General features: G+C 63.4%; 220 protein-coding genes and 1 riboswitch (1 of these 221 running past the window's edge). Of the genes, 122 read left to right on the top strand and 98 right to left on the bottom strand.

Going from position 1 to position 227,618, the window contains the following annotated elements:
• Positions 1–105, bottom strand: partial view of a fumarylacetoacetate hydrolase family protein gene (locus tag HV753_RS24520; protein WP_175177181.1) — the 5' portion only. Its footprint begins 1,050 nt before the window's first position; only the first 105 of its 1,155 coding nucleotides appear in the window; its start codon is at positions 103–105; its stop codon lies beyond the left edge, outside the window.
• A gap of 115 nt (positions 106–220) precedes the next feature.
• Here HV753_RS24520 and HV753_RS24515 point away from each other — a divergent pair, with 115 nt between their 5' ends.
• From HV753_RS24515 to proB, 5 genes are all read left to right on the top strand, one after another.
• Positions 221–982: an IclR family transcriptional regulator gene (locus HV753_RS24515; RefSeq protein ID WP_175177180.1), complete on the top strand. Its 762-nt coding sequence runs from the start codon at positions 221–223 to the stop codon at positions 980–982.
• A 307-nt stretch (positions 983–1,289) separates the two neighbouring features.
• Positions 1,290–1,601, top strand: coding sequence for a 50S ribosomal protein L21 (gene rplU / locus HV753_RS24510; protein WP_006216228.1), 312 nt, complete (start codon positions 1,290–1,292; stop codon positions 1,599–1,601).
• 34 nt (positions 1,602–1,635) lie between these two features.
• The gene (gene rpmA, locus HV753_RS24505; protein ID WP_105558808.1) at positions 1,636–1,896 is read left to right on the top strand and encodes a 50S ribosomal protein L27; all 261 of its coding nucleotides are present in this window, start codon (positions 1,636–1,638) and stop codon (positions 1,894–1,896) included.
• A 190-nt stretch (positions 1,897–2,086) separates the two neighbouring features.
• On the top strand, positions 2,087–3,223 hold the full coding sequence (obgE, locus tag HV753_RS24500; protein ID WP_175177179.1) for a GTPase ObgE: 1,137 nt from the start codon (positions 2,087–2,089) through the stop codon (positions 3,221–3,223).
• Positions 3,224–3,280: 57 nt separating this feature from the next.
• Complete coding sequence (proB, locus tag HV753_RS24495; protein ID WP_175177178.1) at positions 3,281–4,417, top strand: glutamate 5-kinase; 1,137 nt, start codon at positions 3,281–3,283, stop codon at positions 4,415–4,417.
• On the opposite strand, the gene HV753_RS24490 is transcribed toward proB, so the two are convergent.
• A complete protein-coding gene (locus HV753_RS24490) occupies positions 4,414–5,055 on the bottom strand; it encodes a response regulator transcription factor (RefSeq protein WP_246288381.1) in 642 nt (213 codons plus the stop codon). The genes proB and HV753_RS24490 overlap by 4 nt on opposite strands.
• Before the next feature lie 142 nt (positions 5,056–5,197).
• Between HV753_RS24490 and HV753_RS24485 the strand changes: the two genes are divergently transcribed.
• The gene (locus tag HV753_RS24485) at positions 5,198–5,626 is read left to right on the top strand and encodes a transcriptional regulator (RefSeq protein ID WP_246288387.1); all 429 of its coding nucleotides are present in this window, start codon (positions 5,198–5,200) and stop codon (positions 5,624–5,626) included.
• 143 nt (positions 5,627–5,769) lie between these two features.
• On the opposite strand, the gene HV753_RS24480 is transcribed toward HV753_RS24485, so the two are convergent.
• On the bottom strand, positions 5,770–6,327 hold the full coding sequence (locus HV753_RS24480) for a SecDF P1 head subdomain-containing protein (protein ID WP_175177175.1): 558 nt from the start codon (positions 6,325–6,327) through the stop codon (positions 5,770–5,772).
• Positions 6,328–6,736: 409 nt separating this feature from the next.
• Here HV753_RS24480 and thiC point away from each other — a divergent pair, with 409 nt between their 5' ends.
• Complete coding sequence (gene thiC / locus HV753_RS24475; protein WP_175177174.1) at positions 6,737–8,650, top strand: phosphomethylpyrimidine synthase ThiC; 1,914 nt, start codon at positions 6,737–6,739, stop codon at positions 8,648–8,650.
• A 681-nt stretch (positions 8,651–9,331) separates the two neighbouring features.
• On the opposite strand, the gene HV753_RS24470 is transcribed toward thiC, so the two are convergent.
• The 7 genes from HV753_RS24470 to gpmA all read right to left on the bottom strand — a co-directional run bounded on the left by HV753_RS24470 (position 9,332) and on the right by gpmA (position 17,558).
• Positions 9,332–10,744 (bottom strand): FAD-binding oxidoreductase, encoded by a 1,413-nt coding sequence (locus HV753_RS24470; RefSeq protein WP_175177173.1) that lies wholly within the window; start codon positions 10,742–10,744, stop codon positions 9,332–9,334.
• Positions 10,741–11,460: a FadR/GntR family transcriptional regulator gene (locus tag HV753_RS24465; protein ID WP_175177172.1), complete on the bottom strand. Its 720-nt coding sequence runs from the start codon at positions 11,458–11,460 to the stop codon at positions 10,741–10,743. Before HV753_RS24465 ends, HV753_RS24470 begins: the two co-directional genes overlap by 4 nt.
• A 100-nt stretch (positions 11,461–11,560) precedes the next feature.
• Positions 11,561–12,769 carry a GGDEF domain-containing protein gene (locus HV753_RS24460; RefSeq protein WP_246288380.1) on the bottom strand — a complete coding sequence of 403 codons (1,209 nt, stop codon included), beginning with the start codon at positions 12,767–12,769 and terminating at the stop codon, positions 11,561–11,563.
• A 139-nt stretch (positions 12,770–12,908) separates the two neighbouring features.
• Complete coding sequence (locus tag HV753_RS24455; protein ID WP_175177171.1) at positions 12,909–13,664, bottom strand: HesA/MoeB/ThiF family protein; 756 nt, start codon at positions 13,662–13,664, stop codon at positions 12,909–12,911.
• On the bottom strand, positions 13,661–15,106 hold the full coding sequence (locus HV753_RS24450; RefSeq protein ID WP_175177170.1) for a S41 family peptidase: 1,446 nt from the start codon (positions 15,104–15,106) through the stop codon (positions 13,661–13,663). The genes HV753_RS24455 and HV753_RS24450 overlap by 4 nt, the downstream gene beginning before the upstream one ends.
• Positions 15,107–15,196: 90 nt before the next feature.
• Complete coding sequence (locus tag HV753_RS24445; RefSeq protein ID WP_175177169.1) at positions 15,197–16,798, bottom strand: murein hydrolase activator EnvC family protein; 1,602 nt, start codon at positions 16,796–16,798, stop codon at positions 15,197–15,199.
• A gap of 7 nt (positions 16,799–16,805) precedes the next feature.
• Positions 16,806–17,558, bottom strand: coding sequence for a 2,3-diphosphoglycerate-dependent phosphoglycerate mutase (gene gpmA / locus HV753_RS24440; RefSeq protein WP_054420613.1), 753 nt, complete (start codon positions 17,556–17,558; stop codon positions 16,806–16,808).
• 184 nt (positions 17,559–17,742) lie between these two features.
• Here gpmA and HV753_RS24435 point away from each other — a divergent pair, with 184 nt between their 5' ends.
• From HV753_RS24435 to HV753_RS24415, 5 genes are read left to right on the top strand one after another with little or no spacing between them, the layout of a single operon-like run.
• The gene (locus HV753_RS24435) at positions 17,743–18,165 is read left to right on the top strand and encodes a rhodanese-like domain-containing protein (RefSeq protein WP_175177168.1); all 423 of its coding nucleotides are present in this window, start codon (positions 17,743–17,745) and stop codon (positions 18,163–18,165) included.
• 48 nt (positions 18,166–18,213) lie between these two features.
• Positions 18,214–18,471, top strand: a complete 258-nt coding sequence (grxC, locus tag HV753_RS24430; protein ID WP_006224674.1) for a glutaredoxin 3 — start codon at positions 18,214–18,216, stop codon at positions 18,469–18,471.
• Between the two features lie 38 nt (positions 18,472–18,509).
• Positions 18,510–19,049 carry a protein-export chaperone SecB gene (secB, locus tag HV753_RS24425; RefSeq protein WP_175177167.1) on the top strand — a complete coding sequence of 180 codons (540 nt, stop codon included), beginning with the start codon at positions 18,510–18,512 and terminating at the stop codon, positions 19,047–19,049.
• Positions 19,050–19,064: 15 nt separating this feature from the next.
• Positions 19,065–20,147, top strand: coding sequence for an NAD(P)H-dependent glycerol-3-phosphate dehydrogenase (locus HV753_RS24420; protein ID WP_175177166.1), 1,083 nt, complete (start codon positions 19,065–19,067; stop codon positions 20,145–20,147).
• 50 nt (positions 20,148–20,197) lie between these two features.
• Positions 20,198–21,190, top strand: a complete 993-nt coding sequence (locus HV753_RS24415) for a Bug family tripartite tricarboxylate transporter substrate binding protein (RefSeq protein WP_175177165.1) — start codon at positions 20,198–20,200, stop codon at positions 21,188–21,190.
• Between the two features lie 367 nt (positions 21,191–21,557).
• On the opposite strand, the gene HV753_RS24410 is transcribed toward HV753_RS24415, so the two are convergent.
• Both HV753_RS24410 and HV753_RS24405 read right to left on the bottom strand, forming a co-directional pair.
• Positions 21,558–22,028 (bottom strand): tRNA (cytidine(34)-2'-O)-methyltransferase, encoded by a 471-nt coding sequence (locus tag HV753_RS24410; RefSeq protein ID WP_175177164.1) that lies wholly within the window; start codon positions 22,026–22,028, stop codon positions 21,558–21,560.
• A 300-nt stretch (positions 22,029–22,328) separates the two neighbouring features.
• Positions 22,329–22,925, bottom strand: a complete 597-nt coding sequence (locus HV753_RS24405; RefSeq protein WP_425485928.1) for a ComF family protein — start codon at positions 22,923–22,925, stop codon at positions 22,329–22,331.
• A gap of 204 nt (positions 22,926–23,129) precedes the next feature.
• Here HV753_RS24405 and HV753_RS24400 point away from each other — a divergent pair, with 204 nt between their 5' ends.
• The gene (locus HV753_RS24400) at positions 23,130–24,065 is read left to right on the top strand and encodes a methyltransferase domain-containing protein (RefSeq protein ID WP_175177259.1); all 936 of its coding nucleotides are present in this window, start codon (positions 23,130–23,132) and stop codon (positions 24,063–24,065) included.
• A gap of 24 nt (positions 24,066–24,089) precedes the next feature.
• On the opposite strand, the gene HV753_RS24395 is transcribed toward HV753_RS24400, so the two are convergent.
• From HV753_RS24395 to rsmB, 7 genes are all read right to left on the bottom strand, one after another.
• The gene (locus HV753_RS24395; RefSeq protein WP_175177163.1) at positions 24,090–25,331 is read right to left on the bottom strand and encodes a YbdK family carboxylate-amine ligase; all 1,242 of its coding nucleotides are present in this window, start codon (positions 25,329–25,331) and stop codon (positions 24,090–24,092) included.
• Between the two features lie 328 nt (positions 25,332–25,659).
• Positions 25,660–27,129, bottom strand: a complete 1,470-nt coding sequence (locus tag HV753_RS24390) for a TrkH family potassium uptake protein (RefSeq protein WP_175177162.1) — start codon at positions 27,127–27,129, stop codon at positions 25,660–25,662.
• Positions 27,130–27,182: 53 nt separating this feature from the next.
• Positions 27,183–28,562 carry a Trk system potassium transporter TrkA gene (gene trkA / locus HV753_RS24385; protein ID WP_175177161.1) on the bottom strand — a complete coding sequence of 460 codons (1,380 nt, stop codon included), beginning with the start codon at positions 28,560–28,562 and terminating at the stop codon, positions 27,183–27,185.
• The gene (locus HV753_RS24380; protein WP_175177160.1) at positions 28,559–29,251 is read right to left on the bottom strand and encodes a response regulator; all 693 of its coding nucleotides are present in this window, start codon (positions 29,249–29,251) and stop codon (positions 28,559–28,561) included. Before HV753_RS24380 ends, trkA begins: the two co-directional genes overlap by 4 nt.
• Before the next feature lie 11 nt (positions 29,252–29,262).
• A complete protein-coding gene (locus HV753_RS24375; protein ID WP_175177159.1) occupies positions 29,263–31,578 on the bottom strand; it encodes a sensor histidine kinase in 2,316 nt (771 codons plus the stop codon).
• Positions 31,575–32,165 carry a DUF4390 domain-containing protein gene (locus HV753_RS24370; RefSeq protein ID WP_425485927.1) on the bottom strand — a complete coding sequence of 197 codons (591 nt, stop codon included), beginning with the start codon at positions 32,163–32,165 and terminating at the stop codon, positions 31,575–31,577. Before HV753_RS24370 ends, HV753_RS24375 begins: the two co-directional genes overlap by 4 nt.
• 39 nt (positions 32,166–32,204) lie before the next feature.
• Positions 32,205–33,542 carry a 16S rRNA (cytosine(967)-C(5))-methyltransferase RsmB gene (gene rsmB / locus HV753_RS24365; protein ID WP_175177157.1) on the bottom strand — a complete coding sequence of 446 codons (1,338 nt, stop codon included), beginning with the start codon at positions 33,540–33,542 and terminating at the stop codon, positions 32,205–32,207.
• A 96-nt stretch (positions 33,543–33,638) separates the two neighbouring features.
• Here rsmB and HV753_RS24360 point away from each other — a divergent pair, with 96 nt between their 5' ends.
• Complete coding sequence (locus tag HV753_RS24360; protein WP_175177156.1) at positions 33,639–34,271, top strand: LysE family translocator; 633 nt, start codon at positions 33,639–33,641, stop codon at positions 34,269–34,271.
• 151 nt (positions 34,272–34,422) lie between these two features.
• Positions 34,423–35,739 (top strand): 30S ribosomal protein S12 methylthiotransferase RimO, encoded by a 1,317-nt coding sequence (rimO, locus tag HV753_RS24355; protein WP_175177155.1) that lies wholly within the window; start codon positions 34,423–34,425, stop codon positions 35,737–35,739.
• A 61-nt stretch (positions 35,740–35,800) separates the two neighbouring features.
• On the opposite strand, the gene HV753_RS24350 is transcribed toward rimO, so the two are convergent.
• A complete protein-coding gene (locus HV753_RS24350; RefSeq protein WP_175177154.1) occupies positions 35,801–36,361 on the bottom strand; it encodes a ferritin-like domain-containing protein in 561 nt (186 codons plus the stop codon).
• A 230-nt stretch (positions 36,362–36,591) separates the two neighbouring features.
• On the opposite strand from HV753_RS24350, the gene HV753_RS24345 reads away from it, so the two are divergent.
• Genes HV753_RS24345 through HV753_RS24325 form a run of 5 tightly spaced genes read left to right on the top strand, consistent with a single transcriptional unit; the run spans position 36,592 to position 39,630 of the window.
• Positions 36,592–37,179 carry an LOG family protein gene (locus tag HV753_RS24345; protein ID WP_175177153.1) on the top strand — a complete coding sequence of 196 codons (588 nt, stop codon included), beginning with the start codon at positions 36,592–36,594 and terminating at the stop codon, positions 37,177–37,179.
• A 36-nt stretch (positions 37,180–37,215) separates the two neighbouring features.
• Positions 37,216–37,779, top strand: a complete 564-nt coding sequence (locus tag HV753_RS24340; RefSeq protein ID WP_175177152.1) for a hypothetical protein — start codon at positions 37,216–37,218, stop codon at positions 37,777–37,779.
• A gap of 34 nt (positions 37,780–37,813) precedes the next feature.
• Positions 37,814–38,440 (top strand): HAD hydrolase-like protein, encoded by a 627-nt coding sequence (locus HV753_RS24335; RefSeq protein WP_175177151.1) that lies wholly within the window; start codon positions 37,814–37,816, stop codon positions 38,438–38,440.
• A 21-nt stretch (positions 38,441–38,461) separates the two neighbouring features.
• Positions 38,462–39,088, top strand: a complete 627-nt coding sequence (locus HV753_RS24330; protein ID WP_175177150.1) for a pyridoxamine 5'-phosphate oxidase family protein — start codon at positions 38,462–38,464, stop codon at positions 39,086–39,088.
• Positions 39,089–39,111: 23 nt separating this feature from the next.
• Positions 39,112–39,630, top strand: a complete 519-nt coding sequence (locus HV753_RS24325) for a class IV adenylate cyclase (RefSeq protein WP_175177149.1) — start codon at positions 39,112–39,114, stop codon at positions 39,628–39,630.
• Positions 39,631–39,634: 4 nt separating this feature from the next.
• On the opposite strand, the gene fmt is transcribed toward HV753_RS24325, so the two are convergent.
• Positions 39,635–40,576, bottom strand: coding sequence for a methionyl-tRNA formyltransferase (fmt, locus tag HV753_RS24320; RefSeq protein ID WP_175177148.1), 942 nt, complete (start codon positions 40,574–40,576; stop codon positions 39,635–39,637).
• 30 nt (positions 40,577–40,606) lie between these two features.
• Positions 40,607–41,119 carry a peptide deformylase gene (def, locus tag HV753_RS24315; RefSeq protein ID WP_175177147.1) on the bottom strand — a complete coding sequence of 171 codons (513 nt, stop codon included), beginning with the start codon at positions 41,117–41,119 and terminating at the stop codon, positions 40,607–40,609.
• Positions 41,120–41,345: 226 nt separating this feature from the next.
• Between def and dprA the strand changes: the two genes are divergently transcribed.
• The 3 genes from dprA to HV753_RS24300 all read left to right on the top strand — a co-directional run bounded on the left by dprA (position 41,346) and on the right by HV753_RS24300 (position 43,950).
• Complete coding sequence (gene dprA / locus HV753_RS24310; RefSeq protein ID WP_175177146.1) at positions 41,346–42,458, top strand: DNA-processing protein DprA; 1,113 nt, start codon at positions 41,346–41,348, stop codon at positions 42,456–42,458.
• A gap of 113 nt (positions 42,459–42,571) precedes the next feature.
• Positions 42,572–43,480: a hydroxymethylglutaryl-CoA lyase gene (locus tag HV753_RS24305; RefSeq protein ID WP_175177145.1), complete on the top strand. Its 909-nt coding sequence runs from the start codon at positions 42,572–42,574 to the stop codon at positions 43,478–43,480.
• Positions 43,477–43,950, top strand: coding sequence for a hypothetical protein (locus tag HV753_RS24300; RefSeq protein WP_175177144.1), 474 nt, complete (start codon positions 43,477–43,479; stop codon positions 43,948–43,950). The genes HV753_RS24305 and HV753_RS24300 overlap by 4 nt, the downstream gene beginning before the upstream one ends.
• A gap of 254 nt (positions 43,951–44,204) precedes the next feature.
• On the opposite strand, the gene HV753_RS24295 is transcribed toward HV753_RS24300, so the two are convergent.
• On the bottom strand, positions 44,205–45,221 hold the full coding sequence (locus tag HV753_RS24295) for an amino acid ABC transporter substrate-binding protein (RefSeq protein WP_175177143.1): 1,017 nt from the start codon (positions 45,219–45,221) through the stop codon (positions 44,205–44,207).
• 167 nt (positions 45,222–45,388) lie between these two features.
• Complete coding sequence (locus HV753_RS24290; protein ID WP_175177142.1) at positions 45,389–46,630, bottom strand: aminotransferase-like domain-containing protein; 1,242 nt, start codon at positions 46,628–46,630, stop codon at positions 45,389–45,391.
• Between the two features lie 199 nt (positions 46,631–46,829).
• Between HV753_RS24290 and HV753_RS24285 the strand changes: the two genes are divergently transcribed.
• Entirely contained in the window at positions 46,830–47,549 is a 720-nt protein-coding gene (locus HV753_RS24285; protein WP_175177141.1) for a YggS family pyridoxal phosphate-dependent enzyme, read from the top strand.
• A gap of 165 nt (positions 47,550–47,714) precedes the next feature.
• Positions 47,715–48,683: a Bug family tripartite tricarboxylate transporter substrate binding protein gene (locus tag HV753_RS24280; protein ID WP_175177140.1), complete on the top strand. Its 969-nt coding sequence runs from the start codon at positions 47,715–47,717 to the stop codon at positions 48,681–48,683.
• A gap of 100 nt (positions 48,684–48,783) precedes the next feature.
• On the opposite strand, the gene HV753_RS24275 is transcribed toward HV753_RS24280, so the two are convergent.
• From HV753_RS24275 to HV753_RS24260, 4 genes are all read right to left on the bottom strand, one after another.
• On the bottom strand, positions 48,784–49,179 hold the full coding sequence (locus tag HV753_RS24275) for an Hsp20/alpha crystallin family protein (RefSeq protein WP_175177139.1): 396 nt from the start codon (positions 49,177–49,179) through the stop codon (positions 48,784–48,786).
• Between the two features lie 34 nt (positions 49,180–49,213).
• Complete coding sequence (locus HV753_RS24270) at positions 49,214–49,657, bottom strand: Hsp20/alpha crystallin family protein (protein WP_175177138.1); 444 nt, start codon at positions 49,655–49,657, stop codon at positions 49,214–49,216.
• A 190-nt stretch (positions 49,658–49,847) separates the two neighbouring features.
• The gene (locus HV753_RS24265; protein WP_175177137.1) at positions 49,848–53,807 is read right to left on the bottom strand and encodes a DUF3683 domain-containing protein; all 3,960 of its coding nucleotides are present in this window, start codon (positions 53,805–53,807) and stop codon (positions 49,848–49,850) included.
• A gap of 131 nt (positions 53,808–53,938) precedes the next feature.
• Entirely contained in the window at positions 53,939–54,475 is a 537-nt protein-coding gene (locus tag HV753_RS24260; RefSeq protein ID WP_175177136.1) for a YqaA family protein, read from the bottom strand.
• A 159-nt stretch (positions 54,476–54,634) separates the two neighbouring features.
• On the opposite strand from HV753_RS24260, the gene ilvA reads away from it, so the two are divergent.
• Entirely contained in the window at positions 54,635–56,143 is a 1,509-nt protein-coding gene (ilvA, locus tag HV753_RS24255; RefSeq protein ID WP_175177135.1) for a threonine ammonia-lyase, biosynthetic, read from the top strand.
• 181 nt (positions 56,144–56,324) lie between these two features.
• Here the strand turns inward: ilvA and HV753_RS24250 are convergent, their stop codons facing one another.
• Positions 56,325–57,437: a porin gene (locus HV753_RS24250; protein WP_175177134.1), complete on the bottom strand. Its 1,113-nt coding sequence runs from the start codon at positions 57,435–57,437 to the stop codon at positions 56,325–56,327.
• Positions 57,438–57,896: 459 nt separating this feature from the next.
• A complete protein-coding gene (locus HV753_RS24245; RefSeq protein WP_175177133.1) occupies positions 57,897–58,280 on the bottom strand; it encodes a DUF4148 domain-containing protein in 384 nt (127 codons plus the stop codon).
• A gap of 383 nt (positions 58,281–58,663) precedes the next feature.
• Between HV753_RS24245 and HV753_RS24240 the strand changes: the two genes are divergently transcribed.
• Positions 58,664–59,554 carry a LysR family transcriptional regulator gene (locus HV753_RS24240; RefSeq protein ID WP_175177132.1) on the top strand — a complete coding sequence of 297 codons (891 nt, stop codon included), beginning with the start codon at positions 58,664–58,666 and terminating at the stop codon, positions 59,552–59,554.
• 409 nt (positions 59,555–59,963) lie between these two features.
• Here the strand turns inward: HV753_RS24240 and HV753_RS24235 are convergent, their stop codons facing one another.
• From HV753_RS24235 to purT, 8 genes are all read right to left on the bottom strand, one after another.
• Entirely contained in the window at positions 59,964–60,515 is a 552-nt protein-coding gene (locus tag HV753_RS24235; protein ID WP_175177131.1) for an adenine phosphoribosyltransferase, read from the bottom strand.
• Between the two features lie 54 nt (positions 60,516–60,569).
• Positions 60,570–62,264 carry a thiol reductant ABC exporter subunit CydC gene (gene cydC / locus HV753_RS24230; protein WP_175177130.1) on the bottom strand — a complete coding sequence of 565 codons (1,695 nt, stop codon included), beginning with the start codon at positions 62,262–62,264 and terminating at the stop codon, positions 60,570–60,572.
• On the bottom strand, positions 62,261–63,937 hold the full coding sequence (gene cydD, locus HV753_RS24225) for a thiol reductant ABC exporter subunit CydD (protein ID WP_246288379.1): 1,677 nt from the start codon (positions 63,935–63,937) through the stop codon (positions 62,261–62,263). Before cydD ends, cydC begins: the two co-directional genes overlap by 4 nt.
• A 77-nt stretch (positions 63,938–64,014) precedes the next feature.
• Positions 64,015–64,140 (bottom strand): cytochrome bd-I oxidase subunit CydX, encoded by a 126-nt coding sequence (gene cydX, locus HV753_RS24220; RefSeq protein WP_175177128.1) that lies wholly within the window; start codon positions 64,138–64,140, stop codon positions 64,015–64,017.
• Between the two features lie 14 nt (positions 64,141–64,154).
• Positions 64,155–65,309: a cytochrome d ubiquinol oxidase subunit II gene (cydB, locus tag HV753_RS24215; protein ID WP_175177127.1), complete on the bottom strand. Its 1,155-nt coding sequence runs from the start codon at positions 65,307–65,309 to the stop codon at positions 64,155–64,157.
• 13 nt (positions 65,310–65,322) lie between these two features.
• Positions 65,323–66,897 (bottom strand): cytochrome ubiquinol oxidase subunit I, encoded by a 1,575-nt coding sequence (locus tag HV753_RS24210; RefSeq protein ID WP_175177126.1) that lies wholly within the window; start codon positions 66,895–66,897, stop codon positions 65,323–65,325.
• Between the two features lie 127 nt (positions 66,898–67,024).
• A complete protein-coding gene (locus HV753_RS24205) occupies positions 67,025–67,570 on the bottom strand; it encodes a GbsR/MarR family transcriptional regulator (protein ID WP_175177125.1) in 546 nt (181 codons plus the stop codon).
• 312 nt (positions 67,571–67,882) lie between these two features.
• Entirely contained in the window at positions 67,883–69,100 is a 1,218-nt protein-coding gene (gene purT / locus HV753_RS24200) for a formate-dependent phosphoribosylglycinamide formyltransferase (RefSeq protein ID WP_175177124.1), read from the bottom strand.
• Between the two features lie 104 nt (positions 69,101–69,204).
• Here purT and HV753_RS24195 point away from each other — a divergent pair, with 104 nt between their 5' ends.
• The 9 genes from HV753_RS24195 to HV753_RS24155 all read left to right on the top strand — a co-directional run bounded on the left by HV753_RS24195 (position 69,205) and on the right by HV753_RS24155 (position 76,790).
• Positions 69,205–70,194, top strand: coding sequence for a KpsF/GutQ family sugar-phosphate isomerase (locus HV753_RS24195; RefSeq protein WP_175177123.1), 990 nt, complete (start codon positions 69,205–69,207; stop codon positions 70,192–70,194).
• Positions 70,191–70,799: a KdsC family phosphatase gene (locus tag HV753_RS24190; protein WP_175177122.1), complete on the top strand. Its 609-nt coding sequence runs from the start codon at positions 70,191–70,193 to the stop codon at positions 70,797–70,799. The genes HV753_RS24195 and HV753_RS24190 overlap by 4 nt, the downstream gene beginning before the upstream one ends.
• 37 nt (positions 70,800–70,836) lie before the next feature.
• Complete coding sequence (gene lptC / locus HV753_RS24185; RefSeq protein ID WP_175177121.1) at positions 70,837–71,469, top strand: LPS export ABC transporter periplasmic protein LptC; 633 nt, start codon at positions 70,837–70,839, stop codon at positions 71,467–71,469.
• The gene (lptA, locus tag HV753_RS24180) at positions 71,466–72,116 is read left to right on the top strand and encodes a lipopolysaccharide transport periplasmic protein LptA (protein WP_175177120.1); all 651 of its coding nucleotides are present in this window, start codon (positions 71,466–71,468) and stop codon (positions 72,114–72,116) included. Before lptC ends, lptA begins: the two co-directional genes overlap by 4 nt.
• 35 nt (positions 72,117–72,151) lie before the next feature.
• Positions 72,152–72,946, top strand: coding sequence for an LPS export ABC transporter ATP-binding protein (gene lptB / locus HV753_RS24175; protein WP_175177119.1), 795 nt, complete (start codon positions 72,152–72,154; stop codon positions 72,944–72,946).
• A gap of 224 nt (positions 72,947–73,170) precedes the next feature.
• The gene (gene hpf / locus HV753_RS24170; RefSeq protein WP_025141030.1) at positions 73,171–73,509 is read left to right on the top strand and encodes a ribosome hibernation-promoting factor, HPF/YfiA family; all 339 of its coding nucleotides are present in this window, start codon (positions 73,171–73,173) and stop codon (positions 73,507–73,509) included.
• A gap of 377 nt (positions 73,510–73,886) precedes the next feature.
• The gene (locus HV753_RS24165) at positions 73,887–74,342 is read left to right on the top strand and encodes a PTS sugar transporter subunit IIA (protein WP_006224727.1); all 456 of its coding nucleotides are present in this window, start codon (positions 73,887–73,889) and stop codon (positions 74,340–74,342) included.
• A gap of 23 nt (positions 74,343–74,365) precedes the next feature.
• The gene (gene hprK / locus HV753_RS24160) at positions 74,366–75,292 is read left to right on the top strand and encodes an HPr(Ser) kinase/phosphatase (protein WP_006216298.1); all 927 of its coding nucleotides are present in this window, start codon (positions 74,366–74,368) and stop codon (positions 75,290–75,292) included.
• Positions 75,293–75,314: 22 nt separating this feature from the next.
• Positions 75,315–76,790 carry an aminotransferase-like domain-containing protein gene (locus HV753_RS24155; protein ID WP_175177118.1) on the top strand — a complete coding sequence of 492 codons (1,476 nt, stop codon included), beginning with the start codon at positions 75,315–75,317 and terminating at the stop codon, positions 76,788–76,790.
• Here HV753_RS24155 and HV753_RS24150 read toward each other — a convergent pair.
• Positions 76,756–78,039: a cytochrome c gene (locus tag HV753_RS24150; protein ID WP_175177117.1), complete on the bottom strand. Its 1,284-nt coding sequence runs from the start codon at positions 78,037–78,039 to the stop codon at positions 76,756–76,758. The genes HV753_RS24155 and HV753_RS24150 overlap by 35 nt on opposite strands.
• 11 nt (positions 78,040–78,050) lie before the next feature.
• A complete protein-coding gene (locus tag HV753_RS24145; protein WP_175177116.1) occupies positions 78,051–78,809 on the bottom strand; it encodes a c-type cytochrome in 759 nt (252 codons plus the stop codon).
• A 183-nt stretch (positions 78,810–78,992) separates the two neighbouring features.
• On the opposite strand from HV753_RS24145, the gene rapZ reads away from it, so the two are divergent.
• The gene (rapZ, locus tag HV753_RS24140) at positions 78,993–79,865 is read left to right on the top strand and encodes an RNase adapter RapZ (RefSeq protein ID WP_175177258.1); all 873 of its coding nucleotides are present in this window, start codon (positions 78,993–78,995) and stop codon (positions 79,863–79,865) included.
• The gene (locus tag HV753_RS24135; RefSeq protein WP_175177115.1) at positions 79,862–80,824 is read left to right on the top strand and encodes a septal ring lytic transglycosylase RlpA family protein; all 963 of its coding nucleotides are present in this window, start codon (positions 79,862–79,864) and stop codon (positions 80,822–80,824) included. Before rapZ ends, HV753_RS24135 begins: the two co-directional genes overlap by 4 nt.
• Positions 80,825–80,843: 19 nt before the next feature.
• Here the strand turns inward: HV753_RS24135 and HV753_RS24130 are convergent, their stop codons facing one another.
• The gene (locus HV753_RS24130; protein WP_175177114.1) at positions 80,844–81,428 is read right to left on the bottom strand and encodes a methylated-DNA--[protein]-cysteine S-methyltransferase; all 585 of its coding nucleotides are present in this window, start codon (positions 81,426–81,428) and stop codon (positions 80,844–80,846) included.
• Between the two features lie 3 nt (positions 81,429–81,431).
• A complete protein-coding gene (rsmI, locus tag HV753_RS24125) occupies positions 81,432–82,367 on the bottom strand; it encodes a 16S rRNA (cytidine(1402)-2'-O)-methyltransferase (RefSeq protein ID WP_175177113.1) in 936 nt (311 codons plus the stop codon).
• 66 nt (positions 82,368–82,433) lie between these two features.
• Between rsmI and HV753_RS24120 the strand changes: the two genes are divergently transcribed.
• From HV753_RS24120 to HV753_RS24105, 4 genes are all read left to right on the top strand, one after another.
• Positions 82,434–82,916, top strand: a complete 483-nt coding sequence (locus HV753_RS24120; RefSeq protein WP_175177112.1) for a YraN family protein — start codon at positions 82,434–82,436, stop codon at positions 82,914–82,916.
• A 130-nt stretch (positions 82,917–83,046) separates the two neighbouring features.
• Positions 83,047–83,640: a phosphoheptose isomerase gene (locus HV753_RS24115; protein ID WP_175177111.1), complete on the top strand. Its 594-nt coding sequence runs from the start codon at positions 83,047–83,049 to the stop codon at positions 83,638–83,640.
• Complete coding sequence (locus HV753_RS24110) at positions 83,637–84,377, top strand: BON domain-containing protein (RefSeq protein WP_175177110.1); 741 nt, start codon at positions 83,637–83,639, stop codon at positions 84,375–84,377. Before HV753_RS24115 ends, HV753_RS24110 begins: the two co-directional genes overlap by 4 nt.
• A complete protein-coding gene (locus HV753_RS24105; RefSeq protein ID WP_175177109.1) occupies positions 84,374–84,868 on the top strand; it encodes a peroxiredoxin family protein in 495 nt (164 codons plus the stop codon). Before HV753_RS24110 ends, HV753_RS24105 begins: the two co-directional genes overlap by 4 nt.
• An 80-nt stretch (positions 84,869–84,948) precedes the next feature.
• On the opposite strand, the gene HV753_RS24100 is transcribed toward HV753_RS24105, so the two are convergent.
• A complete protein-coding gene (locus HV753_RS24100; RefSeq protein ID WP_175177108.1) occupies positions 84,949–85,737 on the bottom strand; it encodes a MetQ/NlpA family ABC transporter substrate-binding protein in 789 nt (262 codons plus the stop codon).
• 263 nt (positions 85,738–86,000) lie between these two features.
• On the opposite strand from HV753_RS24100, the gene argB reads away from it, so the two are divergent.
• The 5 genes from argB to HV753_RS24075 all read left to right on the top strand — a co-directional run bounded on the left by argB (position 86,001) and on the right by HV753_RS24075 (position 91,141).
• Positions 86,001–86,903, top strand: a complete 903-nt coding sequence (gene argB / locus HV753_RS24095; RefSeq protein WP_175177107.1) for an acetylglutamate kinase — start codon at positions 86,001–86,003, stop codon at positions 86,901–86,903.
• Positions 86,904–87,650, top strand: coding sequence for a pyrimidine 5'-nucleotidase (locus HV753_RS24090; RefSeq protein WP_175177106.1), 747 nt, complete (start codon positions 86,904–86,906; stop codon positions 87,648–87,650).
• Positions 87,651–87,706: 56 nt separating this feature from the next.
• The gene (gene slmA / locus HV753_RS24085; RefSeq protein ID WP_175177105.1) at positions 87,707–88,282 is read left to right on the top strand and encodes a nucleoid occlusion factor SlmA; all 576 of its coding nucleotides are present in this window, start codon (positions 87,707–87,709) and stop codon (positions 88,280–88,282) included.
• 300 nt (positions 88,283–88,582) lie between these two features.
• Complete coding sequence (locus HV753_RS24080; protein WP_175177104.1) at positions 88,583–90,076, top strand: DASS family sodium-coupled anion symporter; 1,494 nt, start codon at positions 88,583–88,585, stop codon at positions 90,074–90,076.
• 12 nt (positions 90,077–90,088) lie between these two features.
• A complete protein-coding gene (locus HV753_RS24075; RefSeq protein ID WP_175177103.1) occupies positions 90,089–91,141 on the top strand; it encodes an Ldh family oxidoreductase in 1,053 nt (350 codons plus the stop codon).
• Between the two features lie 883 nt (positions 91,142–92,024).
• Here the strand turns inward: HV753_RS24075 and rodA are convergent.
• From rodA to HV753_RS24050, 5 genes are all read right to left on the bottom strand, one after another.
• Positions 92,025–93,161, bottom strand: coding sequence for a rod shape-determining protein RodA (gene rodA, locus HV753_RS24070; RefSeq protein WP_175177102.1), 1,137 nt, complete (start codon positions 93,159–93,161; stop codon positions 92,025–92,027).
• Positions 93,161–95,086, bottom strand: coding sequence for a penicillin-binding protein 2 (gene mrdA / locus HV753_RS24065; RefSeq protein ID WP_175177101.1), 1,926 nt, complete (start codon positions 95,084–95,086; stop codon positions 93,161–93,163). The genes rodA and mrdA overlap by 1 nt, the downstream gene beginning before the upstream one ends.
• Before the next feature lie 15 nt (positions 95,087–95,101).
• Positions 95,102–95,662, bottom strand: a complete 561-nt coding sequence (mreD, locus tag HV753_RS24060) for a rod shape-determining protein MreD (protein WP_175177100.1) — start codon at positions 95,660–95,662, stop codon at positions 95,102–95,104.
• Positions 95,649–96,533 carry a rod shape-determining protein MreC gene (gene mreC / locus HV753_RS24055; protein WP_175177099.1) on the bottom strand — a complete coding sequence of 295 codons (885 nt, stop codon included), beginning with the start codon at positions 96,531–96,533 and terminating at the stop codon, positions 95,649–95,651. The genes mreD and mreC overlap by 14 nt, the downstream gene beginning before the upstream one ends.
• An 84-nt stretch (positions 96,534–96,617) precedes the next feature.
• The gene (locus tag HV753_RS24050; RefSeq protein ID WP_006391829.1) at positions 96,618–97,661 is read right to left on the bottom strand and encodes a rod shape-determining protein; all 1,044 of its coding nucleotides are present in this window, start codon (positions 97,659–97,661) and stop codon (positions 96,618–96,620) included.
• Positions 97,662–97,888: 227 nt separating this feature from the next.
• Between HV753_RS24050 and gatC the strand changes: the two genes are divergently transcribed.
• From gatC to HV753_RS24025, 5 genes are all read left to right on the top strand, one after another.
• Positions 97,889–98,197 (top strand): Asp-tRNA(Asn)/Glu-tRNA(Gln) amidotransferase subunit GatC, encoded by a 309-nt coding sequence (gene gatC, locus HV753_RS24045; RefSeq protein WP_175177098.1) that lies wholly within the window; start codon positions 97,889–97,891, stop codon positions 98,195–98,197.
• Positions 98,198–98,200: 3 nt separating this feature from the next.
• Positions 98,201–99,739 (top strand): Asp-tRNA(Asn)/Glu-tRNA(Gln) amidotransferase subunit GatA, encoded by a 1,539-nt coding sequence (gene gatA / locus HV753_RS24040; RefSeq protein ID WP_175177097.1) that lies wholly within the window; start codon positions 98,201–98,203, stop codon positions 99,737–99,739.
• Between the two features lie 4 nt (positions 99,740–99,743).
• Positions 99,744–101,201 carry an Asp-tRNA(Asn)/Glu-tRNA(Gln) amidotransferase subunit GatB gene (gatB, locus tag HV753_RS24035; RefSeq protein WP_175177096.1) on the top strand — a complete coding sequence of 486 codons (1,458 nt, stop codon included), beginning with the start codon at positions 99,744–99,746 and terminating at the stop codon, positions 101,199–101,201.
• 103 nt (positions 101,202–101,304) lie between these two features.
• Entirely contained in the window at positions 101,305–101,550 is a 246-nt protein-coding gene (locus HV753_RS24030; RefSeq protein WP_175177095.1) for a hypothetical protein, read from the top strand.
• Positions 101,547–102,014: a type II toxin-antitoxin system VapC family toxin gene (locus HV753_RS24025; protein ID WP_175177094.1), complete on the top strand. Its 468-nt coding sequence runs from the start codon at positions 101,547–101,549 to the stop codon at positions 102,012–102,014. The genes HV753_RS24030 and HV753_RS24025 overlap by 4 nt, the downstream gene beginning before the upstream one ends.
• Before the next feature lie 39 nt (positions 102,015–102,053).
• Here the strand turns inward: HV753_RS24025 and pyrE are convergent, their stop codons facing one another.
• Entirely contained in the window at positions 102,054–102,740 is a 687-nt protein-coding gene (gene pyrE, locus HV753_RS24020) for an orotate phosphoribosyltransferase (RefSeq protein ID WP_175177093.1), read from the bottom strand.
• A gap of 131 nt (positions 102,741–102,871) precedes the next feature.
• On the opposite strand from pyrE, the gene HV753_RS24015 reads away from it, so the two are divergent.
• Positions 102,872–103,660, top strand: a complete 789-nt coding sequence (locus tag HV753_RS24015) for an exodeoxyribonuclease III (RefSeq protein ID WP_175177092.1) — start codon at positions 102,872–102,874, stop codon at positions 103,658–103,660.
• A gap of 26 nt (positions 103,661–103,686) precedes the next feature.
• Here the strand turns inward: HV753_RS24015 and HV753_RS24010 are convergent, their stop codons facing one another.
• Positions 103,687–104,577 (bottom strand): LysR substrate-binding domain-containing protein, encoded by an 891-nt coding sequence (locus HV753_RS24010; RefSeq protein ID WP_175177091.1) that lies wholly within the window; start codon positions 104,575–104,577, stop codon positions 103,687–103,689.
• A gap of 105 nt (positions 104,578–104,682) precedes the next feature.
• On the opposite strand from HV753_RS24010, the gene HV753_RS24005 reads away from it, so the two are divergent.
• Together HV753_RS24005 and gdhA are read left to right on the top strand one after the other, a co-directional pair.
• Complete coding sequence (locus HV753_RS24005) at positions 104,683–105,294, top strand: LysE family translocator (protein ID WP_175177090.1); 612 nt, start codon at positions 104,683–104,685, stop codon at positions 105,292–105,294.
• 429 nt (positions 105,295–105,723) lie between these two features.
• Complete coding sequence (gdhA, locus tag HV753_RS24000) at positions 105,724–107,070, top strand: NADP-specific glutamate dehydrogenase (protein ID WP_175177089.1); 1,347 nt, start codon at positions 105,724–105,726, stop codon at positions 107,068–107,070.
• 105 nt (positions 107,071–107,175) lie between these two features.
• On the opposite strand, the gene HV753_RS23995 is transcribed toward gdhA, so the two are convergent.
• Together HV753_RS23995 and HV753_RS23990 are read right to left on the bottom strand one after the other, a co-directional pair.
• Complete coding sequence (locus HV753_RS23995) at positions 107,176–107,667, bottom strand: copper chaperone PCu(A)C (protein ID WP_175177088.1); 492 nt, start codon at positions 107,665–107,667, stop codon at positions 107,176–107,178.
• Between the two features lie 19 nt (positions 107,668–107,686).
• Complete coding sequence (locus tag HV753_RS23990) at positions 107,687–108,586, bottom strand: LysR family transcriptional regulator ArgP (protein ID WP_175177087.1); 900 nt, start codon at positions 108,584–108,586, stop codon at positions 107,687–107,689.
• 148 nt (positions 108,587–108,734) lie between these two features.
• Here HV753_RS23990 and HV753_RS23985 point away from each other — a divergent pair, with 148 nt between their 5' ends.
• The 7 genes from HV753_RS23985 (at position 108,735) to HV753_RS23955 (ending at position 115,889) form a co-directional block, all read left to right on the top strand.
• Complete coding sequence (locus tag HV753_RS23985; protein ID WP_175177086.1) at positions 108,735–109,367, top strand: LysE/ArgO family amino acid transporter; 633 nt, start codon at positions 108,735–108,737, stop codon at positions 109,365–109,367.
• A 35-nt stretch (positions 109,368–109,402) separates the two neighbouring features.
• The gene (locus HV753_RS23980; RefSeq protein ID WP_175177257.1) at positions 109,403–109,717 is read left to right on the top strand and encodes an antibiotic biosynthesis monooxygenase family protein; all 315 of its coding nucleotides are present in this window, start codon (positions 109,403–109,405) and stop codon (positions 109,715–109,717) included.
• Between the two features lie 52 nt (positions 109,718–109,769).
• A complete protein-coding gene (locus HV753_RS23975) occupies positions 109,770–110,711 on the top strand; it encodes a LysR substrate-binding domain-containing protein (protein ID WP_175177085.1) in 942 nt (313 codons plus the stop codon).
• A gap of 335 nt (positions 110,712–111,046) precedes the next feature.
• Positions 111,047–112,210 (top strand): ABC transporter substrate-binding protein, encoded by a 1,164-nt coding sequence (locus HV753_RS23970; RefSeq protein ID WP_175177084.1) that lies wholly within the window; start codon positions 111,047–111,049, stop codon positions 112,208–112,210.
• A 139-nt stretch (positions 112,211–112,349) separates the two neighbouring features.
• The gene (locus HV753_RS23965; RefSeq protein WP_175177083.1) at positions 112,350–113,222 is read left to right on the top strand and encodes a branched-chain amino acid ABC transporter permease; all 873 of its coding nucleotides are present in this window, start codon (positions 112,350–112,352) and stop codon (positions 113,220–113,222) included.
• A gap of 3 nt (positions 113,223–113,225) precedes the next feature.
• Positions 113,226–115,148 carry a branched-chain amino acid ABC transporter ATP-binding protein/permease gene (locus tag HV753_RS23960; RefSeq protein WP_175177082.1) on the top strand — a complete coding sequence of 641 codons (1,923 nt, stop codon included), beginning with the start codon at positions 113,226–113,228 and terminating at the stop codon, positions 115,146–115,148.
• Between the two features lie 18 nt (positions 115,149–115,166).
• Positions 115,167–115,889 (top strand): ABC transporter ATP-binding protein, encoded by a 723-nt coding sequence (locus tag HV753_RS23955; protein ID WP_175177081.1) that lies wholly within the window; start codon positions 115,167–115,169, stop codon positions 115,887–115,889.
• Between the two features lie 847 nt (positions 115,890–116,736).
• On the opposite strand, the gene HV753_RS23950 is transcribed toward HV753_RS23955, so the two are convergent.
• The 3 genes from HV753_RS23950 to HV753_RS23940 form a co-directional block, all read right to left on the bottom strand.
• Entirely contained in the window at positions 116,737–117,162 is a 426-nt protein-coding gene (locus HV753_RS23950) for an organic hydroperoxide resistance protein (RefSeq protein ID WP_175177080.1), read from the bottom strand.
• Positions 117,163–117,327: 165 nt separating this feature from the next.
• Entirely contained in the window at positions 117,328–117,789 is a 462-nt protein-coding gene (locus HV753_RS23945; protein WP_175177079.1) for a MarR family winged helix-turn-helix transcriptional regulator, read from the bottom strand.
• Between the two features lie 86 nt (positions 117,790–117,875).
• Positions 117,876–118,583 carry a Crp/Fnr family transcriptional regulator gene (locus HV753_RS23940; protein ID WP_175177078.1) on the bottom strand — a complete coding sequence of 236 codons (708 nt, stop codon included), beginning with the start codon at positions 118,581–118,583 and terminating at the stop codon, positions 117,876–117,878.
• A 169-nt stretch (positions 118,584–118,752) separates the two neighbouring features.
• Here HV753_RS23940 and HV753_RS23935 point away from each other — a divergent pair, with 169 nt between their 5' ends.
• The 7 genes from HV753_RS23935 (at position 118,753) to HV753_RS23905 (ending at position 127,450) form a co-directional block, all read left to right on the top strand.
• Positions 118,753–120,729 carry an AMP-dependent synthetase/ligase gene (locus tag HV753_RS23935; RefSeq protein ID WP_175177077.1) on the top strand — a complete coding sequence of 659 codons (1,977 nt, stop codon included), beginning with the start codon at positions 118,753–118,755 and terminating at the stop codon, positions 120,727–120,729.
• 5 nt (positions 120,730–120,734) lie between these two features.
• Positions 120,735–121,532, top strand: a complete 798-nt coding sequence (locus HV753_RS23930) for an ABC transporter ATP-binding protein (protein WP_175177076.1) — start codon at positions 120,735–120,737, stop codon at positions 121,530–121,532.
• An 11-nt stretch (positions 121,533–121,543) separates the two neighbouring features.
• Positions 121,544–122,473 carry a branched-chain amino acid ABC transporter permease gene (locus HV753_RS23925; RefSeq protein ID WP_175177075.1) on the top strand — a complete coding sequence of 310 codons (930 nt, stop codon included), beginning with the start codon at positions 121,544–121,546 and terminating at the stop codon, positions 122,471–122,473.
• Positions 122,474–122,499: 26 nt separating this feature from the next.
• Positions 122,500–123,564 (top strand): branched-chain amino acid ABC transporter permease, encoded by a 1,065-nt coding sequence (locus tag HV753_RS23920; RefSeq protein ID WP_175177074.1) that lies wholly within the window; start codon positions 122,500–122,502, stop codon positions 123,562–123,564.
• A 280-nt stretch (positions 123,565–123,844) separates the two neighbouring features.
• Complete coding sequence (locus tag HV753_RS23915) at positions 123,845–125,185, top strand: ABC transporter substrate-binding protein (protein WP_175177073.1); 1,341 nt, start codon at positions 123,845–123,847, stop codon at positions 125,183–125,185.
• 60 nt (positions 125,186–125,245) lie between these two features.
• Positions 125,246–126,100, top strand: coding sequence for an ABC transporter ATP-binding protein (locus HV753_RS23910; RefSeq protein WP_175177072.1), 855 nt, complete (start codon positions 125,246–125,248; stop codon positions 126,098–126,100).
• 81 nt (positions 126,101–126,181) lie between these two features.
• Positions 126,182–127,450, top strand: coding sequence for a phenylacetate--CoA ligase family protein (locus tag HV753_RS23905; RefSeq protein WP_175177071.1), 1,269 nt, complete (start codon positions 126,182–126,184; stop codon positions 127,448–127,450).
• A gap of 7 nt (positions 127,451–127,457) precedes the next feature.
• Here the strand turns inward: HV753_RS23905 and HV753_RS23900 are convergent, their stop codons facing one another.
• The 4 genes from HV753_RS23900 to HV753_RS23885 are packed head-to-tail and all read right to left on the bottom strand — an operon-like array spanning position 127,458 to position 129,905.
• Positions 127,458–128,705, bottom strand: coding sequence for an NAD(P)/FAD-dependent oxidoreductase (locus HV753_RS23900; RefSeq protein ID WP_175177070.1), 1,248 nt, complete (start codon positions 128,703–128,705; stop codon positions 127,458–127,460).
• Positions 128,706–128,723: 18 nt separating this feature from the next.
• Positions 128,724–129,140, bottom strand: coding sequence for a DUF6691 family protein (locus HV753_RS23895; RefSeq protein ID WP_175177069.1), 417 nt, complete (start codon positions 129,138–129,140; stop codon positions 128,724–128,726).
• Position 129,141: 1 nt separating this feature from the next.
• Positions 129,142–129,573 carry a YeeE/YedE family protein gene (locus HV753_RS23890; protein ID WP_175177068.1) on the bottom strand — a complete coding sequence of 144 codons (432 nt, stop codon included), beginning with the start codon at positions 129,571–129,573 and terminating at the stop codon, positions 129,142–129,144.
• Positions 129,570–129,905: an ArsR/SmtB family transcription factor gene (locus tag HV753_RS23885; RefSeq protein WP_175177067.1), complete on the bottom strand. Its 336-nt coding sequence runs from the start codon at positions 129,903–129,905 to the stop codon at positions 129,570–129,572. Before HV753_RS23885 ends, HV753_RS23890 begins: the two co-directional genes overlap by 4 nt.
• Positions 129,906–130,005: 100 nt before the next feature.
• Here HV753_RS23885 and HV753_RS23880 point away from each other — a divergent pair, with 100 nt between their 5' ends.
• The 4 genes from HV753_RS23880 (at position 130,006) to HV753_RS23865 (ending at position 133,357) form a co-directional block, all read left to right on the top strand.
• Complete coding sequence (locus HV753_RS23880; protein WP_175177066.1) at positions 130,006–130,860, top strand: MBL fold metallo-hydrolase; 855 nt, start codon at positions 130,006–130,008, stop codon at positions 130,858–130,860.
• Between the two features lie 87 nt (positions 130,861–130,947).
• Entirely contained in the window at positions 130,948–132,414 is a 1,467-nt protein-coding gene (gene pap / locus HV753_RS23875; protein ID WP_175177065.1) for a polyphosphate:AMP phosphotransferase, read from the top strand.
• Between the two features lie 23 nt (positions 132,415–132,437).
• Positions 132,438–132,896, top strand: a complete 459-nt coding sequence (locus HV753_RS23870) for a GNAT family N-acetyltransferase (protein WP_175177064.1) — start codon at positions 132,438–132,440, stop codon at positions 132,894–132,896.
• On the top strand, positions 132,893–133,357 hold the full coding sequence (locus HV753_RS23865) for an HIT family protein (protein WP_175177063.1): 465 nt from the start codon (positions 132,893–132,895) through the stop codon (positions 133,355–133,357). Before HV753_RS23870 ends, HV753_RS23865 begins: the two co-directional genes overlap by 4 nt.
• 42 nt (positions 133,358–133,399) lie before the next feature.
• Here the strand turns inward: HV753_RS23865 and HV753_RS23860 are convergent, their stop codons facing one another.
• Complete coding sequence (locus tag HV753_RS23860; RefSeq protein ID WP_175177062.1) at positions 133,400–134,554, bottom strand: glycosyltransferase; 1,155 nt, start codon at positions 134,552–134,554, stop codon at positions 133,400–133,402.
• Positions 134,551–134,928, bottom strand: coding sequence for a hydrogenase (locus HV753_RS23855; protein WP_175177061.1), 378 nt, complete (start codon positions 134,926–134,928; stop codon positions 134,551–134,553). The genes HV753_RS23860 and HV753_RS23855 overlap by 4 nt, the downstream gene beginning before the upstream one ends.
• 322 nt (positions 134,929–135,250) lie before the next feature.
• Here HV753_RS23855 and nhaA point away from each other — a divergent pair, with 322 nt between their 5' ends.
• Both nhaA and HV753_RS23845 read left to right on the top strand, forming a co-directional pair.
• Positions 135,251–136,471, top strand: coding sequence for a Na+/H+ antiporter NhaA (nhaA, locus tag HV753_RS23850; protein WP_175177060.1), 1,221 nt, complete (start codon positions 135,251–135,253; stop codon positions 136,469–136,471).
• 56 nt (positions 136,472–136,527) lie between these two features.
• Positions 136,528–136,917, top strand: coding sequence for a DUF488 domain-containing protein (locus HV753_RS23845; RefSeq protein WP_175177059.1), 390 nt, complete (start codon positions 136,528–136,530; stop codon positions 136,915–136,917).
• Positions 136,918–136,930: 13 nt separating this feature from the next.
• On the opposite strand, the gene HV753_RS23840 is transcribed toward HV753_RS23845, so the two are convergent.
• Positions 136,931–137,641 carry an N-acetylmuramoyl-L-alanine amidase family protein gene (locus HV753_RS23840; RefSeq protein WP_246288377.1) on the bottom strand — a complete coding sequence of 237 codons (711 nt, stop codon included), beginning with the start codon at positions 137,639–137,641 and terminating at the stop codon, positions 136,931–136,933.
• A gap of 382 nt (positions 137,642–138,023) precedes the next feature.
• On the opposite strand from HV753_RS23840, the gene HV753_RS23835 reads away from it, so the two are divergent.
• Both HV753_RS23835 and tenA read left to right on the top strand, forming a co-directional pair.
• Positions 138,024–138,809 carry a 3-hydroxybutyrate dehydrogenase gene (locus HV753_RS23835; protein ID WP_175177058.1) on the top strand — a complete coding sequence of 262 codons (786 nt, stop codon included), beginning with the start codon at positions 138,024–138,026 and terminating at the stop codon, positions 138,807–138,809.
• Positions 138,810–138,904: 95 nt separating this feature from the next.
• Positions 138,905–139,567: a thiaminase II gene (gene tenA / locus HV753_RS23830; protein ID WP_175177057.1), complete on the top strand. Its 663-nt coding sequence runs from the start codon at positions 138,905–138,907 to the stop codon at positions 139,565–139,567.
• A gap of 53 nt (positions 139,568–139,620) precedes the next feature.
• Here tenA and HV753_RS23825 read toward each other — a convergent pair whose 3' ends face one another.
• From HV753_RS23825 to HV753_RS23815, 3 genes are all read right to left on the bottom strand, one after another.
• Positions 139,621–142,014: a TonB-dependent siderophore receptor gene (locus HV753_RS23825; RefSeq protein WP_246288386.1), complete on the bottom strand. Its 2,394-nt coding sequence runs from the start codon at positions 142,012–142,014 to the stop codon at positions 139,621–139,623.
• Between the two features lie 297 nt (positions 142,015–142,311).
• Positions 142,312–143,307 carry a FecR family protein gene (locus HV753_RS23820; protein ID WP_175177056.1) on the bottom strand — a complete coding sequence of 332 codons (996 nt, stop codon included), beginning with the start codon at positions 143,305–143,307 and terminating at the stop codon, positions 142,312–142,314.
• An 11-nt stretch (positions 143,308–143,318) separates the two neighbouring features.
• Positions 143,319–143,825: an RNA polymerase sigma factor gene (locus HV753_RS23815; protein ID WP_175177055.1), complete on the bottom strand. Its 507-nt coding sequence runs from the start codon at positions 143,823–143,825 to the stop codon at positions 143,319–143,321.
• A 140-nt stretch (positions 143,826–143,965) separates the two neighbouring features.
• Here HV753_RS23815 and HV753_RS23810 point away from each other — a divergent pair, with 140 nt between their 5' ends.
• From HV753_RS23810 to HV753_RS23800, 3 genes are all read left to right on the top strand, one after another.
• Positions 143,966–144,727 (top strand): uracil-DNA glycosylase, encoded by a 762-nt coding sequence (locus HV753_RS23810; RefSeq protein WP_175177054.1) that lies wholly within the window; start codon positions 143,966–143,968, stop codon positions 144,725–144,727.
• A gap of 279 nt (positions 144,728–145,006) precedes the next feature.
• Positions 145,007–146,803: a DEAD/DEAH box helicase gene (locus HV753_RS23805; RefSeq protein ID WP_175177053.1), complete on the top strand. Its 1,797-nt coding sequence runs from the start codon at positions 145,007–145,009 to the stop codon at positions 146,801–146,803.
• A gap of 91 nt (positions 146,804–146,894) precedes the next feature.
• Positions 146,895–148,082 carry a class I SAM-dependent methyltransferase gene (locus HV753_RS23800; protein WP_175177254.1) on the top strand — a complete coding sequence of 396 codons (1,188 nt, stop codon included), beginning with the start codon at positions 146,895–146,897 and terminating at the stop codon, positions 148,080–148,082.
• A gap of 47 nt (positions 148,083–148,129) precedes the next feature.
• Here the strand turns inward: HV753_RS23800 and HV753_RS23795 are convergent, their stop codons facing one another.
• Both HV753_RS23795 and HV753_RS23790 read right to left on the bottom strand, forming a co-directional pair.
• A complete protein-coding gene (locus HV753_RS23795; RefSeq protein WP_175177052.1) occupies positions 148,130–149,236 on the bottom strand; it encodes a tRNA nucleotidyltransferase/poly(A) polymerase-related protein in 1,107 nt (368 codons plus the stop codon).
• A complete protein-coding gene (locus HV753_RS23790; RefSeq protein ID WP_175177051.1) occupies positions 149,233–151,362 on the bottom strand; it encodes a lytic transglycosylase domain-containing protein in 2,130 nt (709 codons plus the stop codon). Before HV753_RS23790 ends, HV753_RS23795 begins: the two co-directional genes overlap by 4 nt.
• A 188-nt stretch (positions 151,363–151,550) precedes the next feature.
• Between HV753_RS23790 and HV753_RS23785 the strand changes: the two genes are divergently transcribed.
• From HV753_RS23785 to HV753_RS23730, 12 genes are all read left to right on the top strand, one after another.
• Positions 151,551–152,225: a 5-formyltetrahydrofolate cyclo-ligase gene (locus HV753_RS23785; protein ID WP_175177050.1), complete on the top strand. Its 675-nt coding sequence runs from the start codon at positions 151,551–151,553 to the stop codon at positions 152,223–152,225.
• A 247-nt stretch (positions 152,226–152,472) separates the two neighbouring features.
• Complete coding sequence (locus HV753_RS23780; RefSeq protein WP_175177049.1) at positions 152,473–153,903, top strand: circularly permuted type 2 ATP-grasp protein; 1,431 nt, start codon at positions 152,473–152,475, stop codon at positions 153,901–153,903.
• A 2-nt stretch (positions 153,904–153,905) separates the two neighbouring features.
• Complete coding sequence (locus HV753_RS23775; protein ID WP_175177048.1) at positions 153,906–154,880, top strand: alpha-E domain-containing protein; 975 nt, start codon at positions 153,906–153,908, stop codon at positions 154,878–154,880.
• Between the two features lie 13 nt (positions 154,881–154,893).
• Positions 154,894–155,697: a transglutaminase family protein gene (locus tag HV753_RS23770; protein ID WP_175177047.1), complete on the top strand. Its 804-nt coding sequence runs from the start codon at positions 154,894–154,896 to the stop codon at positions 155,695–155,697.
• 54 nt (positions 155,698–155,751) lie between these two features.
• A complete protein-coding gene (locus tag HV753_RS23765; RefSeq protein ID WP_175177046.1) occupies positions 155,752–156,615 on the top strand; it encodes a proteasome-type protease in 864 nt (287 codons plus the stop codon).
• Positions 156,616–156,950: 335 nt separating this feature from the next.
• A complete protein-coding gene (locus tag HV753_RS23760; protein WP_175177045.1) occupies positions 156,951–157,745 on the top strand; it encodes a DUF3800 domain-containing protein in 795 nt (264 codons plus the stop codon).
• A gap of 126 nt (positions 157,746–157,871) precedes the next feature.
• Complete coding sequence (locus tag HV753_RS23755) at positions 157,872–158,870, top strand: tripartite tricarboxylate transporter substrate-binding protein (RefSeq protein ID WP_175177044.1); 999 nt, start codon at positions 157,872–157,874, stop codon at positions 158,868–158,870.
• 50 nt (positions 158,871–158,920) lie between these two features.
• Positions 158,921–159,679, top strand: a complete 759-nt coding sequence (locus HV753_RS23750; protein ID WP_175177043.1) for an IclR family transcriptional regulator — start codon at positions 158,921–158,923, stop codon at positions 159,677–159,679.
• 289 nt (positions 159,680–159,968) lie between these two features.
• Positions 159,969–160,421, top strand: a complete 453-nt coding sequence (locus tag HV753_RS23745; RefSeq protein ID WP_175177042.1) for a MaoC family dehydratase — start codon at positions 159,969–159,971, stop codon at positions 160,419–160,421.
• A gap of 10 nt (positions 160,422–160,431) precedes the next feature.
• Entirely contained in the window at positions 160,432–161,286 is an 855-nt protein-coding gene (locus HV753_RS23740; RefSeq protein WP_175177041.1) for an HpcH/HpaI aldolase/citrate lyase family protein, read from the top strand.
• Between the two features lie 2 nt (positions 161,287–161,288).
• A complete protein-coding gene (locus HV753_RS23735; protein WP_175177040.1) occupies positions 161,289–162,446 on the top strand; it encodes a CaiB/BaiF CoA transferase family protein in 1,158 nt (385 codons plus the stop codon).
• A 29-nt stretch (positions 162,447–162,475) separates the two neighbouring features.
• Positions 162,476–163,459: a Bug family tripartite tricarboxylate transporter substrate binding protein gene (locus HV753_RS23730; RefSeq protein WP_175177039.1), complete on the top strand. Its 984-nt coding sequence runs from the start codon at positions 162,476–162,478 to the stop codon at positions 163,457–163,459.
• A 72-nt stretch (positions 163,460–163,531) separates the two neighbouring features.
• Here HV753_RS23730 and metF read toward each other — a convergent pair whose 3' ends face one another.
• From metF to HV753_RS23685, 9 genes are all read right to left on the bottom strand, one after another.
• Positions 163,532–164,374: a methylenetetrahydrofolate reductase [NAD(P)H] gene (gene metF, locus HV753_RS23725; protein ID WP_175177038.1), complete on the bottom strand. Its 843-nt coding sequence runs from the start codon at positions 164,372–164,374 to the stop codon at positions 163,532–163,534.
• On the bottom strand, positions 164,374–164,709 hold the full coding sequence (locus tag HV753_RS23720) for a phage holin family protein (protein WP_006389784.1): 336 nt from the start codon (positions 164,707–164,709) through the stop codon (positions 164,374–164,376). Before HV753_RS23720 ends, metF begins: the two co-directional genes overlap by 1 nt.
• Positions 164,710–164,831: 122 nt before the next feature.
• Positions 164,832–166,250, bottom strand: a complete 1,419-nt coding sequence (gene ahcY, locus HV753_RS23715; RefSeq protein WP_175177037.1) for an adenosylhomocysteinase — start codon at positions 166,248–166,250, stop codon at positions 164,832–164,834.
• Between the two features lie 102 nt (positions 166,251–166,352).
• Positions 166,353–166,502, bottom strand: a riboswitch (S-adenosyl-L-homocysteine riboswitch).
• 64 nt (positions 166,503–166,566) lie between these two features.
• Complete coding sequence (locus tag HV753_RS23710) at positions 166,567–167,607, bottom strand: glycosyltransferase family 4 protein (RefSeq protein ID WP_175177036.1); 1,041 nt, start codon at positions 167,605–167,607, stop codon at positions 166,567–166,569.
• An 89-nt stretch (positions 167,608–167,696) separates the two neighbouring features.
• A complete protein-coding gene (locus HV753_RS23705) occupies positions 167,697–167,933 on the bottom strand; it encodes a DUF1289 domain-containing protein (protein ID WP_175177035.1) in 237 nt (78 codons plus the stop codon).
• A 79-nt stretch (positions 167,934–168,012) separates the two neighbouring features.
• Positions 168,013–168,900, bottom strand: a complete 888-nt coding sequence (locus HV753_RS23700; RefSeq protein ID WP_175177034.1) for an alpha/beta fold hydrolase — start codon at positions 168,898–168,900, stop codon at positions 168,013–168,015.
• 20 nt (positions 168,901–168,920) lie between these two features.
• Positions 168,921–169,577: a 3-isopropylmalate dehydratase small subunit gene (gene leuD / locus HV753_RS23695; protein WP_175177033.1), complete on the bottom strand. Its 657-nt coding sequence runs from the start codon at positions 169,575–169,577 to the stop codon at positions 168,921–168,923.
• Positions 169,574–170,995, bottom strand: a complete 1,422-nt coding sequence (gene leuC / locus HV753_RS23690; protein ID WP_175177032.1) for a 3-isopropylmalate dehydratase large subunit — start codon at positions 170,993–170,995, stop codon at positions 169,574–169,576. Before leuC ends, leuD begins: the two co-directional genes overlap by 4 nt.
• A 55-nt stretch (positions 170,996–171,050) precedes the next feature.
• Positions 171,051–172,034, bottom strand: coding sequence for a tripartite tricarboxylate transporter substrate binding protein (locus tag HV753_RS23685; protein ID WP_175177031.1), 984 nt, complete (start codon positions 172,032–172,034; stop codon positions 171,051–171,053).
• A 139-nt stretch (positions 172,035–172,173) separates the two neighbouring features.
• Between HV753_RS23685 and HV753_RS23680 the strand changes: the two genes are divergently transcribed.
• Positions 172,174–173,097, top strand: a complete 924-nt coding sequence (locus tag HV753_RS23680) for a LysR family transcriptional regulator (protein ID WP_175177030.1) — start codon at positions 172,174–172,176, stop codon at positions 173,095–173,097.
• A 16-nt stretch (positions 173,098–173,113) separates the two neighbouring features.
• Here the strand turns inward: HV753_RS23680 and HV753_RS23675 are convergent, their stop codons facing one another.
• Genes HV753_RS23675 through HV753_RS23665 form a run of 3 tightly spaced genes read right to left on the bottom strand, consistent with a single transcriptional unit; the run spans position 173,114 to position 175,540 of the window.
• Entirely contained in the window at positions 173,114–173,755 is a 642-nt protein-coding gene (locus tag HV753_RS23675; RefSeq protein WP_175177029.1) for a flavin reductase family protein, read from the bottom strand.
• Between the two features lies 1 nt (position 173,756).
• On the bottom strand, positions 173,757–174,530 hold the full coding sequence (locus HV753_RS23670; protein WP_175177028.1) for a GntR family transcriptional regulator: 774 nt from the start codon (positions 174,528–174,530) through the stop codon (positions 173,757–173,759).
• Between the two features lie 47 nt (positions 174,531–174,577).
• Entirely contained in the window at positions 174,578–175,540 is a 963-nt protein-coding gene (locus tag HV753_RS23665) for a polysaccharide deacetylase family protein (RefSeq protein WP_175177027.1), read from the bottom strand.
• 239 nt (positions 175,541–175,779) lie between these two features.
• On the opposite strand from HV753_RS23665, the gene HV753_RS23660 reads away from it, so the two are divergent.
• Genes HV753_RS23660 through HV753_RS23650 form a run of 3 tightly spaced genes read left to right on the top strand, consistent with a single transcriptional unit; the run spans position 175,780 to position 180,368 of the window.
• Positions 175,780–176,970 (top strand): ABC transporter substrate-binding protein, encoded by a 1,191-nt coding sequence (locus tag HV753_RS23660; protein ID WP_175177026.1) that lies wholly within the window; start codon positions 175,780–175,782, stop codon positions 176,968–176,970.
• A 27-nt stretch (positions 176,971–176,997) separates the two neighbouring features.
• Complete coding sequence (locus tag HV753_RS23655) at positions 176,998–177,876, top strand: branched-chain amino acid ABC transporter permease (RefSeq protein WP_175177025.1); 879 nt, start codon at positions 176,998–177,000, stop codon at positions 177,874–177,876.
• Entirely contained in the window at positions 177,876–180,368 is a 2,493-nt protein-coding gene (locus HV753_RS23650; RefSeq protein ID WP_175177024.1) for a branched-chain amino acid ABC transporter ATP-binding protein/permease, read from the top strand. Before HV753_RS23655 ends, HV753_RS23650 begins: the two co-directional genes overlap by 1 nt.
• Positions 180,369–180,425: 57 nt before the next feature.
• Here the strand turns inward: HV753_RS23650 and HV753_RS23645 are convergent, their stop codons facing one another.
• Complete coding sequence (locus HV753_RS23645; RefSeq protein WP_175177023.1) at positions 180,426–181,448, bottom strand: Lrp/AsnC family transcriptional regulator; 1,023 nt, start codon at positions 181,446–181,448, stop codon at positions 180,426–180,428.
• A gap of 82 nt (positions 181,449–181,530) precedes the next feature.
• Here HV753_RS23645 and HV753_RS23640 point away from each other — a divergent pair, with 82 nt between their 5' ends.
• Both HV753_RS23640 and HV753_RS23635 read left to right on the top strand, forming a co-directional pair.
• On the top strand, positions 181,531–182,850 hold the full coding sequence (locus HV753_RS23640; protein WP_175177022.1) for an MFS transporter: 1,320 nt from the start codon (positions 181,531–181,533) through the stop codon (positions 182,848–182,850).
• 73 nt (positions 182,851–182,923) lie between these two features.
• On the top strand, positions 182,924–184,354 hold the full coding sequence (locus HV753_RS23635) for an amidase (RefSeq protein ID WP_175177021.1): 1,431 nt from the start codon (positions 182,924–182,926) through the stop codon (positions 184,352–184,354).
• 78 nt (positions 184,355–184,432) lie between these two features.
• Here HV753_RS23635 and metK read toward each other — a convergent pair whose 3' ends face one another.
• Positions 184,433–185,596: a methionine adenosyltransferase gene (gene metK / locus HV753_RS23630; RefSeq protein ID WP_175177020.1), complete on the bottom strand. Its 1,164-nt coding sequence runs from the start codon at positions 185,594–185,596 to the stop codon at positions 184,433–184,435.
• A 278-nt stretch (positions 185,597–185,874) separates the two neighbouring features.
• Between metK and HV753_RS23625 the strand changes: the two genes are divergently transcribed.
• The 5 genes from HV753_RS23625 (at position 185,875) to xerC (ending at position 190,365) form a co-directional block, all read left to right on the top strand.
• Positions 185,875–186,744: a lysophospholipid acyltransferase family protein gene (locus HV753_RS23625; protein WP_175177019.1), complete on the top strand. Its 870-nt coding sequence runs from the start codon at positions 185,875–185,877 to the stop codon at positions 186,742–186,744.
• A gap of 42 nt (positions 186,745–186,786) precedes the next feature.
• On the top strand, positions 186,787–187,677 hold the full coding sequence (locus HV753_RS23620; protein ID WP_175177018.1) for a lysophospholipid acyltransferase family protein: 891 nt from the start codon (positions 186,787–186,789) through the stop codon (positions 187,675–187,677).
• A gap of 28 nt (positions 187,678–187,705) precedes the next feature.
• Positions 187,706–188,617, top strand: a complete 912-nt coding sequence (gene dapF / locus HV753_RS23615) for a diaminopimelate epimerase (protein ID WP_175177017.1) — start codon at positions 187,706–187,708, stop codon at positions 188,615–188,617.
• Positions 188,618–188,621: 4 nt separating this feature from the next.
• Positions 188,622–189,299, top strand: a complete 678-nt coding sequence (locus tag HV753_RS23610; protein ID WP_175177016.1) for a DUF484 family protein — start codon at positions 188,622–188,624, stop codon at positions 189,297–189,299.
• Positions 189,300–189,429: 130 nt separating this feature from the next.
• Positions 189,430–190,365, top strand: coding sequence for a tyrosine recombinase XerC (gene xerC / locus HV753_RS23605; RefSeq protein ID WP_175177253.1), 936 nt, complete (start codon positions 189,430–189,432; stop codon positions 190,363–190,365).
• Positions 190,366–190,369: 4 nt separating this feature from the next.
• Here xerC and HV753_RS23600 read toward each other — a convergent pair whose 3' ends face one another.
• Genes HV753_RS23600 through HV753_RS23575 form a run of 6 tightly spaced genes read right to left on the bottom strand, consistent with a single transcriptional unit; the run spans position 190,370 to position 194,832 of the window.
• A complete protein-coding gene (locus HV753_RS23600) occupies positions 190,370–191,452 on the bottom strand; it encodes a nickel/cobalt transporter (protein WP_425485926.1) in 1,083 nt (360 codons plus the stop codon).
• Positions 191,443–192,126: a DUF1007 family protein gene (locus tag HV753_RS23595; RefSeq protein WP_175177015.1), complete on the bottom strand. Its 684-nt coding sequence runs from the start codon at positions 192,124–192,126 to the stop codon at positions 191,443–191,445. Before HV753_RS23595 ends, HV753_RS23600 begins: the two co-directional genes overlap by 10 nt.
• Entirely contained in the window at positions 192,087–193,058 is a 972-nt protein-coding gene (locus HV753_RS23590) for a metal ABC transporter substrate-binding protein (protein ID WP_175177014.1), read from the bottom strand. The genes HV753_RS23595 and HV753_RS23590 overlap by 40 nt, the downstream gene beginning before the upstream one ends.
• Positions 193,059–193,079: 21 nt before the next feature.
• Positions 193,080–193,946 (bottom strand): metal ABC transporter permease, encoded by an 867-nt coding sequence (locus tag HV753_RS23585; protein WP_175177013.1) that lies wholly within the window; start codon positions 193,944–193,946, stop codon positions 193,080–193,082.
• The gene (locus tag HV753_RS23580) at positions 193,943–194,665 is read right to left on the bottom strand and encodes a metal ABC transporter ATP-binding protein (RefSeq protein WP_175177012.1); all 723 of its coding nucleotides are present in this window, start codon (positions 194,663–194,665) and stop codon (positions 193,943–193,945) included. The genes HV753_RS23585 and HV753_RS23580 overlap by 4 nt, the downstream gene beginning before the upstream one ends.
• Positions 194,662–194,832 (bottom strand): hypothetical protein, encoded by a 171-nt coding sequence (locus tag HV753_RS23575; protein WP_175177011.1) that lies wholly within the window; start codon positions 194,830–194,832, stop codon positions 194,662–194,664. The genes HV753_RS23580 and HV753_RS23575 overlap by 4 nt, the downstream gene beginning before the upstream one ends.
• A gap of 185 nt (positions 194,833–195,017) precedes the next feature.
• On the opposite strand from HV753_RS23575, the gene HV753_RS23570 reads away from it, so the two are divergent.
• The 5 genes from HV753_RS23570 (at position 195,018) to hslU (ending at position 199,719) form a co-directional block, all read left to right on the top strand.
• Entirely contained in the window at positions 195,018–195,521 is a 504-nt protein-coding gene (locus HV753_RS23570; RefSeq protein ID WP_006224833.1) for a Fur family transcriptional regulator, read from the top strand.
• A gap of 389 nt (positions 195,522–195,910) precedes the next feature.
• A complete protein-coding gene (locus tag HV753_RS23565; RefSeq protein WP_175177010.1) occupies positions 195,911–197,032 on the top strand; it encodes a CobW family GTP-binding protein in 1,122 nt (373 codons plus the stop codon).
• A gap of 126 nt (positions 197,033–197,158) precedes the next feature.
• Positions 197,159–197,623 (top strand): RNA polymerase-binding protein DksA, encoded by a 465-nt coding sequence (dksA, locus tag HV753_RS23560; protein WP_006216410.1) that lies wholly within the window; start codon positions 197,159–197,161, stop codon positions 197,621–197,623.
• Between the two features lie 140 nt (positions 197,624–197,763).
• Complete coding sequence (gene hslV, locus HV753_RS23555; protein ID WP_175177009.1) at positions 197,764–198,303, top strand: ATP-dependent protease subunit HslV; 540 nt, start codon at positions 197,764–197,766, stop codon at positions 198,301–198,303.
• Positions 198,304–198,384: 81 nt separating this feature from the next.
• On the top strand, positions 198,385–199,719 hold the full coding sequence (gene hslU / locus HV753_RS23550) for an ATP-dependent protease ATPase subunit HslU (RefSeq protein WP_175177008.1): 1,335 nt from the start codon (positions 198,385–198,387) through the stop codon (positions 199,717–199,719).
• A gap of 89 nt (positions 199,720–199,808) precedes the next feature.
• On the opposite strand, the gene HV753_RS23545 is transcribed toward hslU, so the two are convergent.
• Positions 199,809–200,117: a copper-binding protein gene (locus HV753_RS23545; protein ID WP_175177007.1), complete on the bottom strand. Its 309-nt coding sequence runs from the start codon at positions 200,115–200,117 to the stop codon at positions 199,809–199,811.
• Between the two features lie 199 nt (positions 200,118–200,316).
• Here HV753_RS23545 and HV753_RS23540 point away from each other — a divergent pair, with 199 nt between their 5' ends.
• The 13 genes from HV753_RS23540 (at position 200,317) to HV753_RS23480 (ending at position 214,562) form a co-directional block, all read left to right on the top strand.
• The gene (locus HV753_RS23540) at positions 200,317–200,877 is read left to right on the top strand and encodes a cob(I)yrinic acid a,c-diamide adenosyltransferase (protein WP_175177006.1); all 561 of its coding nucleotides are present in this window, start codon (positions 200,317–200,319) and stop codon (positions 200,875–200,877) included.
• Positions 200,878–201,054: 177 nt separating this feature from the next.
• Positions 201,055–202,116 (top strand): dTDP-glucose 4,6-dehydratase, encoded by a 1,062-nt coding sequence (rfbB, locus tag HV753_RS23535; RefSeq protein ID WP_175177005.1) that lies wholly within the window; start codon positions 201,055–201,057, stop codon positions 202,114–202,116.
• Positions 202,117–202,264: 148 nt separating this feature from the next.
• Entirely contained in the window at positions 202,265–203,188 is a 924-nt protein-coding gene (locus tag HV753_RS23530; RefSeq protein WP_175177004.1) for a glycosyltransferase family 2 protein, read from the top strand.
• 8 nt (positions 203,189–203,196) lie between these two features.
• The gene (gene rfbD, locus HV753_RS23525; RefSeq protein ID WP_175177003.1) at positions 203,197–204,093 is read left to right on the top strand and encodes a dTDP-4-dehydrorhamnose reductase; all 897 of its coding nucleotides are present in this window, start codon (positions 203,197–203,199) and stop codon (positions 204,091–204,093) included.
• A complete protein-coding gene (rfbA, locus tag HV753_RS23520; protein WP_175177002.1) occupies positions 204,090–204,971 on the top strand; it encodes a glucose-1-phosphate thymidylyltransferase RfbA in 882 nt (293 codons plus the stop codon). Before rfbD ends, rfbA begins: the two co-directional genes overlap by 4 nt.
• Positions 204,971–205,516: a dTDP-4-dehydrorhamnose 3,5-epimerase gene (gene rfbC / locus HV753_RS23515; protein ID WP_175177001.1), complete on the top strand. Its 546-nt coding sequence runs from the start codon at positions 204,971–204,973 to the stop codon at positions 205,514–205,516. Before rfbA ends, rfbC begins: the two co-directional genes overlap by 1 nt.
• 71 nt (positions 205,517–205,587) lie before the next feature.
• Positions 205,588–206,964: a glycosyltransferase WbsX family protein gene (locus tag HV753_RS23510; protein ID WP_217481494.1), complete on the top strand. Its 1,377-nt coding sequence runs from the start codon at positions 205,588–205,590 to the stop codon at positions 206,962–206,964.
• 1 nt (position 206,965) lies between these two features.
• Positions 206,966–208,687, top strand: coding sequence for a rhamnan synthesis F family protein (locus HV753_RS23505; RefSeq protein ID WP_175176999.1), 1,722 nt, complete (start codon positions 206,966–206,968; stop codon positions 208,685–208,687).
• Positions 208,688–208,783: 96 nt separating this feature from the next.
• Positions 208,784–209,584: an ABC transporter permease gene (locus HV753_RS23500; RefSeq protein ID WP_175176998.1), complete on the top strand. Its 801-nt coding sequence runs from the start codon at positions 208,784–208,786 to the stop codon at positions 209,582–209,584.
• A 30-nt stretch (positions 209,585–209,614) separates the two neighbouring features.
• Positions 209,615–210,358, top strand: coding sequence for an ABC transporter ATP-binding protein (locus HV753_RS23495; protein WP_175176997.1), 744 nt, complete (start codon positions 209,615–209,617; stop codon positions 210,356–210,358).
• Between the two features lie 127 nt (positions 210,359–210,485).
• Positions 210,486–211,550, top strand: coding sequence for a class I SAM-dependent methyltransferase (locus tag HV753_RS23490; protein WP_175176996.1), 1,065 nt, complete (start codon positions 210,486–210,488; stop codon positions 211,548–211,550).
• 86 nt (positions 211,551–211,636) lie between these two features.
• The gene (locus tag HV753_RS23485) at positions 211,637–213,394 is read left to right on the top strand and encodes a rhamnosyltransferase WsaF family glycosyltransferase (RefSeq protein ID WP_175176995.1); all 1,758 of its coding nucleotides are present in this window, start codon (positions 211,637–211,639) and stop codon (positions 213,392–213,394) included.
• Entirely contained in the window at positions 213,387–214,562 is a 1,176-nt protein-coding gene (locus HV753_RS23480; RefSeq protein ID WP_175176994.1) for a glycosyltransferase, read from the top strand. Before HV753_RS23485 ends, HV753_RS23480 begins: the two co-directional genes overlap by 8 nt.
• 15 nt (positions 214,563–214,577) lie before the next feature.
• Here the strand turns inward: HV753_RS23480 and HV753_RS23475 are convergent, their stop codons facing one another.
• From HV753_RS23475 to lipA, 10 genes are all read right to left on the bottom strand, one after another.
• Complete coding sequence (locus tag HV753_RS23475; protein WP_175176993.1) at positions 214,578–215,243, bottom strand: class I SAM-dependent methyltransferase; 666 nt, start codon at positions 215,241–215,243, stop codon at positions 214,578–214,580.
• Between the two features lie 131 nt (positions 215,244–215,374).
• Positions 215,375–217,003, bottom strand: coding sequence for a hypothetical protein (locus tag HV753_RS23470; protein WP_175176992.1), 1,629 nt, complete (start codon positions 217,001–217,003; stop codon positions 215,375–215,377).
• Positions 217,004–217,097: 94 nt separating this feature from the next.
• Complete coding sequence (locus HV753_RS23465) at positions 217,098–217,475, bottom strand: GtrA family protein (protein ID WP_175176991.1); 378 nt, start codon at positions 217,473–217,475, stop codon at positions 217,098–217,100.
• Between the two features lie 26 nt (positions 217,476–217,501).
• A complete protein-coding gene (locus HV753_RS23460; RefSeq protein ID WP_175176990.1) occupies positions 217,502–218,788 on the bottom strand; it encodes an NAD(P)/FAD-dependent oxidoreductase in 1,287 nt (428 codons plus the stop codon).
• A gap of 5 nt (positions 218,789–218,793) precedes the next feature.
• The gene (locus HV753_RS23455) at positions 218,794–219,735 is read right to left on the bottom strand and encodes an NAD-dependent epimerase/dehydratase family protein (protein WP_175176989.1); all 942 of its coding nucleotides are present in this window, start codon (positions 219,733–219,735) and stop codon (positions 218,794–218,796) included.
• 92 nt (positions 219,736–219,827) lie between these two features.
• Entirely contained in the window at positions 219,828–221,552 is a 1,725-nt protein-coding gene (locus HV753_RS23450; RefSeq protein WP_175176988.1) for a hypothetical protein, read from the bottom strand.
• On the bottom strand, positions 221,553–222,308 hold the full coding sequence (locus tag HV753_RS23445) for an SDR family NAD(P)-dependent oxidoreductase (protein ID WP_175176987.1): 756 nt from the start codon (positions 222,306–222,308) through the stop codon (positions 221,553–221,555).
• 2 nt (positions 222,309–222,310) lie between these two features.
• The gene (locus HV753_RS23440; protein WP_175176986.1) at positions 222,311–223,603 is read right to left on the bottom strand and encodes an FAD-binding oxidoreductase; all 1,293 of its coding nucleotides are present in this window, start codon (positions 223,601–223,603) and stop codon (positions 222,311–222,313) included.
• Positions 223,597–225,033, bottom strand: coding sequence for a UbiA family prenyltransferase (locus tag HV753_RS23435; protein ID WP_175176985.1), 1,437 nt, complete (start codon positions 225,031–225,033; stop codon positions 223,597–223,599). Before HV753_RS23435 ends, HV753_RS23440 begins: the two co-directional genes overlap by 7 nt.
• A 390-nt stretch (positions 225,034–225,423) precedes the next feature.
• Positions 225,424–226,428 (bottom strand): lipoyl synthase, encoded by a 1,005-nt coding sequence (lipA, locus tag HV753_RS23430; RefSeq protein ID WP_175176984.1) that lies wholly within the window; start codon positions 226,426–226,428, stop codon positions 225,424–225,426.
• A 157-nt stretch (positions 226,429–226,585) separates the two neighbouring features.
• Between lipA and HV753_RS23425 the strand changes: the two genes are divergently transcribed.
• A complete protein-coding gene (locus tag HV753_RS23425) occupies positions 226,586–227,398 on the top strand; it encodes a LacI family DNA-binding transcriptional regulator (RefSeq protein WP_175176983.1) in 813 nt (270 codons plus the stop codon).
• Positions 227,399–227,618: the final 220 nt, after the last annotated feature.

Below are 227,618 nucleotides of genomic sequence, written 5' to 3'. Positions count from 1 at the left end.
GCGCACCACCACCACGCTGGGACCGTCGACCGGCGCAGGCCGCCATACCCGGCCCACCAGCAGCGCCCGCGCCAAGTCGCTGGGCAGTATGTTCTTGTCGTTCATTGTTGTCTCCACGTTCTATGCCCGGCATTCCATCAGGAGCAACGAGTCTAGGAGACTTCATTTATCATGTCCAACATTATGAATTCGATTCCAACATGTTGGAAAATAGACGGCAATGGCCACCGAATACGACGTCCCCGCCATCCGGCGCACGCATGAAATCCTGCGGGTGCTCGCCAGCCGACGCACCCCCGTGAAGGCGGCAGAACTGGCGCAGGCCTGCAAGCTCGCCAAGAGCACGCTTTACCTGCTGCTGGACTGCCTGGAGCAACGCCGCTGGATCGAACGCAAGGATGGCGGCTACATCGTCGGCATCGAATTGATGGCATTGGGTTTCACCTACCTGCGCCACGATGGCCTACAGGCCGCCTTCCACGATGCCGCCAGCGACTTCGTCGCCCGCTGCAATGAAGTGGTGCAACTGGCGGTGCTGGACGGGTTCGACGTGGTCTATCTGGCCCGAGAAGACGCCCGCCGCCCGGTGCGGCTGGTATCGGACCTGGGCATGCGACTGCCCGCGCACGCCTGCGCCTTGGGCAAAGTGCTCCTGGCCAGCCTGGAACCCGACGCCCTGGCCGCCTGCATTCCCCCGGCGCTGCCGCGCGTCACCGACCGCACGCTGGCTACCCCCGAGGCACTTTTCCACGAACTGGCGCAAGTGCGCCAGACAGGGCTGGGCCAGGATCTGGAAGAAATGGCGACCGGTCTGGTCTGTTATGCGGCTTACGTTGGCGTGACGCCCTTGGGCAAGCGGGTGGCGGTCAGCACGTCGATCCCTACGGATCGGCTGGACGACGCGCATCGGCGCGACATCATGGCAAGCATCCGCCTGGTGGCCCAGACCATTGCCCGGCGCGTGGTGGCGCCGCCGGGCTGAAAGCGGGGGGCTGACTCCCCCATGACGCCCGGTTGAAGCCTGCGCGCCACACCTAAGCCCTTACTTTGCAAGCCCTTTTTGACTTTCCAAAAGTCCCGCGCTAATATCCCAGATTCGGTCAGCAATGCCCGAATTACGTCGGTTGTGTTTGCGTCAACCCTCTGAAGCCATCTGGGCAGCCCTTAGGGGTCGTTCATAGGGCAACAGGAAACCTTCCCTTCAGCCGGAAGCCTTTCCCAGAGCGGCAATCTCGCCCAGCAGGGCGGGCAGCGCAGACAAGCCCATTTACCTATTTAAGGAACACCCCATGTACGCGGTCGTAAAAACCGGTGGCAAGCAGTATCGCGTTGCCGCTGGCGAAAAACTCAAGATAGAACAGATACCGGCAGACATTGGGCAAGAAATCACCCTGGACCAAGTGCTGTCCGTGGGCGAAGGCGACCAACTGAAAGTTGGCACGCCCCTCGTCTCCGGCGCTGTGGTCAAGGCAACGGTTCTTGCGCAAGGCCGCCACGACAAGGTCAAGATCTTCAAGATGCGCCGTCGCAAGCACTATCAGAAGCGTCAGGGCCACCGTCAGAACTACACCGAAATCCGCATCGAAGCCATCACGGCTTAAGAAGCGACTCGGTACCACTTAGCAGGAGCTAAACATGGCACAGAAAAAGGGCGGCGGCTCTACGCGAAACGGACGCGACTCAGAATCAAAGCGTCTGGGCGTCAAGACTTTCGGCGGTGAATTGATTCCCGCTGGTTCGATCATCGTGCGTCAGCGCGGTACTCGCTTCCACGCTGGCGTGAACGTCGGCATGGGCAAGGACCACACCCTGTTCGCTCTGATCGACGGCAAGGTTCAATTCGGCTTCAAGGGCGCATTGAACAAGCAGACCGTTTCGATCATCGCTGCCGAGTAATCGGTTAGCGAGTCAACGGACTCGCTCGGTCAGTAACGCGGTTCGCCGCGTTCTCGAACGGCAAAAGCCCTGTCGCATGCGGCAGGGCTTTTTTGTTTTAAGGCAACAGGACGAGTAAGCTCGTCCTTGCCTCCTGGCGGCACCCGCCTGACGGGCTGCCGCCCTATTACCCACTACACGCGCAGACACCATGAAATTCGTAGACGAAGCCACCATTGAAGTAGTCGCCGGCAAAGGCGGCAATGGCGTGGCGAGCTTTCGCCGCGAAAAGTTCATCCCCAAAGGCGGCCCGGACGGCGGCGACGGCGGACGCGGCGGCACCATCTACGCGGTGGCCGATCGCAACATCAACACGCTGATCGACTTCCGCTACGCGCGCCTGCATCGCGCCAAGGGCGGCGAAAACGGCCGTGGCTCGGACCAGTACGGCGCTGCCGCACCGGACATCACCCTGCGCGTGCCCGTGGGCACGATCATCCATGACGCCGAAACCGGCGAAGTCCTGTTCGACCTGGACACGCACGAGCAGAAAGTCGTGCTGGCTGCGGGCGGCCAGGGCGGCATGGGCAACATCCACTTCAAATCCAGCCTGAACCGCGCGCCCCGCCAATGGACGCCCGGCAAGGAAGGCGAACATCGCTACCTGCGCATGGAATTGAAGGTGCTGGCGGACGTCGGCCTGCTGGGCCTGCCGAACGCCGGCAAGTCCACGCTGATCACCCGCATCTCGAATGCGAAGCCGAAGATCGCGGACTACCCGTTCACCACGCTGCACCCCAATCTGGGGGTCGTACGCACGTCACCGTCGCGCAGCTTTGTCGTGGCCGACATTCCCGGCCTGATCGAAGGCGCCTCCGAAGGCGCCGGCCTGGGTCACTTGTTCCTGCGCCATCTGGCACGCACCCGCGTGCTGCTGCACCTGGTCGATGTGTCCACGCCCGACCCCGAGGCCGATCCGGTTGAGCAAGCCGTCGTCAACGCACGCGCCATCGTCGAAGAACTGCGCCGCTACGACCCGGAACTGGCTGCCAAGCCGCGCTGGCTGATCCTGAACAAGCTGGACATGGTGCCCGACCCCGAGGACACCCAGCGCCGCTTCCTGGAACTCTACGACTGGAAGGGCCCCGTGTTCGCCATTTCCGGCCTGACGGGCGAAGGCACGCAAGACCTGCTCTACGCGCTGCAAGACTACCTGGACGCCGAGCGCGAAAAGGAATATCTGTCGCAAGACCAGGCCGACGGCACCTATGTGGCGCCGGACCCCCGCTTTGACGATACCCGTTCAGACGCCGACAAGCCGGCCGCGCCGCGCGGCGGTGATGAATAAGCCATAATCGCAGTCCTTACGATTACGCCTTTTTTCGCGCCGCAGCCGGCCTCCATCATGTCTGCTGAATCACCCGCCGTATCCGTCGTCACCCACGCCCAGCGTCTTGTCGCCAAAGTCGGCTCGTCGCTGGTCACCAACGAAGGCCGAGGCCTGGACCGCGCCGCGGTCGCGCACTGGGCCGCGCAGATCGCCGCCCTGCACAAGCAGGGCAAGCAGATCGTGCTGGTCTCCAGCGGCGCCATCGCTGAAGGCATGGCGCGGCTGGGCTGGCGCAAGCGCCCGTCCGTCATGCACGAATTGCAAGCCGCGGCGGCCGTGGGCCAGATGGGCCTGTGCCAGGCCTACGAAGCGGCGTTTGCCGAATACGGCTTGCGCACCGCGCAGATTCTGCTGACGCACGAAGACCTGGCCGACCGCCACCGCTACCTGAACGCGCGCAGCACGCTGTTCGCGCTGCTGCGCCTGGGCGTGGTGCCGATCGTGAACGAAAACGACACGGTCGTCACCGACGAAATCCGCCTGGGCGACAACGACACCCTGGGCGCGCTTGTCACCAATCTGATCGAAGCCGACACGCTGATCATCCTGACCGACCAGCGTGGCCTGTACGACTCCGATCCTCGCAAGAACCCCGAAGCCAAGTTCATGTCGCACGCACAAGCGGGCGACCCGGCACTGGAAGCCATGGCCGGCGGCGCGGGCAGCGGCATCGGCACGGGCGGCATGCTGACCAAGGTGTTGGCGGCCAAGCGCGCGGCGCACAGCGGCGCGCACACCGTCATTGCCTCGGGCCACGAACGCAATGTACTGACACGCCTGGCCCAGGGCGAGTGCATTGGCAGCGAATTGCGCGCCGTGCTGCCCGTATGGTCCGCCCGCAAGCAATGGCTGGCCGACCACCTGCGCCTGCGCGGGCGCGTCGTGCTGGATGACGGCGCCGTGCAGGCACTGCTGCGCGAAGGCAAAAGCTTGTTGCCCATTGGCGTGACGGAAGTGGAAGGTGAATTCGGCCGCGGCGACGTCGTGGCCTGCGTGGACAGCCAGGGACGCGAATGCGCCCGCGGCCTGATCAACTATTCGTCGGTGGACACGCGGCGCATCCTGCGCCAGCCGTCGTCCCAGATAGCCCGTATCCTGGGCAGCATGACCGAGCCCGAGCTGATGCATCGGGACAACCTGGTCGTGCTCTAGCTCTGCTCTGCCATGGCCGGGTGATGCTGCAAAAGTATGTAGCCCCACCCGCGCACGGCCAATATCGGCAGTTCAATATCAAAGCGGCGAGCCTTGCTGCGCAGCCGCGACACCAACACATCCACGCTACGCGCCCCCTCCTGCGGATTGCTCGGGAAGAAGCGTTCGCGCCGCAAGCATTGGCCGGGCGCATTGAGCAAGCGGATAAAAAAAGCACACTCGGTCACCGTCAGCGGTAGGTATTCCCCCGCGGGCCCCGACAGTACCCGCTGCTGCGCGAGCACCCGCCATGCTGGCCCGTCCGTTGCCGGGGGCAGCATCCGCCGGCGCACATTCCGCAGCAACGCATCCCATTCCAACGCCCCCATGCGCACGGCGCTATAGGCATCCACCCCGGCATCGAAGGCATCTGCCCGTTCGCGCGCCGTCGCCGCAGGCGCCTGCCATACCACCGCCGCATCCGGCGCGGCGCGACGCAGTGCCGCGATCAATTGCGGCACCTGGCGCCCCTTGCCCCGCAGCACCATTGCGTCGACATCCTGCGTCCGCAGGCGACCCAGGAGTTCGCCCGGCGACTCGCATTCGCTGACTTGCCATTGGAGTTCACGCAAGGCAGCGACAAAATTACTGTTCGTCATTTCATCAAGTTGCACGACGAACACAGTGCCCCGTTCCTGCATGCGATCGCACCTCCCGGACTATCACTCAAGTAATGCTTATAACCACCAAAGTAAATCATGAGCAAGCTTCAATCGACTCGTGAAGACATTTTCAGACCGATTGAAGCAAGCCCGTCTTCTGCGTGGCCACACGCAGAAGACGCTCGCGCGTCTGGCGCGAATATCGCAAAGTGCAATCGCCAGTTACGAAAGCGGGCTTCGCCACTCCAGCCGATCCGTACGCAAGTTGGCGCAGATTCTGAAAATCGAGCCCGAATGGCTCGAAACCGGCAAAGGCCCCATGGAATTGCCCATGGAAGGCTACGACTTGTCTGACACGATTCCGTCTTTGGGCGTTGCCGAAACGATGCCCCGCCTGGCCAAGCGCGCCCGTCCGCAAGCGCCTTGGCCCTACCCCAATATCGCGCCTTCGCAGTTCGACGGACTATCGGCCGAAGACCGCGCGATGCTTGAAGCCCTGACAAAGACCTTCATTGAAATGGCGCAAGCTCGCCGCACCGTGAAGCCGCGCGGCCGCAAGATCGGCTGATTCCAGCCGGGCCGTCCTGCCCTTTTCCTGATTCCTGATTCCTGATTCTTGATTCCCCGCGACAGGCGGGCAAAAAAATATCCGCATCGTTCGATGCGGATATTTGCGTACAGCTAGCGGCGGGCGATCTGCCCGCGCGTAAATCAGGGCTTGGGCGCGGGTGCGGCGCCGCCAGCAGCCGGGGCGGGTGCTGCATCGCCACGGATCTTGGCGGCGATTTCGGATGCGGCTTGAGCCGATGCCACACCAAAGGCCAGCACGCCACGATTCAGCGGTTCAGCGATGCTGGGGGCTGCGACCAGTTCATGGTCGATCACCAACGCCAGACGGCTGCCGATATTCTTGGTGCTCACTTCGGTCAACTTGCGCGCACCGGATTCCGAGAAGCGCAAACCCACGAAGTTCTGACCTTGACGATCCACCAACGCGGCGGCGTCGGTCAGGTCCGCGCGCGTCAGCACCGGCACTTCCTGCATGTAGAGCTTGCCGTCAGGCAAGGAGATTTCGCGCAGGCCCGGCGCCGCTTGCTGCTGCGCCAAGTAGAAGTCCACCGACGCGCCTGCGGTCGGCTGGGTTGTCTGTTGACCGGCGTCGGGCGTGGCCGCGGCACCAGACGGCTTCGTCGGGGCGGTCTTGCAACCTGCCAGCGCCAACGTCACAACAATCAAAGCGGGCGCCAATTTGCGTAGGGTCAGTTGCATGCTCGATTCCTTCTTAAGTGGACTGAGCCCGGCGACGCGATTGCCCGCCGGGCGTTTCATTGAAAAAGTGTACCGAACCTGAATGACACTGTCGCCGCAGACTGAATCCAAATGTAAAGCAGTAATACCAGCCCTTGTCAGATGTCACCTCTCAGGCCTTCCTGCCCGCCCGCCTATCAACAGGACGCGGTGCGGCACACATGGTGCACCTGGAACGCGCCGACTGGCTCTATACTTCGCTTTCGCGCAGGGGTACTCGTCCCGCCATTTCGGCCGGACGTGTTGAGAGAGTCCCTTCGTACCAGTACGGATAATGCCGATGCTGGGAGCCGTATTTCCGCCACGCGACTCTGCACGCCTGGCGGAAGTCCATTCCCGATCGGCTCCAACAACTCGCTTGGAGCTTTCAATGAACGCCAATCCCAAATTCCTGGCCGCTACCGCCGAAGTCGACGCGGCGGCCGTCGCACCGCTGCCCAAATCTCGCCGCGTGTATGAAACAGGGTCACGCCCTGACATCCGCGTCCCTTTCCGCGAGATCGAGCAAGACGACACGCCGACCATGTTCGGCGGGGAAAAGAACCCGCCACTGACCGTCTACGACTGTAGCGGCCCCTACACCGACCCTGACGCCAAGATCGACATCCGCCGCGGCCTGCCCGCGCTGCGCCGTGCCTGGATCGAAGAACGCGGCGACACGGAAGTGCTGTCGGGCCCAACCAGCGACTACGGTCGTGAACGCCTGACCGATCCCAAACTGACGGCCATGCGCTTCGACCTGCAACGCCCGCCGCGCCGCGCCAAGTCCGGTGCCAATGTGTCGCAGATGCACTATGCGCGCCGCGGCGTCATCACGCCCGAGATGGAATATGTGGCCATCCGCGAAAGCCTGCGCCGCGAACACTATCTGCAAACGCTGCGTGACAGCGGTCCCGACGGTGAAAAAATGGTCAAGCGCCTGCTTCGCCAGCATCCGGGCCAATCGTTCGGCGCATCCATCCCTGCCGCCATCACGCCGGAATTCGTGCGCGACGAAATCGCACGCGGCCGCGCCATCATCCCGGCCAACATCAACCACCCCGAAGTCGAGCCGATGGCCATCGGCCGCAACTTCCTGGTGAAGATCAACGCCAACATCGGCAACTCCGCGGTCAGCTCCGGCATCGGCGAGGAAGTTGAAAAGATGACCTGGGCGATCCGTTGGGGCGGCGATACCGTCATGGACTTGTCCACCGGCCGCCACATCCATGAAACGCGCGAGTGGATCATCCGCAATTCGCCCGTCCCGATCGGCACCGTGCCGATCTACCAGGCACTGGAAAAGGTCGACGGCAAAGCCGAGGACCTGACTTGGGAGATCTTCCGCGACACGCTGATCGAACAAGCCGAACAGGGCGTGGACTACTTCACGATCCACGCGGGCGTGCGCCTGCCCTTCATCCCGATGACGGCCGACCGCATGACCGGCATCGTCTCGCGCGGCGGCTCGATCATGGCCAAGTGGTGCCTGGCACACCACAAGGAGAGCTTCCTGTACGAGCGCTTTGAAGATATCTGCGACATCATGAAGGCCTATGACGTCAGCTTCTCGCTGGGCGACGGCCTGCGCCCGGGCTCGGGCTACGACGCCAACGATGAAGCGCAATTCGCCGAATTGAAGACCTTGGGCGAACTGACTCAGGTGGCCTGGAAGCACGACGTGCAAGTCATGATCGAAGGCCCCGGCCACGTGCCGATGCAGATGATCAAGGAAAACATGGAGCTACAGCTGGAACACTGCCACGAGGCGCCGTTCTACACGCTGGGCCCCCTGACCACCGACATCGCCCCCGGCTACGACCACATCACCTCCGGCATCGGCGCCGCGCTGATCGGCTGGTACGGCACCGCGATGCTCTGCTACGTGACCCCGAAAGAGCACTTGGGCCTGCCGAACAAGAAGGACGTGAAGGACGGCATCATCACGTACAAGATCGCCGCCCACGCCGCCGATTTGGCCAAGGGCCACCCGGGCGCGGCCATCCGTGACAACGCCTTGTCAAAAGCGCGCTTCGAGTTCCGCTGGGATGATCAGTTCAATCTGGGCCTGGACCCGGACACCGCGAAGGAATTCCACGACGAGACCTTGCCAAAGGACTCCATGAAAGTGGCACATTTCTGCTCGATGTGCGGCCCGCACTTTTGCAGCATGAAGATCACGCAAGACGTCCGCGATTACGCAGCCGCCCAAGGCGTGAGCGAGAAGGATGCGTTGCAGAAGGGGATGCAGGAAAAGTCGGTGGAGTTTGTCAAGAAGGGGGCTGAGGTTTATCACCGGCAGTAGATTGGGAGAGCAGGAGTGCTGCGGCGGGCAGGGTTCTTTAGACGCCCGTCGTACCCCAGACCCCCAACACACCGGACTCCGCTAGCCGCAATCTCACGGCGGCTGGGTCGGTCGGTGTGCTTAGGGTTCTTCTCCACAGCGGGGAATGGTGGAAGATCTTGCGGGGCCCGCTCCCGGCCGGCCGCGCGGGCGGCGTTCGGGAGCTTACGCATCGACTTGCGTTGTCTTGGACGTGGTTTGCACTGGCCCCGCAAGGATGCCGTTCGTCTTCCGTAGGATGGGTGGAGTGCGTTCCGCCAGCCCCAAGCACACGGACCTGTGCCGCACGCAACCCATCATCGTCGCAAGCCCCCACCGACACACAATGCGTATGCCGATTGCCGGCGCCCCGGCGCCGGCAATCAGCCGGCCCCGCAGCACCCCTCAGCAAACACAAGCCTAGCAGCACCCCGACCCAAGACTTCCGTAGCCCGTCGTCGCTGTCGGCGTGACGGCTCGCAACCTTGATGCGCCCGAGGGAATCCGAAGGGAGCCGAAGGCGGACGAGGATGACGACGGGGACGTCCGGAGCGAAGGCTCCGGACCGCAATCGTGGGCGCGCGCCGTCACGCCGACAGCGACGATGGGCGACCTACGAAGCCTCAACCGCCACGGCCCGCCCTGCATCCCCCAACATCCCTCTTACAGCAGCTTCCCCGGATTCATGATCCCCGCCGGATCCATCACCTTCTTGATCTCGCGCATCAACCTCAACTCCACGGCATCCTTGCTATGCAAGAAATGCTCCCGCTTCAACTGCCCAATCCCATGTTCCGCGGAAATACTTCCGCCGTAGCGATTCACTTCGTTCAGCACCGCATCCGTGATCGCCGCGCCATGCACTGACACCCAGTCGCGCGCCGCGCCTGCCGGGCGCGACAGGTTGTAGTGCAGGTTGCCGTCGCCAAAATGGCCGAAGATGAACGGGCGGATATCCGGGTAAAGCGCACGCACGCGCGCTTCCGCCGACACCATGAAATCCGGAATGCGCTCAATCGGCAGCGACACATCGTGCTTCAAGTGCGGGCCGTCCGCGCGTTGCGCCTCCGAGATTTCCTCGCGCAGCTTCCACAGCGTCTGCAACTGCGACAGCGACGCCGATACCGCCGCATCCAGGCACAGGCCGCGTTCCAACGCCGTCCCAATCACGTTCTCAAGCAACGTCGTCAGGCCCGCCTCGTCAGCGGTGTCCGCCAATTCCACCAGCACATACGCCGGATAGCGTTGATCGAACGGTTCCTGCACGCCTTCGGCATGCGTCAGCACCAAGTCCAGGCAGTCACCCGAAAAGTATTCAAACGCCTGCAAGCGCGCACCGCATTGCTCGAACAGGATCTCGAACAATTGCAACGCCTGCGCGGGCGATTCGACTGCGGTCAGCACCACCGAACGTACATCGGTACGCGGAAACAAACGCAGCGCCACCGCCGTGATCACGCCAAGCGTGCCTTCGGAACCGATCAACAACTGCTTCAGGTCGTAGCCCGTATTGTCCTTGCGCAGCGTGCGCAGGCCGTTGAAGATTTCGCCCGTGGGCAGCACCGCTTCCAGGCCCAACACGAGCTCGCGCGCCATGCCGTAGCGCACCACGTTCACGCCACCGGCGTTGGTGGCGACGTTGCCGCCGATCTGGCTGGAATCCTCCGCGGCCAGACTCAACGGCAGCAGTCGCCCGGCGTCCTGCGCGGCGCGGCGCAGGTTGCCCAGGATGGCGCCGGCTTCGGCCACCATCGTATTGGCCACGGTGTCGATGGCGCGCACGGCGTTCATGCGATCCAGGCTCAACACCACATTCTTCGCGCTGCCGTCCGGCGTGGCGCCACCGCACAGACCGGTATTACCGCCGCGCGGCACCACCGGCACGCCTTCTTTCTGGCACAGCGCCAGGCAGGCTGCCACATCGGCGGTCGTGCGCGGGCGCACCACCGCCTGGGCATGGCCGTTGTACAGGCCGCGCCAATCGGACAGCCAGGGCGCGATATCCGCGTCGGCGGTGTAGACGGTGTCGGGGCCCAGGGCCTGGGCCAGGCGTTGCGTGAAGTCGGATGCGCTCATGATGTCTGCGTTGCCGTGGGAAAGAAGGGATCGAGTTGCAGGCGGCGAGCCGCCTGCTGCAAATGGAAGACCGCCGCCTGGCGGGCTTGTTCGGGATTGCCGGCGCGGATGGCCTCAAACACGGCGACGTGTTCCTGGTGCACCGCCGCGGTCAGGCCATCTTGCAGGCGGCTATTGGTGCGCGCGGTGCTGACAGCCAGCCGCAGTTGCAGGTTCAGATACTGCAACAGGTCTTGATAGGTGCTGTTGTGGGTTGCCGCGGCAATGGCAACGTGGAAGGCAACGTCGTGATCCACCCCTTGTTCGGGATGCTCAAGATGGGCTTCCAGATCGGCCAGCGCGCGCGCCATGGCGGTCAGGTCGGAAGCATTGCGGCGCAACGCCGCCAGCGCGGCGGCCCCTCCCTCCAGTTCCATCCGCAATTCATAGACGTTGGCCAATTGCTGACGGTCCACGGCGATGCCGGTGGACACCTGGAAACCCTGCGTGCCGGTGCGCGACACCACGGTGCTGCCCGAACCCTGACGGCTTTGGATCAGACCCTGTGCGCGCAAGCGTTCGGTCGCTTCACGGATGACGGCTGCGCTGACGCCATATTGCTCGGCCAGGACACGGCCCGGCGGCAATTTGGCACCGATGGCATGCACACCATCGGCAATGTCCGTCGCGATCTGGCGGGCGACCTGTTCGGTCAGGGTAAGGGTCTTGGTCAGCATGACCCGATTATAGGCATAGTTCTCAGGTTATCTGATAACTATTGGCGAATGAGGGCAAAATCTGCCCACGAACTCACCACAACGTCGCCAGGATCCGTCCTCAGGCGGCGGCGGGTTCGCCGCTACCAGTGCCGTTGCTGTCCGACAGCGTGACGTCCTCGACCTCGCTGTTCCCCACGATCTCGCAGCAACGGCCGCCTCGCGCCTTGGCTCGATACAACGCCGCATCCGCCGAATCCAGCGCGGTTTGCGGGTTTCGGTTGGCGCCCGAAATAATCGAAATGCCGATCGACAGACCCACGCTCACGCGGGTGCCGTCCGCCAGCGAGATAGGCTGGGATGCGTCGCGCAACAAGTGTTCGCCCAACCGCAATGCGGCCACGGCGTCGATGCCCGTCACCAACACGATGAATTCATCGCCGCCAATCCGGGCGGCCACATCGTCCACCCGCAGCATGCCGCGCATGCGCTGAGCGACGGTGGTCAATACCTGGTCGCCGGCAGCATGGCCGTAGGTATCGTTGATCCGCTTGAAATCATCCATGTCCATGTACAGCAGCGCCGCCTGGCTATCGTGCCCGCGCGCGCTGGCGCAGACCCGCTCCAGCGCCACTTGCAGCCCCGTCCGATTGGCCAGTCCCGTCAGCGCGTCTTCACTGGCGCGGCGTTCGCTGTCGCGTTCGGCCAGCATGGTGGACACCAAAATGCGGTTCAACCGGTGCGAGGCGATGGTCATGCTGACCAGATAGAAGGGAATCTGGATGAAAACGATGGCCGTGACGTATTCGCCGGTGAACAAGGCACCCAGGCACATCGGCCCCAAGCTCAGGAAAATCATCGCGCCGACCAGCCTGGGTGCGCCGTAGTTGCGAAAGCAAATGCCCCCGGCCATCGCGCCGCAGGACACGCCCGCCAAGGTCGCGGCCAGCCAGTCTCCGTTGAGGAAGGTGACGAACACGCCGTAGCCCACACTGAATGCCCACATCAGGGCCAGCAGAATATAGATGTCGGTATGGGTGTTGCCGCCCTTGGACGCGGCGCGCAAGGCCGAGCGCAGGATCGTGACGCGGACGATGGCGAGCACCACCTCCAGCAGCAGCCACGAGATATACAGGGGCTCGGGGCGCCGCCAGGTGACCACGCCTGAAATCATCAACGTATTGATGACTCCTCCGGCAAAAATGGGGAGCGTGCCAAACAAGCTGGCGATCAGGCCCGCGCGGATATCCGCAGGCGTGTCTTGCCCCGAATGCGTCAACCATCGGGTCAGACGCCACTTGGGCAAACTGAACTTCAGTCCTGTATCCACACCGTCGCGTCCATCGCCATTACCTGAATTCTGTAGGCTGGCAGGCGTTATAGCAGGTATTTCAAGCCTTTAACATTGTCCCGATGGGCAATAAGGCCACCGCGTGAGACGTGTTTTCGGCTTGGACGCCCAGCGGGCCTCAGTGCCCGCGATGGCCGCAGACCGCACATTCGGGGTCGCGCTGGACGTTGACACTGCGCCATTGCATGGTGCGGACATCCAGCCACAGCAAGCGGCCGGACAGGCTTTCCCCCACGCCGGACAGCAGCTTCAGCGCTTCGGCCGCTTGCATGCTGCCGATGATGCCGACCACCGGGGCGAACACGCCCATGGTGGCGCAATTGGCTTCCTCAACGTCGTCCGCTTCCGGGAACAGGCAGTGGTAACAGGGCGCGTTGTCGTCGCGCAGGTCGTAGACGCTGACCTGGCCGTCGAAACGGATCGCGGCGCCGGATACCAGCGGCTTGCGATGCTGCACGCAAGCGCGGTTGATGGCGTGGCGCGTGGTGAAGTTGTCGGTACAGTCCAGCACCAGATCCGCGTTTGCCACCGCGTCGGACAATGCCTGATCCTTCAGGCGTTCGACGCGGGCATGGACCTGCGCTTGCGGATTGAACGCCGCCAGCATGTCGCGCCCGGATTCGGCCTTGGGGCGGCCGACGCTGGCGGTGGTGTGGAGGATCTGGCGTTGCAGATTGCTGAGTTCGACGATGTCGTCGTCAGCCAGGGTGATGTCGCCCACGCCGGCGGTGGCCAGGTAGAGCGCTGCGGGTGAACCCAGTCCACCCGCTCCCACGATGAGCACACGCGCCGCCAGCAGTTTTTCCTGCCCTTCTATTCCCAGCTCGTCGAGCAGGATGTGGCGGGCGTAGCGCAGCAGTTGCTCGTCGTTCATTTGTCCTTGCTGGGCTCGACTCCGGTCGGCGTGATCTTCATGCGCGTGGGCGTACCCCCGCCGGCCTTGGCGTCAGCCTTGGCCTGTGCACGAGCCGAACCCTTTTGCACCGGCTTGCCGGCCAGCACGTTCAGCGCCTGTTGCAGCTGGAAGTCGTCCTTGCCGCCGAACTCGAACACCTTGGTCGGAACGTCAACGTTGTCTTGGTCCGAATTGGACTTCACTTCGTTGGACGTGCCCGGGTTGGACAAGTGGCGTTGCAGGTCGGCTTCACGCGGCAGGCGGAACAAGTCGCCGTCAGCCGTATCGGCAACGACGTAGTCCGGTTCGATGCCGGTGGCCTGGATGGAACGGCCGCTGGGCGTGAAGTAGCGCGACGTGGTCAGCTTGACCGCGGTGCTTTCGGACAACGGCAGGATGACCTGCACCGAGCCCTTGCCGAAGGTGCGATTACCCAGGACTTTGGCACGCTTGTGATCCTGGAGCGCGCCGGCCACGATCTCGGAAGCCGAGGCCGAACCCACGTTCACCAGCACCACCATCGGCACCGTCTTGGTCCAGGCAGGCAAGCCTGCCAGGTAGTTGCTTTCACCGCGGGCGTATTCCGACGGCGTGGCCAGGTACTTGTGGCGGGCGTCGGGCGTGCGGCCGTCGGTGGACACCACCAGGGCGTCAGCCGGCAGGAACGCGCCAGACACGCCGATGGCGCTGGTCAGCAGGCCACCCGGGTCATTGCGCAAATCCAGCACCAGGCCCTTGAGCGGTTCTTTGGCGCCCAGGTCTTTCAGTTCCTTGGCGAGATCCGAGCCGGTCTTTTCCTGGAATTGAGCAACACGGATGTAGCCGACGCCGTTATCCAGCATCTTGCTGCGCACGCTGCGCACCTTGATGACGTCGCGGATGATCTTCAGCACGATGGGCTGGGGACGATCGGCGCGCATGATGGTCAGCGTGATCGGCGACTTGGGTGCGCCGCGCATGAGCTTGACGGCGTCGTTCAGGGTCATGCCCTTGGTGGGCGTGTCGTCGATCTTGATGATCAGATCGCCGGCCATGACGCCAGCGCGCGCGGCGGGCGTGCCTTCGATCGGCGAGATCACCTTCACGAAACCGTCTTCCGCGCCAACCTCGATGCCCAGGCCGCCGAACTCGCCTTGCGTCGCCGTCTGCATTTCACGGAATGCGTCGGCATCCAGGTAAGCGGAGTGCGGGTCCAGGTTGGAGACCATGCCTGAGATGGCATTGTCGATCAGTGTCTTGTCATCGACCGCTTCGACGTAGTTGCGCTTGATGGCGTCGAAGACGCTGCTCAGTTGCCTGAGCTCGTCCAGAGGCAGGGGACTGCCACGCTGGGCGACAGCTGTCACTCCAACGCTAAGCAATACGCCAGCCACCGCACCGATGGCAATCAGACCGAAACCGCGAAACTTACGAGTGCCCATGCACACTTCCCGAATATTGTTTTCGCCGATGGGTTTGGTAATTCACCAACGGTTATTTACCAACGACATGTGTTGACCAACGACATGAACCTACTGGGCCAGCCACTGGGCTGGATCCACAGGAGCGCCACGATGGCGAATTTCAAAGTATAGGCCGGATTCTACTTGGCCGCCGGTTGCCCCTACCGTAGCAATAGTATCGCCACCTGTCACCGAATCCCCCACTCGTTTGAGCAGACTTTGGTTGTAAGCATAGACCGTCAGGTACTGCTGGCCATGATCCACAATGATGAGGTTGCCAAAACCACGCAACCATTCCGCGTAAACCACGGTGCCGGGGGCCACGACTTTAACGGGGGTGCCTTCTGGCGCGCGCAACACCACGCCCCGCCAAACGCCGCCATCCGGGCGATCCACGCCGAAACGGCCCTGCACCTGCCCGCGCACCGGCATGGCCAGGCCATGCTTCAAACCGTTGCCGCCGCCCAACGGCACGGCACGGGAGGGTTGCTGGGCCGATGCACTGCGGGTTGGAGTGGTTTCGGTCTCGACTGGTTCCGCCTTTTTGGGGGGATCCGCGGGTTTTGCCGAAGCCGGCGGCTGCGTGCCGACAGGATCCGTCAACCGGGTGTGCCGCTGTTCAGCTGGACGTAATCCGGCGGCGTCCGGATCGGCCACGGCAACGGGGCCGCGATTCTGGCGCGACGCCGCCTCGACCTGTTCGCGGGCCTGCGCCGCCTCTTGGGCATCCCGGCTGTCCCGATCGCGCCGAGTGGCGGCATCCGCCGCCAACTTGCGCTGCTCTGCCTCGGCCTTCTTGCGGGCCTCGTCCGCGCGACGTTGCGCCTCGGCGCGCTTCTTGGCGTCCTCGGCGGCGCGGCGGGCTTCTTCCACGCGGCGAGCTTCCTCGGCTTTCTTGCGCGCCTCTTCGGCTTTGCGGGCCTCTTCGATCTGCTTGGCGATCGCGGAGTCCAGATCGGTGATCAAGCGGGACAGGCGCTGGTCATCGCGGCCCAGCTTATTGGCCTCGGCGCGCTGCGCGGCGATCTGTCCTTCCAACTGCGCCAACAACGTGGCGCGTTCTTTCTGCTGGCCGACCAGAGCGGTCTTCTGCTCGGACGTTTCGGCCACGACTTTTTCAATTTCGACGCGGCGCGCATCGGCCCGCGTCTGTAGGGCGGCCAGGCGTTCGATGTCGGCCCGCAATGCCTGCACGGCGTTGGCGCGGGCCTGCGACACGTAGTCCAGGTAGCCCAGGTTGCGGCCCAGCACTTGGGGATCGTCACCGGACAGCAGCGCCGTCCAGGGCGACAGGCCGCTGGTGTATTGGGTGCGCAACTGATCGGCCAATTCCACGCGGCGCTTGGCCATCACGGTCTCTTGCGCGCCGATCTGCTTTTCCAGGCCGGCCAGGTCAGTCTGCGCCTGCCGGTTGGCGTCGGCCAGTTCCCGCAGGCGCAGGTTGATCTTGGAAATGGACGACTCTGACTGCTTGAGCGCGTCGGCCGCTTCCTTGCGGGCGGCCTCGCGGCCGTCGATATCCTTTTGCAGGTTCTCGATGCGGTCCCGCAAGGCGGCCTGCTGGCGTTCGGCGTCGGACTGGCGTCCGGCAAGGTCGTCAGGTGCGGCACGCGCGGACAGCACCCCACCGGTCAACATGACCGCCAACAACACCCCTGCCGTGCGACGCATAGAAATATCAGTCCTTCTTAGCCTTGCCCTGGGCTGCGACGGCAGCCATGGCCGCCTCGATCTCGGCGGCATCGCCCAGATAATAGTGGCGGATGGGGCGCAGGTCATCATCCAATTCGTAGACCAGCGGCTGGCCGGTCGGAATATTCACATTGACGATGTCATCATCCGACACATTGTCCAGATGCTTGATCAGCGCACGCAGGCTGTTGCCGTGGGCGGCGACCAGCACCTTGCGGCCAGCGCGGATGGCCGGGGCAATGGATTCGTTCCAGAAAGGCAGCACGCGGGCCACGGTGTCCTTCAGGCACTCGGTGGCGGGCAGCTGGTCGGCCGGGATCTTGGCGTAGCGGCTGTCGAAACGCGGATGGCGTTCGTCGTCCAGCGCCAGCGGTTCCGGGGCGATGGCATACGCACGGCGCCAGATCAGGACCTGTTCGTCGCCGTACTTGGCGGCGGTTTCGGCCTTGTTCAAGCCTTGCAGCGCGCCGTAGTGGCGTTCGTTCAGGCGCCAGTTCACGCCCACCGGGGTGTACATGGCGTCCATGGCGTCCAGCGCGATCCACAGGGTGCGGATGGCGCGCTTGAGCAGCGACGAATAGGCCAGGTCGAAGGTGTAACCCTCTTTCTTCAGCAATTCTCCGGCCTTGCGGGCCTGTTCGCGGCCGGTTTCAGTCAGGTCGACGTCAGTCCAGCCAGTGAAGCGGTTTTCCAGATTCCACTGACTTTCGCCGTGGCGCATCAGAACAAGTTTATGCATGGTTTGGCACGCTTTCCGCGCGGGTTAAAGTTAAGGGATGGTTAAAGAATGCGCTCATTTTATAATTGAGTGATTTTGCCCTTGATTTTGCCCCGGCGCACCCGCCCATTTCCATGGCGCGGCACCGATGGGGACGCCAAGGGTTCGCCCCTACCTGGCTTGTCGCCGTACTTCAGGATGCCCCGTGGATCTTCTGCAATTCTTGCTCGATAAAAACAACGTCTTCATCGTCGCCGTCGCCGTCATCGCCGGCGTGATGCTGGCCATCCCCGCGATCCGCAAGGGTCGCAGCGGCTCGGCCGTCAGCACCGGCGAAGCCATCCAGATGGTCAACCAGCGCAATGCCGTCTGGATTGACGTGCGTCCCGCCGAACAGTTCCAGGCCGGCCACATCGCCCAAGCCCGCAACGTGCCGGCCGCCGACATCGAACAAAAGGCCGCGTCGCTGCCCAAGAACAAGCCGCTGATCGTGGTTTGCGACAATGGCCGTGATTCCGCCCGCGCCGCCGCCAAGCTGCGCGCGCAAGGCTTCGCCGACGTGGTGCCGCTGGACGGTGGCATGCGCGCCTGGTCGGCCGCCAGCCTGCCGGTCACCCAAAAGGGTTGAACCGGGGCTCGCGTCCCCTTTCCCCACCCCGAATTCGCAGGAGCGCCTATGAATAAAGTTGTCATGTACAGCAAGGATTATTGTCCTTATTGCGCCCGCGCCAAGGCTCTGCTTGAGCAACGTGGCGTGGCCGACCTGGAAATCATCCAGATCGACCGGGATCCGTCCCAGCGTGATGTCATGATCGAACGTACCGGTCGGCGCACCGTGCCGCAGATCTTTATCGGCGATACCCATGTCGGCGGTTGCGACGACTTGATGGCCCTGGACCGCTCGGGTGGCCTTGCCCCCTTGCTCAACGGCTAATCGCCCTCTTTTTGCCCCTCCCACCAACGGAAACACTCATGGCTGATCAAGACCAAAACACCCAGCAAGAAGGCGGCAACGACGCGCCCTCGTTCAATCTGCAGCGCGTCTACCTGAAAGACCTTTCGCTGGAAATGCCGAACGCGCCTCACGTCTTCCTGGAGCAAGAAGCGCCCCAGGTTGAAGTGAGCATCACCGTGGGCGGTCAACGCCTGGCGGAAACCGTGTTTGAAACCACGGTCACCGTCACGGTCACCACCCGCATCGGCGAAAAGGTCGTGTACCTGGTCGAAGGCACGCAAGCCGGCATCTTCGAAGCTGCCAACATTCCGGAAGAGCAGCTGGATCCGCTGCTGGGCATTGTTTGCCCGACGATGCTGTACCCGTACCTGCGCGCCAACATCGCCGATGCGATCACCCGCACCTCGATGCCGCCGTTGCACCTGACGGAAGTCAACTTCCAGGCCCTGTACGAACAGCGCCTGGCCGAACTGCAACAGCAGCAAGGCGCCACCAACGGCAACGGCGCTGGCAGCGACTCGGGCATCATCCTGCCCCCCAGCGCCACCCGCCAATAAGCAAGCCACGCCCCGATGAACCATCCCACTGAGCCGCGCTTGCGCGTTGCCGTCCTGGGTGCGGGAAGTTGGGGCACCGCGCTGGCGGCGGCCTCCAGCCGCCGCCACGCCACTCTACTTTGGGCGCGCGACGCCGCGCAGGCCGCCAGCATGGCCGCCACGCATGAGAACGCGCGCTACCTGCCGGGCATTTCCCTGCCCCAGGCCCTGAATTTCTCCTCCGATCTCGACGCCACGCTGCGCAGCCTGCAAGACGAGGGCGCCCGCCGCCTGATCGTGCTGGGCGTGCCCGTGGCCGGCCTGTCCGCCCTGTGCGGTGAACTGTCGCGCCGGCTACCCGCCTTGGGATTGCAGGACACCCCCATCGTCTGGACGTGCAAGGGCTTTGAAACCGACACGGCCAGGCTGCCTCACGAAATCGTGCGCCAAGCGATGCCTGGCGCGATCGGCGGCGCCTTGTCCGGCCCTTCTTTCGCGCGCGAGGTCGCGCAAGGATTGCCGGTGGCGTTGACCGTCGCCAGCACCAGCGCCACGTTGCGCGAGGCCACCACCATCGCCTTCCACGGCGCAGCGCTGCGCGTCTACGCCAGTGCAGACCTGGTGGGCGTTGAAGTGGGCGGCGCCTTGAAGAACGTCATCGCGGTCGCGTGCGGCATCGGCGACGGCCTGGCGCTGGGCACCAACGCCCGCGCCGCGTTGATCACGCGCGGCCTGGCCGAAATGACCCGCTTTGGCGTCGCGCTGGGCGCGCGTCCCGAAACCTTCGCCGGCTTGACCGGCCTGGGTGACCTGGTGCTGACCGCCACGGGCGATCTGTCGCGGAACCGCCGCGTAGGCATGGAGATCGGTGCCGGCCGCAAGCTGGCAGACATCCTGGCCAGCGGCATCACGGCTGAAGGCGTGCGCTGCGCGCGCGCAGCGCTGAACCGCGCCCGCGCCATCAACGTCGAATTGCCGATCACCGAAGCCGTCTGCGCCGTGTTGTTCGACGGCGTGGCGCCCATGACCGCGGTTTCCGCCTTGTTGGCGCGCGACGCACGCGATGAAAGCGCAGACACGGACAGCCCGCTGGACCCGTCGCTGGGCGGCCACCTTTGACCTCACCCTAGACAACAAAACACTCGCCCCATCCCGAGGAGACACCTTTCATGACGCAAACCCGCACGTTTCGGGTCGGCACGCTGCTGCGCGGCCTGTGCCTCAGCCTGGCGGCCGCGCTGCCCGCCGCCGCCCACGCCGATTGGCCGGATCACCCCATCCACATGGTCGTGCCCTTCCCGCCCGGATCGTCGCCCGACATCCTGGCGCGCACGATCTCGGAACCGTTGTCCCAGGCGCTGGGCCAGCCCATCGTCATCGACAACAAGCCGGGCGCGGGCGGCAACATCGGCACGCGCATCGTGTCGCAGGCCAAGCCCGACGGCTACACGCTGCTCTATACGATCAACGGGCCGCTGGTCACCGCGCCCACGCTGTACAAGAAGACCCTGGGCTACGACCCGCTCAACGATCTTGCCCCGGTCTCGTTGGTGGGCACCAGCCCGAACGTGCTGGTCGTGCCGGGTAGCCTGAACGTCGATAACGTCCAGGACTTCGTCAAACTGGTCAAAGGCCGGGGTAATTCGCTGAACTACGGTTCCGTGGGCCCGGGCAGCTCGGCCCACCTGGCGATGGAGATGTTCAAGGAAAGCGCGGGCGTGGACCTGGCGCACATCCCCTACTCCGGATTCCCGCAGGTAATCACCGCCATCATCGGCGGCGACGTGCAGGCAGGCTTCATGGTGCCGGCCATCGCCGTACCGCAGGCCCGCGACGGCAAGGTCAAGCTGCTGGCGGTGACCAGCCTGCAACCCAGCGAGGCCCTGCCGGGCATTCCGACGATGGCCTCACAGGGCTATCCCGACTTTGAAGCCATCTCGTGGAACGCCGTGCTGGCCCCGGCCGGCACGCCGACCCCCATCATTGAACGGCTGAACAGCGAACTGGCCCGCATCATCGACAGCGAGGCCGTGCGCAAACAATTGGCCTTGCAATACTTCACCCCCGCGGCGTCCACGCCCGAAGCCCTGACCGCCCGCATCAAAAGCGATAAGGCGCGTTGGGACCAGGTGATTGAAAAACTGAAGCTGTCGCTGGACTGATACGGCGGCGGTGAGGGAGTGGTTGTCGGGCTGGGCTGGGCTGGGCTGGGTCTTGCTGGGTCTTGCTAGGCCGTGCTGGACCGTGCTGAGCCTTGCTGGACCTTGCTGGACCTTGCTGGACCGTGCTGGGCCGTGCTGGGTCTTGCTGGGTCTTGCTGGGTCTTGCTGGGCCGCGCTGGGCTGGGATGCCGTAGGATGGGTGTAGCGCGCGAAACAGGGCACAAGAAAACGGCCAGGCAGCGCGCGCAACCCATCATGCCACCCATTCGTGCCATGGCCTGAACTGCCTGGAAATCACCGCTGCTTGATGGGTTGCGCGCGCTGTGAAGGCTCGTTTTTATGGGCAGCCTCTCGCGCTACACCCATCCTACGAGCCGCCCTCGAATCCTTGCTGGCGCCAGGCCTCGAACACGGTCACGGCGACCGCGTTGGACAGGTTCAGGCTGCGCTGGCCTGCGCGCATGGGCAGCCGCAAGCGCTGCTGCGGCGCGAACATGGCCTGATGCTCGGCCGATAGGCCGGCGGTTTCGCGGCCGAACACAAACACGTCGCCCGGCTTGAAGCCGATATCCGCCACGCTGCGCTGCGCCTGCGTGGTCAGCGCGTAGATGCTCGAAGCGTCGGCGCCGGTGTCGTCCAGGGCTTCTTGCAGCGTGTCGTGCACGCGCACGGGCTGCCACTCGTGATAGTCCAGGCCGGCGCGGCGCATGCGCGCGTCATCCAATTCAAAACCCAATGGGCGCACCAGATGCAATTGGGCGCCGGTATTGGCGCAAAGCCGGATGGCGTTGCCCGTATTGGGAGGAATCTCGGGGCAGACGAGGATGACGTGGAACATGACGGATAAGGAACCAAAACGGCTTGCGGCGCCAGATTGGCCGCACAAAGGGAATTGTCGCCGATTTGTCGCGGCGGTGCGCTGGCCCGCGCGTCGCGTGCCCTGCTGACCTGCACGTCGCGTGCCCTGCTGGCCTGCACGTCGCGTGCCCTGCTGGCCTGCGCGTCGTGTGCCCTGCTGGCCCGCGCGTCGTGTGCCCTGCTGGCCTGCACGTCGCGTGCCCTGCTGGCCTGCACGTCGTGTGCCCTGCTGGCGTCCGCGTCGTGTGCCCTGCTGGCGTGCCGGCAAGGACCTTGCCCCTCACGGCGTGCGCGCCACGACCAGCACGGTCACGCTGGACGCGCCTGCCGCCAGCAAGGCTTCGGCGGCCGCCTGGACGGTGCTGCCCGTGGTCATGACGTCGTCCACCACCGCCACATGGCGTCCGCGCACGGCGGACAAACCTTCAAACAGGCCGGCCGCGCCTTGTTGGCGGGCGCGACGGCTCAGCGACGTCTGCCGGGGCGTTTCGCGGCGTCGCCGCAATGCGTTGCGGACCAGCGGCAACGCCAGCTCGGCCGCCAGGCTGCGGGCGATTTCACCCGCCGGATTCATGCCGCGCTGACGCAGCGACGCGCGGCTGGCGGGTACCGGCACCAGCATGACCCCATCGGTTAACCCACCATCCCTCCGGATCGCGGCGGCCAGCAGGCGGGCCAGCACCGGCGCCATGCTCAGGCGCAGCCGGGTCTTGAGCAGCTGGATCAGGGCATCGGCGGGAGGCGCATAGTCAAAGGCGGCGATGGTGCGTATGTAAGCCCTGGGCCCGCGCAGGCAGGCGACGCAATGCGAGGCCGTGGCGGGCAGCCGCAGCGCGCAACGGGGGCAACGGGGCCGTCCACCCGATGGCGGGGCCACAATGTCGGCTGTACAGCCGTCACATAGCCGCGCGCCCGCCACCCGGGCGCCGCACAAAGGACAATCGCCGCCAATCCGGGACCACAGCCGCCGCCCCATGCCCCGTAGGGACAATCGGGCCCGATGGCCGGGATGCGCAATAATGGATGCCATCCCTAATGAAATCATGTTCCGCCCCGCTGCGAAGACGCGGGCGTGACCGAAATGTCCCTGCCAGAATCCGCACCGCTCCCCTCCCTTCCCCTCGTCAGCGCCGACGTGCCCCGGCAGTTCGCCCGCCGTGGCGACTTGTCCGACGCGCAGTTCCTCTATGGCGAAGTGGCCCGCCGCATGCTTGGCCGCTTGCAGTACATCCGCGTGCAGCCGCAGGCGATGCTGGACGCGGGCTGCGGCGCGGGCGACAACCTGCCGCTGCTGCGCGAGCGCTATCCGGACGCCGGCTATACGGGCCTGGACAACTGCGAGCCGCTGTTGGAACGGGCCAGGAAGCGTCATGCCCCGGCCGGCCTGGGCGCCTGGATTGGCAAGCTGGCCCGCCGTGGTCCGGCCGCGCCAGCCTTCGTCAACGCCGACCTGGCGGATACCGGCCTGCCCCCTGAATCACTGGAACTGGTGTGGTCCAACCTGGCCATGCACTGGCACCGCGCCCCGCATGCCGTGCTGGCCGAATGGCGGCGCATCCTGAAGGTGGGCGGACTGGCGATGTTCTCCTGTCTGGGGCCGGCCACCTTGCGCGAGTTGCGCCAGGCCCTGACCGACGCTGGCCTGCGCACCGCCACGCCATCCTTCGTGGACATGCATGACTTTGGCGATCTGCTGGTGGAAAACGGCTTTGCCGACCCCGTCATGGATCAGGAACTCCTGACCTTGACCTACCGCAGCCCCGAAAAACTGCTGGAAGACGTGCGTGCCCTGGGCGGCAACCCCGCTGAGGGCCGCCGGGGCGGCTTGGTCGGCCGCGACTGGCGCGACCGCCTGTGCGCCGCGCTGGAAGCGCAGCGCCGGCCCGATGGCCTGATCGCTCTGAGTATCGAAGTGGCTTACGGTCACGCCTGGCGCTCCGCCGCGCACCGCACGGTGGCCGGCGAGACCCGGTTGTCCGTTAGCGCGATCGGTGGCCGGCACCGCGGGAACCCCTGAACCAGGGGCTCGCCGCCGGGCCGGTCAGTGCAGGCGCTCCGGCAGGGGCACGCTGACCCCTGGCTCCGATGCCGACAAGGGCTGCATGGGCTCTGAATTGGCGCGAATGCGCCGTCGCAGCACCGCCGTGGGCTCAGCCGGGGCAGCCTCAGCCGCCTCGCCGCGCCAGGCGTGCGTCATGGCGTCCACCACCAGCGGCAGATCGCGCAGGCGATGGAACTGGCTGCGCAGCCAGCGTGCATCGTTGCCGCTGCGCATGGCCTCGTCGCGCAAGGCAGCGATCATGTCGCCCGTGCCCAGCTCTTCCGCCACCGGCATCAACCGCTGGAACAACGCCCGCAGATGATCCATCAGGCGCACGCGCTGGCCGTCCGGCGTCACGTAACTGCCTTGCAGCCCAAAGCGGCAAGCCTGGAAGTGATTGCTGCGATAGGACAGCCAAGCACTGTCGCTGGGTTCGTCCTCGCGCATCAGCAAGACGGCCAGCGCCTGCGCGAAGGCCGCAATCTGGCAAGCGCGCTCGACCGTCAACGGCGTATCGCAGACACGGATTTCCACCGTGCCGAACTCCGGCTTCGGGCGGATATCCCAGTACAGATCCTTGATGCTCTCGGCCAGGCCGAATGCGCGCAGTTGGGACAGATGGGCCTCGAACTGATACCAGTCCTTGACGTCGGGCGGCATGTGACCCGCCAGCGGGAAGCTATTCACCGCGTTCAAGCGCGAGCACGAGAACAGGGTATCCACGCCCTCGCAATATGGAGACGAGGCTGACAGCGCGATGAAGTGCGGGACGTACGGCGACAGGCGACGCAACAGTTTGATAGAGTCGTCACCACTTTTCACGCCCAAATGGATGTGCTGGCCGAACACCGTGAATTGACGCGCCAGGTAACCGTACATTTCGGCCAGATATTGGAAGCGCGGGGTATCCGAGATGGAGCGCTCCTGCCAGCGCATGAAGGGATGGGCGCCGCCGCCCGCGACCGACACGCCGACCGCATCGGCCGCTTCGACCAAGGCATCGCGCATCTCGCGCATTTCGGCCAGCAGGCCCATGGGGTGCTCGTGCACCGAGGAATTCAGTTCGATCATTGACCGCGTGATTTCCGGTTTAACGCGGTCGGCAATGGGATGGTTGGCCATTTGGGCCAGCAGCTCGTCAGAGGCTGCGGTCAGATCAAAACTACGGGGGTCGATCAGTTGCAGCTCGAGTTCGATGCCCAGGGTGTTGGGGGCCGACGAAATGAACGGGATCTGTTCCATCTCGGACTCCTTTGAATGTTTGATGAGGGGACGCGCCGTTCGACCTTGAAGCCCGGCAACTTCCCGGGGGGCACTAGACGGCGGCTTGTGAACGCATGATAGCCGCAGGTTTGTGGCAAAACGATTGAAAATCGTGACATTTATGTGCAACATCGCGAAGCATTCGGTTTTGCCCTCTGAAGAAAAGTGAGCAAGCGCTTACAACGTAGAAATGGCGCGGCCTAGCGGCCCATGGCGGCCGGAATGGCAGTCGGAATGCGGCTTTCGAGATGAGGCGGGATAACCCTTTATAGGGTTATCCCTTATGAATATAAGGGCCCGGTGGCCCTTATTTGCGCCAGAAAATGGGCGTGAACAGCACCAGGACGGTCAACAGCTCCAGTCGGCCGATCAGCATCGCGAAGGTGCACACCCAGATCTGGAAATCGGACAGCACCGCGAAATTGCCCATGGGGCCGACCGGGCCCAGACCCGGCCCGGTGTTGTTGATGCTGGCGAAAATGGCCGAGAAGGCCGTGATCGGGTCCAGCCCGGACAGCAGCAACAAGCTGGTGAACACCGCGATGGAAAGCCCGTAGAACAGCATGAACGCCAGCACCGACGACATGGTCCGGCCTTCCACCGCCCGGCCGTTGATCCGCACGGGGCTGACCGCGTGGGGGTGCAGCATCGTCACCAGTTCATTGCGGGCCTGCTTGACCAGCAGGATCGCCCGGATCATCTTGATCCCGCCCCCGGTTGATCCCGCCGACGTGGCAAAGCCCGACAGCAGCAGCATGGTCAGCGGCGCAAACAGGGGCCATTGCGCGAAGTCGGTATTGGCGTACCCCGTGGTGGTGGCCATGGAAATGGTGTTGAACATGCCATAGCGCAGCGCGTCCAGCGGAGAACCATAGACGCCCTTCACGTACAGGAAGACGGAAATGACCAGTCCCACCCCCAGCACGATGACCAGGTAGGGCACGGCTTCCGGGCAACGCCAGTAGGCGCGCGCGCTGCGCTGGCGGAAAGCGTTGAAATGGGTGGCGAAGTTGATGCCGGCGATCAGCATGAACACCATCGCCACCATTTCCACGGCCACCGAGTCGAAGTGGGCGAAACCGTCGTCCCAGGTCGAAAATCCGCCCAGCCCCATGGTGGTGGCCATGTGGCACCAGGCCTCAAACCAGGACAGCCCAACCGCGCGGTAGGCCAGGAAGCACAGGATCGAAAACACGAAATACACCGCGTACAGGGCCTTGGCCGTACTGGCGATGCGCGGCGTCAGGCGTTCGTCCTTCATGGGGCCCGGCGTTTCGGCCCGCACCACCTGATGGCCGCCGACCCCCAGCAGGGGCAAGATCGCCACGGCCAGCACCAGGATGCCCATGCCGCCAATCCAGACCAGCGTCGCGCGCCACAGGTTGATCGACGCGGGCAGCGCGTCCAGGTTGGTCAGCACCGTGGCGCCGGTGGTCGTCAGGCCGGACATGGCTTCAAAGTAGGCGCTGGTGAATGACAGCGGCAGCCCCGCCCGATGGAAATAGATCAGCAGCGGAATGGATGCCAGCAGCGGCAGGCCCGCCCACACCGCCGACACCAGTACGAAGCCGTCCCGCGCACGCAATTCGCAACGGCTGCGCCGGGTCAGGGCCGCCAACCCGCCCCCGATCCCCACGGAAATCAGGAATCCGTGCAGGAAGGCGCCACGCGCCGCATCGCCGCCCACATAAGCGACGATCAATGGGATCAGCATGGTGAGGGCGAACATCACCATGGTCAGACCCAGGATATAGAGAGTGCCCAGAACGCGCTTCATGGGAGCCTATCCGGCGGCGCGAGGCCCGCGGCGGGACATGGGGAAGGTGCGCATCAGAAGAATGACGCCGAGACTTGGAACAGCTTTTCCACGCGCGGCATTTGCCGGCGCGAGGGCACGAAGACAATGACGTGGTCGTCCGTTTCAATCACGGTATCGGCGTCCGGCAGGATGATTTCGTCGCCCCGGACCAGCGCGCCGATGCTGGCTCCCTTGGGCAAGCTGATCTGCCCCACCGGCCGGCCCACCACCTTGGAGGTTGAGCGGTCACCGTGGGCGATGGCTTCCAGCGCCTCGGCCACGCCCTGGCGCAGGCGGTGCACGGCGGCCACATCGCCACGACGCACGTGGCGCAGCAGCTCGCTCATCGTCGCCTGTGACGGCGACACGGCGATATCGATATGGCTGCCTTGCATCAATTCGCCATAAGCCTGGCGATTGATCAGCGCGATCACCTTGCGGGCGCCCAGGCGCTTGGCCAGCAGTGAGGACATGATGTTGTCTTCGTCGTCGCTGGTCAGCGCCAGCCACGTATCCATGTCTTCAATGTTCTCGCGTTCCAGCAAGGCTTCGTCCGTGCCGCTGCCGTGCAGGACCAGCACGCTGTCGGGCAATTGCGTCGCCAGGTATTCGCAGCGCTTGAGGTCACGTTCGATGATGCGAACGCTGTATTTTTCTTCGGCCAGCTGGCGTGCCAGGCGCAGGCCGATGTTGCCGCCGCCCGCGATCATCACGCGGCGCACGGTGCGTTCGGCATCGCGCAACTGGCGCACGGCACGGCGCGCGTCACGCGAATCCACCACCAGCACGACCTCATCGCCCGGGGCGATGACGGTGCCACTGCCGGCTCGCAACGGGCGGCCGCCACGCAGCACGTCGATCACCCGCGCCTTCACGTCCGGCCAGACATCGCGCAGCTTGTCGACGGACGAATGCGCCATCGGGCTGCCATGCCCAACCCGCACGGTCACGACACAGACACGTCCTTCGGCGAATTCCACGACCTGCAAGGCCTCTGGAAACTCGATCAGGCTGTGCAAATAGGTGGTGACGCTACGTTCCGGGCTGATCAGCGCATCAATGCAGAAGCCTTCCTCGCTCATCAGTTCCGGATGTTCCGGAAACTCGGCAGAGCGGATGCGGGCGATGCGCCGGGGGATGTTGAACAGTTGGCGGGCGATCTTGCACGCGACCATATTGGCGGTGTCGGACGCCGCACAGGCGATGAACAGGTCGGTGTCGGCGGCGCCGGCGGCTTCCAGCACCGATACCTGCGAGCCGTCTCCATGGACGACGCGCAGGTCAAAGTGTTCTTGCAAGTACCGCAGCTGCGTGGGATCGGAGTCCACCACGGTGATGTCGTTTTCTTCGGACACCAGGTTTTCGGCCACGCTGGTGCCTACGCGACCAGCGCCCATGATCAGGATCTTCATGTGCTGCGCTTGCGCGCCGATTCGATGCCCAATTGCTTGAGCTTGCGGTAAAGGTGGGTGCGTTCCAACCCGGTGCGTTCGGACACGCGCGTCATGCTGTGGCTCTCGCGGACCAGGTGGTATTCAAAATAGATGCGCTCGAATTCGTCGCGGGCCTCGCGCAGCGGCTGGTCGAGCGAAATGCTGCCCAGCTGGCCGTTGGACGTGACCGGCACTTCGTTGGCTGGCGTCACCGTCAGGACCGGAGGATCCAGCTCGTCTTCCAGCGCCACGGCGGCGCTGGAGGCCGCCGGATGCGCGGCGGTCGGCGCCGGATGCGGGGCACGCCCGCGCGCCAATCCCGCTGCCACCGTCTTCAGCAGACGTTGCAACGTGATGGGTTTTTCCAGGAAATCCATGGCGCCTATGCGCGTGGCCTCGACCGCCGTATCGATGGTGGCGTGGCCGCTCATCATGATCACAGGCATGTCGAGCAGGCCTTGCGAGCCCCACTCCTTCAGCAAACTCACGCCATCGGTGTCGGGCATCCAAATGTCCAGCAACACCAGATCAGGACGCATGCGAAGGCGTGCGGCGCGCGCTTGCGCCGCGTTTTCGGCCAATTCGACCGTGTGTCCTTCGTCGTAAAGGATCTCCGACAAAAGCTCGCGTATACCGACTTCGTCGTCAACCACCAGAATTCTGGCCATAAAGCATCCACCTATTGCGTAGCCGCATTATCCTTTTCTTGCGCGGTCGCGTCCATAGTATCTGCCCCGGGAGCCAACCGGGTCAACAAGATGGAAATCCGCGCGCCTCCTTCCTTGCGGTTGGCAAGGTCGATCCGTCCGCCGTGCTCTTCCACAATCTTGCGTACGATTGCCAATCCTAACCCAGTCCCGTGGGACTTGGTGGTTACGTAGGGCTCGAACGCGCGCTGCATCACCTGCGGCGGGAAACCCGGCCCGGTGTCGGCAACGGTAAATCTCAATGCTTGCTGGTCCGCCCTGTCGGGCTGTTCGCTACGCATCAGCTGGGTCGTCACACTGACCCGACCCTCGCCGCCCAGCTCGGCGATCGCGTCGCGGGCGTTGGACATCAGGTTGTGGATCACTTGGCGCAATTGGGTCGGGTCGCCCTCGATCGCCGGCAAATCCGCCCCCAGGCTCACGTCCAGATTCAGAGCCTTGCCGGCCAGACGGGACGAGCCACCCTCGGGCTCCCAGCCGTACAAGGACAGCACATCGGCCACCAGCGCATTGAAGTCGATGCGCTGCATGACGGCCGGCGGCGTGCGGGCGTATTCGCGGAAGTCGTCCACCATCTGCTTGAGCGACGCCACCTGATTGACGATGGTGTTGGTGGAACGCTCGACGATCTGCGCCTCGGCGGGCTGCAACTTGCCTTCCAGCTTCATGGCCAGGCGCTCGGCCGACAACTGGATCGGGGTCAGCGGGTTCTTGATCTCGTGCGCCAGCCGGCGGGCCACTTCGCCCCAGGCCACGGTTCGGTTGGCCGAAATCACTTCGGTGATGTCATCAAACACCACCAGGTAGCCGTTGCCCCGCCCGTCCACGCGCAGATGGGTGCCGCGGGCCAACAGGGTCAGCGGCTGCGGCGGGGCGGGCGCGTCGCCCTGCGCCGGGCTGATCTCGAACTGCTGCTGCCAGTGCTGGCGTTCCGACCCGACGGCGGCGTGGGTGGAAAAGGCCTGGCGGACGATGTTGGCGAATTCCAGCATGCCGTCCACGGTTTCCAGCGGCCGGCCGATCACCGAGCGCAGATCCGCGCCCAGAATGGTCTGCGCGCCCTGGTTGACCGTCGTGACACGGAACGACTCGTCAAACACCAGCACCCCGGAGGACAGGTTGGAGAGCACGCTTTCCAGATAGACGTTGGACCGTTCCAACTGCTGGCGATTGCTTTCGACCATGCGCCGGGCTTCGTCCAGCTGTCGCGTCATGGCGTTGAACGAGCGCGTCAATTGACCGACTTCGTCGCGCTCAGGGGGCTCGGGCAAGGGCCGGTAGTCGCCCACGCCCACGGCCTGCGTGCCGCCGGCCAGACTCAGGAGCGGACGCACCAGCCGCTTGGACAAGGACAGCGCCACCGCGATCGCGCCGAACGCGGCCAGCAGCAGCGCCAGCGTCAATGTGATGCCGTACAGCTTGCGCAGCCCCAGCCGGGACAGCGCCAATTCTTGATAGTCGCGGAACCCCTGCTGCACCAGATTGGCGTTATGCGCGATCTGTTCGGGCACCGGTTGCAGCAATTGCAGCCAGCGGGGTTCGGACGCCGCGCCCAGCAGGTTGTCGTAGCGATCCGGGCCGGTCAGCGGGATCACCACCCGCAGATGCAGCCCGCCTTCGGCGCCCGCCGTGACGGGGTCATCCGCTTCGGCCGCCGAATAGCCGCGCGCCAGGCGCAGCTGGTTCATGACGGTTGACGGCGGCATCGCCGGCAGCAATTGCCCGTACTGGCTGGTGGAAAACGCCACCATGCGCCCGCTGCCCGTGAACACCATGGCCTCTTGCACGCCGTTGGTCTCGCGCAGGCGGGTCAGGGCAAGCATCACGCCGCTGTCGGTGCTGCGGTTCAGTTCCATCGCCATGGAGCGCGCGCGCGCGTCCAGGTCGGCCAGCAGGGAATCCAGCGCGGCGCGGCCCAGGTTCAGCCCCGCCTCCAGCGCCGTGTCCACCCGCACGTTGAACCAGGATTCGATGGAACGCGACATGAACTGCACCGACACGGTGTAGATCAGGGCCCCGGGCACCACACCGATCAAGGCGAAAGCCAATGAAAAACGGGCGGTCAGGCGCGCACCGAACTGCCGGCGCCGGATCTGGCGGGCCAGGCGCACCGTCAGCGCCACCACCCAGATGAACAGCGCCAGGGCGAAAATGCCGTTCAGCACCAGCAGGGTGTCGTAGTAGCGTGCAAAACGCGAGGCATTGCCCGTGGACCATGCCAGCAAACCCAGCAAAGCCAGGCCGCTTACGGCACCCACCATCAGGGCCAGCCGGAGCAACAGCCTCATGAGGGATCTTTCTCCTTGCTGCTCAGCGTGAAGGAGAAGTCCGTCCAGGGAGTCCCCTGCGCCCACGAGCTGCTATTCAAGGCGTTCACCTGGAACGGCCGGGGCAAGAGCGAGGTGTCCAGGCGCAGCCGGAGCTGGCCGCCGTACAGCACGCCTTCATCGAAATCCCCGGCGTCGGCCACCGGCCAATTGCGGACATGACGGATGACGCTCATGGCGTCGTCCAACGACGCCACCGGGAAGGAGAGTTCGCCTACCCCCGCGCGCCATTGGCGGGTCAAAGCGTTATAGACGACCCGCCAGGTGCGCGACGTGTCCACCAGGGACTTGTCGAACCACCACCAGCGTTCGCGTGTCATGGTGAGATCGGCGGTGAAATAGAGCGGGACACCACGCTGGGCGGCGTCCCTCAACTGCTGGTTCAGCTCGAATTCGATGTCCGCGTCGATCTCCAGACGGCCGTCTCGCACCACGGGTTCAACCCGCACGACCTTCGGCTCGGCGCCATATACGTCGCCGCCCGGCACCAATGAAAGCAAGGCAGATACCAGCAACAACCCAAGAAATAAACGCGAAATAATGGACATACGACACCGAAACACCGTCATGCCCCTATTCTTGGTGATTCAGGACTGCTTGGCAAACAAGGCGTAGAAAAATCCGTCATGTTGTGCCGCGGGTGTTGCATCGACCGCAACTGGCAACAACTGGCCCGGGGCGTCCAGGCGCTGGGCCTCGGGGTGACGTTGCAAGAACTCCAGGGCCTGGCGCGCGCCTTCGATCGGGAACACCGAGCAGGTCACATAGAGCAGGCGGCCGCCCGGCGCCACGGTCTGCCACAGAGAATCCAGGATCTTGGCCTGCAACGTAGCGGTGCGGCGCACATCGTTTTCACGGCGCAACCAGCGGATGTCAGGGTGGCGGCGCACGATGCCCGAGGCCGTGCAGGGCACGTCCGCCAGCACCGCGTCAAAAGGCTTGCCGTCCCACCAGGCGTCCAGATCGGAGGCGTCGGCCGCTTGCAGCTGAACACGGCTGCTTGCCAGCCCCAGGCGGTCCAGGTTCTGCTCCACCCGTTCCAGGCGCTCGCCATCGGCGTCCAATGCCACCAGATCGATATCGGCCAGTTCCAGCAGGTGGGCCGTCTTGCCGCCGGGCGCCGAGCAGGCATCCAGCACGCGCATGCCGTCGGCGGGTGCCAGCAGTTCAGCCGCCAGTTGCGCGCCGGCATCCTGCACCGACCACCAGCCTTCGGCGAAACCGGGCAATTGGGTCACGGGCTTGGGGCTGCCCAGCACCAGACCGGCCTGCCCCACGGGTTCCGCCGACAGGCCCGCATCCTGGAAAGCCGCCAGCACCTGCTCGCGGCTGGCGCGACGGCGGTTGACGCGCAGGGTCAGCGGCGCCGGCACGTTGGCCGAGGCCAGGATCTCGCGCCATTGCTTCGGGTAGGCCAGGCCCAGTTGCTTGACCCACCAGCCAGGATGGTTCCATTGCGCCTCGGGGCTGTCGGCCACCGCGGCTTCCAGCGTCGCGCGTTCGCGCAGGAAACGGCGCAGGCAGGCGTTGAGCATGCCCTTGAAAGACGCCAGGCTGCGAGTATTGGAGGCCGCCGTCACCGCCTGATCCACCACCGTATGCGGCGCGTAGACCGGCATGCCCGGCAAGGCCGAGGCGGCCTCGCCTTCTTCTTTCAGCAACGTCAGCGACACCAGCAGCAGCGATTCAAACAACACGCTGGGATAGCGTTGAACCAGCTCGCGGCCCACGGCATCGGCCCAGCCCAGGTAGCGCATCGCGTGAAACGACACGGCCTGGGTGGCCGGACGCAAGGCGGCGCTGACGTCGGTCAGCGCGTCCGTCAGGGAACGGCCGTCCAGCACGCCCTCGACCACCCCCGCGCTGGAAAGAAGAACGGAGGAAAGCGGGGGGGCTAGATTGGGGGAGTCAGAGCGCGTGGACATGGCGGGAATTCTAGGGATAAGACCGATATGGTAGCCGGACCTGGACGAATGGCCCTGGCCGCGTCAAACTTGTCCCTCCCCGGGAGCGCTTTCTTCATGACCACCGCCACGCTGCTGCTGTTCATCCTGGCTTCGGCCGTCGCCATCGTGACGCCGGGCCCCACCACCCTGCTGGCCATGAGCAACGGCTCGCGCCACGGCGTGCGCGCCGCCGGCTGGGGGATGGCCGGCGCGGTCTTGGCGGACATGATTCTCGTCGGCTCGGTCGCCTCGGGCCTGGGCGTTGTGCTGGCGGCGTCCGAAATCGCCTTCCAGCTCATCAAATGGGTGGGCGCGGCCTATCTGGCCTATCTGGGCTGGAAGATGCTGCGCTCGGACGCAGCGCTGATCCTGCCTTCAGGCACGACCGCCGCGGATCGGCCCGCCGGCTTGGCGCTGGGAATGCGCAGCTTCATGGTGGCGCTGACCAACCCCAAGGCGCTGTTGTTCATGTCGGCCTTCCTGCCCCAATTCATTGATCCACAAGCGCCCCTGCTGACGCAATACGCCATCGTGGCCTGTGTGCTGGCCACGATCAATACCCTGACCATGCTGGTCTATGCCACGCTGGGCGCGCAGTTGGTGCGTGCCTTCCAGGGTTCCGGCCTGCGCTGGCTGAACCGCGTCTGCGGCAGTCTGATGATCGGCTTGGCGGGCACGTTGGCGCTGTACCGGCGCGGGGCGCCATAAATCGCCTGCCCGATTCGGAAATTATTCAGGGACGCATCCAAGGAAGAGCGTTTCCCTTCCTTACCGGTAAAATAACGGCCCCCCGCTCTGCCGCGCTAAAATTGCGCAGATTTTGATCACTGGCGCCGGCTCGCGCCCACCGAGGTATTCCATGTCTTCCCCCAAAGTCGGCTTCGTCAGCCTGGGCTGTCCTAAAGCCCTGGTCGACTCCGAACGCATCTTGACCCAACTGCGCACCGAAGGGTACGAAGTCACGCCTGAATACAACGATGCGGACGTCGTCGTCGTCAACACCTGTGGATTCATCGATAGCGCCAAGGCGGAATCGCTGGAAGCCATCGGCGAAGCGCTGGCCGAAAACGGCAAAGTGATCGTCACGGGCTGTATGGGCGTCGAGGAATCGGTCATTCGCAAAGTGCACCCCAGCGTGCTGGCAGTGACAGGCCCCCAGCAATATGAAGAGGTGGTGCGCGCCGTGCATGACGCCGCGCCGCCCAAGAAGGACCACAATCCCTATCTGGATCTGGTGCCGCCGCAAGGCATCAAGCTGACGCCGCGCCACTACGCCTACCTGAAGATCTCGGAAGGCTGTAATCATCGGTGCAGCTTCTGCATCATCCCCTCGATGCGCGGCGACCTGGTCAGCCGCCCGGTGGGCGATGTGCTGAGCGAAGCCGAACGCCTGGTCAAAGCCGGCGTGAAGGAAATGCTGGTGATCTCGCAAGACACCAGCGCCTACGGCGTGGACGTGAAGTACCGCAGCGGCTTCTGGAATGGCCGCCCGGTCAAGACCCGCATGACCGAGCTCTGTCTGGCCTTGTCCGAAATGGGCATCTGGACGCGCCTGCACTATGTGTACCCGTACCCGCACGTGGACGAAGTGATTCCGCTGATGGCGGAAGGCAAGATCCTGCCGTACCTGGACATCCCGTTCCAGCATGCCAGCCCGCGCATCCTGAAGGCCATGAAGCGCCCGGCCTTCGAGGACAAAACGCTGGCCCGCATCAAGCGCTGGCGCGAGATCTGTCCCGACCTGACCATCCGCTCGACCTTCATCGTGGGCTTCCCCGGCGAAACGGAGGAAGACTTCCAGTACCTGCTGGACTGGATGCAGGAAGCGCAGCTGGACCGCGTGGGCTGTTTCCAGTATTCGCCGGTGGAAGGCGCACCCGCGAACCTGCTGGACAATCCCGTGCCTGACGACGTCAAGCAAGAGCGCTGGGAACGCTTCATGGAATTGCAGCAAGGGATCTCGACCGCGCGTCTGGCCCGCAAGGTCGGCCGCGAGATCGACGTGCTGATCGACGAAGTGGACGAAGACGGCGCCGTGGGCCGCAGCAGCGCCGATGCGCCCGAGATCGACGGCTGTGTCTACGTCAGTTCGGACAAGCCCCTGAAGGCGGGCGACCTGGTGCGCGTGCGCGTCACCGAGTCGGACGAATACGACCTTTGGGGCGAAGCGATCTGATCGCTGCAAACGGGGTGCGCGCGGTTGCGCGCCCCGCGATGCCGACGGCAGGCCCTGCCGCTCAGGACTTCGCCAGGAAGTCCGACATGTCGTCGGCGTGTTCCTCTTCCACCGCCAGGATCTCCTCCAGCATGCGGCGCGTGGTGGAATCCTGTTCACCGATGTAGTCGATCATCTGCCGGTAGCTGTCGATGGCGATGCGCTCGGCGATCAGGTTTTCCTTGATCATTTCTTCCAGCGTGCTGCCTTCGACGTATTCCGAATGGCTGCGATCCAGCAGCCCCTTGGGCGACAGGTTCGGCTCACCGCCCAATTGGACGATGCGTTCGGCCAGGCGGTCAGCGTGGTCCTGTTCCTGCGTGGCGTGTTCGGCGAATTCCGCCGCCACCGGTTCGGCGTTCAGACCGCGGGCCATGAAGTAGTGGCGCTTGTAGCGCAGCACACAGACGATTTCGGTGGCCAGCGCTTCATTCAACAACTTCAGCACCGTCTGCCGGTCGGCGCGGTAGGTGTCCGTGACGGCGCCCGATTCAATGTCCTGGCGAGCCTTGGCGCGGATGGCCTTCACGTCCATGTTGAAAGGGCGGTCTGCCTTTTGGGGGGATCGGGTTGCGTGTTCCATATCGTTGCTCCTCGGGTTAGTGAAAGCACTACGACGCTGGATTTCCAGTCGTACCGAACAACCCAGTCTACCGGGCGTGGCGGATCATGCTGTGTCCAAACATTGCTCCTGCCCCCAAATTGGCCCCGCCATGGGTGACGGAAACGCCTGCGCAAACCTTGCGTAAACTATCGGCTTCCTGAAATACCCGTGACGCAATCAGTAACGGGACAAGCAATCTCCAGCCTTTTATGACTCTGAAGAACATTTGCGTGTATTGCGGCTCGAATCCGGGCACCCGTCCGGAGTACATCGAGCAGGCCCGCGTGCTGGCCCGCGAACTGGTCAAGCGTGACCTTGGGTTGGTCTACGGCGGGTCTGTCGTCGGCATCATGGGCGTCGTGGCCAACGAAGTGCTGGCCGGCGGCGGCCGCGTGATCGGCGTGATCCCCGAGTTGCTGCTGAAAAAAGAACAGGCCCACCGCGGACTGACCGAACTGCACCTGGTGCAGAACATGCACGAACGCAAGGCCATGATGATCGAAAAGGCCGACGGCTTCATCGCGCTGCCAGGCGGCGCGGGCACGCTGGAGGAGTTCTTTGAAGTCTGGACCTGGGCGCAATTGAACATGCACCAGAAGCCGTGCGGCCTGTTGAACGTCGCGGGGTATTACGATGCGCTGGTGCAGTTCGTGGACCATGCCGTCGACGAAGCGTTCATCCGGCCCCAGCACCGCGACATGCTGGTGGTGGAAGAAGATCCCGCCGTGATGTTGGACCGCTACGCCATCTACGAGGCACCCAACGTCTCGAAGTGGTTCGATCCCATCAAAGCCTGAAGCCGCCCCGTCACCCCCCAACCGGAAACCTTCGCAATGAACTCCGATTCAGCGTCCCTTTCCAGCACCGAGTCCGTACTGCGCGACTATTTTCACGCCAAGGACGAGAATCGCCCGCATTACATGGCGCGCGCCTTCGCTGACAACGCCGTGCTGAAAATGGCCCTGCGCACGCAGGCCATCGCTTTTCCTCCCGAATCGCACGGCTTGGCGGCCATCGCCGACACGCTGGTGCGCAAGTTCGGCCAGACCTACGACAACGTCTACACGTTCTACCTGTCGCGGCCCGAATCTGGCGCCTGTCTGCCGGATTACCAGTGCGACTGGATCGTGGCCATGACCGAAAAGGCCAGCGGCAACGTGCGCGTGGGCTGCGGCCGGTACGATTGGACATTCCAGGCCGAGCCTTACCGCGCGACGGACCTGACCATCACCATCGAAACCATGGTGACGCTCCCGCCGGGCGACATGGCCGCCGTGTTCGGCTGGCTGCTGGCGCTTGATTACCCGTGGACCAACGCCGCGCGCGTCGTGGCCAGCGCACCGCCGCTGGAGGCCCTGGCCCCGGTTGTCCACTATCTGCTTCACCCCAACGGCTAGTTGCCACGCCACAGCCGGCTAACGGATCGCATACTTGAAATACGACATCGCAGCTTTTGACTTTGACGGAACCCTGGCGGACACCATGCCTTGGTTCAATTCCATCCTGAACACGGTGGCCGATAAATACGGCTTCCGAAAAATCGACCTGTCGGAACGCGAACAACTGCGCCACCGCGAAGCTTCCGAGATCCTGAAGTACCTGGGTATCCCGCTGTGGAAGCTGCCGGCGATCATGACTCACGTGCGCACGTTGATGCAGGACATTGATCCCAGCGTGCATCTGTTCGACGGCATCCCAGACGTGCTTGCGCGGCTGAAAGCTGGCGGATTGCGGATGGCGGTGATCAGTTCCAACTCCATCGAAAACGTGCAGCGCGTGCTGGGCCCGGATGTCGCCGCGCTGTTCGACGACTACGAATGCGGCACCGACCTGTTCGGCAAGTCCGCCAAGATCGACCGCCTGATGCGCCGGCACGAGATCAACCCCGAACGCTTCCTGCTGGTGGGGGACGAAATGCGCGATGTCGACGCCGCCCGCAAAGCAGGCGTGCAAGTGGGTTCCGTCGCCTGGGGTTATAACCATGTGGACGCCCTGCGCGAACGCGGCCCCGACGAAGTGTTCCTGGCCGTCTCTGATCTGCCCGCCATCCTGGCCTAACCCCGGACTCCGGACCCCGCCATGCACACCGATCCCGCCCATCTGGTCACCGACGCCGCCGCCTTGCAGGCGCTGTATGGATCGCCCGGCGAAGCGTCGCTGAAGAAGGAGGTCGATCACGTGCATCCGCACTATCGCGCCTTCATTGAAGCTGCGCCGTTCGCGATGCTGGGCACCTCGGGCCCGGATGGGCTGGACGCATCACCGCGTGGAGATCCCGCGGGCTTCGTCGTGGTCGAAGACGAGAAGACGCTGCTGATGCCCGATCGCCGTGGCAACAACCGCATCGACAGTCTGCTGAACATCCTGGCCGATCCCCGCGTAGCGCTGCTGTTCCTGGTGCCGGGCGTGGGCGAGACCCTGCGTGTGAACGGCACGGCTCGCATCAGCGTGGAACCCGCCTTGTTGGCGCGCTTCGAGATGGACGGCAAGCTGCCGCGCTCCGTGCTGATCATCGACGTGCAGACCGTGTATTTCCAGTGTTCGCGCGCCCTGCTGCGCTCACGCCTGTGGGACCCCGCGACGCAAGTGCCGCGCAGCGCCTTGCCCAGTACCGGCCGCATCCTGTCCGACCTGACCGCCGGCACCTTTGACGGCGCAACCTACGACCGCGACCTGCCCGCCCGCGTGGCCAGCACGTTGTACTGAACACCGCACAAGGACGCGCCCCCATGGCTCGCAACGTCGAAATCAAGGCGCAAGTCGACAGCCTGGACGCCCTGGAACCGCTGGCCGCCGCGCTGTCCGGGCAGGAACCCATCCTCATCGCCCAGGACGACACCTTCTTCACCTGCGTCAACGGCCGCCTGAAACTGCGCGCGTTCGCCGATGGCACGGGTGAATTGATCTTTTATCGCCGCGCCGACGACACGGGACCGAAAGAGAGCTTCTACGTGATCTCGCCGACGGATTCGCCCGACACCTTGCGTGACGCGCTTGCGTTGGCTTATGGCGTGATCGGCCGCGTGAAAAAGCAACGCCGGGTGTACCTGGCCGGACGCACTCGCATCCACCTGGACCGGGTGGAGGGCCTAGGGGAATTCATGGAGTTGGAAGTGGTGCTGCGCGACGGCGAAAGCGCTGAAGCCGGCATGGAAGAAGCCCGGACCTTGATGGCCGGGCTGGGCGTGGCGCCCGCGCAACTGCTGTCGGGCGCCTACCTGGATTTGCTGGCCGCCCGCCCGCGCTGACGGATCAGGCCGGCTGCCAGCCTCGTACAAAGACATCCACCGGCTGGCGCTTGCCGCCCGCCTTCTGCAACTCAAGCAAACGCAGCACGCCGCTACCGGTCGCGATATCGATGCCGGACGCATCGGCGCGCACCACGCTGCCGGGCTCGGCGGTCGTGGGCGACGCCAACGCCTGCGCGCGCCAGACCTTCACCGGGTCGGGCAAGCCCGGCAGGCGGATACTGGCGCCAGGCACCGGGTTGAATGCGCGCACGCGGCGCTCCAGCAGATCGGCCGGCTGCGTGCAATCCAGCGCGGCTTCCGCCTTGTCCAGTTTGGCCGCGTAGGTCACGCCCGCTTCCGGCTGCTTGGCCGGGGTCAGGCCACCTTGGGCCAGGCCGTTCAAGGCTTCGACAATGGCTTCGCCCCCGGCCAGTGCCAGGGCGTCGTGCAATTGCGCCGCGTTCGTGTCGCCCGTGATCGGCACCACGCGCTCCAGCAGCATGTCGCCCGTGTCCAACCCCGCGTCCATCTGCATGATCGTCACGCCCGTCTGGGCATCGCCGGCCTCGATCGCGCGTTGGATGGGTGCCGCGCCACGCCAGCGTGGCAACAGGCTGGCGTGAATATTCAGGCAACCCAGGCGTGGCAAGTCCAGCACCCATTGCGGCAAGATCAGCCCGTAGGCCGCCACCACCATGACGTCGGGCGCAATCTGTTCCAACAGCGCGCGGGCTTCGGCGGCTTCGTCCGGGTAGCGGCCATCCAGGCGCAGGCTGCGCGGCTGGGCGACGGGAATGCCGGCGTCCAGTGCGGCCTGCTTGACCGGGCTGGGCGTCAGCTTGAGTCCGCGGCCCGCGGGGCGGTCGGGCTGCGTCATGACCAAGGCGATGTCATGCCCTGCGGCCCGCAAGGCGTCAAAAGCGATACGGGCGAATTCCGGCGTGCCGGCAAAAACGAGGCGCATGGGGAAAGACCAGAAAGTGGAAAACGGGAATCAGTCGCGCAGCGCTTCGCGCTCGGCCTTCTTCAGCCTGGTCTTGATACGGTTCTGCTTCAGGTTGGACAAGTATTCAACAAAGACCTTGCCTTCCAGGTGATCCAGTTCGTGTTGCACGCAGACGGCCAGCAGACCGTCGGCTTCAAACTCGAACGGCTTGCCGTCGATGTCCAGCGCCTTGCAGCGGATACGTGAGGCGCGTTCCACCTCGTCGTAGACGCCGGGCACGGACAGACAGCCTTCTTCGTAGATCTTGTAGTCGTCGCTGTGCCAGGTGATCACGGGATTGATCAAGGTCAGCAGTTGATTGCCTTCCTCGGACACGTCGATCACGACCACGCGCTCGTGCACGTCGACCTGGGTCGCGGCCAAGCCGACACCCGGCGCGTCATACATGGTCTCGGCCATGTCGCGCACCAGTTGACGGATGCGGTCGTCGACCTCGGCTACCGGCTTGGCCTTTTTGTGCAAGCGCGGGTCCGGGTAGCGAAGGATAGGAAGTAAAGCCATTGAAGGGGTATCGCCAGTGATTGATGCTTACCTAAGAGTTTAATTCATTAGAGTCTTGATTTCTAATAGTTTTCAGCTAAGTCAAGGATTGCAGGCATTGCAGCGTCCCCGGTTTATCCGCGAAGGGCATGACGGCCTTGCGTGACCATTCCGTCCCGCCGCGGCAGGTGCGTCCGCCCCGCATGCGACACTCACGCACTACTCGACGCCCGACGCGCCCTCCCCCATGCCGCTTACGCATTCTTCCTCTGAACTGTCCGCCTGGCTGCGGCTGTCTCTGGAACCCGACATCGGTTCCGCCACCGCCTGCCTATTGCTGGGCGCCCTGGGCATGCCCGAGCAAATCTACGCCCAGCGCGCCACGGCGCTGGTCCGCCATGTTCCCGAGGCGTTGGCCCGCCAATTGGCCGCGCCCATGCCGGACGACATGGCGGCGCAGGTGGACAGCGCCTTGGAATGGGTCAGCGCCCCCGGCCGCCACATCCTGACGCTGGCCGACCCCACCTATCCGCAAAGTCTGCTGACCATCGCTGACCCGCCCATCCTGCTGTATGTCGCAGGCGATCCGGCATATCTGCAAGGTCCCTCGCTTGCCGTCGTGGGTGCACGCAATGCCACACCGGGCGGCCAGGAAAACGCCCGCGCATTCGCCCGCCATCTGGCCGCGCACGGCTGGCGTGTTGTCAGCGGATTGGCGCTGGGCATCGACGCGGCTGCGCACGAAGGCGCGCTGGACGCCGGCCCCGACGGCGCGGGCACGGTCGCCGTCATGGGCACCGGCATTGACCGCATCTACCCCGCCCGCCACCGCGACCTGGCGCACCGCATCGCGGCGCACGGCGCGCTGGTCTCTGAATTTCCCCTGGGCACGGGTGCCCTGCCCGCGCACTTTCCCAAACGCAACCGCATCGTGGCTGGCCTGTCGCGTGGCGTGTTGGTGGTGGAAGCCGCCAAGCAAAGCGGATCGCTCATCACGGCCCGGCTCGCAGGCGAAAGCGGGCGCGAGGTTTTCGCCATCCCCGGTTCCATCCATTCGCCGTTGTCGCGTGGCTGTCATGCCCTGATCCGTCAAGGCGCCAAACTGGTGGAAACGGCGGCGGATATCACCGACGAACTCGGCGGAGGTCCGACGCCAACGCCCCGCAACGCGCCCCGGCCGACGGCGCCGCTGCCCGACCACCCCGTGCTGGACGCGCTGGGCTTCGACCCGCTACACCTGGACGCCATCCAGGCGCGCTTGGCGCTGGGCATCGGCGACTTGCAGGCGCAACTGGTCGAACTGGAGTTGCAAGGCCGCATCGCCCGCTTGGACGACGGCCGCTACCAACGCCTGAAGTAGGTCCGTCCCCCAAACCGCCTCGCGCAAGGTGGACGCCACGCGATGGCGCTAATATTGGCGCTAGCGCCGCAGACTTGCGCGCCGCGTCATCCAATACCGAACCAGGAAGAGACATGGCTTTGCCCTCCCGCGTGAAGATCGTCGAGGTGTCGCCTCGCGACGGCCTGCAAAATGAAAAGGAATTCGTGCCCACCGACGTCAAGGTGGAACTGGTCAACCGCCTGGCCGCAGCTGGCTTCCCGAATGTGGAAGCCGCCTCGTTCGTGTCGCCCAAATGGGTGCCGCAGATGGCCGATGGCGCCGACGTGATGGCGCGCATCGAACGCCGTCCGGGCACGATCTATTCGGTGCTGACGCCGAACATGAAGGGCTTTGAAGGCGCGCTGGCCGCCGGCGCGGACGAGATCGTGATCTTCGGCGCCGCCAGCGAAGCGTTCTCGCAAAAGAACATCAACTGCTCCATCGCCGAATCCATCGCTCGCTTCGAGCCCGTGGTGCAAGCCGCGCGCGAAGCCGGCATCCGCGTGCGCGGCAGCATCAGCTGCGCGCTGGGCTGTCCTTATCAGGGCGACGTTCCCGTGGAATCGGTGGTGGACGTGGCGCAGCGCTACCTGGCGATGCAAGTCGACGAAATCGACGTGGCTGACACCATCGGCGTCGGCACGCCTCAGCGCGTGCGCGACGTGATGTCGGCAGTTACGCGGGTGGTCAATCCGGCCCATGTGTCCGGCCATTTCCACGACACCTACGGCCAGGCGCTGGCCAACATCCTGGCCGCGCTGGAAACCGGCATCTCCATTTTCCATACTTCCGTCGCCGGCCTGGGTGGCTGCCCGTACGCCAAGGGCGCCACCGGCAACGTCGCGACCGAAGACGTGCTGTACATGCTGCGCGGCCTGGACATCGATACCGGCGTGGACTTTGACGCCGTGGTCGATATTGGCCAATGGATGTCGGCGCACCTGAACCGCAAGGGTTCCAGCCGGGCCGGCAACGCCATCGCCGCCAAACGGGCCGCATGACCACGCCTGACACCGCTCCCACCGCGGAAGACCGCGCAGCGCTGCTGCGCGAGATCGGCCCACTGCCTCTGTCGGGCCAAGCCTGGCCCGACTGGGTGCGTATCCTGGCCTGGGTGATCCTGGCCGTGCTGGGCGTTCAGGTGGTGACGACCGCCATCCGGGCCCCGGCCCAACCCTTCGACACCGTGCTGGCGATCGTGGTGGTGCTGTGCTTCGTGGGGCTGCTGTTCGTGTCCTGGCACATGCAGACGTCGATCACCACCATCGATGAACGCGGCTTGCGCCAGACCTGGTTCACGCGCCGCGAAGTCGCCTGGGAAGACGTGCGCCACGCCCGCTTCGTGCCCATGTTGTTCTCAAAGCGGCTGGTGGTGTTCACCCACCGGGGACGGCCGGTGATCCTGCAAGGAGGCACGCGAGAATTGCGCGGCGCCTTCGTGAAGATTGCGCAGGTGTATCGGCGGGGGTGATGGGTTGCGCGCGATCCGCGCCAACCCGTTCATGGCAGGGTGATGGGTTGCGCGCGATCCGCACCAACCCATTCATGGCAGGCAGTGCCGCGCTACACCCATCCTACGAAATCCGCTTGTCGCCGTAGGATGGGTGTAGCGCGGCAAGCTAAAGGCAAGAACATTGCCATGCAGCGCGCGCAACCCATCGCATCGGTGTCAGCGCATCGGTGTCATCGAATCGGCGTCAGCGCATCGATGTCAGCGGGTCGGTGTCAGCGGATCGGCAATGCGTACATCAGGCCGCCCTGCGTCCATTGCGCATTCAGGCCGCGCTTGATCTTCAGCGGGCTGCCTTCGCCCACGTTGCGCTCGAAGCTCTCGCCGTAATTGCCCACCTGCTTGACGATGTTGTAGGCCCACTTTTCGTCCAGCCCCAGGTTGGCGCCGCCGCCGGGCGTGACGCCCAGAATGCGCTTGATGTTGGGGTTGGCGCTCTTTGCTTGCTCATCCACGTTCTTGGACGTGACGCCGTACTCTTCCGCCTCGATCATCGCCGACAGCGACCAGCGCACGATGTTCAGCCACGCATCGTCGCCTTGGCGCACAAAGGGGCCCAACGGCTCTTTGGAGATGATTTCCGGCAGCACGACATAATCGTCGGGATTCTGCATTTTGGAGATGCGGATCGAGGCCAGGCCAGATGCGTCCGTGGAAAAGACGTCGCAACGGCCAGCGGCGAAGGCGTTGACCACTTCGTTGAAGGTCTCGATCACCACCGGCTTGTACGTCACGTTATTGGCGCGCGCCCAGTCGGCCAGCGTGTTCTCGTTGGACGTGCCGGTTTGCAGGCAGATGGTGGCGCCGTTGATCTCTTTGGCGCTCTTCACGCCCAGCGACTTCGGCACCAGGAAACCCTGGCCGTCGTAGAAATTGATGCCCGCGTGGATGATGCCCAGCGCGGTGTCGCGCTGCTGCGTCACGGTAGTGTTGCGCGTCAGCACGTCCACTTCGCCCGATTGCAGCGCGGTAAAGCGCTGCTGCGAATTCAGCGGCACCACCTTGATCTTGTTGGCGTCCCCGAAGACCGCCGCGGCGATCGCACGGCATAGATCCACGTCCAGCCCCTGCCATTTGCCTTGCGCATCGGGCGCCGAAAAGCCCGCGAAGCCCGTGGTCGTGCCGCACGCCACGGCGCCGCGCTGACGCACGACATCCAGCGTTGCCGCCTGTGCGCCTTGCGCTGCCGCCATCAAGAGCGCCGCGCCCACCAACCCTTTTGCAATGTTCATGACCTGGATTCCTGTTATGCCGTGCGCGAGGACGCGCCGAGGCAAGAAGCTTATAGACATGAAGCGCCCGCGCCAAATAACAAGCGCTTATTTAGGTATGTCCGCCCAGGCTCGGGCGGACAGGGCCCAAGCATAACCAAGGCCGGCACAGCCGGCCTTGGCCGCGATCAAGCCGCCAGCGAGATCGACACGGGTTCGTTGGCTTCGCAGGCTTCCAGCGCGCGGCCCAGCCGGACCATGCCCTGGGCGATCTGGCTTTCGTTCATCGTGGCGAACGACATGCGCATGGCAAACAGGTCTGCCTGTTCGGCCTGGGCGTAAAAGGCCTTGCCCGGCACATAGACCACTTCGTGCTCGATGGCATAGGGCAACAAGCGCGTGGCGTCCACCTCGCCCGTCAGGCGGGCCCAGAAGAACATGCCGCCTTCGGGTTTGCTGAAGCTGATGCGGCCGTTCAGTTCACGGGCCAACGCCTCGGCCATCGCGTCGCAGCGCAAACCGTAGGCGGCGCGGATGCGCGGCACGTGCTCTTCGTAGCGGCCGTTGGCCAGGTACTGCGCCACCGTTTCCTGGATCCAGGCGGACGAGGCCATGTCGTCGGCCGCCTTGGCGCCCACGCAACGGCGGCGGATCTCGGCCGGCGCGACCAACCAGCCAATACGCAACGCGGGCGCCATGGTCTTGGACATGCTGGCCAGATACACGGCCCAATGACGGGCTTCGCCTTCGGCCAGGGCCGCGATCGGCGGCACCGCTTCGCCGGCGAAGCGCAGTTCGCTGTAGGGATCGTCTTCGACAATCAAGAAGCGGTGCTTCACCGCCAGCTCCAGCAGCCGCAAGCGGCGTTGGCGCGTGAGGGTGGCGCCGCAGGGGTTCGAGAACGACGCGACCACGCAGACCATCTTGGGCTTGATGCGGGCGGCCAGTTCGTCCAGCGCATCCACGTCGATGCCGTCCGGGCCCGACGGCACGGTGTGGACCGTGGCGCCGGTGTAGCGCAGCGCCTGCACGGAGTTCGGGAAGGCGGGCGATTCAATGATGGCGTGATCGCCCGGTTGCAGCATCACGCGGGTCAGCAGCGCCAGCGCTTGCTGGGACCCGCCCGTGACCATCAATTCCGTGTCGGCGTTGCAGTTCAGGCCACGCGCGGCGGACAAGCGCGCCAATTCGTGGCGCAGGCTGGCCTGGCCGTCGATGTTGGAATATTGCAGGCAAGCGCCCAAACGGGCCAGGACCTGCGTCGATGCGATCGACAGGCCATCCACGTCGAAGAGTTCTTGCGCGGGATAGCCGCCCGCTAGCGAAATCGTGCCCGGCCGCAGAGCGTAGGGCATCAGCGATCGGATGGGAGAAGCGGGGGGATTCAGGAAAGGCGTGGCAAAAGCGTATTCTGGCGCAGCGCTGGACATGGCGGGGGGACTGGAGAAGTGGGAAACCGTATCGCCCAAGAGGCGGCACAGGCGGGCATAGAACATTGAAATATAAACAAATCTCTACAAATTCTAAGCCTGGCGATTACACAGGGTCAACGGCGAAAACGGCCAGTGTGGCGAAACCATCCTGCACAGTCCTACACTATGGGACATCCTGTTCCTGCAAGAGAGCTGCATGACCGTCGTAGACACCATGGCCGGGCGCCTTGCCCAGATTCAGCAACGCATTGCGGCGGCCTGCGTGCGCGCCGGCCGGGCCCCCGACAGCGTGGTCCTGCTGCCCGTCAGCAAAACCTTCGACGTGGACGCGATCCGCGAAGCCATGGCGCTGGGCCTGACCCGGTTTGGCGAAAACAAGACGCAGGAAATCCGCCAGAAGGCCGCCGCGCTGGCGGGCCAGGGCCTGCAATGGGTGCTGATCGGGCACCTACAGACCAACAAGTCGAAAGACGCCGCCCGCGACGCCACGGAAGTCCAGTCGCTGGACCGCGCCGATCTGGCCGAAGCCCTGCACCGCCGCCTGCAAAACGAGGGCCGGACGCTGGACGTGCTGGTGCAAGTCAAAACCTCTACCGAACCCAGCAAGTTCGGCATGGCCCCCGAAGACGTGTCCGCCTTCCTGCGCCGCATCGCCGCGGAATTCCCCACGCTGCGGGTGAAAGGCTTGATGACCCTGGCCGTCAATTCGCCCGACCCCGACGCCGTGCGCGCCTGCTTTCGCGCGCTGCGCGAACTCCGCGACCGCTTGCGGGCCGAAGACATTGCCGGGATCTCGCTGGACCGGCTGTCGATGGGCATGAGCGGCGACTTTGAACTGGCGATCGAGGAAGGATCGACGGAAGTGCGCATCGGCACGGCCATCTTTGGCGCGCGCACCTACCCCGATCCGCAGTAGCCCCCGGCGTGGTGCAGTGCGGGAAAACAGGGGGGCACAAGCCCCCCTTTCCAATGGGAACGCGAGGCATAATAGCGTCGCAAAAATAGCGACGCAGACTGACGGCGCAACACTAGACGCAGCCGACGTCGCGCTCAATACAGACCCCGCACGAGGAGACACCCCATGCAGAACCCCGCACGGCGCCTATTGGCGCTTGCCGCCCTGTCGCTTGCCGCCGCCACGGCGTCCGCCCAAACCTGGCCCACGCAGCCGATCCGCTGGATCGTGCCCTACCCGGCCGGCGGCGGCACCGACGTCGTCGCCCGCACGGTCGCCAGCGGCCTGGAAAAACCCCTGGGCCAGACCATCGTGGTGGAAAACCGCCCCGGCGCCGCCACCATCATCGGCGCCACCGCCATCGCGCAATCCGACCCCACCGGCTACATGATCGGCACGGCCGACTCCGGCACGCTGGCGTTCAATTCTTCGTTGTACGCCAAGCTGTCCTACGACCCGGCCAAGTTCACCTATATCGGCGGCATCGCCAAGTTCCCGCTGCTGCTGGCCGTGAACGTCAACTCGCCCTACAAGACGGTGGACGACGTGCTGGCCGCCGCCAAGAAGGAACCCGGCAAGCTGACGGCGGCCTCCGCCGGCGCGGGCTCGCCCCATCACCTGGCGTTGGAGCTCTTCAAGCAGCGCACGGGCGCCAACTTGCTGCACGTGCCCTACAAGGGCGCCGCCCCGGCGATCCAGGATCTGCTGGGCGGACAGGTGGATGTGATGTTCATCGATCTGGCCTCGGGCCTGCCTAACGTCAAGGCTGGCAAGCTGCGCGTCCTGGCCGCCGCCACGCCTGAGCGCGTGTCGGTGCTGCCCGACACGCCCACGATGGCTGAACAGGGCGTGGCCAACTTCACGGCCTACGCCTGGCAAGGCCTGGTGGGCCCGGCCGGCGTGCCGGAAGCGGTGGTCAAGAAGCTGTCGGCCGATCTGGACGCCACGCTCAAGACGCCTGCCGTCTCGCAGAAGATGCTGGATATGGGCGTGATCCCGATGCCGATGTCGGCACAGGACTTCAAGGCCTACGCCGAGCAAGAGCGCAGTGCGTGGGCGGACGTGATCAAGAAGGCGAACATCAAGCTGGAATAGCCGTAGCGGCGCTTCCCGGCACGTAAGGAAAAGCCGCGGCCATCACTGGCCGCGGCTTTTTTACTGCGCTTTGGCGTGCCTGCCGCGCGGCAGGCGGAGGTCAACCCGCCAAGACCGGAATGCGCCGCGGCTGGGCTTCCCGCATACGCGGGATATGCAACGTCAGCACGCCTTGCTTCAGGCTGGCGCTGATCTGCGCCCGATCGAATTCCTGTCCCAGCCGGAACGAGCGCCGGAACAGCGGTGCGCGCAGTTCACCCAGCACCAGTTGCAGATCGCCGGGCGTGGCGACGGACGCCTCGCCCTCGATCACCAGCACGTCCGACTCCACATTGATGTGCAGCCGCTCTTTCGAGACGCCGGGCAGGTCGGCGGCCAGGGTGATGCCTTCCGGGCCTTCAAAGATATCCACGGCGGGCACGGTAACGGCACGGGCCTCGGGCTTGCGCGAAGCGGACTCGTCCGGGGTCACGGCCAGGTCTTTGCGTTCATTCATGATCGATGCTCCTTGTAGCGGTTGGCGGCGGGACTCACTGCACGGTCACGACGCGGGGCTTGGACGATTCCTTGCGTTTGATCGAAATGGCCAGGCAGCCGTCGACATAGCGCGCCTGGACTTGCTCTGGGTCCACGTCGGCAGGCAGTTCAATGACCCGCACATAGCGGCCATGGGCACGTTCGCGGGCGTAATAGCGCGCGTTTTCCGGAAGTTCCGGCGCGCTGCGTTCGCCGCTGATGGTCAGTACGCGCTTTTCGAGGGTGACGTTCAAGCCATCGGGCTCCATGCCCGGCACGAACGCGACCACTTCAATCGAATCGCCGGACACACCGACGTTGACGGGCGGAAACAACGCCTGCGGCGTGGCGCGCAAGGCGGCCGGCAGGCCGGCGCCACGCAGAACGCGGCCCATATGCTCCTGGATGGTGTCGAAGGCGGATGCAAAGCCGCTATCGCTGAATGGAAAGTTGCTCATGTTGGTCTCCCGAGTGAAAAGGGACCGATCAAGACACAACGCAATCGCCACAACCGCGACCGCAGGCCTGATCGCTTCATGACCAATGATGGGAGCAATTTCGCCGACTTCAAGAGTCGGCGAAATGGAGAAAAAATGGGGAAAGAAGGCGCCCCCGCGCCCGGACAGGGCGCGGGAAGCCCTATGCCGATTACACCAGCACGCGCTCGATGCCGCCGGCGTTGGCGCGCTTCACGTAGTCTTCCATCCAGCCTTCGCCCAGGATGTGGCGAGCCATTTCGACCACGATGTAATCCGCGTCCATGCCCGTGTCGCCTTCATAGCGCGACAGCCCTTGCAGGCACGACGGGCAGGAAGTCAGCACCTTCACGTCGCCCGTGAAGCCATCACTGCGCAGCGCGGCGTCGCCCTTCTGCAACTCTTCCTGCTTGCGGAAGCGCACCTGCGTGGAGATGTCCGGCCGGCTGACCGCCAAGGTGCCGGATTCGCCGCAGCAACGATCGCTCTTGATGGCGTCATCGCCCACCAGGGCGCGTACCGTCTTCATCGGTTCTTGCAGCTTCATCGGCGTGTGGCAGGGGTCGTGGTACATGTAGCGCACGCCCTTGGCGCCTTCCAGTTTGATGCCCTTTTCGAGCAGGTATTCGTGGATGTCGATCAGGCGGCAGCCGGGGAAGATCTTGTCGAACTCATAGCCCGACAGCTGGTCGTAGCAGGTACCGCAGCTGACCACCACCGTCTTGATGTCCAGGTAGTTCAGCGTGTTGGCGACCCGATGGAACAACACCCGGTTGTCGGTGATGATCTGTTCGGCCTTGTCCGTCATGCCGTTGCCGCGCTGGGGGTAGCCACAGCACAGGTAGCCCGGCGGCAGCACGGTCTGCACGCCCGCATGCCACAGCATGGCTTGCGTGGCCAGGCCCACTTGCGAGAACAGCCGCTCGGACCCGCAGCCCGGGAAGTAGAACACCGCTTCCGTGTCGGCCGTGGTGGCCTTGGGATCGCGGATGATCGGCACATAGTTCGCGTCTTCGATGTCCAGCAGCTTGCGCGCCGCCTGCTTGGGCAGCCCGCCCGGCATCTTCTTGTTCACGAAGTGCACGATCTGCTCGCGCAGCGGCGGCTTGCCGACGGTGGCCGGCGGCTTGGCCGTCTGCTTTTTCACCAGGCCCGAAAACAGATCGTGCGCGGCGCGCTGCACCTTGTAGCCCACCCCCACCATCGCTTTGCGCGTGGCGTTGATGGTGGCCGGGTCCTTGGCGTTCAGGAAGAACATGGCGCTGGCCGTGCCCGGGTTGAACGACTTGCGGCCCATGCGGCGCAACACGGCGCGCATGTTCATCGACACGTCGCCGAAATCGATGTCCACCGGACAGGGGTTGTAGCACTTGTGGCAAACGGTGCAGTGGTCTGCCACGTCTTCAAATTCTTCCCAGTGCTTCAGGCTGACGCCACGACGGGTTTGCTCTTCGTACAGAAAGGCTTCGACCAGCAGCGAGGTCGCCAGGATTTTGTTGCGCGGCGAATACAGCAGGTTCGCGCGCGGCACGTGGGTGGCGCACACGGGCTTGCACTTGCCGCAACGCAGACAGTCCTTGATGGATTCCGAGATGGCGCCGATGTCGCTTTGCTGCATGATCAGCGACTCGTGGCCCATCAGGTTGAAGCTGGGCGTCCAGGCGTGGCGCAGGTCGGCGCCCGGCATCAGCTTGCCGGCGTTGAAGTGGCCGTTGGGATCCACGCGGCGCTTGTAGTCCTGGAACGGCGCCAATTCGGCTTCCGTCAGGAATTCATACTTGGTCAGGCCGATGCCGTGTTCGCCGGAAATCACGCCGTCCAGGTCGCGGGCGATCTGCATGATGCGCTCGACGGCCTGGTGGGCCTCGCGCAGCATTTCGTAATCGTCGGAGTTGACCGGCAAGTTGGTGTGCACGTTGCCGTCGCCTGCGTGCATGTGCAGTGCCACGAACACACGGCTCTTGAGCACGCGGCCATGAATGGCGATCAGTTCGTCGACGATCTTCTTGTAGGCTGCGCCCGAGAACGTGCGTTGCAGGCCGACCAACACTTCGGTCTTCCAGGACACGCGGATCGTGCGGTCTTGCACCACGTCGAACACCAGGGCTTGCGGTTGCGCGGCCAGGCGCTCGGTCAGCGCCGCCTGCACGTCGCCCAGGCCCAGCCCCTGCAATTGCGGCAGGGCCTGCCCCAACGGCAGATCCAGGTTGTCCAGCAGCCATTGCCAGCGCTGGCGCGTGGCGCCCAGCAGCTCCAGGGCCTGGCGCGTGCGGTCGGCCAAGACTTCGGCGCGGGTGCTTTCGATGTCCGCATCATCCGCCTTGCCCACCGGCAGCGGCGTACAGAGATAAGCATCCAGCGCGCCCAATAGCTTGAGCTTGTTGCGGGTGGACAGTTCGATGTTGATGCGTTCGATGTGATCCGTGTATTCACCCATGCGGGGCAGCGGAATCACCACGTCTTCATTGATCTTGAAGGCGTTGGTATGACGCGCGATGGCGGCGGTGCGCGAGCGGTCCAGCCAGAATTTCTTGCGCGCCTCAGGGCTGACGGCGACAAATCCTTCGCCATGGCGCGTATTGGCCAGGCGCACGACCTCGCTGGCGGCGGCGGCCACGGCGTCATCGTCATCGCCGACGATATCGCCGATCAGGACCATCTTGGGCAGCACGCCGCGCTTGCTCTTGGTGGCGTAACCCACCGCGCGCAGATAGCGTTCATCCAGGTGTTCCAGGCCCGCCAGGATCGCGCCGCGGGCACGGCCCTCGCCATCCAGGTAGCCCTTGACCTCGACGATCGACGGAATGGCGTCGCGCGCCTGCCCGAAGAATTCCATGCAGACAGTGCGCGTGTGGCGCGGCATGCGGTGCAGCACCCAGCGCGCGGACGTGATCAGGCCGTCGCAACCTTCCTTCTGGATGCCGGGCAGACCGGCCAGGAACTTGTCGGTAACGTCCTTGCCCAGCCCTTCCTTGCGGAACACGCGGCCCTTGATTTCCAGGGTCTCGGTCTTGAGCAGGCGTTCGCCCGGCTTGCCTCGGCCATCAAACCACTTGAGCTCGAAGCGCGCCATCTCCACGTCATGGATCTTGCCCATGTTGTGTTCCAGGCGCGTCACTTCCAGCCAGTTGCCGTCCGGGTCAACCATGCGCCACCAGGCCAGGTTGTCCAGTGCGGTGCCCCACAGCACGGCCTTCTTGCCGCCCGCGTTCATGGCGATGTTGCCACCCACGCACGAGGCTTCGGCGGACGTCGGATCCACGGCGAACACGAAGCCGGCGGCCTCGGCCGCTTCCGACACCCGCTTGGTCACCACGCCGGCGCCGGCATGGATGACGGCCACGGGCTCGGTCAGCCCGGGCAAGATACAGGACTCGACCTTGCCCAGCTTGTCGAATTTTTCGGTATTGATGACGGCCGACTTCCACGTCAGCGGAATGGCGCCGCCGGTATAGCCGGTGCCGCCCCCGCGCGGGACGATGGTCAGGCCCAGTTCAATACAGGCGGTGACCAGCGCGGCGATCTCGTCTTCGGTATCCGGCGTCAGCACCACGAAGGGGTACTCCACGCGCCAGTCGGTCGCGTCGGTCACGTGGGACACGCGCGACAGGCCGTCGAACTTGATGTTGTCGCGCGCCGTGATGCGGCCCAGCACCTTTTGCGCCTGCTTGCGCATCATGGTGGTCTGGTCGAATTCGCCCTCAAACGCGGCAATGGCGGAACGGGCCCGCGCCAGCAGGCCGACGACCTTCTCATCGCGGTGCGGGTCATGGCCTTCGCCTGCGGCAACGCCAGGTTCACGGCGGCGGTCGATCTCGCCCAGGCGATGGTGCAGGGCATCAATCAGCTGCTTGCGGCGCTTGGGGTTGTCCAGCAGGTCGTCTTGCAGGTACGGGTTGCGGCGCACCACCCAGATGTCGCCCAACACTTCGTACAGCATCCGTGCGGAGCGGCCGGTACGGCGTTCGCCGCGCAGATCGCTCAACAGGCTCCAGGCGTCATCGCCCAGCAACCGGCCAACAATCTCGCGGTCGGAAAAAGACGTGTAGTTGTAGGGAATTTCGCGCAAGCGCGCGGGTGCTGCGGGCGGCATCGCCCCGTTCAAGATGTGGCTAGCGAGTGGGGCGTTCATGGCGGCAAGAGGGGCCCATAAAAAATTATTTTATGCCATTGGCGAGACTTGACCCCTAATACCCCTAGGAAGCCGGCCAAAAGTGGTCGTGGACGGCAACGACCCGTCCCCTTTTAAGCTTGATGTCAGCGCTAGATCTGCCCGGGGAAGAACCACAGCAAGCTGGCGGTCATCACCAGATAGCGCAGGAATTTGCCAATGGCCATATAGAGCATGCAGGGCCAGAAAGACAGCCGCAGCCATCCCGCCACCGCGCACAGCGGGTCACCCACCGCGGGCAGCCACGACAGCAGCAGGGCCGGCGGCCCCATCCGATGCAGCCAGTCGTGGGCGCGCTCGTTCCAACGCCCGCGCATGCGCCCGCCCTCCGTCGCGTCGGGATGCGGGTGGGGATGCTTTTCCTTCCACCGTTGCACGGCGCGTTCGGCGCCCAGTCCCATCGCGTAGCTGATCGCCCCGCCAATGGTGTTGCCCACCGTGGCCACCAGGATGGCCGGCCAGAACATATCGGGCGACAGTTTGATGTAGCCGAACACCGCCGGCTCGGAGCCCAGCGGCAGCAAGGTTGCCGAAACGAGCGACACCGTGAAAATAGCCGACAAGCCCACCGAGGGCAGCGCCAGCACTCCCAGGAGCCAATGAACAGCGGATAAGAGGCTTTCTTCCATGATGAGCGAGTGTAGCCGCGCGCCAGGCAATACCTGCCAAGATTCATCGTGGCGATGCCCGTCCACGCTACATCCTTGCCATCAGAAACCTTGCGGGCCACGCGGGTTTCCCTGCAATAATCTGCCCCATCTTCCCACTCTTGCCCCTACGCGCGGTCCATGTCCACTGACTATCTGAAACGCATCCTGACTTCCAAGGTTTATGACGTCGCGGTCGAATCGCCGCTGGAAATAGCGCCCCAGCTGTCCCAGCGGATATCGAACACGGTCCTGCTCAAACGCGAAGACACCCAGGCCGTTTTCAGTTTCAAGCTGCGCGGGGCCTACAACAAGATGGCCAATCTGACGCCTGCCGTGCGCAACCGTGGCGTTCTGGCGGCGTCGGCCGGCAATCATGCCCAGGGCGTGGCATTGGCCGCCAGCCGGCTGGGTTGCCGCGCCGTCATCGTCATGCCCACGACCAGCCCGCAAGTCAAGGTCGATGCGGTACGCCGGCTGGGCGGTGAAGTCGTGCTGGCAGGCGAAAGCTTCTCCGACGCCTACGCCCACGCGCAGATCCTGGAAAAGAAAGAGAAGCTGACGTTCGTGCATCCCTTCGACGATCCCGACGTCATCGCTGGCCAAGGCACGGTGGGCATGGAGATCCTGCGCCAGCATCCGGGTCCGATCGACGCCATCTTCGTCGCCATCGGCGGCGGCGGCCTGATTTCCGGCGTGGCCACCTATATCAAGCAGCTGCGGCCCGAGATCAAGATCATCGGCGTGCAGACCGAGGATTCCGACGCCATGCTGCGCAGCGTGCGCGCGGGCCGGCGCGTGCAGTTGAATGACGTGGGCCTGTTTTCCGACGGCACCGCGGTCAAGATGGTGGGCGCCGAAACCTTCAAGCTCACCCGCAAGTACGTCGACGACTTCGTGGTGGTCGACACCGATTCGATCTGCGCCGCCATCAAGGACGTCTTCCAGGACACCCGCAGCGTCTTGGAACCGGCGGGAGCAATGGCGGTTGCCGGCGCCAAGCAGTACGCAGCCGAACACCATCTGAAGGGCAAGACGCTGGTGGCCATCGCTTGCGGCGCGAACATGAACTTCGACCGTCTGCGCTTCGTGGCCGAACGCGCCGAAGTGGGCGAGATGCGCGAGGCCGTCTTTGCCGTGACCATGCCCGAGCAGCGCGGCAGCTTCCGCCGCTTCTGCCAATTGGTGGGCGAACGCAGCGTCACGGAGTTCAACTATCGCATCTCGGATTCGGATCGCGCCCACGTGTTTGTCGGCATCCAGGTGTCGTCGGCGGCAGAGCCAGACAAGATCGCCGCGAATTTCCGCCGCCACGGCTTCGACACGCTGGACCTGACCCACGACGAAATGGCCAAGACGCACTTGCGTCACATGGTGGGCGGGCGTTCGGCGCTGGCGCGCGATGAACTGCTGTACCGCTTTGAATTTCCGGAACGTCCGGGCGCACTGATGCGCTTCCTGAACGCCATGAATCCGGACTGGAACATCAGCCTCTTCCACTACCGCAACCAGGGCGCCGACTACGGCCGCATCCTGATCGGCATCCAGGTGCCGGCCGCGGACAAGAAGCAATTCCGCACGTTCGTCGCCGAACTTGGCTACCCGCACTGGAACGAAACCGACAACCCTGCCTACAAGCTGTTCCTGTAGACACGCACCCGGGCACGAAACCGTCGCCCCAATGCGAGAGGGCCTCCTTCGCGGAGGCCCTTCCCTTCTGTACGTCAAACACGCCCGGCAGGACCTAAAAGCAGGGGGGGTTCGCTGTCACTCGGCGGCCTACGGAGATAAGCCGCGCATTCAGCAAGGTCCAGTCAGGCGCTTTTGCCGCTTAGAAACGGTGGCGGATACCCATGGCAACCGCGGTATCGCGCGCATCGTGCTGGAACGCATAGTTGTCGCCATAGGAGGCGTATGCGTACAGGTTGGTGCGCTTGGTGAAGTCGTAGGTGTAGCCCAGGCTGTAGACATTGAACGTGGCGTCGTCGCCCGTCAGCTTGTCGTTGCCCGGGGTGGCGCGCTGCCAGGAACCGAAGATGGCGTGGCGGCCCAACGGCACGGTGGCGCCGATCATGTAGGAGTTGGCGCGAAAGCCATCAGCCAGCTTGAACGAACCCAGGTTGTTCATGCCATCGGGCGTGGTGCCCATGTTCTGACCAACGAACCAGCCGTCGCGGGTCTGGCCAAAAGCAGCGGCCAGCTTCACCACTTCAAAGTCGTACGAACCACCGACGATGTATTCCTGAATGCGTGCCGAGTCCTTGCCGCCAACGCGATTGTTGGTCGGATCGAAGCGGTCGTAAGCAGCAGCCAGGTTCAGCGGGCCGTTGACGTATTGCACGCCAGCGGTCAACACACGGTTGTTGTTGCCCGTGGCGAAGCCGGTCTGGGTCGTGTCGCTAACCGAATCATCGGCGCTGAACGAGTAGCCCAAGCCCGCCTTGAAGCCACCCAGGCTGGGGGTTTGATACAGCACCATGTTGTCCAGGCGCATCGTGTTGGCGCTACCGAACGTCGTACCCATGTTGGCGGTGTTGTAGCTGATCGAGAACGGGTCGATCGAACCGAAGTACTTGGACGCCAGGTTCGTCTGACGGCCGAATTCCAGACGGCCCCAGGAATCGCTATCCAGACCCACGGTGGCTTGACGGCCAAACAGGCGGCCGTTTTGCAGCGACTTGCCATTCATCGGGCCAAAGCCGCCTTCCAACGTGAAGACGGCGCGCAAGCCGTCACCCAGGTCTTCCGTGCCACGCAGGCCAAAGCGCGAGCCACTGCTCACGCCCTGCACGCCGCCAACACGGCTTTGCGACACACCATTGAACTTCACTTGCTCGTAACCGATACCGGCGTCGATCAAGCCGTACAGCGTCACGGAGTCGGCGGCTTGCGCGGCGCCGGCAGAACCTGCCAGCAACGCGACGGCCAATAGCGTCTTCTTCATAAAAGTCCCCAAAATGGCAAGATGAAAGGCAAACCGCAGGCCTCCCATGCCAGGCAAGGGGATCTGCGTGCCGCTGCAAACAAGCAAGCGGCGCATGCACTGAATCTAGTGTCCGGCTTGGCGTCACACGAAGTAACCCGGATTTCGACGAACTACTTTCCATGGTTGGGATAATGACGGCCAGCTGAAGCGCGCCAGGCGTGGAAACTTGCGTTAACGCCTTGAAAATAAATATGAATTATTGCTCGCAAATCGAAAGCGGCCCGATTCCGACGCCCTTCATGCCCCACATGCACCGACAACAGTTGTTGATGCGGCCGCACAGTTTTGCGGCAAAAACGCCACACTACGCGGCAATGCGCAGGCAATAAAAAACCCCTCGGCGTCTCAAGGGGTTTTTCGTGACCACTCCGGGGGGCTTGGCATGCAGGTATCCGGCATCCCGCCCAGCCTCAGGACTTACTTGCCCTTGGGCGGATAGTCCAGTTCACCAAAGGTGTATTCACCGCGAGCCTTGGCTTCAGCCAGTTCCTGGCGGACTTGCTCACGGGTCTTGCCACCCGATTGCGACATGGCGGCGCGAGGCGGGTAGTCCAGTTCGGCGGTGGTCACTTGACCCGCGACCTTGGCGCTTTGCAGTTCTTGCTGGACTTGATCGCGCGTCAGGCCGGTTTGCTGCACGGTGGCGGGCGGGTAATCCAGTTCACCAAACGTGACTTGGCCTGCGGCCTTGGCGGCTTGCAGTTCTTGTTGAACCTGTTCCCGCGTCTTGCCATCGGCGTGAGCGGCGGACATGCCTACCAGGGTTGCGGTGACCATAAGTGCGGTTGCTAGCGCTTTCATTGTGATGACTCCATCCTAAACCTTGCACGACGTCTTCTGCCAGGCTGGCAGGTGCGACGTGACTGTTTGATTGCTGGGACGAAGTATCTGGTGATTGGCGCCTAGTAAAAACCCTTATTTTGGTGAACATCTTTTCACGGATGGGACAATTGCACGATGTATCCGGGACAATCTGCGCGATTCTTGCGCACTGACTCCCAAGATCCAGGCGTGGCGGGCGTTGCCAGCGTTCAGCCTTCCGCAAGCTAGACACCTCGCCCAGGATTCCCCATCCGCGCAACGGGATGTTCCGTGTGGATAAATAGACATTTCTGCTGGTGGGACAATATTTCCATTTATCATACAAACCTGCCAGAAATGGAATTTTGAGTCTCGAGGGCACCATGGATATCCAGCTTAACGACATCGCGCTTTTTGTCGAGGTCGCCAAGCGCAAGAACTTCAGCCACGCCGCGGAAGCCTTGAATATTCCAACGTCCACGCTCTCGCGCCGCGTCAGCGAACTGGAACGCAGCGTCGGCATGCGGCTGCTGAACCGCAGCACGCGCAAGATCGATCTGACGGAAGCCGGCGCCATTTACTTTGAACGCTGCCGGCACATCGTGGAAGAAGCGCGCATCGCGCACGACCAATTGCTGGACATGGCGGTGCAGCCCAAAGGGCGGCTGCGCATCTCGCTGCCCACCAGCCTGGCCCAATTGTTCCTGCCCGCCGTCATCAGCGAATTCCGCGAGCAGCATCCCGACATCGAATGCGATTTCGATCTGAGCATGCGCCCGATCGATCCCATCAGTAATCCGTTCGACCTGATCCTGCGTTTCGGGCAACAACCCGATTCCAGCCTGATCTCACGCAAGATCGTGCTGATGGCGCATCAACTGTATGCCTCGCCCGACTATCTGGCCCGCCATGGCGAACCGCGCGTGCCCGGCGACTTGACCCACCACGAGTGCCTGCGGCCGACCATGCGCGAGGAATCATCCTTTTGGATGCTCCATTCGGGCGATAAGGTGGAGCGTGTGCAGGTATCGGGCCGCCTGTCGGCGAACAATGTCGGCATGCTGGGCCGCCTGGCGGGTCAGGGCCTGGGCATCACGCCACTGCTGGTATTCGATGCGATGGAACGCGCCATCAAGCAGGCTGGGCTGGTGCGGGTGCTGCCCGACTGGAGCCTGACGCCGCTACCGCTGTTCGCGCTGCTGCCTTCGCGCATGCTGCCCGCCAAGACGAAAGCTTTCCTGGACTTCATTCAGCCCCGCTTGTCGGACTCGTAGGATGGGTGAAGCGCGAGAAGCCGGCCCCTGAAACACGGCTGGCGAACGCGCGCAACCCATCAAGCAGCGATTGCGCTGTGGCTGTGGCTGCCAGGTCATCGCTGCTGCTTGATGTGGCTACCGGTGCCGAGTCATCGCCGCTGCTCGCTATGGCTGAAGCTGCCAAGTCATCGCCGCTGCTTGTTGTGGCTACCGGTGCCGAGTCATGACCGTTGCTTGATGGGGCTACCGGTGCCAAGCCATCGCCGCTGCTCGTTGTGGCTGAAGCTGCCAAGCCATCGCCGCTGCTTGATGTGGCTACCGGTGCCGAGTCATGACCGTTGCTTGATGGGTTGCGCGCGTTGGACGCCTGATTTCTTGTGAGCAGGCGTGCGCGCTACACCCATCCTACGGCGTTTCAAGGGTTGCGTTAGGGCGTGGTGCCGTCGTACTGACAGACCGTGTAGAGCGGCGTGCCGGTGGCGGCCACCTTGGCCGAGCCGCCCAGATCGGGCAGATCGATGATGGCGGCGGCTTCAACCACGTTCGCGCCCAGGCGCTGAAGCAGCTTGATCGCGGCCAGCATGGTGCCACCCGTGGCGATCAGGTCGTCGACCAGCAATACCCGTTGACCCGTGCGCACGGAGTCCGTGTGCATCTCGACGGCGGCATTGCCGTATTCAAGCGAGTATTCCTCGGCCACGGTGCGAAAAGGCAATTTGCCCTTCTTGCGCACCGGCACGAAACCCAGGTTCAGTTCATAGGCCAGCACGCTGCCCACGATGAAGCCGCGCGCATCCACGCCCGCCACCAGGTCAAGGCGCTGGCGCATGTAACGGTAGACGAACAGATCGATCAACACCCGGAACGCACGCGGGTCTTGCAGAACCGGCGTGATGTCGCGGAACACGACACCCGGTTGGGGCCAGTCCGGAACACTGCGGATGGTGCGCCGGATGTACTCGGCGTTGTCGGTCTGCATGAAAGGCGGCCCTGAAGAATTGAAGCAAGGCGAACTATAACCTTGCCACCGCGCTTAAGCCAGGATTGCCGCTGGTGACAAGTCATGTAAGCGCGCATTGCGCAATTCATAGCAGCGATCCACCGCGCCGGGGGGCAATGCCGCGTGCGTGGCCAGCACGACCGTGCGTCCCCGTACGGCACGTTCCAGGTCGTTGAAGAAGTCGGCTTGCGCCGCCGCGTCCAGGCCGGCGGTGGGCTCGTCCAGCACAATGACGGCCGCTGGCGACAGCAACGCCCGCGCCAGGCACAAGCGACGCGCCTGCCCCGCCGACAACTGCGAGCCGGTTTCTCCCGCCCAGGTATCCAGCCCGTCAGGCAAGCCCCGCACGAAATCACCCAGTCTTGCAGCGTCCAGCGCGCGCCATAGGGCCGCGTCATCCGCTTGCGGGTCGCCAATCAGCAGATTGGTGCGCAACGTGCCCAGGAAGACAGGCGCGTCCTGCGACAACAGGGCGATGCGCCGATGCCAATCGGCTTGCGCGCAATCGCGCGCGTCGCAGCCGGCAAAGCGCACATGCCCGGCTTGCGGGTCTTCCAGGCGCAGGATCAGATGCAGCAGGGTGGACTTGCCCACGCCGCTGGCGCCCAGGATGGCGATGCGCTCGCCGGGTTCCACCCGCAGATCGATGCCTTCCAGCACCGCCGGGGCGGCGCCCTCCCCGCGTGCCGGATAGCGGAACTGCACGCCGGCAAGCACCAGCGCACCGCTGGCCGGCAATACGCACGGCCGGGCGGGATCCTGCATATCGGGCTGGCTTTGCGTCACTTCACCGATCCGCGCGGCGGCCGACAGGGCTGACCCCATGCGGGACGCGCCGCGCATGATCGGGCCTGCGACTTCAAAAATGCCGATGACGGCCAGCAACAGGCCCACCAAGACCGGGCCTGCTATCTGCCCCGCCTCATGCGTCCCCAGACCAAACCACAGCAATGCCAACACCGACACACCCGCCGCAACTTGCAGGAACCATTGCCCCCGCGCGGCCACTCGGGCCTGGCTGCGACGCGCCAGCGCACTGGCCTCGCACAGTTGTTCAAAATGCGCGGCGGTTGGCGCCTGCGCATGCAACGCCACCATATCCGCATGGCCATCCACCGCGTCCAGCGTCGCCGCGCGCAGCCCGGCCGCGCTTTCCTGGGCAGCGGCGCCGGGTTTGCGCGCCGCACGCAGCAGCCACCAGGGCACCAGGACACAAGCGGTCAACAAGGCCAGCGCAAACGCCAACGCGGCGGCCGGCACCCACATGCCCAGCACCGCCGTCAGTACCGCCCCACCCAGGATGGCGGTGGCCAAAGGCGCCAGAACGAACAGGAAGACGGTATCCAGCGCATCCACGTCGCCCGTCATGCGCGCCACCAGATCACCGCTGCGATACTTCGCCAACTGGCGAGGGGTCAAACGGATCAACGCCCCGAACACCGTGGCGCGCAGATCCGCCAGCAGGCGCAACGTGGCCGAATGGCCCACAACGCGGTCGGCATAACGCGACACGATACGCAGGAAGGACAAGCCGCGCACCAAGGCGGATGGTGCGAACAGGTTGAACATACCGCCCGCCCCCGCCAGGGCCGCCCCCGTCAAGAACCAACCGGACACGCCCAGCAGCCCGACGCCTGCCGCAACCGTCGCCAGCGCACAAAACAATGCGAGTAAAAGCCCGCCTTTACGACGCGCATACAAAGGCGCGAGCAGCAACAGGTTCTTCATGCGTCTTCCACTTTTCCGTGCGCCACCCGCAGGATGCGGTCGAACCGGGCCGCGACACCCGGAGAATGCGTCGCAAGCAGCAAGGTACGGCCCGCGGAAAATGCCAGGATCTCGTCCAGCACGCGGGCTTGCGTCGCCTCGTCCAAATGCGCCGTGGGCTCATCCAGCAGGATCAGCCCGGGATCGCGCAGGAATAGCCGCGCCAGCGCCACGCGCTGCGCCTGCCCGCCCGACAAGCCATGGCCCCGACTGCCCAGCAGGGTGTCCAGGCCTTGCGGCAAGGCCGCCGCGAATTCCAGCACGCAGGCGCGACGGGCAGCTTCCCGCACGTCGGCATCCGAGGCGCCGGGACGGCCCAGCCGGATGTTGTCGGCGATCGATCCCGCCAGCAATTGTGGCTTTTGCCCGATCAGCGCCACCCGCCCGCGCAACGCGGCTTCATCCCAATCGGCCAACGGCACGCCGTCGATACGCACGTCGCCATCAAACGGCCGCAGTCGGGCAATGGCTTCGATCAGCGTGGACTTTCCGATGCCGCTGGGGCCCATCAGCGCCACGTGTTCGCCCGCCGCCAGCGTCAGCGCGGCGTCGGCCAAAATGACCAGGCCGCGCCCCGGCGCGGTCACGCCCAACGCCTTGACATCGACCCGCGCGCCCGCCCCGGATGCCGGCACGACAGAAGCCTGCTGCGTGGTCACATGCTGCGCCACGGCGGCGTCCTGCGGCAGGCCATCGAACAACACGGCGATCTGCGTCACCGCCGCCAGCGCCGTGGCGCGGTCGTGATAATGCGCGGCAAACTGGCGTAGTGGCGCATAGACTTCCGGCGCCATCAGCAAACAGAACAGACCCGCTTGCAAGGTCAGGGGAGACCACCGCACGTCGAGAAACCCCAGATAGGTCAGGCCGATGTACACGGCCACGCCAGCCACGCCCAGCGCGGCGAAAAACTCCAGCACCGCGGACGACAGAAACGCGATGCGCAGCACCGACATCGTGCGCTGGCGCAGTGCATCGCTGGCGGCCACCACGGACTCCGCCTCGGCTTCTGCGCGGCCATACAGCTTCAGCGTGGACAATCCGCGCAGCCGGTCGGCAAAGAAGCCGGACAATCGGGCAAACGCACGCAGATGGCGGCGGCTGGCGCCTTGCGCGCCCCACCCCACCAGCGCCATGAACAGCGGAATCAGCGGCGCGGTGATCAGCAGCACCAGACCGGCGATCACGTCCACCGGCAATAGCAAGACCGAGAACGCTACCGGCAACATCGCGGCGGCCGCCATTGCCGGCAGGTATTTGGCGAAGAAGCCATCCAAGGCCTCGACTTGATCCACGACCGCGCTGGCCAGTTCACCAGACGCCTTGCCCCGGCTCCAGTAAGGGCCTTTGGCAACCAGCCGGGCAAACAACGACTGGCGTACGTGGCGCTTGATGCGTTCAGCCGCATCGGCGCCCGCTCGCTCGCCCGCCCAGGTGATACAGGCGCGCAACAGCATCAGCGCCGCGATGCCCAGGATGCCGGCCAGCAGTTCCTGGCGCGGCACCTGACGCACGATGGCGGCATCCAGCACGCTGGCCAGCAGCCACGCCTGCACGACCAGCAAGGCGCCGCTTACCAGCGGGGCGGCGCCCGCCAGCATCAAGGGAAGCCTGGCCGCCTTGGCAAGCGCCATCAACCACCGCGACTGCTCGCGCGGCGGTTTCTGCAAACTGGCCGAAGGATCGTGCTCTAGGCTGCTAGCGCCGCCGCTCACTCGTCGTCACGGTTGGCGCGCGGGTCATGCGAATGACCTTCACGCAGCTCAAACCACATTGCATTGAGGATGGCGAAGGCGCATGCCAGACCCAAACCGAGTATCCACGAGAAATACCACATGGTGGAGGCTCCTATTAGTATGAGTTGGGCGTGTCGCCCACGGATTCATGGGTGACCTTGCCACGCATCACCCGGTACACCCAGGCGGTGTAGAGCGTCACGAGCGGCAGGAAGATGGCCACGGCAATCACCATGATCCACAGCGTCAGATGGCTGGACGAACCGTCCCAGATGGTCAGGCCGGCCTGCGGCTTGGTCGAAGACGGCATGATGAACGGGAACAGTGAAAAGCCCACCGTCAGGATCACGCCGGCAATCGATGCCGCGGACGCCAGGAACGCCAACACGTTGGCGCGCACGGTCAGCAGCAACACCACCAGCAGCGCGCCTGCCACGCCCAGCGCGGGCGCGATCCACATCAACGGCCAGGTGGCATAGTTGGCCATCCACGCGCCCGTTTGCACGGTAACGGTCTTGAGCATCGGGTCGGACGGACCCGCCATGTTCACGGCGCTGGTGATGGTGTGACCGCCAATCCCGCCCGCCACCCAGAAACCGCCCGCCGCGAACAGCGCGGCGGTCAGCAGCGCGGCAAGCCGCCCCCAGTTGCGGGCGCGCGACGAGATCGGATCTTCCGTGCGCCAAGCCAGCAGGACGGCGCCATGCATGGCCAGCATCACCACGCTGAGCACGCCGGCCAGCAAGGCGAACGGCGCGAACAGCTGATAGAAGTGTCCTTCGTAGATCGGCCGCAACGTCACGGCGTCAAAGGTGAAGGGCACGCCCAGGATGATGTTGCCCATCGCCACGCCAAACACCAGCGAGGCCACCACGCCCGAGAAACACAGCACGCCATCCCAACTGTTGCGCCAGCGTGTGCCTTCCATCTTGCTGCGGTACTTGAAGCCCACGGGACGCAGGATCAGCGCGATCAGCACCAGCATCATGGCCAGGTAGAACCCGGAGAACGACGCGGCATACAGCAGGGGCCAGGCGGCAAAAATCGCGCCACCTGCCGTGATCAGCCAGACCTGGTTGCCTTCCCAAACCGGGCCAACCACGTTGATCACCACGCGACGCTCGGCGTCCGTCTTGGCCACCACGGGCAGCAAGGCAGCGACGCCCAGGTCAAAGCCATCCATGACGGCAAAGCCGATGAGCAAGGCGCCCAGCAGCACCCACCAGATCACCCGCAAGGTGCCATAGTCAAAAGGAATAAGGGTATCCATCTGCTTCTCCCCCTCAGGCGCGCACGGCGGCGCGCACAGGATCGGCGGCGGCGTTGCCCGCCACCGGCCCATCGGATTTCGGACCCGCCTTGATGGCGTGCAGCATGACCTTCACGCCAATGATCAGCAGGACCGTGTACAGCACCAGGAAGATAGCCAGGCTGATGGCCAGATCCGCGATCGTCAGGCCAGAGGCGGCGTAGTACGTCGGCAGCACGCCTTCGATCACCCAGGGCTGGCGGCCGTACTCAGCCACGAACCAACCGCTTTCAATGGCAACCCACGGCAATGGCAAGCTCCAGAGCGCCACCTTCAACAAGCCTCGGCGACTATCCAGACGGCCGCGCGAGGCCAGCCAGAACGCCACGCCGAAGAACAGGATCAGGTACATGCCCACCGCCACCATGATGCGGAACGCCCAGAACAACGGCGCCACATTGGGAACGGTATCGACCGCGGCCTTCTTGATGTCGGCTTCAGTGACTTTGCTCATGTCTTCCTGGTAGCGCTTGACCAGCAAGGCGTATCCCAGGTCGGGCCAGGTCTTGTCGAAGACCATGCGCGCGTCCGTGTCCTTCGGATTGGCGCGGATCTTCTGCAATGCCTCGTAGGCGACCATGCCGTCGCGGATGCGATTCTCGGCGCGCAGGATCAGGTCGTCGATGCCCAGCAGCGGGGTTGTCAACGAGCGCGTGCCGATGATGCCCATCACGTAGGGAATCTCGATCGCGAAGTCGTTCTTGCGCTCGGCCTGATTGGGGATCGCGATCAGATTGAAGGATGCGGGCGCCGGCTCGGTATGCCACATGGACTCCATCGCCGCGATCTTCATCTTCTGGTGTTCCGTCGTCAGGTAACCGCTTTCGTCACCCAGCACCACCACGGACAGCGCGCCCGCCAGGCCGAAGCTGGCCGCCACGGCCATCGAACGCTTTGCCAGATCGGTATGGCGGCCTTTCAGCAAGTACCAGGCGCTGATCGACATCACGAACATGGCGCCCGCGACGTAGCCTGCGCTGACCGTATGCACGAACTTGGCTTGCGCCACCGGGTTGAAGATCACCTCGGCGAAGTCGGTCATCTCCATGCGCATGGTGTCGGGATTGAAGATCGCGCCCACCGGATTCTGCATCCAGCCGTTGGCGATCAGGATCCACAACGCAGAGAAGTTCGTGCCGAACGCCACCAGCCAGGTCACGGCCAGGTGGCCTACCTTGGACATGCGGTTCCAGCCGAAGAAGAACAGGCCGACGAAGGTGGCTTCCAGGAAGAAGGCCATCAGCCCTTCCAGCGCCAGCGGCGCACCGAAGATGTCACCCACATAATGACTGTAGTAGGACCAGTTCATCCCGAACTGGAACTCCATCACCACGCCGGTGGCCACGCCGAGTGCAAAATTGATGCCGAAAAGCGTGCCCCAGAACATCGTCATCCGCTTCCAGATGGGGCGGCCGGTCATGACGTAGACGCTTTCCATGATCGCCAGAATGAACGACAGGCCTAGCGTGAGAGGGACGAACAGGAAGTGGTAAAGCGCGGTCGCGGCAAACTGGAATCGCGACAGATTTACGACGTCGAGATCAATCATTGGGGCGCTCCCAAGCAGTTGAGGTGCCGCGGCAACCGGCATGGTTCCCAGGCCGTCTCTCGCGCCATGTTAAGGGCGTTGGATACAACTTCATAGAGGTTTCCTGAAAAATCGGGGCGCATGGGCACTAGCCCTTGCCCCGCAATTTGCCGGCGAAGCCCAGCACTTTCTGCACTTGCGAACCCAATCGCATGAGCTTCTGCACGGTTTCCGGGGGCAGGCGTTGAACCTCATCGAACCATCCGGAAGACAGTTCGATGAGCTCCAGCATTTCGGTCATGCGTTGCTGCGCGTAGGCGTCATTGGGGCCGGAGGGGGTCTCCAGCAGGGTGTCGCGCAGCAAGGTAAGCGTGGGATTGATTTCGCGTTTGCGCTTTTCTTCCATCAGGATGCGGAAGATCTCCCAGACGTCTTTGGGCGTCTCGAAGTAGTCGCGGCGGTCGCCCACTTGATGGATCAGCTTGACCAGACGCCAAGACTGCAACTCCTTCAGGCCCAGGCTGACGTTTGAACGCGAAAACCCCAGGGTTTCAGCGATGTCGTCGGCATGCATCGGTTCAGGGGCCAGGAACAACAAGGCGTAGATCTGGCCGACGGTGCGGTTCACGCCCCAACGGCTGCCCATTTCGCCAAAGTGCAGCACGAAACGTTCGTTTTGAGGAGTGAGGACCATGGGTTATCGGTGCCAGCAAGTCAGGACGGCGGCCCGACTGATACATACAGTCACACCGCTTTCAGTAATTCCTGGAATTATCGAACAAACTGTGAGAAAGCGCAAACCACACAGCTGGAAGGGGTAATGGAGCAAGTGGCGCCCAGTAAGGCGCCAGCGACCAACTTACCGCGTGGATGTGACAGAGGACGGCAGATGGGGACACAACAGCGGCACCCAATGCAAACAGCCACCGGCCGTGGGGCGGGTGGCTGCGAACGGCCCCGAAGCGCCGTTGAGAATTAAATAGGGCCGGGCTATTCCCGGCTGGGGTCAGCCCGCTTTGACGGTGACGGCGGCGGACACCCGCTTCGCTTTGGCCCGGGCGGCCGCCACGTCATCGGCGACGGCCAGAGCCACACCCATGCGGCGCTTGACGAAGGATTCGGGCTTGCCGAACAGGCGGATGTCCGTGCCGGACTCGGTCAGCGCTTCCGCCACGTTGTGGAACGACACGGCGGCGGCATCCACCCCGCCATAGATAACGCTGCTGGCGCCCGGCTGGCGCAGGCTGGTGTCCACCGGCAGCCCCAACAGCGCCCGGGCATGCAGTTCAAATTCGTTCTGAGCCTGGGTGATCATGGTGACCATGCCGGTGTCATGCGGGCGCGGGCTGACTTCCGAGAACCAGACCTGATCGCCGGCCACGAAGAGCTCGACGCCGAAGATGCCCAGCCCGCCCAGGTCGGACGTCACCGCCAGGGCGATTTCCCGTGCGCGGGTAAGCGCGGCGGGCGACATGGGGTGCGGCTGCCAGCTTTCCACGTAGTCACCGTCCACCTGCTTATGGCCGATGGGCTCGCAATAGCGGGTGTCCACCTTGCCGTCGGCGCCCCGGGCGCGAACGGTCAACAGGGTGATTTCGTAATCAAAGCGGATGAAGCCTTCAACAATGGCCCGGCCGCCGCCAACCCGGCCGCCTTCCTGGGCATAGCGCCAGGAAGCCGCCACGTCGTCCGCGCTTTTGATCACCGACTGGCCCTTGCCCGACGAGGACATGACCGGCTTGATGACGCAGGGGTAGCCAATGCCGCCATCGATGGCGGCGCGCAGCTCTTCTTCGGTGTCGACAAACTGGTAGGGGGACGTCGGCAGGCCCAGGGTCTCGGCTGCCAGGCGGCGGATGCCTTCGCGGTTCATGGTCAGTTGGGCCGCACGGGCGGTCGGGGTCACCCGCGCCACGCCGGCCGCTTCCAGCTCCACCAGCAAACTGGTGGCAATGGCCTCGATTTCGGGGACAATAACGTGCGGCCGTTCCTGTTCGATGATCTTTTTCAGGGCATCCGCGTCGGTCATGGAGACCACATGCGCCCGATGCGCCACTTGATGGCCGGGCGCGTCGGCATACCGATCCACCGCAATGACTTCCACGCCCAGCCTTTGCAGGGCAATGATGACCTCTTTGCCCAATTCGCCAGACCCGAGCAGCATGACTCGGGTGGCCAGGGGGGACAGGGGCGTGCCAAGGACGGGACTGGAAATGCTGGACATGGAGCGGGCCTGGATAGAAGGATTGAAAGCCATTGAAATGAGCCGCCAGGATGCCATACCCCCCTGCTCGGGGCAAACCCGCACACTGATATTAAAATCCCCGCATGACTGATCATCCCATCACATCGTCCGATACCGCGCTGGCATCTGCGCGCAGAACGTTGCAAATCGAAAGTCAGGGTCTGCTGGACCTGTCCGCCCGGCTGGACGACACCTTCACTCAGGTCGTCGCGCTGCTGCTGGCGTGCCGCGGCCGCGTGGTCGTCACCGGCATCGGCAAGACAGGCCACATCGCCCGCAAGATCGCGGCAACGTTCGCCTCGACCGGCACGCCCGCATTCTTTGTGCATGCCGCGGAAGCCGTGCATGGCGACCTGGGCATGATCACGCAGGACGACGTGGTCATCGCCATCTCGTATTCGGGCGCCGGCCAAGAACTGCTGACCATCTTGCCCGTCGCGCGCCGCATGGGCGCCAAGCTGGTGGCGATCACCGGCAACCCCCAATCGGAACTGGCCTTGCTCGCCGACGTGCACCTGGACGGCAGCGTGGCCAAAGAGGCCTGCCCGCTGAACCTGGCGCCCACCGCCAGCACCACGGCCGCGCTGGCCCTGGGCGACGCCCTGGCGGTCGCCTGCCTGGAAGCACGCGGCTTCGGCCCGCAGGACTTTGCCCGGTCGCATCCCGGTGGCGCCCTTGGCCGCCGCCTGTTGACCCATGTGCGCGACGTGATGCGCCAGGGCAATGCCCTGCCGATCGTGCTGGCGGGCACTCCCGTGTCGCAGGCGCTGGAAGTCATGTCCGCCAAAGGCATGGGCATGACGGTCGTGACCGACGCCCAGCACCGGCCGCTAGGCATCTTCACTGACGGCGACTTGCGCCGTCTGATCGCCCGACACGGCGATATCCGCAGTCTGACCGTGGAGGCCGGCATGACCCGGTCGCCACGCAGCATCAACCCCGATGCGCTTGCCGTCGAGGCCGCCCAGCAGATGGACGAGCAACGGCTCAACCAGATGCTGGTGCTGGACGATGACGGCGCGCTGCTCGGCGCCTTGCACATGCATGATTTGATGGCCGCTAAAGTGGTATGACTATGAATCTTCCTGCTTCCGTGACTCACCCGGCCGAAGCGCTGGTCCTTGCCCGCATTCCCGCCACCGTGCGCGACCGCGCCGCAGCGGTACGCCTGATGGTGTTCGACGTCGACGGCGTACTGACCGACGGCAGCCTTTACTATGGCGAAAGCGGCGAACTGCAAAAGCGCTTCAACGCGCTGGACGGTCATGGCTTGCGCCTGCTGATGGAAGGCGGGCTGACGGTTGCGCTGATGACGGGCCGTTCGGGCCCCATCGTGGCGCGTCGCGCCGCCGAACTGGGTATCGCGGAAGTCATGCAAGGGGTTCGTGACAAGGGGTCGGCCCTGGCAGAACTTGCGCAGCGCACGGGTGTCCAACTTAACCAGACCGGCTATATGGGCGATGACATCATCGACCTGCCGGCCATGCAGCGCGCGGGCTTCGCGGCCAGCGTGCCGAATGCGCCCGGCTATGTCAGCCAGGCGGCCCACTGGGTCTCGACGCAAGCTGGCGGCAGCGGCGCGGTACGCGAATGCTGCGATCTGCTGCTAGCGTCACAGGGGCGCCTGGGCGCGTTCCTGGCGGCGCCGGGCCTGCTCGGCCCGGGCGCCATTCAATGAACTTTTCGACCCCCATTACGCCCCTGCGGCGAACCTGATGAAAGAACGTTTCCCTTCACTGATCGCGTTGTTCCTGCTGCTGGTGCTGGTCACCAGCTCGTGGTGGGCGGCCGATTACGCGCAACGCGCCATCCAGGTGGACCCGCCGCGCCGCATCACGCACGAAATGGACGCCTGGTCGCGCAATTTCGTGATGTTGCGCACGGATCCGTCGGGGCGCCCCATCAACCGGCTGGAAGGCGAATACGCGGAACACTTTCCGGACGATGATTCTTATCACATCGTCGCGCCCCGTGCGGTGGGCCAGCGCGAAACCAACCCGATCACGGTGGGCGTCTCGAAGACCGCGGTGATGGAGCAAGGCGGCAAGCGCATCGTCATGAACGGCGATGCCTACGTGCATCGTCAACCCGACGCCAACAACGACATGCTGGACGTGCGCAGCCAGCAACTGATCATCCTGCCGGACGAAGACGTGGTCTTCACCGATTTGCCCGCCGAAGTGATCAAGGGCCGTTCGCGCATGAACGGCAAGGGCATGCACTACAACAACAAAACACGCCAATTGCAGGTATCAGCGTCGACGGACGTTGAGATCTCCGGTGCCGAAGGCAAACAGCAACGCCGCACCGAGATACCCGCTAACAACACTGACCAAAAGAAACCATGACCGACATCCGGACTCTCCTTGCCCCGACGACCCGCCTGCTTGGCGCCGTCCTGCTGACGGCCTCGGCGCTGATGCCCGCCCACGCGCAGGACGCCGCCGCCAAGCCGGCAGCCGGTGCCAGCAAGGCCGCCACGCCTGCTGAAGAGCCCAGCACGCTGATCCTGTCGGACACGCTGCACTACGACGACGTCAAGAAACAAAGCGTCTTCACCGGCAACGTCAACATGACGCGCGGCCTGATGACCTTGACGTCCGACACGCTGGAAATGCATGAAGACGCCCAGGGCGGCCAGTACGGCACGGCCACCGCCAACAAGGGCAAAGTCGTGACCATCCGCCAGGAACGGCCGGACACCTTCGAGCTGATCGAAGGCAAGGGCCTGCGCGCCGAATACGACGGCACCAAAAGCACCTTTGACCTGATCGGCCAAGCCGTCGTGATCCGTTACGTCTGTGGAAAACCGTTCGACACGATTCGCGGCGACCGGGTACGCTACAACGAGAAAACCGGCACCTACGAAGCCCAGGGCGGCCCCAATTCCGCAGCGGCGGGTGGCCGGGTGCGCTCGGTTGCCGAACCGCGCGCCAAGTCGGACGCCGCCGTCGCCGAATGCCGCAAGCAGCAAGCCGCCAAGAAAGGGCGCTAAGCCGCCCCTCCCATGCAACACCACACGCAGCCACGATGAACCAACCCTCTGTGCCGACACCCGTGACCTCCACCCCCTCGGGGGTCAAGCAGGGCAGCCTGCGCGCAACCGGTTTGCGCAAGACCTATAACGGCCGAACCGTGGTGCAGGATGTGTCCCTGTCCGTGGTCAGCGGTGAAGTGGTTGGCCTGCTCGGCCCCAACGGCGCCGGCAAGACCACCAGCTTCTACATGATCGTGGGCCTGGTGCCCGCCGACGCCGGCCGCATTGAGATCGACGGTTCCGTCATCACGTCGATGCCGATCCACAAGCGGGCTCGCATGGGCCTGTCGTATCTGCCGCAGGACGCTTCCGTGTTCCGCCGGCTGACGGTGGAACAGAACATCCGCGCCGTGCTGGAACTACAGGTCGGCCCCGACGGACGCCCGCTTTCCACCCCCAAGATCAACGAGCAGATGGAGGCCTTGCTGGAAGAACTCCAGATTGGCCACATCCGCAGCAACGCCGCGATTTCGTTGTCGGGCGGCGAACGCCGCCGCGTGGAAATCGCGCGCGCGCTGGCCACCAGCCCCCGCTTCATCCTGCTGGACGAACCGTTCGCCGGCGTGGACCCCATTGCCGTCATCGAAATCCAGCGCATCGTCCGTTTCCTCAAGGGCCGCGGCATCGGCGTGCTGATCACTGACCACAACGTGCGCGAGACGCTGGGCATCTGCGACCGCGCCTACATCATCAGCGAGGGCAAGGTGTTGACCGACGGCCATCCCGACGAAATCGTGGGTGATCCGGCCGTGCGCCGCGTCTATCTGGGCGAGCACTTCCGCATGTAACAGCCCCCCCCTGGGGAAGACCCCTAGCCCCCCTGCGGGCAAGGGCGGATACACCCCAGGGACTCCGCCATAAAAATGCCATGTTCTTGCGCTAGGTCAGCTTGTTTTATCGGCCCGAGTCTATACACTAGTACTTAACGAACCCACCCAATCAAGGAGAACGCCTAACGACCTCACCGCGCATTTTGCGCACCCATTTTTCTCTTTTAGAAGGAGAGCACACTATGAACCTGAGCATCTGCGGTCGTCACCTCGACGTCACCCCGGCAATCCGGGAATATGTCATGAACAAATTGGCGCGAGTGCTGCGGCATTTCGATCACGTCATCGATACCCAGGTCATGCTCTCGGTAGAGCCCCTGCGGCATAGAGCCGAAATCACCATGCGTCTAAGCGGTAAGGACATTCATTGTGAAGCAACCGATGAAAATCTCTATGCAGCCATAGACCTTCTTGCTGACAAAGTCGACCGTCAGGTCATCAAGCACAAGGACAAGGTACGAAGTCACACAGCGGAGTCCGTGAAGCGGCAAGCGGCGAGCCTTTCGCCACCCCAGCAGTAATGCGCTTCATGATCACTCGCCCTGCGTGATCAAGCTAAACAGCGATTGTAAAAATCCTGCCTAAGTCCCGGTGTCCCGCTAGACGTCAGTCCAGCCGGGGCATCGGCAAACTCCCCGCACTGCCCCTCCTGCATCACTCCCCCACAAGCTTTGTCCCCGAATATCCGGCCCCGTCGGCCAGTTGTCGTTGCGTCCTGCTTTTTTGGGCCTTTTCGCACCGAATCCGGCGTTTAAGGACGGCTTGCCGACGCGGAATGCCCACAATCTGGTGCGATCAGTCTATGCTGTCGCTCTTGTCGTGCCGTCGGCCGCCCACGCAATGGGCGCGTCGCGAGGCCAATTTATTGCACTGCGTCATATAACCATATAATGATCCGATGAATCATTTGTCGCGCATCCTGCCCGCCGGCAACGTCGTGCTCGATATGCTCGCCACGAGCAAGAAACGAGCATTCGAACAAGCTGGCCTTCTTTTCGAAAACAACCATGGCTTGGCACGCGCGCTCGTGTTCGACAGCCTGTTTGCCCGGGAACGTCTAGGCTCCACTGCCCTTGGGCAGGGCGTCGCCGTTCCTCACGGCCGCGTGAAGGGGTTGGAGCAAGCGCTGGCGGCATTCATCCGCCTGGCTCAGCCGATCACCTTTGACGCGCCCGATGGGCAACCGGTATCGATGCTGCTCTGTCTGCTTGTGCCGGAAACGGCCACTCAGCAGCACCTGGACATCCTGGCCGAACTCGCTCAACTCATGTCGAACAAGGCATTGCGCGAAGCCCTGGCCACGGAGGCCGACCCGGCCATCGTCCACAAGATGCTCACGACCGGCCAACTCTGACTTCCACCCGCGGAAACGCTGCCATGCTCACGGTGCAGGAACTCGTCGACGACAACGCCGACAAAATCCCTTTCAACTGGATATCGGGCCAAGGGGCCGCGGATCGCGCGATTCCCGATGACGGCATGGCGGCGGCTGACCTGGTCGGCCACCTGAACCTGATCCACCCGTCGCGCATCCAGGTGTTCGGGCAGGAAGAACTGGCGTACTACACGCGCTTCGACCTGCGCCGCCGCATGCACCACATGGACGAGCTGCTGATCGGCGGCGTGCCCGCGATTCTGCTGGCGGACGGCCTGACGCCGCCGCAAGATCTGGTCGACCAGTGCGATCAGCATCAAGTGCCGCTGCTGTCCACGCCGGTCGCCGCCGCGCAGTTGATTGACTTGCTGCGCATCTACCTGGGCAAGAAGCTTGCGCCCACTACGACGGTGCACGGCGTATTCCTGGACGTGCTGGGCCTGGGCGTGCTGATCACCGGCGAATCGGGCCTGGGCAAAAGCGAACTGGCACTGGAACTGATCTCGCGCGGGCACGGCCTGGTGGCCGATGATGCCGTGGAATTCTCACGCACCGCCCCCAACATGATCGAAGGCCATTGCCCGCAGTTGCTGCAGAACCTGCTGGAAGTGCGCGGGCTGGGCTTGCTCGACATCCGCACCATCTTCGGCGAAACCTCGGTGCGCCGGAAAATGCGCCTGAAGCTGATCGTGCACCTGGTGCGCGCCACGGCGCAGGACAAGTTTGAACGCCTGCCGCTGCAAGACATCACGCAAGACATGCTGGGCCTGCCCGTGCGCAAGGTGATGCTGCAAGTGGCCGCCGGCCGCAATCTGGCGGTGCTGGTCGAAGCCGCCGTGCGCAATACGATACTCAAACTGCGCGGTATCGATACGCTGGGCGAGTTCATGGAACGCCAGGCCATGGCGATCCTGCAAAGCAGCAAATGAACGCGCGTCGCCACGCGGCACCGTGAGCCTGTACGAAACCCTGGCCGCCGAGATCGCCAAGTCGATCCGCGACGGCGTATTGCGCGTGGGCGACAAGCTGCCATCGGTGCGCGACGCCTGCGCCGCTCGGGGCGTCAGCCCCTCCACGGTGTTCCAGGCGTATTACCTGCTTGAGGCGCGCGGCCTGATCCGCGCCCAGCCACGCTCGGGCTACTACGTCCATGCTCCCGCGGAATCCCTGCCGCCAGAACCGGGCGCCTCTTGCCCCGGCGGCGAATCCACCGAACTCGCGATCAGCGAACGCATCTTCGACATCCTGGGGTCCGTGCGCAACCGCGACGTCACGCCGCTGGGGTCCGCCTTCCCCTCGCCTCTGCTGTTTCCGCTGCCGCGTCTGGCGCAAGCGATGGCCGCGCACCTGAAGCGTCAGAACCCGCTGGATACCGTCGAGGACCTGAGCCCCGGCAATCCTGGCCTGCGCCGGCAGATCGCGCTGCGCTACCTGATTGGCGGCATCAACGTGCCCGCCAGCGATATCGTGGTCACCAATGGCGCGCTGGAAGCGCTGAACCTGTGCCTGCAAGCGGTCACGCAACCGGGCGACACCGTGATCGTCGAAGCCCCCACGTTCTATGGCGCCTTGCAGGCGCTTGAACGACAAGGTTTGAAGGCGCTGGAAGTGCCGACCCATCCACGCACCGGCATCGACCTGAACGCAATGGAAGCCGCCATCTTGCGGCACGCGCCCAAGGCCTGCTGGTTGATGACGCAATTCCAGAACCCGCTGGGCAGCCTGATGCCCGACGACAGCAAGCGGCAACTGGTCGAATTGCTGGCACGTCACGAAATCCCGTTGATCGAAGACGACGTCTACGGCGAACTCTATTTCGGCGCCGCGCGGCCAGTGCCCGCCAAGGCGTTCGACAAGCACGGGCTGGTGCTGCATTGCTCGTCGTTCTCGAAATGCCTGGCCCCGGGCTACCGCATCGGCTGGGCATCCGCCGGCCGCTACGCGCAGCGCGTCCAGCGCCTGAAACTATCGTCCACCTTGTCGGCGTCCGGCCCTGCACAGGGCGCAATCGCCGAATACCTGGAGCAAGGCGGCTACGACCGCCATCTGCGCCGCTTGCGCGAAACACTGCAAGCGCAGCAGGAACGCATGGCCGATGCGATTGCGCATGCGTTTCCCGCTGGCACGCGGGTGACCCGCCCTCAAGGCGGCTTCTTCCTGTGGTTGGAGTTACCTGCGGCGGTGGATGCGCTGACGCTGCACCGTGATGCGCTGGCGCGCGGAATCAGCGTGGCGCCTGGCCCGATATTTTCGGCCAGCGGCCAGTTTGCCAGCGCCTTGCGCCTGAACTACGGCCACCCCTGGGATGCCGCCCAAGACGCCGCCATTCGCGTGCTGGGTGAATTGGCGCGGCAGGCCTGTGCGCAAGCCACCCGCCCACACCAAGCCAGCGTCAGTTCAACGTCGACGCCGCGCGCGCCCGCTTGACCTCAAGCGCGGTGACACTGCCGGCCTCGTTGCCCCAGCTGTTGCGCAAGTAGGACACCAGCATGGCGATATCGTTGTCGTTCAGGATCTGTCCGAACGGCGGCATCCCATGTGGGCGGGGATTCGCCGCCGTCGCCGGCGCATAGCCGCCGTCCAGCACCATGCGTATCACGTTGACCGGAGACGGCGCCGTCACGGTAGGATTGCCCGCCAGCGCGGGCCAGGCCGTGCCACTGCCCTCGCCCTTCGACTGATGGCATTGCGCGCATTGCTGACTGTAGATCTTGCCGCCCAGTTCCATCGCGGCCGGTGCGGCCGCTGTCTTCTGCCGGGGCGTGGACGCCGGCGTGGCGGGCAACGACTTGATGTAGACGCCAATCGCCAGCGCATCATCATCGGTCAGGTGCTGCGTGCTGCCCAGCACCACTTCGGCCATCGGACCACTGGCGCTGGAATGCGCGGAAATGCCCGTCTTGAGCAAGGCAGCAATATCCGCCGCCGTCCAGCGACCCATGCCGGTTTGCATGTCATTGGTGAGCGGCGGCGCGTACCAGTCCAGCACCGGGATGACGCCGCCGGTCAGTGAGTCCGATGCGCGCGTCGCGCCCAGGCTGTTGCGTGGCGTATGGCAGGCGGCGCAATGCCCCAAGCCATCGACCAGGTAGCGCCCGCGGTTCCATTGCACCGACTGGCTCGGGTCCGCTTCCTGCACACCCGGTTTGAAATACAGCGCGCGCCACGCGGCCAGCAAGGCGCGCTGGTCATACGGAAAGTCCAGTTCAGGCGGGCGGTTGGGTTGGCTGACGGGCGCCACGCTGCGCAGGTAGGCATACAGGGCGTCGGCGTCGGCGCGTGTGACGCGGGTGTATTCCGTGTACGGAAAAGCCGGATACAGCAGCGTACCGTCCTTGGACTTGCCATTGTGCAGCGCCTGCCAGAAATCATCGGCAGTCCAGGTGCCTATGCCGGTCTTGTCATCAGGGGTGAGGTTGGGGCCGAAGACGGTGCCAAACGGCGTTGGAATCGGCGTGCCACCTGCCAGCGCCTTGCCGCCCCGGCTGGTATGGCAGGCCATGCAATTGCCCGCCAGCGCCAGGTAGCGCCCGCGTTCAATCAAGGTGGAGGCGTCGGCCGGCGCCGCGACGGGCCCGGTACTGGTGTCATCGCGCGTGCCCAGCCAATACAGGCCACCCACGGCGGCGACCCCTGCCAACAGCAGGACGCACAAGAGTTTTTTCAGCAGTTTCATGGGGGCCCCTGTCAGCGTTGCGCCTGGCTGCCGCATTCGGCGGGCAGGCGCAGCGATCCGGCGGGCTCGGCCACATAGGGCTCGACGACGGGTTGCGACGACAACCAGGCCGCCAGGGCGCCGATGTCGGTAGGGGTGAGCGTGTCGGCGATGTCCGCCATGCAGTCTGGCGCGGCAGCGCGCCGCAAGCCGTTCTTCCAACTGCCGATCTGCGAACCGATGTAGTCACGGGGCAAGCCCAGCAGCCCTGGGATAGCCGGCATCACGCCACTGAGCGCAGCGCCGTGACAGGCGGCACAGGCGGGCAGACCTCGTGCGGCGTCGCCGTGCAGCGCCAGCGTCCGTCCTGCTTCCATCGTGGCGCTGGACACCTCCGCACGCACGGGCGGCGGATACGGCACATGCTGTTCGGAAAAATACGCGGCCATCTCGCGCAGATAGTCGTCTGGCAAGCCGGCCAGCAGATGCGCCATGGGGCGGTACTGACGCCGGTCGTCGCGGAAATTCAGCAGTTGGTGGTACAGGTAGTCCTGCGGTTTGCCGGCCAGGCGCGGGTAGTAGCCGTCGGTGCCGGCCCTGCCCTGCGCGCCATGACAGGCCGTACAGGCGGCAACCCGGGCGGCTATGGTGTCGGGCCGCAAGGTGCCGGGGGGAGCAGGTTGCGCCACTGCCGACGTTGCCATAAAGGCAACAACGGCCGTCATCATCACGCGGAAAATCGCCCCAAACCGCGGCAGTGAAACACTACAAAACGAAATGAGGGCTAACATCTAGGTCGAATTCCAATCCCCCAAACGCATAACGGCGGGGCGCGTAAGTGAATCGATCAAGTATCCGGCCCCAAGCTTACGCCAGGGCAGACGAAACGGTACAGGCGCAGATTCCCAGTTTACGGCCATATCAGATGCCAACCCGCCGGCATCGTCCTGGAAAAGCGTGCCACAATCATGTCCATGTTGAAAGTTGTCCTTGTCACCGGCATCTCTGGTTCAGGCAAATCCGTTGCCCTACGCATGCTTGAGGACGCCAGCTACACCTGCGTCGACAACCTGCCTGTCCGGTTCCTGACCGAGTTCATCGCCAACGCGCGCGACGAAGGCCTGGAGCGCGTCGCCGTCGCCATTGACGTCCGGTCACCGGGTGAACTGGCGGAGCTGCCCGATGTGGTCACGGCCCTGCGCGCCATGGGCACCAGCCTGCGCGTGGTCTTCCTGGACGCCAACACTTCCACGCTGGTGCAGCGCTATTCCGAATCCCGCCGCCGCCATCCGCTGACCGACCGCCTGCAACGCGGCGGCACACCGCCATCGCTGACTGACTGCATTGCGCTGGAACGCGAGCTGCTGGCGCCGCTGCGCGAACAAGAACATGTGATCGACACGTCGGACCTGACGCCCGGCCAGTTGCGCGCGTGGGTCCGAGACCTGATCAAAGCCGACCGCGCGCCCCTGGTGCTGACGTTCGAGTCCTTCGCCTACAAGCGCGGCGTGCCTGGCGACGCCGATCTGGTCTTTGACGTGCGTTGCCTGCCCAACCCGCATTACGACCGCAACCTGCGTCCGCTGACTGGCCGTGACGAGCCCGTGGCCGCCTGGCTGGCCGGATACGAACAGGTCGGCTTGATGATCGACGACATCGCCGGCTTCCTGAACCGCTGGCTGCCGATGTACACGCAAGACACCCGCAACTATCTGACCGTGGCGATCGGCTGCACCGGCGGCCAACACCGTTCTGTCTATGTGGTCGAACAGTTGGCGCTGCGCTTTGCCGACCACGACCCCTTGCTGGTCCGCCATCGCAACCAACTACCCGCCGAATCCGCATGACCCTGTCCCGCCCGCTACACCTGATCCTGATGCTGTTGCTGGCCATTGCCGTGGCCGGCTGCTCCTCCACCGGTGGACGCAAGAAGGGCGGCGGTTATTACAAGGACGACGGCCCGGACGCCAATCCGCCGTCCAACCTGGACCAGGTGCCCGACGCGGTGCCTCGCATCGAACCCTACGCCAGCGGCGCCAACCGGCCCTATGTGGTGTTCGGTCAGCGCTATGTGCCCGACACCAGCGGCCAGCCGTACAAGCAGCGCGGCACTGCGTCCTGGTACGGCAAGAAATTCCATGGCAATTCCACGTCGATCGGCGAGTCCTACGACATGTATGCCATGACGGCCGCCCACACGACGCTGCCGATTCCCAGCTACGCGCGTGTCACCAGCCTGGTCAACGGCAAAACCATCATCGTGCGGGTGAACGACCGCGGGCCATTCCATAGCGACCGGATCATGGACCTGTCCTACGTCGCGGCGTACAAGCTGGGCATCATCGGGCCGGGAAGCGGTCAGGTGGTCGTGGAAAGCATCCAGCAAGACGAGATCCGGCGCCTGGCCTCGCAAGGCACCCCGGCCGGAGCGGCGCCCGAACCGGTATCCGCCACGGGATCGCTGCCAGTGGTGGCGCCAGTGGCCGCCTTGCCCATCGCATTGACCGCCGAGCCGCTGCCGGGCCCCGCGCCCGGTTCCGCGCCCGTGCGTCAGGCGCCCTCTGGCGGCGTTGGCAATGTCTATCTCCAAGTGGGCGCGTTCAGCCAGCCGGCCAACGCCCAATCCCTGGTCGCCCGCATCAATTCGCAGTTGGGCGCGGCGGGGGCTCCCCCCGCCCAGGTGGAACAATCCAACAACCTGTACCGGGTCAGGATTGGTCCCTACCCTGATCGGCAAAGCGCCTTGAACGCCGTGCAACTGGTGTCGGATCGCATCGGCATCCTGCCGAGTCTTGCCACGCAATAAGCGCGGCCGACCGGGACGCCTACCAGGGCAGCTCGGCCTGGCCGTCGCACACACGGCGCGCGCGCGGGTTGCGGCTGACGTAGCGGTTGCCCTCATGCGCCAGCAGGGCCTGCTTGCGCGGCAATCCGCCGCCGAATCCGGTCAGTGCGGTATCGGCACCGATCACGCGGTGGCAGGGAATGATGATGATGATGGGATTGCGACCCACCGCGCCGCCCACCGCCTGGGCCCCCTTGGGACGCCCCACCGTGCGCGCCAGATCGCCATAACTGGTCAGCTTGCCGAAATCCAGCGCGCACAGCGCGTGCCAGACCTGATGCTGAAACGTCGTGCCGACAGGGTCCAGCGCCACGTCGAACCCCTGGCGCTTGCCCGCGAACCATTCCTCCAGTTCGCGACGGGCCTGCTCCAGGATGGGATCGCTTTCCGTATGCGTCCAACCGTCGGCCGCCGGCAGTAATTCCTGATCCGTGAACCACGCGCCGCGCAAGCCCTTGGGGCTGGCGACCAGACGCAAGTCACCCAGTGGCGTGGCCATATCGCGATAGCTGAGGGGTTCGAGAGGGTCGGCGGGCTTGTTCGACACCACCGTTGAATACACCATGCCTTACTCCGACGACTTCTTGCGGGCCAGCGCCCGGTTGTACAACACGTCGCGCGCCACGCCCGTGACCTTGGCGGCCACGCGGGTAGCGTCGCGGACGGACATCGATTCGAGCAGCGCGTCCAGCAGCACATCGGTGCGCGGATCGGCTTCCTCGTCGGTTTCCTGCGCGGCTTGCGCGTGCACGATCAGCACGAATTCGCCTTGCTCACGATGCGAGTCGGCCGCCAGCCAGGCTGCGGCTTCGCCCAGCGTGAGCGTCGCGATCTCTTCAAACCGCTTGGTCAGTTCGCGCGCCACGGTCAGTTGCCGGCCAGGACCGCAGACTTCCAGCAGATCCGCCAAGGTGGCGGCCAGCCGGTGCGGCGATTCAAACATCACGATGGGCGCGGGCAAGGCGCACCACGAGCGCAACCAGCGCTGGCGGGCCACGGCCTTGGGCGGCGCAAAACCGGCGAAGGCATAGGCCGGATTCTCGTCGGTGGTGACGCCGCTGCCCATCAACGCGGTGATCACGGCGCTGGGCCCCGGCACCGGCACGACCGCAAAGCCAGCCTCGCGCACGGCGCGCACCACGCGGGCACCCGGATCACTGACCGCGGGCGCCCCCGCATCCGACACCAACGCCACGCGCTGACCTTCGGCCAAGCGCGCGCAGATGGCTTGGGCGGCGGCGGCCTCGTTGTGGCGGTGGGCCGCCATGAGCGGCGTGCTGACGCCCCAGGCGTCCAACAAGGTCCGGCTGGCGCGCGTGTCTTCGGCCGCGATCACATCGGCGCGTTGCAGGGCATGCCAGGCTCGCAGCCCCAAGTCGCCCAGATTGCCGATCGGCGTGGCCACGACGTACAAGGTCGACGCGGGCCAATGCTGCCCGGCCACGCGCTCGGCAACGCGGCTCCAGGCATCGCCGGCAGGCGAGGGTGAGACATTTTGATTCATTGCAGCCCACTGACACGGAAAACCATGTCAGTGTAGCCGCCAATGCCCGCCCCTTCGGAGCCCGTCATGACGGACGACACCTTGCGCCTGGCCTGCGAACTGGCGCTGGCGGCCCGGCGCCGCGCGGACAAACGCCGCCGACGCGCCCGTCAACGCGCCGCGCCGGACGACGCGCCCGTGCGCCGTTCGCCCATGCAACGCCGTGGCGACCTCCACGAAGACGCCGCGTTGCGCCTGCTGCTGGCCCGGGGCCTGGTGCTGCTGGCGCGCAATCTCTGGACACGCGCAGGAGAGATCGACCTGGCCATGCGCGACGGCGATACGCTGGTCTTCGTTGAAGTCCGTGCCCGCGGCCGGTCCCGCTACGGCGGCGCCGCGGCCAGCATCGACCACGACAAGCAGGCACGGCTGGCCCGTGCCGCTGCGTACTGGCTGCCGGAACTTGCCCGGCGGCATTGGTACGGGAAGTGGCCCCCTGCCCGCTTCGATGCCGTCGTCTTCGAGGCCGGCCAGCCGCAGTGGCTGCGCGGCGCGTTCTCACTGCCATGAGGCTGCCCGCATGAAACCGCGTGCGGGCAAGCTCCTGCCCGGCACGGATCAGCCTCCCCGGTTACCGCCTGCCGAAGTGTCGTTACGCCTGGACAGAACAGGGCCTCTGCACCGTGAGATAATCGCGCCCATGGATATGACCTCTCGTATGACGTCGCACTTTCGCGACGCCATGGCTGCCTGCGAACAAAGTATGAACGTCCTGGCCGAACCGCTGGCAGTGGCGGTGGACGTACTATTCGGCGCCCTGGCGAACAACGGCAAGATTTTGGCTTGCGGCAACGGCGGTTCCGCCGCTGACGCGCAGCATTTCATCGCCGAACTGGTGGGCCGCTTTGAACGCGAGCGCCTGCCGCTGGCGGGCATCGCGCTCAATACCGACACCGCGATCCTCACCGCTGTCGGCAACGACTACGGTTTCGACGAGATCTACGAGCGCCAGGTCAACGCCTTTGGCCAAGCCGGCGACGTCCTGGTGGCGATTTCCACCAGCGGCAATTCCCCTAACGTGGTCCGCGCCATGGAAGCCGCCAGTGCGCGCGAAATGCATGTTCTTGCCGTGACGGGCAAGGGCGGTGGCGTCATGGGGGAACTCATTACGCCCATGGACGTCCATCTATGTGTTCCCAGCGATCGCACGATGCGGATCCAGGAAGTCCATATTCTGCTGCTGCACGCACTGTGCGACGGCATTGACGCTCTTCTGCTTGGAGACACCGAATGATTTCTGACGTCAGAACCGCAACCCGCCCCCTGATGCTTGCGGCCGCCTTGTCCACCGTCGCGCTGTCGCTGACGGCCTGCGCGCCCCTGATCGTGGGCGGTGCCGCCGCCACCACGGCGGTCGTCGTCACAGACCGCCGCACGTCCGGTATCCAGCTTGAAGACCAGAACATGGCGTTCAAGGCACAAAGCCAGATCTCGCAGAAACTGGGAGACACCGCCCGGGTCAACGCCATGGCCTACGGCGGCCACCTGCTGCTGACGGGCGACGTCCCCACCGAGGAAGCCAAGAGCCAGGCCACCGCCATCGCGCAAAGCGTTGAAAGCGTCAAACAGGTCATCAATCAGTTGAACGTGGGCCCGATTGCCTCGTTCGGCACGCGGTCCAACGACACCTGGCTGACCTCCAAGGTCAAGACCGCGCTGATCAACACCAAATACGTGCCGTCCGGCACCATCGCGCTGACGACCGACCACAGCGTCGTCTACCTGATGGGCAAGCTCACCCAGGCCGAGGGCGAGTACGCCGCCAACGCCACTGCGGATGTCGGCGGCGTGGCCAAGGTAGTTAAACTGTTTGAAACGATCAGCCGCGAAGAAGCGATCCGGCTGTCCAACAGCAGCACCAAGAACAATTCCACGGAATCCAAAGCGCCCATTGAAAGCGGCGCCGGCGCGGCACCCAGCGACAACGCGGCCGGCACGAGCAACGGCGTAGAAGCCATGCCCATCAAATGAAAAAAGCCATCGTAGCCTTGGCCGTCCTGGTGGCGGTCGGCATCGGCGCCTGGTTCGTCTGGCGCCCTGCCCAAACCGCACCCGACGTGACCTTCACCACGCTGGAAGGCAAGACCTTCTCAATGCAGGACCTGCGCGGCAAGGTCGTGCTGGTCAAGTTCTGGGCAACCAGCTGCGTGACGTGCGTGAAGCAGATGCCGGAAACCATCGCCGCTTATAAGCAGTACGCCAGCAAGGGGTACGAAGCCGTGGCAGTCGCCATGGATTACGACCCGCCCAACTTCGTGCTGAACTTCGCCGAACAGCGCAAGCTGCCCTTCCCCGTGGCGCTGGACACCAAAGGCGACATCGCACGCGCCTTTGGCGACATCCGCCTGACGCCGACGGCATTCCTGATCGATAAAAAGGGCCACATCATCAAGCGCTATCTGGGCGAATACGATGTGGCTGAATTCCACGCCACCGTGGAAAAGGCCCTGGCTGCGGGCTGATCGCCAAGCCCCGCGCCGCGCGCCAAAGAAAAACCGCCCGTCGACCGGGCGGTTTACTTTTGGGGGTTCAAACCGGATTGTCAGAACGCCGGGATCACGGCGCCCTTGTACTTTTCCTGGATGAAAGTCTTCACGGCAGGCGAGTGCAGCGCCTCGACCAGCTTCTTGATGCCCGGCGCGTCCTTGTTGTCGCTGCGGGTCACCAGGATATTGGCGTAAGGCGAATCGGCGCCTTCGATGAACAGCGCGTCTTTCGTCGGCACGAGACCCGCTTCCAGCGCGTAATTGGTGTTGATCAGCGCCAAGTCCACGTCATCCAGCGAACGCGGCAGCATCGCGGCTTCCAGTTCGCGGAACTTCAGCTTCTTGGGGTTCTCGACCACATCAGCGGCGGTAGCCAGGATGTTGGACGGGTCCTTCAGCTTGATCACGCCCTGCTTTTGCAGCAACACCAGTGCACGGCCGCCATTGGACGGGTCGTTCGGAATGGCAACCGTGGCGCCGTCCTTGAGCTCGGACAGGCTCTTGATCTTCTTGGAGTAGCCGCCGAAGGGTTCGACGTGAACCAGGGCCACCGGCACCAGCGTCGCCTTGCGATCCCGGTTGAAGGAATCCAGGTAGGGCTTGTGTTGGAAGAAGTTGGCGTCCAGCTGCTTGTCGACCAGTTGCAGGTTGGGCTGCACATAATCGCTGAACACCTTGATGTCGAGCTCCACGCCTTGCTTGGCCAGCTGCGGTTTCACCACTTCCAGGATCTCGGCGTGCGGCACCTGGGTCGCGCCCACCACCACTTTTTCAGCGTGGGCGGCATTGGCCGCCACCAGGAAGGCCGATGCCACGAGGGCAGAGCGGACAAAGTTCAAACGCATGTGTTGCCTCTTATAGGGATAAAAAAGGGGGCCGATGTCCACCCGGATGCGGATTCACCCCCTTTTGCGGGGCGCCGCGCTCTCGAAAACGCCCCCAATTTACCTGAATGCCGGTTATTTGTCGGGCATATGGACATAGGTTTTAGGCATATGAAACGTGTGGGTACTACAATCCGTCGTATGCTTGCGCTACCGCGTCCCGAACGCGATTTTGTGCAGGCATTTTTTCTAACCACTCATACTTAGTTGCCGACTTAGCTGCCATGACCGACACCCCCGACCCTGCTGCCGTTTCGTCCCCCGCTGTCAAAGCCGCTGTGCTGTCTGAAGCACTGCCGTATATCCGACGATTCCACGGCAAGACCATCGTGGTCAAGTACGGCGGCAACGCCATGACGGAAGAGCGCTTGCAGCGCAGCTTCGCGCACGACGTCGTGCTGCTCAAGCTGGTGGGACTGAACCCGGTGGTCGTCCACGGTGGCGGTCCTCAGATTGACGACGCACTGCGCCGCATCGGCAAGCAAGGCACCTTCATCCAGGGCATGCGCGTGACCGATGCCGAGACCATGGAAGTGGTCGAATGGGTGCTGGGCGGCCAAGTCCAGCAAGACATCGTCATGATGATCAACGAGGTCGGCGGCAAGGCCGTGGGCCTGACCGGCAAGGACGGCGGCCTGATCCAGGCGCAGAAGAAGCTGATGGCCAACAAGGACAACCCCAACGAACCGATCGACATCGGTTTCGTGGGCGACATCACCGTGGTCGAACCGGCCGTGGTGAAGGCCTTGCAGGACGACCAGTTCATCCCCGTGATCTCGCCCATTGGCTATGGCGAAGACGGCACGGCCTACAACATCAACGCCGACGTTGTCGCCGGCAAGATGGCCGAAGTGCTGGGTGCTGAAAAGCTGCTGATGCTGACCAACACCCCGGGCGTGCTGGACAAGGCCGGCAAGCTGCTGCGCAGCCTGTCCGCCCAGACCATCGACGAACTGTTCGCCGACGGCACGATCTCGGGCGGCATGCTGCCCAAGATCTCCTCGGCGCTGGACGCCGCCAAGAACGGCGTGAACTCCGTGCACATCGTCGACGGCCGCGTGCCGCACTGCCTGCTGCTGGAAATCCTGACCGATCAGGGCGTTGGCACGATGATCAGCTCGCACTAAATGCCGGTTCAGCGTCAATTGCTGCGGCCGGCGGTGCGCTTGCGCCGGTCGCGACGCACGGCCACGGGCGTTTCCGAACGCCTGTGGCTGTTTGATCTGGACAATACGCTCCACGACACCTCGCACGCCATCTTTCCCAAGATCGACCATGGCATGACCATGGCCGTGGCCGAAGCCCTGAACGTGGACATCGACACGGCCAATGCCGTGCGCCGACAGTATTGGAAGCGCTACGGGGCCACGATGATCGGCATGGTGCGGCACCATGGCGTGGACCCTCACGCCTTCCTGCACCGCAGCCACGACTTCGACGTCAACCCACTGGTGCGTGCCGAAAAGGCGTTGGCCTACAAGCTGCGCCAATTGCCGGGGCGCAAGGTGCTGCTGACCAATGCGCCGCTGCACTACGCCCGCGCGGTGTTGTCCCGGCTGGGCATCCTGCGCCAGTTCGATAGCCTGTGGGCCATCGAGCACATGCGCCTGCATGGTGAATTCCGGCCCAAGCCGTCGCCCGCCCTGTTGCGCTATGTACTGGCCCGGGAAGGTGTGCCGGCGCATCGTGCCGTCCTGGTGGAAGATACGCTGGCCAACCTGCGCGGTGCGCGCCAGGCCGGTGTCCGCACCGTGCATGTCTACCACCCTGGCACCCCCTTTTCCCGAGGCCGCGCGCATCGTCCGGCCTACGTCGACTTGCGGGTAAACTCCGTCAGTGATTTGTTGTTACGCCGGCGTCCCCTACGGGGATAGCGGCGCGCTCCTCCCCCCCCATTCACCGTCAAGCCTGCGCGAGAGCAGTCCCTTCCATGGCGAGCAAACCCGGCGAGCGCAAGACCCAGATTCTGCAAACACTGGCCGAGATGCTGGAGCAGCCGCACGCGGCCCGCATCACCACGGCCGCACTGGCCGCTCGCCTTGAGGTGTCGGAAGCGGCGCTATACCGGCACTTTGCCAGCAAGGCGCAGATGTTTGAAGGGCTGATCGAATTCATCGAGACCAGCATCTTCACGCTGGTGAACCAGATCGCCGCCGCCGAACCCTACGGCGTGCCGCAAGCGCACCAGACCGTCTCCATGCTGCTGACCTTTTCGGAACGCAACAAGGGCATGACGCGGGTGCTGACCGGCGATGCGCTGGTCACGGAAGACAACCGGCTGCAAGAGCGCATCAACCACATCAATGACCGGATTGAAACGTCGCTACGGCAATCGCTGCGCATCGCCATCACCGACGGTGGCCTGCCGCCCGATGCCAATGTGGCCGCGCACGCCAGCCTGCTGACGCATCTGGTGCTGGGCCGCTGGCTGCGCTATGCCCAAAGCGGCTGGCGCGTCACGCCGACGCTGCATCTGGACGAACAACTGCGCCTGGCCTTGGGCTGAGCCGCGCATTTGCGGCATAACACGAACGAATTAACGGCGAAATGTCGTGCCAACCGGCGTGGCCGCTGGCAGAATTGGTGTGCATTCATGCAACATTCCAAGCCTTGCGACCATCGGAGGCCGACGAGCATAATGCTCCAAGTGGGTTCTCCACAAGCGCAAATCCCTACCGGTTTGACCCACATCAATACGGGTTTTCCTTAATGCCGTCACGATCATCCTGTAGCGTCGACACATCGAATTGATTAACCCGTGCTCGCGGGGAGTGTGTCGTCAGTTTGACCTTAACCGGAGATGGATATGACCGCGCCAGCCGCTGTCCCTGCCTCGCAAGCCCCAAAGAAAGCAAAAATTCCCATCGGACTCATTGCCGGCATCGTGGTGATGATCGGGGTGTTGATGATGCCCCTGCCCGCCGACCTGCCGGTCGCTGGGCACCGCATGCTGGCGATCCTGGCGTTTGCCGTGGTGGTCTGGATTACCGAAGCCGTGTCTTACGAAGCCAGCGCGATCATGATCACGACGCTGATGGCCTTCCTGTTGGGCACGGCTCCGACAATCAAAGACCCGCAAGTGCTCTACGGCACCTCGGCCGCCATCAGCATGGCGCTTACCGGCTTCGCCAACTCGGCGCTGGCACTCGTGACCGGCGCCTTGTTCATTGCCGCCGCCATGACCTTCACGGGACTGGACCGGCGCATCGCGTTGGTCACCTTGTCCAAGGTCGGCACCAGCACGCGCCGCATCCTGATCGGATGTATTGCCGTGACGATCGTACTTAGCCTGGTCGTTCCCAGCGCCACCGCGCGCAGCGCGGCCGTGGTGCCGATCATGATGGGTGTGATCGCGGCCTTCGGCGTGGACAAGCGTTCAAACATCGCCGCCGGCATCATGATCATCGTGGCGCAAGCCACCAGCATCTGGAACGTCGGCATCCAGACCGCCGCCGCACAGAACCTGCTGACGGTCGGCTTCATGGAAAAGATGCTGGGCGAACGGGTGGCATGGTCGGACTGGCTGATCGCAGGCGCCCCGTGGTCGCTGATCATGTCGGCCGTGTTGATCATCGTGGTGTTGAAACTGCTGCCGCCGGAAAGCGACAGCATCGCCGGAGGCAAGGAAGCCGTCGAAAAGTCGCTGATTGAACTGGGCCCCATGACGAGCGCGCAAAAGCGCCTGATGGCCGTCTCGGTCATGCTGCTGCTGTTCTGGTCGACGGAAGGCAAGCTGCACAAGTTCGACACCACCTCGACCACCTACTTCGGCCTGGTGCTGTTGATGCTGCCGCGCTTTGGCGTGATGACGTGGAAAGACGTGCAGTCACGCATCCCATGGGGCACGGTGATCGTGTTCGGCGTGGGCATCAGCTTGGGCACCGCCCTGTTGACGACGCAAGCAGGCCAATGGCTGGGCAACCAGGTCGTGGCGCACACCGGGCTTGACCACCTGGGTCCGCTGGCCATCTTCGCCATCCTGGCCGCGTTCCTGATCATCATCCACCTGGGTTTCGCCAGCGCCACCGCGCTGACCTCGGCCATGCTGCCCATCCTGATCTCGGTGCTGGCCACGCTGCCGGGCGAATTCAACCGCCTGGGCATGACCATGTTGCTGGGCTTTGTGGTCAGCTATGGCTTCATCCTGCCGATCAACGCGCCGCAGAACATGGTGTGCCTGGGCACGGAAACCTTCAACGCCAAGCAGTTCGCCAAAGTCGGCATCATCGTCACCATCGTCGGCTACCTGCTGATGCTGCTGATGGGCATGACCTACTGGCGCTGGCTCGGCTGGCTCTAAGGAGAACGCATCATGAAACTCTCCATTGCCCAAGCCAATGAATACGGCCGCCGCGTGCTGATGGCACAAGGCGTGCCCGAAGACATCGCCCGCGATGTGGCCGAACACCTGGTCGAGTCCGACCGGGTGGGCTACACCAGCCACGGCCTGTCGATCCTGACGAACTACCGGCGCGTACTGTCCGAAGGCCTGGCCAAGCCCGACGGCCGGCCCGAATTGGTCAATGACCGCGGCGCCATGCTGGCCTATGACGGCCATCACGGCCTGGGCCAGTACGTTGGCAAGGCCGTCATCGAAAAGGCCATCGAGCGCACCCAGGAACACGGGCAGTGCATCGTGACCCTGCGCCACAGCCATCACCTGGGCCGCATGGGCCACTTTGGGGAAATGGTCGCGGCCAAGGGCCTGATCCTGCTGGCCTTCACCAACGTGATCAACCGTTCCCCCACCGTGGCGCCGTTTGGCGGCGCCCAGGCGTGCCTGACCACCAACCCGCTGTGCTTCGCCGGCCCGTTGCCGGGCGGCCGTCCGCCGTTCATCGTGGACATGGCCACGAGCTCGATCGCCGTGAACAAGGCACGGGTGCTGGCCGCCAAGGGCGAACAAGCTCCCCCCGGATCACTGATCGACGCCGACGGCAACCCGACGACCGACCCCAACGCCCTCTTCTCGGACCCGCCAGGCGCCCTGCTGCCCTTCGGCGGCCACAAGGGTTATGCGCTGGGCCTGGTGGCTGAACTGCTGGCGGGCGTCTTGTCCGGCGGCGGCACGATCCAGCCCGAACACCCGCGCATCGGCGTGGCCACGAACAACATGTTCGCGCTGCTGCTGGACCCGCAGGTGGACTTCAATACGGATTGGCGCTCAATGGAAGTTGGCGCCTTCATCGACTACCTGCACGCCTGCAAGCCGCAACCCGGGGTGGAAGCCGTGCAGTACCCGGGTGAATACGAAGCCCGGAACCGTGCAGTGAACGCCGATTCGATTGAATTCGACAGCCGGATCTGGGATGGCTTGAAAAAGCTGGCGTCCGACTTGGGTGTGCCGGACGCATTGCCGGTTTGATGCGGTTGGTTTTGCTTGTGACGGGTGTTGGTTCTTAAGACGCCCGTCACGGCGGAGGCCTGCGGTGCGCGGGTCAACGATTGCGGCCCGGAGCCTTCGCTCCGGGCTTCCCCTTCGTCATCTTCGTTGCGGCCTGCGGCCGCTGCCTTCAGATTCCCTCGGGCTTATCGACTCCCCGCGCACCGCAGGCCTCCACCGCGCCGGGCTCGGGCAATTGAACGCGAAGGTCGCCAGGGCGAGCCGTGTGCTTAGGCTTCTTGCACACAATATCGAGATGAGAAAAACCTTGCAGGGCCCGCCCCCGGCCGGCCGCGCGGGCGGCCTTTGGGGGCTTACGCGACATCTTGCATCAGCGTGCCGCCGCTACGCGCACAGGCAAGAAAATCGACCGCTGCCAATCGTCACTTGAACACCAATGCCCGATGGGCGGCGCGCGCGAGAGGGTCCACATGCGTAAGAGGCTGCCCGTCGCGCGCCGCCCATCACCACCCACCCCACCTGATTGCGCCCCATCAGCAAACCACCCGACACAAGCGCGCAAGCGCCCACCGCAACAACGACGAAAAATGCGTATGCCGATTGTGGCCGCCCGCGCGGCCGCAATCGGCGGCCCCCGCAAACTCGATGCAAATCACCAATCCAGCAACGCACCAAGCCAAGACGGCGACAGCCCGTCGGCGTGGGTGACATGGGCGCGAGCAACCTCGATGCGCCCGAGGGAATCTGAAGGGAAGGCCGAAGGCCTGGACGAAGATGACGAAGGGGAAGTCCAGCGCCTGCGCGCTGGACCGCAATCGTGGGCGCGAGTGCCCATGTCGCCCACGCCGACGGGCGCCCTACGAAGTGCCATCGGTTCCGCCACCACAACAAAGCACCCGCAGCATCAAGCCTTCACAGACCGATGCCTGCTAATACTCATCATGATCCCGAACGCAATTCCCATCGTGAACAACGCCGTCCCCCCGTAACTCATGAACGGCAACGGCACCCCAACGACAGGCAAGATCCCCGTCACCATCCCCACGTTCACGAATACGTATATGAACAGCATCATCGTCAATGCTCCGGCCAGCAAACGGCCGAACTGCGATGACGCCCGCGACGCGATCGTCAAGCCGCGCGCCATCATCAGGCCGTAGAGCACCAGGATCGCGATACCGCCGTACAAACCGAATTCCTCGGCGTACACCGCGAAAATAAAGTCCGTCGTGCGCTCGGGAATGAAGTCCAGGTGCGTCTGCGTACCCTTCATGTAGCCCTTGCCGTAGACCCCGCCCGAGCCCACCGCGATCATCGACTGGATCGTGTGGAAGCCCTTGCCCAATGGGTCGGAGCTAGGATTCAGCAACGTGCAGACCCGGTGCTTCTGGTAGTCGTGCAGCACCACCCAGTCCACATCGGGTTCGCATAACTGGTCTTCGTAGTACACCAACGTGCCGATCGCGATGATGCCGGCCAGCATCACCGGCACCAGCAGCTTGAACGACAAACCCGCGAAATAGATGACGAAGAAACCGGCGCCAAAGACCAGCAGCGCCGTGCCCAGATCAGGTTGCAGCACGATCAGGCCGAACGGCGCGGCCAGCATCGTGGCGGCCGCCAGGAAGTCGCGGATACGCACCGCGCCTTCGTGACGCTGGAAGTACCAGGCCAACATCATCGGCACGGCGATCTTCATCATTTCGGATGGCTGGATGCGCGTCACGCCCAGATTCAACCAGCGGGTCGCGCCCTTGCTGGTTTCGCCAAAGAACTCCACGCCCAAGAGCAGCACCACCCCCACCACGTAGAAGGGCAAGGCCAGCTTCATCAGCCACTTGGGGGGAATCAGCGCCATCGTCCACATCGCGAAAAACGCGATGATGAAATTACGCGACTGTTCCGCGAACCGCCAATCCGTGCCGCCCACCGCCGAATGCATGACGGTCAGACCCAGCGCGGCGAACATCATCAGGATCGCCAGCAGCGGCCAGTCGAACGCGGTGAACACGCGCAGCAGGATAAGGCCCAGGCGCTTCATTATTGGCGCACCACGTCGGAGGTAATGGTTTCAACGGAGGCCAGCGGGTCCGCCCGGTCTGGCCGCACGATCTTGTCCTGCCGGTCTTTGGCCAGCCAGTAGTCGAACACCTTGCGCGCGACAGGCGCGGCCACGCTGGCGCCCCAGCCGGCATTCTCGACGATCAGCGCCACGGCGATGCGCGGATGTTCAAGCGGCGCAAACCCCATGAACAGCGCGTGATCGCGCAGGCGTTCGTCGATGGCGCTTGCCCGGTAGTGTCCCCCGCGCAGGCTGAAGACCTGAGCCGTACCGGTCTTGCCGGCCGCCTGGTACGGGGCATTGGCGAACGCGCGGCGTGCCGTGCCGGCTCGCACCACGTCCGCCATCGCATTCTTGATCACATCCACGTTGGCTTGCTTGAGCGGGATGCGGTAGTCGGGCACGGATTCGGTGGGCTTGGCCACGCCGCTGCGGGGGTCGCGCACCGCATGCACCAAGTGCGGGCGGCGGTACAGGCCGTTGTTGGCCAGCGTGGACGTGCCCTGCGCCAGCTGCAACAGGGTGAAGGCGTTGTAGCCCTGCCCCACCGCGACGGAAATGGTTTCGCCGGCATACCAACGCTGGCGGTCCTTGTCCTTGTAGGCCGCCCGTTTCCAGTCGGTGGACGGCAACACGCCCCGTTTTTCGCCTTCCAGGTCGATGCCGGTGATTTGGCCAAAACCGAACTGCTTGGTGAAATCATGCAGCGCGTTCACGCCGATCTCGGGGCCGAGCGAATAGAAATACGTGTCGGACGACACCACGATGGCCTTGTGCATGTCGGTCATGCCGTAGGCCGCGCCGCCCGCATTGCGAAATTTCTGGCCCCCGAATTCGTAATAGCCAGGATCCGAGATGCGGTCGGTGGCCCGGCGCTTGCCGAGTTCCAAGGCGGCCAGGCCCACGAAGGGCTTGTAGGTCGAACCGATCGGATACGTGCCGTAGAGCGGACGATTGATCAGCGGATGGTCTGGCGACTCATTCAACATGCGCCAGTTGTCCACGTCGATGCCGTCCACGAACAGATTCGGGTCGAAGGAAGGTTGCGAGACAAAGGCCAGGACCTCGCCCGTATCCGGATCGATCGCGACGAGCGCGCCGCGCTGACCTTCAAAGGCTTCTTCGGCCACCTTCTGCAAGCCCAGGTCGATGGACAGCATGATGTCCGACCCGGGCACCGGATCGATCCGCCGCAGTGTGCGCATGGGGCGCCCGCTGGCGGTGACTTCCACTTCTTCCAGACCGGTACGGCCGTGCAGCTGCTCTTCCCAGGTTTTCTCGATGCCCTTCTTGCCGATGACGTCGGTGCCACGGTAGTTGCCCAGCAGGCCCGCGCGTTCCAGTTCTTCGTTGTCACCCTCGGCGATGCGGCCGATATAGCCCACCACGTGCCCGGCCGACGCGCCCTGCGGGTACTCGCGCACCCAGCGGGCGCGCAGCTCGACGCCCGGAAACTGGAAGGCGTGCGCGGCGAACCAGGCGGCCTCGGTCTCGTTCAGGTTGTTGCGCAATTGCAGGCTGGCGTAGCGGCTGGACTCCGCCGCGCGGCGCTTGAAGCGTCGCTGGTCGGTGGGGCTGATGTAAACAACTTCGGTCAGGCGCTCGAACAGATCGTTCATGTTGCCTGCGTGCGCGGGCACCACTTCCAGCGTGTAGGTACGGTAGTTGCGTGCCAGGACTTCGCCGTTGCGGTCCAGGATCTCGCCACGGCGCGGCGGGATCGGCACGACCGCGATGCGGTTGCGGTCGGCGCGTTCGGACAAGCCTTCGTAACGGTCGACCTGCAAGTACCAGAACCGGCCCACCAGCACGCCGAAGCATGCCAGGGCGAACGCGCCGCCCACCCATGCGCGCAGGCGGAAGCGCTGCTTTTGATGCTGGCCGGTTTTCTTGAATTCAAACATGACGCGACGCCGTCCTCAGGCGGAGGAGGATTCGGCGTCGTCGGCACCGCGCTGCGGCAAGTGCAGGACCCAGCCCGCCAACGGCCACAGGGCGGCGGTGATGGCCACGCTGATGCACCAGTCCCAGCCCGGCCATTTGCCGGCCAGCCAGGCGTGGATGATCTGAGTCACGAAACGGGCGATGAAGAACACAGGCAGCATGTGCATCGCCTGGCTCCAGAGGTCGAATCGTTGCAGCCGGCGGTGCAGCACCACGGCGCCATAGGCGACCAGCGTATACGACAAGGCGTGTTCGCCGAGCGGACCCGCGTCATGCACGTCCATCAGCAGGCCGAAGAAGAAGGCGGTGAACAGGCCCACGCGGCGCGGCTCGTGCACGCACCAAAACGCGATGATCAGCAGCAGCACGTCGGGTGCGCCTTGCCACAAACGCCACGGCAGCAAGGACACCAGCCACACCAGTATCAGGGTGCCCCAAACAAATACCCCGTGCGCCGGACCCGACAGGCGGTCAGGATGCACGTTGCTGGGAGTGCCCAGGCGGCGCCTGGGTTGCGAGTGATTAGTCCGATCCACCGGAATCGACCTCCTGACGGTTGGACTCGGCGCGCGCCACATCCACCTGCAATACCAGGAAGTGGCGATAGCGTTCGGGGTGGGCCAACGGTTCACACACGGCGCGCGCGAAACCGGAGGCGGTGTCGCGTTCGACCGAGGTCACTTTGGCCACGGGCAGGCCGGCGGGGAACAAACCGCCGACGCCGCTGGTAACGATAGTATCGCCTTCCTTGATGTCGGCATTCGCGGCAAGGTAACGGACTTCCATCTTGCCCGGCGAATTGCCGCCAAACGCAATCAGGCGCAGCCCGTTGCGCAGCAGCTGGACAGGAATGGACACCTGCTCATCCGTCACCAAGGCGGCTTCGGCGGTCATCGGCGTCACGCGGACGATCTGGCCGACCACGCCGCCTTCGTCGATCACGGGCATGCCGGGCGCCAAGCCCGCCTTGCTGCCCTTGTTGAACACCAGCCGCTGCGTGAAGGCGTTGGTGGGTTCATACATGACTTCGACCACCACGGCCGACTGCGCCACGGTGTCGGTCACCCCCAGCAAACGGCGCAACTGTGCGTTTTCAGCGGCCAGTTGAGCCGCATGGCTGGCCACCTGGGCCAGTTCGATGCGCTGACGCTGCAACGCTTCGTTTTCGCTGCGGATGAGATTGGCCGCGTTGACCCATTCGTTGACTTGCTGAACCAGGTCACGCGGCGCCATGACGGCGCGCTGGAAGGGGTAAATCGCCACGGACATCGCTCGGCGCGCAGGTTCGAGCATGCGCCATTGCGAATCCATGATGATCAAGGCCAAAGCAAGGACGACCAGAATGACCAGCCGCACCTCAGCAGGTGGGCCGCGCCTGAATAGGGGAGGAGTCCCTTGTCGTTGCATGAATTTCAGCCCGGGCGCCCGTGTCCGTAGCCCCCGCCGCGGCCGGAGCCGGAAGAAAGCGGGGCTCCGGGCTCACGGGCGGGATTAATCGTTGATGAAGATGGCGCCCAGTTTCTCAAGGTGTTCCAACGCCTCGCCGCAACCACGCACGACGCAGGTCAGAGGATCATCGGCCACCACGACGGGCAGGCCGGTCTCTTCCTGAAGCAGGCGATCCAGATCGCGCAGCAACGCGCCGCCGCCGGTCAGGGCGATGCCCTTGTCGGTGATGTCGGCGCCCAGTTCGGGCGGGGTTTGCTCAAGCGCGATCTTCACCGCGGAAACAATCTGGTTCAGCGGGTCAGTCAGCGATTCCAGGATCTCGTTGGACGAGACCGTGAAGCTGCGCGGCACGCCTTCGGCCAGATTGCGGCCCTTGACCTCGATTTCACGGACTTCGGAACCCGGGAACGCCGAGCCGATTTCCTTCTTGATCAGTTCGGCGGTGGGTTCGCCGATCAGCATGCCGTAGTTGCGACGGATATAGTTGACGATTGCCTCGTCGAACTTGTCGCCGCCGACGCGCACGGAGCCCTTGTAGACCATGCCGCCCAACGAGATGACCGCCACCTCGGTGGTGCCGCCGCCGATGTCGACGACCATGGAGCCGCTGGCGTCGGACACGGCCAGGCCGGCGCCGATGGCTGCGGCCATGGGTTCTTCGATCAGGAAGACGTGGGACGCGCCCGCGCCCAAGGCCGATTCACGGATGGCGCGGCGTTCAACCTGGGTGGAACCGCAGGGCACGCAGACGATAATGCGCGGACTGGGCGCCAGCATGTTGCGGGGATGCACCATGCGGATGAATTGTTTGAGCATCTGTTCGGTGACCGTGAAGTCGGCGATAACGCCGTCCTTCATGGGCCGGATGGCCTCGATATTGCCGGGCACTCGGCCAAGCATCTGCTTGGCCTCCTGACCGACGGCCTGGATGATCTTTTTGCCGTGAGGCCCGCCTTCATGACGGATTGCGACCACGGAGGGCTCATCGAGGACGATGCCCTTGCCGCGGACGTAAATCAGCGTATTGGCGGTACCGAGATCGATCGCCATATCGCTGGAAAAATAACTGCGCAGGAATCCGAACATGGGAGCTCAGCTAAATTCTGGGGGGAATTGGGTTCATGCCGTGGGGCGTTTGGCCCGAAAAACGTCGGGTCCGCCTGTCATCACGGCGATTAAACCGTGAATCATAACTTATAATTTCACCGGAAATAGCGCATAAATGCAGGCTATTCAAGCTTTGTAACGGGTTTGGCGCGTGCATATCGCCCAGTCCCGCCCTTCGGCCTTCGCTTATCGATTTTGCAATTCCTATGGCGCTCAATGACAAAGATGTGGCCCGCATTGCCCGGCTGGCCAGAATCGAACTGACCCCCGACCAGCGCACGCTTGCGCAGGCCGAGCTTAACGGCATTCTCCACCTGATTGAACGGCTCCAGTCCGTCGACACCCAAGGCGTCGAACCCCTGGCCCACCCCCTGTCCGCCCATGAGGACATTGTGCTGCGCCTGCGTGAAGACGCCGTCACCGAGACCAGCTCGGAAGCCCGCCGCCAAGCGCTGCTGGCCAACGCCCCCGACGCCCAGGAAGGCTTGTTCCTGGTCCCTAAAGTCCTAGACTGAGCCATGACGAAACCCGCCTTGCATACCCAATTCGAGGGGATCGCCGCCTTGCGCGCGGCCCTCGCCCAACGCCAGGTCAGCGCAGTCGAGCTGGCTCAAAGCGCCTTGGCGGCTGCCGATGCGGCCAGCGGCCTGAATTGCTTTTTACATATTGACGCTGAATTGACGCTGGCCCAGGCCCGCGCCGCCGACGCTGCCCTGGCCGATGGTTCGGCCGGCCCGCTGGCCGGTGTCCCCATCGCCCACAAAGACGCTTTCGTGACCCGCGGCTGGCGCACCACCGCCGGCAGCAAGATGCTGGAAGGCTACGTCAGCCCGTTCGACGCCACCGTCGTCGAACGCCTGGGCGCGGCGGGTGCCGTGTCCATCGGCAAGCTGAACTGCGACGAATTCGCCATGGGCTCCGGCAACGAGAATTCCGCCTATGGCGCCGTGAAGAATCCTTGGGACCACGCGGCGGTGCCGGGTGGATCGTCGGGCGGCTCGGCCGCCGCCGTGGCTGCGCGCCTCGTGGCCGCCGCCACCGGCACTGATACCGGCGGCTCGGTGCGCCAGCCCGCCGCCTTGTGCGGTGTCAGCGGCATCAAACCGACCTATGGCACGGTGTCGCGCTACGGCATGGTGGCCTTCGGCTCCAGCCTGGACCAGGCCGGCCCGCTGGCCGCCAGCAGCCGCGACCTGCTTGAACTGCTGGATGTCGTCAGCGGCTTTGATCCGCGCGACGCCACCAGCCTGGAAAAGTGCGACGCCGCCGTCAACGAACCCGGCCGCGTCCGCCGCGACTTCGACTCGGCCCAGGCGGCCTTCGATGCCGCCGGCAGCCAGCCCCTGAAGGGCCTGCGCATCGGCGTGCCGGAAGAATATTTCGGCGCCGGCCTGGCGCCTGACGTGGCTGCCGCGGTCGAAGCCGCGTTGGCCCAGTTCGAGGCGCTGGGCGCCGTGCGCGTACCGGTCTCGCTGCCGCGCACCGAACTGGCCATCCCCGCCTACTACGTCATCGCCCCCGCGGAAGCGTCCAGCAACCTGGCGCGCTATGACGGCGTGCGCTACGGCCATCGCACCGCGCAGTACGGCGACCTGAACGAGATGATCAGCCGCTCGCGCGCCGAAGGCTTCGGCGACGAGGTCAAGCGCCGCATCCTGATCGGCACCTACGTGCTGTCGCACGGCTACTACGACGCCTATTACCTGCAAGCGCAACGCCTGCGCCGGCTGATCGCGCAGGATTTCCAGCGCGCCTACGCCGGGCAGTGCGACGTGATCATGGGGCCGGTGACGCCCACCGTCGCCAAGAACATCGGCGACAACCGCGACGACCCGACCGCCGACTGGCTGGCCGACGTTTACACGCTGGGCGTCAGCCTTGCCGGCTTGCCCGCCATGTCGATCCCGTGCGGCTTCGGCAACGGCACTGGCTCCCCGCGCCCGGTCGGCCTGCAAATCATCGGCAACTACTTCGACGAAGGCCGCCTGCTGGCCATCGCCGACCGCTACCAACAAGTGACGGACTGGCATACGCGTGCCCCTGTCCAGCAAGGCTGAGAACATGAACTGGGAAATCGTCATCGGCCTGGAAACGCATACCCAGCTTTCCACCGACTCCAAGATATTTTCGGGTAGCAGCACCGAATTCGGCGCGGCGCCCAATACCCATGCCAACGAGGTGGACCTGGCCTTGCCGGGTAGCCTGCCGGTCATGAACCACGGCGCTGCCGAACGCGCCATCCGCTTCGGCCTGGCTGTCGGCGCGACCATCGCGCCGCGCTCGGTCTTCGCGCGAAAGAACTACTTCTATCCCGACTTGCCCAAGGGCTATCAGATCAGCCAGTACGAGCTGCCTGTGGTCGTGGGCGGTACGCTGTCGTTCTTCGTGGGCGAAGAAGAAAAGACCATCAACCTGACACGCGCCCACCTGGAAGAAGACGCCGGCAAATCCTTGCACGACGACTTCACCCTGGCCAACGGCTCGCCCGCCAGTGGCATCGACCTGAACCGCGCCGGCACCCCGTTGCTGGAAATCGTGACCGAGCCCGAAATGCGCTCGGCCGCCGAGGCCGTGTCGTACGCCCGCGCCCTGCACAGCCTGGTGGTCTGGCTTGGCATCTGCGATGGCAACATGCAGGAAGGCTCGTTCCGCTGCGACGCCAACGTGTCGGTGCGACCGGTGGGCCAGAAGGAATTCGGCACCCGCACCGAGATCAAGAACGTCAACTCGTTCCGCTTCCTGGAACGCGCCATCGTCTATGAAGCGCGTCGCCAGATCGAGCTGATCGAAGACGGCGGCACGGTCGTCCAGGAAACGCGCCTGTACGACGCCGACCGCGACGAAACCCGCAGCATGCGCAGCAAGGAAGACGCGCATGACTACCGCTACTTCCCCGACCCCGACCTGCCCACGCTGGTGATCTCAAGCGCCTGGGTGGACAAGGTCCGCGCCGCCATGCCTGAACTGCCGGCCGCGCAGCGCGCGCGCTTTGAATCGGCATACGGCCTGCCGGCCTATGACGCCGCCCAGCTGACCGTCAGCCGCGACCTGGCCGCCTACTTTGAAGCGGTGGCCCACGCCCTGCCAGCGGGCCAGGCCAAGCTGGCCGCCAACTGGGTCATGGGCGAGGTCGCTGCCGCCTTGAACAAGGACGAAAAGAGCATCGCCGATTCGCCCGTTCAGGCGCCGGCGCTGGCCGCCCTGATCTCCCGCATCATCGATGGCACGGTGTCCAACAAGATCGCCCGCGAAGTCTTCGGCGCCATGTGGGCTGGCGAAAACGGCGGCGATGCCGATGCCATCATCGACGCACGCGGCCTGAAGCAGATCAGCGACACGGGCGCCATCGGCGCCATGATCGACGAGGTGCTGGCCGCCAACCCGGCCATCGTGGAAGAGTACCGGGCTGGCAAGCAGAAGGCGTTCAACTCGCTGGTGGGCCAGATCATGAAGGCCGCCCGCGGCAAGGCCAACCCGCAGCAAGTCAACGATCTGTTGAAGCAAAAGCTCGACAACTGATAGTCCCCACGGGGATCAGACTGATAAAAAGCCGCGGCACATTGCCGCGGCTTTTTCTTTTGCGAAGAATGGGGAGGTCTATTTTTTGATCGGGAGATTGGCCATGAAGTACATCGAAATCAGCGATGAGCTGTTGCGAGAGCAATTCATGGAGCACTTGCTGGCCGTCAGCAAAGGGCAACATTTCATCATCACCATCGATGGCGTGCGTTGCGCCAGACTGACTCCCACGCTTCCCGACACCACGCTGGATGCTCACGACGCCATCGAGGAATTGAAGTTATTCCCGCGTGGGCAAGCCGTGTCGCACGATGTCATCCGATCATGGATTGAAGAAGGTCGGGAATGACGGCAATCAACCTGGTCTTGGACGCCTCTGTCACGCTAGCCTGGATGCTTGGCCGCACCGATACCCAGGAAAGCCTGCTAGCCAACCATTTGCTTGAAGTCGCCCATGACTCGAAAAATACGGTGCCGCCTATCTGGCACCTGGAGATCGCGAACGGCATGCTACGTGCCGCGCGAAGCCAACTGGCCACGCAGGAGCAACTGGCCTCGTTCGATCTGCTTCTGGGCCGGCTGCCGATATTTCCTGACCTGAGCGCTGCGGCCTTCCGGCTCCCTCGCATCTACCAGTTGGCGCGCAGGCACGCTTTGACTGCCTATGACGCCAGCTATCTGGAGCTGGCATTGAGAAGCGGTGGATTTCTGGCGACGTTTGATCGAAAGCTGGCCGACGCCGCAGGGGCATCCGGCGTCACCGTACTAGGGCGGCCGCACGGCTTGGCCGAGCCAATGGCCCACTACCGTTGAGGCAAGGCGGCGGACGAACCGTCCGCACGCCCAATAGTCTTACTTCACCCCGTACTTCGTCCGATACGCTTGCACCGCATCGCGGTTTTCAGCGAAGGACGCATCATCTTGCAGCAACGCCATGATGTCCGACAGCGAGGCAATGGCCACCACTGGAATGCCGTAGGTCTTGGCCACGTCCTGCACCGCCGAATGCGCCGACAGCGCGTCGTCCGGGCCCGCGCGTTCCATGCGGTCCATGGCGATCAGCACGGCGGCGGGCTCAGCGCCCGCGTTGCGAATGATCTCCACGGATTCGCGTACCGACGTGCCTGCCGTGATCACGTCGTCGATGATGACGACCTTGCCCGTCAAGGGTGCGCCGACGAGGGTGCCGCCTTCGCCGTGGTCCTTGGCTTCCTTGCGGTTGTAGGCAAACGGCACATCGCTGCGGCCTTGCATGGCCGGATGGCTGGCCAACGCCACGGCCGTCGCGGTCGCCAGCGGAATGCCCTTGTACGCCGGGCCGAACAGCATGTCGAATTCCACTCCGGAATCCAGCAGCGCCTGGGCGTAGAACTGCGCCAGTTTGCCCACCGTGCCGCCGCTGTTGAACAAGCCGGCGTTGAAGAAATAGGGGCTGATCCGACCCGATTTGACCTTGAAACTGCCAAAGCGCAGCACGCCTTCGTTCAGGGCAAAGCGGACGAAATCAAGGGAAGTGGCGGAAGAGGTGGCGGCGGGCATGCGAGAGGATCCGGTAGATGGCAAACCCCCGCATTTTATCCGGTGTCGGGGCTTTTCCGGAGTCGCGGCGCCGAGTCGGTTAAATTCCTGACATTGTTCCGGCCCCGCGGCCGCTCTACAGGAGTCTCGCTTTGCTGCGCATCACGTCCATCAATCTCAACGGCATCCGTTCCGCCTTCCGCAAAGGCCTGCAACCCTGGATGGAAAAACATGCCGCAGACGTTCTTTGCCTTCAGGAAATCAAGATCGCCGACGCGGACCTGACCGATGACCTGCGCCATCCGCCCGGCTACACCGGCCACTTCCATCATGCGGTCAAGAAAGGCTACAGCGGTGTGGGCATCTACCTGCGCGACGCCGCCGAGCGCGTGAACATCGGCCTGGACTGCGAGGAATTCGATCCCGAAGGCCGCATCATCCGCGCCGACTGGAAAAACCTGTCGGTGATCAGCGCCTACCTGCCCTCAGGGTCCAGTGGCGACGAACGGCAGCAGGCCAAGTACCGCTTCCTGGACCGCTTCGGCCCCTGGATCGACGCCCTGATGCATGAGCACAAGACCACCGGCCGTGAATTCATCATTTGCGGTGACTGGAACATTGCCCACAAGGAAATCGACCTGAAGAACTGGAAGGGCAATCTGAAGAACTCGGGATTCCTGCCTGAAGAACGCGCCTGGCTGACCGACGTCTTCGACAAGCGCGGCTTTGTGGATGTGTTCCGCACCATCGACGAACGGCCTGACCAGTACACGTGGTGGAGCAACCGCGGCCAGGCTTGGGCCAAGAACGTCGGGTGGCGCATCGACTACCAGATCGCCACGCCCGGCATCGCCGCCCGCGCCCGTAACGTTGCCATCTACAAAGATGAACGCTTCTCGGACCACGCGCCATTGACGATCGATTACGACGCCACGCTCTGATCGGGGCCTGGCCCGGCGGCGTCGGCTCAGCCCTCCGCCGGGTCTGGCAGCGATGCCGCCGCCGCTTGCCGCAACCATGCCAGGAATGCCGCCGCCCGGGGATCTTCCCCGCACGGGCGGGGCGACAACAGAAAGTAAGCCGAACCATCGCGGCTGAATCCGCAAGGCGCCTCCAGCCGGCGGTCGCTCAGCGCGTCCCGCACCATCAGCGCCGAACCGATGGCGACACCCAGACCGGCCGCGGCGGCCTGCAAACTTAGATAAAAATGCTCGTAGACGGCGCCAGCCCGTCCCGGCGCCGGCTGTCCAGACGCCAGGGACCATTGCCGCCACGCGCCCGGACGGGTCGCACTGCCCAGGGCCGCCACGCCATTCCACGCATCACCGCTTGCCCCCGCCACGACGCCCGGCCGACAGACCGGACCCGTCCACTCGTCACACACCCGTTCGGCATGCAGCGCCGCGTTCCACTCGAAATCATTGCGTCGCAGCGCGATGTCCGCGCCCTGTGCCGCAAAATCCACCGGCCCGCCCGCTGCATATAGATGCACCTGAATCCCGGGATGCGCCCGCTGGAAATCCGGCAACCGCGGGATCAGCCACATCATGGCGATCGTGGGTTCGCACGACAACACCAGCGGCGCATCGACGGCAGGTTGCCGCAGCTGCGCCAGACCCGCCGCCAACTGGTCGAACAAGGTGCGGGTCATGGTAAGCAGCTGCCGCCCCGAATCGGTCAGAAAAACAGCTCGATTCCGGCGTTCAAACAATGTCAGGCCTAGCGACTGCTCAAGTTGCTTGATCTGGCGACTGACCGCCCCGTGGGTCACGTGCAATTCTTCCGCGGCTCGGCCGAATGCCTCGTGACGGGCAGCGGCGTCGAACACGCGCAATGAACCAAGTGGTGGCAGTTTCATGGAAATAGGTGATTTTTTCTAACGGATATCCGGCATTAAAAATCGTTTTTCGTGGTTGCGCCAGCGCCTCACAATGGGCGCCCTTTCCCAAGCCAGCCCCTCGCCATGACCGAACTGATCGCCGTTGCCCTCATTACCGTACTTGCCGTCATCAGCCCCGGGCCGGACTTTGCCATGGTGACGCGCTACAGCTATCTATTCGGCCGGCGCACCGGGCTCGTCTGCGCCTTGGGCATTGCGCTGGGCGTGCAGGTGCACGTGTTCTATACGATGTTCGGCGTGAGCTTGCTGGCGCAATACGCACAATCGGTGCTGCAAGGCATCAAACTGGCTGGCGCCTGCTATCTGGTCTACATGGGCTGGAAAACCTTCTTCAACCGCACACCAGTCAGCCGGGACCTGTCAGCGCGCCCGCCGATCTCGGCCTGGCAGGCGTTGTATGGCGGTTTTCTGACCAATGCGCTCAACCCCAAGACCACCCTGTTCGTCGTCAGCACCTATACGCAGGTGGTGTCGCCGGAGACCCTGCTGCCCCAGCAGTTCGGTTATGGCTTGTTCATGTCGTTCGCCCATTGGGCCTGGTTCAGCGTCGTCGCGTGGTCGGTGTCGTCGGAGCTCCTGCGGCGCCTGCTACTGGATCACCAGCAGACGGCTGACCGGGTCGTGGGTGCCATATTGATGGCCCTTGGTGCGGCATTGGCGGCGGTGCAGGTCTGATCAGGCTCGGATTCAGGTGATAATTCTCAAATAATTATTGGGGACATATTAAAAGGGAACAACCGCCGCCGCGGGGCGCTGACCCTCTCGACAAGCCCGTGTTTCCTGGGCAATGCCTCGTTTCCCTCCTTGGAAAAACCCCATCGTAAAATGGGGACATATAAATTTCCCCAGGGAATTCAAGCATCAGCCCAAAAATTTGCATGTTTCTCCTTGGAAATACGCATTCCCAACAACAATGCGTCCCTAATAAACAATAAGAAAAAGTACTTTGATATCAATGCAATGGCGCGGTTTCCGGCTTTGCGCAGAGCAACAATTTACCCCTACAATTCCGCACCAAGCTGGTGCGCATGACGCACCAGAATAAATAATTCGCGCCCCAAAACAGCGCATTCCGCACCTATTTGAAGCACCCCCGAGGAGATCATGTTGAACGTGCAGAGTCTGGACGACTTCCTGCGTGGCGTTGCCGCGCGCGACCCGCAGCAGCCCGAATTCATGCAAGCCGTCCAGGAGGTGATGCTGAGCCTGTGGCCTTTCATCGAAAAGCATCCGCACTACGCAGAGCACGCCCTGCTTGAGCGGCTGGTGGAGCCGGAACGTGTGATCCAGTTCCGCGTGTGCTGGACCGATGATCGGGGCCGCGCCCAGGTCAACCGCGCTTTCCGCATCCAGCACAGTTCGGCGATCGGCCCGTTCAAGGGCGGCATGCGCTTTCACCCCTCGGTGAACCTGTCCATCCTGAAGTTTCTGGCATTTGAACAAACGCTGAAGAATTCGCTGACCACCTTGCCGATGGGTGGCGGCAAGGGCGGTTCGGATTTCGACCCCAAGGGCAAATCCGACGCCGAAGTCATGCGCTTCTGCCAAGCGTTGATGATCGAGCTGTACCGCCACCTGGGCCCGGACACTGACGTGCCGGCCGGCGATATCGGCGTGGGCGCGCGCGAAGTCGGCTTCATGGCCGGCATGATGAAAAAGCTGTCGAATTCAACCGCCAGCGTCTTCACGGGCAAGGGCCTGACTTTCGGCGGCAGCCTGATCCGCCCCGAAGCCACCGGCTACGGCACCGTGTACTTCGCGGAAGAAATGCTCAAGCGCGTCGGCAAGTCCTTCGACGGCCTGCGCGTGTCGGTCTCGGGGTCGGGCAACGTGGCGCAATATGCCATCGAGAAGGCCATGTCGCTGGGCGCCAAGGTCGTCACCATCTCGGATTCCAACGGCACCGTGGTGGACGAAGCCGGCTTCACGCACGAAAAGCTGGTTGCCCTGATGCACCTCAAGAATGACCTGCGCGGCCGCCTGGACACGTATGCCCAGCAATTCGGCCTGAAGTACGAAGCCGGCAAGCGTCCGTGGCACGTGCCGGTGGATGTGGCGCTGCCGTGCGCCACCCAGAACGAACTGGAACTGGCCGACGCGCAAACGCTGATCAAGAATGGCGTGCTGTGCGTGGCGGAAGGCGCCAACATGCCAGCCACGCTGGAAGCCGCCAAGGCGTTCATCGCAGCCCGTGTGCTGTATGCCCCGGGCAAGGCCAGCAACGCCGGCGGCGTGGCCGTCTCGGGCCTGGAAATGGCGCAGAACTCCGCACGCCTGGCCTGGACGCGCGAAGAAGTCGATGCGCGCCTGCACGCCATCATGCGCGACATCCACGAAAACTGCGTGCGCCACGGCCATAGCGAGCGTGAATACGTCAACTACCTGGACGGCGCCAACATCGCCGGCTTCGTGAAGGTGGCGGACGCGATGCGCCAACAAGGCCTGTACTGATCCTCTTGCGCGCGAGCCTGAAAAGCAGGCGCGCAACGCAAAAAGGGCGGCCCGTACACAACGGGCCGCCCTTTTTCATTTTCCGCCGAAGCGGGAAAACCGTGGTCAGTGCTTCATCGCGCCATGATCGTGGCTCATGCCGGGATTGTGCGAGGCGGGCTTCACCTTGAATTGCACCGCGACTTCCCCGGCCTTTTCAAACTTCAGCGTGGCAGGCACCGTCGCGCCGTCGGCGAACGGCGCCTTCAGCTTGATGAACATGACGTGATAGCCGCCCGGGCTGAGCTTGACCTCGGTATCGGCAGGCAGCGCGATGCCGCCTTCGACCTGGCGCATCTTCGATACGCCGTTCTCGGTCAGCACGGTATGCAGCTCGACTCGTTCGGCTGCATCCGACGACACCGACAGCAGGCGGTCTGCGGTCTTGGCATCGTTGTCGATATCCATATACCCCGCGCCATTGGCCTGTCCCGGCGCCGACGCGCGGACCCAGAGATCGTCGATTTCGATCTGGCCAACCTTATAGTCCTTCGCCCAAGCCGAACCGGCCGTACACAGGCCCAGGGCGGCAATGACTGCGAACTTGCGGATGTTCATGGGGTGTCCTCCTAGTGGGTTAACGCCGCCGGACCAAGCTGCGGGCGGCTGACAGAACCGAATCGGTCAAGGCTTCCATCGCCTCGGAGTTTACTCGCCAATGCTGCCAGTACAGCGGCACATCCTCCCAGGCACGACCTCGAAGCAGCATCAACTGACCTGCATCAAGGTGTTCCTGAACCAGTGGTAGCGGATTCATGGTCCAGCCCAATCCGCCCAGCGTGGCCTGCACGAAGGCGCGCGTGGACGGCACCCACCAGACGGGAGGCTGCCAAGGTGCTGGATCCGAGATCTTGTGCGCGAAGCGCGCCTGCAAGGCATCCTTGCGGTTGAACACCAGCACCGGCGCCTGCGCCAGCGTCTGCGCGTTCACGCCGTGCGCGAAGTAGCGCTTATGGAAGTCCGGTGTGCAGGTGGCCACGTAGCGCATGCTGCCCAGCGCATGGATGCGGCACCCCTGCACAGGGTCCGCCAGCGTGGTCACGGCGCCCAGCACCGATCCATTGCGCAACAAGGCCGCGGTGTGATCCTGGTCTTCGGACAGCATGTCCAGCGTGGCCCGCGTGCGGGCCGAGAACTGCAAGGCCGCCTCGACGAACCAGGTTTCCAGGCTGTCGTGGTTGACGGCGATGGGGATGCTGGCGTGGGGAACCTCATCGTCGGACACGCCCAACCGGTTCAGCGCGTCGTGCTCCAGCAGCGCCGTCTGTTCGGCCAATTGCACCAGCACCTGGCCGTCCGCCGTGGCGGCCGCCGGCACGGTGCGCTGGACCAGCAAGCGGCCCATCCGGTCTTCAAGCGCCTTGATCCGCTGCGACACGGCAGACGGCGTCACGCTAAGGGATAGCGCGGCGCGCTCAAAACTGCCTTCGCGCACAACGGCGGCCAACGCTCGCAGGTTGCCGTGATCGAGTTTCATGGATTAGTTTTACTTAATATAGTGAAGGAAAATTAGCTGTATTTCATTGCATATGCAAGCGAAAATACACTATTACCGGACTGCGCAATGCATCCGGCACCACCATCAAAACGCCGCCACAGGCGTTGCAGTTACAGGTATTCGCATCATGTTCTCCACCTTGTCATCCCCCCTCTTCCTGACCGCCTGGGCCAGCGGGACCGCCACCGGGCTGGGTTTGTTCGCCGTCGTGGGCGCCCAGAGCGCCTTCATCCTGCGCCAGGGCCTGATGCGCGCGCATCTGCTCAGCGTGGTCGCCATCTGCGCCTTGATCGACGCCGTGTTCATCTTCGCCAGCGTGTCCGGATTGCAGGCGCTGACGGCGTGGTTCCCCTGGCTGACGACCGCCGTGCTGTGGTTCGGCGTGGTCTTCCTGTCGTGGTACGCGCTGCAATCGGCCCGTCGCGCCTGGACCGCCACGGGTGGCCTGGCTGCCGCCCGCGACGTCGTGCCGTCGCGTCGCGCCGCCATGCTGGGCGCGCTGGGCTTCTCACTGCTGAACCCCCATTTCTGGCTGGACATGGTGGTGGTGGGCTCGCTGGCGCACGGTTTCGACGATGCCCGCATGGCATTTGCCGCCGGTGCATTCACCGCCAGCCTGTTGTGGCTGGCCGTGCTGGGCATCGGTTCGCGCCTGTTCGCCCGCTTCTTCGCCAGTGCGTCGGCCTGGCGTATTCTGGATGGCGTCATTGCCGTGGTCATGGCTGGCCTGGCGATCAGCCTGGCGATCAAGGGCGTGTAAGCCTCGCATCGCCCACTTTCCTCGGGAGCCCCGCCATCTATACGTCCACCTTCATCTTCGCCAAGAAGCAGTTCGATGATGAATTCCATCGGTTGGACCAGATCATCGCCGAGGCCGCCCGCGCGCTGCCCGGCTATCGGGGCGAAGAAGCCTGGGAGGACACCGCGCGGGGATTGTTCGCCAATGTCTACTACTGGGACACGCTCGAGGCGCTGGAGATGCTGATCCAGCATCCCGCGCATAGACAAGCCAAGGCGGCCCAGGCCCAATGGCTGGACGGCTATCGGGTGGTCATCGCGCAAGTACTCAGGGAATACGGGGACGGTCTTCCCGGCCCATCACTTTTATAATCCCCCCGTTGCCACTCTTTCGTCGGGCGCACGGCCGGCCCGCCAGACGATCATGCGCGGACCTTCCCCCTCCAAAGACGTGCGGCTGCCCCCGCTGGCCGCCATCCAGGCTTTTGAAGCGGCAGCCCGGTTGGGCTCATTTGAGCGCGCCAGCGAAGAGCTCTTCGTTACCGCCAGTGCCATCGGCAAGCGCATCGCCGCGCTGGAAGCCCTGCTGGACGTTTCCCTTTTCATCCGCAGCAGCCGCGGCGCGACCTTGAGCGCCGCCGGCAGGGACTACCTGAATCAGGTCCGCACCGCGCTGGATCTGCTGTCGGACGCTTCGCTGCATAAACGCGGCGAACCCAAGCCCGAACCGCTGCGCGTGGTCTCCACTCCCACATTCGCCCGCCAGGTGCTGATCCCCTACCTGCCCGGTTTCACCGCCGCGCATCCCGATGTCGAACTGGAAATCATGCTGTCCATTCCGTATCTGGACATCATGCCGCCCAACGCCGATGTGTGGGTACGCTTCGGCAGTGGCAAGTATCCCGGCCTGCACGCGCGGCAACTGACGCACGATCCCGCGTTTGCCGTGTGCTCGCCCGAATATCTGGCCGAACATGGCCCCTTTCTCCGCCCCGAAGACCTGGCTCGCGCCGACCTGCTGCGCTGCCCGATGGAGCCATGGCGCCCCTGGCTGGCCGCAGCCGGCCTGGACTGGCCCGAACCCTCGCGCGGGGTGTGGCTGGTGGACCTGGGCATGATGCTGGCGGCGGCGCGCGCCGGCCAGGGCCTCGCCCTGACGCGCCGGACTCTCGCCGCCGAATGGCTGGACGAGGGCAAATTGGTGCGCGTGCTGGGCATCGACACGCCCGGCGAATCCCAGTACTACCTATGCACCGAAACCTCGCGCCCGCCTGGCGCTACAGTCCAAGCGTTTTCCCTATGGCTTGAAGACGTGTGCAAACAGGCATCCCAATGGCCACGGGGCCTGCGGGGCCGTCAGGAATAAATTTCCAGTCCAGGGCGGAATGAATTTCCGCGCAGCGCCGCCCGGCGCTGGCTAGGATGCGCCCAACGTGGCATCCACCCGCCGCGCGCATCCGCACTTCGCCTGCGCGCCCGCAACGCGCCACCCATTGCTGCATCGCAACGCCAGGCCAACACCCCTTGCGGGCGTACTAGGTATTTACGCGGAAAAACCCTGCCGGGTCAGATTCGCGTAAGCGATTAAGCAGACAGTCACAACACGCAATACAGGAGAGCGCCGCAATACGTTCCACCCGCCGATCAGCGCCGGCACACGGTTTTCCACGCAGTTCACTAATTATTACAACGGAGACATCCATGGATTTTCGTTTGAAGCTGCTAGCAGGAACCCTTGCATTTGCCGCATCGGCTGCGTCTTACGCCGCCGACCCCATCAAGATCGGTGTGGCCGGCCCCTACACGGGCGGGTCCTCATCCATGGGCGTCAGCATGCGCGACGGTGTACGGCTGGCGATTGAGGAAATCAACAAGAGCGGCGGTGTATTGGGCCGCCAACTGGTGGCCGTCGAACGCGACGACGAAGCCAAGAACGAACGCGGCGTGCAAATCGCCCAGGAACTGATCAACAAGGAACAGGTGACGGCCACGGTCGGCTACATCAATACGGGCGTGGCGCTCGCCTCGCAGCGCTTCTATCAAGACGCCAAGATCCCCGTCTTCAACAACGTCGCCACGGGCAGCGTGATCACGCACCAGTTCCAAGCGCCTGAATTCCCCGACAACTACGTGTTCCGCAATGCGGCGCACGACAGCATCCAGGCCCCGATGATCGTGGAGGAAGCGATCACCCGCCGCGGCTTCAAGAAAGTGGCGATCCTGGCCGACTCCACCAACTACGGCCAGCTTGGCCGCGAGGATCTGGAGAAAGCCCTGGCCACCAAGGGCATCAAGGCCGTGGCCGTCGAAAAATTCAACATCAAGGACGTCGACATGACGGCCCAGCTGTTGAAGGCCAAATCCGCTGGCGCCGAGGCCGTGCTGACCTACGGCATCGGCCCTGAGCTGGCGCAGATTGCCAACGGCATGACCAAGTTGGGCTGGAAGGTGCCGATCATCGGCAGCTGGACCCTGTCCATGGCCAACTACATCGACAACTCGGGCGCCAATGGCGAAGGCGCGCGCATGCCGCAGACCTTCATCCAGGACCCGGACACGCCCAAGCGCAAGGCATTCATCGACGCCTACCTGGCCAAGTTCAAGCCCAAGAACAACCGCATCGATTCGCCGGTGTCGGCAGCCCAGGGCTACGACTCGATCTTCTTGCTGGCCGCCGCCATCAAGCAAGCCAACTCGACGGATGGCCCGAAGGTGCGCGAGGCGCTGGAAAGCCTGCAAACGCCCGTCGAAGGCGTGGTCATGACCTACAACAAGCCGTTCTCCCACGACAACCACGACGCGATCACCGCCAAGGAAGTGGTCATCGGCGAGGTCAAGGGCGGCCGCGTCGTCAAGGCCAACTAAATCTGGACAAGCAGGAAGGCGGCGGCTTCCCGGCCGCCGCCGCCCGCGCCCGGCCCTGGGCGCGGGGCATGCAGCCGCCTGAAAACAGCGTTCTGCCCAAGGGGGTTGGGACGGAACACAGCGCCTCAAGACACACACCATGATTCTTCTACAGCTTATCTATAGCGGTATCGCGCTAGGCATGATCTATGCCGTCATCGCGTTCGGATACCAGCTCACATTCGCCACATCCGGCACGCTGAATTTCGGTCAGGGTGAAGCCCTGATGCTGGGCGCGCTGGTCGGATTGACGTTGGTCGGCCTGGGCGTGAACTACTGGGTCATGATCCCCATCGTCTGCATTTTTGGCTTTGCGCAGGGTGCGCTGGTTGAGCGCGTCGGCGTGCGGCCGGCCATCAAGACACGGTCGGAATTCGGCTGGATCATGGCCACCATCGCATTGGGCATCATCTTCAAGAACGTAGCCGAGAACATCTGGGGCCGTGACGACCTGCGCTTTCCCTCGCCGCTGCCCGAAGCGCCGATCCAGGTGCTGGGCGCCAACGTGCTGCCGATGGAGCTGCTGGTGGTGTTCGGCGCACTGGGCATGATGATCCTGGTGGAAATCTTCAATCGCAAGTCCATCCATGGCAAGGCCTTCGTTGCCACGTCCGACGATCGCGACGCCGCCGGCCTGATGGGCATCAATACCGGCATGGTGATCACCTTCTCGTATGCGCTGTCGTCGTTGACCGCCGCCTTCGCCGGCGTGCTGGTGGCGCCGCTGACATTGACCGGCGCCACCATGGGCGCGGTCCTGGGCCTGAAGGCATTTGCCGTGGCGATCATTGGCGGCCTATCAAGCGGGATGGGCGTCGTGGTGGGCGGGTTGATCCTGGGGATCGCCGAAACGACCACCGGTTTCTATCTTTCAACGGGGTACAAAGACGTGCCGGGACTGGTGTTGCTGCTGCTCGTTCTGACCTTCAAGCCCGCCGGCCTGTTCGGCAAGACCGCGATCAAGAAGGTGTAAGCGATGAAACCCTTGCACCTGCTGTTATCCGTCGTGGCCGTGGCCTGCCTGGCTGCCGTGCCGCTGGGCGTGACCAACACGTATTACCTGCACCTGATCGAAACGATCATGATCTATTCGATCCTGCTGTTCGGGCTCGATATCGTGGTGGGCTACACCGGCCAGGTATCGCTGGGCCATGCCGGACTGTTCGGCATCGGCTCATACGTCGCCGGCGTGCTGTTCTTCCATCTGCAAATGCCCATCTGGGTGATCCTGCCCGCCGCCATCCTGATCGCGGCGGTCTTCGGCGCGGTGCTGGCGCTGCCGGCGCTGCGGGTCACCGGGCCGTACCTGGCCATGGTGACCTTGGCGTTCGGCACCATTATCCAGATCCTGATCAACGAGATGACCTTCATGACCGAAGGCCCGTTGGGCATCAAGATCCCGAAGCCCTCCATCGGCGGCCACATCCTGACCAAAAGCGAGTACTTCTGGCTGGTGGGCGCGTTGCTGGTGCTGTCGCTGATCGTCGTGCATCGCATCCTGAAGTCGCACCTGGGCCGTTCGTTCGAAGCCTTGCGCGACAGCCCCATTGCTTCCGACTGCATGGGCGTATCCGTCTATCGGCACAAGGTATTCGCGTTTGTGATCAGCGCCGGCTTCGCCGGCCTGGCGGGTGCGCTGTATTCCTATTCGGAACAATACATCTCGCCCAACACGTACAACTTTGAACTGACCATCCTGTTCCTGCTGGCCATCATCATGGGCGGCCGCAAGAGCCGCACGGGCGCACTGCTGGGCGCGTCCATCATCGTGCTGCTGCCCAAGATGCTGGACGACATCAGCACCTTCCGCCTGATCGCGCTGGGCGTGGCGATCGTCGTGACGGTGGGCAGCATCATCGCCGTGTCCAAGGGACGGGCAGAACCGCGGCGCGTGGTCGTGCCGGTCGTCGGCACCATCCTGCTGGCGGTCTTCTCGTACTGGCTGGAGGCCGTGACCGATTGGCGCCTGACCATCTTCGGCGCGATGATCCTGTTCGTCGTGTACTACCTGCCCGACGGCATCGTGGGCTTCGTGCGCAACCTGTTCTTCTCGACCCGCCGCGCGGCGCTGACGGTGAAGACTGATTTGGTGAAGGAACAGGAAGCCGTGCCGGACGCAGTGGCCGGCAAGGGCGAAACCCTGTTGACGGCCAAGAACGTGCTGATGCAGTTTGGCGGCCTGAAGGCGTTGAACGAAGTCGATCTGACCGTCAAGCGCGGCACCATTCACGGCCTGATCGGACCCAACGGGTCCGGCAAGAGCACGATGATGAACGTGCTGACGGGCATTTATGTTCCCACGGCCGGCGCGGTGGAGTTCTCGGGCAAGTCGCTGGTCGGCCTGGCGCCCGCGGACATCGCCGCCGCCGGCATCGCCCGCACCTTCCAGAACGTGCAGCTGTTCGGCGAGATGACGGCGTTGGAGAACGTGCTGGTGGGCCTGCACCACACCTTCACCACGGGGCTGGCGGGCATCGCGCTGCGCACGTCGAAGTGGAAGGGTGAAGAGCAAGGCGCCCGTGCCCGTGCGATGGCACTGCTGGAATTCGTGGGCCTGGATTCACTGGCCAACGAAGAGGCTCGCAACCTGCCTTACGGCAAGCAACGCCTGCTGGAAATCGCTCGCGCGCTGGCGCTGGACCCGCAGTTGCTGTTGCTGGACGAACCCGCGGCTGGCCTGACGGCACCCGACATCGTTGAACTGCTGGCCATTATCCGCAAGGTGCGCGACCACGGCATCACGCTGATTCTCATCGAACACCACATGGATGTCGTGATGGGGGTGTGCGACACCGTGTCGGTGCTGGACTTTGGTCAGAAAATCGCCGAAGGCCTGCCGAACGAAGTGCAAAGCAACGCCAAGGTTATCGAGGCGTATCTGGGCGGTGCGCCCGCCTGACGCCAAGAGGACAACACAATGCTATCGATCAAGAATCTGGAAGCGGGTTACGGCAAGGTCAAGGTGTTGCACGGCATCAGCATGGAGGTGCCGAAGGCGAAGGTCGTGACGCTGATCGGCTCCAACGGCGCCGGCAAGACCACCACGATGCGCGCGCTGTCCGGCATGATCCGTCCGACCGCGGGCGAGGTCACGCTAAGCGGCAAGCGCATCGACGGCCTGGAATCCCACCGCATCGCGCGGCTGGGACTGGCGCACTCGCCGGAAGGCCGCCGCGTGTTCCCCACGCTGTCGGTCACCGACAACCTGCTGTTGGGCGCGTTTCCGCGCCTGACGGGCAGCCGTCCCAAGGGCGACGTGCAAGCCGACCTGGGCCGCGCCATGGATCTGTTTCCGCGCTTGAAGGAACGCCGCACACAATTGGCGGGCACGCTGTCGGGCGGCGAACAGCAGATGCTGGCCATGGCCCGCGCCGTAATGCTGAGCCCCGAGCTGGTGCTGCTGGACGAACCGTCGATGGGCCTTGCGCCGATCCTGGTGGAGGAAGTGTTCCGGATCATTGCGCGGTTGAAGGACGAAGGCGTGACGATGTTGCTGGTGGAGCAGTTCGCGGCCGCGGCGCTGAATGTGGCGGATTACGGATACGTGCTGGAGAACGGGCGCATTTCCGTGCATGGCAGCGCGGAGAAGTTGCGGGATGACCCGGCGGTGGTTGCGGCTTATCTCGGAGGCGGGCACTAGAGGGGGGTTGTGCGCGGGCGTTGGGATTCTTGGGCCGCCCGGCACGTTGGCGGCCTGTGGGGCGCGGGTCAACGATTGCGGTCCGGAGCCTTCGCTCCGGACTTCCCCGTCGTCATCTTCGTTGCCGCCTGCGGCGGCTGCCTTCAGATTCCCTCGGGCTTGTCGACTCCCCGCGCCCCACAGGCCACCAACGCGCCGGGCTCCATCAGCTGCAATCTCACCGCGGCCGGGGCGAGTGGTTTTCTTTGGCTTCGCATCGACTGCGGGGAGGTGATGGAAGATCTTGCGGAGCCCGCCCCATGCCGGCCGCGCGGGCGGCCTCGTGGGGCTTACACGGCGTCTTGCGTCGTGATAATGCCGCTTCGCGTGTGGCGTGCGTCTATCGTCATTTTTTGTAGGATAGGTGGACTGCATTCGGGTCTACCCGCGAACGCGGACGCATGCCGCGCGCCATCCGTTGCTCCACCTCCCCCTTGTGCCGGGGAAGCCACCAAAGACCCAATCTCCACCAGCGCGCAAGCGACCACCGCCACGACGAATCAACAGCGCGTATGCCGATTGCGCGCCGCCCGGGCGGCCGCAGTCGGCGGGCAGCGCAAGTCTCGTCATTGAACCGCGGTCTAGCGGCGCAACGGACCAAGACACCGGCAGCCCGACGGCGGGGTCGGCCTGATGGCGCGCAACCTCGATGCGCCCGAGGGAATCCGGAGGGAGCCGAAGGCGGACGAGGATGACAACGGGGAAGTCCGGAGCGAAGGCTCCGGACCGCAATCGTGGGCGCGCGCCATCAGGCCGACCCCGCCGTCGGGCGACCTACGAAGCCCGCCCGCCCAAAAAAACCCAACGATCAAACAATCGTCAACGTCACATCAATATTGCCGCGCGTCGCGTTCGAGTACGGGCAGACGATATGCGCCGCGGCCACCAGCTTCTCGGCTAACTCGCGATCCATGCCCGGCAACGAGATCTTCAGTTCGGCTTCGATGCCGAACCCCGTCGGGATCGGGCCGATGCCGACGATGCCGTTCACCGACACGTCCGCCGGAATCGCGATCTTGTCGCGGCCGCCCACGAACTTCATCGCGCCCAGGAAGCAGGCCGAATAGCCCACGGCGAACAGCTGTTCCGGGTTGGTGCCGGCTGCGCCCGCGCCACCCAGTTCGCGCGGCGTGGTCAGTGTGACGTCCAGGTTGCCATCGTCGCTGACGCCACGGCCTTCACGGCCGCCGGTGGCGGTGGCATTGGCGCGGTAGAGGACTTTTTCGATAGACATGATGCGTTTCCTTGTAGGGATGAAAAGTTGAACTGCCTCGCCTGGCGGGCCCTCCCGCTGCGGCGCTTACCGATGCATTGCAGACCTGCTTTACCCAATAAATAGCGTACTACTACATAGCGCACTATTTATAAGACCGGATGATGACAACCATCATCCCGTCCTTCAAATACTGTCGACCAGCTTTTCCCGCAGCGCATGCAGCGTCTTCATCATGCCCTGCGCTTCCTCCAGCGTGCACTGCGCGGCGCCGGCAATCGCATGCGGCACCGATTCGGCCCGCTCGCGCAAGTCCAGCCCCTGCTTGGTCAATGACACAATCACCTGACGCTCGTCATCCACGGCCCGCTTCCGGGTCACCAGGCCCGCCGCTTCCAGGCGCTTGAGCAGCGGCGTCAACGTCGCGGAATCCAGGAACAGGCGGTCTCCGATATCCGTCACCGTGATTCCGTCGCCCTCCCACAGCACCAACATCACCAGGTACTGCGGATAAGTCAGGTCCAGCTCGCGCAGCAACTTGCGGTACACCTTGTTCATCGCCAGTGAGGTCGAGTACAGGGCAAAGCACAACTGGCTGTCTAGCAGCAGCGGGTTGAATGCGCTTTTGGGCTTGGATCTGGATTTCATTGTGCAATATTAAATAGTGCACTATTCATCGTCAATGTTTTTTTTCGGCTGATTTGTAAGCAAGGGCCAGACCGAAGCCTGCCCGCTCAGGCCGCTTGCTCGCCTTCGACCGTGCTGCGATCGGAACCGTATTGTTTCAGGCCGTCCAGATCCAGCACCCGCACCGCGCCGTATTCCACATTCAAGAGGCCCGCCTCTTCCAGCTTGCGCAGCGCCTGGTTCGCGCGCTGGCGCGACACGCGCGCCAGATAGCCGACTTCTTCCTGCGTAATCGTCAGGCGCATCCCCATGCCGGGATACAGCAAAGGGTTGAAGAGCTCGGCCAAGCAGCGCGCCACGCGCGCATCCGGATCCAGCAAACGGTCGTACTCCGCCTTGCCGATGAACTGCGCCACGCGCTCGTTCAGTTGATGGAGCAGATAGCGGTTGAACGGGATGCTGGTGTCCAGCAACCAATCGAACGTGGCGGCCGACAAGCGTGCCACCACTGAATCGCGTAGCGCGACGATGTCATATTTGCGGACTTCGCGCTTCAAGAGGGAACCTTCGCCGATCCAGCCGCCGGCAGGCACGCCCGTCAACGACGCGACCTTGCCCTCGGCGTTGCCGACCGACACCTTGACCAGTCCGGCCAATACGCCGATCCAAGCCTGGGCGAGTTCCCCTTTGCGCTCTATGATCGATCCGGCAACGACTTGCTGCACGGTCAGGTCCCGCTCAACGCGCAATTGCTGTTCGGCGTTGAGCACGCGAAACCAGGCCGCGGCAAGTTGCAGGGAGTCGGATAGCTGCATCGGGAATACCCTAAAAGTTCCTTGAATGTCGCGATGGTGACAGTTGGTAGCAACCCAACCTTATACCTTAACTCCTGCCGTAAATCTAAAACCAACTGGTCAAGCCCTTCATCGCCACAGCCGCTCCCGCGGACTCCTGGCGCGATGCGCCCAAACCGGAGGAGACAACGTGGCACATTCATCGCCTGCATCCGCACAGGTGCCGGCGGCGCTGGACACCTTTCCAGCGCTGCTGTTCGCGCATGCCAACGTTCGTGGGTCGCGGCCCGCGATACGAGAAAAAGATCTGGGGATCTGGCAAACCCTTACGTGGTCCGACGTGGCGGAGCATGTCCGTCACGTGGCGAATGGTCTTGCGTCCCTGGGCATCCGGCCCGGCATGCACGTGGCTGTCATCGGCGAAAACCGTCCCCGCCTGTACATGGCGATGATGGCCGCGCAGTCGCTCGGCGCGATTCCCGTTCCGCTCTATCAAGACGCCGTCGCGCAGGAAATGGTCTACGTGCTGCAAGACGCCGAGATCAGTGTCGCCGTCGTGGAAGACCAGGAACAGGTCGACAAGATGCTGGAAGTGCGCGAGCAATGCCCCGCGCTGAAGCACGTGGTGTTCGACGACCCGCGAGGCCTGCGCCACTATTCGGATGCCATGCTGCTGTCTTATGAGCAGCTGGAAACGCGGGGCCAGGAATACGCCGCGCAGCACCCCGACTTTCTTGACCACGCCATCGCCGCCGTGCAGCCGCACGACCCGGCCGCCATGTTCTATACGTCGGGCACCACGGGAAAACCCAAGGGCGTGGTGCTGACGCACCATGCGTTGATCGACCGCGCGCGCGCCGTCTCCGACATGGAAAAGCTGACCGACCAGGAAGACGTGCTGGCCTACCTGCCGCCCGCGTGGATTGGCCAGAACATGTTCTCGTACACGCAGCTGCTGGTGACGGGATTTACCGTGAACCATCCCGAATCGCCCGACACCGTGTCGATCGACATGCGCGACATCGGCCCCACCTACTACTTCGCACCGCCGCGCGTGCTGGAAGGCTTGCTGACGCACGTGATGATCCGCATGGAAGACGCGGGTTACATCAAGCGCAAGCTGTTCGGCGCCTGCATGAACCTGGCTCGCCGCGTGGGCACCCGCATCCTGGACGGCGAATCCGTCAATGCCTGGGACCGCCTGCGCTACGCGCTGGGCAATGTGCTGATCTACGGCCCCTTGCGCAACGCGCTGGGCATGAGCCGCGTGCGCGTGGCGTACACCGCAGGCGAAGCCATCGGCCCCGACCTGTTCGTGTTCTACCGTTCCATCGGCATCAACCTGAAGCAGCTGTACGGCTCCACCGAGACCTCCGTGTTCGTCTGCGTGCAGCCCGACGGCCACGTGCGCGACGACACCGTCGGCCCGCCGGTGGCGGGTGTCGAGATCCGCGTGGCGGACAACGGCGAGATCCTGGTCAAAAGCCCGGGGCTCTTCAAGGAGTACTACCGCAACCCGGACGCCACGGCCGAGGCACGCAGCGCCGACGGCTGGTTCCACACGGGCGACGCAGGCTATCTGGATACCGACGGCCAGTTGAAGATCATCGATCGCGCGAAAGACGTGGGCAAACTGGCCGACGGCAGCCTGTTCGCACCCAAGTACATCGAGAACAAACTCAAGTTCTTCCAGCACATCAAGGAAGCCGTGGCCTTCGGCGCCGATCGCGAAGATGTTTGCGCCTTCATCAATATCGATCTGGAAGCCGTGGGCAACTGGGCCGAGCGCCGCGGCCTGCCCTACGCGGGCTATACCGACCTGGCCGCCAAGGACGAGGTCTATCAGTTGATCGCGGAATGCGTGGAACAGGTCAACGCCGACCTGGCCACCGACCCGAAACTGTCGGCCTCGCAAATCAGCCGCTTCCTGATCCTGCACAAGGAACTGGACCCCGACGACGACGAGCTGACCCGCACGCGCAAGGTGCGCCGCGCCTTCATCGCGCAAAAGTACGGCGTGTTGATCGAGGCGCTCTTCGGCGGCAAGCAGTCGCAGTTCATCGAGACCGAAGTGAAGTTTGAAGACGGACGCACCGGCAGGATCTCGGCTGACCTGAAGATCCGCCCTGTCAAGACGTTCCCCGCCATCACCGCCAAGGCCGCGTAGAGATCATGAGCAACAACGACCGCGACCAGCGCATTGGCGACGTCATGCTGGACATGCAGAACATCTCCTTGTCCTTTGGCGGCGTGAAAGCGCTGACGGACATTTCCTTCAATGTGCGCGAGCACGAGATCCGCGCCATCATCGGCCCCAACGGCGCTGGCAAGAGTTCGATGCTGAACGTCATCAACGGCGTCTACATGCCGCAGCAAGGCGGCATCGAATTCCAGGGCCAACGCTTCTCGAAGATGAATCCGCGCCGCGCCGCCGAAATGGGCATCGCGCGCACGTTCCAGAACCTGGCCCTGTTCAAGGGCATGAGCGTGCTGGACAACATCATGACCGGCCGCAATCTGCGCATGAAATGCGGGCTGCTGGCGCAGGCGTTTCACCTGGGCCCCGCCCAACGCGAAGAAATCCAGCACCGCGAATTCGTCGAGAACATCGTCGACTTCCTGGAAATCCAGGCCTATCGCAAGACCCCCGTGGGCCGCCTTCCCTATGGCCTGCAAAAGCGGGTTGACCTGGGCCGGGCACTGGCGATGGAGCCGCGCCTGCTGCTGCTGGACGAGCCGATGGCTGGCATGAACATCGAGGAAAAGCAGGACATGAGCCGCTTCATCCTGGATGTGAATGATGAATTCGGCACGACCATCGTGCTGATCGAGCACGACATGGGCGTGGTCATGGATATCTCTGACCGCGTGGTGGTGCTGGACTACGGCAAGAAGATCGGCGACGGCCGCCCGGACGAAGTCCGCGCAAACGAAGACGTCATCAAAGCCTACCTCGGCGTGTCGCACTAAGGCGGACAGACATGGGATTTTTTCTAGAGACCTTATTTGGCGGCTTGATGAGCGGCATGATGTATGCGCTGATCGGCCTGGGCTTTGTGCTGATCTTCAAGGCATCCGGCGTGTTCAACTTCGCGCAGGGCGCGATGGTGCTGGTGGCCGCGTTGTCCATGGCGCGTTTCTCGGAATGGATACCGCGCTGGCTGGGCTTTGACAACATGATCCTGGCCAACGTGCTGGCCTTCATCGTCAGCGCCATGGTGATGTTCCTGCTGGCGGTGGCCATCGAACGCTTTGTATTGCGCCACCTGGTCAACCAGGAAGCCACGACGCTGTTGATGGCCACGCTGGGCATCAGCTACTTCCTGGATGGGTTGGGCCAGATCACCTTCGGCAGCTCGGTGTATTCCATCAACGTGGGCATGCCCAAGGATCCGATGATGATCCTGGATTCCGTCTTTGAAGGCGGGTTGCTCATCAACCTTGAAGACCTGACCGCAGCCGTCATCGCGGCCTTGCTGGTGGCGGCGCTGGCGCTTTTCTTCCAATACACCTCGACCGGCCGCGCCCTGCGCGCGGTGGCCGACGACCACCAGGCCGCGCAATCCATCGGCATTCCGCTGAACCGCATCTGGGTGATCGTGTGGTGCGTGGCGGGCCTGGTCGCACTGGTGGCCGGGATTATCTGGGGATCGAAGTTCGGCGTGCAGTTCACGCTGTCCACGGCCGCGCTGCGCGCGCTGCCGGTGGTGATCCTGGGCGGCCTGACATCGGTGCCGGGCGCCATTCTGGGCGGCTTGATCATCGGTGTGGGGGAAAAGCTGTCCGAGGTTTATCTGGGGTCGCTCGTGGGCGGCGGTATCGAAATCTGGTTTGCCTATGTGCTGGCGCTGGTGTTCCTCCTGTTCCGTCCGCAAGGGCTGTTCGGCGAGAAGATCATCGACCGCGTGTAACCCACCAGGCCCTCTAGGATAAAAACATGTTCTATCGCGAAAACGGCCAATTCAAGACCAGCTACCGGGCCGACCAGCAGATCTTCCCGATCCGCCAGGACCGCATCTTCATCTGGCTGCTGCTGGCGGTGGCGTTCATCGCCGTGCCGGCGCTGTCATCCGACTACCTGTTGCGCGCGATCCTGATCCCGTTCCTGATCCTGGCGCTGGCGGCGGTGGGCCTGAACATCCTGGTCGGCTACTGCGGCCAGATATCACTGGGCACCGGCGCCTTCATGGCGGTGGGCGCCTACGCGGCCTGGAACTTCGGCGTGCGCTTTCCGGGCATGCCGCTAGTGGTGCAGATCCTGCTGGGCGGGTGTTTCGCCACCATCGTGGGCGTGATCTTCGGCATTCCCAGCTTGCGCATCCGTGGCCTGTATCTGGCGGTGGCCACGCTGGCGGCGCAGTTCTTCGTGGACTGGGCATTCCTGCGCATCCCGTTCTTCACCAACTACTCGTCGTCGGGCAACGTGTCCGTGCCGCCGCTGACGGCCTTCGGACTGCCGGTGCAGACCGCGTTGGAAAAGTATCTGTTCGTGCTGATCCTGGTCGTGATCTTCAGCCTGCTGGCCAAGAACCTGGTACGCGGCGCCATCGGCCGCCAATGGATGGCGATCCGTGACATGGACGTGGCGGCATCCGTGATCGGCATCCGTCCCATGTACGCCAAGCTCACCGCATTTGCGGTCAGTTCGTTCATCGTCGGTGTCGCCGGCGCCTTGTGGGGCTACATCCACCTGGGTTCGTGGGAACCGCTGGCGTTCGACCTGACGCGCTCCTTCCAGCTGCTGTTCATGGTGATCATCGGCGGCCTGGGCTCGATCGTCGGCAGCTTCTTCGGCGCGGCCTTCATCGTGTTGGTGCCGGTGGCGCTGTCAAACGTGCCGCACGCCCTGGGCATCCCGCTGTCGGTGGATACCGCGGCGCACATCGAACACATGGTGTTCGGCGCGCTGATCGTGTTCTTCCTGATCGCCGAACCGCACGGGCTGGCCCGGTTGTGGAGCATCGGAAAAGAGAAGCTGCGCATCTGGCCTTTCCCGCACTGAAGGTAGCCCCCCCCCGAGGCGCCTTTGGCGCTTCCCCCTCAAGGGGGCGCCGCAGGGGACCGGCGAAGCCGGATCCGCCGCGGCCCCGCTCAGGGAAACCGGAGTTTCATGCAGCAAGCCGTGCAAGCAGAAAGATTTTTGGTATCGCATCACGACCGTATTGATCATTACCGGCCACGGCGGCACAAGCGCCGCGACCGGAATCCTGAATACCCGGCTCAAGACCGGGCCAATCCCGGTGTCCCAGGGTTTACTGCCCCAAACACCACGCAGGAGGTAAATGGAGATGAAGCGTCTTAACCTGAAGTTGGCGGCAGCCCTGGTGGCCGCAGCCGGTGCCATCGGCGCCGTGGCCACGCCGGCAATGGCGGCCGAAGAGCAGTTCGTTCCGTTGCTGGTGTATCGCACCGGGTCGTTCGCTCCCCTGGGGATTCCCTGGGCTGATGGCAAGCTGGACTATCTGAAGCTGGTCAACGAACGCGATGGCGGCGTCAACGGCGTCAAGATCACGTATGAAGAATGCGAAACCGCCTACGCCACCGACCGCGGCGTGGAGTGCTATGAACGCCTGAAGGGCAAGGGCACCGGCGCCTCGGGATTCGACACCCAGTCCACCGGCATCACGTTTGCCGTCAGTGACAAGGCCATGGTCGACAAGGTGCCCGTCGAAACGATGGGCTACGGCCTGTCGCAGTCGGTGGACGGCAGCGTGTTTGAATGGAACTTCCCGCTGCTGGGCACGTACTGGACCGCGGCCGACGTGATGATCCAGGACATCGCCAAGAAAGAAGGCGGCATGGACAAGCTCAAGGGCAAGAAGATCGCCCTGGTCTATCACGACTCGCCCTACGGCAAGGAACCGATCCCGCTGCTGCAAAAGCGCGCAGCCAAGGAAGGCTTCGAGCTGGTGTTGTATCCGGTGACGGCGCCGGGCGTTGAGCAAAAGTCCACCTGGCTGCAAATCCGCCAGGCGCGTCCGGCCTACGTGCTGCTGTGGAGCGCGGGCATCATGACGCCCACGGCCATCCGCGAAGCGCAGGCCAGCGGCTACCCGCGCGACAAGATGTACGCCATCTGGTGGGCCGGCTCGGAAGGCGACGTGAAAGACCTGGGCGATGTCGCCAAGGGCTACAACGCCATCACCGTGCACAACAGCGGCGCCGAGCACGACAAGGTCTATGACGACTTGAAGAAGTTCGTCTACGACAAGGGTCAAGGATCGGACAAGACGGCCAAGAACACGCTGGGCACCATCGCCCACACACGCGGCATGATGATTTCGATGCTGCAAGTGGAAGCGATCCGCACGGCGCAGGAGAAGTTCGGCAAGGGCAAGGCGTTGACGCCTGAACAAGTGCGTTGGGGCTTCGAGAACCTGAATATCACTCAGGCTCGCCTGGACGAACTGGGCTTTGGCCAGATCATGCGTCCGGTGAAGACCTCGTGCAGCAACCACAAGGGTGATGACTGGGCTCGCATCGTGCAGTGGGATGGCGCCAAGTTCAAGGTCGCCTCCGACTGGTATCAGGCCGACAAGACCATTCTGGACCCGATGGTCAAGGAAGCCGCGGCCAAGTACGCCAAGGAAAAGAACATCACGCCCCGCACTTGCGAGAACTGATGTGAACCGGCGGCCGGCGCCTTTGCGGGCGCCGGCCGCCACCACGCCGCAGGAATCGTCATGACCGCTGCAACAACCACCGCATCTACCGCGTCCCCGCCCGTCGCCGCCCCCAAGGTGCTGCTCGACGTGAACGGCATCGAGGTGATCTACAACCACGTGATCCTGGTGCTCAAGGGCGTGTCCCTGCAAGTGCCCGAAGGCAAGATCGTGGCCTTGCTGGGCGCCAACGGCGCAGGCAAGACCACGACCTTGCGCGCCATCTCGAACCTGCTCAAGGGCGAGCGCGGCGACGTCACCAAGGGCCATATCCAATACCGCGACCAGCGCATCGAAAGACTGTCGCCCGCGGAACTGGTCAAGCGCGGCGTCGTGCAGGTGATGGAGGGCCGGCATTGCTTCGCCCACCTGACCATCGAGGAAAACCTGCTGACCGGCGCCTATACCCGCAGCATGAGCCGCGGCGACACCGCAGCCGCGCTGGAACGGGTCTATCAGTATTTCCCGCGCCTCAAGCAACGCCGCGCCAGCCAGTCCGGCTATACGTCTGGCGGCGAACAGCAAATGACCGCCATCGGCCGCGCGTTGATGGCCAACCCCAACATGATTCTGCTGGACGAACCGTCCATGGGCCTGGCGCCGCAGATCGTGGAAGAGATTTTCGAGATCGTGCGCGACCTGAATGAACGCGAGCGCGTGAGCTTCCTGCTGGCCGAACAGAACACCAACATCGCGCTGCGCTATGCCGACTACGGCTACATCCTGGAGAACGGGCGCGTGATGATGGACGGCGCGGCGCAGGACCTGGCGCAGAACGAAGACGTGAAGGAGTTCTACCTGGGCATTTCCAGCGGCGAGCGCAAGAGCTTCCGCGACAACAAGTTCTACCGCCGCCGCAAACGCTGGCTGGCCTGACCCTGGAGCGGCAGCGCTGGTGTGGACCGGCGCCCCGCCGGCAACGACACCGCAGTACGGCACACGAGAGGGTGCGATCCCATGTCCGAGTTTTTCGATGTCCTGGAAACCCGAGCGCCCGAGCAACGCGAGCGCGAGCTGATGGCCGCCTTGCCTGGCGCGATCACGCGGGCAATTGCCCGCGCGCCGGCGATCGCCGAGCAGCTACGCGGCATTGATCCCGCCACCATCACGTCGCGCGCGGCGCTGGCCCGCCTGCCCGTGTTGCGCAAGCACGAACTGCTGGAACGCCAGCAACATAGCCGCGACGACGCGGCCATGCCGGCCGGCCCAGCCAAGGCGTTCGGTGGTTTCTCCGCCATCGGCTGGGGCGAAGCCATGCGCGTCTTCGCCTCGCCGGGCCCCATCTATGAACCCGAAAGCGCGCGCGCCGACTATTGGCGTTTTGCGCGTGCCCTGTACGCGGCGGGTTTCCGTGCGGGTGAACTGGCGTACAACTGCTTTTCCTATCACTTCACGCCCGCCGGCTCCATGATGGAAACGGCGGCGCATGCCGTGGGCTGCACGGTCTTTCCGGGCGGCACGGGCCAGACTGAACAACAGGTGCGCGCCATTCAAGATCTGGCGCCCAGCGGCTACACAGGCACGCCCAGCTTCCTGAAGATCATCCTGGAGAAATCCGACGAGCTTGGCGTGAAGCTGGATTCGTTGCGGCGCGCACTGGTGTCGGGCGAAGCCTTTCCGCCGTCGCTGCGCGACTGGCTGGCGGCGCGCGGCATCGAGGGCTACCAGGCCTATGGCAGCGCCGACCTGGGCATGATCGCCTTCGAGACGCCTGCGCGTCAGGGGCTGGTGCTGGGCGAAGACATCATCGTCGAAATCGTGCGTCCGGGCACCGGTGAACCCGTGCCTGACGGCGAAGTCGGTGAAGTGGTCGTCACCACGTTGAATCCGGATTACCCGCTGGTGCGCTTTGGCACCGGCGACCTGTCCGCGGTCATGTCCGGCATCTCGCCTTGCGGGCGCACCAACACCCGCATCAAGGGCTGGATGGGCCGCGCGGATCAGACCACCAAGGTGCGCGGCATGTTCGTCCATCCATCGCAGGTTGCCGACGTGGTGCGGCGTCATCCCGAAATCCTGCGCGCCCGACTGGTCATCAGCGGCAGCACCGGATCGGATCGCATGGTGCTGAAGGTGGAGTCGCGCGTGCGCGGCGAAGATCTGTCGAACCGCATCGCCGAATCCGTGCGCGACGTGACCAAGCTGCGCGCCGACGTGGAATGGGTGGACGCCGACGGCCTGCCGAATGACGGCAAGGTCATCGACGACGTGCGCACCTACGAGTAACGCACGCTCAGTTGCTCAGCGGCCGCGCCAACCATTCGCGGCCGCGCAGCATCCCGTTCCAGTAAATCCACGGCAGCAGCGTGGCTTTCAGGAACCAGGCGCTCTTGCGGGGCACGGTCGGATCCAGCGGAAACGTGGGCAGCAACTTGCCGCCATACCCGAACTCGGCCAGCACGATGCGACCACGCTCCACGGTCAGCGGACACGAGCCGTAACCATCGTAGGTGACCGGCATGGCGTGGCCTTCACGGATCGCGATCAGATTCTCGGCCACGGTCACGATCTGCTTGCGCGCGGCGGCAGCCGTTTTGGCGTTGCTGGTGCTGATGCCGTCACCCAGGCCGAAGACATTGTCGAAGCGCACATGACGCAGGCTGCCAGGGTCCACCTCGCACCAGCCGGCCGCATCCGCCAGCGCGCTGTCGCGCACGACGTCCTGCGGTACCTGCGGGGGCACGGCGTGCAACATGTCGAAGGATTTCTCCACGCGCGACACAGCGCCATCGGCGCCTTTCACGTCGAACCAGGCTTTGCGTGCCGGGCCGTCCACCGCGACCAGCGCGGAGTTGAAGGCGAGATCGATGCCGTAGCTTTCGACGTAACGCATCAACGGCGGCACAAAGGCCGGCACGCCGAACAGGGCTGCGCCCGCCAGATCGAATTCAACGTGAATGCGGCCCAACGCGCCGGTCCTGCGCCAATGGTCGCAGGCCAGATACATCGCCTTTTGCGGGGCGCCGGCGCACTTGATCGGCATGGCAGGCTGCGTGAACAGCGCCTGCCCTTCCTTGATTGCCTGCACCCGTTCCCAGGTATACGGCGCCAGGTCATAGCGGTAGTTGGACGTCACCCCGTTCTTGCCCAACGCATCGGACAGGCCTTCGATCTTGTCCCAAGCCAACCGCAATCCCGGACACACGATCAGTTGCTGGTAGGTCACGCTGCCGCCATCCGCCAGCCGCACCCGGTTTGCCTCGGGCTCAAAACCTGCCGCCGAGGTGTGCAACCACGTGGCCCGCGACGGCATCACCGACCGCGTCGGGCGCATGGTTTTCTTCACATCGAAGGCGCCGCCGCCCACCAGCGTCCAAGCGGGCTGGTAGTAGTGCTTGTCGCTGGGTTCGATCACGGCAATGCGCAGGTCAGGCCGGCGCCGCAGCAGGCTGGCGGTCACGCCGATGCCCGCCGCGCCGCCTCCCACCACCACCACATCGAAATCGGCGGACGCCTGTGTTGCCAACGGTGCCTGGGGCATGTTTGTCTCCGCGCCGGTCTACCGGCTTATGAAATGTTCAACTGCCGAGAATACCCCCATGCCGGCGATCATCGCAGCCACGAAGATCAGCGCTTCGGGCACCCCCGCCGACGCGGCGACCAATGCGGGGCCGGGGCAGAAGCCCGCCAGCCCCCAGCCCGCACCGAACGCCAGGCTGCCCGCCACCAAGCGCAGGTCGATGCCGGTGGCCGTGGGCCAGCCCACCGGTCGGCCGGACAGGCGGGCGCGACGCCGCAATACGGCAAACCCGGCGGCGGTGACCAGTACCGCGCCCCCCATCACGAAGGCAAGCGACGGATCCCAACGACCGGCGATATCCAGGAACCCCAGCACCTTGGCAGGGTTGGCCATGCCGGACACGATCAGGCCCAGGCCGAAGATCAGACCCGAGGCGAAGGCAATCAGCACTACCATGTCAGCCGCCCGCCAGATGGCGCACAGCGTATACCGTGACAAAGCCCGCGGCCATGAACAATGCGGTCGCCACGAACGACCGGCGCGATCCGCGCGACAGGCCGCAGACGCCATGCCCGCTGGTGCAGCCCGATGCATAGCGCGTGCCGATGCCCACCAAGAGGCCCGCCACGATCAGGCGCGAGGTACCGGCGTCGACCGTGATGGCTGGCAGCGCCGCCCCCAATGAATACAGCCACGGAGCCGCACACAAGCCCAGCACGAATGCCAGGCGCCACAAGCTGTTGGGTTGCGGGGGCAGCAAGCCGCCCAGGATGCCGCTGATGCCAGCGATGCGTCCAGCCCCCGCCATCAGCAGCACGGCGGCAGCGCCGATCATCAGCCCTCCCACAGTGGCCGATGCCGGCGTCAAGGCAGACCAGTCCAGACTCACGAAAATGATTCCATCGCGCGGCCGCAGTACAAACTGGACAGCGTTTTCATGACCTGGCTGACTTCAAAGCTGGCCATTTGGTAGTAGACATATTTGCCGTCACGCCGCGTCGTGACCAAGCCTTCGTCTCGCAGCACGCCCAGTTGCTGGGACAAGGTGGGTTGACGAATGCCGGTCAGCGATTCCAGTTCCCCCACGTTGCGCTCGTTCTGCACCAGTTGGCACAACAACAGCAGGCGGTCTTCGTTGGCCAGCGCTTTGAGCAGCACGCAGGCCTGGGCGGCGGATTCCCGCAGGACGGCAAGTTCGCAATCGGTCAGGGCGGCATTCATAAGGCGGATCGACAAGTCAGGCGGCAACGGATCATTATATTGACGGATAATTTATCAAACAATATTATTTAAATGTATATATTGTTATCTGCTGGCGGCCATGAACCCTCACATCCAAGCCTTTTTCGATCCCGTCACTGCCACCGTCACCTATGTCGTGCATGACGGCAGCGCCTGCGCGATCATCGATTCGGTGCTGGACTACGACCCCAAATCCGGACGCACCAGCACGGCCAGCGCGGATCGGGTCGTGGCCTACGTGCGCGAACAGGGGCTGGCCACGCAGTGGTTGCTGGAAACCCACGCCCATGCCGACCACCTGTCCGCCGCGCCCTACCTGCAACAACAGCTGGGCGGCGTCATCGCCATCGGGCAAAGCATCTGCACCGTGCAGGGCGTCTTCAAGCAGGTCTTCAACCTGGAGCCGGCATTCCAACTGGACGGCTCCCAGTTTGGCCACTTGTTCGCCGACGGCGAAGCCTTCCAGATCGGATCCCTGGAGGCCACCGCGATCCACGTGCCGGGTCACACGCCGGCCGACATGGCCTACCTGATCGGCGACGCCGCGTTCGTGGGCGACACGATGTTCATGCCCGACGTGGGCACCGCCCGCTGCGATTTCCCCGGCGGCGACGCGCACCAGCTGTATCGCTCGATCCAGCGGCTGCTGCGGCTGCCCGGCGGCATGCGGCTGTTCATGTGCCACGACTACCCGCCAGCGGGACGCGAGGCCCACTGGCAGACCTCGGTGGCCGAACAGCGCGCCGCCAACATCCATGTTCGCGATGGGATCAGCGAAGACGACTTCGTCGCGATGCGCACCCGGCGCGACGCCACCCTGTCCATGCCCACCTTGATCCTGCCCGCGATCCAGGTAAACATCCGCGCCGGTCATTTTCCACCGCCCGAGGACAACGGGGTGCGCTATCTGAAGATCCCGGTCGACGCGCTCTGACCGCACCCGCCGGCCCGCACTTGCGCGCCGGGCGCTTATCCCGCAAGATCGGCCGATCTACCGATTGCCGATCAGACGGATCTTTCCATGTTCGCAGAAGCCGAAGCCGACCCCAGCCTGTCCAAGGACGAATTCAAACCGCTGGAGATGCGACTGCGCGTCGCCCTGCTCAACGCGCAATACCAGCGCCTGGAGAAAGCGGACAAGGCCCTGCTGGTGGTCGTGGCGGGGATCGACGGCGCCGGCAAGGGCGCCACCGTCAATCTGTTGAACGAATGGATGGACCCGCGCCACATCCGCACGCTGGCCTATGGTCCGGCGGAAGGCGAGGAGCTTGAGCGCCCGCCGTTCTGGCGCTACTGGAAAGACCTGCCGCCCAAAGGCAGCACGGGCATCGTGTTTGGCTCCTGGTACGCACCGCTGCTCATCGAGTCCGCCCGCAAGAAGCCCAATCAGGACGCCCTTGAAGCGCAATGCGCCGCGATCCGGCGCTTCGAGGCCATGCTGGCCGCCGAGGGCGTGCAGATCATCAAGCTCTGGTTTCACCTGTCGGCCAAAGCCCAGAAAGACCGCGCGCAACGCTTGTTGGCCAGCCCCGAGACATCATGGCAAGTCAGCCCGGTGGACTTGAAGGTCTACAAGAAATACGACCGCATCCGCGCGGGCGGGCAGATCGTCATGAACCACACCGACAGCGGCCACGCCCCTTGGGTGGTGATTCCCAGCGCCGACGAGAACATGCGTTCGGCCCGAACCGCCGAAGCCGTGCTGGCCGCCATGCGCCAACGCGGCGTGCCCCGCATCCCCCAATCGTTCCTGGCGCATTCCGGTCCTGTCCGCATCGTCAACCGCCTGGGCGAACTGGATTACGACGCCAAGATCGACAAGGGCGACTACGAGTCCGAACTTGGCCTGCTGCAAGGCCGCCTGGCGCGCGCCGCGCGCTCCAAGAAGTTCCAGGAACGGTCGCTGGTGCTGGTGTTTGAAGGCCAGGACGCCGCCGGCAAAGGCGGCGCCATCCGGCGTGTGACCCATGCCTTGGATGCCCGGCAGTTCGACATCACTCCCGTCGCCGCGCCCAACAGCTACGAGCTATCGCGCCCCTATTTGTGGCGCTTCTGGCGCCAGTTGCCACGCCATGGCCGCATCGCCATCTTCGATCGTTCCTGGTATGGCCGTGTACTGGTCGAGCGGGTCGAAAAGCTGACGGCGCCTGCCCACTGGCGCCGCGCCTACGCCGAGATCAACGACTTCGAGGCACAACTGGCGGCAAGCGGCGCGATCGTGCTGAAGTTTTGGCTGGCGGTGACGGCGGACGTTCAGTTGGAACGCTTCAAAGAGCGCGAGAAATCGCCCTTCAAGAATTTCAAGATCACGCCTGACGATTGGCGCAACCGCGACAAATGGAAGGAATACGCGGCGGCGGCCAATGAAATGCTGACCCGCACCGATGTCGCGCACGCGCCTTGGCACCTGGTGTCCGCCAACGACAAGCGCTACGCTCGTCTGCAAGTGCTGCGGCACGTCGTCGAAGCGATGGAAAATTCACTCTGAATTCCAACAGGAGGCCTTGCGCCATGAGCACCGCCAGTACCGCCCACATCCGCCCCATCGTCGCCGCCGACTTTGAAGTCTGGCTGCCACTCTGGAAGGGTTACCAGGAGTTCTACCGCGTCAGCATCGACGACGCCGTGACGCGCAACACCTGGGCACGCTTCCTGGATCCGGCCGAACCCATGCACGCGGCGCTGGCCTACGAAAACGGCCGCGCGATCGGCATGGTGCACTGGATTTTCCACCGATCCACCTGGACGGCGGGCGACTACTGCTACCTGCAAGACCTGTACGTGGACCCGGACTTGCGCGGCACGGGCGCCGGCCGCAAGCTGATTGAACATGTCTATGCCGAAGCCGCGGCCAATAACTGTGCGCGCGTGTATTGGCTGACCCACGAAACCAACGCCCCGGCCATGCAGCTGTATGACCGCATTGCCGACCGTTCCGGTTTCATCCAGTACCGCAAGGTGATGACTTGAGCACGCGCGACCCGAACTGCCCCCTGTGCCTGGAAGATGGCGGCACGCTGCTGTGGCGCGGCCCGCATCTGCGCGTGATTGAAGCGGGCGACGCCGACTACCCCGGCTTCACCCGAGTGATCTGGAACGCCCATCTGGCCGAAATGACCAGCCTGTCCACGCATGGGCGTGATCTGCTGATGCGCGCCGTGTACGCGGTGGAAGAAGCGCAGCAGTCCATCCTTGCGCCTGACAAGATCAATCTGGCTTCATTGGGCAACATGGTGCCGCACCTGCACTGGCATGTGATTCCGCGCTGGCGCGGCGACCGCCATTTCCCTGACCCGATCTGGGCGACGCCCCGCATCGCGCCCGGCACGGAATCGGCGGAATGGGCGCAACGGCAGGCACGCACGCAGGCATTGCTGCCACGCTACCGCAATCGTGTCGTCGAAGCCATGAACGCGCTACTGATGCATTGAACGCCCGGGCCGCCACCGGCCCGGCCACGCCCCACGGCAGTCTCAGGCGGCGCGCAACCGGCGGCCCAGCTCGTTCAGCCAATGGGCGTAGACATGTTCCACCTGGCCTGCCGTGCGTTCCGCCGAAAACAGGCCACGGCCGCGGATCAATTCGCGGCCCGCATCGCCCATCCGGCGCCGCATGGCCGGGTCCAGCAGCAGGGTTTCCAACGCCTGCGCCAGCGCCGCGGGATCACGCGCCGGCACCAGCAGCCCGGTCACGCCTTCCTGCATGGTTTCCGGAACGCCGCCCACGTTCGTGCCGATCACCGGCAAGCCCATCGCCGCGGCCTCGATGAACACGGTGCCCAGCGCCTCGCGGTGCGTGGGCAGCGCAAAAACGTCCATGGCCATCAACACGTTGCCGATATCCTGCCTGCGGCCCATGAAATGCACGCGAGGAGCCAGCCCCAATGCTGACACCTTGGCCTGCATTTGGTCGAACACGGGCATGCCATCGCCCACCAGAACCAGATGCGCTGACGGCACGCGCGCCGCGACTCGATGAAATGCGTCGATGAGGTCGCAATGCCCTTTCTCGGCACGCATCACCGCCACGCAGCCCACCACCAGGGCGTCCTCGGGCAAGTTCAATTCGCGGCGGACGCAAGCGCCTTCACGCACCTGCGGCAGCACGACCGGAGAGTGGATCGTGGCGACAGATTCTGGCCGCGCGCCGCCTTCCAGCAACTGGTTGCGCACGTAGCCGCTGACGGCAATGACCCGGTGCGCCAGCCAGGTGTAGGCATAGAGGGAATTGATGGGCTTGGCCAGATGCCGCGTTCGCACGATCAGCGGCGTGGCGGCCAGGCGCGCGGCAATGGCCGCCAGGACAGTATCGCGCCGGCTGTGGGTGTTCACGACATCGAAGCGTTCGCGTCGCAGCAAGCGCCGCACGAATGCCACGCCCCGCAAGAAGTTGCCCGGGCCGTCCATGACGATGCGGTGTACCGTGAACCCGGCCTGGTCCAGGCGGTCTCCCAGTTCGGCCCCCGGCTGGCACACCAGCTCAAGGTGATGGCCACGATCGCGCATGGCGATCATCTCTTTGTAGATGCAGAATTCCTGGCCACCAAACGATGTGGCGGCCTCCGTATGCAGAATGCGCAGACGGACACCCGCAACGGCAGTTTGCGGTTCAGCGGGAGAGAACGTCATGACGGCAGGGCCTCGGCGGCGTGGGGCTCGTTCCAACTGCGGTTCTGCGATAGCAGATAGGCTTCCAAATAGGCGACGTCATCCCGCTCCAGCGGTAGCGCGCCCTGGGTTCGGCACTCGTGCGCGCAATCAGACGCCGCCAGCTGACGGCCTTGCCATACGCGGACGGCACCGGTGCGTGAAAAGTCGAAACACGCCCCCTCGCGTTGCCACGTCAAAAGGCGCATGCTGGGCGTCAGGCGCGCGACGTGATAGCTGCCGTGCGAGCTTGGGCCGGCGGGCGCGTCCAAAGACTCTCCCACATCGACCAGACGGCTCGTGGCGCCGGGCTTGCCAGGCGTGTAGATCAACACGGATAGGGGAAGTAGAGGCATGTGCTAGCAAGATTCGCCAGGCGGCGTTGCTAGCCACAAACTGGTCATGATGTTCAAGAAATAAATGACTTTTGAAGTCAGCTGAAATATTTATTACATTCCAAAACACCAACGACCGAAATTTAATCGAAATCCTCTGGGAAGTCATCCGGGTCGCCCGCAAATTCGCAAAACCAGATTTATCTGAGGATCGCCGCGACTTTTCAATAATTGACCGCAAATGGGCCAACGTTAGGCGGCGAATGCCAGAAATTGAAAAATCATTCAGTTAAAATTCAGTTTAGCGTTGCCATCTTAACAAAACTGTCCCCAAGGAGACCCAGTGAACCCGCAGGTTCCGCGCCCTTCCCGCTCCCCCTCATTCCTCCAGGCATTCCTGAAATCCGAAGCACTAGGCGGCTATGTGCTCATGGTCGCCGCGCTGGTTGCCCTGATCATCGCCAATAGTCCGGTCGCACCGATCTACTTTGATGTGCTGGGAACCAAACTGGGCTTCCAGGCAGGGCCCGTCCTGCTCAAGGAAACCGTGTTGCACTGGATCAACGATGGCCTGATGGCCGTGTTCTTCCTGCTGGTGGGGCTGGAGATCAAGCGTGAGGTGCTGGACGGCCAGCTACGCGGCGCGGGAAGAATCGTCCTGCCGGGCATCGCCGCCCTGGGCGGCATGGTGGTGCCCGCGCTGATCTACCTGCTGATCAATCAGGGCAGTCCCGAAACCTTGCGCGGCTGGGCGATCCCTGCCGCAACCGACATTGCCTTTGCGCTGGGCATCCTGGCGCTGCTGGGCAGCCGCGTGCCGACGTCCCTGAAGATTTTCCTGACCGCGCTGGCGATCCTGGACGATCTGGGCGCCATCGTCATCATTGCGCTGTTCTACACCTCTCAGCTGAAAGTCTTCGCGCTGATCATGGCCGGCGCCTTGCTCGCTTGCCTGTTCTGCCTGAACCGCGCGGGCGTGCTGCGGCTGACCCCGTACCTGCTGATCGGCGCCCTGCTGTGGTATTTCGTGCTGAAGTCCGGCGTGCATGCCACCCTGGCTGGCGTGGCGCTGGCGCTGACGATCCCGCTGCGGCCGCGCAACGCGGGCAAGCCCGAGGCGCATTCCCCGCTGCATGACCTGGAACATGCATTGCACAAACCCGTTGCCCTGTTGATCGTGCCGCTATTCGGCTTCGCCAACGCGGGCGTTTCCTTTGCCGGCATGGGCTTGGCCAGCCTGGCGCAGCCGGTGCCGCTAGGCGTGGCGCTGGGCTTGTTCCTGGGCAAGCAACTGGGCGTATTCGGTTTTGCCTGGCTGGCCATCAAGACTGGCGTCGCCAGCCTGCCGCGCCATGCCTCGTTCACGCAGTTATACGGCGTGGCGCTGCTGTGCGGCATTGGCTTCACAATGAGCCTCTTCATCGGCGCGCTGGCCTTCACCGACGCGGCCACCGTGGACGCCACCAAGATCGGCGTGCTGACGGGATCGCTCGTGTCGGCCGTGGGGGGATTCCTGCTGCTGCGCCTGTGCCGCCCCCCCGCCGAACCCGCCCCGCCGCGTTGACGCCCGCCCTGCGAACGTTGCGGTAGACTGGCCGCAACGTTTTCGCAGGAGGCGTGATGAAGCAACTCCCCATCCTCGTACAGCGCGTCTATGAAGGCACCGGCCCCCAAGGCAATTACCGGGCGTTGGTGGACCGCATGTGGCCGCGCGGCCTGCGCCGGGCCGACTTGGGCCTGGACGAATGGGCGCGCGACATCGCGCCCACCGCCGACCTGTGCAAATGGTTCAGCCACGTCGATGAACGCTGGGAGGCGTTCCGCACCCAATACCTGGCCCAATTGGCCACGCCCGAGCAGCAGGCCCGCATGGCCGCGCTGCTGGCAGCGGCCGGCGCACGCCCCCTGACGCTGCTATACGGCGCACGCAATACCGAACACAACCAAGCCATCGTCCTGTGCGATGCGTTGCAGGATTACGCGCGGCGGCATCGCACCCGCGCGGCCTGACGCCGCCGGCCGGCTATGGCTGCTGGCACGCATGCGCGCCGCCTGCAATCGCTTGCGCCACCCGCTTGATCACCTCGGGCCGGGCCAGGCGCCGCTCTTCATCCGGGTTCACGATCACGCCCACTTCCACCAGCACGGCGGGCATGGGCGCGGTCTTCAACACGGCCAATCCGTCAAAGCGGTGCACGCCCAGGCGTGGGTCGATCAGCGGCCGGTTCTCGCCGGCGATCGGTTCCGCGTGATACAGCGAAGGCTTTTCCCCCGCCGCCAGCAATTGTTCCCCGATGGCCCGGGCGCATCGCAGGCTTTGCTCGTACTTGGTGTTGCGTTCCGAGACAAAAATGGAAAAGCCCGCGAACTCGCGCTGGCGGCCCGCGTCGATGTACTTCTGCTGCATCGAGTCATGATGGATCGACACGAAGAAATCCGCCGTCGGCGCGACCCGGGCACGTTTTCCCAATTCCACTTCGGCGCCATTCGCCGCCACTTGGGTCACGCGGTCGCCAGCGGCACGCAGATCAGCCGCCACCAGATTGCTGACATCCAGGTTGTACAGGTATTCCACGCGCCCGCTGGCGCCCGTGGCGCCCGGCCGGTTGGGGGTATGCCCGGTATCCACCACGATGTGCGCGGCCTGGGCCAGCGGCGCCAGCAACAGGATGCCCGCGCACAGCGGCACGCGGGCCGCAGGCCCCAGAAGACGACGGAAGAAGGTAGATGCCACGTCGATGATCGCCTGAATAAGTGAAGGCGCCTGGATTCCGCCCAGCCGCCGGGATGGCCCGGATTCTCTCGCAGCACCGCGGGTCCGGCAACGGATTAAAACGATTGTTCCAGCCACTCGTAACAATGCCCGCCGGCGATGCTTCCGAGTTCGCGCCGCCCGCCGGACGCAAATGACATAACCCGTTACCCCCATTGGGCACCCGACAATCCACTGGCGTTCAGGCAGCGCTCAAGCTGAGGCGCTACCATCCAGAGATGCTCCTTGCATCAGTCGGCGCCCGCGCCGTTCCGTGCAAGGCCTGTCGCCGGCTACGCCCCGCGCCAACAAGCGCCATGCGTAGGTGCGAATTCGCCGGCATCCCCTACCCGGAGGTTGCAGCATGAACCCGTTGAATGGAAAAGTCGCCGTCGTGACCGGCGCCGCCAGCGGCATTGGCAAAGAGATCGCCCTGACCCTCGCACGCGCAGGCGCAACCATCGCGATCGCCGACCTGAATCAGGCCGGCGCAGACGCGGTTGCCAGCGAAATCGAGCAGGCTGGCGGCAAGGCGATGGGCGTGGAAATGGACGTGACCAGCGAAGACGCGGTGAACCAGGGCATCGACAAGGTTGCCGCCGCCTATGGCAGCATCGACATCCTGATTTCCAATGCCGGCATCCAGATCGTCAACCCCATCGAGAACTATGCCTTCTCGGATTGGAAGAAGATGCAGGCCATCCATGTGGACGGCGCGTTCCTGACGACCAAGGCGGCGCTCAAGCACATGTACAAGGACAAGCGCGGCGGCGTGGTCATCTACATGGGCTCGGTGCATTCCCATGAAGCCTCTCCGCTGAAGTCGGCCTACGTGGCCGCCAAGCATGCGCTACTGGGCCTGGCCCGCGTGCTGGCCAAGGAAGGCGCCGCGCACAACGTGCGTTCGCACGTCATCTGCCCGGGCTTCGTGCGCACGCCGCTGGTGGAAAAGCAGATTCCTGAGCAAGCCAAGGAATTGGGCATCAGCGAAGAGGACGTGGTCAAGAAGGTGATGTTGGGCGATACGGTGGACGGCGTGTTCACCACCGTCGAAGACGTGGCGCAGACGGCCCTGTTCCTGTGCACCTTCCCCAGCGCGGCCCTCACGGGTCAGTCGTTCGTGGTCAGCCACGGCTGGTACATGCAATAAGCGAACTTGCTACCCTTATGCCGTGAACCGGCGCGCGCACGATGCGCGCCGGCCGTCATTGGCCTTCACTGGCCGCCATTGGCATAAGGAATTCCATGTCTTTCAGCTCTGACGCCTGGGCGCGCAATGCCGCGCTCTACGAGAAAACGCGCGACATGCCGTTCAACCAGGAACTGGCCAGCGGCCAGCTTGATGAGAACGCTTTCAAGCACTACATGATCCAGGACGCGCACTACCTGGTCGCGTTTGGGCGCGCACTGGCCATCGCAGCCGGCAAGGCTGACGACGCCGATGGGGTGGTGCAGTTCGCAGATGCGGCCAAGGGCGCCGTGGTGGCCGAACGCACGCTGCACGCAGGCTTCATGAAGCAATTCGGCATTGATGCCGCCACCTTCGAGGCCACGCCGCTCTCGCCCGCCAGCCATCACTACACCAGCTTCCTGATCGCCACCGCCTGGAGCGCGCCGTATCCCGTGGCGCTGGCGGCCTTGCTGCCATGCTTCTGGATCTACGCCGAGATCGGGCGCGAGATCCATGCGCATGCAACGCGCCCGAACCCCTACGCCGCCTGGATCGACACCTATGCGGGCGACGAATTCCACGCGCTGGTGCAAGCGGTGATCGCGTCGGTGGATCGCGCAGCTGACAAGGCGTCGGCGCAAACACGTGAAGCGATGCATGAGGCCTATACGCACGCCGCCCAGCTGGAATGGATGTTCTGGGATTCGGCCCACCGCCAGGCGGGCTGGCCGGTCTGAATCCGGCGCGGGATGGAAGCGCGCCGGTTCCTGCGCGCGCCCCATCGCGGTATCTAGAACTGGTAGCGCGTGCTCAGCAGGACGCTACGCGGCGTGCCGAAATAGTTGCCGCCGTTATTGCCTTGCAGCGATTCAAAGTAGCGCTTGTCGAACAGGTTGTTCACGTTCAGCTGGATATCCAGCTGACGGTTGACCTGGTATCCCGCCACCAGATCAACCACCGCGTAGGGAGATTGTTTCACCACATACCCCGCGCTGCTGGTGAGCGACTGCGTCGTGATCTTGCTTTGCGCGCGCAACGCGCCGCCGACGCGCCATCTTTCGTACGCATCCGGCAGGTGGTACATCGCCGCCAGCTTGAACTGATGCTGCGGGATGTAGCTGGCGTAGGGCTGGCCCGCCGCGCCGTCCACGCCGCCTGAGGAAACCTTGGCCCGGGTGTACGAATAGCCGATGCCCACGTTCAAGCGCGGCAGCAATTCGCCATTGATATCGATCTCCACCCCTTCGCTCTTCACCTCGCCCACTGCGCGATAGCAGTTGGTGGCCACAAAGCACGAGGCAATGTCCGTCACGGCTTGCGGCAAGTTGGTCTGAGTGGTGGAGAACAGCGCGATGGCGGCGTTGACCCGTTCGTCCAGGTAGCTGCCCTTCAGGCCGATTTCGTAATTGGTGCCTTCGACCGGCTTGAGCACGGTGCCGGACGTGTCCAGGTAGTACTGCGGCTTGAAGATGCTGGAGTAACTGGCGTAGACCGAGTGGTTGTCGTTCAGGTCGTAGATCAACGCGGCGTAGGGCGTGAAGTGGGCGTCTTCGCCGAACTTGCGGTCACTGCTCCAGCTGCCCTGCGTCTGCTTGTTGTCGAAGTCGAACCAATCCATCCGCGCGCCCAGGATCATGCTCAACGGATCGGCCAGGCGGAAGCGGCCCGTGGCATAAGCCGAGGTCAGTTCCGAACGCTGATCGCGGCGCCACATCGTGTCCTTGACGAAATCCTGGCGATGCAACGAATCGGGATTCCACGTGTACGGATTGACGCCCGAGACCATCAGGTAGCCGCCCGGTTCGTCCAGATAGCTATAACCGTTGTCCAGCCACCGGTCGTTGCGATAGCTCGCGCCCACCGCGATGTCATGTTCGCGGCCGAACAGCATGATGGGGCCTTGCGCGGACAAGTCGAAGCTGCGCTGCTTCTTGTCGTAGTCGTAGCGGCCACCCATCACGTCATACACGATGCCGCCCTGCGCGTCATAGTCGCCGGAGACGAAGTACGCCCCATCCAGCGACGATTTTCCATTCACCCCGCGAGCTGCGGCGCGCGCGACCCAGCCGTTGTCGAAAGAGTGCTTCAGTTCGGCAAAGAGGCTGTATTCACTTTTGTCCCAGTAGCTCCATGATGGCGAGAACCGGCGTGACCGCCGGATGTCCAGCGGCGACCCATCGGGCGCGGTCGGCACCCCCATCCATTCAGAGCCCGGATTGTCTTCGCGGTTGGAGTGGCCGCCCAGGGTCAGCGTCGTGTTGGCGGTCAGATCAATGTCCACCACGCCGTAATACAGCTGCTTGCGGCTGCTGTAGCCGTCGGTGAAGTAATCGCGGGATTGCTGCGACGTGACGAAGCGTCCACGCACGGAACCACTGTCGTTCAACGGGCCGCTGGCATCGAATTCGCCCGAGAAATTGTTCCAGGAGCCTGCACGCGCGGTCGCGATGAATTGCGCGGCATCGGTCGGCTGCTTGCGCACGAAGTTGATGGTGCCGGACGGATCGCCCATGCCGGTCATCAGGCCGGTCGGCCCGCGCACGACTTCCACGTGGTCATACATCGCCGTGGTGCTGTAAGTCGACGTGTCCGTCTCGTAGGACACGGGCAGGCCATCCATCAGGAACGTGTTGATCGTGAAGCCGCGCGAGAAATATCGCGATCGGTCATTGCTCCAATGGTTGACCGTGACGCCGGTCGTGCTGTTGGCCACGTCATCGATCGTCTGCATGGCGAAGTCGTCCAGCTTCTGCCGGGTGATCACGCTGACGGACTGCGGCGTTTCCTGGATGGTCAGCGGCAGCTTGGTGGCGGTGCTCATCGCGCCGGTCGTATAGGATCCCGTGTCTTCGGTGATGGAGTTGCCTTTGCCCACGACCGTGATGGTGTTCATCGTGACGCTTGTCGCATCCGCTTCGCGCGACACGGACACATTGCTGCCAGATCGTTCAAACACCAGCCCGGAGCCCGCCAACAAGGCTCGCAACGCCTGATCCGGCGTCAGGTTTCCTGACACGGCCGGCGCGCGCATGCCGCGCACCGTATCGGGCGCATAGGCCAATTCCAAGGCGGCCTGCGTGGCCAGCTGCGTCAACGCGCCTTCCAGCGACTGCGCGGGAATGTTCAAGGACAGCGGCGCTTCCTGCGCCTGGGCCTCGTGCTGCGGCAGCGCTAGCGCCAGCATCAGGGACAGGGCCAGCACGGTCAGCCCGCGCGTCGGCGCAGCGGGCAGCGACGCCCAGCGCGGAAGGGATCCAGAGGGTTTACGGTTCACGGGAAAAGCGTTCCTGGAAGGGTCTTGAGAAGCGCCAGTCAGCCGATTGCGGAAGACTCGGGCGGCGCAGCGGCATCGGATCGATGCCCTTGGAGGACAAGACGCCTGTCGCGAACAAATCCCTGATGAAAATAAGCGACCCAATAGAAACCAGATGTAACTATGGCGATATCATTGATGCGCGGCAGCGCCCGCCGTTCATGCGCCTTAGCGACGCACGATCACAGGCGAGCCGTCGGCGCCGTTTTGCACGCGCACTGGCGCGATCGCGGGCAATAAGTCCAGGAACGCGCGGGGATTGTCGACGCTGAACACGCCGGAAATCCGCATCGATTCCACGCCCGGGCCGGATATGCGGATCGGCGTGTGTCCGTAGCGATTCATTTCGGACACCGCTTCAGACAACGAGACGTCGCGGAACACCGTTCTGCCGCGATGCCAGGCCAGCAGGTTCGCCACGTCCACCGTTTCGACAGGCGACAGACCTCCCTCCGCCAGCGTGTGCGTGCCTTGCCCTGCACTCAGCAATACCTGGCTACGGTTCCACCAGCGGCCTGACTCGACCGCCACCGTGCCGGAGTCGACCGCCACGCGCACCGCGTCGCCCTCACGCCGTACGTTGAACCGCGTTCCCGTGACCCGCACGGTGGTGCCGCCCGCCTCGACATAGAACGGCCGGCTTTGATCCGGCGTGACCGAGAACGTGGCTTCTCCTGCGTCAAGCGTCACCACGCGGCGGTCGGCGTAGAGCTTGGCCGACAGTTGCGTCGCCGTGTTCAAGTCAACCACCGAAGCATCGGGCAATGACACATGCTGGCGCTGCCCGGGCGGCGTGCCGTACTGCGCCGCGTAGTCAGCGTCGCCCGCGTTCCATCGTGGCAGCAGCACCCCCGCGACCACGGCGGCAGTACAGGCGACAGCGAGCCCCGCCATCAGGCGTCGGCGCGCGGGCCTTGGCTGGCGGGATGCGGCAGGCAATTCTTGCACCAGGGCACGCAGCCTGTCGGCGCCCAACTGGCCGCTGGCGTTCCAGATGCCGCGCGCGCGCCGGTACTCCAGATCGTGGGCAGGGTCCGCCCGCAGCCATGCGTCGAACGCCTGCCGTTCAGACTGGCTCATCTGCTCGGAATGCACACGGGCAAACCAATAGGCGGCCGCGTCGCGGGGATCGGTCAGGGTGTCTGGGTTGATGGGGTCTGTCATTGCGCGGCGGATCAATCCGGGCAGAAGTGTTGCAGCTGGTCGCGGACTTCTCGCGTGGCGTCCATGATATAGCGCTCGACCGTATTCAGCGCCAGACCCATCCGCGCGGCGACTTCAGGCTGCGAATAGCCTTCAAGCCGACACCAGACGTAGGCTTGCCGCTTCTTGAGGGGCAAGCTGGCCAAGGCCCGTTCCAGCGCGTCGGCCAACTGGCGGGCGCGCACGCTGGATTCGGGGTCGTGCCACTGCGCGGGGTCATCCACCGCCCAGGCCTCCAGGGCGACCTCATCCTGCCGGGTCTGCCGCCGGATCTCACTGATCAGCCGGTTTTGCGCTGCCCGGTATAGATACGACTTGCCATTCAGCACACCGCTGTTGCCGCCGGTCAGCAGACCGGCCATCACATCCTGCGCGGCGTCCTCGGCATCGCAGGGCCTTGAATTGCGCTTGGCCCACGCGCCCACCAACTCGCCGTAATGGGCAAGCCAACCCTTCAGGTTGCTGGGAGGACGGGACATGGCGGCAAACGCGGCTAAGGCATGAAGCCGGCAATATTAACAATGATTCTCAATTCGTAAATAGTATCCGTCCTCGGACAGGGCCACGCGCGCCACGACACTCGGGCACGCAGCACGCGCGCTATGCCAAAATCGCGCCCATGCCGATCGATAACCGCCTTATCCCCAACGCGCTGGCCACCCAGACGGCGCAACTTCCCGACGCCTGGGCCGCCGCGTTTGCGCCGCAAGCCGTCGCCGACGCGCTGGCCGCCGTCACCGCGCACGTGGAAAAACGCCTCGCCGAAGGTGCGGTGGTCTATCCGGCCACCCCATTCCGGGCCCTGCATGGCTTGGCCCCATCGGACGTGCGCGTGGTGATCCTGGGCCAAGATCCGTATCACGGCCCCGGCCAGGCCCAGGGCCTGGCGTTTTCCGTGCCCGACGACTGCAAGCGTCCGCCCAGCCTGCGCAACATCTTCAATGAGATCGCGCAGGAATTTCCGGGAACGCCCGTGCCGACAGGCAACGACCTGAGCCCCTGGGCCGATCAGGGCGTGCTGTTGCTGAATACCGCGCTGACGGTGGAGGACGGCCAACCCGCGTCCCACGCCAAGCGTGGATGGGAAACCGTGACCGATGCACTGATTTCACGAGTGGCGCTGGACCCGTCGCCCAAGGTCTTCATGCTTTGGGGCGCCCATGCGCAGGCCAAGCGAATGTTGCTTCCCAGCAACAGTGACCATCTCATCCTGATGTCCAATCATCCCTCCCCGCTTTCCGCGAGGAGGCCGCCCGTGCCATTTCTGGGCTGCGGCCATTTCCGCACGACCAATGACTGGCTGGCGAACCAAGGGAAAAACCCTATTGATTGGGCACTGGACAAAAAAATAATTCCCCTGCAAGGCGAATTCGGGTTATGATCGCCGCACTGCACAAAAAGAGTTCGGCATTTACCGCCTTGATTTAGCGGAATTTTTTGCAGTCTGCCGGGCAGCCTACGCCCCGGCCCCATGCCGAACTATCATCGATTCCTGACCTCCTTTCCTTTCGCCCTGCGTTCCAGTCTGTATACGAGAACGCGCCATGCGCACGGTTGATTCGGTCGGCACGATGCTCCATCAACCGTCGCCTGGATCCGGCCGCCTAATCCCCTGGCCCGACCAAGCACTGCGTCGCATTGATTGCGGCAAGGGAAAGTAATGTCTTTCGAAAACCTGGGTCTCGCACCCGCTCTGTTGTCGGCCGTTCAAGAAGCTGGCTTCAGCACCCCCACCCCCGTCCAAGCTGCTGCCATTCCGCAAGCGCTGGCTGGTCACGACCTGATGGTGTCCTCGCAGACGGGCAGCGGCAAGACCGCCGCCTTCATGCTGCCGGCCCTGCACCGCATTGCCCAGATGCCCGCCAACAAGGGCGTCGGCGTGCAAGTGCTGGTCTTGACCCCGACCCGCGAACTGGCTCTGCAAGTCACCGAAGCAACCGAAACGTATGGCCGCAAGCTGGCTGACCTGCGTACGGCCACCGTCGTCGGCGGCATGCCCTACGGCGCCCAACTGAAGGCGCTGTCGCGCCGCGTGGACGTCCTGGTCGCCACCCCCGGCCGCCTGATCGATCACCTGCAATCGGGCCGCGTCAAGCTGAACACCGTGCACACGCTGGTGCTGGACGAAGCCGACCGCATGCTGGACATGGGCTTCATCGAAGATATCGAGACCATCGTCGGCCGCCTGCCGGAAGATCGCCAAACGCTGCTGTTCTCGGCCACGCTGGACGGCACGATCGCCAGGCTGGCTGCGAAAATGATGCGCGACCCGCAGCGTATCGAATTGGCCGGCGCCAAGGAAAAGCACACCAACATCACGCAAAGCCTGCTGTACGCGGACGATGCCAGCCACAAGATGCAATTGCTGGATCACGTGCTGCGTGACGCCAAGCTGGACCAAGCCATTGTCTTCACGTCGACCAAGCGCGGCGCCGATGATCTGGCCGACCGCCTGGCCGACCAGGGTTTTGCCGCCGCTGCCCTGCACGGCGACATGAACCAGCGCCAACGCACCCGCACGCTGTCGCAACTGCAACGCGGCCAGCTGCGTATCCTGGTTGCCACCGACGTGGCTGCCCGTGGCATCGACGTGCAAGGCATCAGCCACGCCGTCAACTTCGACCTGCCGATGCAAGCCGAAGACTACGTGCACCGTATCGGCCGTACCGGCCGCGCCGGCCGCAGCGGCCTGGCGTTCACGCTGGCTACGCACTCCGAGCGCCACAAGGTTCGCCGTATCGAGCACTACATCGGCCAATCGATTACGCCTGAAGTGATCGCCGGTCTGGAACCCAAGCGCACCCCGCGTCCGTCGGCTGGTGGCAGCGGCGCCCCGCGTGGCGGCAAGCCTTTCGGCAAGCGCCCCGGTGGTTTCGGTGGTTCGCGCCATGAAGGCGGCGGCTACCAAGGCAACCGCGAAAACCGTTCGTTCGGCGGCCCCCGTGAAGGCGGCGCTCCCCGTGGCGAATTCAAGCCGCGTGAAGGTGGCTACCAGGGCAACCGCGACGGCGCTCCGCGCGAAGGCGGTTACCAAGGCAATCGCCCGTTCGGTGATCGTCCCCAGCGTTCGTTCGGCGACCGTCCCAGCTTTGGCGATCGTCCCCAGCGCGAAGGCGGCTACCAGGGCAATCGTCCCTTCGGCGACCGCCCCCCGCGTGAAGGCGGCTTCCGTGGCGGCGACCGTGATTCGCGTCCCAGCTTCAACGCTGACCGCCCCCAACGTGATGCCCGTCCGTTCAGCGAGCGCGCTCCCCGTGAAGGCGGTTTCCGCGGCGGCGACCGTGATGCCCGCCCGAGCTTCGGCGATCGCCCCAGCTTCGGCGACCGTCCGCAGCGCGAAGGTGGCTTCCGCGGCGGCGATCGTCCCGAAGGCGGCTTCCGTGCCAAGCCCTCGTTCGACAAGCGCCCCGGCGGCCCCGCCAAGCGCTTTGCCAAGCCGGCTGATCGCCGCGGCTAATCCGCCAGCTTGACCCCCATGCAAACCCCGCGCCTGTCGCGGGGTTTGTTTTTTGGGAAAATGACGGATTGATCCTATGCCTTCCTCGACCATGCAACGCCCTGCTCCCGCCAATCTTCCCCCGCTTTCCCCCACCGCCCAGGAACACAGCGATGCCGCCGCCGCGCATCTGCGCGCTGCGATCCTGGCCAATGGCGGCTGGTTGCCGTTTGATCATTGGATGGCGGAAGCGCTGTATGCGCCGGGACTGGGCTATTACGCGGCGGGCAACATCAAATTGGCTGATGCGGATGACGGCGCCAAGACGCCCGCCGGCGACTTTGTCACCGCACCACAACTGACGCCGCTATTTGCGCGCACCCTGGCCCGCCAGGTGGCGCAAGTGCTGCGCCAGACGCAGACGCAGGCCGTGCTGGAATTCGGCGCAGGCACCGGCGCCCTGGCCGAAGGCGTGCTGCGCGAACTGGATGCGCTGGGCCTGGACCAGACGCAATACCTGATCCTGGAAGTCTCCGCGGACCTGCGCGCACGCCAGGCTGAGCGACTGGCGCCGTTCGGCAGCCGCGTGCAATGGCTGGACGCGCTGCCCCATTCATTTGCCGGCTGCGTGCTGGCCAACGAAGTGCTGGACGCGATGCCCGTTTCCCTGTTTTCCTGGGACGCCGCTGGCGCCGTGCAAGAACGCGGCGTGGCACTGGACGCGGACCAGGGCTTCGTCTGGGAAGACCGTCCCGCCCCGCCCGCGCTGGCATCGGCCGTCGCGGCGCGCATGCCGGCGCTGCCCGGCTACGTGTCCGAGATCAATCTACAGGGCGAAGCCTGGATTGCGGCGATGGGCGCCTGGCTGGAACGCGGCGCGGCGCTGCTGGTGGACTATGGCTTTCCGCGCAGCGAGTACTACCATCCGCAGCGCGCGGGCGGCACGCTCATGTGTCATTTGCGGCACCACGCGCATGGTGATCCCTTCACCGCGCCGGGCTTGCAGGACATTACCGCGCACGTGGACTTCACCGCCATGGCCGACGCGGCCTTGGAAGCCGGACTGCAAGTGCTGGGCTATACATCGCAGGCTCGCTTCCTGATGAACGCCGGCCTGATGGACTTGCTGGCACAACTGGATCCGTCGGACGCGCAACAGTATGCGCAAGCCGTGGCGCCGGTTCAGAAGCTGCTGTCTGAAGCCGAAATGGGCGAACTGTTCAAGGTACTGGCCGTGGGCCGGGGCATGACGGAACCGCTGGCCGGGTTCTCACGCGGGGATCGGCTGGGCAAGCTGTAGCGCGCTTGCGTGGCGGGGCGGCAAGCCGATTGGATCGACCGCCTTTTTCAGCTCGCCCGCAAGCGATCCAGGCGCGCTTGGCGCACGCTGTCCTTGATGCGGGCCGGATCGCCCGCGCAGGCCTTGGCGATCGCCCCTGCATCCACGCCGCGCACGGCATCTACCTGCGATTGCCAGGCGGCCATGTCGACCGCTTGCAAGACTGCCGCCGTTTTCAGTAGATCGAAAAACCGCTCTGGCTTGCGCAACGCATCGGCACGTTCCATCAGCGCCAATTGCGCCTGGGCTGGATCGCTGCTGGCTGCCGTGGCGTTCAGCCCCGCCAGCACCTCGGGCAACAGGCGCGCGTAGTCATTGCATTCTGTTGGCACCCGCATGCGCCGGCCCAATGCGTCACGTTCGGGCGTCAGCCGGCACAACAAGGCATAGCGTCCTGGCAGCGACAGCGGCTGCGGCAATGCCGCCGCCCGGTCCACGTCGGCACCCGTTTCTTCGACGCCTTGCAACTCGGGCATCACCCGGGCCAACGCCCCGGACTCGCGCAGCACGTCCAGCATGCGCGACGGCTTCTTTGCCATCAGGCCGCGCGACAATTCCTTCCAGACCCGCTCGGCCACCAAGGCATCGGCCTCGCCGGCGTCCACCATGCGCCGGCACAACGCCAGCGTTTCGGGCGCCACGGTGAAATCGTCAAAACGCGCCGCGAAACGGCCCAGCCGCAAGATGCGCACCGGGTCTTCCTCGAAGGCGTCGCCCACATGACGAAAGACGCGCGCACGCACGTCAGCCTCGCCCCCCAGGGGGTCGATCCGCCGGCCGTCCAGCGTCTGCGCAATGGCGTTGACGGTCAGGTCGCGGCGGCGCAGGTCTTCTTCCAGCGTCACGTCGGCGCCGGTATAGAACGTGAACCCCTTGTAGCCGCGGCCGGACTTGCGTTCGGTGCGCGCCAGCGCGTATTCCTCTTTGGTGCGCGGGTGCAGGAACACCGGGAAATCGCCGCCAACCGGAATGAATCCGCGGCGGACCATGTCTTCCGGCGTGGCGCCAACCACGACCCAGTCGTGGTCACCTGGCGGCAGACCGAGCAGCGCGTCGCGCACTGCCCCGCCCACGATATAGACCTGCAATCCGTCGATGGCCGGATCCCGGGTCATGGAATCGCTGTGCTTTCCGCGCCCAACGGCACGATGTTGCCCAGGCGTTCCTTCAGGGACTGGGACTGGCCGCTGAACATTGCCGCGTAGTAGACCGCATTGGACATCACGTTCTTCACGTAGGTGCGCGTTTCGTTGAACGGAATGGTTTCGGCGAAGATGGCGCCTTCGACAGGGTGCGTGAACGTCGAGCGCCAATTGTGCGGCCGCCGCGGGCCCGCGTTGTAACCGGCGCTGGCCAGCATTTGCGACCCGTCCAGATCACGCAGCACCATGTTCAGATAGTTGGTGCCAAGCACGGTGTTGGTGTCGAAGTCATTGACGCTGGCCGGGGTGAAATCGGTCATGCCGATCTTGCCCGCCACCCATTTCGCGGTGGCCGGCATCAGCTGCATCAGGCCGGAGGCTCCCACGTGCGAACGTGCATCCATGATGAAGCGCGATTCCTGGCGGATCAGGCCGTAGACCCAGGCCGGATCCAGCGCGATGGCGTTGGCCTTTGCCGTGACGCGGCCTTCAAACGGCGCAATGAAGCGCTGGCTGAAATCGAATTCCTTTTCCGTGCGGTCGGATGTGTTGACGACCCGGTCGTAGATGTTCTCGGCGCGAGCCAGTTCAGCGGCGGCGATCAGTTGACGATCGCTCATGCCGCGTAAGGTGTAGTTCCATTCAGGCACGGCTTCGGCACGCCAGCCCAGGCGGAACAGCTGCACGGCGCGCTGCAAGCCGGGATTGGCGCGCGCCTCGGCGATCTCGCGGTCACTGATGGGCGTGGGACGCGGCGGTACGTTGATGCGGCGGCCCAGCTCTTCAGCGGACAGCTGACCATAGAAATCGAAGCGGTCGGCGATGCTGGCGTACATGGCGTTGGCCTGGTCCTTGCGGCCAGTCGCGGCCAGGCCGCGCGCTTTCCAGTACACCCACGACGGGTCCGAACGCTGGGCAGGCGGCATCTCATCGATGGATTCGATGACCCACTTCCAATCGATCTTCGACTGCCGCAACGCGGCCCGCACCTTCCAGCCAGCGTTGTAGTCCGTCATGCGGATGTGGCCGGCTTCGTGATACCAGTCGTCGGCGCGGCTATCCAGGTTCAGCGCGGCCACCAATGCATACTGGCCTCGTACCCAGGCCAAGTTGGCCTTCGACATGGACTTGGCCCATTCGCGGCGTAGATAGGAATCGGCGACGCCGATGTCCGAACGCGCCAGGCGGGCCAGCGCGATGGTCACCAGTTCTTTTTCATTGCGCCCCACCGGCATGCGGTCTTGGCGCGTCAGCCACTTCATCGGGTCTTTCATGAGGGCGTCGTACGTTTTCAGGTCACGCGCCTCGAACATGTACTGCACGAACTTGCGCGCATCCGTGGTCTTGTTGGCCTCGATGGCGTCGCGCAATTGCGGCTCCAGCTGCTCCCACCCCAGGATGCTGTCCGCCACCAGTTGGTCGTACAGCGCCCAGCAGGCGCCGCCCGGCGCGAACGCGGCCTTGGCCTGTTCCGCGGTGGCACGCTGGCCCGTCATGTGCCTGGCATCCAGGACTGCGCAGTCGATCTGGGCGTTGCTGTTCTTCACGGGCGCCAGTTTGCGCACGGTTTCAAAGTCGCCGCTGCGGGCGGCGGCCAACAGCCAGTCGCCGCGCAGGCGGTCGGCCAGGTAGGCGTCGCCGTTGCTGCTGATGAACCGTTGCAGATCGGCGGTGGGCCGGCCGGTGGCGGGCGGCGTCCAGAGTTGATAGCGCAGCAGCCAATATTCGGGATACATGCCGAGCGTATCGGCCTTGGCCTGCGGCACCAGCGCACCCAGGATCGACCACTGCTTGCGGTTCATGGCTTCGCGCGCCGCCACGACGGCAGCCAACGCGGGGGTATCGGCGGTAGGCGGCAGGCCAGCCAGCACGGCAGGCGGCACCGAAATGACGGGTTGCGCCGCCTGGACGGCAGGCTGCGGCTGCGTATTGACGGCGGCGCTACGCTGTTGCGCGTCCACCGGAGCACAGGCGGCGGTAAACAGCGCCAGCAGCGGCATCCAGCGGCGCAGACCGGAACGGGGGTCCGGCGAAGTGGCGCCGCGCAGGGATTTCAAGCCGGTTTTCTGATACCGTGGGGATTGCAGAGTCTGTGTCATGCCGCGTCCCTCGTTCCCATCATGCGTGCCGTGATGCTTGTCGCGTAGCTTGCCGTAACGCTTGCCGTGAGGTTTTTCGTCATACGTGCCGTCATACACCGGCCTTGCCGCACGTCAGCATGCTGATTACCCGCATGCCTGATTCCAGCCTGTTCGCCTTCATTGTCCACCCCCATCACAGCCACTGCATGACTACGCAAAATACTCCAGAGGATACCGCAGTCCAGCACCGCGCGCGATTGCGGAAACTGCGTGCCGAATTGCCCGAAGACCAGCGCAGCCGTGGCGGTTTGCTGATGCGCGCCCGGCTGTTTACCTGGTTGAATGTGGCGCGTGACGACGCGGCCCGCGCTGGCCGTCCTGCGCCCGCCACCGTGGCGGCGTTTTGGCCCATGGCGGACGAACCCGACTTGCGCCCGCTGCTGTCCCAATGGGTGGAAAACGGTGTCGCCGTGGCGCTGCCTGTCGTGCGGGAGCGAAACGCCCCGCTGGCCTTCCTGCCCTGGACGCCCGACGCCGAGCTGCGCGCCGGCCCCTATGGCATCCAGGAACCCGTGGCCGGCGCCGAAGTGCTGCCCGACGTGATCCTGGTGCCCACCCTGGGCTTCACGGAACAAGGCGACCGCCTGGGCTACGGCGGCGGCTATTACGACCGCACCTTGGCGGCGCTGCGCGAGCAGGGCCACCCGTTCATTGCGATCGGCATCGCCTGGAGCTGCGGCGAACTGGATGCCGACTATGAACCGGCCACGCACGACTTTCCGCTGGACGCCGTGCTGACCCAGGACGGCTGGGTGCCCCATGCGCCGCTGGACCAAGGCACGACGGGCGGCACCACGCTCCACACGTACCGAATGAACTGACGCACCAGATAGGCCCGGCAGATTGCACCAAAACGGTGCAGTCCTTCCCATCCGCGTGGGTAGCGCATGGTGGGGATGGCGTTTCTTCATCCTTGGGAGGATATTGTGCCCAGGGTCTCCCGCTTGCCCGAAAAGCTGGCACGCGGGTTGCTTGTTGTAGGGGACCGGCCACGTATCGGCCGGGTAATGACCGTGTGCAAAAAGGCCGTCCACAGGCCGGCCGTAAGCACCCAGCAACGGAGGAGCCATGAAGGACAGATCATCCCGTCCAACCGCTTTTGACGAAATGCGCGAAGGCGCAAGCGGCATACGCTCCCAATACCAGACTTTCGAGCGCTGGCACCAAGAGCAATCGGCCGAAGCCATGGCCGCGCGACGGCTCGAGGCCGACCTGAGTTTCCGCCGTGTCGGCATCACTTTTTCGGTTGCCGGCGACGCCGCAGGCACCGAACGCCTGATTCCCTTCGACCTGATCCCCCGGATCATCCCCGCCGACGAATGGCGCCACCTGGAAGCCGGCCTGAAGCAGCGCGTGCGTGCGCTGAACATGTTCATCCATGACATCTATCACGGTCACGACATCGTGCGCGCCGGCATCGTGCCGGCCGAGCAAGTCTTCCTGAACGCCCAGTACCGCCCCGAAATGCAGGATGTGGACGTGGCGGAAGACATCTACTGCCATATCGCCGGGGTGGACATCGTGCGCGCGGGCGCGGGCGAGTTCTACGTGCTGGAAGACAATCTGCGCGTCCCGTCAGGCGTGTCCTACATGCTTGAGAACCGCAAGATGTCGATGCGGCTGATTCCAGATGCGTTCAGCCGCATCAAGGTCGAACCGGTGGCGCACTATCCCGACCTGCTGCTGGACAACCTGCGCGAAGTCGCGCCGCACGGCGGCGACGACCCCACCGTGGTGGTGCTGACGCCCGGCATGTATAACTCGGCCTACTTTGAACATGCCTTCCTGGCCCAGCAAATGGGCGTGGAGCTGGTCGAGGGACAGGATCTGTTCGTGGAACAGAACACCGTCTACATGCGCACCACGCAAGGCCCGCGCAAGGTCGACGTGATCTACCGCCGGCTGGACGACGACTTCCTGGACCCCTTGTCGTTTCGCGCCGATTCGGCCCTGGGCGTACCCGGCCTGCTGTCGGTGTACCGCGCTGGCCGCGTCACGCTCGCCAACGCGATTGGCACCGGCATCGCCGACGACAAGTCCACCTACCTATACGTGCCGGACATGATCCGGTTCTATCTCAGCGAAGAACCCATCCTGTCCAACGTGCCGACCTGGCGTTGCGGCAGGCCGGACGAGCTGTCCCACGTGCTGGCCAACATGCAGGACCTGGTGGTCAAGGAGGTACACGGCGCGGGCGGCTACGGCATGCTCGTGGGGCCTTCTTCCACCCGCGCCGAAGTCGACGCCTTCAAGGAGCGCGTGCGCGCCAACCCCGCCAACTACATCGCGCAGCCCACGCTGGCGCTGTCCACCATTCCCACCTATGTGGAATCGGGCGTCGCGCCACGGCACGTGGACTTGCGCCCCTATGTGTTGTGCGGCAAGGATATCCGTACCGTGCCCGGCGGCCTGTGCCGCGTGGCGCTGACCGAAGGCTCGCTGGTGGTCAACAGCAGCCAGGGCGGCGGCACCAAAGACACCTGGGTTCTGGAGGACTGAACATGCTGAGCCGAACCGCCGACAACCTGTTCTGGATGTGTCGCTATATCGAACGCGCGGAAAACACCGCGCGCATGCTGGACGTGAACCTGCAAATGTCGTTGCTGCCGCAGGATGCGCAGACGCGCGAAGGCTCGTGGCTGGGCGTGTTGCGCATTTCCGAACTGCAAGGCCTGTACCAAAGCAAGTACGCCTCCATCTCGCCCAACGACGTTCTGCAATACATGGTGCGCGATCCCGAAAACCCGTCGTCCATCTATTCGTGCATGCGCGCCGCCCGCGAAAACGCGCGCGCCGTGCGGGGCAGCCTGACGACCGAAGTCTGGGAAACCTACAACACCACCTGGCTTGAGCTGCTCAAGCACCTGCACACCGGCCTGCTGGAGCGCAACCCGGGCGAATTCTTCGAATGGGTCAAGTTCCGCTCGCATCTGGCCCGCGGGGTCACCATCGGCACCATGCTGGAGGACGAGGCGCTGTACTTCCTGCGCATCGGCATGCATCTGGAACGGGCCGACAACACCGCGCGCATGCTGGACGTGAAGTTCCACGAACGCGGCAGCAACGGCGTGCAGGAAATGCGCGCCGAACCATCGGGCGCCGCCGCGCTGCAAAGCGAGTTCTATCGTTGGTCCGCGCTGCTGAGTTCGGTGTCGGGGCTTGAGATCTATCGCAAGGTGTACCGCGACGTCATCACGCCCGACCGCGTCGTCGAACTGCTGATCCTGCACGGCGACATGCCGCGGTCGCTGCTGGCATCGATGCGGGCGGTGGCCGACGACCTGGCGCGCGTCTCCAACCAGCGCTCCACCGAAACCGAAAGGCGCGTCGGCATGCTGTGCGCCGAACTGCAATACGGCCGCGTCGAAGACATCCTGGATAGTGGCCTGCATCAATACCTGGACCATTTCCTGGACCGCATCAATGACCTGGGCAACCGGATCAGCCAGGACTTCCTGGTCCCGCTGTCGGCATAACACGGAGACAGCAATGAGACAGATCATCACGCACGTCACGCATTACCGCTATACCGCGCCGGTCACCTACAGCATCCAGACCCTGCGCCTGACGCCACGCGACGACGAACACCAGCGCGTGCTGCGCTGGCACATCGAAGCGCCGGGCGCGCTGGAAAAGCAGGTGGACGCCTACGGCAACATCACGCACACCTTGACCTTGAATCATCCGCATACCGACATCGAATTGCGCGTGGTGGGGCAAGTGCAGGTCGCGCCGCTCGCGCGCGGCGTGCTGGGCGGGGAAGACAGCCGCCTGCCCGTGCACGCCTATTGCGTGCAGACCCCGTTGACGCAAGCCGACGATACGATCATGGCCTTCGTGCGCGAAGTTTTGCCCAACGGCCTGACCACGCCGGACGACATCCTGGCCTTGGCCAACGCCATCAGCGACCGGGTTGCCTACGAGCCGGGCACCACCGACGTCACCACGGCGGCGAACCAGGTGCTGGCCATGGGCCACGGCGTCTGCCAGGACCACGCCCATCTGTTCCTGGCCTGCGTGCGCGGCTTGGGCGTACCCGCCCGCTACGTCAGCGGTTACGTCTATACCACCACCGAACACTCGGCCAGCCACGCCTGGGCCGACGTCTGGCTGGCCGCCACCGGCTGGACCAGCGTCGACATCACCAACCGCCAGTTCGCCTCAGACAGCCATTGCCGGCTGGCCGTGGCGCGCGACTATGACTCGGCGTCCCCGGTACGCGGCGTGCGTAGCGGCGGCGGCGAGGAATCCATGGAAATCAGCGTACAGGTCCAGACAGCCGGGCAGCAGTAACCACCGCAACCGCGCCGCAATACAATGCGGCGTGGTTTTTCCCATTTTTCGATCATGACCTACTGCGTAGCAGCCCGCCTCGACGCCGGCCTCGTCTTCTTATCCGACTCCCGCACCAACGCGGGCGTCGACCAGATCAGCATCTTCCGAAAGATGACCGTCTTCGAGCGCCCGGGCGAGCGCATCATGGTCCTGATGACATCTGGCAACCTGGCCGTCAGCCAGGCCGTGCTGCATGCGCTGACCCGCCAGCACGACGAAGGCGGCGCCACCATCTGGAACGCGCCCGACCTGTTCGAGGCCACCCGCTGCGTTGGCGCGGCGGTACGCGAGGTCTATCAGCGCGAAGCCCCTGCCCTGCACGAACAGGGCGTCGACTTCAACGTCAGCATGATTTTCGGGGGACAGATCGGCGGGGAACACTGCCGCTTGTTCCAGGTGTATTCGGCGGGCAATTTCATCGAGGCCAGCCAGGAATGCCCCTATTTCCAGATCGGCGAAGCCAAATACGGCAAGCCCATCCTGGACCGCGTGCTGCGCCCCGACACTTCGCTGGACGAGGCGGCCAAGTGCGCGCTGATCTCGATGGATTCCACGCTGCGCTCGAACATCTCAGTGGGCTTGCCGCTGGACCTGCTGGTCTACGACACGAATGCGCTGCGCGTCACGCACTTCGCCAGCATCGATGAGAACAACGAGTACTTCCGCATGATCCGTGGCACCTGGGGCGAACGCCTGCGCCAGGTCTTCGCCGAAATCCCGGACCCGCTGTGGACCAACCCCGACGACCCCGGCTCGCTGGTGCCGCCCAGCCGCGTCCATCAACCGCTGCGCATCGAGCCCGTGAACGCACCACAGCCCAGCTATCCAACGCCCCAAGTGCTGGCCGAAGACCCGGGCAAGGATCAGGCGAGTTAGGCCCGATCCACCTGGGTTTCCGCCCGCACATCGAACGAACTCAGTCTGATAAACGGGATTTGCCGCCCATATCTTTGCGTTTCATGGATCTTGCCACTTGCCACGCAGTCCACGAATAGCCTAAGGTTGCACCAACGCATATGCCAGTCATGTGCCCACCTTCCGAGGCCCGCGCAAGCAATTGCAGCGGGCTTTCGTGTCTTTGCGCAAAGACTGTTCATCCGCGCATTATTCAATGCGGGACATTTCTGTTCACTGAAAGAAGGTCGGCCTTTCACGGCGCCTACACTGCCTTGAATCACGTACACGATGCGTGTTCGGCAGAGGGTTCCGCTATGCATTACGTCGTCTATCTGGACGAGTTCGGCCACATCGGCCCCTTCATCTCCCGTCACCATCAACAACACAAGACGAGCCCGGTATTTGGTTTCGGCGGGCTTGTCTTGCCGGTATATGCCGTACGCGAATTTGCGATCTACTTCTACAAGCTGAAGTGCCATCTATTGAGATTCGAGCTTGAACAACAATCCAAGCCTGCCTACCAATGGGAAAAAAAGGGAGCGCAGCTCTACACCGTACATAACGTGGCGAAGTATCGGACTTTGCGTACAGCAACAGGCCGGCTGCTCAACCAGATAAAGCGGGTCGGGGGCTACGTAATCTATGGCGGCGAGCAAAAGACATCTGACGCGGACGCTCATCAGCCGGCAGAGGTCTTCAAACAGCAACTACTGCAAATTCTCCGGCGCGTGGATCAATTCTGCGTAGCGCGACGGGCCACTTTCATGTTGCTGCTCGACGAACAGCAGGCCGGCAATGTCTGGCGCGAAGCAAACGTAGAAGCCTGCACATTGGCAATGTTTGAGGTTGCGGCCGACCGTTGCAGAATGCTGATCGAGCCTCCAATCCAAGGCGAAAGCCATCTGTTTCAAACGTTGCAGTGCGCTGACTGGATCTGTGGATTGGTTGGAAGGCTATGTACTTACCAAGTGGCCTCATGCCAATATGAAGATTGGAAGATATTCCATCAGTACTTCCATGACCGCATACGAGAAGTCGCCCTCCCGTGCAGTGGACTAGACCTGCCAGAGATTCCCGCAATCCCGCTTAGTCAAGCGTTTACCGCGTAAACCCTCCTTTCCGCCTGCCGAAGCCCGGCTTGTAAAACCGCAAATTCTCATCCTGAGGCGTACGCGCCACACTGGTGTCTGCCTGCCCTCCAAACAGGGCAGCGAGAAAACCATAAGGAGCGAGACATGCCCCCCTTTTTCGCGCGCGCGGCAACGCGGGCTGCCTGGCCCATGCTGGCCCTGTCCTGCCTTGCCTGGGGTTCCGCCAGCGCACAAGGTGCGTATCCGAACCACCCCATTTCACTGGTCGTGCCCTTTGCGGCAGGCGGCCCGACGGACGTGGTGGCGCGCAGCCTGGGCGCCTCCATGGCCAAGACGCTGGGCCAGAGCATCATCATCGAGAACCGCACGGGCGCGGGCGGCACGTTGGCATCCCAGCATGTGGCGCGCGCCGCGCCCGACGGCTATACCTTCCTGATCCACCACAACGGCATGGCCACTGCGCCCGCGCTGTATCGCAAGTTGTCGTTCAACCCGCTGACGGACTTCGCCTATGTCGGCCAGGTGGCGGACGTGCCCATGACGTTGCTGGGCCGCAAGGATCTGCCGGCCGACGGCATGGCGGGCTTCATCAAGTACGCCAAGGAGAACGGCAACAAGGTCAACCTGGCCAACGCCGGGTTGGGCGCGGTGTCGCAGCTGTGCGGGATGCTGCTGCAAGAGTCGCTGGGTGTGCAGTTCACAACCGTGCCTTACGCTGGCACGGCCCCGGCGATGACGGCGCTGTTGGGTGGCCAGGTTGACGTGTTGTGCGACCAGACCACGCAGACCATCCCCCAGATCAAGGGCGAGCGCGTGAAGCTATACGGCGTCACGACACTGGATCGCATCAAGGCCCTGCCGGATGCGCCGACCTTGCAGGAAGGCGGCTTGAAGGGATTTGAAGTCAAGGTGTGGCACGGCGTCTATGCGCCCAAGGGCACGCCGCCCGAAGCGATTGCGAAGTTCAACGCGGCGTTGCGCGCGGCCTTGAAGGACCCGGCCTTCTCGCAGAAGATGGCAGAGCTGGGCGCCGAGATCGTGCCCGAATCCAAGCAGACGCCTGAAGGACTGCAAACCTGGCTGCAATCCGAGGTCGACAAATGGGGCGGCGTCATCCGGAACGTGGGCGTGTACGCGGACTAATGGGCGGGCGGCGGTTGCCGCTGCCCATTCATGAATATATATTGCCGTGCATGAGTACGAACGACGTAAAAAGCGCCAGACGTGTGCTGGACATCCTGCAATTCTTCGCGAATACGCGAGCTCCGGCCACTCTGTCGCAGATCTCGGCCGGGCTCGGCATTCCCAAATCGAGCTGTCTGGCCCTGCTGGACACGCTTGAAAGCGACGGCTACGCGCATCAGGCAGCCGGGCGCTATTACCTCACGCGGCGCTGGCTGAACGAGGCCCGCACCGTCGCCGAACATGACCAACTGACCACCCGCATCCGGCCCACGCTGGAAGCGCTGCGCGACGAACTGGGCGAAACGCTAATCCTGGCGCAGCGGTCAGGCGACCATGCCGTGTACCTGGACGTTGCCGAACCCGATCGTATCGTGCGGTTCACCGCCAGGGTCGGCCAGCTCAAACCGCTACATGCCTCCGCCTCGGGCCGCGCGCTGCTGGGCGCCATGGCGCCCGCCGAACGCGAATTGCTGGTATCGCGCCTGGCACTGGACCGTTACACCGACCGGACCATCAAAACCCGCGATCAACTGCTCAAGCTGGTGGAAACCGAAGCCACCCGTGGCTGGCACGTGAACCTGGCAGAGCATCAGGCCGACACCCTGTCGGTCGCCGCGCCGCTGGTGCTGCATGGCGCCGCGCTGGCGCTGGTCGTCGGTGCCCCGCTGGACCGGTCGGCGGCGCTGGCCGACACCATTGGCCGGACACTGCTTACCGCCAGCCGTGAACTAGCGCAACGCATCGACGCCCCGGCGGCGGCCAGATAGTCCCACCCGGCGCGCCGGCTGTCGGCGCCGCCCTTCCCTGGCCTCCACGGCCTTTTCCCTTTCCCAAACTCATTCCTGCCCGCCGTCCGCGCGGGCGGGCGGCGTGCTGCTGCGTCCTCCCCCGGTGGCAAGCGGCTGCGGGTTTACGCCAAGCAAAACTTCATTGCTCGTTTTGGTTCATGTATATAAACTTTTGTTCACGAGTAAGAACGCAATAGAAATCCAGCCGACTGCGGATGCTCGGAACCCGGGCTCCCCGCGCGGCGTTGTCCCTCTTTAAGGAAGGAAGATGGCAGGCCTTTACTACGAACAGTTTTCGCCCGGACAGGCGTTTGATCACGCCTGGACCCGCACCCTGACCGAGATGGACAACGTGCTGTTCAGTTCACTCACCATGAACGTGCAGCCGCTGCATCTGGACGCGCATTTCGCCGCCCAGACGGAGTTCGGCAAGCCTCTGGTCAACAGCTTGTTCACGCTGGGTCTGATGATCGGCATGACCGTGAACGACACCACGTTGGGCACGACAGTGGCAAACCTGGGCATGAGCGACGTGGTGTTCCCCAAGCCGGTCTTCGCGGGAGACACCTTGCACGTGCGTACCCGCGTGCTGACGATGCGCGAAAGCAAATCACGCCCCGACGCGGGCATCGTCGAATTCGAACACACCGCGCTGAATCATCGCGACGATGTGGTCGCCATCTGCAAGCGGTCGGCCCTGATGCGTAAACGCCCCGTCTAGGATCGCCGCCATGATTCGTTCCCTATTGTTCGTGCCCGGCGACGCCGCACGAAAATTCGATCACGCGACAAGCAGCGCCGCCGACGCCTTGATCCTGGATCTGGAAGACTCCGTCTCCCCCGATCAAAAAGCCGCGGCACGGACGCAGGTCCGTACGATGCTTGAACGCGGAGCCGCGGACAAGCCGCTCTGGGTCCGGATCAATGCGCTGGACAGCGGTAATGCCTTGGCCGACCTGGCGGCCGTCATGCCAGCCGCCCCGCACGGCATCGTTCTGCCCAAGTGCGCGGGCCGTGCAGATCTGCTGCAACTCTCTCACTACCTCGATGCGTTCGAGACGGCAGCCGGCGCCGCGCCAGGCTCCACCCGTATTCTGGCCATCGTCACCGAAACTGCGCAGTCCCTCTTCGGCTTGCATGACTATCGCGACGCCACTCCCCGGTTGTGGGGACTTTCCTGGGGCGCGGAAGACCTGGCCGCCGACGTCGGCGCGCTGCAAAACCGCAGCGCAGGCCGCTACACCGAACCTTTCCGCCTGGCGCGCTCGCTATGTCTGATGGCCGCCGCCGCCGCCGGCGTTCGCGCCGTCGATACGGTCTGCATCAACCTGGATGCGCCCGACGTGCTTGCCAGCGAGGCCGGCGAAGCGTTCCGTGACGGGTTCGTCAGCAAAATGGCGATCCACCCGCGCCATGTGGAATCCGTCAACGCGCAACTGACCCCCGACGACAGCAAGCGGCAGTGGGCCCAGGCCGTCATCGCCGCGTTCGATGCCCATCCGGGTGCGGGCGCCTTGCGATTGGACGGCAAGATGATCGACTGGCCGCACCTGCGTTTGGCACGCCGGCTGCTAAGGGAGGCCTGAATATGTCTGGACCGCTGCACGGCATACGCATCATCGACATGACCAGCGTAGGAATGGGGCCGATGGCCACACAAATGCTGGGAGACATGGGCGCCGACGTCATCAAGGTGGAGTCCGCGGAGGGCGACGTGTTCCGGCACGTGACGCCACAGCGCCACGCCGCCATGAGTCACACTCACCTGAACCTGAACCGCAACAAGCGCAGTGCGGTGATCGACGCGAAGACCACCGAAGGCCGCGCTCAACTGGACTCGTTGATCAGCGGCGCAGACGTGTTCATCTCGAACATGCGCGCCCCCGCGATGCGTCGCCTGGGTCTCGATTACGCAACGCTTGAAGCAAAATTTCCCAACCTGGTCTATTGCGCCTGCTACGGCTATTCGGAACTTGGGCCTTATGCGGGACGCCCGGCCATCGACGACACCATCCAGGCCGCCTCCGGCATGGCCTGGCTCCAGGGCGGCGCGGGCGCCAGCGCTCCTCGCTATGTCAACTCCGTGGTCGCCGATAAAGTCGTGGCCCTGTATGTAGCCAACGCAGTGACCAGCGCCTTGCTCGCGCGCGAACGCGGCGCAGGCGGCCAGGCCGTCGAAGTACCCATGTTTGAATGCATGGTGGCCTTCCTGGCGCCGGAGCACCTGGCCGGGTTGACCTTCGTGCCGCCGCAAGGGCCAGCAGGCTACGCGCGCCTGCTGAACGAATACCGCCGCCCATTTCGCACACGCGATGGCTACATGAGCGTGGTGCCCTACACCACGCCGCAGTGGCAGCGCTTCTTCGCGCTGGCTGGGCATCCGGACATGGCGCAAGACCCGCGCTACCTCACGCTCAACAGCCGCAGCCAGCATTTTCCCGAGCTGTATCGCTACGTCGAGACCGTATTGGCCGAACGCACTACGACGCAATGGATGGAATTGCTGGCAACGGCCGACATTCCCTTCGCGCCAGTCAACGGCTTCGACGAGCTGCTGACCGATCCGCACCTGCGGGCGACCGGCTTCTGGCATGAGTCGGAACATCCCACTGAAGGCCCCTTGATCCAGGCGGGGCTGCCCGTCCGGTTCAGCCGCACGCCGGGGGAAATCCGGCGGCATCCGCCGGGGCTGGGCGAGCACACCGCCGAGATCCTGGCCGAGGCCCGGGCCAGCGGGATGCCCTGACGCCACGTCCCACGCACGAGGAGACAACCATGAAAAAAACAATTCAATCAGCCCTCATCGCCATCGCGGCGTGCCTGCCATCGCTGGCGGCAGCTGCTGGCGATCACGCCAGCTACCCGCACGCCGACAAGCCAATCCGCTTTGTGGTGGGCTTTCCTGCCGGCAGCACCATCGACAATGTCTCGCGCGTCGTGGTGGACGATATACGCGCCCGCAGCGGCGCCCAAATCATCGTCGAGAACAAACCGGGCGCACTCGGCGTGCTTGGCGTCGATGCCGTGGCGCGATCCGCACCCGACGGCTACACCATGATGCCGAGTTCCAGCGCCACCAGTTCATCCGGGCCATACCTGTCCAAGGCATTCCAGCGCTACGACGCCATCAAGGATTTCACCCAGGTGGGACGTGTGGTCCGCTTCGACGTGGTGATCGTCACGCGCGCGGCGGGCCAGCATGGTGACGCCGAGCAGTTGATAGCGGCAGCAAAGGTAAAACCGAATGCCGTCACGAGCGGCTATGGTTCGGGCACGGGCCAGGTGGTCGCGGCCGCGTTCAGCCGCGCCGCGGGCGTCGAAGTGTTGGGCGTGCCCTACAAGGGCCAGCCGGCAGCCGTGACGGACCTGCTGGGTGGACGCATCGATTTCGTGGCGGCAGATTTGGGAGCCGTCCTGCCGCAGATCCACGCGAGGAATCTGAATGCTGTCGCTCTCGTTTCCAGCAAACGCTCGACCATCCTGCCATCAGTGCCCACGGCCCGGGAACTGGGCATGGGCAGCCTGGATCTGACCGGCTGGATCGGCGTCGCAGGTCCTGCGGGCCTTTCGCCCGAGGCCGCGCGCTGGTGGACCGAACAATTGACGGCGACGATGCGCGATTCCGCAGTCCAGGAGCGGCTACGCGCCATGGGCATGGAGCCGGACCTGGCGGTCGGCGCACCCTTGCAGGAGTTCGTGCAGTCCCAGTACGACGCCTGGGGCTTGCAGATTCGACAGGCGGGCATTCAACCGGAGTAGATGGACCAGACCGCGCGCAAAAAAAAGCCCACCTGCAAAGGTGGGCTCGGCTAGACGCTGGCGCGTGGACGCCTACAGCGCCAGTTCCTTCCACACCGCCAGCGGGGCTTCCGCATGGTTCAAGGTGTAGAAATGCAGGCCCGGTGCGCCGTTGTCCAACAGGGTCTGGCACAGCTCGGTCACCACATCCACGCCAAAGGCGCGGATGGATGCCTTGTCGTCACCGAACTCCGCCAGGCGCAGGCGAATCCAGCGCGGCACTTCGGCCCCGCACATTTCCGAGAAGCGCAGCAGCTGCGTGTGGTTCGTGATGGGCATGATGCCCGGCACGATCGGCACGCGAACGCCCTTGGCCTGAGCCCGGTCGACGAAGTCGAAATAGGCGTCGGCGTTGAAGAAGTACTGCGTGATGGCCGCGTCGGCGCCCGCGTTCACCTTGGTGACGAAATGGTCCAGGTCGGCCGACGGGTTGGTCGCCTGCGGATGCATTTCGGGATAAGCCGCCACTTCGATGTGGAACCAGTCGCCGGTTTCCTCGCGGATGAACGAGACCAGTTCGTTGGCGTAGCGCAGTTCGCCCGCATCGCCGCCCATGCCCGAAGGCAGGTCGCCGCGCAGGGCGACCACGCGCCGCACGCCATCGTTCTTGTAGGTCTGAAGAATGTCCCGCAGTTCCTGGCGCGTGGCGCCCACGCACGACAAGTGAGGCGCCGCGTCGCAACCCAGGTTGCTCAGCGTGCGCACGGCGTCCGCCGTGCCGGCGCGCGTGGAACCACCCGCGCCGAATGTCACGCTGACGTACTTGGGCTGGATGGCCAGCATCTGCTTGGCCGCGCGGACCAGCCGTTCCTGGCCGGCCAGGTCGCGCGGAGGAAAGAACTCCAGACTGAAAGCGGGAGAGGTCGAGTCAGACATTAGGGGATCAGTTTGGTAAGCAGACCAGAGATGATGCTGTACAGAATCGCACCGCCCACGGCCCACCAGAACCCGTTGACCTGGAAGCCCTTCAGCACGGAGCCGACGAACCAGAACAACAAGGCGTTGATGACGATAAGAAAGAGCCCGAGGGTGACGATCGTGATGGGCAAGGTCAGCAGCACCAGCACCGGCTTGACCAGCATGTTCACCAGACCCAGCACCAGCGCGGCAATCAGTGCCGACCCGAAACTGGCCACGGTGATGCCGGGCAGCAGGTAGGCAACAGCCAGCAGGGCCACTGCATTCAGAATCCAGACGAGTATCAGTGCCATGTTCGAACTCCTGTATTGATGCTCCGCGGTTCCGTCGCCACCAGGCGGAAACGATTGAACCCCGCGGTTCGGAAAGCCCGCGCCAACATGGCGCGGCACCTTCCTATTGTGCTTTCAACGTATCAATAGCGGTAGTGGTTCGGCTTGAAGGGGCCTTCCACCGGCACATTGATGTAGTCGGCTTGATCCTTGCGCAACGTCGTCAGCTTCACGCCCAGCTTCTTCAGGTGCAGGCGCGCGACCTTTTCGTCCAGGTGCTTGGGCAGCACATAGACTTCGCCCGACTTGTAGGCGTCGTTGCGCGTGAACAGCTCGATCTGAGCGATGGTCTGGTTGGCGAACGACGACGACATCACGAACGACGGGTGGCCAGTGGCGCAACCCAGGTTCACCAGGCGGCCTTGGGCCAGCAGGATGATGCGCTTGCCGTCCGGGAAGATCACGTGGTCGACTTGCGGCTTGATCTCTTCCCACTCGCAATCGGCCAGGCCGGCGACGTCGATTTCGTTGTCGAAGTGGCCGATGTTGCAGACGATCGCCTGGTCCTTCATGGCGTTCATGTGTTCGCGCGTGATGACGTGATAGTTGCCGGTGGCGGTGACGAAGATGTCGCCATGCGCGGCGGCTTCTTCCATCGTCACGACCTTGAAGCCTTCCATCGCGGCTTGCAGGGCGCAGATCGGGTCGATTTCCGTGACCCAGACTTGCGCGCGCAAGGCGACCAGGGCTTGGGCGCAACCCTTGCCCACGTCGCCATAGCCGGCCACGACGGCGATCTTGCCCGCCACCATGACGTCGGTGGCGCGCTTGATGCCGTCCACCAGCGATTCGCGGCAGCCGTACAGGTTGTCGAACTTGGACTTGGTGACCGAGTCGTTGACGTTGATGGCGGCAAAGGCCAACTCGCCCTTTTGCGACATCTGGTACAGGCGATGCACGCCGGTCGTGGTTTCTTCCGTCACGCCTTTGATCAGCGCCAGGCGGGTGGAATACCACTTCGGGTCACGCTTGAGCGTTTCCTTGATGGCGGCAAACAGGATGCGCTCTTCGTCGCTGCCCGGGTTGGCCAGCACCGAGATGTCTTTTTCGGCCTTGGTGCCCAGGTGCAGCATCAACGTGGCGTCGCCGCCATCGTCGAGGATCATGTTGGCGTTCTGGCCATTGGGCCATTCAAAGATCTTGTGGGTGTACTGCCAGTACTCTTCCAGCGTTTCGCCCTTGACGGCGAAGACCGGCGTGCCCGAGGCGGCGATCGCGGCGGCGGCGTGGTCTTGCGTGGAGAAGATGTTGCACGAGGCCCAGCGCACTTCGGCGCCAAGCGCCACCAGCGTTTCGATCAGCACGCCCGTCTGGATGGTCATGTGCAGGCTGCCGGCGATGCGCGCGCCCTTGAGCGGCTGGGCAGCGGCGAATTCCTCGCGGATGGCCATCAGGCCGGGCATTTCGGTTTCGGCAATCGCCAGTTCGCGACGGCCCCAGCCCGCCAGGGACAGGTCGGCAACCAGGTAGTCGGAGAAGGATTTATCAGTCACAGCGTTCATGGTGTGTGTAGGCTCCACGTGAATATCGAACGGCGCACGATATGGCCGGACAACGCGAATACACCACGACAGTCGAGTGCTCGCCTTTCCCGCCATATGCGACAAAGGTGAGCGCCGTTGCTGTAGCGACGCGCAAGGCGCGGCGCTTGAACAAGGATTCCTGAGCCTGGCGAACCGGGTTCCGCTTGTCGTCAGTGCGTGTGATCACGACATGACGGGAACCGCAGGGTCGTCGCAACGCTCCTCAGGATTGCGAAAGATTGTACCGGTTTGGGATGCGCTGAGGAAACCCGTCCCCGAAAAATCCCCTCAATGCTCACCCGGCCCGGGCCAGCGACGGGCGCTGCGACGCATCCGCCACCAGCGGAACCAACGAATCCAGCAGATCGGACGCGACCGAATCCCAGCTGCGGGTCAACGCATGCGCCCGCACCGCATGGCGGTCCAACGGCAGCGCGGCGCGGCAGGCATGAGCCAGATCGTCGTCCAGGCAACCGGTGACGCCCGGGGTCACCACCGCCAGCGGCGCTTCGCTGCGAAAGGCCGCCACCGGCGTGCCGCAGGCCATCGCCTCAAGCATCACCAGGCCGAACGTGTCGGTCAGGCTGGGGAACACGAAGACATCGGCCGCGGCGTAGAACCCCGGCAAGGCGTCATCCTTCTGCATGCCTAGGAAAACGGCGTCAGGAAACTTCTTCTTCAGCCGCGCCTCGTCCGGGCCTGCGCCCACGACCACCTTGCTACCCGCCAGGTCCAGCGACAGGAACGCATCCAGATTCTTTTCACGCGCGACGCGGCCCACGCTCAGGTGGACGGGGCGCGGCAGGTGCTCAAATGCCGTGCTGGCCGCCGGCTGGAATTTGCGCGGATCGACGCCGCGCGACCAGACCCGCAGATTTGCCAACCCGCGCTGCACCAGAATGTCCCGCACGGTGGGGGTCGGCACCAGCACGCATTGCGACGGCCGGTGAAACCAGCGCAGATAGCGCCACGGCAACGCTGCGGGAATGCCCATGCGCGCTTGCAGGTAGTCGGGGAACATGGTGTGAAACGAGGTCGTGAACTGCCAGCCCCTCGACAGCGCCATCCGGCGTGCCGCCAGGCCCAGCGGACCTTCGGTGGCGATGTGTAGCGCGTCGGGCACCGTGTCGCCCAGGATGCGCCGCAGCTGCCGCCCCGGTTGCAGGCATAGCCGCAGGTCGGGCTCGGACGGCGCCGGCACTGTCCGGCTGCCTTGCGGGTTCACCACGATCAGTTCGTGGCCCCATTCATTCAAGATCTGCTGCATGGTCGTCCAGGTGCGAACGACGCCGTTGACTTGCGGATGCCAGGCATCCGTAACCAGAACGATGCGCATGATAGGGCCGGAAGTGGGCAATAACGCGATTTAGCCCGCGCGATATGACATGCCCAAGACGGCCAGACGATTCCAATCAGGGACGGCGTTCAGTTGTTGCGCCGCGGATACCCTTGTGCCTTGATACGCACCCAGACTTCGCGCTTTTCTTCATCCGTCATGAAAACCCAATTGGCGACTTCCATGGCCGTGCGGCCGCAACCGCGGCAGATATCGTCGAACAGGGTCGAGCAAACGGCCACGCAGGGGGAGTCGGTCGCCTTGAAGGCGCGTTGCGCGTCTTCAGGGTCGGGCAATTCGGAAAGATCGGTGAAGTAACGATTCATGGGGCGAAGGTTAACACCAGGAGTGCGTCCCTTTTTAGATAGCCCTATCGCCCGCCCAGGCTTGATTGACAGCCTGCGGCTACCGCCAACCGAAGAAGGCGCCGGCCTCTTCCAGCAGCGCATCCGGGGTCTCTTCCGCCAGGTAATGCGCCCCCGGCAACGCCCTGCCAGAGACCTCGTCGGCCACCGCGCGCCACAGCGCCAGCACGTCGAAATTCTTGCCCACCGCGCCGCGCTCGCCCCACAACGCCCGCACCGGCATGCGCAGGCGTTCGCCGGCGGCGCGGCCTGCGCGATCGTGGTCCAGGTCCAGCGTGGCGGAGGCGCGATAGTCCTCGCAGATGCCGGTCGCCCAGCCCGGCTGCCGCGCCGCGCGCTCGTATTCCGCCATGGCCTCGTCCGAAAAATGTGCCAGCCCGCCCGGCCTGCCCCCCATCACCGAACGCAGATAGAACACCGGATCGTGCTCGATCATGGTTTCGGGCCCGGGCGCGGGCTGGATCAGCCAGAACCAATGGAAGTACGCCTGGGCAAACGCCCGCGTCGTGCCTTCATACATGTCCAGCGTCGGCGCGATGTCCAGCAACATCATGCGAGACACGGCGTCGGCGTGGTCCAGCGCCAGCCGATGGGCCACGCGGGCACCGCGATCATGCGCCAGCACCTCGAAGCGCGCATGGCCCAACGCACGCATCACCTCAACCATATCGGCCGCCATGCGGCGCTTGGAATGGGCCGAATGGTCCGCCGTGGCCGCAGGCTTGCTGCTGTCCCCGTAGCCGCGCAGGTCCGCCGCCACGCAGGTGCGGTGCCGCGTCAGTTCAGGCCATACGCGATGCCAGATGGCATGTGTTTGCGGATGGCCATGCAGCAACAGCAACGGCGGCCCCGACCCGTCGATGCGCGCGGCGATCTGGATGCCGCCCGCGTCGATATGGCGCACGGGCAAGTCGAAGAATGCGGTCATGGGTACTGCCTCCTGTTGCGTTATTCGCGCCCGGCGTCCAGGCGGTCGCGCACCGTGCGCGCCACGTCCTTCATCCACGGATGACGCGCCCAGTGAGCGGCTTCAAACCGTTCCACCTCGGGCAGTTGCGCAAGCGACGCGCCCACCATGTCCTGCCCTTGCGCGAACATGCGGCGATGCCGCTCCGGCAAGGTGAAGTCCGCCGTCCAGCCATCGGCGGCACGGATCTGACCCGCCATCACATCCACGACAAGGCGCTTGGCGTCCGCCGTGTCCGTATTGGACACCCGTGCGAGCAAGGCGTCGACCTCGCCAGGTGGCAGGCTGACCAGCAGCAGGCCGTTGTTCAACGCATTGAAGTAGAAGATCTCGCCGAAGCTTGGCGCGATCACCGCGCGGATGCCGAACTGCTGCAAACCCCACACGGCATGCTCGCGGCTGGAGCCGCAGCCGAAGTTCGGGCCCGCCACCAACAGGGATGCGCCCGCGTAGGCGTCCTGGTTCAGCACGAAGCCGGGCCGGGCCACGCCATGTTCGTCAAAGCGCAGGTCATACAGCAAGCCCTTGTCCAAGCCCGCCTTGTCGATGATGCGCAGGAACTGCTTGGGCATGATCTGGTCGGTGTCCAGATTGGAGAACGGCAGCGGCGCGGCGATGCCTTCGATCAGCGGATTCATTTGGCTTGCTCCCATTCGCGGGCGTCGACGATGCGGCCGGCCAGTGCGGCGGCGGCGGCCATCGCGGGGCTCATCAAGTGCGTGCGCCCCGCCCGCCCCTGGCGTCCTTCAAAATTCCGGTTGGTGGTGGACGCGCAGCGTTCACCGGGCCGCAGCATGTCGTCGTTCATGGCCAGGCACATGGAACAGCCCGGCTGGCGCCATTCAAAGCCGGCGTCGATCAACTGCGCCGCCAGCCCTTCGGCTTCGGCCTGCGCGCGCACCGCGCCGGAACCCGGCACGACCATGGCACGCACGCCCTCGGCGACCTTGCGGCCACGCACCATCGCCGCGACCACGCGCAAGTCTTCGATGCGGCCGTTGGTGCAGGAACCGATGAACACGCGGTCGATCGGTACCCCGGCGATCGGCGTGCCCGGCGTCAGGCCGATGTAGTCCATGGCCTTTTCCAGCGCCAATCTGGCCAAGGTGTCGGTTTCCGCCTGCGGATCGGGCACCCGTCCAGTGACCGGCATGGCCTGATCGGGGCTGGTGCCCCACGTAACGAAGGGCGCGATGTCCGCGGCATCGAACACGTGTTCCCGATCGAACCACGCATCAGCGTCAGTGCGCAGCGTGGCCCAGTAGGCGCGTGCCCCCGCCAGCGCCTCGCCATGCAGCTGTGGGGCGTGCGCACAGACGTAGGCGTCCGTGGTTGCGTCTGGCGCAATCAACGCGGCGCGCGCACCGGCCTCGACCGTCATGTTGCACAGGGTCATGCGAGCCTCGGCCGACAGGGCATCGACTGCCGTGCCACAGAATTCCACCGCATGCCCGCGCGCGCCTTGCGCGCCGATGCGGTGCACCAGGTAGATGACCAGATCCTTGGCCGACACCCCGGCGCCCAGCGTGCCGTCAACGCGAATGCGCAGGTTGCGCGCCACCCGGTAGACCAGCGTCTGCGTGGCCAGGATGTGTTCGACTTCGGACGTGCCAATGCCGAAGCCCAGCGCGCCCAGCGCACCGTAAGTCGTGGTGTGGCTGTCGCCGCACAACACCACCATGCCGGGCAGGATCATGCCGTGTTCGGGCGCGATCACGTGCTCGATGCCTTGCAACGGGTCGGTCGTGTCGAACAGCGCGATGTGTTGTTCGTCGCAATTGCGCTTCAGGTTCAGCGCCTGGCGCGACGAAGCGTCGTCAGGAATCACACGCAACGCCGCCGGCACCGGATGCGTGGGAATGATGTGGTCCACCACCGCCATCTGTTGCCCCGGGCGCAGCACGTCGCGGCCGCGCGCGGCCAGGCCGCTGAAGGCCTGCGGGCTGGTGTATTCGTTCATGATGTGCAGATCGACGTACAGCAGAATGTGCTCGTCGTCGATGCGGGCCACCTCATGGCTGGCCACCAGCTTGTCGTACAGCGTCATGCCAGGCATGTCTTCTCGTCCTTGGATGCGGCGCCCGCGGCTAGCCACGGGCGCGTCTTGCGGTCTAGTTGGCCTGAATGCCGGCGTCTTGCACGATGCCCGCCCAGCGCGCCATTTCAGCGGCCACCATGGCATCGGTCTTGGCCGGCGCGGAAATCAGGGGGTCGAACCCTTCCTGCTGCATGCGTTGCTTGAGCGCCGGTGACTGCAAGGCCTCGGCCAGCTTGGCGTTCAAGGTGTCGATTACCGGCTGCGGCGTGCCGGCCGGCGCGCTGATCACGAACCAGGTGTTGAATTCGTACCCGGGCAAACCGGATTCCGCGATCGTCGGCACGTCGGGCAACAGCGGCGAACGCGCGGTACCGGTCACGCCCAGTGCGCGCAACTTCTTGCCATCGACTTGGGGCTTGGCGGCGGACAGCACCGGAAAGCTCATCTGCACCTGCCCGCTGATGGTATCGACCATGGCCGGACCACCGCCCTTGTAGGGCACATGCAGGATCTGCGTCTTCGACACGGACTTGAACAGTTCCGCGGCCATGTGGAAGGTGCTGCCCGTGCCTGCGGAACCGAAGCTCAGATCATTGGCGGGCCGGGCGCGCACGTAAGCCAGCAGTTCGCTGACGCTGGTGACCGGCAAGGCGTTGGTCACGGTCAGGACGTGCTGGGACGTGCCCACCGTGCCGACAGACCGCAAGTCCTTCGTCGTGTCGAACGGCATGTCTTTGAAGAGCGCCGGGTTGATGGCCAGCGACATGGTGTTGATCGCCAGCGTGTAGCCGTTGGGCTGGGCGCGCGCCACGGCGGCCATGCCGATGTTGCCGGACGCGCCGGCCCGGTTCTCCACGATCACGCTTTGGCCTAGCGCACGGCCCCAGGCGTCCGAGATCAGCCGTGCGGCAATGTCCACGCTGCCGCCAGGCGCGAACGGCACGACAAGCGTCACCGCGCGTTCGGGGAAGGCGTTGGCGGCGGCGGCCGGAACGGTCCAACAGGATGCGGCGGCAAGGGCCGCGCAGCAGGCGCGGGCCACGGGTTTCATCTTCATTCCTGGTCTCCTCGATTGGCCGCGTCAGGCGGCTCTGTATGGGTGAGTCCAGTGTATAGGCCGGTTTAATTCTTATAATTGCTGATGAAACTAAATCTTTATTAGATTTAATTTATAAATAACCTCAGCAGGCCGAACCATGGACGCGCTTTCCGATCTCGCCTTCTTCTCGCTGGTGGTCAAGCACGGCAACCTGTCCGCCACCGCCCGCGAACTGGGCCTGACGCCACCCGCCATCAGCGCGCGGCTGGCCCGGCTGGAGCAACGGCTGGGCGTGCGCTTGCTGAACCGCACTACACGCCGGGTCAGCGTCACGCAGGAAGGTGAACTGTATCTGGCGGAAGGCGGCCGCATCCTGGCTGACCTTGAAGCGCTGGAACGTTCGGTCTCTAGTGCCCGCGCTCAACCCCAGGGCCTGCTGCGGCTGAATGCCACGTTCGGTTTCGGCCGCGCCCACATCGTCCCCGCCGTGTCGGACTTCGCGCGCCAGTACCCGGAAGTGGAAGTGCAGATGCGGCTGACGGATCGGCCGCTGAACCTGATCGAGGAAGGCTTCGATGTGGCCGTTCGTTTCGGCGATCTGCCCGACGCCCGGCTGACCGCTCGCAAGATCGCGTCCAACCGGCGGCTGCTTTGCGCGTCGCCCCGCTATCTGGACACCTATGGCGAACCGCGCACCCCAGGGGATTTGCAGCGCCATCGGTGCATTGTGGTCCGCGAAAATGACGTCGCCTACGGCACCTGGCGCTTGGAATCCGGCCAACGCGCCGAGACCGTGAAAGTGCGCGGCCCGGTCAGCTCAAACGACGGGCAGAGCGCACTGGAATGGGCGCTGGACGGCCACGGCATCGTCATGCGCTCTGAATGGGAGACCGCCGCCTACCTGCGCGCCGGCCGCCTGCGCGAAGTGCTGGCGGACTGGCGCACCCCCGCCGCCGACATCCACGCGCTGTACCCGGAACGCCTGAACCTGCCCGCCAAGACCGTGGCCTTCGTGGAGTTTCTGTCGCAGCGCTTTGCCCGTCATGTCCGCGCGCCAGGCGGGCAGGACGCGGTGTGGTGATGCGCTGCGTCCCGCCTCAGATCTCGTCGATCGCCGTGCTGGCCGCCGTGCCTGACGGCGCGTCGCTCGCGCCAATCGCGTAGCGGTCGCGCGTGGTGACGTAGAAGCTTGCGCCGAAGCGGCCCACGGGAAAGTAGTCCTGCAAGCGCACGCGCCAGGTTTCCGTGTCGATCAGTCCGTCACGGGCATGCAGCCACCGTACTTGGCCGATGAAGATCTGCCGGCTGGCGGTTTCCATGGTCTCGTACAGCGTGCACTCAAACGCGACCGGCGCCTGCACGATGCGCGGCGGCTTGACGTGGTGGCTGGGCGCGGCGTCCAGGCCCGCGTGCGCCAGCTCGCTGACGTCGGCCGCCAAGCGGTCGCCGCAGCGGTGCATCTTTTCAGCCATGGCTTCGTCGGTCAGATGCACCACGAATTCCTTGTCTCGGGCAATGTTGCGCGCCGTGTCCTTCAAGCCGCCGTCCTCCAGGCGGTTGATGCTGACCATGACGATGGGCGGGTCTTCGCCCAGCATGTTGAACATGCTGAACGGCGCCGCGTTGACCACGCCGGTTTCGGACAAGGTGGTGATCAGCGCGATCGGCCGGGGCACGATCAGGCTGGCCATCAGTTTGTAGCGTTGGTATTCGGTAATTGCGTCGAAATCGATTTCCATGTCAGGCCAATCCCAGCATCTGGGCAAGGGTTTGCGCCGGCTGCGGACGCTCAAGACTGATGCGCCGCTCCAGGTCCGCAAGGTGGTTGTCATTGATCTTCACGGCCTCGGCCACGTCGCCGCGTTCCATCAGGTCCACGATCAGCACGTGCTCGCCGTGCTCGCAGGCAGCGTTGCCCGGCGGTTCATACAGCGCCACGATGAGCGAACACCGCGACACCAGCTCCGTCAGGTAACCATGCAGGATGGCGTTGCCGGACAGCTCGCCCAGCCGCACATGAAAGGCGCTGGCCTGGCGTGCCCACGCGGGCTGGCCGGCCCGGTGCAGCAAGGCGTGTTCGTCGCGCAACTGCTTGCGCAGAGACGCATAGTCTGCCTTGCTGGCGCGCGCCACGGCCAATGGCAGCAGCGCAGCTTCCAGAGCGCGACGTGCCTGGAAAATCTGGCGCGTGTCTTCGGGCGTGGGTTCTGCCACCACCGCTCCACGGTTGTGGTGCAGGTCCACCACGTGTTCGTGCGCCAGCCGCTGCAAAGCCTTGCGCGCCACCGAACGCGACACGCCGAAGAGTTCGCAGATCGCGGCTTCGGGCAGCTTGGTGCCGGGCGTCAGCCGTTGGCTCATCACGCTTTCATACACCGCGTCGCAGATGCGGCGTTCCATGTCGCTGTCAGGGGTTGCATCGGCATGGCCAACGGCGTCCGCGGCGGCGGACTCAATGGCAATGTTCCGAGAGGCGGACTTGGCGCGGGGTTTGGCGGGGCTACGGGTCGGCATGCAAGGCTCGGTTCAGCGGGCGGGTGGATCGGAAAAGCGTTGAAAACTCAGAGGGAGGCAATCACGCCGGGCGGCAGGCCGTCCACATGGCGGCAGATCTCGCCCGGCGTGGTGAACCAGATCTCGCCCCGGTCACGCGCGGCGGCCAACGGCGCCAGCGCCCGGCGCAGGTGCCGCAACCGATAAGGCTGCCCGACGATATAGGGATGCAGCGCAATGCCCATGACTAGCGGCTGGCGACAGGCCTGCATGCGCATTTCCTCAAACTGATCAAGGATCATATCGGCAAAATCGCGTGCATCCATCTTGCGTCCCATGATCATCGGAATGTCGTTGAGCTCCTGCGGGTATGGGATGGCCCAGAGATCACCCGCACGAGTTCGCATCCGCATGGGCTGATCGTCATGGCACCAGTTCAGCGTGTAGCGGTAGCCCGCTTCGGCCAACAGGTCAGGGGTGGCGCGACTTTCGGATATCCATGGCGACAGCCACCCTGCGGGCGCGTGACCGGCATGCTGCTGAATACGGTCGCGGCAATGCGCCAGCAGCGCACTTTCCTCGGCTTCGGGCAGCCCTCCCTGGCGGTGCGCGTTGCTGTAGCCGTGGCCGATCAGCTCGTCGCCGCGCGCCAGGAAAGCGTCCAGCAATTCGGGGCAATGCGCATACAGCGCGGTATTGATCAGCACACCAGCGGGCAGGCGCAGTTCATCGAACAATTCCAAGCAGCGCCATGCGCCCACGCGGTTGCCGTACTCACGCCAGGCGTAGTTCAGCACATCGGGATGGGGCGACGCCGGGCCCAGTTCGGCACCCAGCCCCTCGCCAAACGCAAAGTGCTCGATATTGAAGCCCAGGTACACGGCCAGGCGCGCGCCATTCGGCCACACGTAATCGCCCCGCCCGGCGATCGGCTGATAGCCGAAGCGGCCATGGCAGGCAAGCGACGCGGGCGTCCATGCGGACGCATCGTCGCGCCCCGGATTAGTGCTTGCAAGCAAGGATGGGTTCATTTTGGTGCAAATCCTGATGCATGATTGTTAACAAAATTTCTGGTTCTTTGGAAACAAAACTGGAATTTGACGCTGACAAACCACGCCAAAAGCCGCCACATCCCCCTGCGTCGCCCTCGTAGCGGGGCCATCGCCGCCTGCTGCGGCCGCATCCGATCAGGTGGCATGGATCTTGCATGGGGAAGCAAAGCAGCCCTTAACCCCATGCAAGATCCGTTCCACTTTTCCAGGAGTGCCCGATGGTCCCGACCCGCCGTTCCTTTCTGCTTCGCGCCACCGCCGCCGCCCTCTTCACGGCCGGCCTTGCCTTGCAACCCGCGCTTGCCGCCGACCCCATCAAGATCGGCCTGATCACCGCACTGTCCGGTGAGTCCGCGCGCGCAGGGGAAGCCCTGACGCGCGGCATGACGGTTGCCATCGATGAGATCAACGCCCGCGGCGGCCTGTTGGGCGGCCGCCAGATCGTGCTGGTGCGGCGCGATGACGAAGGCAACCCCGCCAAAGGCATGGCCGCGGCGCGCGAACTGATCTTCAAGGAAAAAGTGGCCGTGCTGTTCGGCGGCCTGGACACGCCGGTCTCGATGGCCATCGTCCCCATCGTGAACCAGGAAAAAGTGCCGTTCATGGGCCCGTGGGCCGCCGGCACGGCCATCACCCAGAACAAGGGAAATCCGAACTTCGTGTTCCGCGTGTCGGCCATGGACGAGATCGTGGACAGCGCGATGGTCCAGTACGCGCAAAAGACGTTCCAGAGCGCCAAGCCGGGCATGATCCTGGTGAACAATCCCTGGGGCGAATCCAACGAGAAAGGGCTGAACGCCGCCTTGGTCGCGGCCAAGGTCACGCCTGCCGGCATCGAGAAATTCCAGCCCAACGATCTGGACGTGGTGCCGCAGCTCAGCCGCTTGAAGGCCGCAGGCGCGGACACCCTGTTCCTGGTCGGCAACGTCGGCCCGTCAGCGCAGGTCGTCAAATCGCTGGACCGCATGGGCTGGAAAGTGCCAATCGTGTCGCACTGGGGTCCGGCGGGCGGCCGCTTCACCGAGTTGGCCGGTCCCAATGCCAAGAACGTGCACTTCGTGCAGACGTACAGCTTCTTCGGCAAGCAGGGGCCGGTAGGCGACAAGGTGATGCAGGCGTTGAAGACCAAGTATTCCGACATCAAGGGCCCGCAGGACATCACGCCTGCCGTGGGCGTGGCCAACGCCTACGACGGCATGCAACTGGCCGCGCTGGCCATCGCGGCGGCCGGCTCGACCGATGGCGACGCGGTGCGCCAGGGCTTCTACAAGATCGGCAAATACGACGGCCTGATCAAGACTTACGAGCAGCCCTTCACGCCGGCCTCGCACGATGCGCTGCGCGAGGACGACTACGTGTGGACGCAGTTCATCGACAACCGCATCCTGCCCGTCAAGAGCGCGCAGTAAACCGATGGCCTCACGCGGGAGACGCGCATGTTGTTGATGTCCGCGATTGTCAGCGGCCTGGGTCTGGGAAGCATGTACGGACTGATGGCCCTGGGCTTTTATCTGACCTACGCCGTGTCCGGCACGGTGAACTTCGCCCAGGGCAGTTCCATGATGCTGGGCGCCGTGCTGACCTTCACGTTCGCACAGACGCTGGGCTGGCCGCTGGCGCCCGCCTTGCTCGCGGCCTTGGCCTTGTGCGCGCTGTATGGCCTGGTGGTTGAGCGGCTGGCCGTGCGGCCGTTCGCCAGCCGCGGCTCTAACGCCTGGCTGATGTCCACGGTGGCGCTGGGCATCGTGCTGGACAACATCGTGATGTTCACCTTCGGCAAAGAGCCACGCAGCCTGCCCTCCCCCCTGGCGCAGACGCCGCTTGAGATCGGCGGCCTGGGCCTGGGCATCTATCCGCTGCAACTGCTGATCCCGCTGGTCGGGCTGGTGCTGGCGGCGGCGCTGCACACCTTGTCGCGCCGCACGCGCTGGGGCGTGGCGTTGCTGGCGGTGGTGCAGAACCCCAGCGCGGCGCGGCTGATGGGCATCCCCGTGCGCCGCGCCATCATGGCCGCGTTTGCCGTATCCACGCTGTTTGCCGGCGTGGCGGGCGCACTGGTCGCCCCGCTGTTCAACGTGCAGGCCGACATGGGCACGCTCTTTGGCCTGAAAGCCTTCGTGGTCGCGATCCTGGGCGGCATCACCAGCGCCTGGGGCGTGATGATCGCGGGCCTGCTGTTCGGCGTGGTCGAAGCGCTGATCACCGTGGCCCTGGGCTCGGGATACACCCAGATCATCAGCTTCACGCTGGTGATCGTCATGTTGGCCGTGCGTCCCAACGGACTGTTCGGACGCGCCGATGTCAGGAAGGTCTGATGAATAAACACCTTGCATCGCGCTGGCTTCCGCTGGCGCTCTACGTCCTGTTGGCCATCGCCGGCCTGGCCTTGGCCGCCACCGTCAATGGCTACTACGTGTTCGTGCTGGGCAATGTGGCGCTGCTGGCGCTGGCCGGCATCGGCCTGAACGTGCTGCTGGGGCTGACCGGGCAGATGTCGTTCGGCCACGCGGGCTTCTATGCCATCGGCGCCTACACCGTCGCCGTCCTGACCGGTCAGGCTGGATGGAGTTTCTGGCTCGCGTGGCCAGCGGCAGCACTCGTGGCCGCCGCATTCGGCCTGTTGCTGGCGCTGCCCGCGCTGCGCGTGAAAGGCCCTTATCTGGCGATGATCACCATCGCCTTCGGCTTCATCGTGGAACATGCGCTGATCGAAGGCGGCGACATCACGGGTGGGCAGAACGGACTGATGGGCATCGCTCAGCCCGCGCTGGGCAGCGTGGGCGGAGACCGTGGCGTCGCCATGCTGGCCATCGTCGCGGTGTTCGTGGCGCTGGCCGCCTACGCATTGCTGTCACGCGGCACCTGGGGCGCGGCGATGCGCGCGGTGAAAGACAGCGAAACCGCCAGCGAATCCATCGGCATCAACCCACTGGCGGTCAAAGCCATGGCGTTCATGGTGTCAGCGGCGGTGGTGGGCCTGGCGGGCGGACTCTATGCGCCGCAGACCGGCATGATCACGCCGCACAACTTCAACTTCATGCAGTCCATTCTGTTCGTGCTGGCCGTGACGCTGGGCGGTGCGGGGTCGTTGGCCGGCCCCTTGCTGGGCGCCGTCGTGGTCGGGCTGCTGCCGGAAATGCTGTCCAGCCTGGAGGAATATCGCCTGCTGTTCTTTGGCGCTTTCCTGCTGGTCGTGTTGTGGGCAGCGCCGGATGGCGTGGCTGGACTGCTGTCGCGTTGGCGACGCAACGCGGCGAGCCACGCCCTGACGCCGCGCCAGGGCGGCGCGATGCCTGCCAGCGGACGCCCCCGGCGCATTCTGCACGCCAACGCGCTGACCATGACATTCGGCGGCGTGCGCGCCGTGCGATCCGTGTCCTTCACCGTGCCGCCTGCTGCGGTCACGGCACTGATCGGGCCCAACGGCGCGGGCAAGTCCACCGTCATCAACATGCTCAGTGGCTACTACCAGCCGACCAGCGGCGCCGTGGCGCTGGGTGACGCACCGCTGGCGGCGTTACCCGCCTACCGCGTGGCACGCAGTGGCATCGCCCGCACCTACCAGACCTCGCAACTGTTCGACACCCTGAGCGTTGAAGACAATGTGGCGCTAGGCATGGTGCGCGGCCGGCTGGGCGGACTGCTGGCGTCGCGCCGCTACCTGGCGCCCGACGTGCGTGAACGGGCGCGCGCGCTGTTGGCATTCTGCGGTTACGAGGGCGCCTTGGACGTGCCCGCCGCCGACCTGCCGCACGTGGATCGGCGGCTGGTCGAAATCGCGCGAGCGCTGGCCACCGATGCCGACATCCTGCTGATGGACGAACCCGCCGCCGGGCTCTCGCGCGAAGACAAGACGCGCCTGGCCCAACTGTTGCGGCGCATTGCCGAAGCCGGCGCGGGCGTGCTGTTGGTGGAGCACGACATGACGCTGGTGATGGGCGTGTCCGATCACATCGTCGCGATCGACGCGGGACGGGAACTGGCGCAGGGCAACGCCGCGCAGATCCAGCAATCGCCTGCCGTGCGACAAGCCTATCTGGGCGACGACAGCGCCCGCCGCGCCCCAGCGGCCCGGCAACGGCCCGCTGGCGCCGCCATCCCGCCGGAAGTGCTAGGCGTGGGCAATCTGGTCACCGGCTACGGGGCCAACCCGGTCCTGCACGGCATCGATCTGCAAGTGCGGCAGGGGGAAATGGTGGCGCTGCTGGGCGCCAACGGCGCAGGCAAGTCGACGTTGATGCGCACGCTGGCAGGACTGCACCGCCCCGCGCAAGGCGGCATGCATCTGCAAGGGATGGAATTGAATGGCCTGGCCGCCGACCGCATCGTGGCACGCGGCCTGGTGCTGGTGCCCGAGGGCCGCCAGGTCTTCCCAGGCCTGAGCGTGCTGGACAACATCCGGCTGGGAGCTTTCCTGCATCCGCAGGACCGCGAGGCGCGCGTCGAAGAGATGCTGACCCGGTTTCCGCGTCTGCGCGAACGCCTGCATCAGCGCGCCGGCCTCTTGTCCGGCGGTGAACAGCAGATGCTGGCGATTGCGCGCGGTCTGATGTCCAAGCCGGTGATCCTGCTGTTGGACGAACCGTCGCTGGGCCTGGCGCCCAAGATCATCGACGAATTGTTCGACGCGCTGGATCGGCTGCGCGCCGAGTCCATGACGATCTTGCTGGTGGACCAGATGGCGGCGCTGGCGCTATCGCTGGCCGACCGCGCGTATGTATTGGAATCGGGGCGCGTGGCGGCGCAAGGCAGTGCGCAAGAGATTGCGTGCGACGGAGCATTGGCTCGCGCCTACCTGGGCGCCTAAGCCCCTGGCGCAGGAACGCCCGGCGTGCGGCAACGCACGCCGGGGAACGCGCGACGGCTAATCGGCGTCCGCCCCCAGGCGCGTGCCGGCACGCACGATGCCGCAACGCTTGTGCGCGCGCATCACCACGCCCACCTCACTATTGAGCACGCCGTCCAGCTCACCCAGCCGGCGGGTCACCACATCCCATAAGTGCAGGCTGTCACGGCACAACACGTGCCAAAACAGCTGCGACGCCCCGCTGGTGCCGAACAGGCATCGCGTGTTGGGATCCAGCGCCAGATGCGCGGCCAGCGCGTCCACCGCCTGCGGCCGCACCTGCACCGAAATCACGGCCTCCACCGGAAAACCGACCAGTGCCGGTTCCACTTCCACACGGAAGCTCAGCGCGCGCCGCTCGACCAGATGTTGCAGCAAACGCTGCGCGGTGGGTTCGCTGATGCTGGCCTGCTCGGCCAGTTCGGCAAGGCTCGCCCGCCCATCGCGCATCAAATGGGCCACCATGCGCTGTTCCGGTTCCGTCAGCGCAAGCGGCGGCTGCCCGTGCGTTGGCTGCGATGCCGCTGGCGCTTCGGCCACGGCGTCCGGCTGCGCCTGAATGCGCCACTGCCCGGCGCGGCGGAATGGCCGCAGCACCAGCCGCGCCTCCACATGCTCCACCCCGTCGATCGATGGCAGCACCCGTGTCACCACGTCCGGCATGTCGGCCGCATCCGCCAGCGTCAGTTCAGCCATCAGGTCCGCCGTGCCGGCCAAGGTGACCACCAACTGGCTGATGTCCAAGCGCGCCAACTGTTCGGCCACGTCCGGCACCCGGCCCGACCGGCAACGCACCCAGGCGTGCAACACCACGCCCTGGCCCATGGCCAGCGGGTCCGCTTCGGCAATGACGCGCAGCGCATCGGCATCCATCAGGCGCCGAATACGGCGCGCGACGGTGCGTTCGGCAATTCCCGTTGCCGTGCCCAGCTCGCGCCAGGACGCCCGGGGGTCTGCCTGCAACGCGATCAGGCAGGCAAGATCGGTGTCATCCAGTGCTGGCATTAGGGGCTTACCCTTACTTGACGTGACCATATCCATTAACTTAACGTTCGCGCATTGATAAAAACACAAATTTAACCGGTCTATTTGACCAAAAATAAATTCTTATGTTGAGGACGTCATGAGCAGCCCATCCGCGACCGTGCGCAGCAAGCAAGGCGCAAGCGCCGCGCCAGCCAGCGCTGCGCCCGTATCCCGCGCCCGCACCATCCTGGCCGGTAGTGTAGGCAATGCGGTCGAATGGTTCGATTGGACCATCTATGCCTCGTTCGCCATCTTCTTTTCCAGCCAGTTCTTCCCCGAAGGCAACGAAACCACCGCCCTGCTGGCCACCTTTGGCATTTTTGCCGTGGGCTTCTTCATGCGTCCGGTGGGCGGCTGGGTGCTGGGTATTTTCTCTGACCGGTACGGCCGCAAGGCGGCGCTGGGCTTGACGATCCTGATGATGGCGGGCGGTTCCCTCATCATCGCCATCACGCCCACCTACGCCACCATCGGCCTGGCCGCCCCGCTGCTCTTGACCGCCGCACGCCTCTTGCAAGGTCTGTCGCTGGGCGGAGAGTATGCCTCGGCCACGACCTTCCTGGCCGAAATGGCACCGCCCAACAAGCGCGGCTTCTACTCCAGCTTCGTGTTCTTCAGCGCCGCCGTCGGCATCCTGGCCGCCTCCGCAGTGGGCTGGATCCTGACCTCGACGCTGACCAAAGCCGACATGGCTTCCTGGGGCTGGCGCATCCCCTTCCTGCTGGGCGCCCTGGGCGGCCTGGCCGGCATGTGGATCCGTCGTTCCATCCCGGAAACCGAGGCGTTCTCGGAAGCCAAGAAAGCCGGCGTTGAAAAGCAGCCGCTGCGGACCCTGCTGCGCGATCACCCGCGTGAAGTGCTGCGCATCGTGGGCTTCTCGATCCTGACCACGTTCGCGTTCTACATTTTTGTCGCCTACGTACCCACCTACGCCATCCGCCAGGTCAAGGCCGATCCGCAGGTCGCATTCGCCGCCAACACCATCGCACTGATCGTGTTCATGCTGGTGCAGCCGCTGTTCGGCATGTTGTCGGATCGCATCGGCCGCAAGCCGCAGCTGATCTTCTTCGCCGCCGGCTACCTGGTGTTCTTCTACCCGCTGATGAGCACGCTGGGCCCGTCCTTCGGGTCGATCCTGGCGGTGGAACTGTTCGGCCTGGTGCTCTACGCCATGTACACGTCGATTGCTCCGGCCATCATGTCCGAACAGTTCCCCACCAGCGTGCGCGCCGTCGGCATCGGCGCCCCCTACAACCTGGTCGTCGCGCTGCTGGGCGGCACCACGCCCTACCTGCTGACCTGGCTGCAAAGCAAGGGCATGGAGCGCTGGTTCTTCTACTACGTGCTGGCGGGCGCCGTGATCACGCTGATCACCTTCATCCGCATGCCCGAAACGAAGGGCCAGACGCTGAAGTAACCCCTACGCACCACGTGTGAACGCTTTCCGGCTCTGCCAGAGTCGGAAAGCTTTTTCTTTTTCCATGAGCCCCATGCCTGAACAAGACAACACCGCCCTGCATTTCCGAGACGCCCGCGAACTTGCCCGCGCCATCCGCCAACGCGAAATCAGCTCGCGCCAGGTCACCACGCACTTCCTGGACCGCATCGAACGCGCGCCGTCGCTTGCGGCCTACAGCGAAGTCACGGCCGAACGCGCCTTGGCGCAAGCCGACGCCGCGGATCGCCTGCAAGACGCCGGTATCCTGATGGGCCCGCTGCATGGCGTGCCAGTAGCCGTCAAGGACAGCGTGCACTGGAGCGGTGTCACGACCAGCGGTGGCTCGCAAACGCGCCAAGGCGTCGTCAGCACCGACACAGCCTCGGCGCTGCATGGCTTGGCCGCGCAGGGCATGGTCATCCTGGGCAAGACCCGCATGACCGAATTCGCCTTTGGCCTATCAGGCCAGAATCCCACTCAAGGCACCGCCCGCAACCCCTGGGACGCGCGCGTCGCGCGTGCGCCAGGCGGCTCGTCCAGTGGCGCGGGCGTGGCCGTGGCGGCTGGCCTGGCGCCGATCGCGCTGGGTGGCGACACCGGCGGCTCGGTGCGTGCGCCCGCTGCGCTGAATGGCGTGGTTGGCTACAAGCCGTCGACAGGCATGATCAGCCGGGCCGGCTGTCTGCCCTTGTCCGACACGCTGGACGTCCTGGGCCCCATCGCCCGCAGCGTGGCCGACGCCCGTCTGCTGACGCAAGTGCTGGCCGGCCCCGACGTCGATGACGCGGCCACCCTGGACTTGCCCGCCGCGTGCGTCACCGCGCTGCGCCAACCCGTACCGCGCGCGGCTGGCGCGATCGCGGTCTTGGCCCCGCAAGCCTGGCCCGCGCCGCTGACCGATGCCGGCCTGCGCGTCTGGCATCAGGCACAGGACCGCCTGGAACGCGCGGGCTTCACGCCCCTGGCCTGGCACCCGCCCGCGTCGCTGTCGTTTGCCCGCATGGCGGACGACAATTCGCTGGTGCTGGCTTACGAGGCCTACCGCTATTACGGCGCCCTGGCCGAAGACCCCGCCCAACCGCTTTGGGAAGTCGTGCGCACACGCATCGCCGCCGGTGGCCGGATCGCGCAAGCCGACTATGAAGCCGCCCTGCTCCGCCGCCGCGCCGACATGGCGGCGTTCGCCAGCGCCATGCGCGGCCTGGATGCCCTGCTGATGCCCGCCTGCGACCAGGCCGCGCAGGCACTGGACGCCGAAGACGTGCGCCATGTCGGCTTGGGCAAACTGCTGCGCCCGGCCAACTTCCTGGGCGCGGCCGCCATCGCGCTGCCCGCCGGTTTCGACGACGACGGCATGCCGCTCGGCGTCCAATTGCTGGCCCCCGCCGGCCATGACGCCGCCATGCTGGACTGCGCGGCCGCGCTGGAATCCGTGCTGGCGCCGGTTGCGCGCCTGCCCGACCTGTCGTTCTGGGGGCTGTGAACGCGGCGGCCTTGATCCCCGCCGCCCAATGAAAAACGCCCCTGCTTTCACAGGGGCGTTTTACCAAGAAGCACCGCTTTACCGGGCCTTCTTCAGGTCCTGGACCTTGTCCGTGGCTTCCCACGAGAATTCCGGTTCCGAACGGCCGAAGTGGCCATAGGCGGCCGTCTTCGCGTAGATCGGGCGCAGCAGGTCCAGCATGTTCACGATGCCCTTCGGACGCAGGTCGAAGTGCTCGCGCACCAGCTTGGCGATCTCGTGGTCGGGAATGACGCCGGTGCCTTCCGTGTAAACGGTGATGTTGATCGGCTCGGCCACGCCAATGGCATAGCTGACCTGCACCTGGCACTGACGCGCCAGGCCGGCGGCCACGATGTTCTTGGCCACGTAGCGCGCGGCATAAGCAGCCGAACGGTCGACCTTGGACGGATCCTTGCCCGAAAACGCGCCACCGCCGTGCGGGCATGCGCCGCCATAGGTATCGACGATGATCTTGCGGCCGGTCAGGCCGCAATCGCCTTGCGGGCCGCCGATGACGAAGCGACCGGTCGGGTTGACCAGGAACTTCGTGTTCGGCGTGATCAGGCCTTCAGGGAAGCTCGGCTTGATGATGTCTTCGATCACGGCTTCGCGGATGGTCTCTTGCGTGACTTCCGGCGCATGCTGGGTCGACAGCACCACGGTATCAACTTCGGCCGGGCGGCCGTCAATGTAGCGGAACGTCACTTGCGACTTGGCGTCCGGACGCAGCCACGGCAGGCGGCCATCCTTGCGCAGTTCGCTCTGGCGCTGCACCAGGCGGTGCGCGTACCAGATCGGGGCGGGCATCAGGTCGGGCGTTTCATCGCACGCATAGCCGAACATCAGGCCTTGGTCGCCCGCGCCCTGGTTCAGATAGTCTTCCGAGCTGCGGTCCACGCCTTGGGCGATGTCGGGCGATTGCTTGTCGTAAGCAACCAGCACGGCGCAGCCCTTGTAGTCGATACCGTATTCGGTGTTGTCATAGCCGATGCGACGAATGGTGTCGCGGGCGACCTGGATGTAGTCGACATTGGCTGTCGTGGTGATTTCACCGGCCAGCACAACCAAGCCCGTGTTGCACAGCGTTTCGGCTGCGACACGCGCGTTGGGATCTTGCGCGAAGATGGCGTCCAGGATCGAATCGGAAATCTGGTCGGCAACCTTGTCGGGATGCCCTTCAGAGACGGATTCGGAAGTAAAGAGGAAATCGTTATTGGCCACAGATGCGTCCTTAGTATCCGGCAATGCCGGCGCATAGGTTCACGAGGCGCGTTGCACCCCGGACTGCATGGCATACGCTAATCTGGGCGCGACGCTTTAGCGGATTCAGCAAAGGCCGCGCATAGCGCTGCACCCTTGCCGTCGCCCCGCAAGTTGTCGGTTAACTCGGCGACTGAACGTATTTTAAGCGAAAATGCGGTTCTTAGGCTCACGCCCCGGGGGTTCAACCTATTCCCGGAATGCCGGCATGGCCATGCCCGCCCTTACCCATCTGCCGAATGCTGCTTGCTCTGTTCAGACTCTTCGCCGCCTTGCCGCTACCCGTTGCGCACGCCTTAGGGCGCATGGCGGGGCTTGCCGTGTACGCCTGGCCCGGCAAATACCGCCGCCGGCTCCAGGCCAATGCGGCCCAGGCGGGCTACCCCGGGGCGGCATTCGCCCGCAAGGCCGCCGCCGAGACCGGCGCCATGATCCTGGAGAATCCCCGGGTCTGGTTCCGTAACGAGCAGAGCTTGGCCCAGGTGGTGTCGGACGACAACGACATCGTCACCTCCGCCCGCGCCGAGAAGCGCGGCATCCTGTTCCTGACGCCCCATCTGGGCTGCTTCGAGATCACCGCCCGCTATCTGTCGCGTCAGATGCCCATGACGGTCATGTTCCGCCCGCCGCGCAAAGACATCCTGGCCCCGTTGCTGGAGACGGCCCGTAACAGCTCCGCCGTCAATGCCGTCCCGGCTACCCTGCAAGGCGTGCGCGAGTTCGTGCGTGCCCTGCGGCGTGGCGAATCCGTGGGCATGCTGCCCGACCAGGCGCCCGGCATGGGCGAAGGCGTGTGGGCTCCGTTCTTCGGACGCATGGCCTACACCATGACCCTGCCCGGCAAGCTGGCCTCGCAGACCGGCGTGCCCATCATCCTGACCGCCGGCGAACGTCTGCCCAATGGCCGCGGCTGGCGCATCCACTACGTGCGGGTGCCCGAGCCCCTGCCCGCCGACGCCGAATCGCAGGCCGCCCTGCTCAATGCCGCGATGGAAACGTTGATCCGCCGCTGCCCCCAGCAATATCTCTGGAGCTACAACCGCTACAAGACCCCGCGCGGCGCCCCTGCGGCACCCGACACCGGTACGGCGCCTCCGGCCACGCCCTGAAGCCCCGCCCATTCCAAGCCGCCTGGTCTTATCCCCATCGCCATGAACAATGTACAAGTACGCGCACTGGTTGCCCTGTTGAAATGGTTCGCCCGCGTCAGTCCATCCACCCGCCAGCGCATTGGCGCCGTGTTGGGCTGGCTGGCTCCGCGCCTGGCCAAATCACGCGCCCGCATCGTGCGCCGCAATCTGGAATTGTGCTTTCCCGACCAACCCGAGTCCGTGCGGGAACAATGGGTTGCCGACCACTTCCGCGCCTTGGCGCAATCCATCGTCGACCGAGGCGTGCTCTGGTATGGCACCCCTGAATCCATCAACGACATGGTCACCGTGACCGGCGCCGACCGCGCCAATGAATTGATCGCGCAAGGCCGCCCCGTCATCCTGCTGGCTCCCCACTTCATTGCGATGGACGTTGGCGGCAGCGCCTTGACCATGGTCGTGCCCAGCGCCGCCACGATGTATACCCCGCAGAACGACCCACAATTCGACGCGGTCGTGGCGGCCGGGCGGTCGCGCTTCAACGATGTCCACCTGGTCAGCCGCAGGGACGGCGTGCGCGACCTGATCCGCCACCTGCGCGCCCCCCGTCCCGTCTATTACTTGCCCGACATGGACTTCGGCAGCCAGGGTTCGGTCTTCGTACCCTTCTTTGGCGTCCCGGCCGCCACCTTGGTGGCCACCGCCCAACTGGCCCAAAAATGGAATGCCGCCGTGCTGCCCGTCGTGAGCTTCTGGGATCCGGATACCGGCCATTACACGGTGGATGTCTTGCCGCCGCTTGAGGACTTCCCGGGCGAAGACTCGCTGGAAGCCGCCACCGCGCGCCTGAACCGAGAGCTGGAATCCTGGGTGCTCCGCTGCCCCAGCCAGTACTACTGGGTTCACCGCCGGTTCAAGACGCGCCCTCCTGGCGAGCCCAAACTCTATTGAGCCAGGCCAGGCCGCCCACACCCCAATAATGGGCGATAATCCAGGGATGAACTGGAACTTCACCAAAATGCATGGCGCGGGCAACGATTTCGTCGTGCTAGACGGGGTCCGCCAGACCATCGAAATGACGCCCGAACGAGCGCGCGCGCTGGGCGACCGGCACTTCGGCGTTGGCGCCGACCAGATCCTGTTGGTCGAACCCGCCACGCGGCCGGACGCCGATTTCCGCTATCGCATTTTCAATTCGGATGGCAGCGAGGTCGAACACTGTGGCAACGGCGCGCGCTGCTTCGTGCGCTTCGTGCACGAACAAGGGCTGTCCGACCGCAATCCGCTGCGTGCCGAAATCGCCACCGGCATCCTCGTCCTGGACGAAGGGGACGACGAACAGGTCACCGTTGAAATGGGTAGTACCCGCTTCGACCCCCCGGCCCTGCCTTTCGACACCGCCGGCCTGGCCTCGCAACGCCAAGGCGAAGACACCCTCTGGGAACTGGAACTGGACGCGCCTGCCGGCGTGCCGGCCAAGGTACTGCTGTCGGCCGTGGCTATCTCCAACCCGCATGTGGTGCAGGTGGTCGATAACGTCGACACCGCCCCCGTCGCCGTGCAGGGCCCGCTGATCGAAACCCATCCGCGCTTTGCGCGCCGGGTCAACGCGGGTTTCATGCAAGTGCTGGACCGCCACAACATCCGCCTGCGCGTATTTGAACGTGGCGCGGGCGAAACCCTGGCCTGCGGCACCGGCGCCTGCGCCGCCGTCGCGGCCGGCATCCGCCGCGACCTGCTGCAATCGCCCGTGCGCGTGCAAACGCGCGGCGGCGTGCTCACCGTCGCCTGGAACGGCGAACAGCTGCGCATGACCGGCCCGGCCGAATCCGTATTCACGGGGCAGGTCGACATCGACAAGCTCGTCTTCTCCATGGCGCTGAACCGCTGACCTTATGACTGATACCGCATTCACTGCCCAGGACATCGCCGCTTTCCTGCAAGAGCACCCCGGCTTCTTTGACGAACACGCTGACGTCTTCGCTACCTTGCAGGTACCCCACCCGCACGGTTCGCGTGCCATTTCACTGGGCGAACGCCAGATCCTGACGCTGCGCGAGCGCAACCGCGAACTGGAATGGCGCCTGAACGAATTGGTGCGCAATGCCACCGCCAACGAGAGCATCGGCACGCACGTAGCCAAGTGGTGCAGCCGCCTGCTGTCCGAAAACGACGCCCAGCGCGTGCCGGGCGAAATCGCCCTGGGGCTGGCCGAGCAATTCGAACTGAACCATGTGGCGCTGCGCCTGTGGGATTTGTCCGAACTGCCGCCCACTGGCTACGGCGAGCCGGTATCGCAAGACATCCGCACGTTCACCGATAGCCTGAAGACGCCGTACTGCGGCACCGACACCGCGTTTGAAGCCGCCGGCTGGCTGGACAGCAAGCCCAAGTCGCTGGCGCTGGTGCCCTTGCGCCTGGAAGCCGATGGCGCCGCCGTCGGCCTGCTGGTGCTGGGCTCCGACGACCCCGAACGCTTCACGCCCGAAATGGGCACGGCATTCCTGGAATCCGTCGGCCAACTGGCTTCGGCAGCGCTGCACCGCCTGAATCCGGCTTCTCCGAAGGCCTAGGGCCACACCAGGGCGGGCGGACATGAACCACACCACGCGCAACGTTCCTCCGCCCGACTCCCCGCTGCCCAAACCCGGCACCGAGACCGCGGCAAACGCCCCTCCCGCCGCCGGCCCCCTGCCCGATCCCATGGCCGCGTGGCTGCGCCATCTGGAAACCAACCGCCGCTATTCGCCGCACACCCTGGACGGCTACCGGCGCGAACTCCACTTCCTGCTGGAACTTGCCGGCCGGGCTCGCCTGCCGCTGGACAAGATCGCCAACGGCCACATTCGCCAATTTGTTGCGCGCCTGCATGCCCAGGGCCGAGGCCCGCGCAGTCTGGCCCGCACGCTGGCCGCCTGGCGCGGCTTCTATCAATGGTGGGCGCCATCCATCGACCTGGCCGGCAATCCCGTGGCGGGCGTGCGCGCCCCCAAGGCGCCGCGCGCCCTGCCCAAAGCCCTATCGGTGGAACAGACCCAGGCGCTGTTGGACCGCGCGCCCGCCAAGGTGGCAACCGAGCCCGCTGCGCTACGCGACCAAGCCATGCTGGAACTGTTGTATTCCAGCGGCTTGCGGCTGTCTGAACTGGTGGGGTTGGATCTGCGCTACACCCGGTCGGCCGACTACGAATCCCGCGGCTGGCTGAAGCTGGAAGAAGCCGAAGTCGAAGTGTTGGGCAAGGGCGGCAAACGCCGCTCGGTGCCTGTCGGACAGGCCGCCGTGGCAGCGCTGCAAAAATGGATCGCCGTCCGTCCGCAACTGGCCCCCGCCGCCTCGCAGCCGGAAGACGCCTTTGCCTTGTTCCTGGGCGCGCGCGGCAAACGCATCTCGCCACGTGTCGTGCAATTGCAATTGGCGCGCATCGCGCAAGAATCCGGCCTGCCCACCCATGTGCATCCGCACGTGCTGCGCCATAGCTTCGCCAGCCACGTGCTGCAATCCGCCCAGGACTTGCGGGCCGTTCAAGAGATGCTGGGCCACGCCAATATCTCGACCACCCAGGTCTACACGCGATTGGATTTCCAGCATTTGGCCAAGGCCTATGACCAGGCCCACCCGCGCGCCGGCCGAAAATCCTGACGCACTAACCGCCTCCGGCCACCATGCCGCCCAGCAGCAGGATGCCCAGCAACAGCACCGCCAACGCCGCCAGCGCTTCCACACCGTAGCGCAAGCGCGCCGCCCCTGCACTGGACAGGCGATGGCCGATGCGCGTGGCGGCACCTCCAGCCGCCACGGCCAGGCAAGCCAACACCGCCACCGTCAAACCAGTGCCCAACCCCATCGCCAGCGCGGACGCCACACCCGCCAGGAAGAAGCCCTGCGACAACGCGAATACCAATACGATCAACGCGCCACTGCATGGCCGCAGGCCCACGGCCAGAACGGCCGATAGGGCGCGACGCCAATTCAAAGGCCCCGCCACCTGATCGGGCGCGGGAACGTGCGCATGGCCACAGCCGCAATCGTCATCGTGGGAATGGGAGTGATGATGATGGGCGTGCGCTTGCGGTGCGGGCGCATGCACGGCAATCGCCCGCAATGCCACCGCGCCCTTCAGTGTTGCCGTGGAAGATGGCGCAGCCGCTTGCACCGGCACGCGCTGCCGCCGCCGCAACAATGGGCGGATCGCCTTGATCCACACGAGCCACGCCCCCAGCAGCGTCACCAGCGCGTAAGACACCAGCTCCAGCCAGCGCGTCGCCTCATTCATTGTTCTCGCGGTCGCGTTGAAAACGATGGCCAGCACCGCCACCATCGCAATCGCCACCAGTGCTTGAATCAACGCCGAGGCCAGCGCCAGCAGCGCGCCATTGCGAGCGGTTTGCCGATTGGCCAGCACATACGACGAAATCACCGCCTTGCCGTGCCCAGGCCCCAGCGCATGAAACACGCCATAGGCGAACGACAGCCCGATCAAGGTCCAGGCCGCACCGCCTTCGGCCTGCCAAGCGCGCACGGCGCCGGTCAATTGCCGATAAAAGTGGCTTTGCCATACCGAAACCTGTCCGAAAAAACTAGCCAGCCAGCCCGGCCCGCCCATGCTCGAGCCGCTTTCCGGCACGCCAAACGGATGCGCTCCCTGCGCCATGGCCGCGCCCATGCCGAGGCTCAGCAGCAGGCCGGCCATCAGCGCGGCGGCACGCGAGGAACCCGTTACGGACATCGCACCTCGATGCGGTGCGTCAGCCCCTTGGTGATGGCGAACAGTTCGTCCGGCAATGCGTCCGGATCGGCCGGGATCGCGGCCAGTTGCTGCATGGTCTTCCAATCCAGTTCCTTGGGCTTGCGGTAGTGAGACGCGCACGCCGTAGCCTGCGGGCCACCCAGCGAAACCGCGCCCTTTTCATCAAAGGCATACGCGACGAAATACGTGGGATCGTAGATATCCACCTGCGCGCCATCCGCACCTGGCAGAACCGGTTCGGACAGCGGCAACGTGAAGGACAGCGTCAACCGCTTGCTCTTCGCATTCCAGTCGACGCGCGCATCACGCGGGGCCGCGAACACCGCCATCTTGCCGTCCACGGTGACGCGCGTGAAATAGTGCGAGATCGGTTCGCCCAGCGCCTTCATCCAATCCGCCGCCATGCCTTGCAGGGTCGCGGGGGGCAAGGAACCGTCCTTGCCTTGCTTCAAGCCCTGCGTGGCATAGGCGCCAAACATCTCGTCAAACAGCCAAACCTGGCGGACGGCCGTGATGCGATGCTGCGCATCGATATCGATCACCGCGCGGGCGTCGATCCACATATGCGGATGCGCGCTGGCGGCGCCCGCCGCCAGCAAGGCCGTCACGGCGCTCAGGGTTGCAAGGCCGCGGCAAGCTGACGTACGTTCCATTCAAACATTTCCAGATAGGTGGCGCCGGGCTGCCCAGGCTTGGACAGCGCATCGGAATAAAGCGTACCACCCACCTTGGCCCCGGTCTCGCGCGCGATTTGCTGCACCAGCTTGGGGCTGGTGATGTTCTCGACGAAGACCGCCGGCACCCGTTCACGCTTGACCTGTTCGATGATCCCGGCGACTTCGCCCGCCGACGGCTCGGCGTCCGTCGACACGCCCATCGCCGAAATGAACGTCACGCCGTAGGCATCGCCGAAATAGCCAAAGGCGTCATGCGAGGTCACGACCTTGCGGCGTTCGGCGGGAATGGCGGCGAACGTCTTCTTCGCATTGGCATCCAGCGCTTGCAGCCGCGCGACGTAGGCGGTGGCACGCTGCCGGTAATTGTCGGCATGCGCCGGGTCGGCCGCAGCCAGGCCCTCGGCCACGTTGCGCGCGTAGATCACGCCATTGGCCAGATTCTGCCAGGCATGCGGATCGGCGTCGCCGTGATGATGATGGCCGTCGTCCTTGTGGTAATGTCCGTGATCGTGGTCGTCGTGCTTATCCCCGCCGCCATGCCCCGCGAACTTTCGCGGCGTCACGCCTTGCGAAGCCACCACGGTCTGCCCGGCAAAACCCGAGGCCTTCGTCAGCTTGGGCAGCCAGGTCTCGAAATCCAGGCCGTTCACGAACAGCACCCGTGCGGCGGACAGTTTCTTTGCATCCCCGGGCGTGGGTTCGTACTCATGGGCATCGCCGTCGGGGCCCACCAGCGTCGTCAGGCTGACGTCATTGCCACCCACTTCGCGCACGATGTCGCCCAGGATGGAAAAACTGGCCACAGCCTTCAGGGGCTCGGCGGCATGCGCCGTGCCCAATGCCGCCGACAGGCACAGTCCGGCCACGACCAACAACGCGCGGCGCCGCGCCGGCAGAATGGAACGCATAGCGAATCTCCTAGTGAAGTCTCAGGCCCGACGCACGCGGCGCGACGCCCGCAGCAGCCCGCCTTGCGGGCCGCCAACGATGGAAAACAGATAACAGGCACCCGCCGCCAGGATGATCGAGGGCGAGGCAGGCACGTTGTAGTGGTAGGACACCAGCAGGCCGCTGACGGATGCCAGCACGCCAAAGGCCGCAGCCAGCGGAATCTGCCGGGCTGCCGAACGCGCCCAGAAGCGGGCAGCGGCGGCGGGCAGCATCATGATCCCGACCACCATCAACGTGCCCAGCACCTGAAAGCCCGCCACCAGATTGACCACCACCAGCACCAGAAAGCCCATGTGGACCCAACCGCCCCCGCCGCCGCTGGCGCGCAAGAAACCCGGGTCCAGACATTCGGCCACCAGCAGGCGGTAGATCGCCGCCAGCACCAGCAAGGTCACGCTGGCCGTGATGGTGACCAGCAGCAACGCCGCGTCGTCCAGGCCCAGCACCGTGCCGAACAGCACGTGCAACAGATCCATGTTGGAGCCGCGCAACGACACCAGCAGCACGCCCAGCCCCAGCGATATCAGATAGAAGGCCGCGAAACTGGCGTCTTCGCGCAGCGGCGTCAGCCGCGCCACCAGACCCGCCAGCAACGCCACGGCCAGACCGGTGGCGATGCCGCCCAGCATCATCGCGCCCAAGGACAGGCCCGACAGCAGAAAGCCGGCCGCCACCCCCGGCAGGATGGCGTGCGACATGGCGTCGCCCATCAGGCTCATGCGCCGCAGCACCAGGAACACGCCCAGTGGCGCCGCGCCCAGCGACAAGGCGCTGGCGCCCGCCAGCGCGCGCCGCATGAATCCGTAATCCAGAAAGGGCGATACCACCCATTGCGCCAGGCTCATGCGTCAGCCCTCGTGTGCCATTGCCGCGCCCGCTTCAGATGCGCGTCGTTCAAGGTGTCCTCCGTTGCGCCCCACGCCACCACCGACCCGGACAACAGCAGGCATTCGGGGAAGTGGCTGCGCACCAGGTCCAGATCGTGCAGGACCGCGATCACCGTGCGGCCCTGCCCATGCAGGCCGCAAAGCAAGGCCATCAGATCATCGGCGGTGTGACTGTCCACGGCGGCGAACGGTTCGTCCAGCAGCAGGACGGGCGCGTCTTGCATCAGCATCCGCGCAAACAATGTGCGCTGCATCTGCCCGCCCGAAAGCGTGTCCACGCCGCGCCCAGCGGCCTCGGCCAGACCCACTGTCTCCAGCGCGTCCATGCATCGCTCAAGCTCATCGGCACGATACCGGCGCCATCCGCCGACACGGCGCCACGCACCCATGGCCACCAGGTCCAGCACCGTGACGGGAAAGGACCGGTCCAATTCGGACGCCTGCGGCAGCCAAGCCAGTTCAGACCGGCCTGCGCCGCTGATGCGCACACTGCCCGTCATGGGTCGCAGCACGCCCATGATCCCCTTGATCAGCGTCGATTTGCCCGCGCCATTGGGCCCCACCACGGCCGTCATGCCTCCCGCAGCAAAGCGGCCCGACACCGATTTCAGTGCGGGATGGCCATGCCAGCCGAAAGAGGCGTCGGCCAGTTCGATGGTCACGGGAGCCGCGCTCATCGTGGCCACCAGTCCAGCGCCCAACCGGTCAACGCCCACAGCGCGGCAGCGGCGATCAACGCGACCGCCATGCGGCGCCAGGCGGACGCCAGGAATGCAGATCGGGGAATGGCGCCTTGCCGAGGCGCGGCGCCGAGCCGCGCAGGCAGAAGCGAGAAGTGAGACATGGGGAAGCGAAAAGTCGAAAGGCCGCGTGGCGGCGCCGTTGAGACGGCGTAGTTGAGTTTTATTATGTTATATCATAACCATAAAGGCTTGAATCCGCCCAGGCCGCCCGCATATCGATGTTTTCTGCTACCTTCCAGGCATCTCGCGCGCGTCGTGCGCGTCTCCTATTCAGATGAAGCCCGCCATGCCCGCACCGCCCCGTTCTCCCCGCAGCGACACCGTAGGCGCCCAACTCAGCGTCGCCGAGACGCTGTGCGAGCAGCGCGGACGCCGCCTCACGCCCATCCGCCGCAAGGTGCTGGAACTGCTGCTGCGTCATGGCCGCAGCCTGAAAGCCTACGAATTGCTGGACGCCATGCGTGAAGTGCATCCTGGCGCGGCGCCCCCTACCGTGTACCGCGCGCTGGACTTCCTGATGGACGAAGGCCTGATCCACCGGTTGGATGCCGTCAACGCCTGGAGCGCCTGCCACGACGCCGGTGGCGCGCCCCACGACCTGCTGGTGGTCTGTACGGGTTGTGGCGCGGTCGCAGAAGTGTCTGACCCCGCCATGAGTCGCCAGTTGGCCGAGCGCGTTGCCCAAACGGGTTACGCCCTGGCCACGCACGAAACCGAAATCCGGGCGTTGTGTCCCCAATGCCAGCAAAAGCAACCTGCTGACGCCGGCCATCACCACCATCACCACTAAGCATCAGCACCGCCGGCGGCCGCCGTCCGCCGGGCGATTCCTTTGGGGTGAACCGCAGCTGTCCGGCCCCTCGTGAGATCGGGCACATCCGGCCCTTGAAATCCGGTAAACCGCCCCAAAATAGTGATATCGCCTGATACTTGATGGCGTACAGCCGCGATCCGGACGGCTTTGCCCCCTGGGTTGACCCGGGGTTTGCCCCCTGCCTCCGACTGTGCTGTAATCCTGCGTCCGGCCGCTATTGGCGGCCTTCGCAGCCTGTGGCAAACATCGTCCTGCACGGGAAAATCCCTGGCAGGTCCCATGTGTCTAATGCCTGGACTAAGCTCTAAACCCAGCCTTAGGCCCGGCCCTAGACTCAGCCTTGACTTCACGCTAGCAGCTTCGCCATGAACACCCCGCGCAGTTTGGACAAAATGGTTCCCGTCACCATCCTCACCGGCTTTCTCGGTGCGGGCAAGACCACCCTGCTCAAACGCATCCTGACCGAATTCCATGGCCGCCGCGTTGCCGTCATCGAAAATGAATTCGGGCCGGAAAGCATCGACAACGACCTGCTCGTTCAAGACAGCGATGAAGAAATCATCGAACTGTCCAACGGCTGCGTCTGCTGCACGGTCCGTGGCGACCTGATGCGCACCCTGTCCGAGCTGCGCGTCAAGCGCGAAGCCGGCGAACTGAAATTTGAGCGCGTCATCCTGGAAACGACCGGCATGGCCAACCCCGGCCCGGTTTGCCAGACGTTCTTCATGGATGACGACATCGCCGAGTACTACCGCCTGGATGCGGTGGTGACGGTGGTCGATGCCAAGCACGGCATGGCCACGCTCGATGCACAACCCGAAGCCCAGAAGCAGGTCGGTTTCGCCGACCGCATCCTGATCTCGAAGCGCGACCTGGTCAACGAAGCCGACTACGAAGCGCTGCGCCATCGCCTGGTTCACATGAACCCGCGCGCGCCGATCACGCCGGTCAACTTCGGTGAAGTCGACCTTGCGTCCATCATCGACATCAGCGGCTTCAACCTGAATTCCATTCTGGACATCGACCCGGAATTCCTGGCCGATGAACACCCCGACGCCGCCCACAGCCATGCCCATGACCATGGACATGACCACGGGCACGATCACGGCCATGACGACCATGACCACGAAGGCGACTGCGGGGCGCATTGCAATCATGCCCACCATCATCACCATCACCAGCACGACGACGAAATCGGTGCGTTCGTGTTCCGTTCCAACAAGCCGTTCGATCCCGCACGCCTTGAGGAATTCCTGGGTGGCGTGGTGCAGGTCTATGGTCCCGACCTGATGCGCTACAAGGGCATCCTGTACATGAAGGGCATCAACCGCCGCATGTTGTTTCAGGGTGTACACATGATGATGGGCGCCGAACCCGGCAAGCCGTGGACCGCGGCCGAAAAACCGTCCACCAAGATGGTATTCATCGGTCGTAAGCTGCCCCAGGAGATTTTCACCCGGGGCTTGGAGCAGTGCCTGGCGGGGTAATCCCCCTTCCTGACGTGACGCGATGCGACGAAGGCAGTACTGTGAGGTACGAATAGCGTAGGCAGCAAGCGACACGAACCGGGAAAGGACGCCCGCGCCAGGATCGATTCATAGTGGAGTGTTTTCATGGCTACCAAGGCAGCAACCAAAAAATCAAGCAAGTCGACGAGCGATACGGCGATTGATCTGCCCAGCGAGAAGGAATTGCTGGCCATGCCCGAGTCCGACTATATGAACGAACGCCAGTTGGCTTTCTTCAAGGAACGGCTCAAACAACTCGAACAGGACATCCTGGCCAACGCCGGCGAGACCACTGAGCACCTGCGCGAAACGCAGTTCGTGCCCGATCCCGCCGACCGCGCCACCATCGAGGAAGAACACGCCCTTGAGCTGCGCACCCGTGACCGCGAGCGCAAGCTGCTGAAAAAGGTGCAGCAGTCCATCGCCCGCATCGACAGCGGCGAATACGGCTGGTGTGAAGAAACCGGCGAACCCATCGGCGTACCCCGCCTGTTGGCCCGCCCCACGGCCACCTTGTCGCTCGAAGCGCAGGAACGCCGTGAAATGCGCCAAAAGCTGTACGGCGACTGATCCGTCCCGTAATTCACGCCATGCCCTGAAAGGCTATGCTGGTTTCCAGCATGGCCTTTTTTATTGCCCGCGAGGAATCCTCCGGCAGCCTTGATTTCCGTTCAACCGCCCCCAGCTAATCCCTTCAAAGGAAGGAACGCATGGAACAATTTCACGCCACCACCATCGTGTGCGCGCGCCGCGGCAACCGCGTCGCGCTCGGCGGCGATGGCCAGGTCACCCTGGGCAACATCGTCGTCAAGGGCACCGCCCGCAAGATCCGCCGCCTGTACCACGACAAGATCCTGGCCGGTTTCGCCGGTGCCACCGCCGACGCATTCACGTTGCAGGAACGTTTTGAAGCCAAGCTGGAAAAGCACCAGGGCAACCTGATGCGCGCGGCGGTCGAGTTGACCCGCGACTGGCGGACGGATCGCGTCCTGCGCCGCCTGGAAGCCATGCTGATCGTGGCTGACACCGAACACACCCTGGTGCTGACCGGCAACGGCGACGTCCTGGAACCCGAACACGGCCTGGCCGCCATCGGCTCAGGTGGCGCCTACGCGCAATCGGCCGCGCTGGCCCTGCTGCGCAACACCGAGCTGCCGCCCGAGGTCGTCGTCAAGCAATCGCTGGAAATCGCCGGCGACCTCTGCATCTACACCAATCAGAACCACATCATCGAAACGCTGGGCGACTGACGCCCGCCACGCGGCGCACGGAGGTTTCCTCCCGCGCCGCGGCCGCCCCCCAGCCCGCCCTAGCTTCAAGGATTCGCCCTCATGTCCGCATCCAACATGACGCCCGGAGAGATCGTCTCCGAACTCGACAAGTACATCGTCGGCCAGAACCGTGCCAAGCGTGCCGTGGCTGTCGCCCTGCGCAACCGCTGGCGCCGCCAGCAGGTCGCCGAGCCCCTGCGCCACGAAATACACCCGAAGAACATTCTGATGATCGGCCCCACCGGCGTGGGCAAGACCGAAATCGCGCGCCGCCTGGCCAAGTTGGCCAATGCGCCTTTCATCAAGATCGAAGCCACCAAGTTCACGGAAGTGGGCTATGTGGGCCGCGACGTCGACACCATCATTCGCGACCTGACCGAATATTCGATCAAGCAGACACGTGAACTGGAAATGCGCCGCGTGCGCACCCAAGCCGAAGACGCCGCCGAAGACCGCATCCTGGACGCTCTGGTCCCGCCCGCCCGGGGCGCTTCCGGCGAACCGGAACGCGGCGAAGACAACAGCGCGCGCCAGACCTTCAGGAAACGCCTGCGCGAAGGCAAGATCGACGATCTGGAGATCGAGATCGAAGTGGCCCAGGCCGCGCCGCAAATGGACGTGATGACGCCCCCGGGCATGGAAGAAATGGCCGAGCAATTGCGCGGCATGTTCGCCGGCATGGCCCGCGACAAGAAAAAACCCAAGAAGATGAAGGTGCGTGAAGCCTTCAAACTGATCGTCGACGAAGAAGCCGCCAAGCGCGTCAACGAAGAAGACCTGCGCACCGTGGCCATCAACAACGTTGAACAGAACGGCATTGTCTTCCTGGACGAAATCGACAAGATCGCCGCCCGCCAGGAATCCGGCGGCGCCGACGTGTCGCGCCAGGGCGTGCAGCGCGACCTGCTGCCGCTGGTGGAAGGCACCACCGTCAACACGCGCTACGGCATGGTCCGCACCGACCACATCCTGTTCATCGCATCAGGCGCATTCCACCTGGCTCGTCCGTCGGACCTGATCCCCGAGCTGCAAGGCCGCTTCCCGATCCGGGTCGAGCTGGAATCGCTGACCGCCGAAGATTTCGTGCGCATCCTGTCCGACACCGACGCCTCGCTGACCAAGCAGTACACCGCGCTGATGGCCACCGAAGACGTACAGCTGGAATTCACCGATGAAGGCGTGCGCCGCCTGGCGGAACTCGCCTACAACGTGAACGAAACCACCGAGAACATCGGCGCCCGCCGCCTGTACACGGTGATGGAAAAGCTGTTGGACGAACTGTCATTCGACGCCACATCCAGCCAGGACAAACACGTGACGATCGACGCCGCCTACGTGAACTCGCAGTTGGCGGAAGTCGCCAGCAGCCAGGATCTGGCGCGCTACGTGCTGTAAAACGCGCGGCGCGCTTCGCGCCCGCCCGCTGGCAAGACAACGCCGTTTACCGCAATGCTGCGGTAAACGGCGTTTTTCATGGCAGCGCGTCAGTTCGTGATCGCCGTCACAACGTACTTGCCATCCTTGCGAGTGGCGGTAAAGCGGACTTTGTCGCCTGCCTTGATCTTGGACAGCAGGGACGGCGGGTCCGCTTCATAGACCAGCGTCATCGCCGGCAGGTCCAGCGCCTTGATCTCGTCGTGCTTGATTGTGACCTTACCCGCGGCCGGGTCCACGCGGCGCACTTCACCGCTGGCATCGGCCGTTTGCGCGAAGGCCAGCGGTGTGGCCAGGGTAACGACGGCCATCGCGGTGGCGACAGCCATGGGCATTGCATATTTGCGGTCAAAAGCCATACAGGCATCCTCCATTGACAGCGAAAGCCTGGGCCAAGCCCTTATGCTTTCCACAGTGCTAGGATACCGCCGTTATGAAACAGTTCCTGCGGCATAACGCAACAATCCTGACGGTTGATTGCGAACCCACGCCGGCGCCCCCGCCCGCTTACCGCAGGATGCAAACCACACTCTCATTTACCCCGATCCAGGACGCTCTATGGCCAACCGCTTATCTGTCATTGCCACCCGCACGGGGGATGACGGCACCACCGGCTTGGGGGACGGATCACGCATCCCCAAGGATGCACCTCGCATCGCTGCCCTGGGAGATGTGGATGAATTGAACAGCGTCATTGGCGTGTTGCTGGCAGAATCGCTGCCACCGGAGGTCTCGGTTGACCTGATGGCGATCCAGCACGACCTCTTCGATATGGGCGCTGAGCTATGTATTCCGGGCCATACCGCCGTTACCGAAATCCAGGTCGCCCGCCTGGACGCGCGCCTGGCGCACTACAACGCGACACTGACACCGTTGCGTGAATTCATCCTGCCCGGCGGCACGCGGGCCGCCGCGCAGGCGCACGTAGCGCGCACCGTCTGCCGACGCGCGGAACGGGCGGTGGTGGCGCTGGCGGGGGTCGAATCCGTAAATCCGCCGGTGCGCCAGTATCTGAACCGGCTGTCGGATTTGATGTTTGTGCTGGCGCGCCATATCAATAACGCCGTGGGCACGCCCGATGTGTTCTGGATGAGCCCCAACGCGCGTAAGGCCACGTAACTCATGAGATGAATTGCAAGGCAGCTGCAACCGCCTGCATTGCAGCATGTCTTGTAACGTGCTTATTTCACACCACAGTTTGTTTCATTTATTAGGTAGCCCTAAGGCAGTTGCGGCATAATTGCGGGTTAATCGGCGGCCTTGCGCGCACGCTGAACGCTCAAGGACTATATAAGAATGAGTATTATTGTTACCGGCGGAGCAGGGTTTATTGGCTCCAACTTCGTTCTCGACTGGTTCCAGGAAAGCAGCGAACCCGTCGTGACCTTGGATAAGCTCACGTACGCGGGCAATCCCGACAATCTCGCTTCGCTCAAGAGCAATCAAGCACACAAGCTCGTGCAAGGCGACATCGGCGATGCCGAACTCGTTAGCCGCCTGCTGGCCGAACACAAGCCACGCGCCGTTCTCAACTTCGCCGCTGAGTCGCACGTGGACCGTTCCATCCACGGCCCGGGCGAATTCATCCAGACCAATATCGTGGGTACCTTTCACCTGCTGGAAGCCGTACGCGCGTATTGGAACACCTTGCCCGATGCCGAACGCGCGGCATTCCGTTTCCTTCACGTGTCTACCGATGAGGTCTACGGTTCGCTGAAAAAGGACGACCCGGCTTTCAGCGAAACGAATCGCTACGAACCGAACAGCCCCTATTCCGCCAGCAAGGCCGCCAGCGACCATCTGGTGCGGGCATACCACCATACCTACGGGCTGCCGGTACTGACCACCAATTGCTCCAACAATTATGGCCCCTATCATTTCCCCGAAAAACTGATTCCTCTGGTTATCCACAACGCGTTGGCAGGCAAGCCGTTGCCGATCTACGGCGACGGACAACAGATCCGCGACTGGCTGTACGTGAAAGACCACTGCTCGGCTATCCGTCGCGTGCTGGCTGACGGCCAGCTGGGGGAAACCTACAACGTGGGCGGCTGGAACGAGAAAGCCAACCTGGAAGTCGTCCACACGCTTTGCGCGCTGCTGGATGAACTCAGCCCCCGGGCTGATGGTCAGCCCTACAAGAATCAAATAACGTTCGTCAAAGACCGGCCCGGTCACGATCAACGGTACGCTATTGACGCTTCCCGCCTCGAGCGCGAGCTGGGTTGGAAGCCCGCCGAAACATTCGATACCGGCATCCGCAAGACGGTGCAGTGGTACCTGCAAAACCAGGAATGGGTGACCAACATCACCAGTGGCGCGTATCGCGATTGGGTTACCACTCAATACAGCGCCTGAGCCATCCACGACGAGGTCCCTGCCGCGATCTCGTATTGTCGGCTACTGCCCTGGATCATCCTGGGCGCCGGGTTCCGCCTGCCACCGACCGCGACCACGCCGAGTTTTTTATTTTGCCAAATAGCCGAGTATCCATGCAGGTAGTCCAGTGAGCCAGCACGTTGCCATTCTCCTTTGCACATATCAGGGCGAAAAGTACCTGACTGCGCAACTGGACTCGTTTGCGGCGCAGACTTACCCCTGTTGGAAACTCTGGGTATCGGATGACGGCTCGACTGATGCGACCCTGGACCTGTTGAGGGCTTTTGCCGAGCGCCACAAGCCCGGGCAAGTCACGCTGCAAGCCGGCCCGCGCAAGGGATTCGTAAAGAATTTCATGTCGTTGATCTGCGAGCCCACATTGCACGCGGACTATTACGCCTTGTCTGATCAGGACGACATTTGGCACCCTGACAAGCTGGAACGTGCCGTAAAGTGGCTACGCGAAGTGCCAGAAGGGCAGCCCGCGCTGTACTGTACCCGAACCGAACTGATCGACGGGGCGGGCCAACCCATCGGCTTCTCGCCATTGTTTACTCGCCCACCGGCATTTGCCAATGCCCTCATGCAAAACGTTGCTGGCGGAAATACCATGGTGATGAATAACGCCGCACGCGACCTGCTGTTGGAGGCGGGCGCAGACATAGATGTCGTCGCCCACGATTGGTGGATTTACATCGTGGTCAGCGCCTGTGGCGGCCGTGTCCATTACGACAGTGAGCCCTCGCTGCGCTATCGCCAGCATGGAGAGAACCTGATTGGTGCCAACGCCGGCTTAAGTGCGCGTCTGTTACGGATCAAAATGCTATTCGAAGGACACTTGAAAATCTGGACCAACCAGCATATTCAAGCGCTGTCGCCCTTGCTACCCAAACTGACTCCCGCCAATCACAGCATTTACGACCGCTTTATCTCGGCACGCCAGCGGAGTCTGCTTCCAAGGGTAGTGGGCATTAAACGTTCCGGGGTTTATCGTCAGACCTTGCTGGGCAATCTCGGATTATTGGCCGCCGCGCTGACTAATCGAATTTGAAGACTATTATGAAAATCCTGCTACTCGGCAAAGATGGGCAAGTCGGACACGAATTAAAGCGCACCCTGCTGCCGCTGGGTGACGTGCATGCCTTCGGCCGCCAAGGCGCCGATCTGGAAAACGTGGAAGCGTTACGCCAATTGCTTGCTCACCAAGCGCCGGACATCATCGTGAATGCCGCCGCCTATACGGCAGTGGACAAGGCCGAAACCAATCAAGACGTTGCCCGGACAGTGAATGCCGATGCCGTCGCGGAAATCGCACGGTACGCAAAGGAAAATGACGCCCTGTTCGTGCACTACTCCACGGACTACGTGTTCGATGGCCGCAAGGATGCTCCTTATGACATCGATGATCAGACAAATCCCCAAAGCGTGTACGGTTCGACCAAATTGGCGGGCGAAACTGCCATTACCGCAAGCGGCTGCAAGGCACTGATCCTGCGTACGAGCTGGGTGTTCTCCGCCCATGGTGGAAATTTCATCAAAACGATCCTGCGCCTCGCCAAAGAGCGTGATGCCTTGAATATCGTGGCTGACCAGCATGGTGCGCCGACATCGGCCGAATTGATTGCGGACGTCACCGCCCTGGCTATTGCCGGCTACCAACAAGGCAAACTCGCCGCTGGCATCTACCACCTGACTGCCGCTGGCCACACCACGTGGCACGGGTTGGCGACACATGTCGTCGCACGCGCCCGCCACAATGGCTTGGCTCTCAAAGTCCAGACCGACAATATCGCTGCCATTACGACCGAGCAGTATCCGGTGCCCGCAGCCCGGCCAAAAAACTCTCGTTTGAATACGATCGCCCTGACCGCGCCGCTGAAGCTGCAACTGCCGGACTGGACAGTGCATGTTGACCGCACGGTCGATCAACTTACATCATTGGAACTTTCCGCATGAAACGCAAAGGCATTATCCTGGCCGGCGGCTCCGGCACTCGACTGCACCCCGCCACGCTCGCGATCAGCAAGCTGCTGCTGCCGGTCTTTGACAAGCCGATGATCTACTACCCGTTAAGCACGCTGATGCTCTCGGACATTCAAGACATCCTGATCATCTCGACCCCGCAAGATACGCCGCGATTCCAGCAACTGCTGGGTGACGGTTCGCAATGGGGTTTGAACCTCCAATACGCAGTGCAGCCCTCGCCAGATGGCTTGGCGCAGGCGTTCCTCATCGGCGAATCGTTCCTCGGCAATGATCTGTCTGCGCTCGTGTTGGGCGACAACATTTTCTACGGCCATGACTTCCACCAGCTTCTAGCCAACGCCAATGCGCGCGTCGAGGGCGCCAGCGTGTTTGCTTATCACGTCCATGACCCCGAACGTTATGGCGTGGCGGAATTCGACGAAACGGGCAAGGTCCTTTCGTTGGAAGAAAAGCCAAGCAAGCCGAAGTCCAACTACGCGGTAACCGGGCTGTACTTTTACGACAAAAACGTCGTCGAGATCGCCAAGCAGATCAAGCCTTCGCCGCGCGGCGAACTGGAGATTACCGATCTGAACCGCGTCTATCTGGAGCAGGGCAAGTTGGGAGTTGAAATCATGGGCCGGGGTTATGCCTGGCTGGACACCGGCACCCACGAGTCGCTGCTCGAGGCCAGCCAGTTCATTTCCACTCTGGAGAACCGACAGGGATTGAAGGTGTCGTGTCCCGAGGAAATTGCCTTCCGCAATCGGTGGATCACGCCTGAACAGCTGGAAGCGCTGGCCGCTCCGCTGTCCAAGAACGGCTACGGCAAGTATCTGCAACGTCTACTCGTTGAGAAGGTGTATTGATGAACGCCACGCCGCTCGCAATTCCAGAAGTCATCCTGTTTGAGCCGAAGGTATTCGGTGACGACCGTGGGTTTTTCTTCGAGAGTTTCAATCATCGCGTATTCGAAGAAGCCATTGGCCGAAAAGCGCAATTCGTGCAGGACAACCATTCTCGCTCGGTGAAGGGCGTACTGCGGGGCCTGCACTATCAGACCCAGCAGACGCAAGGCAAGCTTGTGCGCGTCGCCCAGGGCGAAGTCTTCGATGTCGCCGTCGACCTACGCAAATCCTCCCCGACTTTCGGGCAGTGGGTCGGTGCGTTGTTGAGCGCCGAGAACAAGCATCAACTGTGGGTACCTGAAGGTTTCGGCCACGGATTCGTGGTGTTGTCCGACACCGCGGAGTTCCTGTACAAGACAACCGACTACTACGCCCCGGCGCACGAGCGCTGCATCGCCTGGAACGATCCGACGCTTGCCATTGATTGGCGTATGAGCGGCGAGCCGGTCGTCTCGGCCAAGGATGCACAGGGCCTACCGTTCCTGCAAGCCGAGTACTTCGCCTAAGACGGTCTGATTCGCTCCGGCACGCTGCGGCTGCCACTGTCGTGGGCACACCCACGCCCTGCGGCTATCTAATGTTCGACATGAAAAACACTACTGATTTGACCGATTCTCCCTCGTTTAAAGCCCTTTCCGGCTATGGCGGGGAAGGGGCGGCCGATGACGCCGGCTATACGCGGGACACCTCGAAACTGATCGCGTTTTACCTGCCTCAATACCATCGCGTGGCGGAAAACTCGGAATGGTGGGGGCCAGGGTTCACCGAGTGGACCAATGTGGCTCGCGGAAGGCCTAATTTCGACGGACATTATCAGCCTCATATCCCGCGGGAGCTGGGCTTCTACGACTTGGACCGCGTGGAAACCATGCGCGAGCAGGCCGCCTTGGCGCGCGAATACGGCGTACACGGATTCTGCTTCTACTATTACTGGTTCAGCGGCCGCCGCATCCTGGAGCGGCCTCTGGACAATTTTCTGGCGTCCGACATCGACATGTCGTTCTGCTTGTGCTGGGCCAATGAAAACTGGACCCGAACTTGGGATGGCGATACCAAGAGCGTACTGCTCGAACAGAAGTATGCCGAAGGCGACGAAGAACGCTTTATCCAGGACATCTACCCCTTCCTGGCGGATCCTCGCTACATCCGCGTGGACGACAAGCCGCTGCTCGTCGTCTACCGCATAAAGGAATTGCCGGATCCGGCTGGTTCGATAAAGAAATGGCGTGCGGAAGCGGAACGCCTCGGCCTGCCTGGCCTTCATGTATCCGTCGTCGACTTCTACGACATCAGCGATCCACGCGAAGTCGGTGCCGATGCCATGGTCGAGTTTCCGCCGCACAAGTTCAACGGCCCGCAAAACTGCCCAGACCCATCGCCCCCTCTGACCAACCCGAATTTCCATGGTGGCCTGATCGACTACACGCGGGTCATTGCGCAAAGCATGCTACGTCCTACGCCACCGTTCACGCTCTACCGAGGCATCATTCCCAGCTGGGACAACACCGCCCGACGCCAAGACACGGGTACGATCATCGTGAATGCCACACCGGCATTCTTCGGTTCGTGGCTGAAATTCCTGCGCGCCTACACCCGTGAAACTCGTCTCGGGGCATCCGATCCCTTCATTTTCGTCAATGCCTGGAACGAATGGGGTGAAGGCTGCCATCTTGAGCCCGACGTGCAATGGGGGCTGAACTATCTTGATGAAGTCGCGCGCACTTCATACGTGTCTCCTGAAGATATGGTGCCGGTGGAACAGGCCCGTGAAGCAGCATTCCACCGCGTCCAGCAGATTGCCTCTCACGAAGGCATTGGGATCAAGACGGATCTCAGCAAACATGTGCCGATGAAACCTCGTGTGCAGCGTCTGGCCCATACGCTGCAAAAGTATCCGCTGTTGCACAAGATTGCACGCAAGCTGTATCGCGCGACCCACGCACTTTTGCATTGATATGCTGAAGACCGTCGCCGTTGTCGCCCATTTTGATCCAGATGACGTATTGGATCCCACATTGCACGGCATCCTGGAGGACTTGGAAGCGCTGTGCGATAGCATTGTTCTGGTCACGACAAGTCGACTGACATCGAACGAATTTCCCACAAGCAAGAAGATTCAGACAATTTGCCGGCCCAACGTCGGCTACGACTTCTACAGCTACCGGGTAGGCATAAGCGCGGTGCTACAGCAAGGCGGCTGCGACCGCATGTTGCTGCTCAATTCGAGTTATCTGGTGACCGACAACCGCCAATACCGGAACACGATGGCGACGATGCTGCAACGACTCGACGATGTCGACATCGTTGGAGTGACGCAGTCGCGCCAATGGCAGTGGCACCTGCAATCCTATCTGATCGCATTGCGGGGCGACGCTGTGTCGAGCCGTTGGTTCCTATCATGGCTCTCGACCATCTCTCCGCGCAATACCAAGATAGAAACCATTCTTTCCGGTGAACTCGGGCTGTCCGCGGCCATCAGGGCCGGCGGTGCGTCCGTGGACGTCCTTTTCCAGCCGACCCGCTGGGATAACTGGCGCGCCATGGCACTCTGGGGATGCAAGAGCCTCACCATCAAAAGCCTGGCAAAACTGCTCCATCCCCTGTTCTGGCGCTCGCTAACCCAATTCAATCCCACGCACTTTCAGGCGCAGGCGCTTGCGCGGGAAACGGGACTGGTCAAGACCGAGCTCGTTCGGAATAATCCCCACAAGCTCAGCTTGGCCTGGCTGCAAAGGCTATGCCCGCCAACCGAATACGAGGCGATCAACCGCTTCGTCACGCGCTCGCAGGCCCACTACCAATCTAAATCAGGCCCGCTGACCGCCTTGACGACGAAGACCAGCCCGTTGCCATGGCAACGCGTCATCCACACCGCCCCGCTGGGCAGACCCGGGGTCCGAGTGGCGGTGATCGTTCATATCTTCTATCCAGAACTGGCCGGCGAGATTTACGATTACATCAAGAACATCGTCGAACCTTTCGATCTCATCATCACTACGCCCCACGAAGGGGCCGTGTCACAGCTGATCGATCTCTTTGCGCCCTTGGCAAGCAGCGTGGCGGTCGCCCTGTCGGAGAACCGTGGCCGGGATGTCGGGCCGTTTCTTGCTGTTCATCGTAGCGGAATGCTGGAGCGCTATGACGCGGTGCTCAAACTACATTCCAAGAAAAGCACATATAGCGACAGCGGGCAGCAATGGCAGCAGAGCCTGTTCCGCCAGCTTTGCGGCAGCTCTCAGACAGTACGCCGTAGCGTCGAGCTGCTGCGCAACGGCAAGGCCGGCATGGTGGGACCACACGATTACTTTCTGACGCACCCGCACTATTGGGGCGCCAACCGGGCCACTGTATGCGCGCTGATGCAAAGCCTTACGCCCATTACCTTGAAAGAAGAGGACGTGCCGCTCGGCTTTTTTGCCGGCACCATGTTCTGGTTCGCACCGAAGGCTATCGCGGCGCTACATGACATTCCGGATTCCCTGCTGACCTTCGCGCCCGAGAACGGCAAGCAGGACGGTACGCTGGCACATGCGCTCGAACGGCTATTTGGCATATTGCCGCAACTTGGCGGATATACCATCACCAGCCTAACGCTAGCAGGGCAGAGCTTGAACGAAATCGCGACCCTTGACCATACCGTTCCCGTGCTGAAAAAGCCCTCAGAGCTGGTTCAATAGGCACGTGAGACCTCTTTGATGCTGGCGTACCCGCACCGACGTACTGCGGTGCTAGCATGCCACCAATTGACCATTTATTGATAGACCCATTCGTTTATGTCCAACCAAACTGCTGCTGGCGCCGTGCAAGACATCCTGTCAGCGCTAAAACGTTTTTCCCTGATCGGCACACTGGGCTGGCAGGATGTACGACAGCGCTACCGCCGTTCCTCCATAGGAGCCTTCTGGCTCACCATAAGCATGGGTGTGATGATCGGCACCATCGGCATCGTATTCGGCCAAATCTTCAAATCGCCGATGGACGAGTTCTTGCCGTTCCTGTCAGTCGGGTTGATCCTCTGGGGGTTCATCTCGACAGTCATCACCGAAGGGTGCAGCGGCTTCATCGCGGGCGAAGCCGTGATCAAGCAGCTGCCCATCCCCCTGAGCGTGCATATTTTCCGCGTCCTGTGGCGCAACCTGATCATCTTGGCGCATAACGTGGTGATCTTCCCGCTGGTCCTCATCGCGGTTCAGAGGGCGCCCACGTGGGATGTTCTCGTCGCTATCCCCGGCTTGTTGCTATTGATGCTGAATCTGACCTGGATCGCCATTTTTCTGGGTGTCATCTGTACGCGCTATCGTGACATTCCCCAAATCATCTCCAGCTTTCTGCAAGTCGTCTTCTACGTCACGCCGATCATGTGGCTGCCGAGCCTCCTGCCGTCCCGCGCCGGCACGTATATGCTGGATCTGAATCCCTTTTATCACTTCCTTCAGATCGTTCGTGCTCCCCTACTCGGCCAGGAGCCTTCGCTAGAGAACTGGCTAGTGTCGATAGGCATCGCCATCGTAGGCTGGACTTTGACCTTGGTGCTCTTCGGCCGCTATCGCCGCCGTATCGCCTACTGGCTGTAAGACACAACGACTCTTCAATAAAGACAGATTATGGCCTCCATCGTTTTCGACAACGTCTGTGTCGATTTTCCCATCTACAACGCTAGTGCTCGTTCGCTAAAAAAGCGACTATTCCAGGTTGCGACTGGTGGTCAGATCAGCGCCAACGCCAGTGGCCGAGTGATCATCCGCGCATTGGAAGACTTGACCTTGACAATCAAGGACGGCGATCGCGTCGGCTTGCTTGGCCACAATGGCGCAGGCAAGAGTACGCTGTTGCGCTTGTTGAGCGGGGTGTACGAACCCTCTAGCGGCCGAGCCGAAATCAAGGGCGAGATTGGCTCTCTGATCGATGTGAGTTTCGGCATTGATCCCGAGGCCAGCGGCCGCGAGAACATATACCTGCGCGGCGCCCTCCTGGGCCTGACTCGCGCAGAGATAAAAGCCAAGCTCGATGAAATCATCGATTTCTCGGAGCTGGGCGATTTCATTGACATGCCTGTCCGGACCTATTCGTCAGGGATGCACTTGCGTCTGGCATTCTCGGTTTCTACCATCATCCGGCCCGAGATCCTGTTGATGGATGAATGGCTTTCGGTTGGCGACGAAGGATTCCGGGTAAGGGCGGAAGCACGAATGAATGAGCTGGTCGAGTCGACCCATATTCTGGTCATCGCTAGCCATTCGCGAGAATTGGTGAAAGATACCTGCAATCGCGCGATTTGGCTTGAGCACGGAAAGATCAAAATGGACGGTACGCCAGACGACGTCACGCATGCGTATTTCGGGCACTGAACCTCCAGCCTACAAACAAGCGCCCTTGTCACCGAGATAACAGGTTTTCCGTATTGTAAATAGCCGGCGGTTTATCGCGCCGAAGCTTTCACCAAGGCATCATCACCTACGCAAGGCTATCGAGACCATGGTTCAGGATTCGTTGCGGGAACTGTACGGCCATCATGCCGGAAAGGTATCTGACAAATGGGAAATTTATCTCGATGAGTATGAGCGAACGCTGGAGCCACATCGCGACCAGCCCGTTCACCTTCTTGAAATCGGCATCCAGAATGGTGGATCGCTGGAGATATGGCTCAGCTATTTTTCCAATGTGGTCAGGCTCATTGGCTGTGATATCAACCCAGACTGTGCCAAGCTGACCTACGCCGATCCCCGCATACGCGTCATTGTAGGAGATGCGAACACGCCTGATACCTACAACGCTATCACTGGGGAATGCGAGCAGTTCGATATTATTATCGACGACGGGTCGCACCGGTCGGGGGACATAGTAAAGTCCTTCTGTCTCTATTTCCCCACACTAGCCGAAAGTGGCACATTCATTGTTGAAGATCTGCATTGTAGTTATTGGTCGGAATTCGATGGCGGACTGTTCCACCCATACTCCTCCCTGTCATTTTTCAAGCTTCTGGCCGACGTCGTCAATTTCGAGCACTGGGGCATAGACACTCTAGATCGTCTTGGCCCGCTGAACGGCATCCTGTCCCACTATGGCTGCACGCTATCGGCAGAGAGTCTTGCGCAAGTTAGGTCCGTCGAATTCGTTAACTCGATTTGCGTCATCCGCAAGCGCCCAGCCTCCAGCAATGCCCTTGGCCGCCGTATCGTAGCGGGTCGTGAAGAAGCGGTCATTCCCGGGCATATCCCGTTGCATGGCACGCGGTTCAGCCTACAGGATGTACCTTCCCAAACAGGCAATCCCTGGTCCACGCGCACGGTACCGCCCGCCGAGTCCATAATCCAAACAGAACAATTGCTTCAGGCCGCCAGGGATGAAATCATCGAGCGGGACGCAGAGATTCATCGAAACAATCAGACGATCCGGAACCTTGAACGCAAGCTCCACTCCGAAGAGGATAAGGCAGCAGGGGCAGCACTCATCAATGCAGCATTGTTACGGTCGAAAAGCTGGCGATTGACCGCTCCGCTACGTTGGGTCGCCGGGATGGCCCGCCACCTGTTCAAGTAGATTATTCTCTAGGCGTTCACCCGCTGCGCTGCCCCTAACGAGCTCGTTTCAGTCCACCTTAGATCCCGGTTTTCAGTCTAGAGATAATGCCCACGAATTCTTCTCCCGCGAAGTCACCCGCCTCGCTTTCCCATGACGATACCGCGGCTACAGGCACAGGAATAGCATCTACCTTCGACCAGGGCGCACCACCCACCCCTGGTAAACAGGCATGGTACCAACGCGAACTTGAGGCAGCGCACGAACGTTGCTCCGATCTCCAGAAGCAGTTGGAATCTTCAAGAAAGGCGGTGGCGATCGCCACCGCCGCGCAGCCGGCGCCGGGGATGTCGGCTGTCATGCTGAAATTAGCCCGACGCGCGGTCAATCACCTTCGCGCTGGACGGCTGTTGAAACGCGACATCAAGGTCCTCATCGCCTCCCCGCTGTTTGATCACCAAGCCTATGCGAAAAAGTATCTCTCGGGCGCGAGCGCGCACAAGGCAGCCGCGCATTACGCCCAACATTGGCGAGAGGGACTGGAGCCGGGCCCCGATTTCGACCCCATGCAGTATCTGCTGGATCATCCTGACGTCGCGGCAGCCAATCTGAATCCTCTTGTCCATTTCGAGGTTGCCGGACGCCGGGAAGCACGGAAGATCAGGAAACCAGGCGAAGCTCCACGAACGACCACCGTCCCATTCGAACAGGTGCTGCAGGCCAGGCTCGCCCACCTGGGTCCTATGCGCATCATGGATGACGCGTCACGTGGCCTGCGCATCAATGTCGTCACCGACAGCATCGGACCTGCCTCACTTTTTGGCGGGGTTGCGACAGCATTGATTCTTGCCGCATGCTTGGCCCAAAAGAAGAACGCCCAGCTCCGGCTCATTACACGGAATGGCGAGGGCAGTCCGGATGTGGTTGCCCGGCTCCTGGAACTGAACCAAGTGCAATTCACAGGCACATTGACGATGCTCGAATCTGCACCCACTACAGGCTACTACGTACCAACACGGAAAGACGAGGACGTCTTCATCACGACATCGTGGTGGACCACATCCGGTGTGCGGAAAGCGATCCCAGCCGCCCAGATCATTTACCTGCTGCAGGAAGACGAGCGGATGTTCTATGGCTACGGCGACGAACGCATGCGGTGCGAAGAGGTTCTGAGCGATACAAACATCGTCTTCGCATTGAACACGCAATTGCTCCAGCGCCACCTTACGCAAGGGCCAAATCCCATTCAAGGCTTGGCGGATAGGTCGACGTACTTCGAACCGGCCTTCCCCAGCATGCGGCCCGCGATCAAACCGCTTTCGAAGACAAAACGCCGCTTCTTCTTTTACGGCCGTCCCAACAATCTGCGGAATCTCTACCTCCGCGGGCTCGAGGTCATTACACAGGCCATATTACGTGGGATATTGGACCCAAAAGAGTGGGAATTTCATTTTGCTGGGAAGGATCTGCCCAACGGTACCCTTCCCGGTGAACCCGACATATATTTCCATCAGCAATTGGGATGGGCCGAATATGCAGCGCTGTTGCAGACCATCGACATCGGCCTGACGCTGATGGACACGCCGCATCCAAGTTATCCCCCTCTAGATCTCGCTTGTTCGGGTGCAGTCGCCGTTACCAATTCGTCTGGTATCAAAACTGATCTTTCGCAGTATTCAAAGAATATTATCTGCGCTGCCCCTACCGTGGATGCGTTGCTAGACGGCCTTCGGGAAGCATTAGCAATCAGTGAATCACAAAAACTCGAAAACCTGAAAACAGCGGGCATTCAGAAGGACTGGAATATCTCGCTGGCTGATTCCATCACATTCCTTTCCGACCGCATCCCCGCTCTCCATGTTTAGCCTGCTCCAGATCAAGCCGTATGAATACCGTGATCCCTGGGACCTCCCATGCGCAGAGCGGGTACGCATGCTATATCAGAGGAATATCCGGATTCTCTACCTCTATGAAGGCCGCGATAACAGTACGTTTCGCTACCGCGTCTTCAACATGGTGGATAGTCTCAACAGTTCGGAAGAATCCAATGTATCGGCCGCCTGGTTCTATAAGGATGAGCTCGATCAGGTCATGTGCTTAATTCCGGACTGCACAGCACTGGTAATCTGCCGGACTCGCTATTCGCCAAAACTCGTGCAACTGGTCAGGTTGGCCAATCTGCACCAGGTGCGAGTGCTTTTCGATGTGGATGACTTGGTTTTCAACACACAGAAATTGCCTATTCTGGTGGACACCATTGGCGGCTACGGCGAAAACGAGCAGTTGGACTATTGGTACGCTTACATATCACGCCAAGCGGAGATGCTGCGGCTCTGCGACGGCGCTATCCTGACAAACGAATATCTAGCGGGACAACTAAGGGAAAAATTCCCTGGCAAGCCTACCGCGATCATTCCGAACTTTCTCAACAGGATTCAACAGGACTATTCGGAAGATATATATCGTATAAAGCAGGAATCCCAATTTGCGTCGCTACGACCTACATCTATCGGCTATTTCAGCGGTTCGCCCAGTCATCGGCGGGATTTCAATCTTGCGGCGCCCGCAATTGCAGAGGTATTGAAACATCATGAGGATGTTCGTTTGGTACTCGTGGGCTATATTGAGCCGGGTGCGTACCTTGAGCCTTTCCGCGATCGGATCGACTATTATCCGATGCAAGACTACGTCAATCTTCAGCGTCTGATCGGAAGCGTTGATGTCAATATCGTTCCTTTGCTGGACAACGAATTCACCCATTGCAAGTCGGAACTCAAATACTTCGAAGCGGCCATTGTCGGCACCATCACTGTCGCCACACCTACCTATACATATTCGCGTGCCATCAAGGATGGAGTGACAGGCTACCTGTCAACACCCGAGCAGTGGACCAAAAAGATCGAGAAGGTCATCGAATTATCGAGGTCCGGCCGCTATGCCGACATAGCTGAAATAGCTTACGGTGAAGTTCGCCAAGCGTACGGCTGGGATAAGTTTTCCAAAGTGATAGCCAATGTGGTGAATCAGCCATGAACCCCACCCTGCGTTTCAAATTCGTTTTCTTGCAACTATAAAAAACTGTTTGCCAAGCACTTTCCAAGCGAACGGCAACTTTAGATATAGCCAAACCAAGAATGGATGAGTAGGCAAGGCGCTCTGGATTGTGTACGGCAGGAATTTTCCCACACATATTTCGACCTCAAGGCCCTTCAGTTGCAAGGCTTCCATCAGCGACAAGTGGGTAAGACCGAGGTGATGGTCATAGTAATCCCAGTATGCACCGGGCAAATACCGTAGGTTGGGCCCGATAATTATGTATATGCCGCCTGGCCTCAATGAGGCGTGCACTTGCTCGATAAACTGATCTAGCACCTGCTTGTTTGGCAAGTGCTCGAGGAAGTTCGAAGTGAATATGACATCCGCATCGGCCTGAATAACATCACTCAATGCGGTGGCCGGGCATTGGTAGAAAATAATATCGTTGCCCAGAAAATCCTGTGTGTCCGGATTCAGGTCGATGGCAACTTTCTTGCGAGCGTCAATATTATTGATGAACTCTCCGTACCCACAAGCCACATCCACAACGCAGTCGGTCTTTTTTACATACTTCTGAAGGAAGGATCTACAAATAACCCTCCAGATCGCATTCTTCCTCGGCAATATTTCTTTCGCAAATCTATTCCGGTATAGCTCGGCCAAATTAACATCGTCCATCCTTGTCTCCGAAGTGGAATATGCACTCCATATGCTCCAGATGCCAATAGACGATTCGCCTCGCATTTATGGGGAGTCTTTTGCCATCACGTGTAATTGTATCGAACGTATCACTCTGCCGGCTACAAGGGTTAACTCGCGGGCAGACAAATTAGGGTCATGCTCTCGATGACGGCAGTCCCCTCGACTTCCATTGGATCTAACCTCAATACCAAGCCTTCCTTCATGTAGGGAAATGCAAATTGAGCCTTGACCAAACCCTCTGGGTACCAACGTTTCAAAGAATCCACCTCCGAGAAGTAATTCCTGCCGGCCCAGAATAACTGCATTGCCCCTGCCACGGAACGCCTAATTTCGGTCTCAACAGCTACATTTTTTGTGTTTTCAGGGCATTCAAATTTATTCTCGAAGATTAGAATCGGATCATTGCCCGTGGATCGCAAGGCAATCAATTTTCCGTTTCTCTCGACATCCCCTCCCGAAGAAGTTTCTCGGGAAATCAATATATCCTGTTCCAAGTTTTCCGCCAAAGGCAGATGAGTTCTTTGCACCCCCTCGATATACCATCCCGGAAACTCCGGAACGAGAGGATGCAGAGGAATAACAACATTCTGATATTTCGAGAAATCAGCAAACGGACCGAATTGCAGACTGGACTGGGTGTCCCTATGCGCGACTGGAAGGGCTATAGCCAACCATATAGCCCCTATGAGCAGCTGGCACACCAAGGAACGCTTGGTAAAAATCCAAAGCGCGAACAGAATTAAGGTATAGGGCACCCATGTATATCGACTGCCTGACCCAAGCACTATCACTGCCGCCACATTGGATTTGGCCGAGTACATGCTGGCCAACAGCAAGAGCAATGCCATGACGGTCAGCATCACGCCTTGAACCGCAGTAGTCCGCGCCGTCCCACCCGCAGCCCAGTGACTCGCGATACCGACAATCATGGCGATCCACAGCGTAATCGCCCCGGCCCAGCCCAATGGCGCATCCACGCTGAAAAATGCCAACCGACCGAAGCCTACGGCCCAGCTCAGTAGATCGATCGAGCCTCCGTTAACGGCAAGGCGAGGCGAATTGAGCAAGACAGCAGCCTGAATGCACGCGCAGAATAGCGTGGTGACATATATCCAGGCATTGGCGCTGAGATCTTTGAAATACAAGGCCCGTAGCGTCAAAACCGGGAGGATCACAACCGAGAACGGGCCTGTCAGCCCCAAAATCGATAGCCCGAGCAATCGATAGGGCTTGAACCCTAATGAATTGGCGTCGCCAGTCAGGAGGATGATAGCGAACCCGGCGGCAAGCAGCCATTGGGTATTCGTCAACGTAAAAAATACCTCGCCCACGTTCGGCTGGATAGCGACAGCCATCAACAGTATCGCGGTGCCGATGGCACTGACGCCAAGAGTCCAGGAACGTTGAATCAACGTATAGGCCATGAACACGTAGGCAATACACCAGCCCGCCAGTAATACTAGCGGCCTGAAGCTCAGGTCGACGAAACCGGCCAGATAAGCGACTATTCTAGGATAGGCATGCAGATAACCCTGATAGGCCTGCCAGATAGAAGCCACTCCTAGTCGTTGCGCGTCATTGATGAAAACGGAACCGTCTTCAGCCCACAGATACTTTCCTGGTGAGTAGTCCCAACCATCCAGCCTGGGAATTAGTAAAAGTACGGCAAGCAACAACAGGAAAGAAAAAGAAGACCGATTGATCGCCGGCCGGGCATGGACTTCTCTACCATTCATCGGATCTCGCCCCGATTAGATTTATCTTCTTCACGCCACAGGCGGAATACCGTACTTTCTAGCCACACTGGTGAAATGAGGGTTAAAACCGTCATTATTTCCGGAAAGACCAGCGTCGGTGACCGACATAACTCGTGAACACCGGAAATACAACGCCAATCATGTGCGACACGTCTTCAATATATATATCATTGACCCCGGCCCGGGGCAGAACATAGTACGCAAGAGCCATGCTTACAAGCCAGGTTTGCACGGCCGCCACGATATTAACAAGAATAAAGAAAAATACAGACCTATGGAGCGCCTGCGTACTGCCCTTAAAAACAAACAATTTCGTCAATACAAAAGCGGTAATAATCCCAGTTATATAGGCCAATATAATTGCGTTAGAAAAACTCACCCATTGGCTGTATAAAATCCTTGACCCGATATTGACCATCGCAGCAATTCCGCCGGCCAAGAGAAATGACATGAATTGCCGAGAATAGAACTGATTTATCACTTCACAGCATCCCGGGCCATTTTTCTTCCAAAACCAATGCTCTCGGAAATTCCACGGTCTTCTGGATAATAGTATGAGGTATCAGCCACCCACAGGCCCTCGACAGGCAAGGAGACCGGTGGCAATCCACTCAAGTAACCAGGCTCACAAATTGGCTGCGCATATCGGTACCGGCTTGCTCGAATATCGATAAAATCTCCGTCGGACAAAGTGGGATTTATTTTCTTCAGGTAATTCCTGACCTTGCCGATAAAGACGCTGTCCGGATCGGCATAAGTCGGATGCTCGCCGGGGATGTAGAACGGCACATACACCACGCTACTTTTCAGCGGCCTAAGATTCGAATATTCGACCAGTCCTGGAATATCCATATCCACATCATTTATATTCAGCCAAAAATTCTCAGTCACTCGCCTGCGCAATTTTGCAATTACGCAGACAACTGCGACGTTCTTCAAGGCAGAAAACTTCCGCAATATGTCCTCCGGTAGATCCGGCATCAATCTGGGAACAAAAGGCAGCGGTACGGTACTTATTACTTTGTCGAATTTCTCCACCGCCCCATTCACTTCCAAGCCGACGACTTTACCCGCCTCGATGAGAACCTTGCTAACGGGTTGTTTGAGTCGGATATCTCCACCAGACGATTGGATAGCTGCAGCCATTGCATTCAGAAACGTACTGGAGCCGCCTTCCAGATAACCCAGTTTTTCCCGAAATAGACTATACCGGGAACGGCCAATTCTACGGATCCGGCTCCAAATCCATGCGGCCGACAAATTGCTGGTGTATTCGTAAAATTTATACTCGAACAAGCGGCGCCACAGCACCTCATAAGCCTCAGCACCGACCCAGCGTTTGATCCAGCTGGTAGCTTCTACATTATCCAGCGGCTTCCAGTCATTGCGCTTGACTGACAGAAAGGCATGCAGGCCATAACGGACTTTAGCCACCAGGCTCAGCCCCTTGAACTTCAACAACGCGACGGGGTTTCCCCAAGGCTGCAAGCGGTCCTGATACCAATAGCCCATCTTGGTTTCGACCCAGCGCATCTTGTCGCCCAGCCCCAACTCTTCCAGCACATTCAAAAACGCCGTGTCCGAAGTGCAGTGAAAATGGTAATAGCGTTCGATATCCAGTCCGTTGAAGTCAAACGTGGCGGTCATGCCTCCGACGCGATCATCCGCTTCAAACACCACTGGTTGATGCCCGTCCAGAGCAAGCTGATACGCAACGGCAAGCCCCATCGGCCCCGCGCCCAAGACTGCAATTCGTTGGCCCATGATATTCAAAACTCCAGAACTACTTTGCTGTAAACCGGATGATGGAACGTCTCGTCGATTGCCTTAGAAAACGGCGTCGGCGTCACATTGAAAATTGCCGGCCAGTCTATGACTTCGAACTCATCATGCGCTACCAATGCCTTGAGTTGTGCGGCAGTAAACGGCGGATCACGGTCAAACAAGGCGTATATTTTCAGAAGCAAGTAGAACAAGCCATATGGAATCTTGAGCAATGTTGCCTTTGCACCCGTAGAAGACTTGATCGCCCGAATGATATCGATATAGTCTATCTTTTCACGGCCAGTTATATTGAAAATCTCGGGAGAAATACGCGACTCAATGCAACTTATTATAATATCGGCGAAATCTCCGGCATAAAGCGGTTGCCGCATGAACTTTCCATTTCCTGGTATCGGAAATACCGGAACGCGCTGCATGAAGCGCGAGAGCCACCCCAAATGTTTACGGTCGAACCAGCCGAACATGAGCGTCGGGCGGAGAATAGGGCATGGAATTCCACTATCCAGAACCAGCTGTTCCTGCTCTTTCTTCGATCGCGTGTAGAAGTCGTCCGCAACGGATTCCACGACAGAAGAACTGATGTGCACAAGATAAGGCACATCATACTTTTTCACCAGGTCAAGAATATTTTTCGTCGATACGACGTTATTATTCTCAAACTCGGAATAGTTAATTCCACCGATTTGCGCCTGCAGCATCACTACGGAATCCGCATCTTTGAAATGCCGCTCCCATACGCCTGCTTTGGCCAAGTCAGCATACTCGGCGATGATCGACGGCTGGGTCTTGCGAAGAATAGCCAGATTCGCCTCATGCTTATCCAGAACCACAATATTCGTATAACCTCGTTGCTGCAGGCGTGCTACCAGATTCTGCCCCACCAGACCGGCCCCACCTGGTAGTACAATTTTCGCTTCTTTCTTCATGAGTTTAATTACCGAATAAGAGGGTTGGCACGATTGAAAGGGCTATCCGCCACCAGATGCCAAACACCATGCCCTTCTTTTGGGATTAATGATTACTTGACACCAATTTGGGCAGGCGAAATTTTCCCCAGATCCAGCTGGCATGGAACATCTACACCTACTGCCCTAATGGAAATACTCTTGTCACTGCGTTTCAGATAACCGACAAAGCCAGCCTTGACCGCCGATTTCGATACAGAGGAAGCCAAATCTCGGCGGGGTTTCCCCGTCAACGCAAAGCCAATAACAGAGTTGTTTTCCAGAATCTTCACCAACTTCGGCGAATCATCAGCTCGATCGTTGAATATCCATCCAGAAACTCTCCAATAGCCCGCGTCCTCGGGCAGAGCAGTAACCGTTTCCAGACGGCCGGAGCACGCAGCCAGGGCCTCCGACGCGACGTCGGCTCCCAACTCGGCCTTAAGTCCTCGATAGGGGAATCTTCCGAACACGGTCAATCCCCTAGCCTGCGCTGCGCTCGCCATTGCGAGTGGCTCTTCCATCTTGGGATATACCTGGCTAATGAATTCCTGGTCTTTGATTCCTAACTCCAAGGCCAAGGCCGCGATCTCTCTGTTCTGCAGCATATCGACATCGCCCCTTGCTGCACGCACTTGATAGCTCAACATCAAAATAGCGGCCACGACGAAAACAAAGCCTGCTGATTTCGCGCCTCGTGCGCTTCGCGACAATCGGCTATTCAAGTAGAGAACGATCGTAAACGCCAACCATGCCATCAGCGCCGGCGTCGTATAGCGGGAGGAGGTCGCTGATTCCATTCCGAAGATAAGGCGTCCGCCCGCAGTGCCGAAGGCTGAACCACCGATATAGAGGATGAAGAGCAGCAGTGCGATGGATATGGGAGCCTGTCTGGCATTGCGCACGAGACGTAGCGAAAGCCATACAGAGCCCAGAGCAAGTACAGACCCGGCGGCCGCGGCCGCGCCCATTCCAAACACCCCTTTGCCGGTCATGAAGTAAAACGGGCTGCCCAGGTACATCATCGTGTAGACGATAAGTCTGATCGGCTGATCACGCAGGGCATCCGAAAGGTGACCATGGAAAGGCGGCGGCAGATAGGTGGCGAAATAGGCCGTCAGGCATAGCGCAGCAAGCACCACCAATATCACGATGCGCAGCGGGCTCAAGCGAAGGACCAGCGCGCACACCACCATGAGAGGCAGGGCTAATACCCCATTGGCCATCGTTCCTGTCGCCAATACGCCAAAGGCACAAGCCAATGCAAAGTTGGCTGTGCTGTTCTCGCGCTGAATCGAACGGCCGAGCCATACCAACCCGCACATCGGCAGCAGTTGGGCGAGAAAAAACTGGCTCTGGAATCCCCAAGTCAGATTATTATCTTGGGACCAAAAGAACAGTGCGCCGGCGATGAACAACGCCAGCGCATTCCTGGAGCTCACGCTGCGACCGCCATTTTCCGTATCGCGCAACACGATCCAGAACACCCAGATCGCCGCCGCGACGATCACGTAGTTCATGGCGATCAGGAAAATACTGATTCCGCCAAAGTACCTATAATCGAGCCAGAAAAGCACCCTGGATAACAATACGCGGTGTTCGTTGTGCTGACGCCACCAAGCGGACGCAACACCATCCTGGACATCCAGATAAAATTGAAGCGTGCCATCCCACATATCCCAATGAGGAATGGGCGAATACATGCGGATTGCCCCAATCACGGCCAATACCGTCATGGCGGCCGCGAACAGGCCGGCCAAAATATTAAGACGCTGGTTCTTCCACATGGCAGTCGACAATCAGATGTCCATCTTGTTGAAGATGAAGCGGGGCAGGTTGCGGATAACCAGCATGATGACAGCCCACTTTCCTGGTGCGTAGACAACAGGTTTGCCTGCGGCGATTCCCGCGACGATAATGCCGGCCACGTCCTCGACCCGAGCCATGCGCGCATAGGCACCGCCCATCGAAACGGTCATCGGCGTTTGCGTTGGACCCGGTTTGATCAAAACTACCTTGACTCGCGTCTTCGCTAGTCGGTGCTGCAATCCTTGCGCATAACGTTCGACAAGGCCTTTCGCTGCTCCATAGACATAATTCGACTTGCGTCCCCGATCACCCGCTACCGAGCCAATCACGGCCAACGTACCGTGATCTGCCTGCTCCATGCCACATACGAAGGCTTCGGCATACATCACCGGGGAAACCGCATTTACATGAAGGGCCTGCTCGCAGGCGCTGAGATCCGTCTGGCATCTCGCTTGATCCGGCAAATTGCCGTGCGCGATCAATACAAGATCGACGGTCCCTTCTGCCGTAATGGCGTCGACTTGCGCCTCTATCCTCGTGGGATTGGCGAAATCGCCAATTACTGTACGCACTTCCGATCGGGGGCTTCGGATCCGCAGATCAGCAGCGACCCCATCCAGTTTCTCTTGATCACGGCCTATCAGCGTCAAGTCTACGTCCGCGGCGGTAACCCATGCCCGCGCACAATGCTCGGCAATTGACGAGGTAGCGCCCACAATGACAATACGTTTTTTTTTGATCGACACTTTTAATTCCCCATCAGCCGTCGCGAGAGCGCAGAACTAATCCCCGGATCGCGGTAGGACAGAAATTCGGTTAATGCGGGATACCCCGCTTCAAACAGCGCCCTGGGCATGCGTGCGTCCTTCGCCGGATAAATTCGCCCACCCGCCTCTGCCACAATCGAATCCAGGCGTGAAAAAAGACGATGCGTTGTCGGGCCTTTATTCTGAAAATCCAAAGCCAAGGTAACCCCAGGCTGCGGAAAACCCAGCATGCCTACAGATGACTGACTACCGAACGTCTTCAACACAGCCAGGAAGGAGCCCTCGCCAGAGCGGGAGATCTCACGCAGCATCGCACCGATCGCATCACGCCCCACCGATCGCGGCACGACACTCTGATACTGATAAAACCCGGCGGGGCCATACATGCGATTCCATTCCAGCAAATTATCCAAGGGATAAAAGAACGGCGCGTAATGCACGACCTCTCTACCGGCATTCTTCTTCAAATTGAAGTACGCCCAATTGAAAGGTCGTAGCGATAATCGATTGACGAGCGAAATCGGTGGCGTGAACGGCATTTTCCTTGATCGAACCGCAGGGTCGGAGCGCACACCGCCATCGATATGATTGCCGCGCATGAACAGCCCCTTGCCCTCCTTGGAAAGGCAGTCGATCCACGCGACGGTGTACTCCCACGCATGCTCGGCGCCATCCGCCAAGACAAAGAACTCGTCAAGCGTGCGATAAGCCTGCGTCTCCGTGACGAGCCAGGGGCCGGCTACGCGCCGCAACTGTAGCTCTGCAGCCAGAATCACCCCCGTCAGGCCCAATCCGCCTATGGTCGCGGCGAACCAATCCGCATTGGCCTGAGGCGAACATTCGATGCGCTCGCCGTCTGTACGCTGGAGAACAAAGCGAACAACGTGATGGCCAAACGTTCCCAAAATGTGATGGTTCTTGCCATGGACTTCATTGGCGATCGCGCCACCTACGGTAACGATCTGCGTACCAGGAGTGACAGGCAACATCCAACCGCGCGGCACCGCCAATTGCTGAATATCTCGCAGCAGTACCCCCGCCTCACAATAGACACGACCAGTGGATTCATCAAATGACAGGAACCGATCCAGGCCCGACATTTTCCACAGGGAACCTTCGGGATTAAGGCAGGCGTCGCCATAGCTACGTCCCATGCCGAATGCGATACCCGGCGCAGTTTGTCTCAATTGCTGCGCGATATGCGAGCGGTCGGACAAGTCGTGGACGACATGGGGCCGCCTATCCAGACGCCCCCAGGACGAAACCGTCACCATGGCTGCATCACCGTGCCCAGCGTCAGCACCGCGACGAAAACCACGCCTGCGCACAAGCTTGCTTTATCCTTCACCGCGAAAACCAGCGGATCGTCGTGCATATTTCCTCGGTGCGCCTGCATCCACATCCAGCTTACCCAAAAGAGCATGACAGGGACGGCACCCCATACTATTTCGGGCATCTGATAGAGCGTCAGCACTTGGGCACTATTCAAATACAACGCCAACACCAGTACCGACGCATACCCTGCGGTAATACCCAATGTCTGTATCAATGGAGCATCAGACGTGTAATAACCTCGCCCATGCACCTTTTTCTTCCCGCTCAGAATCTGGACCTCCAGCTCGGCATATCGCTTCACAAAGGCGAGCGACAAGAAGAGAAAGACGGAAAAAGCGAGCAACCAGAAGGAGAGGATCAATTCCGCTGCGGCAGCCCCCGCGATAATCCGCAGGGTGTACAAGATCGCCAACACAAGGCAATCCACCAACATAAGGCGCTTCAGGCCCCATGAATATGCGCAGGTCAACAGGAAATACGCTGTCAACCAAGGAATGAATGCCCCGCCCACAAAGAAGGCAAGCAGGTAGCTCGACAGCAGCAGCAATGGCGCGAGCAGCACCCCGTTCCAGATCGGGACGACGCCACTCGCGAAGGGGCGGGTCCGCTTGCGCGCATGCTGCCGATCACTCTCCAAGTCGAACAGATCGTTGGCGATGTAGACCGCCGACGCGCACAGGCTGAAGGAAATAAAAGCAACGATCAAGGACAACCAAGTGTCCATATCGTTCAGTTGATGCCCGGCGATGAAGGGAACGAACAACAGCACATTCTTCATCCATTGATGCATGCGCAGGACTCGGCGCCATACCCTCACGCCGTTCTTTACGGGAGGGAACACCGTTTCGACTTCGCAGCATTCCGCGGCCTTGGAAGGCAGGTCGGCCTTTGCATTGACCACAATGGCCCGGCGAGCCTTGCGCCAAACCGCCAGATCAACCGATGAATTTCCCGCATAATCAAACCCGCCACGGCCAAACCGCGCCTCAAGCGAATCTGCTTTATGGGAACCCGAAAGATTTATGTTCCCGTCGCTTGCCATCACCTCGTCGAAAATACCTAGGTGTGCGCCAATGGCATCAGCAATCGAACGATCCGATGCAGTACACAGGATGAGAGTCCGCCCTTCTTTTTTCTGCTGTTTCAACCAGCACAACAGTTCTTCGTTATAAGGAAGAGACTCCGGATCAAATACCAACGAGCTTGCCAAATGCTGCTTGAGCACGGCTTTGCCCTGCGCCAGCCACTTAGGTATCCGCAACAAGCTTACGGGCCTATCGCGCAAAGCACGCAATGCCGACTCATGCAGCATATCGGTCTTGATCAGGGTGCCATCCAGATCGATTATCAGCGGCGGGGGGAAACTCAACAATAACTCCTACACACAGTCCATTAAAAATCATATGGATGGGCAAAAAGCCGCGCCACATTATCGATACTTTGAAAAAATTTCAATTCTTAATATAAAGCAGAGTGCTTTCTTCGCAGGCCTGCAAAGCATCAATAACAAAGCGGCTGACTGGCTTGGCAGCATGCCTTAGAGGAGTGGTTTCGTCTGCCCCCGCGAAAGGCCCTGCATATTAGCGCCAAAGCCTGCATTCAGGCTGAAATGCTCCTAAAACGCAACTGGGAAAACCCTATTCAGCTGGATGTAGGCAAGTATCCGGGCGGCACTTCCAAGCAATCCGACACGACATCAACTCACAAAAAAAGGGGCTGCCAATGCAGCCCCTTTTTTGTGAGTCAGATCCCTGTCGTCTTAATTCACCCCAGCCGCGTGCGCCTGTTCGTCCGCGTGATAGGACGAGCGGACCATCGCGCCCACCGCCGCATGCGAAAAGCCCATCGCATACGCTTCACGCTCGAACATCGCAAACGTGTCCGGATGCACATAGCGCAGCACGGGCAGGTGGTGCTCCGACGGCTGCAAGTACTGGCCGATCGTCAGCATGTCCACGTTGTGCGCGCGCATGTCGCGCATCACTTGCAGGATTTCCTCGTCCGTCTCGCCCAGGCCCAGCATCAGGCCGGACTTGGTGGGCACTTCCGGATGCAGTTGCTTGAACTCGGCCAGCAGCTTCAGCGAATGCATGTAGTCCGAACCCGGACGCGCCTGCTTGTACAGGCGCGGCACGGTTTCCAGATTGTGATTCATGACGTCCGGAGGACCGGCGTTCAGAATGGTCAACGCACGGTCCAGGCGGCCGCGGAAGTCGGGCACCAGCACTTCGATGCGGGTCGAGGGCGACAGTTCGCGGATGTGCGTGATGCAGTCCACGAAGTGGCCGGCGCCACCGTCGCGCAGATCGTCGCGGTCGACCGACGTGATCACGACATACGACAGCTTCAGCGCGGCGATGGTGCGCGCGAGGTTCTCGGGCTCTTTGGTGTCCAGCGGATCAGGGCGGCCGTGGCCCACATCACAGAACGGGCAGCGGCGCGTGCACTTGTCGCCCATGATCATGAACGTGGCCGTGCCCTTGCCGAAGCATTCACCGATGTTCGGGCAGGAGGCTTCCTCGCACACGGTGTGCAGATTGTGTTCCCGCAGGATGCGCTTGATGTCATAGAAGCGCGAACCGGGCGCGGCGGCCTTCACGCGGATCCACTCGGGCTTCTTCAGGCGTTCAGCCGGAATGATCTTGATGGGGATGCGTGCAGTCTTGGCCTGCGATTTCTGCTTTTGCGTCGGATCGTAGGCGGAGTCCGCAGGCGCGGCGGCGGATTCGTTCGAGGGAACAGGAGACTCGGCGAGCGTGGACATTGGACACCTTCGAAACCGGCGCGCAAAACGGCCCGGTCTGAGACAAAAGAGGCATTTTACCTCCCCGCGCCAGGATTCGCCCCGGAAGGCCGTCTCCCCGGGGCGCCGCCCGTCCGGCTGGGTTATCGTCACGCCTGACGAATCCCCTGAAATTTCCATGTCCGCCCTTCCCCCGCTGCGCCCTATTGCGCTCATCGTCCCCCGCCTGGATGCCGGGCCCGCCAGCCGCGCCATCCAGGCGTCTGCGGAGCGCCTGGCGCCCGCTGGCTACTACCTGGCCGCCGGCCCTTGGCACGAGGCCGCCATGCAGCCCCAACTGGCCGCCTTGCGCCCGGCGGCGGCGCTGGTCATGGGCCCGCTGGATGATCCCGGCCTGCGGGCTGCCCTGGCGGCCTTGGAAATCCCGGTGGTGGAAACCTGGAGCGCAGCGGCGCAGCCGCTGGACAGCGCTGTCGTGATCGACAACGAGGAGGCCGGACGCGCAGCGGCCCGCCACCTGGCTGAGAAACGCCACGCGCTGGTGGCCTGCATCAGCACCGACAATCCGTGGGAACGCGCACGGCGCGAAGGCTTCATCAGTTCGGCCGCAGGGCTGGGCCTGGAGCTGGTTGCCGATATCGTGCAACCCGAGGTGCAACAAATGAACGATGGCCGCATGGCGTTTCTGCGGCTGCTGGCCACCAACACGATCTTCGACGCGGTGTTCTGCACGTCCGACCTGCTGGCCGCAGCGACGGTATCTGAGGCGCACAACCGCGATCTGCACGTGCCGCAAGACCTGGCAGTGCTGGGTTTCACGGAAGATGGCAGCGCGGCACAATGGGCGCAAGGGCTGACGACGTTGGGCATGGACGCCGCCGACCTGGGCCGTCGCGCGGCCCAGCTGCTGCTGGACCGCCTGCAAGGCGAACGAGGCGCCGGCCACCACGAAACGCTGGAAACGGCCTTCACCGCCCGCCTGAGCACGTAGGATGGGTGTAGCGCGAGAAACCGGAGCAAAGAACCCAGGCATCCACCGCGCGCAACCCATCAATCGCCGATTTTGCCGTGGCAGGAATTGAGAAGAACCCAGCGCCGTCTGATGGGTTGCGCGCGCTGAAAGTCTCGTTCTTGGCAATGCATCCGCGCGCTACACCCATCCTACAGTTCTCACCCTGCACGTAGGATGGGTGTAGCGCGAAAGACCGGAG

It is taken from the genome of Achromobacter pestifer, assembly GCF_902859625.1.
GTDB lineage: Bacteria > Pseudomonadota > Gammaproteobacteria > Burkholderiales > Burkholderiaceae_B > Achromobacter > Achromobacter pestifer.
Note: the sequence above shows the minus strand (reverse complement) of the source record. Positions and strands in the feature narration are given on the sequence as shown.

Excerpts from the sequence above, each read along its gene's own strand:
- metF (WP_175177038.1), bottom strand. The coding sequence starts at position 164,374 with ATGTCTGACTCGACCTCTCCCGCTTTCAGTCTGGAGTTCTTTCCTCCG.
- HV753_RS23585 (WP_175177013.1), bottom strand. The coding sequence starts at position 193,946 with ATGAGCCTGGCGCAATGGGTGGTATCGCCCTTTCTGGATTACGGATTC.
- HV753_RS23910 (WP_175177072.1), top strand. The coding sequence starts at position 125,246 with ATGACCGCTGCAACAACCACCGCATCTACCGCGTCCCCGCCCGTCGCC.
- dprA (WP_175177146.1), top strand. The coding sequence starts at position 41,346 with ATGCCGCTTACGCATTCTTCCTCTGAACTGTCCGCCTGGCTGCGGCTG.
- HV753_RS24445 (WP_175177169.1), bottom strand. The coding sequence starts at position 16,798 with ATGCGTCGCACGGCAGGGGTGTTGTTGGCGGTCATGTTGACCGGTGGG.
- HV753_RS23790 (WP_175177051.1), bottom strand. The coding sequence starts at position 151,362 with ATGACACAGACTCTGCAATCCCCACGGTATCAGAAAACCGGCTTGAAA.
- ahcY (WP_175177037.1), bottom strand. The coding sequence starts at position 166,250 with ATGAACGCTGTGACTGATAAATCCTTCTCCGACTACCTGGTTGCCGAC.
- HV753_RS23545 (WP_175177007.1), bottom strand. The coding sequence starts at position 200,117 with ATGGCTTTTGACCGCAAATATGCAATGCCCATGGCTGTCGCCACCGCG.
- HV753_RS24410 (WP_175177164.1), bottom strand. The coding sequence starts at position 22,028 with ATGTTCCACGTCATCCTCGTCTGCCCCGAGATTCCTCCCAATACGGGC.
- HV753_RS23610 (WP_175177016.1), top strand. The coding sequence starts at position 188,622 with ATGACTGATACCGCATTCACTGCCCAGGACATCGCCGCTTTCCTGCAA.
- HV753_RS23940 (WP_175177078.1), bottom strand. The coding sequence starts at position 118,583 with ATGCAGCTATCCGACTCCCTGCAACTTGCCGCGGCCTGGTTTCGCGTG.
- HV753_RS23755 (WP_175177044.1), top strand. The coding sequence starts at position 157,872 with ATGCCCCCCTTTTTCGCGCGCGCGGCAACGCGGGCTGCCTGGCCCATG.
- HV753_RS23650 (WP_175177024.1), top strand. The coding sequence starts at position 177,876 with ATGAATAAACACCTTGCATCGCGCTGGCTTCCGCTGGCGCTCTACGTC.
- rodA (WP_175177102.1), bottom strand. The coding sequence starts at position 93,161 with ATGAAGCGCCTGGGCCTTATCCTGCTGCGCGTGTTCACCGCGTTCGAC.
- HV753_RS24280 (WP_175177140.1), top strand. The coding sequence starts at position 47,715 with ATGCAGAACCCCGCACGGCGCCTATTGGCGCTTGCCGCCCTGTCGCTT.
- HV753_RS23880 (WP_175177066.1), top strand. The coding sequence starts at position 130,006 with ATGAACCCTCACATCCAAGCCTTTTTCGATCCCGTCACTGCCACCGTC.
- lptC (WP_175177121.1), top strand. The coding sequence starts at position 70,837 with ATGAAAGAACGTTTCCCTTCACTGATCGCGTTGTTCCTGCTGCTGGTG.
- HV753_RS23955 (WP_175177081.1), top strand. The coding sequence starts at position 115,167 with ATGCTATCGATCAAGAATCTGGAAGCGGGTTACGGCAAGGTCAAGGTG.
- HV753_RS24370 (WP_425485927.1), bottom strand. The coding sequence starts at position 32,165 with ATGTCCATTATTTCGCGTTTATTTCTTGGGTTGTTGCTGGTATCTGCC.
- HV753_RS24260 (WP_175177136.1), bottom strand. The coding sequence starts at position 54,475 with ATGGAAGAAAGCCTCTTATCCGCTGTTCATTGGCTCCTGGGAGTGCTG.
- HV753_RS23480 (WP_175176994.1), top strand. The coding sequence starts at position 213,387 with ATGTTTAGCCTGCTCCAGATCAAGCCGTATGAATACCGTGATCCCTGG.
- rfbC (WP_175177001.1), top strand. The coding sequence starts at position 204,971 with ATGAACGCCACGCCGCTCGCAATTCCAGAAGTCATCCTGTTTGAGCCG.
- tenA (WP_175177057.1), top strand. The coding sequence starts at position 138,905 with ATGTCTTTCAGCTCTGACGCCTGGGCGCGCAATGCCGCGCTCTACGAG.
- HV753_RS24050 (WP_006391829.1), bottom strand. The coding sequence starts at position 97,661 with ATGTTCGGATTCCTGCGCAGTTATTTTTCCAGCGATATGGCGATCGAT.
- HV753_RS23470 (WP_175176992.1), bottom strand. The coding sequence starts at position 217,003 with ATGAATGGTAGAGAAGTCCATGCCCGGCCGGCGATCAATCGGTCTTCT.
- HV753_RS23950 (WP_175177080.1), bottom strand. The coding sequence starts at position 117,162 with ATGTCTATCGAAAAAGTCCTCTACCGCGCCAATGCCACCGCCACCGGC.
- HV753_RS24265 (WP_175177137.1), bottom strand. The coding sequence starts at position 53,807 with ATGAACGCCCCACTCGCTAGCCACATCTTGAACGGGGCGATGCCGCCC.
- HV753_RS23455 (WP_175176989.1), bottom strand. The coding sequence starts at position 219,735 with ATGAAGAAAGAAGCGAAAATTGTACTACCAGGTGGGGCCGGTCTGGTG.
- HV753_RS24305 (WP_175177145.1), top strand. The coding sequence starts at position 42,572 with ATGGCTTTGCCCTCCCGCGTGAAGATCGTCGAGGTGTCGCCTCGCGAC.
- HV753_RS23925 (WP_175177075.1), top strand. The coding sequence starts at position 121,544 with ATGGGATTTTTTCTAGAGACCTTATTTGGCGGCTTGATGAGCGGCATG.
- dksA (WP_006216410.1), top strand. The coding sequence starts at position 197,159 with ATGGCTACCAAGGCAGCAACCAAAAAATCAAGCAAGTCGACGAGCGAT.
- HV753_RS24340 (WP_175177152.1), top strand. The coding sequence starts at position 37,216 with ATGAACTCCGATTCAGCGTCCCTTTCCAGCACCGAGTCCGTACTGCGC.
- HV753_RS23600 (WP_425485926.1), bottom strand. The coding sequence starts at position 191,452 with ATGTCCGTAACGGGTTCCTCGCGTGCCGCCGCGCTGATGGCCGGCCTG.
- HV753_RS24115 (WP_175177111.1), top strand. The coding sequence starts at position 83,047 with ATGGATATGACCTCTCGTATGACGTCGCACTTTCGCGACGCCATGGCT.
- rsmB (WP_175177157.1), bottom strand. The coding sequence starts at position 33,542 with ATGTCCACGCGCTCTGACTCCCCCAATCTAGCCCCCCCGCTTTCCTCC.
- HV753_RS24025 (WP_175177094.1), top strand. The coding sequence starts at position 101,547 with ATGACGGCAATCAACCTGGTCTTGGACGCCTCTGTCACGCTAGCCTGG.
- HV753_RS23590 (WP_175177014.1), bottom strand. The coding sequence starts at position 193,058 with ATGCGTTCCATTCTGCCGGCGCGGCGCCGCGCGTTGTTGGTCGTGGCC.
- HV753_RS24105 (WP_175177109.1), top strand. The coding sequence starts at position 84,374 with ATGAAAAAAGCCATCGTAGCCTTGGCCGTCCTGGTGGCGGTCGGCATC.
- HV753_RS23985 (WP_175177086.1), top strand. The coding sequence starts at position 108,735 with ATGTTCTCCACCTTGTCATCCCCCCTCTTCCTGACCGCCTGGGCCAGC.
- cydC (WP_175177130.1), bottom strand. The coding sequence starts at position 62,264 with ATGAAGAACCTGTTGCTGCTCGCGCCTTTGTATGCGCGTCGTAAAGGC.
- HV753_RS24130 (WP_175177114.1), bottom strand. The coding sequence starts at position 81,428 with ATGGTGTATTCAACGGTGGTGTCGAACAAGCCCGCCGACCCTCTCGAA.
- HV753_RS23620 (WP_175177018.1), top strand. The coding sequence starts at position 186,787 with ATGAACAATGTACAAGTACGCGCACTGGTTGCCCTGTTGAAATGGTTC.
- cydD (WP_246288379.1), bottom strand. The coding sequence starts at position 63,937 with ATGGCGCTTGCCAAGGCGGCCAGGCTTCCCTTGATGCTGGCGGGCGCC.
- rpmA (WP_105558808.1), top strand. The coding sequence starts at position 1,636 with ATGGCACAGAAAAAGGGCGGCGGCTCTACGCGAAACGGACGCGACTCA.
- mreC (WP_175177099.1), bottom strand. The coding sequence starts at position 96,533 with ATGCAACGACAAGGGACTCCTCCCCTATTCAGGCGCGGCCCACCTGCT.
- rfbB (WP_175177005.1), top strand. The coding sequence starts at position 201,055 with ATGAGTATTATTGTTACCGGCGGAGCAGGGTTTATTGGCTCCAACTTC.
- HV753_RS23785 (WP_175177050.1), top strand. The coding sequence starts at position 151,551 with ATGACTACGCAAAATACTCCAGAGGATACCGCAGTCCAGCACCGCGCG.
- pap (WP_175177065.1), top strand. The coding sequence starts at position 130,948 with ATGTTCGCAGAAGCCGAAGCCGACCCCAGCCTGTCCAAGGACGAATTC.
- gatB (WP_175177096.1), top strand. The coding sequence starts at position 99,744 with ATGAACTGGGAAATCGTCATCGGCCTGGAAACGCATACCCAGCTTTCC.
- HV753_RS24205 (WP_175177125.1), bottom strand. The coding sequence starts at position 67,570 with ATGGTCCTCACTCCTCAAAACGAACGTTTCGTGCTGCACTTTGGCGAA.
- HV753_RS23505 (WP_175176999.1), top strand. The coding sequence starts at position 206,966 with ATGCTGAAGACCGTCGCCGTTGTCGCCCATTTTGATCCAGATGACGTA.
- HV753_RS24135 (WP_175177115.1), top strand. The coding sequence starts at position 79,862 with ATGACCCTGTCCCGCCCGCTACACCTGATCCTGATGCTGTTGCTGGCC.
- HV753_RS24145 (WP_175177116.1), bottom strand. The coding sequence starts at position 78,809 with ATGTTAGCCCTCATTTCGTTTTGTAGTGTTTCACTGCCGCGGTTTGGG.
- HV753_RS23565 (WP_175177010.1), top strand. The coding sequence starts at position 195,911 with ATGAACACCCCGCGCAGTTTGGACAAAATGGTTCCCGTCACCATCCTC.
- HV753_RS23855 (WP_175177061.1), bottom strand. The coding sequence starts at position 134,928 with ATGCCTCTACTTCCCCTATCCGTGTTGATCTACACGCCTGGCAAGCCC.
- HV753_RS23765 (WP_175177046.1), top strand. The coding sequence starts at position 155,752 with ATGACCTACTGCGTAGCAGCCCGCCTCGACGCCGGCCTCGTCTTCTTA.
- gpmA (WP_054420613.1), bottom strand. The coding sequence starts at position 17,558 with ATGCATAAACTTGTTCTGATGCGCCACGGCGAAAGTCAGTGGAATCTG.
- HV753_RS23460 (WP_175176990.1), bottom strand. The coding sequence starts at position 218,788 with ATGGGCCAACGAATTGCAGTCTTGGGCGCGGGGCCGATGGGGCTTGCC.
- HV753_RS24325 (WP_175177149.1), top strand. The coding sequence starts at position 39,112 with ATGGCTCGCAACGTCGAAATCAAGGCGCAAGTCGACAGCCTGGACGCC.
- HV753_RS24285 (WP_175177141.1), top strand. The coding sequence starts at position 46,830 with ATGACCGTCGTAGACACCATGGCCGGGCGCCTTGCCCAGATTCAGCAA.
- HV753_RS23490 (WP_175176996.1), top strand. The coding sequence starts at position 210,486 with ATGGTTCAGGATTCGTTGCGGGAACTGTACGGCCATCATGCCGGAAAG.
- HV753_RS23720 (WP_006389784.1), bottom strand. The coding sequence starts at position 164,709 with ATGGCACTGATACTCGTCTGGATTCTGAATGCAGTGGCCCTGCTGGCT.
- HV753_RS23675 (WP_175177029.1), bottom strand. The coding sequence starts at position 173,755 with ATGGAAATCGATTTCGACGCAATTACCGAATACCAACGCTACAAACTG.
- HV753_RS24360 (WP_175177156.1), top strand. The coding sequence starts at position 33,639 with ATGACCACCGCCACGCTGCTGCTGTTCATCCTGGCTTCGGCCGTCGCC.
- HV753_RS24300 (WP_175177144.1), top strand. The coding sequence starts at position 43,477 with ATGACCACGCCTGACACCGCTCCCACCGCGGAAGACCGCGCAGCGCTG.
- HV753_RS23760 (WP_175177045.1), top strand. The coding sequence starts at position 156,951 with ATGCATTACGTCGTCTATCTGGACGAGTTCGGCCACATCGGCCCCTTC.
- HV753_RS24295 (WP_175177143.1), bottom strand. The coding sequence starts at position 45,221 with ATGAACATTGCAAAAGGGTTGGTGGGCGCGGCGCTCTTGATGGCGGCA.
- HV753_RS24420 (WP_175177166.1), top strand. The coding sequence starts at position 19,065 with ATGAACCATCCCACTGAGCCGCGCTTGCGCGTTGCCGTCCTGGGTGCG.
- HV753_RS24390 (WP_175177162.1), bottom strand. The coding sequence starts at position 27,129 with ATGAAGCGCGTTCTGGGCACTCTCTATATCCTGGGTCTGACCATGGTG.
- HV753_RS23930 (WP_175177076.1), top strand. The coding sequence starts at position 120,735 with ATGAGCAACAACGACCGCGACCAGCGCATTGGCGACGTCATGCTGGAC.
- hslV (WP_175177009.1), top strand. The coding sequence starts at position 197,764 with ATGGAACAATTTCACGCCACCACCATCGTGTGCGCGCGCCGCGGCAAC.
- leuD (WP_175177033.1), bottom strand. The coding sequence starts at position 169,577 with ATGAATCCGCTGATCGAAGGCATCGCCGCGCCGCTGCCGTTCTCCAAT.
- HV753_RS23945 (WP_175177079.1), bottom strand. The coding sequence starts at position 117,789 with ATGAAATCCAGATCCAAGCCCAAAAGCGCATTCAACCCGCTGCTGCTA.
- HV753_RS23730 (WP_175177039.1), top strand. The coding sequence starts at position 162,476 with ATGAAAAAAACAATTCAATCAGCCCTCATCGCCATCGCGGCGTGCCTG.
- HV753_RS23810 (WP_175177054.1), top strand. The coding sequence starts at position 143,966 with ATGCCGATCGATAACCGCCTTATCCCCAACGCGCTGGCCACCCAGACG.
- HV753_RS24350 (WP_175177154.1), bottom strand. The coding sequence starts at position 36,361 with ATGGAACACGCAACCCGATCCCCCCAAAAGGCAGACCGCCCTTTCAAC.
- HV753_RS24375 (WP_175177159.1), bottom strand. The coding sequence starts at position 31,578 with ATGAGGCTGTTGCTCCGGCTGGCCCTGATGGTGGGTGCCGTAAGCGGC.
- HV753_RS24005 (WP_175177090.1), top strand. The coding sequence starts at position 104,683 with ATGACCGAACTGATCGCCGTTGCCCTCATTACCGTACTTGCCGTCATC.
- gatA (WP_175177097.1), top strand. The coding sequence starts at position 98,201 with ATGACGAAACCCGCCTTGCATACCCAATTCGAGGGGATCGCCGCCTTG.
- HV753_RS23920 (WP_175177074.1), top strand. The coding sequence starts at position 122,500 with ATGTTCTATCGCGAAAACGGCCAATTCAAGACCAGCTACCGGGCCGAC.
- hpf (WP_025141030.1), top strand. The coding sequence starts at position 73,171 with ATGAACCTGAGCATCTGCGGTCGTCACCTCGACGTCACCCCGGCAATC.
- cydB (WP_175177127.1), bottom strand. The coding sequence starts at position 65,309 with ATGGATACCCTTATTCCTTTTGACTATGGCACCTTGCGGGTGATCTGG.
- HV753_RS23710 (WP_175177036.1), bottom strand. The coding sequence starts at position 167,607 with ATGCGCATCGTTCTGGTTACGGATGCCTGGCATCCGCAAGTCAACGGC.
- HV753_RS23575 (WP_175177011.1), bottom strand. The coding sequence starts at position 194,832 with ATGTCTCACTTCTCGCTTCTGCCTGCGCGGCTCGGCGCCGCGCCTCGG.
- gdhA (WP_175177089.1), top strand. The coding sequence starts at position 105,724 with ATGTTGAACGTGCAGAGTCTGGACGACTTCCTGCGTGGCGTTGCCGCG.
- rimO (WP_175177155.1), top strand. The coding sequence starts at position 34,423 with ATGTCTTCCCCCAAAGTCGGCTTCGTCAGCCTGGGCTGTCCTAAAGCC.
- HV753_RS24515 (WP_175177180.1), top strand. The coding sequence starts at position 221 with ATGGCCACCGAATACGACGTCCCCGCCATCCGGCGCACGCATGAAATC.
- pyrE (WP_175177093.1), bottom strand. The coding sequence starts at position 102,740 with ATGCCCGCCGCCACCTCTTCCGCCACTTCCCTTGATTTCGTCCGCTTT.
- gatC (WP_175177098.1), top strand. The coding sequence starts at position 97,889 with ATGGCGCTCAATGACAAAGATGTGGCCCGCATTGCCCGGCTGGCCAGA.
- HV753_RS24235 (WP_175177131.1), bottom strand. The coding sequence starts at position 60,515 with ATGCAGACCGACAACGCCGAGTACATCCGGCGCACCATCCGCAGTGTT.
- HV753_RS23580 (WP_175177012.1), bottom strand. The coding sequence starts at position 194,665 with ATGAGCGCGGCTCCCGTGACCATCGAACTGGCCGACGCCTCTTTCGGC.
- HV753_RS24190 (WP_175177122.1), top strand. The coding sequence starts at position 70,191 with ATGACTATGAATCTTCCTGCTTCCGTGACTCACCCGGCCGAAGCGCTG.
- HV753_RS24450 (WP_175177170.1), bottom strand. The coding sequence starts at position 15,106 with ATGGGCACTCGTAAGTTTCGCGGTTTCGGTCTGATTGCCATCGGTGCG.
- HV753_RS23625 (WP_175177019.1), top strand. The coding sequence starts at position 185,875 with ATGCTGCTTGCTCTGTTCAGACTCTTCGCCGCCTTGCCGCTACCCGTT.
- HV753_RS23665 (WP_175177027.1), bottom strand. The coding sequence starts at position 175,540 with ATGAACCCATCCTTGCTTGCAAGCACTAATCCGGGGCGCGACGATGCG.
- HV753_RS23670 (WP_175177028.1), bottom strand. The coding sequence starts at position 174,530 with ATGCCGACCCGTAGCCCCGCCAAACCCCGCGCCAAGTCCGCCTCTCGG.
- HV753_RS24480 (WP_175177175.1), bottom strand. The coding sequence starts at position 6,327 with ATGCAACTGACCCTACGCAAATTGGCGCCCGCTTTGATTGTTGTGACG.
- HV753_RS23660 (WP_175177026.1), top strand. The coding sequence starts at position 175,780 with ATGGTCCCGACCCGCCGTTCCTTTCTGCTTCGCGCCACCGCCGCCGCC.
- HV753_RS23735 (WP_175177040.1), top strand. The coding sequence starts at position 161,289 with ATGTCTGGACCGCTGCACGGCATACGCATCATCGACATGACCAGCGTA.
- HV753_RS23640 (WP_175177022.1), top strand. The coding sequence starts at position 181,531 with ATGAGCAGCCCATCCGCGACCGTGCGCAGCAAGCAAGGCGCAAGCGCC.
- HV753_RS24395 (WP_175177163.1), bottom strand. The coding sequence starts at position 25,331 with ATGGAACAGATCCCGTTCATTTCGTCGGCCCCCAACACCCTGGGCATC.
- thiC (WP_175177174.1), top strand. The coding sequence starts at position 6,737 with ATGAACGCCAATCCCAAATTCCTGGCCGCTACCGCCGAAGTCGACGCG.
- HV753_RS23475 (WP_175176993.1), bottom strand. The coding sequence starts at position 215,243 with ATGGACGATGTTAATTTGGCCGAGCTATACCGGAATAGATTTGCGAAA.
- HV753_RS23740 (WP_175177041.1), top strand. The coding sequence starts at position 160,432 with ATGATTCGTTCCCTATTGTTCGTGCCCGGCGACGCCGCACGAAAATTC.
- HV753_RS23805 (WP_175177053.1), top strand. The coding sequence starts at position 145,007 with ATGTCTTTCGAAAACCTGGGTCTCGCACCCGCTCTGTTGTCGGCCGTT.
- HV753_RS23745 (WP_175177042.1), top strand. The coding sequence starts at position 159,969 with ATGGCAGGCCTTTACTACGAACAGTTTTCGCCCGGACAGGCGTTTGAT.
- HV753_RS24345 (WP_175177153.1), top strand. The coding sequence starts at position 36,592 with ATGACTCTGAAGAACATTTGCGTGTATTGCGGCTCGAATCCGGGCACC.
- secB (WP_175177167.1), top strand. The coding sequence starts at position 18,510 with ATGGCTGATCAAGACCAAAACACCCAGCAAGAAGGCGGCAACGACGCG.
- HV753_RS23885 (WP_175177067.1), bottom strand. The coding sequence starts at position 129,905 with ATGAATGCCGCCCTGACCGATTGCGAACTTGCCGTCCTGCGGGAATCC.
- ilvA (WP_175177135.1), top strand. The coding sequence starts at position 54,635 with ATGTCCACTGACTATCTGAAACGCATCCTGACTTCCAAGGTTTATGAC.
- HV753_RS23825 (WP_246288386.1), bottom strand. The coding sequence starts at position 142,014 with ATGCTGGCGCTAGCGCTGCCGCAGCACGAGGCCCAGGCGCAGGAAGCG.
- lptA (WP_175177120.1), top strand. The coding sequence starts at position 71,466 with ATGACCGACATCCGGACTCTCCTTGCCCCGACGACCCGCCTGCTTGGC.
- HV753_RS23425 (WP_175176983.1), top strand. The coding sequence starts at position 226,586 with ATGTCCGCCCTTCCCCCGCTGCGCCCTATTGCGCTCATCGTCCCCCGC.
- HV753_RS23970 (WP_175177084.1), top strand. The coding sequence starts at position 111,047 with ATGGATTTTCGTTTGAAGCTGCTAGCAGGAACCCTTGCATTTGCCGCA.
- HV753_RS23570 (WP_006224833.1), top strand. The coding sequence starts at position 195,018 with ATGCCCGCACCGCCCCGTTCTCCCCGCAGCGACACCGTAGGCGCCCAA.
- grxC (WP_006224674.1), top strand. The coding sequence starts at position 18,214 with ATGAATAAAGTTGTCATGTACAGCAAGGATTATTGTCCTTATTGCGCC.
- HV753_RS23595 (WP_175177015.1), bottom strand. The coding sequence starts at position 192,126 with ATGGAACGTACGTCAGCTTGCCGCGGCCTTGCAACCCTGAGCGCCGTG.
- HV753_RS23815 (WP_175177055.1), bottom strand. The coding sequence starts at position 143,825 with ATGTCCCGTCCTCCCAGCAACCTGAAGGGTTGGCTTGCCCATTACGGC.
- HV753_RS23680 (WP_175177030.1), top strand. The coding sequence starts at position 172,174 with ATGGACGCGCTTTCCGATCTCGCCTTCTTCTCGCTGGTGGTCAAGCAC.
- HV753_RS23895 (WP_175177069.1), bottom strand. The coding sequence starts at position 129,140 with ATGGTAGTGCTGATTGCCTTCGCCTCGGGTCTGATCTTCGGCCTGGGC.
- HV753_RS24270 (WP_175177138.1), bottom strand. The coding sequence starts at position 49,657 with ATGAGCAACTTTCCATTCAGCGATAGCGGCTTTGCATCCGCCTTCGAC.
- HV753_RS24210 (WP_175177126.1), bottom strand. The coding sequence starts at position 66,897 with ATGATTGATCTCGACGTCGTAAATCTGTCGCGATTCCAGTTTGCCGCG.
- fmt (WP_175177148.1), bottom strand. The coding sequence starts at position 40,576 with ATGCGCCTCGTTTTTGCCGGCACGCCGGAATTCGCCCGTATCGCTTTT.
- HV753_RS23635 (WP_175177021.1), top strand. The coding sequence starts at position 182,924 with ATGCCTGAACAAGACAACACCGCCCTGCATTTCCGAGACGCCCGCGAA.
- rfbD (WP_175177003.1), top strand. The coding sequence starts at position 203,197 with ATGAAAATCCTGCTACTCGGCAAAGATGGGCAAGTCGGACACGAATTA.
- HV753_RS24400 (WP_175177259.1), top strand. The coding sequence starts at position 23,130 with ATGTCCCTGCCAGAATCCGCACCGCTCCCCTCCCTTCCCCTCGTCAGC.
- rapZ (WP_175177258.1), top strand. The coding sequence starts at position 78,993 with ATGTTGAAAGTTGTCCTTGTCACCGGCATCTCTGGTTCAGGCAAATCC.
- HV753_RS23835 (WP_175177058.1), top strand. The coding sequence starts at position 138,024 with ATGAACCCGTTGAATGGAAAAGTCGCCGTCGTGACCGGCGCCGCCAGC.
- HV753_RS23995 (WP_175177088.1), bottom strand. The coding sequence starts at position 107,667 with ATGAACATCCGCAAGTTCGCAGTCATTGCCGCCCTGGGCCTGTGTACG.
- HV753_RS23685 (WP_175177031.1), bottom strand. The coding sequence starts at position 172,034 with ATGAAGATGAAACCCGTGGCCCGCGCCTGCTGCGCGGCCCTTGCCGCC.
- trkA (WP_175177161.1), bottom strand. The coding sequence starts at position 28,562 with ATGAAGATCCTGATCATGGGCGCTGGTCGCGTAGGCACCAGCGTGGCC.
- HV753_RS24030 (WP_175177095.1), top strand. The coding sequence starts at position 101,305 with ATGAAGTACATCGAAATCAGCGATGAGCTGTTGCGAGAGCAATTCATG.
- HV753_RS23705 (WP_175177035.1), bottom strand. The coding sequence starts at position 167,933 with ATGAATCGTTACTTCACCGATCTTTCCGAATTGCCCGACCCTGAAGAC.
- leuC (WP_175177032.1), bottom strand. The coding sequence starts at position 170,995 with ATGCCTGGCATGACGCTGTACGACAAGCTGGTGGCCAGCCATGAGGTG.
- purT (WP_175177124.1), bottom strand. The coding sequence starts at position 69,100 with ATGTCCAGCATTTCCAGTCCCGTCCTTGGCACGCCCCTGTCCCCCCTG.
- HV753_RS23780 (WP_175177049.1), top strand. The coding sequence starts at position 152,473 with ATGAAGGACAGATCATCCCGTCCAACCGCTTTTGACGAAATGCGCGAA.
- proB (WP_175177178.1), top strand. The coding sequence starts at position 3,281 with ATGTCTGCTGAATCACCCGCCGTATCCGTCGTCACCCACGCCCAGCGT.
- cydX (WP_175177128.1), bottom strand. The coding sequence starts at position 64,140 with ATGTGGTATTTCTCGTGGATACTCGGTTTGGGTCTGGCATGCGCCTTC.
- HV753_RS24150 (WP_175177117.1), bottom strand. The coding sequence starts at position 78,039 with ATGAAACTGCTGAAAAAACTCTTGTGCGTCCTGCTGTTGGCAGGGGTC.
- HV753_RS24240 (WP_175177132.1), top strand. The coding sequence starts at position 58,664 with ATGGATATCCAGCTTAACGACATCGCGCTTTTTGTCGAGGTCGCCAAG.
- HV753_RS24470 (WP_175177173.1), bottom strand. The coding sequence starts at position 10,744 with ATGAGCGCATCCGACTTCACGCAACGCCTGGCCCAGGCCCTGGGCCCC.
- hslU (WP_175177008.1), top strand. The coding sequence starts at position 198,385 with ATGTCCGCATCCAACATGACGCCCGGAGAGATCGTCTCCGAACTCGAC.
- HV753_RS24465 (WP_175177172.1), bottom strand. The coding sequence starts at position 11,460 with ATGCTGACCAAGACCCTTACCCTGACCGAACAGGTCGCCCGCCAGATC.
- HV753_RS23900 (WP_175177070.1), bottom strand. The coding sequence starts at position 128,705 with ATGCCCCAGGCACCGTTGGCAACACAGGCGTCCGCCGATTTCGATGTG.
- obgE (WP_175177179.1), top strand. The coding sequence starts at position 2,087 with ATGAAATTCGTAGACGAAGCCACCATTGAAGTAGTCGCCGGCAAAGGC.
- HV753_RS23645 (WP_175177023.1), bottom strand. The coding sequence starts at position 181,448 with ATGGATATGGTCACGTCAAGTAAGGGTAAGCCCCTAATGCCAGCACTG.
- HV753_RS24195 (WP_175177123.1), top strand. The coding sequence starts at position 69,205 with ATGACTGATCATCCCATCACATCGTCCGATACCGCGCTGGCATCTGCG.
- lptB (WP_175177119.1), top strand. The coding sequence starts at position 72,152 with ATGAACCAACCCTCTGTGCCGACACCCGTGACCTCCACCCCCTCGGGG.
- HV753_RS23905 (WP_175177071.1), top strand. The coding sequence starts at position 126,182 with ATGTCCGAGTTTTTCGATGTCCTGGAAACCCGAGCGCCCGAGCAACGC.
- HV753_RS24290 (WP_175177142.1), bottom strand. The coding sequence starts at position 46,630 with ATGTCCAGCGCTGCGCCAGAATACGCTTTTGCCACGCCTTTCCTGAAT.
- HV753_RS23500 (WP_175176998.1), top strand. The coding sequence starts at position 208,784 with ATGTCCAACCAAACTGCTGCTGGCGCCGTGCAAGACATCCTGTCAGCG.
- HV753_RS24490 (WP_246288381.1), bottom strand. The coding sequence starts at position 5,055 with ATGACGAACAGTAATTTTGTCGCTGCCTTGCGTGAACTCCAATGGCAA.
- HV753_RS24075 (WP_175177103.1), top strand. The coding sequence starts at position 90,089 with ATGAAACTCTCCATTGCCCAAGCCAATGAATACGGCCGCCGCGTGCTG.
- def (WP_175177147.1), bottom strand. The coding sequence starts at position 41,119 with ATGGCTTTACTTCCTATCCTTCGCTACCCGGACCCGCGCTTGCACAAA.
- HV753_RS23540 (WP_175177006.1), top strand. The coding sequence starts at position 200,317 with ATGGCCAACCGCTTATCTGTCATTGCCACCCGCACGGGGGATGACGGC.
- HV753_RS23860 (WP_175177062.1), bottom strand. The coding sequence starts at position 134,554 with ATGACGTTCTCTCCCGCTGAACCGCAAACTGCCGTTGCGGGTGTCCGT.
- mrdA (WP_175177101.1), bottom strand. The coding sequence starts at position 95,086 with ATGTTTGAATTCAAGAAAACCGGCCAGCATCAAAAGCAGCGCTTCCGC.
- HV753_RS23820 (WP_175177056.1), bottom strand. The coding sequence starts at position 143,307 with ATGACAGACCCCATCAACCCAGACACCCTGACCGATCCCCGCGACGCG.
- HV753_RS23750 (WP_175177043.1), top strand. The coding sequence starts at position 158,921 with ATGAGTACGAACGACGTAAAAAGCGCCAGACGTGTGCTGGACATCCTG.
- lipA (WP_175176984.1), bottom strand. The coding sequence starts at position 226,428 with ATGTCCACGCTCGCCGAGTCTCCTGTTCCCTCGAACGAATCCGCCGCC.
- HV753_RS24275 (WP_175177139.1), bottom strand. The coding sequence starts at position 49,179 with ATGAATGAACGCAAAGACCTGGCCGTGACCCCGGACGAGTCCGCTTCG.
- HV753_RS24120 (WP_175177112.1), top strand. The coding sequence starts at position 82,434 with ATGACGGACGACACCTTGCGCCTGGCCTGCGAACTGGCGCTGGCGGCC.
- HV753_RS24380 (WP_175177160.1), bottom strand. The coding sequence starts at position 29,251 with ATGGCCAGAATTCTGGTGGTTGACGACGAAGTCGGTATACGCGAGCTT.
- HV753_RS23845 (WP_175177059.1), top strand. The coding sequence starts at position 136,528 with ATGAAGCAACTCCCCATCCTCGTACAGCGCGTCTATGAAGGCACCGGC.
- HV753_RS23655 (WP_175177025.1), top strand. The coding sequence starts at position 176,998 with ATGTTGTTGATGTCCGCGATTGTCAGCGGCCTGGGTCTGGGAAGCATG.
- HV753_RS23440 (WP_175176986.1), bottom strand. The coding sequence starts at position 223,603 with ATGGTGACGGTTTCGTCCTGGGGGCGTCTGGATAGGCGGCCCCATGTC.
- HV753_RS23795 (WP_175177052.1), bottom strand. The coding sequence starts at position 149,236 with ATGACCCGGGATCCGGCCATCGACGGATTGCAGGTCTATATCGTGGGC.
- HV753_RS23960 (WP_175177082.1), top strand. The coding sequence starts at position 113,226 with ATGAAACCCTTGCACCTGCTGTTATCCGTCGTGGCCGTGGCCTGCCTG.
- HV753_RS23915 (WP_175177073.1), top strand. The coding sequence starts at position 123,845 with ATGGAGATGAAGCGTCTTAACCTGAAGTTGGCGGCAGCCCTGGTGGCC.
- HV753_RS23510 (WP_217481494.1), top strand. The coding sequence starts at position 205,588 with ATGTTCGACATGAAAAACACTACTGATTTGACCGATTCTCCCTCGTTT.
- HV753_RS23465 (WP_175176991.1), bottom strand. The coding sequence starts at position 217,475 with ATGTCATTTCTCTTGGCCGGCGGAATTGCTGCGATGGTCAATATCGGG.
- HV753_RS24330 (WP_175177150.1), top strand. The coding sequence starts at position 38,462 with ATGCACACCGATCCCGCCCATCTGGTCACCGACGCCGCCGCCTTGCAG.
- hprK (WP_006216298.1), top strand. The coding sequence starts at position 74,366 with ATGCTCACGGTGCAGGAACTCGTCGACGACAACGCCGACAAAATCCCT.
- HV753_RS23700 (WP_175177034.1), bottom strand. The coding sequence starts at position 168,900 with ATGACCGCATTCTTCGACTTGCCCGTGCGCCATATCGACGCGGGCGGC.
- HV753_RS24110 (WP_175177110.1), top strand. The coding sequence starts at position 83,637 with ATGATTTCTGACGTCAGAACCGCAACCCGCCCCCTGATGCTTGCGGCC.
- slmA (WP_175177105.1), top strand. The coding sequence starts at position 87,707 with ATGGCGAGCAAACCCGGCGAGCGCAAGACCCAGATTCTGCAAACACTG.
- HV753_RS24415 (WP_175177165.1), top strand. The coding sequence starts at position 20,198 with ATGACGCAAACCCGCACGTTTCGGGTCGGCACGCTGCTGCGCGGCCTG.
- HV753_RS24010 (WP_175177091.1), bottom strand. The coding sequence starts at position 104,577 with ATGAAACTGCCACCACTTGGTTCATTGCGCGTGTTCGACGCCGCTGCC.
- HV753_RS24245 (WP_175177133.1), bottom strand. The coding sequence starts at position 58,280 with ATGAAAGCGCTAGCAACCGCACTTATGGTCACCGCAACCCTGGTAGGC.
- HV753_RS24165 (WP_006224727.1), top strand. The coding sequence starts at position 73,887 with ATGAATCATTTGTCGCGCATCCTGCCCGCCGGCAACGTCGTGCTCGAT.
- HV753_RS23870 (WP_175177064.1), top strand. The coding sequence starts at position 132,438 with ATGAGCACCGCCAGTACCGCCCACATCCGCCCCATCGTCGCCGCCGAC.
- rsmI (WP_175177113.1), bottom strand. The coding sequence starts at position 82,367 with ATGAATCAAAATGTCTCACCCTCGCCTGCCGGCGATGCCTGGAGCCGC.
- rfbA (WP_175177002.1), top strand. The coding sequence starts at position 204,090 with ATGAAACGCAAAGGCATTATCCTGGCCGGCGGCTCCGGCACTCGACTG.
- dapF (WP_175177017.1), top strand. The coding sequence starts at position 187,706 with ATGGGCGATAATCCAGGGATGAACTGGAACTTCACCAAAATGCATGGC.
- HV753_RS23800 (WP_175177254.1), top strand. The coding sequence starts at position 146,895 with ATGCAACGCCCTGCTCCCGCCAATCTTCCCCCGCTTTCCCCCACCGCC.
- xerC (WP_175177253.1), top strand. The coding sequence starts at position 189,430 with ATGGCCGCGTGGCTGCGCCATCTGGAAACCAACCGCCGCTATTCGCCG.
- HV753_RS23975 (WP_175177085.1), top strand. The coding sequence starts at position 109,770 with ATGCGCGGACCTTCCCCCTCCAAAGACGTGCGGCTGCCCCCGCTGGCC.
- HV753_RS24100 (WP_175177108.1), bottom strand. The coding sequence starts at position 85,737 with ATGCGTTTGAACTTTGTCCGCTCTGCCCTCGTGGCATCGGCCTTCCTG.
- HV753_RS23965 (WP_175177083.1), top strand. The coding sequence starts at position 112,350 with ATGATTCTTCTACAGCTTATCTATAGCGGTATCGCGCTAGGCATGATC.
- HV753_RS23485 (WP_175176995.1), top strand. The coding sequence starts at position 211,637 with ATGCCCACGAATTCTTCTCCCGCGAAGTCACCCGCCTCGCTTTCCCAT.
- HV753_RS23770 (WP_175177047.1), top strand. The coding sequence starts at position 154,894 with ATGAGACAGATCATCACGCACGTCACGCATTACCGCTATACCGCGCCG.
- HV753_RS23990 (WP_175177087.1), bottom strand. The coding sequence starts at position 108,586 with ATGAAACTCGATCACGGCAACCTGCGAGCGTTGGCCGCCGTTGTGCGC.
- HV753_RS24080 (WP_175177104.1), top strand. The coding sequence starts at position 88,583 with ATGACCGCGCCAGCCGCTGTCCCTGCCTCGCAAGCCCCAAAGAAAGCA.
- HV753_RS24250 (WP_175177134.1), bottom strand. The coding sequence starts at position 57,437 with ATGAAGAAGACGCTATTGGCCGTCGCGTTGCTGGCAGGTTCTGCCGGC.
- HV753_RS23495 (WP_175176997.1), top strand. The coding sequence starts at position 209,615 with ATGGCCTCCATCGTTTTCGACAACGTCTGTGTCGATTTTCCCATCTAC.
- rplU (WP_006216228.1), top strand. The coding sequence starts at position 1,290 with ATGTACGCGGTCGTAAAAACCGGTGGCAAGCAGTATCGCGTTGCCGCT.
- HV753_RS24455 (WP_175177171.1), bottom strand. The coding sequence starts at position 13,664 with ATGAACGACGAGCAACTGCTGCGCTACGCCCGCCACATCCTGCTCGAC.
- argB (WP_175177107.1), top strand. The coding sequence starts at position 86,001 with ATGACCGACACCCCCGACCCTGCTGCCGTTTCGTCCCCCGCTGTCAAA.
- HV753_RS24090 (WP_175177106.1), top strand. The coding sequence starts at position 86,904 with ATGCCGGTTCAGCGTCAATTGCTGCGGCCGGCGGTGCGCTTGCGCCGG.
- HV753_RS23775 (WP_175177048.1), top strand. The coding sequence starts at position 153,906 with ATGCTGAGCCGAACCGCCGACAACCTGTTCTGGATGTGTCGCTATATC.